This window comes from Streptomyces sp. NBC_01571 (assembly GCF_026339875.1).
GTDB lineage: Bacteria > Actinomycetota > Actinomycetes > Streptomycetales > Streptomycetaceae > Streptomyces.
On sequence record NZ_JAPEPZ010000001.1, the window covers coordinates 8,744,191 to 8,974,876 of the forward strand.

The following is a 230,686-nucleotide window of genomic DNA, read 5'->3' on the forward strand; positions in this document are numbered from 1 at the left end:
CCGCTCCCCGAGGTCCACGCACGCGTGCTCTACGAGCTGGGCTGTGCCACCCTCCTGACCGCGCCCGCCACCACGATCGGCCATCTGCGGGCCGCGCTCGAACGGTCCGGCCTGGCGGGCGACCTGCGGGTGGACGCCGTCTTCCGCCTCTCCCAGGCACTGGTCCACAACAACCAGTTGGACGAGGCCGTGCGCACCGTCGACGCGGAGGCCGCCCGGCTCGACCCCGGCCCCGCCCGGATGCGGCTCCAGGCCGTCCACTACATGTGGGAGGGCATCCACGCGGGCGAGGACCACGTGCCGGGACGCTCCCGGGGGCTCGCCGAACTCGCCGGGACATGCACCGGACGGGACAACTCCGAGCGGGCGCTGCTGATACTGCGCGGCTTCGACGCGATGACCCGGGGCGAGAACGCCGAGGAGGTCGTGGAACTCTGCGACCGGGCCCTCGTCAACGGCCGCCTGGCACCCGGACTCGGCTGGACCGACACCGAGTGGGGCGTCGAACTCCTCATGATGCTGGGGAGTTCGTACGCCTACACGGACCGGCTCGACCGGGCGGAGAGCCTTCTCTCGGAGGCGCTGCGCTCGTACACGTCCGCCGGCTGGAGCGGCGGCCATCTCTCCCTGGCGCACGCCTTCGTCGGCCTCGCCCACCGCAGGCGGGGCCGTCTGCGGGACGCCGAGACCACCCTGCGCGAGTCACTGCGCATCGCCGAGCGGGTCGGGCGCGGGCTGCCCCTGTACTGGTCCGCGACCTGTGGACTCGTCGACACCCTGCTCGCCCGCGGCGACGTCCAGGAGGCCTGGGCGATCGCCGAGCAGTACGGCTTCGCACCGCCGTACCCGACCACGATCGTGCTGCCCGACACCCGCTCCGTACGCGGTCGGCTGCTGATCGCCGTCGGCCGGGTCAAGGACGGCATCAACGAACTGGAGGCCGCCGAGAAGGCCTCCGCGGTGCGGGGCCACCACAACACGGTGATGGCACCCTGGTCGATCGACCTCGCCCGCGCGCTCGCCTCGGAGGACCCGGTGCGCGCCGCCGCGCTGGCCGTCGACGCCCGGCGCCGGGCCGAGCGGTTCGGCACGGACACCGCCATCGGCGAGGCACTGCGCTGCGCCGCGGCCCTCGAGTCGGGCCAGCGTGCGGTACGCCTCGCGGCGCAGGCCGTCGCCTGTCTGGAGGCCTCGCCCTGCCAGTACGAACACGCGGCGGCCCGTGTCGAGTACGGCATCGCGGCGCGCTCGGTCTCGGAGCTCAACAAGGGTCTGACACTGGCGCGTTCGTGCGGGGCCGACGGGCTGGTCGCGAAGGCGGAGGAGGTCCTGGCGACGGGTCGGGGACTGCGGTAGCCCTCCGGCCGGCCGCCTTCCGAGAGGCCCGTCCGCCGGCGTGCCCGGGCTCACCGGAACGGACGGTCGCGTGTCCTGCGGTCGGTCGGGTGTCAGGCGGCCGGTCGCGCGTCAGGTGCGGTCGTGCGGCGGACGCGGTGCGGCACGCCACGCGTCGCGGGGATCGCTCAGGCTTCCCCCGAGGCCTCCGCCGCGTCGCGTTCACCGGGTCCACCGTGTTCGTCGCCGTCCGGTTCACCGGGCCCGTCGAGCCCGTCGAGCACCCGCTGGGCCACCGCGAAGGCCGCATTGGCCGCCGGGACACCGCAGTACACGGCCGTCTGGAGCAGCACGGCCCCGATCTCCTCGGGGGTCAGTCCATTGCGGCGCGCCGCCCGGACGTGCATCGCGAGTTCGTCGAGGTGGCCGTGTGCCACGAGCGCCGTCAGTGTGATCAGGCTGCGCTCGCGGCGGGACAGCGTCGGGTCCGTCCAGATCTCCCCCCACGCATAGCGCGAGATGAAGTCCTGGAAGCGGGCGGTGAACGGGGTCTGCCGGGCCTGCGCGCCGTCCACGTGCGCGTCGCCGAGAACAGCGCGGCGCACCTCCATGCCGCGTGCCGGGTACCCGTCGAAGTGCCCGCGCAGCGCGGCGAGTACGGCCTCCGGCCGCTCCGCGGGCGCCAGGTGCGAGGCACCCGCGATCTCGACGAGCGAGGCGCCGGGCACCGCGTCCGCGATCTCCCGAAGGTGCGCGGGCGGCGTCGCCGGGTCCTCGCGGCCCGCGACCAGCAGGGTCGGCGCGGTGATCGACGCCAGACGGTCGCGCAGGTCGAAGGCGGCGAGCGCGTCGCAGCAGGCGGCGTACGCCTCCGGATCCGCGTTCCGCTGGTCCTCGATCAGCCGTAGAACGCTGAAACCGGGCGTGAACCAACGGGAGTTCGCGCTCTCGACGAGCGCGGCCAGTCCCTCCCGGCGCACGGTCCGCGCGCGCTCCTCCCAGGGACTGGAGCCGTTGAAGTGGGCCGAGGAACAGATGACGGCGAGGGCGGCCACCCGGTCGGGGTGGTGCACGGCCAGGTGCAGACCGACCGCGCCGCCGAGTGAGACGCCCGCGTAGGCGAACCGGTCGATGCCGAGCCCGTCGGCGAGGGCCAGGACCAGTGCGGCGAGGTCGGCGACGGTCGCGCCGGGCCCGATCAGGTTCGCGGGCGAACCGCCGTGCCCCGGCAGATCCCAGCGCACCACCCGGTGGCTGACGGACAACTCGGGCGCGACCTCGTCCCACAGGGCGGCCGAGGTGCCGAGCGAGGGGCCGAGCAGGAGCGGGGGAGCGGAGGCGGGTCCCTCGACGCGGTGGTGGGGCAGCTTGCCTTCGGGCGGGGTCTTCAACGTCGCTCCAGAGCACGGTCGGTGAGGGCTCCGGCGGAGCCCGTGTAGCGGGTCGGGTCGGTGAGTTCCACCACGTCGACGTCCTTCAGCCGCGGTTCCTCGCCCAGGACGTCCGCGAGGGGACGGCCCTCGGCGACGGCCCGTTCGGCGGTTCGGGTCAGCAGTTCCCTGGCGTGGTGCCGTCCCAGCACGGGGGCGAGTTCGACGGCCAGCCGCTCCGAGACGATCAACCCGTGGGTGAGACCGAGGTGTTCACGCATGGCGTCCGTGTTCACCCGCAGCCCTTCGGTCAGTTCTGCGGCGCCACGGGCGGCGCCGCCGACCAGCCGCAGCAGCTCGCGCAACGGCTCCCACTCGGCGTGCCAGGCACCGGCCGGCCGCTCGTCCTCGGCGGCCATCGACGCGTACAGCGTGGCGGCGAGCCCCGGTGCGCGCCGGGCGGCGGCCGCGATCAGCGTGGCCGCCACCGGGTTGGCCTTGTGCGGCATCGCGGACGAACCGCCGCCGCTCCCCTCGGCGACCTCGGCGATCTCGGTACGGGAGAGGGTGAGCACGTCGGCCGCCGTCTTGCCGAGGGCGCCGGCCGTCAGGGCCAGTGCCCCGGCGAGATCACCGACCGGGGTACGAAGGGTGTGCCACGGCAACGCCGGTTCCACGAGCCCGAGTTCCCGGGCGTACGAGGCCACGAGGAGCTGCGGGTCGTCGGCGCCGAACGCGCTGAACGCGGCCAAGGTCCCTGCCGCTCCGCCCAGTTGGGCGGGTAGGCGCAGACCCGCCAGCCGGTCCCGCGCGTCCAGGACCAACGCGCGCCACCCCGCCGCCTTCAGCCCGAAGGTCGTCGGCACCGCGTGCTGCGTGAGCGTCCGTCCCGGCAGCACCGAATCCCGGTGGGTGGCGGCGAGTTCCCGCAGCGCCCGCGCTGTGCGCTCGAGGTCTTCCAGGATCGGCCGCAGCGTGCGCCGGGCCACCAGCATCATCGCGGTGTCCATGATGTCCTGGCTGGTCGCGCCCCGGTGGACGTACGGTCCGTACTCGCCGCCCACGGCCGCTGTCAGATCCGCGACCAGCGGGATCACCGGGTTGCCGCCCTCCCGGGCGCGCAGCGCGATCGACCGCGTGTCGAGGTCCGTGGCGGTGACGGCGGACAGGGCCGACGCGGCGGGGGCCGGGGCCAGCCCGAGTCCGGCCCAGGCCCGCGTCAGCGCCGCCTCCGCGTCGATCAGCGCTTGCAGGAACGCCCGGTCCGAGGTCGAGGACGACGCGGGGGAGCCGGCCCATCCGGGGGCGAGCAGACCGACGTCGGGATCGCCGGAGTCGCCACGGTGGTTCCGGCCGGCAGGATCGGGGGGATCGGTGGAATCGGCGGGGCCCGCGGGACCGGCCGGGTCGGCAGCTGTCACTGGAACTCCAGGAAGACCGTTTCGCCTTCGCCCTGAAGACGGATGTCGAAACGGTACGTGCGGTCCGGCCCGCCGGCCGCGATCAGCGTGGCGCGCCGGTCGGCCGGGAGCGAGTCGAGCAGCGGGTCCGGGCCGTCGGCGAGGTACGCGCGGGTGAAGAGGTGGTGCGTCAGACCGCGGGCGAACACGCACACACCGAGGTAAGGCAGGCCGGCGTTGCCCGGCGGCAGCGTACGCAGGGCCCAGTGCCCGTCGGCGTCCGTACCGACCCGGCCGAAGCCCGTGAAGTCGACGCCGTTGCGGCCGAGGAAGCCTCCCGTCGAGGGGTCGCGGCGCATCGAGCCGGGGGCGCCGGTCAGCGAGCCGTCGGGTGCCGCCTGCCAGAAATCCAGGAGGGCGTCGGGCACCGGGCTGCCCGCGCCGTCGGACACGTACCCGTGGACGGTGATCGTGTCGGGGTGCCCCGGGGGCGCCACCTGCTCGCCGCCCGGGAAGGGCAGCGCGTGGCCGTAGAAGGGGCCGATGGTGTGGGACGGGGTGGGGAGCAACCGCTCGGTCATGCTCAACGGCCTTCCTCGATCCAGGTGGCGGAGGGACCGTCGAGGACGATGTCCCACGCGTAGCCGAGCGAGAACCCGGGCTCGGAGAGAGCGTGGTCGTAGGCGGCGATCAGCCGGTTGCGGGCCGCTTCGTCCGTCACGGACCGAAGGATCGGGTCGTACGGGAAGAGCGGGTCGCCGGGGAAGTACATCTGCGTCACCAGGCGCTGGGTGAACGCGGAGCCGAAGACGGAGAAGTGGATGTGCGCGGGCCGCCACGCGTTGGTGTGGTTCCCCCACGGGTACGGGCCCGGTTTGATCGTCGTGAACCGGTACCGCCCCTGATCGTCCGTCAGAGTCCTTCCCACGCCGGTGAAGTGGGGGTCGAGCGGCGCCGGGTGCTGTTCGCGCAGGTGCGCGTAGCGGCCGGCCGCGTTGGCCTGCCAGATCTCGACGAGCTGGCCGCGAACCGGCCGCCCGTCGCGGTCCAGCAGCCGGCCGGAGACGGTCATGCGCTCGCCGGCCGGCTCGCCCCGGTGCTGCCGGGTCAGGTCGTTGTCGATCTCGGTGATGTCGGTGACGCCGAAGACCGGACCCGACAGCTCGACCGTCTCCGGGTCGCCGCCGGCGACCGCGACGAGCGGTTGTCGGGGGTGGCGGAGCAGGGAGCTGCGGTACGGGGGGTAGTCGCGCGCCGGATGATGCATGACCGGAGCGCCGCCGGCGACCGCCTTGTCGTAGGCGTCCTGGCGGTCCTTGATCTCGGCGTCGATCTCCGACTGGGTGGGGGCCATGCGGGGGCTTCCTATCGTTCCAGGGAGGAGGAGGCGGAGAGGGCGGGGGCGGGGCCCTGGCCGTCTCCGATGCACAGGGCGGGTGCGGGGGCGAGGAGTTCCCGGACGGTGTGCGCGGCCGGGTCGCCGGGGAGGCCGGTGGGCGGCGAGCCGTCGTCCCTGCGGAACGGGGCGCGGACGGCGTCGACGACGTACACGTCCCTCATGACAGCTCCCGCGGGGTCCGCAGCCCGGCGCCGGTTCTGGCGGCGACCTCCCGCGCGGTGACACCGGGCGCCGTCTCCACCAGGACGAGACCGTCGCCGGTGATGTCGAGGACACCGAGGTCGGTGATGACCCGGTCGACGCAGGCCTTGCCGGTGAGGGGCAGCGCGCACTCCTGGAGGATCTTCGGCGAGCCGTCCTTCGTGGTGTGGGTCATCACCACGATCACCCTCCGGGCCCCGTGGACCAGGTCCATGGCGCCGCCGATACCCGTGATCATCTTTCCCGGTACCGCCCAGTTCGCCAGATCACCCCGTGCCGAGACCTGCATCGCACCCAGCACGGCGACGTCGATGTGCCCGCCGCGGATCATCGAGAACGACAGCGCCGAGTCGAAGTAGGAGGCGCCGGGCAGGACCGTCACGGTCTCCTTCCCCGCATTGATCAGATCCGGATCGACCTGGTCCTCGGTGGGGTAGGGGCCGGTGCCCAGGATCCCGTTCTCCGACTCCAGGACCACCTCCACACCCGCGGGCAGATGGTTCGGAATCAGCGTCGGCAGCCCGATCCCCAGGTTCACGTACTGCCCGTCGCGCAGTTCCCGCGCCGCACGCGCCGCCATCTCCTCACGACTCCACGCCATCACGCACCCACCGATCGACCGGCCGCGGGACGGGAAACCGTCCGGTTCTCGATCATCTTCGCGCCCGCCTGCTCCGGGGTGAGGGCGACGACGCGCTGCACGAAGACGCCGGGCAGATGCACCGCGTCCGGATCGATCTCCCCCGGCTCGACCAGTTCCTCGACCTCGGCGACCGTCACCCGCCCGGCCGTCGCGGCCAGCGGGTTGAAGTTGCGGGCGGACTTGTTGAACACCAGATTCCCGTGCCGGTCCCCCCTCGCGGCCCGCACCAGGGCGAAGTCCGTGCGGATCCCGCGCTCCAGCACGTACTCGGCCCCGTCGAAGACGCGGACCTCCTTCGGGGGCGAGGCCACCGCCACCCCACCTCGGCCGTCGTAGCGCCACGGCAGCCCGCCGTCCGCGACCTGCGTACCCACCCCCGCCGGAGTGAAGAACGCCGGGATCCCCGCGCCGCCCGCCCGCAGCCGCTCCGCGAGCGTGCCCTGCGGGATCAGCTCCACCTCCAGCTCCCCCGCGAGGTACTGCCGGGCGAACTCCTTGTTCGCCCCGATGTAGGAGCCCGTCACCCGCGCGATCCGCCCGGCCGCCAGGAGCACCGCGAGGCCCGACTCCATCGCCCCGCAGTTGTTGGAGACCACTCCCAGACCGGAGGTCCCGCGCTCGAACAGCGCCCCGATCAGCACATTCGGCACTCCGCTCAGTCCGAACCCGCCCACCGCGAGCGTCGCGCCGTCCGGCACATCGGCCACCGCCTCCGCAGCCGTGGCGACCACCTTGTCCATCCGTGAAGCCCTCTCTCTCCCGAGCGTCCCGTGTCGTCATCGACAGGACGCAATTAGTCAGGGCACTGAGTATTTTTCCAAGGTTTCGTTCACGCTGCCATCCGGCCTTCCTGTCGTCAAGGTGCCTTGAAGTAGCCCGTTCGGGCCCGATCCGTGCAGAAGGCCGTCGGATGCGCGCACGGTGTCGTTCAGTACACTTGCCAAAAAATGCCGGACATACGACCGTGTCGACGACCTCTGGAGCGCATATGGCCGCGGTGGACCTCTCCACCCACCCCGGGCACCTGGCCCGGCGGCTGCAGCAGGCGCACTACCTGCTGTGGAACACGATGGTCTCCGAGGAGATCACCTCGCCGCAGTTCGCGGTCCTGAACGCGCTCGTCGCGGAGCCGGGGCTGGACCAGCGCACGGTGGGGGAGCGGGTGGGCCTGGACCGTTCCACCATCGCCGAGGTCATCAGCCGGCTCGGCCGCCGGGGTCTGCTCGACAAGGTGCGCGACCCGCAGGACGGCCGGCGCTCTCTGCTGCGCCTGACGGACGAGGGGACGCGCACGCACCGCAAGCTCACCGTGCGCACGGCACGGATGAACCAGATCTTCCTGGCGCCGCTCTCCGCCGAGGAGCAGACCGTGTTCTTCGATCTCATCCGGCGGGTGTCGGACGCCGCGGAGGGGCTCCGCCATCCGACGGAACCCCTCCTGGCCCCGAGGTAGGCCGCGCCGGACGCCGCCCGGCGGGCACGGTCGGACACGCCGGGCCCGGCCGTGCTCACGCCTTGGCGAAGACCACCCACACCTGGCCGTTCGCGAAGTTCATCGGAGCGCCGTCGTTCGTCGTGAACTCCGTGCCGTCCGTCGCGGCCGGCCGCTTCCAGTCGGCGTCGAAGACCCGGCCGTCGCGCAGCACCTTCGCCGTCCCCGAGCCGACCGTCTGCGTGAAGGGCGTGTTGTTGCCGAGGACGTCGTGGTACTTCGACTTGAGCAGCTTCACGTACTGCACGACGACGGTCGCCGGAGCCACCCTCTTGCCGTCCGTCGTGACCGTCGGCGTCCCGTCCATCGACACCAGCCAGCGCTTCGTGCTCGCGGACCAGGAGAAGGTGAAGCGGGCGGCCGGGAAACGCACCGTCCGGGACGTCTCCGGGCTGCCGCCCGCGGGGGCCGCGCCGAAACGGAAGCCGGTGGTGAGGGCGGCGGCGCCGGGTGCCGACCGCAGCAGTCGGCCGGGGCGCAGATAGAGATTGTGCGGGGCGGCCTTGGCGGTGTCGCGGTAGTAGGAGTCGGGGCTCTGCTCGGGCGATTCCGGCCGCAGCGGCGCCTTGTCGATGACCGGCAGCAGTTTGTGCTGGGCACCCGAGAAGGCGAGCGTCGGCTCGTCGAACTGGCGCAGCAGCTCCAGGTCGGACTCGCGCGCGCTGCGCACCGGTCCGACCGCCTTCGGCAGCTGGGTCGCGTAGATCGCCATCAACCGGCTCAGGCCGCCCTCGACCTGTTCGGCGTACACGATGTCCGCCGCGTCGAGGCCCGTCTGCGGGCGGGCCGGACCCACGTTGTCGATCTTCACGGCGAGGACGGAGCCGACGCTGTCTGCGCCGGCGTGACCAGGAGTCGGCCTCGGTGCCTGGCTCTGGCCGGGAGTGCGGGCGCGTCCGTCGGCGTTCGGGCCGTCGCCCGAAGTGCAGCCCGTCACCAAGGAACCCGTTGCCGCGACCGTCAGCAGCGCCGCTGCTATCGCGCCGCGCCGCATCGATGCCTTCTGTCGCATGCTCACCGTGCCACCCTGTCCCGTGCCATCGATTATGCGCTCATATGTTCATCGGTGCTCATACCCGCTCGTTCTGAGGTCGTGCGCGGTGAGCGGACCGATCGGCGCACGGATCGATCCGCCGCGGTCGCGAGGGCGAGGTCCGGCCGGCGGGGCCGGTGGACGGAGCCGATGGACGGGGCCGGTGGACGGGACGGGACAACGACCGGACGCGGCCGGACGGGACCGGACGGGATCGGACGAGATCACACGGGACCGGACGGGGTCAGACGGGACCGGGCGGGACCCGGCCGGAGAACCGGGCGCGCGGTCGTCAGCCAGGCGGCCCGAGGATCTCCGCGAGGTCGTACCCCACGGGCTCCTCCAACTGGCCGTAGGTGCAGCTGTCAACGGTCCGGTCCGGGCGCCAGCGGCGGAAGCGGGCCGTGTGGCGGAACCGTACGCCGTTCTCCATGTGGTCGTACGCCACCTCGGCCACCCGTTCCGGCCGCAGCGGTACCCAGGAGAGGTCCTTCTTCGCCGACCACCTGCTGGGCGCGCCCGGCAACCGGGCGGACTCGTGCGCCGACTCCTGCGACCAGGCGGCCCACGGATGCCGCTCGATGTCCTCCATGCGCAGCGGCTCCAGCTCCGCCACCAGCTCGGCCCGCCGCTTCATGGGGAAGGCCGCGCTCACCCCCACGTGCTGGAGGGCGCCCGCGTCGTCGTACAGCCCGAGCAGCAGGGAGCCGACGACCGGGCCGCTCTTGTGGAAGCGGTACCCCGCCACGACGACGTCCGCGGTGCGCTCGTGCTTGATCTTGAACATGGCCCGCTCGTCCTGCCGGTACAGCAGGCCGAGCGGCTTGGCGATCACCCCGTCGAGCCCCGCGCCCTCGTATTGCTCGAACCACCGCCGCGCCACCTCCGAGTCGGTGGTCGCCGGTGCAAGATGGACCGGCGCCGTCGTCCCGGACAGCGCCGTCGTCAGCAGGGCACGCCGGTCGCCGAGCCCCACGTCGAGCAGCGACTCGTCGGCCAGCGCGAGCAGATCGAAGGCGACGAAGGAGGCGGGTGTCCTCTCCGCCAGCGTCCGCACCCGTGAGGCGGCGGGGTGGATGCGCTCGGTGAGGGCGTCGAAGTCGAGCCGGCCGTCCCTGGCGATCACGATCTCGCCGTCCATCACACAGCGCTCCGGCAGCCGCTCGCGCAGCGCCTCCACCAGCTCGGGGAAGTACCTGGTCAGCGTCTTGCCGGTGCGGCTGCCGAGCTCGACCTCGGCTCCGTCGCGGAACACGATCGCGCGAAACCCGTCCCACTTCGCCTCGTAGTGCATGTCCGGCGGGATCCTGGCCACGGACTTGGCGAGCATCGGCTTCACGGGCGGCATCACCGGCAGATCCATGCTTCGATTCTGCGGCGACACGGTGCGGTTCGCCCGGTGTGCGAGGCGGCGGGGGTACGCCTACCGTGGCCCGCATGGGCGAAGCGGTGGAACTCGAGGCAGCCGGCAGGACGGTACGTCTGTCCAGCCCGGACAAGATCTTCTTCCCGGAGCGCGGTTTCACGAAGCTGGACCTCGCCCAGTACTACCTCGCCGTCGGCGACGGCATCCTGCGGGCCCTGCGCAACCGCCCCACCACTCTGGAGCGGTACCCGGACGGAGTCGAGGGCGAGAACTTCTTCCAGAAGCGGGCGCCCAAGAACATGCCCGACTGGATCCCGACCGCCCACATCACCTTCCCCAGCGGGCGCAGTGCCGACGAGATGTGCCCCACCGAGGTGGCGGCCGTGCTCTGGGCCGCGCAGTACGGGACGCTCACCTTCCACCCGTGGCCGGTGCGCGGCGACGACGTCGACCGCCCGGACGAACTCCGCATCGACCTCGACCCGCAGCCCGGTACGGACTACGAGGACGCGGTGCGCGCCGCCCACGAACTGCGCGAGGTCCTCCACGAGTACGGGGACCTGCGCGGCTGGCCCAAGACCTCCGGCGGACGCGGCCTGCATGTCTTCGTGCCGATCGCACCGCGCTGGACCTTCACCCAGGTGCGCCGCGCCGCCATCGCGGCCGGGCGTGAACTGGAGCGCCGGATGCCCGACCGGGTGACCACGGCCTGGTGGAAGGAGGAGCGGGGCGAAAAGATCTTCGTGGACTACAACCAGACGGCCCGGGACCGCACCATCGCCTCCGCCTATTCGGTACGTCCCCGTCCGCACGCCCCCGTCTCCGCGCCGCTGCGCTGGGAGGAGGTGGCGGAGGCCCGCCCCCGGGACTTCGACCTGGCGACCATGCCGAAGCGCTTCGCCGAACTCGGCGACGTGCACGCGGACATGGACGACCACGCCTTCTCCCTCGAAGCGCTGCTGGAACTGGCCGCCCGCGACGAACACGACCACGGTCTCGGGGATCTGCCGTATCCCCCCGAGTATCCGAAGATGCCGGGCGAGCCGAAGCGGGTGCAGCCGAGCCGGGCCAAGCGCGCGGGAGGCCGGGCGTAGACCAGCGGCCCGCCGACGCGGGCGGCGGCCGGCGGGCCGGTCCCGTCGGGCGGGCGGTGTCGGGTCCGGTGCCGGGAGCGCCGATCCCTTCGGACGGGGCGCGGGGCCCGGCGCCGGGAGCGCTCTCATCGGGTGGTTCCCGGGGGCTATCCTGATCGGCAACCGCCGAGGAGGAGCCCTGAGGTGACCGAGACAGCGTCGCGCCCCACACTGGAGGCCGTGGCCGCCAGGGCGGGGGTCTCCCGGGCCACCGCGTCGCGCGTGGTCAACGGCGGCGACGGAGTGCGCGAACCACTCGTCGAACGGGTCCGGCGGGCCGTCGAGGAACTCGGTTACGTTCCCAACCAGGCTGCCCGCAGCCTGGTCACCCGGCGCCACGACGCGGTCGCCGTCGTCATCGCCGAACCGGAGACCAGGGTCTTCGCCGACCCCTTCTTCGGCCTCCAACTCCGGGGCATCAGCAAGGAGTTGACGGCGCACGACTCGCAGCTCGTCCTGCTGCTCACGGAGGGCCGCGACGACCACGCGCGTGTCGGCCGGTATCTCGCGGGCGGACACGTCGACGGCGCGCTCGTCTTCTCGCTGCACCTCGACGACCCGCTGCCCGAGCTGATCCACGGCGCGGGCGTGCCGACCGTGTTCGGCGGACGGCCGGGCTGGGGCGACGGCACCCGCGACGCGGCGGCCCCGGTGTACGTCGACAGCGACAACCGGGGCGGGGCCCGCGCGGCCGTACGCCACCTGGTCGCACTGGGGCGTACCCGCATCGCGCACATCACCGGCGCCCTCGACCAGACCTCCGCGGTCGACCGGCTCGACGGGTTCCGGGACGTCATGGCCGACGCCGACCCACGGCTCGTGGTCGAGGGCGACTTCACGCCCGCGGGCGGCGAGCGGGCGATGCGCGAACTGCTGGAGCGCTGCCCCGACGTCGACGCGGTGTTCGCCGCGAACGACCTGACCGCCTCGGGAGCCCTGCGGGTGCTGCGCGAGCGGGGGCGGCGGGTGCCGGACGACGTCGCGGTGATCGGGTTCGACGACATGCTGCCGGTGGCGGAGCAGACGGATCCACCGCTCACCACGGTCCGTCAGGACATAGAGGAGATGGGGCGGTTGATGGCTCGTCTGCTCCTGCGGGATCTCGACCGGCGTACGGCGAAGGAGAGCGCGGTGCGCGGACCGTCCGACGTGATCCTGCCCACGACCTTGGTACGACGGGCCTCCGCGTAGCCGTCGGAACCGGAACCGGACAGTGGCGGGGTCGGGACCGTGCGCCGACGCCGGGCTGCCGGGCCCGCCGCGGGGCTGTGCGACGACGGGAGCGACGGAGGCCGGTGACGGGCTGTGGGCGGTGACGGGAACGGCGTAGGCCGGTGTCGGGAGCCGTGGGCGGTGAGGGGAGCGACGAAGACCGGTACGGGCCCTGGGCGGTGACGGGAACGGCGTAGGCCGGTTACGGGCCGGCCGGGCCCCGGTGGGGCCGGCCGGCCCGGCTGCTCCCGGCATCACCGCGGTGGGGCTCAGCTCGGCCGCGGAGCGCTCTTGATCACCGCGAAGCGTGCCCCGTACGGGTCGGCGAGCTTGGCCATGCGGCCGACGCCCTCCAGATCCGTGGCGGGCATACGGACCGTGCCGCCCAGCTCCTGTGCCTTGGCGACGGTCGCGTCCGTGTCCGTCACCTCGAAGTACGGCAGCCAGTACGCACCGGACGCGGCCTCGGTCGGGTCGTCGGCGAGCGGGACGACCCCGCCGAACATGTCCGTCTCCTCGGTGCCGGCGGGGTTGATACAGGTGTAGGTGCCGCCGGGGAACGGCGCGGCCGAGGTCTCCCAGCCGAACACGGAGTTGTAGAACGCGGCGGCCGCGGCGATGTCCGGGGTGTAGAGCTCGACCCAGCACAGCGAACCGGGGTCGCCCGCCACGTCGACGCCCTTGGTCCGGGCCGGCTGCCAGAGCCCGAAGGGCACGCCCGCGCGGTCGGCGAGAATCGCCATGTGGCCCTCGCCCATGACATCCATGGGCAGGAAGACCGCACTGCCCCCGGCCTGCTCGGCGGCCTTGGTGGTGGCCTCCGCGTCGGGGGTCTGGAAGTACACCGTCCAGGAGGGCGGGCCCTGTTCGGCGGTGGTCTGCATGCCGCCCGCGACGGTCTTCCCGGCGAGCTGGAAGAAGCCGTAGCCACCGGCGTCGGGCCCCGCCGACTGGAATCGCCAGTCGAAGAGGCCTCCGTAGAAGGAGGTGGCGCCCTCGATGTCGGGTGTGCCGATATCGAGCCAGTTCGGAGCGCCGGAAACAAAGCGGGTGGTGAGCATGAGTGCCCTCCTTTGAAGGGTCCCGTTGTCTGCTCTGCCGAGTCTTGCACCGCCCACTGACAATCGCTGCCGGACGCGGGGCCCGGCGCGGCCCGCGAAGCGAGGGACCGCGCCGGTCACCACGGGTGACCGAGCCTGTTTGTTTTGTTTTCACGGCGCCCGCGCGCCGCCGTGAACCCGCGCGGTCGGGGGGAGCATCATCGGGGCCGCCGGAACGCTCGGAACGCGGCGTTGATCCGGCGTTGATCGAACGTTTTTCGACGCGGGGCACGCTCTTCGGCATGCACACCGACACCATCATCCCGGCCGACTCCGACTGGCAGGAGCAGGCGCTGTGCGCGCAGACCGGGGCAGAGTTCTTCTTTCCCGAGCCGGGCAGCTCGGTGCGTGAGGCAAAGCGCATCTGCGGCATGTGCGAGATGCGCCCGGCCTGCCTCGAATACGCGCTGAACAACGACGAGCGTTTCGGCGTCTGGGGGGGCCTCTCCGAGAAGGAACGGCTCAGCCTCCGGCGCGCGGACCGGCACTGACCGGGCACCCTCCCACACGTACGGCTCCGGCACACCCCCACTCGCACCCCACGCACCCCTCACCCGGCCCCACGCACCCCTCACCCGCACCGTCCTCGCGACCGCCGCGCGGCCGGCACACCGCAATTCGGTGCGGCGGCCCGTCAATCGACGCGCCGCCGCGGCCGGAGTGCGGTTAGGATCCGCTGGCGCACCCGGGCGTCGAGCAGAGGCAGACTCGCCGTCTTGGCAAGACGGATACGCCGGTTCGAATCCGGTCGCCCGGGCTGCGTCCGGTCCGCCGGGCCGGGGGAGCGGGGCCCTGTAGAGCAGAGGCAGACTCGCCGCCTTGCCAAGGCGGATACGCCGGTTCGAATCCGGCCGGGGCCACGGCGACGTACACGCGGGGCGGGGACACATGGGCGAGGGCGGCGGGATCCCACAGGACGAGCTGGCGGCATTCCACCGTACGGTCGGCAGGCTGCGGGAACTGCCCGTCGACGACCCGGTACGGCTGCGGGCGGAACAGGTCGCCGCGTCCTTCGCGCGCGACGGGCGACTGCGCAGACGCAAGGCGCGCGGCGCCGAGGTGTCCGCCGCCGACGCGGCGGTGATGGCCGCGACCGCGACGGGCGCGCTCGACCGGCGGGAGGACGCGCCGCTCACGCACGCCGGGGACGGCGCCACCGCGGGGGGCGTCTTCAACAAGTCCCGCACCTGCTACGTCTGCAAGACGCCGTACCGGCAGGTCGACGCCTTCTACCACCGGCTGTGTCCGGACTGCGCGGCCGACAACACCGCCCGGCGCGCGCTCACCACCGACCTCAGCGGGCGGCGCGCGCTGCTCACCGGAGGCCGGGTCAAGATCGGTTTCCAGCTGGCCCTGATGATGCTGCGCGACGGCGCCGAACTCCTCGTCACCAGCCGCTTCCCGCACGACACCGTGCGCCGCTTCCGCGCCGAACCGGGCAGCGGGAAATGGCTGGACCGGCTGACGGTGCTGGCGGTGGACCTGCGTGATCCGCGCCAAGTGCTCGGGTTGTGCGAGCAGTTGCGGCAGGAGGGCGAGCCGCTCGACATCCTGGTGAACAACGCCGCGCAGACGGTGCGGAGGCCCGTCGAGTCGTACGCCCTGCTGGCCGCCGGGGAGCGCGCCGGACTGCCCGAAGGCGCCCGGCAGGCACCGGGGTTCACGCCGTTGCGGGCGCTGGGCGGCGGCCGTGCGGCGCTGCCCGCGGCCCTGCGGGAGGCCGACGAGGCCGGTCTGCTGCCCGACCCGTCTCCGGAGAACTCATGGTCTGCGCGGCTGGGCGACCTCGACCCGGCCGAGGTCCTGGAGACCCAGTTGGTCAACGCGCTCGCCCCGGCGCTGCTCTGCGACCGCCTGCTGCCTCTGCTGCTCGCCTCGCCCCGTCCGCGTCGTTACGTCGTCAACGTGACGGCCGTGGAGGGCCGGTTCGCCGTGCGCAACAAGATGGCGGGCCACCCGCACACCAACATGGCCAAGGCCGCGCTGAACATGCTCACCCGGACCAGCGCGGCCGAACTGGCCGACAAGGGTGTGCACATGTGCGCTGTCGACACCGGCTGGATCACCGACGAGAACCCCGCTCCGAAGAAGGAACGGATGGCGGGCGCGGGGTTCCGCACCCCGCTGGACGTGGTGGACGGGGCGGCCCGGGTGTACGACCCCATCGTGCGGGGCGAGGCGGGCGCGCCGATGTCCGGGGTGTTCCTCAAGGACTACCGGGAGGCGGAGTGGTGAGCGGGGCCGGTGCGGAGGAGGCGGAACGGGGGCCGCTCCCGGGACCGTACGCGGGACCGCTCCTGGGACCGTACGCGGAGCCGCTCCCGGGACCGAAACAGGAGCCGGAGTCTGCGCCGGAGTTCGCGGGCGTGCCGTCCGTCGTCCCGCGTCCCGCGGCCGAACTGGAGCCGCTGCTCGACTGGTTGCGCGGTGGCCGTCCGGCGGGGGAGCGGCTGGACTTCACGGCGGGTACGGCGCTGCCCGACGGGCGCCTCGACCTGTGCAAGCAGGGGATCGGCGCGCGAGGCGCGGCACTGATCGCCGACGCCCTCTCCGAGGGCGCCTCCCCCGTACGGCACCTGCTGCTCGGTACCGACGGGCTCGGCGACGAGGGTGCCGCCGCGGTGGCGGGCGGCGCGGACGTCGAGACGCTGTATCTCGGCTGCAACGGGATCACCGCCGGCGGGGCCTGCCGGATCGCCGACAACCTGCGCGCCTCGCCGCGGGTCGTCACCGGCCTGTGGCTCAAGCGCAATCCGCTCGGCAGCGGGGGAGGGCGGGCGGCCGCCGAACTCGTCGACGTCGCACGGTCGCTGCGCACGCTGGACCTCGTGCAGACCGGGCTCGACGCGGCGGGCGCGGTCGTCCTCGCCGACGCCCTGCTCGCCGCGGCGGAGAACGGCCGCCGTATCGAGCGGCTGTTCGTCGGCGGCAATCCGCTCGGTGCGGCGGGTGCCGTACCGCTGGCCGAACTGATCGACGGCGGCGCGGTCGACGAACTCTACGTGTCGGCGGCGCGGTTGGGCGATGCGGGTGCGCTGCGGCTGGCCGGTGCGCTGGAGCGGGCGCCGTACGGACGACTCACCCGACTTTCCGTCGCCAGCAACGGCATCGGGGCCGGGGCCGCCGCCCGGCTGGTGGCGGCGGCGACCGCGGCGGGCGTGACCCTGCTCGACCTCGGCCGGGTGCGCGCGGCCGCGGTGCTCGGCGCGGCCGACAACCACGTCGACCTCGCGGCGGCCACCACCGTCGCGGACGTGCTGGCGGGCGCCGAACACCGCCTCACCCACCTCGTCCTCACCCACACCGGCATGCGCAGCCGTGAGGCTCACCGCCTCCTCGACACGGCGCCGCGTGCCGTCACCGCGACCCGCTTCGTACTGGGCAGCGGTATCGCCACCAGCGTGAAGCGGCGGCTGGCGGCGCTGAGCGCGCACGTCCCCGCCCCGGCCGTCCCGGCGGACGTCGCCGCCGTACGCAGTGTCCACCGCACGGCGCCTGCCGGGATCGAGGAGCACGGCTAGGGCGTGTTGCGGGTCGGGGGCCTGCGGCTTGGAGCCCGGGGCGAGCGAGGAGCACCGCTGCCGTCAGCCGTCAGGCGTCAGGCGTCAGGCGTGCGGCGGGGCGGGACGGCGTCAGGTGTGCGGGGTGCGGTGGACACGGGGCGACGCGGCCGGGACGGCCGGGTGTCAGCGCCGCATGGCCGTGAATATCTCGGTCCAGAAACGCTGTTGCTGCGCCGACGCACCCACCAGATACGTCGCCCGCAGCTTCGGCGGCAGCAGGGGGACCAGCCGCCCCACCAGCGCCCGGTGCTTCTTCAGCTGGGACAGCTCCGCGTTGGCGAGGATCTGGTGGACGACGTCGCTGTCGTCGGTGCCCTCGTCGGAGTGTCGGGCCGCGCGCCGCAGCCGGGCCTCCCAGGCGTCCGCCTCGCGGGCGAGCTCGCGCAGACCCGTCACCGGGCGTCCGCGCAACCGGTCGACGAGTGCCGTCAGGGACACGGGGGCGTACTCGCCGTCGCCGAGGTAGACCGTCGCCATCTCCAGCTCGAGCCCGTGCCGGTGCAGCTTGATGAGCCGCTCCAGGGTGCGCTTGGTGATCCAGGCACGGCCCTCGTCGTCGATGTCGTTCTTCCACCACTCCAGGACGGTCTCGGCGTCCGAGCCGTACCGCGCGAGCAGCCACTCGTTGGCCGGGATGTCCTCCGGCTCGACCGTCAGGGAGGCCGTGAACCGGCTGGCCTGCGCGATGTTGTTCCGCGCGACCAGGAGCTTGCGGCCCAGGTGGTACGGAGGATTCTGGACGGCGATCTGCGCGCGCAGGTTCTCGATCCGGCGCCCGGCCAGCGACCACTCCTGGGTGATCTCCATCAGCTTGGCGAACGCGGCCTTGTCCTTGGGCCGGTTGTACTCGTCCCAGACGATCGCCTTCGGCTCGGGACCCGTGAAGTTCGCCGCGAGCAGGTTGTCCAGTGTGCCGTCCGCCGACGGGATCGGGGCGCACAGGTCCTCGACGTTGGTCACCGGCAGCGAGAAGTACAGCGGCTCCCGGCCGAGCCCCTCGCGCACCGTCTCCCGTACGAGCTCCGTCTTTCCGCAGCCGGGGGGTCCCTGGAGCAGCACGGTCCAGCGATTGCGCAGCGCCGCCCTGACGACCTGGCGGACCGGGTCCGGGATCGTCGACGGATTGGGCACACCGAGCTCCTCGGCGATCCGGTTCAGGATCTCCGCGGTGCGGTTTCGCCCGGGTCCGCCGTCGGGACGGGGCTCGACGAGGCGCAGCCGCTCTCCGCCCACCAGGGGCAGGGCCCAGCGCAGCGGGAATCCCTCCCGGGCGTTGGCCAGGATGTGGTCGAGGGTGCGCGGTGAGAGCAGCTCGCGCAGCGCGGGGGAGAGGGAGGCCCACAGTGAGAAGACCGGTGTCAGATCCCATTCCCGGTACGCGGCGGACAGCTGGCGGCGCCACGAGGTGTCGTTGGCCGTGACGCGCAGGGTGACCATGCGGTCGAGGAGCGCGAGGTCGCCGCGCCGCGCCGAGGTCTCGGCCAGCGACTCGTTGTCGGTGAGGAAGACGCCGATGCAGCCCAGGGCGCGCAGGTCGTGCTCGCCGAGCGTCCAGTCGCAGGCGATCTGCATCAACTGGGACTGGACCGTGTCGCCGGCCTGCAGCGAGTCGTCGATGAGCAGGACGAAGGGTGTGCCCGGCTTGAGCTGACTCATCACGAGCTGGCGCAGCACGAGTTCACCGCTGTCGGCGTCCCGTACCGGCGCGTTGACCAGCAGGTCGTCCGGGGTGAGGTTGGCCGCGGGCACGTACACCAGCGTGGCGTCGGGGTGGGCGCGCGCCACGTGCGAGAAGAACGTGGCCGTCTTGCCGATACCGTGCTCGCCGAAGATCTGGCCCGTCTGCCCCATGGCGATCAGGGCGTCGATGAACGCCTCCAGACGCGAGGGCACGGGTGCGCCGCGGTCGGTGCGGCCGGGGTCGGTTGCGGTGGTCATCGGTCCTGGTCCTGTGCTGAGGGGAGTCGGCGCGACCCGGTGGTCACTCGGTGGCAGTCCATGGGCGGGCTGTGGGTCTCGGGCCAGTCGCTGCCGCCCTCGGTGATCAGCCAGATCCACTTGTCGGGCTCGGCGGGGGTGATCGGCGGGGCACAGCCGTCGGTGAGCACCACCACGGCGTCCGGACTCACCTCGCAGCGGCGGCCGTTCACCTCCGTGCGCCCCTCGACGTAGTCGGCGACGGCCCCGAAGTCCGTGCCGCCTCCGCCGAGGACGCGGCCGCCCGGCTCGAAGGGCATCACCTCGGCGTCGAAGGACAGCCAGTGCGCCTCGACCCCGTCGATCCGCCCGACGAGGCCGGTGAGCCAGTCGATCACCCGGTTCGGCATGGAGCCCGAGGTGTCGTACGCGATGACGAGCACCTTGTCCCGTACCGGGCCGCGCCGCGAGAGCATCGGCTCCTGGCCGAGCGCCGCGAGCAGCGCGCCCCGCTTCTTGGGGTACACGAGCCGCTCGCCGTCACGGAGTCGCGAACCGAGCACGTCGACCAGCCAGCGCTGCCACCAGTCGACCGTCCGTGTCCGGACGGTCTCGCCGCGCAGGGCTCCGGCGCCGAGCCGTCCCCAGATCCTCGCCGCCCGTGCCGAGGCGTCCTCCGTGCGTCCCATCAGGTCGAGCAGCTCCCGCTCGGCGCCGGTGTGCCCACGGCGGGCCGCGAGCAGGGCGTTGAGCAGCGCGGAGGAGGAGACCTCGTCGACGGTGTCCTGGTCGGCGGGCACCGCGGTCGTCAGATGGACGCACACCCGTCGGGCGGCCACCGGGGGGTGGCGCATCCGCTTCAGCTCGCCGTACACCGTCATGTCCGTCTCGGTGAACTCGTCGTAGCCGACCGGTTCCAGTCCCTGGGCGAGCAGGTCCTGCCGGTACGCCGCGTGGATCAGGCGCGGATCGACGCCCGTGGGGTCGCCGTCGAGCAGGGGCAGGGATTCCCGGCGCAGCCGCACCAGTGCCACGTGGTTGATCGACACTTCGGTGGCCGTCTCGAAGACGGGGTCCGCGCGCAGCTCCGGGTCGGCGAACAGGTGCCGCTGCAACAGATGCCGCGCCTCGTGGAACAGCACGAACTTCACGCCGTCCAGGCCGAGTCGTACGAAGAAGTCCGGGTTGTAGAGCAGCAGGCAGGTGCCGTCGCCCGAGGCCACCACGGCTGCCGTGTCCACCGCGGTTGTGGCCAGTTGGTGGTGGCACTTCGCGTACAGCCAGGAAGCCACCGCCGACTCGGTCAGGCCGAAGTCCAGCAGCGCGGCCTCCTTGAGAAGCCGCGCCTGCTCGACCACTTCCGGGCCGGCCGGTCGGTAGCGCCCGAGCGCCCTGTGGTCCGCCAGATCGACGACGGGCCGCCGCCCCCGCTCCCCGTACGCCATGTCCCGCCCCCGTGTCCGACACCGTGCCCGGTCTCCCCCGTCACCTCCTTGGTATCAGGCCCCACCGACATCGGGCCAAGGCATTACGCTCGACGCCAAGGGCGGGGCCGTAGCGCAGAGGCAGGCGCGGCCGGTCTCCCAAACCAGAGCACGCTGGTTCGAATCCAGCCGCCCCGCCCCCCTCATGCCGCCCCCTCGCCCCGCCGCGCGGGTCAGGCGACGGCCCCGGCGGTCGCGAGCAGCTCGGGGACCGTGCCGTAGTACGTACCGACCAGCTGGGCGAGTACGGCCCAGGCGTCCTCGCGGTCGCCCAGGTGGTCCCGTACCAGCGGCCGCAGTACGTCCTCGGCCTCCCGGACGCGGGCCGGGAACATCGTCCGGCCCATCGACAGCACCCGCAGCACCCGGTCCGCGGGGCTCCACGCCGTCGCGTAGCGCGCGGGACCGTCGAGGACACCCGACTGCCGGACCCGGTGGGTGAACTTCGCGTGCGAGCCGAACCGTTCGCGCAGCGCGGGCGGACAGTCGGGGCGCACGGCCAGCGCCCAGCGCGCGTAACCGGGCAGTGCCCGCTCCGTATCGGCCGCCGCGACCGCCTCCCAGCCGGGGCGTCCCACCACCATGGAGGCGGCCTTCCGCGCCGGGCCCATGGACCGGGAGGCCCGCAGCGCGCCGACGAGTCCGAACCGGCTGAAGTGCTCGGGCACCGGCGGTTCCGGCTCTCGGAGCAGTGACTTGGCGACCGGTACGGCGTGTCTGCGGCCGGGGCCGTGCGGAATTCCGCGCATGATCGCGCGGCGCATCGCGTCGTCCGCCGAGAGATGCCGCCACACCAGGGCGTTGAGTTCCGGATCGTCCTCCTCCAGAACCCACAGCAGTACGGAGGACGGCACGGACGTGCGGGTCCACCAGGAGTACACCGAGCGCCGGGCGTCCAAGGCCTCCTCGGACTCTCCCGACTCGCCGTCGGGCAGGGGCGGCCGCAGGCCGATCCGCCGCCGCACCCGCTCGGCCTGCCCGGCATCGAGCAGACCCAGCAGGAACCCGGCCGCCCGTTCCGACGTGGTGTTGTCATGCATGGCCGCATGATGCCGCAGCCGGGTGCGGGCCCGCACCGGAAAATCGGTGCACCGCGCGGTGCACCGGGAAATCGGTCCACCGTGCCGCAGCCGGCCGGCGCGGGTCCGCGTGGACCGCGCTCCCCGGCGGTACGCGGGGAGCCCGCCGATCCGGGCCCGTCACCGTCGGAGTGGCTGAGAGCACCGCGCCGTCACCCGGTGACCGACGCGCGGGACGCGGCGCCGGCCAGGTGACGGCGTGGGAGTGGGCTGTGAGCGGCCGGGGCCGACGGGCCCCCGTGGTGCGACGGGTGGCGGAGTGTCAGCCGGCGGCGCGCGCGGCCATCCGCGCCTTGCGAGCCGCGAGCTTCTCGTCGAACTTCGAGGCCTCCGCGTCCAGGCCGCGCATGAAGAGGCCGAGCTCCTCCTGGGCCTGCAGGCCTTCGGGGCCGAAGCCGTCCATCTCCAGGACCTTGAGGTGGCGCAGCACCGGCTGCATCACGTCGTCGTGGTGGATGCGCATGTTGTAGACCTCGCCGATGGCCATCTGGGCGGCGGCGCGCTCGAAGCCGGGCATGCCGTGTCCGGGCATCCGGAAGTTGACGACGACGTCGCGCACGGACTGCATGGTCAGGTCGGGGGCCAGCTCGAACGCGGCCTTGAGCAGGTTCCGGTAGAAGACCATGTGGAGGTTCTCGTCGGTCGCGATGCGCGCCAGCATCCGGTCGCAGACCGGGTCGCCCGACTGGTGACCGGTGTTGCGGTGCGAGACGCGGGTCGCGAGCTCCTGGAAGGCGACGTACGCGACCGTGTGCAGCATCGAGTGGCGGTTGTCCGACTCGAAGCCCTCGTTCATGTGCGCCATACGGAACGCCTCGAGCTTGTCGGGGTCGACGGCGCGCGAGGCGAGCAGGTAGTCGCGCATCACGATGCCGTGCCGGCCCTCCTCGGCGGTCCAGCGGTGCACCCAGGTGCCCCAGGCGCCGTCACGGCCGAAGAGCGCGGCGATCTCGTGGTGGTAGCTCGGCAGGTTGTCCTCGGTGAGGAGGTTGACGACCAGCGCGATCCGGCCGATCTCCGTGACCTTCGACTGCTCCTTGCCCCAGGCCTCGCCGTCCTCGAACAGGCCGGGGAAGTTGCGCGCGTCGCTCCACGGGACGTACTCGTGCGGCATCCAGTCCTTGGCCACCTTGAGGTGGCGGTTGAGCTCGGTTTCGACCACTTCCTCCAGCGCGTACAGCAGCCGAGCGTCGGTCCAGGCGGCGGACGGGCTGCCGAGGTGGGGAGAAGTGATCGTCACGGGTGCTCCAGGGGGACGTGGAAGTACTGAGCGAGTTACTGAGCGTGTTACCGGGCGAGCTGGTGAAGCGGATGACTGAACGAACTGCTGAGCGGGGACGAAACCTACGGCATCGTAGGCTACGTATCCGTAGGTTACGAAACCGTAGGTTAAGTTCGCTGTAAAGACTGCCTGATCAGCGGGGTCTCCCAGGCGGTGCCGCGTCTTTCTGGGCTTGTTCCGGAGCCTCATCGACCCGCTCCTGTCTCACGGGTACCGGAGCCGAACGGGTGAGTCGTTCACTCGTTCAGATGTACAACTCCCGGATTCGTACCGAGAGACAGGTCACACAGCCCTCGAGCTTCTCGAACTCGCCGATGTCCACGACGACCGGTTCGTGGCCGAGGCCCGCGAGCAGCTCCGCGGTCTTCGGGGCGCTCGCCGCCATCAGCAGCCTCTCGCCGCCGAGCAGCACGACATGGGCCCCGGACTCCTCCGGTACCGGCAGGAAGCGCGGGAACAGCGACGGCGTGTCCACCAGCGGCTCATGGCCGATCACCGTCCCGTCGGGCAGCGCCGTGACCGCCGACTTCAGGTGCAGCACCTTGCTCACGGGTACCGCGACGACCTGCGCCCCGAGCGGTTCGAGGGCCGCGCGCAGCTGCTGGACCCCGGCCGCGTTGGTGCGTCCGCCGAGTCCCACGTACACCGTGTCGCCGACCTTGAGGACGTCGCCGCCGTCCAGGGTGCCGGGCTCCCAGATCCAGTTCACCGAGCAGCCGAGCCGGGCCACGGCCTCCTCCACCCCGGCGGTCTCGCCGCGCCGGGACTCGGCGCCCGGGCGGGTGATCAGCGCGACGTTGCGGAAGACGACGACGGCGTCCTCCACGAACACCGAGTCGGGGCAGTCGTCGGCCGGATCCACCTCGACGGTCTCCCAGCCGTGCGTGCGCAGGGCCTGCGCGTACGCCTCCCACTGCTCCACCGCCAGGTCGACGTCCACCTTCTCGCGCTCGATGTGCGTCACGAGCCCCTCGGCGAGACGGGGGCTGGGCCTGCGGATGAGTGCTTTCTGGCTGGGCACGTGCGGTCTCCGAATCGGCAGGGTGCGTCGGCGCACATCATGCAGCGCCGTTCGCGCGCGCAACAGCCCCCACCGGACGCGACGCGGCCCGGCCTGATGACGGGAGGCCGCCGGCCGGCCCCGGGAACACCGGGACCGACGCCGGGCGGCCCCGGCGTCCCGACCGACGTTAGCCAGCCCCGTGGGTCCCCGCTATGCGGGAGACCCGACAGCTTCCGGCGTGGTTTCTTTCAGTTCTCCTCCTTCCAGCACCAGCCAGCGTGTGATTCCGATCGACTCCAGGAACGGCACGTCGTGACCGGCGACGATCAGCGCGCCCTCGTACGAGTCCAGGGCTGTGGTGAGCTGCCGGACGCTCGCCATGTCGAGGTTGTTCGTCGGCTCGTCGAGCATCAGGAGCTGCGGCGCGGGATCGGCCAGCATCAGCGCCGCCAGCGCCGCCCGGAAGCGTTCGCCGCCGGAGAGGGTCGCCGCCGGCTGATCTGCCCGCGCCCCCTTGAAGAGGAAGCGGGCGAGCCGCGCCCGGATCCGGTTGTTGGTGGCGTCCGGCGCGAAGCGGGCCACGTTCTCGGCGACCGTCAGCTCGTCGTCGAGGACGTCGAGCCGCTGCGGCAGGAAACGGGTCGGCACATGCGTCCTGGCCTCGCCGGACACCGCGGCCAGCTCCCCGGCGATCGTCCGCAGCAGCGTGGTCTTGCCCGCGCCGTTGCGCCCGATCAGCGCGATCCGCTCGGGTCCGCGCAGATCGAACAGGCCGGCCACCCGTGCGCCGTACCTCAGCTCCAGGTTCTCCAGCGTGAGGACGGTGCGGCCGGGTGGCACGGCCGTGTACGGCAGGTCGACGCGGATCTCGTCGTCGCCCCGGACCGCCTCCACCGCGTCGTCGAGCCGTTCCTTGGCCTCGGCGAGCCGCCCCTCGTGCATGATGCGGTGCTTGCCCGCGGACTCCTGGGCGGCCCGTTTGCGCGCCCCCATGACGATCTTCGGCTCGCGCTTCTGGTCGTTCATCTTCTGGCCGTACCGCTTGCGGCGGGCCAGTTTGACCTGCGCGTCGACCAGCTCCCGCTTCTGCTTGCGCAGATCGGCCTCGGCGACACGCACCATGCGTTCCGCGGCCTCCTGCTCGTCGGCGAGCGCCTCCTCGTACGCGGAGAAGTTGCCGCCGAACCAGGTGACCTCGCCGGAGCGCAGATCGGCGATCTGGTCGACCAGGTCCAGCAGTTCACGGTCGTGGCTGACCACGACCATGACCCCGGACCACGCCTCGACGGCCGCGTACAGCCGGCGCCGCGCGTAGAGGTCGAGGTTGTTGGTGGGTTCGTCCAGCAGCAGTACGTCGGGCCGGCCCAGCAGGAGCGCGGCCAGCCGGAGCAGCACCGACTCGCCGCCCGACACCTCGCCGATGGTGCGGTCCAGCTCGACGTGGCCGAGACCGAGTTCGCCGAGTGTCGCGAGCGCGCGCTCCTCGACGTCCCAGTCGTCGCCGACGGCCTCGAAGTGTTCCGCGGCCGCGTCGCCCGCCTCGATGGCGTGCAGCGCGGCGCGGGTGGCGGCGATACCGAGCACCTCGTCGACCCGGAGGCCGGTGTCGAGCGTGACGTTCTGCGGGAGGTACCCGACCTCGCCGGCGACGCGCACCGTGCCGTCGGCCGGGGTGAGTTCTCCCGCGATCAGCTTCAACAGCGTCGTCTTTCCCGATCCGTTGACGCCGACGAGTCCGGTCGTGCCGGGGCCGAAGGCGATCCGGAGATCGTCGAAGACGGTGGAGCCGTCCGGCCAGGCGAAGGAGAGGGAGGTACAGGTGATGGATACGGACATGGGGCCTCGCGGTTGCTTGAGGGGGTCAAGGGCAACGCGTGTGAGACACCGCGGGGCGACGGCTGAGCGCAAGGAGAGGTGAGAGTCCCGTGACAGAAGGGCGGCTCATGCACCGAGGTCGCACGCCACGCACCGACCGGCCGGAAACGGCGGGTCGTGTGGAGCGGTGTCTTCCGACCTCAGTAGAGCAACGTCCTTCTCCGTTCGACGGCAACAGAACCGCTGTACACCGTAGGAACGGGTACTAGGCCTGTCAACGCATTAACGTGGCCGCCCCCGTCCCCGTCCGTCCCACGAAGGAGCCCCCGTGCCCAACGGCCCGCTGTCGCTGCCCGCCCGGCTCTACCTGCTGTCCTGGGACACCACGCGGCTCAAGGTCACCGGCGAGACCCACCTCCACCATCTGGTCCGCGCCGGCGCGCTCACCGAGCTGGCCCAGCGCGGACTGCTCGCCGACGTGGACGGCATCGCCACGCCGGTGGAGGCCGACGCCCGGACGGGTGACCTCGCCCTCGACGGACTCCTGGAACTCGTCGAGGAGTCCCGGCCGCGGAAGTGGAAGACCTGGGTCACCCTCCGGGCGCGCGTCACCCTTGACGCGGTCCGCGCGCAGCTCACCGCTGAGGGATATCTGCGGGCCGGGAAGAAACGGATGCTGGGGCTCTTCCCGTCCGTCGACCACGGGCTGGAGCGGGTGGCGGCGGTGGACGCGCTGCGGGAGGAGGCGCGGGCGGTCCTGCGGGGGCCTCTGCCGGTCGCGGAGGTCTCCGACCGCGACGCGGCCCTCGTCGCCCTCGCCGCGGCGGCCGAACTGCGCACCCTCGCACCGGGCAAGGACCGCAAGCTGTACAAGGAGCGCATCGAGGAGCTCACCGAACGCAGCGGAGCGGCGGCCCCGGCGCTGAAGAAGGTCATCCAGGAAGTGCGTACGGCGATGATCGTGGCGGCCACCGCGGCCTCGACCGCGGGAGCGGCGGCGGGCGGCTGACCGGGGCGGTGGTGCCGGCCCCTGATGCCGTGGCACGGACATGCGGCCCGCCGCGCCGCCCGGGTTCGCGGGGTTCGCATCGCCGGGGCACGGGGCTTCCGGGGCTAGCGGGACTTGCTGGGCTCGCGTCGGCAGGGCTCGCGTCGTCGGGGCCGTCGACCCGCAGACGCGCACGTCGTTCGCGGCGGGCACCCGGGCCCGCTCCGTCCCCGCGCTCACCGGCTCGGAGCACCGACCGCCGGCGTGCCGGATCGCGACCGGCTCCGGAAACGCGCGCCCGAGACGGCGCACCGTCTCAGCAGGTGCCCCGCATGAGTTCCGCCAGGTCGTGGTCCAGGTCGATCTGGAGGTGCTCGTGCCCGACGGGCACCAGTTCGGTCGTGCGCCGCAGGAAGTCCCGCATCTCGCCCGAGCGCACATGCACCACGGCGGTGCCCTCGGGGGCGTGGAACTCCAGGACGGTGCGGTCGTAGCCGTACGGACGCACCCGTACGTCGCCGTACCCCACGGCGTCCTGCATGCCGGAGGCGAGCAGTTCGCGCGCGAACGTCCAGCACACGTCCACGCCCTCCAGGGTGGCCGGGGCCGGGAAGGTCATCCGGACGGCGAAGGGGTCGCTCCGGTCGTAGTGGAGCGTTGCGGGAATGCTCGGCATCCGCGGCGCGGCGGCGACGAGACGGGCCTCTACGGGCTGCTCGATGACGGTGGACAACGCCTTGCTCCCTTGTGACGGCTGGACGAACTTCGGGCGGATGAGGCCAGGCATCTGAAGAGACGAAAGAACGAGCCGTTCAGTGCACCTGGGACCGGAGTGACATCTGTCACCGAGTCCCCCCTCGCGGTCGCCCGCGGCGGACCGTGATGATCCATTTCCAGTCCCCCGCGTGCCCGCGATACCGGAGAGGACACCAACCGGCGCCCCGGGGTTCCCACCGAGGGCATCTGGACGGCGCCGGGCGAGTGGGCTAGCTTCGCCCGCCATGAGGGGCTTGGGGAAGTCGAGACGTACGAGTCGGGCGGTCACCGTGGGACTGTGCGCGGCCGCGTTCGCCGCCGCGCTGACGGGGGCGGCGCCCGCGCAGGCGCACGGAACCGGGAAGGCCGCCCACTGGGAACTCAAGGACAGCGGCACGGACGTACGGTTCCGCGGACTGTCCGCCGTCAGCCGGAACACCGCCTGGGTGGCCGGATCGAAGGGCACCGTGCTGCGCACCACGGACGGCGGCGCCAACTGGCGCGAAGTCTCGCCGCCCGGCGCGGCCGAACTGGAGTTCCGTGACATCGAGGCGTTCGACGCACGGCGCGCCGTGGCCCTGACCATCGGAGAGGGCGAGGCCTCCCGGGTCTTCCGCACCGACGACGGCGGCGCCACCTGGACCGAGTCCTTCCGCAACACCGATCCGAAGGCCTTCTACGACTGCCTCACCTTCTTCGACCGGCGCCACGGCCTGGCGATGAGCGACCCGGTGGACGGCAGGTTCCGCATCCTGTCCACGAGCGACGGCGGGCGCTCATGGAAGGTGCTGCCCGGTGCCGGCATGCCCGCCGCGCAGGAGGGCGAGGCGGGCTTCGCGGCGAGCGGGCAGTGCCTCGTGAGCGCGGGCCCCCGGGACGTGTGGCTGGCCACCGGCGGAGCGGCACACGCGCGCGTGCTGCACTCCGCCGACCGGGGACTGACCTGGAAGGCGGCCGACACCCCGATCCCGGCCGGCGACCCGGCACGCGGTGTCTTCGCCCTCGCCTTCCGCGACCGCGACCACGGCCTCGCGGTCGGCGGCGACTACCGCGCCGACCAGACCTCCCCCCGGGCGGCGGCCGTCAGCGGCGACGGAGGCCGCACCTGGACCCCGGCCGGCCGGCCGCCGCCCGCCTACCGCTCCGGCGTCGCCTGGCTCCCGCACAGCCGTGCCTCCGCCCTCGCGGTCGGCCCGACCGGCACCGACCTCACGACCGACGGCGGCCGTACCTGGCGGACCCTGGACACCGGTTCGTACGACACCGTGGACTGCACGCCCGACCTGGGCTGCTGGGCCGCCGGTGAGAAGGGCCGGGTGGCGCGCCTGGAGCGCTGATCCCGCGCCGGGGCCGTGCGCCCGGGCGGCGGCTCCCGGCACCGGCCCGGCGCGCCCGCCGGACCGCCCCGTAGGCTCGTCGGCACCATGAAGACCGTACGCATTCCCGCGGGTTGGCCCGCGACGGAGGAGCAGGCCCGCGCCGCGCAGGACGAGCTGCGCGGGCGGGTGGTGCTCGACGAACCGGGACCGCCGCCCGGCACCGGCACGGTGACGGGGGTCGACGTGGCGTACGACGACGAGCGGGACCTCGTCGTGGCCGCCGCCGTCGTGCTCGACGCCGCCTCCCTCCACGTCGTCGCCGAGGCCACCGCCGTCGGACAGGTCTCCTTCCCGTACGTTCCCGGGCTGCTCGCCTTCCGTGAGATCCCGACGGTGCTGGCCGCGCTCGACAGGCTGCCGTGCCCCCCGGGCCTCGTCGTCTGCGACGGTTACGGCCTCGCCCACCCGCGGCGCTTCGGCCTCGCCAGCCACCTCGGTGTACTCACCGGGCTGCCCACGATCGGGGTCGCCAAGAACCCTTTCACCTTCACCTACCAGGAGCCCGGTGCCCCGCGCGGCAGCGCGTCACCCCTGCTCGCCGACGCGGACGAGGTGGGACGGGCGCTGCGCACCCGTGACGGCGTCAAACCGGTGTTCGTGTCCGTCGGCCACCGGGTGAGCCTGGACCACGCATGCGCGCACACGCTGGCGCTCACCCCCGAGTACCGCCTCCCGGAAACCACCCGGCGCGCGGACTCCCTGTGCCGGCGCGCCCTTCAGGAGGCAACGCCTTGACCGGCCGGGCCCGTTGACCCGGTACGCGTTCTGAGTACTTGTACGGATGTGCCGCCACCCGGGTGATCGGCAGGCTGTGCCGTATGACGACGCACCGATCCCCGAAGCCCGCCGTCCGCCGAGACCGGCCCGGCCCCGAACGGCCCGCCGGGCGTGCCGTGACGGCCGCGCTGGTCCTCTCCGTCGTCGCCGGGGTCGGCTGGGTGGGCGGAATGATCTACACGGTGCTGGAGTGGCCGCTGTAGGCACCCCGGGCAGCCACGGGAGTCGATGTGCGGGACGACCCGTCACGAACCGGGCGGTGGCGGACCTCCGTTCAGCAGGCCCGTGACGGGGGAGTGGCCCGCGGCGGACGGGGCGATGTCCACGGGCCGGGGCGGGAGCGCCCCGGGCGCACGCGGCGGCAGGATGCCGACGCGCCGGCGGACGGGCCGAGCGTTCCGGCGGCCGTCACCGGGAGGCGGCGACCCGGAAGGTGATGCCCGCCGCGCGGAGCCGTGCGATGAGCGCGTCGCCCATCGCCACCGCCGTCGTCACCTGACCGGCCGTCCGCGGCAGGTCGTCGAAGGCGAGCGACAGCGCGGACTCGGCGAACATCTTCGCGGTCTCGTCGTAGCCGGGGTCCCCGCCCGCGACCTCGGTGAACACCCGCTTCCCGCCGCCCTCGCCCACGAACCGCACGGAGAACCAGCTCTTGGCCCGCCGCGCGGCGCTCGGTCCCTCGCCCGGCTTGATCCGGCCGGACAGCCAGCGCCGCGCGGGCGGCAGTTGGGCCGCCGCGAACACCGCGCCGACGGCGGCGACCCCGCCCACCGCGATCGGCAGCCGCTGGACGGCCGCGTAGTGGCGGTAGCGGAAGTCGGGCCCGTACCGCTGCAGCCCCCGCGCCGAACGCTGCACGATCTGGGGGTCGATCGTGGGCAGCGGAAGCGCCCAGGCGCCGACCTCCTTGGCGTACCGGGGCGCGCTCACCGGCGCGGACGCGCGCCGTCCCATCAGCCGCGGTTCGTGCCGGCCGCGGTCCCGCGCCGCGGTCAGGATCTGCCGGCCGCGCGCGAACTGGGTGAGCGCGGAGGCGAACGTGCCGCCCGAGAACATCGCCTGGGCGCGCACGAATCCGTCGACCCGCAGCGGTACGCCCTCGGGCAGCTGCCGCACCGTGAAGTACGCGCCCAGGTCGTGCGGGACCGAGTCGAAGCCACAGGCGTGCACGAGCCGGGCCCCGGTCTCCCGGGCGCGCGCGTCGTGCCGGACGTACATCAGGTCCACGAACTCGGGTTCGCCGGTGAGGTCCAGATAGTCGGTGCCGGCGTCGGCGCAGGCGGCGACCAGTTCCTCGCCGTGCAGGATGTACGGACCGACCGTCGTGGCCACCACGCGCGCGTTGCGGGCCAGTTCACGCAGCGACGCCGGATCGGAGACGTCCGCCCGGATGACGTCGGGGGTGCCGGCCAGCCGTTCGCGCAGCCGCTCCAGCTTCTTCCGGTCGCGCCCCGCGATCGCCCAGCGCAGCCCCTCGGGCGCGTGCGCGGCGAGGTACTCCGCGGTGAGCACCCCGACGAAGCCCGTGGCTCCGAAGAGCACGATGTCGTACGCGCGGTCCGTCTCTTTCGCCCTGGTCATGACACTCCCACTCTCGACCGCGCCCGAGCGCGCGGTGCCCCCGCCGCCGTGCGCGAAGCGCCGTTGTCGGTGGCTGAGGCTAGCGTGAGGGACGAACAGCCGGACGACGAGGTCGGGCGAAGAGGCCGGAGGTGGCCCGTGGCCGTACCGGGGAGTGCCCTGAGACGGTGCGCGTGCGTGAGCGGGTCCGGCCGCCCGCTGCCGGGCGCGGCCCGGTCCGTCGGCTCCGCCCGCGTCCTGCCGGGCGCTCCGGTCGCCCCCGGGCCCGGCCCGCTCGGATCCAGCCGGAGACGGATATCCCCGCCGTCCCCGACGGGTCCCGGTGTCGAGGCCGTGGAGCACGGAACCCGCTGACACGCCCTTGTCCGGCGTGTTTCGGCAGGGTTCGGTGGTCTCTCCGCGATCCCCTCCCCGGGATTTGACTAAGCGCTTGCTCGCTGGGGCTTGCCCAGTGTGGAACACGTTCTTAACATCTCTGATGTCACATCAGTGGTGTCACAGTGCTGGGGGCTTGATGGCAGTGGCAGGGACGACGGCGCACGGCCCGCTGGCCGGGGTGCGCGTGGTCGAGTTGGCGGGCATCGGTCCCGGCCCGTTCGCCGCCATGCTCCTCGCCGACCTCGGCGCGGACGTCGTCCGCGTGGACCGGCCCGGCGGTCCGGGGCTCGGGATCGATCCGGAGTACGACGTCACCAACCGCAACAAGCGGTCGGTCGTGATCGACCTGAAGTCCGAGGACGGTCCGGCCCGCGTCCTGGACCTGGTCGAACGCGCGGACGTCCTCGTCGAGGGTTTCCGCCCCGGCGTGGCCGAGCGACTCGGCGTCGGCCCCGGGGTCTGCCACACGCGCAATCCCCGGCTCGTCTACGGACGCATGACCGGCTGGGGACAGCAGGGCCCGCTCGCCCAGCGCGCCGGGCACGACATCGCGTACATCGCCCCGACCGGCGTCCTCGGAATGATCGGCGGGCCGGACGAACCCCCAGCGGTCCCGGCGAACCTCCTCGGGGACTACGCGGGCGGCTCGCTCTACCTCGTCGTGGGTGTCCTCGCCGCGCTCCACCACGCCCGCGCGACCGGCACCGGACAGGTCGTGGACGCGGCGATCGTGGACGGCACCGCACACCTCTCCTCGATGATCCACGGCATGGTCGCCGCCGGTGGCTGGCAGGACCGGCGCGGCGCCAACCTCCTGGACGGTGGCTGCCCGTACTACGGGACGTACGAGACGTCCGACGGGAAGTACATGGCGGTGGGGGCCCTCGAAGCCCGGTTCTACGACGAGTTCGTGCGGCTGCTCGGCATCGAGGAGCACGCGGGCGCCCGCACGGACGTGGCCCGCTGGGGCGCGCTGCGCGAGACGGTCGCCGCGCGTTTCAGGACCCGAACCAGGGAGGAGTGGACCGCTGTCTTCGACGGCTCCGACGCGTGCGTGGCCCCCGTCCTTTCGCTGCGCGAAGCTCCGGCGCACCCCCACCTCGCCGCCCGCGGCACCTTCACCGACCACGGCGGCATCACCCAGCCCGCCCCCGCGCCCCGCTTCTCCGTGACCCGCACGTCCGTCCGCTCCGGTCCCGTCCTGCCCGGCACGGGCGCGGCCGACGTCGCCCGCGACTGGGGCGTACCCCACCTGGCCGAGGACGAGCGGACGAAGGACGGCGGCTGATGGGACTCCCCGTTTCGCCCGACCGCGCGGGCGACCACCGGCAGGTCCGCGCCGGGGCCGCCCCGCAGCAGGAGGCCGAGGCCGCCGTCCAGGACGCGTGCCGCGAGCCGATCTCCCCGTGCGGGCCCAGAGGCCGCGTACGCGAGCGTGTCGAGGCCTTCCTGGGGGCCGCGGCCGACATGCTCGACGTCATCCCGGCAGGGGTCCGGTACCGGGCCGGCCGGCCGAGACCGTCAGGAGCCGGCTCCAGGAGGGGACACGCATGAAGCGGCAGATCTTCGGTACCGAGCACGACGCGTTCCGCGAGACCGTGCGCACCTTCCTCGCCAAGGAGGTGACGCCGTACTACGAGCAGTGGGAGAAGGACGGCATCGTCTCGCGCGAGGCATGGCGGGCGGCCGGGACACAGGGGCTGCTCGGACTCGCCGTACCGGAAGAGTACGGGGGCGGCGGCAACGCCGACTTCCGCTACAGCGCCGTACTCGCCGAGGAGTTCACGCGCGCGGGGGCCGCGGGTCTCGCCCTCGGCCTGCACAACGACATCATCGGACCGTATCTGACCGGTCTGGGCACCGAGGAGCAGCGGCGGCGCTGGCTGCCCGGCTTCTGCGACGGCTCGCTGATCACCGCGATCGCCATGACAGAGCCCGGCGCCGGATCCGACCTCCAGGGCATCAGGACGCACGCCGAGGACCGGGGCGACCACTGGCTGCTCAACGGTTCCAAGACCTTCATCTCCAACGGGATCCTGGCCGACCTCGTGATCGTCGTCGCCCGGACGACCCCCGAAGGCGGTGCCCACGGCCTGTCTCTGCTGGTCGTCGAGCGCGGCATGGAAGGCTTCGAGCGTGGCCGCAACCTCGACAAGATCGGACAGAAGGCCCAGGACACGGCCGAGCTGTTCTTCCACGACGTCCGCGTCCCCAAGGAGAACCTGCTCGGCGAGTTCAACGGAGCCTTCGTGCACCTCATGACGAACCTCGCCCAGGAGCGCATGGGCATCGCCGTCGCCGGGATCGCCGCCGCCGAACACCTGCTGGACATCACCACGCAGTACGTCAAGGAGCGCGAGGCCTTCGGGCGGCCGCTGTCCAAGCTCCAGCACATCCGCTTCGAGATAGCCGAGATGGCGACCGAGTGCGCCGTCACCCGGACGTTCCTCGACCGCTGCATCGTCGACCACTCGAACGGGGAACTCGACGCCGTGCACGCCTCGATGGCCAAGTGGTGGGCCACCGAACTGCAGAAGCGTGTCGCCGACCGCTGCCTGCAACTGCACGGCGGCTACGGCTACATGACGGAGTACCGCGTCGCCCGGGCCTTCACCGACGGCCGCATCCAGACCATCTACGGCGGGACCACCGAGATCATGAAGGAGATCATCGGACGCTCCCTGCTCGGCTGACCCTCCGCACCCTCCCCGAAAGGCTCACCGTGACCACCGAAGCGTACGTGTACGACGCGATCCGCACCCCGCGCGGCCGCGGCAAGGCGAACGGCGCCCTGCACGGCACCAAGCCCATCGACCTGGTCGTCGGGCTCATCCACGAGATCCAGCGCCGCCTCCCGGGTCTCGACCCGGCCGCGATCGACGACATCGTGCTCGGCGTCGTGGGTCCCGTCGGCGACCAGGGTTCCGACATCGCCCGTATCTCCGCGATCGCCGCGGGACTGCCCGACACGGTCGCCGGCGTGCAGGAGAACCGCTTCTGCGCCTCGGGCCTGGAAGCCGTCAACCTGGCCGCGATGAAGGTCCGCTCCGGCTGGGAGGACCTGGTGCTCGCGGGCGGAGTCGAGTCGATGTCGCGGGTGCCGATGGCCTCGGACGGCGGCGCCTGGTTCGCCGACCCGATGACCAACATGGCCACCAACTTCGTGCCCCAGGGCATCGGCGCCGACCTCATCGCCACCATCGAGGGCTTCTCGCGGCGCGACGTCGACGAGTACGCGGCCCTGTCCCAGGAGCGAGCCGCCGCCGCCTGGAAGGACGGCCGCTTCGAGAAGTCCGTCGTCCCCGTGAAGGACCGCAGCGGCCTCGTCGTCCTCGACCACGACGAGCACATGCGCCCCGGCACCACCGCCGACTCGCTCGGCAAGCTGAAGGCGTCGTTCGCGGACATCGGCGACCTCGGCGGCTTCGACGCCGTGGCCCTGCAGAAGTACCACTGGGTCGAGCAGATCGACCACGTCCACCACGCGGGCAACTCCTCCGGCATCGTCGACGGCGCCTCCCTGGTCGCCATCGGCTCGAAGGAGGTCGGCGAGCGGCACGGCCTCACCCCGCGCGCCCGGATCGTCGCCGCCGCCGTCTCCGGCTCCGAACCCACCATCATGCTCACCGGCCCCGCGCCCGCCACCCGCAAGGCGCTCGCCAAGGCCGGGCTGACCATCGACGACATCGACCTCGTCGAGATCAACGAGGCCTTCGCCGCGGTCGTCCTGCGCTTCGTGAAGGACATGGGCCTCTCCCTGGACAAGGTGAACGTCAACGGCGGAGCGATCGCGCTCGGCCACCCGCTCGGCGCCACCGGCGCGATGATCCTCGGCAGCCTCGTCGACGAACTGGAGCGCCAGGACAAGCGCTACGGCCTCGCCACCCTGTGCGTGGGCGGCGGCATGGGCATCGCCACCATCGTCGAGCGCGTCTGACCTTTCCCACGGATCAACGGACCCACGCATCTAACGGAGCACCCCTGATGAGCACTGAGCCCACCACCATCCGCTGGGAACAGGACGAGACCGGCGTCGTCACCCTCGTCCTCGACGACCCCAACCAGTCCGCCAACACGATGAACCAGGCCTTCAAGGAGTCGATCGCGGCGATCGCCGAGCGCGCCGAGGCCGAGAAGGACTCCATCCGCGGCATCATCTACACCTCCGCCAAGAAGACCTTCTTCGCGGGCGGTGACCTCAAGGACATGATCCAGGCGGGCCCGGAGACCGCCCAGCAGGCCTTCGACACCGGTACGGCCATCAAGTCCTCGCTGCGCCGCATCGAGACCCTGGGCAAGCCGGTGGTCGCCGCCGTCAACGGCGCGGCCCTCGGCGGAGGTTACGAGATCGCCCTCGCCTCCCACCACCGGGTCGCCCTGGACGCCCCCGGCTCCAAGATCGGCCTGCCCGAGGTCACCCTCGGCCTGCTGCCCGCGGGCGGCGGCGTCACCCGCACCGTCCGCCTCATGGGCATCACCGACGCCCTCCTCAAGGTGCTGCTCCAGGGCACCCAGTACTCCCCGCGGCGCGCCCTGGAGAACGGGCTGGTCCACGAAGTGGCGGCCACCTCCGAGGAGATGCTCTCCAAGGCCCGCGCCTTCATCGACGCCAACCCGGAGTCACAGCAGCCCTGGGACAAGCCGGGCTACAAGATCCCCGGCGGCACGCCGTCGAACCCGAAGTTCGCCGCCAACCTCCCCGCCTTCCCGGCCAACCTGCGCAAGCAGCTGGGCGGCGCCCCCTACCCGGCTCCGCGCAACATCATGGCGGCCGCCGTGGAGGGCTCCCAGGTCGACTTCGAGACCGCCCTCGTCATCGAGGCGCGCTACTTCACCGAGCTGGTCACCGGACAGATCTCGAAGAACATGATCCAGGCGTTCTTCTTCGACCTCCAGGCCGTCAACTCCGGCGCCAACCGGCCCAGGGGCGTCGAGCCCCGCAAGGTCACCAGGGTCGCGGTCCTCGGCGCGGGCATGATGGGCGCCGGCATCGCCTACTCCTGCGCCCGCGCGGGCATCGACGTCGTCCTCAAGGACGTCTCCGCCGAGGCCGCCCAGAAGGGCAAGGCCTACTCCGAGAAGCTGTGCGCCAAGGCCGTCGCCAAGGGCCGTACCAGCCAGGAGAAGGCGGACGCGCTGCTCGCCCGGATCACGCCCACCGCGGACCCGCAGGATCTCGCCGGCTGTGACGCGGTCATCGAGGCCGTCTTCGAGGACACCTCGCTCAAGCACAAGGTGTTCCAGGAGATCGAGGCGGTCGTCGCCCCCGACGCCCTGCTCTGCTCCAACACCTCCACGCTCCCCATCACCGCCCTCGCCGAGGGAGTGGAGCGCCAGGAGGACTTCATCGGCCTGCACTTCTTCTCGCCCGTCGACAAGATGCCGCTGGTCGAGATCATCAAGGGCGAGCGCACCGGCGACGAGGCCCTGGCCCGCGCCTTCGACCTGGTCCGGCAGATCAACAAGACGCCGATCGTGGTCAACGACTCGCGCGGCTTCTTCACCTCCCGGGTGATCGGCCACTTCATCAACGAGGGCGTCGCCATGGTCGGCGAGGGCATCGAGCCCGCCTCCGTCGAGCAGGCGGCGGCCCAGGCCGGTTACCCGGCGAAGGTGCTCTCCCTGATGGACGAGCTGACCCTCACCCTGCCGCAGAAGATCCGCCGCGAGTCGAAGCTGGCCGTCGAGGAGGCCGGCGGCACCTGGACCGCGCACCCGGCCGAGGCCGTCATCGACCGCATGGTCGACGAGTTCGGCCGCCCCGGCCGCAGCGGCGGCGCCGGCTTCTACGAGTACGGCGAGGACGGCAGGCGCGGCAGGCTGTGGCCGGGGCTGCGCGAGCACTACACCAGGCCCGGGTACGAGATCCCGTTCCGGGACATGCAGGAGCGCATGCTCTTCTCCGAGGCGCTGGACACCGTCCGGCTCGTCGAGGAGGGCGTGCTGACCTCCGTCGCGGACGCCAACATCGGGTCCATCTTCGGCATCGGCTTCCCGGGCTGGACGGGCGGCGTCCTGCAGTACATCAACGGCTACGAGGGAGGGCTGCCCGGATTCGTGGCCCGCGCGCGGGAACTCGCCGAGCGCTACGGGGAGCGGTTCAACCCGCCCGCGCTGCTGATCGACAAGGCGGCCAAGGGCGAGCCGTTCAGCGACAAGAAGGGCGCGGCGTCACCCGCCGGACGGTGACCCGCCGCTGAGCGGTACGCCGCTCCCGCTCCCCGGGGCAGGGACCGGACGCCGACCGGCGTACCGGTCCCCGCCCTCAGGGGTCCTCACGGGGTGACGCGGTACGGCGCACCCGCAAGCCGTGGGACCCGTCGCCCCGACCGGCCTGTTCATCCCGGCTGTCGTCCCGGCCGGCTCAGGACTCCTCCTCCAGCCACTCCCGCAGCTCCCGCTTGAGGGAGCGCTGGAACGTGGTCAGGAGAGCCTGCACCACCAGCGGCTGCATGTGCGCCGACAGCGACCGCACCGCCGCGGCGGACTCGTGCCGGCCCACCGCCTCCCGCAGCAGCGTGGACAGTTCGTGCGCCACGGCACGCGAGTGCTCCAGCAGGACGCCCTGCGCCGCGAGGATCGTCCCGTGCGCCAGCGGTACGTCGAGGAGCTGGACGCCGAGCCCGAGCAGCCCGGGGTCGACCCGGAAGGAGTCCCCGGCCCGCTCGACGACGTTCATCGCGACGAGCCGCTCCAGATGCTCCTCCTCCAGCGGCCGGCCCGCCCGCCGCTCCAGCTCCTCGCGCGTCACCTCCTCCGCCGCGTCCGGTGCCCAGGAGGCCACCACCGCACGGTGGAGAGCGAGATCGCGGGCGCTCAGGTCGGACGGCAGCTGCCGCAGATGACGCTCGATCGCGGCCAGGGTCATGCCCTGGCGCTGCAACTCCTCGATGAGCGCGAGCCGGGCCAGGTGCTCCTGGCTGTAGTGCCCGACCCGGCGGGGGCCGATCACGGGCGGCGGCAGCAGACCCCTGGTGCTGTAGAAGCGGACCGTACGGACCGTGACGCCCGCGCGCGCGGCCAGCTCGTCGACCGTGAGCGCCGGCTCCTCGGTGTCCGTCGTCATGGCAGGTCCTCGCCTCTTCGGTGGTACAGCGATCAGGTGCAACAGTATTGCTGTCTCACCGGTGTTGTGAAAGCGTCCGGAGCGGTCGCCGCCCGACACGCTCCGTGGAACCACCGGCACGCTCCGTACGTTCATCCGTCGTCCCGGCAGGACGGCCGGGACGCGCGATGCCGAGCCGATGGCGCCAGGAGGCGGTCATGACCAAGATCCTGCGACTCCCCGGGGACCCTGCCGAACTCACGCTCCCCGCCCTGCTGTTGCGCAACGCCGAGGACCACGGGCATCTCCCGGCCCTGTCCTGGCGCACCGACACCGGTGCCGGCTGGACCACGCTCACCTGGAGCGAGGTGCGCCGAGAGGCGGCCACCCTCGCCGCCGGGTACGCGGCACTGGGCGTCGAGCGCGGCGAGCACGTCCTGATGATGATGACCAACCGCCCCGAGCACTGGCTCAGCGACCTGGCCCTGACCCACCTGGGCGCCGTCCCGGTCACCGTCTACGGCACCGCGGCACCCGAACAGGTCGCCCACATCGCCCGGCACAGCCGGGCCCGCCTCGCGATCGTCGAGGGCGCTCGCGAACTCGGCTGCTGGGAGCCACTGCTGGCGGACCCCGGCACCCGGCTGGAGCGCCTGGTGGTGGCCGAGGCGGCGCAGGCGGGACCGCACCGGACGTACGAATCCCTCAAGGGGCACGAGATCCTCGGGCCGTTGGGGAACCTGGGCGTCCTGGAGAAGAACGGCGGGGTGCTGGAGAAGAGGGGCCTGTTGAAGGCGGGTGCCCAGGAGCGGACGGACCTCTTCGAGAAGGCCTGGCGCGAGACCCGTGCCACGGACCCCCTGACCGTCGTCTACACCTCGGGCACCACCGGAGAGCCCAGAGGCGTACGCGTCACCCACCGCAACGTCGTCCTGAACGCGCACGCCCTGAACCGGCTCGTCGAGCTCCCCGACCACGTCGAGCACCTCTGCTACCTCCCCCTCGCGCACATAGCCGAGCGCATGCTCGGCATCTACCTGCCGGTGTTCCGCGCCTCGCACGTGTACCTGTGCCCCGACCCGGCGCAGGTGGGGTCGATCGCCCGGGAGCTGCGTCCGGCCCAGTTCTTCGGCGTCCCCCGGGTGTGGGAGAAGCTCGCCGCGGCCGTACGGACCGCGCTCGCGGGGCTCCCGGCGCGGCGCCGCGCGGACGTGGACGCGGCCATGGAGACGGCACGCGCGCGTGTGGCGTGCCGCGAACGGGGAGAAGAGCCGTCCGCCGAGCTGGAGGAGGCGTACCGGACGGCGAGGGAGCAGGTCCTGGGCCCGATCCTCGCCCTCGCCGGATTCGACCGCCTGGTGTGGACGGCGAGCGCCTCGGCGCCGATGCCTCCGGACGTGGCCGACTTCTGGGCGGGCTTCGGACTGGTGATCATGGATGCCTGGGGGCTGACCGAGACCATAGGCGTCGCCACGACCAACAGCCCCGCCGCCTTCCGCCGCGGCTCGGTCGGCAGACCTGTGGACGGCCTGGAACTGCGGACCGCCGGGGACGGCGAGATCCTGGTGCGCGGCGCGACCGTCTTCGACGGCTATCTGCGCGCCGACGGCACGGTCGAGGACCCCCGCGACGCGGAGGGCTGGTTCGCCACCGGCGACCTCGGGCGGATCGACGAGGACGGCTTCCTCCTCCTGACCGGCCGCAAGAAGGAAATGATCGTGACCTCGACGGGCAAGAACGTCTCGCCCGCCCACGTGGAGAACACGCTCAAGGAGCACCCCGTCGTCGACCAGGCCTACGTCCACGGCGACGGCCGTCCGTACCTGGTCGCCCTGCTCGTCCCGGACCCCGCCGCGGCGGGGGATCCGGTGGACCTGGCGGAGGCGGTCGCGCAGGCCGTGGCGCAGGCGAACACCCGGCTGAGCCGCACCGAGCAGATCAGGCGCTACCACGTGCTCGACCGGGAATGGGGCCCCGCGACGGGCGAGCTCACGCCGTCGCTGAAGCTGCGCCGCACGGCGGTACAGGAGCGCTACAGGGACGCCATCGAGCAGCTGTACACCTTCTGACCTGCGACTGAACCGCTTTGATCAACATGTGAGATGTCCCGCGATGTGAGGTGTGCCATCGCATACGCGCGCGTTCGTCGGGAAGGTGGCTCCTTGGTCCGTGCCGCGACAGGGGAGGTACGGGCCGAGACATATCCGGACACCCGGGCGCACCGCGCGTCGGGCGCACCAGAGAGTGGATCCACCCGTGAGCAAGGACGCCGTAGACACGGCCAAGGCCGCCGCATCCCGCACCGACGCGGCCCGCACGCCCGCGGACGCGGGCGACGCCGGATACAGCAAGGACCTCAAGGCCCGCCACGTCAACATGATCGCCATCGGCGGCGCGATCGGCACCGGACTCTTCCTCGGCGCCGGCGGACGCCTCCACAGCGCGGGCCCCGCACTGGCGATCGCGTACCTCGTCTGCGGAACCTTCGCCTTCTTCGTCGTGCGCGCCCTCGGTGAGCTGGTCCTCTACCGGCCCTCCTCCGGATCCTTCGTGTCGTACGCGCGTGAGTTCCTCGGCGAGAAGGGCGCCTACGTCGCCGGGTGGATGTACTTCCTCAACTGGTCGACGACCGGCATCGCCGACATCACCGCGATCGCGCTCTACACGCACTACTGGAGCTTCTTCACCGACATCCCGCAGTGGGTGCTGGCCCTGATCGCCCTCGCGGTGGTCCTGGCCGTCAACCTGATCTCGGTGAAGATCTTCGGCGAGATGGAGTTCTGGTTCGCGATCATCAAGGTCGCCACACTGGTCTCCTTCATGCTGGTCGGCATCTTCCTGCTGGCCACCCACCACGACGTGGACGGCCAGAAGCCCGGTCTGAGCGTCATCACGGACCACGGCGGTCTCCTGCCGCACGGCCTGATGCCGGTCGTCCTCGTGATGCAGGGCGTGATCTTCGCCTACGCGGCCCTGGAACTGGTGGGTGTCGCGGCGGGCGAGACCGCCGAGCCCGAGAAGGTCGTCCCGCGTGCGGTGAACTCGATCATGTGGCGCGTCGGCCTCTTCTACGTCGGCTCGGTCGTCCTGCTCGCGCTGCTGCTCCCCGGTTCGGTCTACTCGGCCGACGAGAGCCCCTTCGTCACGGTCCTGTCGAAGATCGGCGTCTCGGGAGCCGGTGACGTCATGAACCTGGTCGTGCTCACCGCGGCCATGTCGTCGCTGAACTCCGGCCTGTACTCCACCGGCCGCATCCTGCGCTCCATGGCGACGGCGGGCTCCGCGCCCAGGTTCACCGCGCGGATGAACCGCAGCCAGGTGCCCTACGGCGGCATCCTGCTCACCTGCGCGGTGTGCGTGCTCGGTGTCGGCCTGAACTACCTCATGCCGGACCAGGCATTCGAGATCGTCCTGAACGTGGCCTCCCTGGGCATCATCAGCACCTGGGTGATCATCATGATCTGTCACCTGGTGTTCGTCCGCCGTGCCAAGGCCGGCCTGCTCACGCGCCCGTCCTTCCGTCTCCTCGGCAGCCCCGTCACGGAGACCGTGACGATCCTCTTCCTGCTGGCCGTGCTCGGCCTGATGTGGAACGACCCGGAGGTCGGGCGCGAGACCCTGCTTCTCATCCCGGTGATCGCGGCTCTGCTGGTCGGCGGCTGGTTCGCGGTCCGCCGCCGGGTCTCGAAGGCCGCGGAGGAGGAGCTGAGCGGGCTCACGAGGTAGCGCCGGCCGCGGTCCGGTGGCGGCTCGAGGAGCGTTGTCAGTGCCGGCGTCTACGGTGGCGTCATGTCGGGGATCATGTATGTCCGGGGTGACGCCACCGCTCCGTCGGTGAAGGGCGTCAAGCTGATCGCCCATGTCTGCAACGACATCGGGGGCTGGGGGAAGGGCTTCGTACTCGCGCTCTCCCGCCGCTGGCCGGAGCCGGAGAAGGCCTACCGCGCCTGGCACCGCGACCGCGCACACAACGACTTCGGGCTGGGTGCCGCCCAGTTCGTCCAGGTCGAGCGGTACGTGTGGGTCGCGAACCTGATAGGCCAGCGGGGCATCCGGACGGGCAGCAAGGGGGTCCCCGTCCGGTACGAGGCGATCGACGCGGCGCTCGAACGGCTTGCGGACCGGGCCGTCGCACTCGACGCGTCCGTCCACATGCCCCGTATCGGCTGCGGCCTGGCGGGCGGTGCCTGGTCGCGGGTGGAGCCGCTCATCACCCGGCGGTTGGTGCAGCGGGGGCTCGCGGTGACGGTGTACGACCACGAGGGGTGAGTGACCCGCGACGGACGACCGTGAAGGACGGGACGCTCGCGACGGCCGACCGGACGGCAGGGGTCGGCGGAGGGGTTACTTTCAGTCAACTCTGGCGCGGAATTTCGTTGGTTCGCACGCGTGAACGGGTACATCACGGCCATGGACCTCATCCCGTACCCGATCGGCCCACTCAACCCGAAGGTTCCGGATCTGCTCCTCGCGCTGCCGCTGTTCGCCCTCGTCTACGTGCTCATCGCCCGGATACTGCCACGGATGAACCGGGTGCTCGAGGCACGGGACGACGCGATCAACGGCACCAGGGCGCGGGCCGACGCCGTGCAGGCCCGCGCCGAGCGTGAGCGCGCCCTGACGGAGGCGCTGCTGGCCGAGGCCCGTCATGACGCCGCCCGGATTCGTCAGGACGCCCACGAACGGGGCGCCACCCTGATCGCCGAGGCCCGTGAGGACGGGCAGCGCGCACGCGAGACCGTCCTGGCCGAGGGCCGCGCCCGCATCGAGTCCGAGCGCGCGGCCGCCGAGGTCGAACTGCGCATATCGGTTTCCGAGTTGGCCTCCGACCTGGCGAGCCGCATCGTGGGCGAGCGGATCGGAGCCCCCGCGCAACACGGCAACTGACACCCGCCGTCGAACGGCCGCCCGTCCCGGAAGGGGCGGGCGGCCGCACGGACGCTGGCCCACGGCCGGAGTCCTGGACTCAGCCGGAGTGGACGGAGTCGGTCGCAGCGATCTTCTTCCACGACCTGGGCTGTGCGGGGACACCCTTCTGGGCCCGGGCCGCCGACAGCGAGGCGCCCCGCGCGGCGGGCGCCGCCGGCTTCGACGGCTGGAACAGCCAGGTGTCGAAGAGCGCGGCGAGAGACTTGCCGGACACCTTCTCCGCGTACTTCCGGAAGTCGTCGACCGTGGCGTTCCCGTACGGGTGCTCCTTCGGCCATCCCTTCAGCACGGTGAAGAACGCGTCGTCCCCGATCTCGTTGCGCAGCGCCTGGATCGCCAGCGCTCCCCGGTCGTAGACGGCGGTGTCGAACTGGTTGTCCGGACCGGGGTCACCGGGCTTCACCGTCCAGAAGGCGTCGTCCGCAGGGTGCGACGCGTACGTGTAGTCCGCGAGTTCCTGCGTCGTCCCCTCGCCCTCGTGCTCGGACCAGAGCCACTGCGCGTACCGCGCGAAGCCCTCGTTGATCCAGATGTCCTTCCACCCGGCCAGCGACACGTCGTCGCCGTACCACTGGTGCGCCAGCTCGTGGACGACCACGGAGGTGTTGGAACCGCCCGCGAACTGCCGGGGGCTGTAGTACACGCGTGTCTGGGTCTCCAGCGCGTACCCGGTGGTGGTGTTCGGGACGTAACCCCCCACCGAGTTGAAGGGGTACGGGCCGAAGTAGCCGGTCAGCCAGTCGACGATCTCCCCGGTCCGCTCGACGCTCGCCCGTGCGGCGCCGTCGTTGTCGCCGAGGTCCTTGCTGTACGCGTTGACGACCGGGACGCCGTCGGACGTCTTCCCGGTGGTGATGTCGAACCTGCCGATCGCGAGCGTGGTCAGATAGGTCGCCTGCGGCTTGTTCGAGCGCCAGTTGTAGCGGGTCCAGCCGCGCTGCGAACTCGTCGACTGGAGTACGCCGTTGGAGATGGCCTGGGTGCCGTCCGGCACGGCCACCGAGACGTCGTAGGTCGCCTTGTCGCTCGGGTGGTCGTTGCTCGGGTACCACCACCAGGCCGACTCGGGCTCGTCCGCCGCGACGGCGCCGTCCGGAGTGCGGTGCCAGGTCGAGAAGCCGTACGCGCTCTTGGTGGAGGGCACCCCGCTGTAGCGGACCACCACAGTGACGGGTGTGCCCTTCGGCAGCGGGGTCGCCGGGGTGACCTCCAGCTCGTGCTGGCCCGAGGTGGTGAACGAGGCCTTCGCGCCGTTGACCCGCACCTCGCTCACATCGAGCAGGAAGTCCAGATCGAAGCGCGAGAGATCTTGCGTGGTGGTGGCCAGGAGGGTTGCCGTGCCCTCCAGTTCGTCCGTCGCCGGCTGGTAGGTGAGCCGGAGGTCGTAGTGCGAGACGTCGTACCCGCCGTTGCCGTAGGCCGGGTAGTAGGGGTCGCCGATGCCCGGCGCCCCGGGGGTGTAGTCCGCCGCCGAAGCCGGGATCGCCAGCAGCAGGGAGGCGGCGAGCGCGCCCGGGGCGATGAGTCTGCGGTGCACGTCAAGCTCCAAGTCGTTGGGGCACGGGGTCTGTTCGGAGCCTATTGAGTCCCTGTGACCCCGGCCGTGTCCATGGCCACCCCTGTCACACGATCGCCATTCGGCCGACACCTTTCGCAGGAACGCCGCACCCGCCCCGTCCGCCCGGAGGTTCCTGCTACGTACCCGCCAAGTGCCCCCTTTTGCACAGGAGTTGACCGGGGTACCGTCCGCGCATGCCGATACCAGCGCGCCGCATGCGCTTCACGACCTGGAGATCGCTCGCGACGGTGGCCACGGCCGCCCTGATGGCCGCCTTCCTCACCCCCGCCGCCGCGCACGCCGCCGTGCGGGAGAGCGCCCCGGTGTACTCCTACGACAACGCCGTCCGCGAATCCGTCTGGGTGGACACCGGCCTCGACGGTGACGGCGACGGCAGGACCGACCGCGTAGCCGTCGACATCGTCCGGCCCCGCGAGCCCGCCCAGCAGGGCCGCAAGGTGCCCGTGATCATGGACGCCAGCCCGTACTACTCCTGCTGCGGACGCGGCAACGAGAGCCAGCTCAAGACGTACGACGCGCACGGCGACGTCGTCCAGATGCCGCTTTTCTACGACAACTACTTCGTGCCCCGCGGCTACGCCGTCGTCGGCGTCGACCTGGCCGGAACCAATCGCTCCGACGGCTGTGTGGACGTCGGGGGCCACTCCGACATCCAGTCCGCGAAGGCGGTCGTCGACTGGCTGAACGGCCGCGCCCGGGCCTACACCACCCGCACCGGTGCCGACCCGGCCAGAGCGACCTGGACCAACGGCCGTACCGGCATGATCGGCAAGAGCTGGGACGGCACCATCGCCAACGGGGTCGCCGCCACCGGCGTCAGGGGCCTGAGGACCATCGTGCCGATCAGCGCCATCTCCTCCTGGTACGACTACTACTTCGCCCAGGGCGCCCCGCTCTACGACTCGGGACCGGACTGGCTCTCCGACTACGTCGACAGTCCCGACGCCCGGGCCAGGTGTGCCGCCGTGCAGCAGAAGATCGTCGCGGGAGCCCCGCGCACCGGCGACTGGACACCGTTCTGGACCGAGCGCGACTACGTGAAGGACGCCGGCAAGGTCAGGGCCAGCGTCTTCCTCGTCCACGGCATGCAGGACCTCAACGTCCGCACCAAGAACTTCGGCCAGTGGTGGAGCGCCCTCGCCAAGAGCGGTGTCGAGCGCAAGATCTGGCTCTCCCAGACCGGTCACGTCGACCCGTTCGACTACCGGCGCTCCGCCTGGGTCGACACCCTGCACCGCTGGTTCGACCATGAACTGCTCGGCTACGACAACGGCATCGACCGCGCGCCCATGGCCGACATCGAGCGCCACCCCGACCAGTGGGCCACCACCTCCGTCTGGCCGCCCCGTTCGACCGGGACGGCCACCCTGCGCCCCGGCACCGGCCCCCAGCAGGGCGTCGGCACCCTCGGACTGCGCAAGGGCTCCGGAACGGAGACGTTCACCGACGACCCGCGGCTGAGCGAGACCGACTGGGCGGCCCACATCGACCGGTCCACCAGCGAGAAGGCCGGGTTCGTCACCAAGCCGCTGACCAGGGACCTGCGCCTGTCCGGTTCCTCCAAGGTCACGGTCACCGCCACACCGACCACCTCCACCGCCCACCTCAGCGCGGTCCTGGTCGACGTCGGCCCGGACACCATCCGTGACTACGCCGACGGCGGCGAGGGCATCACCACCCTCACCGACCGGACCTGCTGGGGATCGAGCTCCGCCGGCGACAGCTCCTGCTACAAGGTCACCCGGGCCACGACGACCGACGTCGACGCCACCGTCCTCAGCCGGGGCTGGGCCGACCTCGGCACCTACGCCTCCCCGTTCAAGGGAGTACCGCTCACGCCGGGCAAGGCCTACACGATCACCCTCGACCTGGCCGCCACCGACCACGTCGTGCCGGCGGGCCACCGGCTCGCGCTCGTCGTCGCGGGCACCGACCGGGATCTCATCGACCCGCCCTCCAGCACCCCGACCCTGACCCTCGACCTTTCCCGTACGTCGGCCCGGGTCCCGGTGGTCGGAGGCGCCGAGGCCTTCGGCAGGGCGACCGCGGGGACCGGCACGGCCGTGAGTCCGTCCGCCCACGACGGCGTACGCGATCCGCGCGCGGCCCGGCGGATCCCGGGCGACCGCCACTGACGGCGTCCCGGATACGCGCCGGGGCCGTGCCGGTCACCCACCGTCACGGCCCCGGCCACGCCGAGCACCCGGAACCGCGGCCGACCCGGGGTCTGTTCGGCCGCCCAGCGCCAACCACCGCTCACCGGAGGCATGTTCGGGCCCCGGGGCCCAACCAACCTCCACCCGGAGCCCGTTCGGCTCCGCGGGCCGATTACCCTCTAAGGGAGGCCCGTTCGGCCACCTGGGAGCAGGCGCCTCCCACCGGAAGTCCGTTCAGGCACCTGGCACCACGGCCACCGGCCCGCCGGCCGTCTGTTCGCGGCCAACGGTTCAGCGCGCCGCGGCCGGGTCCTCGCCCCCGACGAGCGCGGCCGCCTCCCGCGCGCATCCCCAGGCCACCGTGACCCCCGCGCCACCATGGCCGTAGTGGTGCACCACGACCCGCCCGTCGGCGCGCACCTCACGCTCCAGCCGCACCGGGGTGCGCACCGGCCGCAGACCCACCAGATGACCGAGGACACGCGCCCCCGCGATCTCGGGGCGCAGGGCCACACACCGCTCGACGATCCGCGCCGCCGCCACCGGATCGGGCGTGAGCGACCAGTCGTCCTCGTCGGTGGTGCCCCCGAGCACCAGCCGGTCGGGCTGCGGGAAGACGTACGTGCTCGTCCCGGCGCTCCGGTCGGTCGCGACGATCCAGGAGTTGATGCCGGGGTTCTCCGTGATCACGAGCTGTCCGCGCACGGGCCGTACGGCCGGATCCGGGACCAGCGTGCGTGCCCCCAGCCCCGCGCAGTTGACGACGACCGGCGCCGCAACCCGGGCGAGGTCGGTCACCGTCCGGGTCTCGACGGTCCCGCCGGCCGCCGTGAACCTCTCGCGCAGCCACCGCAGATGCACCGGCATGTCGATCAGCGGCAGTCGCGCGCACAGCCCGATTCCGGCGTACTCCTCGGGTGTGGCCGCCCGCAGCCCCGGCACCCGGGCGGCCCATGGGCCCTGCGCGTCCAGTCGCGACCCCGCCAGTACACCGTCGACCATGCGTACGCCCGTCGTCGCCGGCCGCTCCGCCAACTCCTCGTACACGGAGAGTGACTGGAGCGCCCATTCGCCGGCGAGCGCCTCGGGCTCGATGCGGTACGGCCACCACAGCGCGCCGGCGACCGCAGAGGTGGCCCGCTCGGCGGGCTCCCGCGTCCACACCCGGACCCGCCTGCCGCGCTCGGCCAGGACGACGGCCGTCGTCAGTCCGATGACACCGCTGCCGACCACGATCACGTCGTCGCTTCGCGTGTTCTCCACGCGGGGACGTTAGCGGATCATGCCGTGCTCACGTCACTCCCCGTCCGGGAACAGTCACAGTCCGCTGCACGGTGCCGAGGGGCGGACGCGCGGCGCCGAGGGCGGCGGACGCACGCGTGCGGGCGGCCGGTGGCGCCCGGAACGCGGGGTCTCCGGCAATCCGGCCGGGCCGTTAGGATCGGCCTCCTGATGACTGCCACTCTCGTCGCCAAGAACCTCGCCGCCGGACACGGCGACCGCTCGCTCTTCGCCGGGCTCGACCTCGTCGTCGCGCCCGGCGACGTGATCGGGCTCGTCGGTGCCAACGGCGCGGGCAAGTCCACGCTGCTGCGGCTGCTCGCCGGGCTGCTCACGCCCGAGCAGGGGGAACTGCGGCTGTCCCCGCCGTCCGCGGCGGTCGGTCACCTGCCGCAGGAGCCGGAGCGCCGGGACGGCGAGACCGTACGGGCCTTCCTGGCGCGGCGCACCGGTGTGGCGGAGGCCCAGCGGGTGATGGACGAGGCGACGCAGGGGCTCGTCGACGGCGCGCCCGGCGCGGACGACGCCTACGCGGAGAGCCTGGAACGCTGGCTCGCCCTCGGTGGCGCCGACCTCGACGAGCGGGCGGAGGAGGTCGCCGACACCCTAGGGCTCGCGGTCGACCTGGACCAGCCGATGACGGCCCTGTCCGGTGGGCAGGCCGCCCGCGCGGGCCTGGCCTCGCTGCTGCTCTCCCGCTACGACGTCTTCCTGCTCGACGAGCCCACCAACGACCTCGACCTGGACGGACTGGAGCGGCTCGAACGGTTCGTCTCCGGCCTGCGCGCGGGCACCGTCGTCGTCAGCCACGACCGCGAGTTCCTCACCCGCACGGTCACCAAGGTGCTCGAACTCGACCTCGCGCAGCAGCAGATCACGCTGTACGGCGGCGGCTACGAGGCGTACCTGGAGGAGCGTGACACCGCCCGCCGGCACGCCCGCGAGGACTACGACGAGTACGCGGACAAGCGGTCCGCTCTCGAAGGGCGCGCCCAGATGCAGCGCTCCTGGATGGACAAGGGCGTGAAGAACGCCCGGCGCAAGGCGAACAACGACAACGACAAGATCGGCCGCAAGTTCCGCAGCGAGGCCAGTGAGAAGCAGGCCGCGAAGGCCCGGCAGACCCAGCGCATGATCGAACGGCTCGACGCCGTCGACGAGCCGCGCAAGGAGTGGGAACTGCGCATGGAGATCGCGGCCGCGCCGCGTTCCGGAGCGGTGGTCGCCACGCTGCGGGACGCCGAGGTGCGGCGCGGCGACTTCACGTTCGGGCCCGCCACGCTCCAGATCGACTGGGCGGACCGGGTGGCCGTCACGGGCGCCAACGGCGCGGGCAAGTCGACCCTGCTGGGTGCCCTGCTCGGCCGTGTCCCGCTGAATGCCGGGCACGCCACCCTCGGCTCCGGTGTCGTCGTCGGCGAGGTCGACCAGGCCCGCAAGCTCTTCCATGGCTCGGAGTCCCTGCTCGACGCGTTCTGCGCGGCCGTCCCCGACACCGAACCGGCCGAAGTCCGAACCCTGCTCGCCAAGTTCGGCCTGAAGGCGGAACACGTGCTGCGCCCGGCCGCGAGCCTCTCCCCGGGCGAGCGCACCCGTTCGGCGCTGGCCCTGCTCCAGGGGCGCGGGGTCAACCTCCTCGTCCTCGACGAGCCGACCAACCACCTCGACCTGCCCGCGATCGAGCAGTTGGAGTCGGCCCTCGACACGTACGAGGGCACGCTGCTGCTGGTGACCCACGACCGCCGGATGCTCGACGCCGTCCGCACCACACGACGCCTGGAAGTGGCCGCGGGCAAGGTGACGGAGCGCTGACCGGCCGGCCCGGACGGGGCACTTACGGGCCCGCCGCCAGCCGCCGCGCCATCCTGGGGTAGTCGACGACGAATCCGTCCGTGTCGAACTCCAGGTCACTGCGGTGGTCCCCGGAGGCGAAGCGGACCCGGCCGCCCTCGCCACCGCTCTCCAGATGGGTGTACGTCTGCTGCGACGCCCGCACGGCGAGGTCCGGCACGGACACCCGGGCCATCAGGAACTCCCGCTCGCCCGGGGCGAGATGGAGCCCGTGGCGCAGCACCGGCATGGCGTTCGTCAGCGGGCACGGCCCCAGGTCGCAGTCGAGTGCGCCGCCGAGATCGGGCAGCCACTCCCCGTCCGCCGTCCAGCGGCCCTCGCCGTCGTGCCGCAGATCGAGGGTGCGGGTGCCCGAGGCCGTCTCGGCGCTCACACACAGCCGCCGGGTCACGAACCCGTCGCCGGTGTCGAGCTCGTAGGAGATCCAGTACGGCTCGGGAACGGTCCCGACGGCACGCCCGCGCGCCCGCAGTGAGCGGGCGCCGGACGTGATCCAAGAGGTCTCGTACCCCTTGCTCTCAGTGACTTCCCAGGTAAGGACACGCGAGCCGACCATACGGTCACTCTAGGAGCGTGGGCCCAGTGGCGCGCCCCTCCGGGCGCGCGGGAAACCGCGCACCCGGCCGCTGCTCACCCGCGGTTCAACGACGGCCCTTCTTCGGGTCCACCAGCCCGGCGCGCCGCAGCGCGTCGGCCATCGCGCTGTTGGCCGGCGGCGGAGCGGCCTGCCGCGAACCTCCGCCACCACCACCGCCGCCGCCCGCCCCGCCGCGTGGCTGACGCTGTTGCTGGCGCTGCTGCGGAGGCCGTCCGCCGCGCTGCGGACGCCCGCCCTCACCCTGCTGGTCCGACGCGGTCGCCTCGTCGTCGAGGCGCAGCGTCAGCGAGATCCGCTTGCGCGGGATGTCGATGTCGAGCACCTTCACCTTGACGATGTCACCGGACTTCACGACATCCCGCGGGTCCTTGACGAACGTCCTGGACATCGCCGAGACGTGCACCAGACCGTCCTGGTGGACGCCGATGTCCACGAACGCGCCGAAGGCGGCCACGTTCGTGACGACCCCTTCGAGCACCATCCCGGACGCCAGGTCGGAGATCTTCTCGACGCCCTCCTTGAACGTGGCCGTCTTGAACGCGGGCCGCGGGTCGCGGCCCGGCTTCTCCAGCTCCTTCAGGATGTCCGAGACGGTCGGCAGACCGAACGTCTCGTCCACGAAATCGGCCGGCCTGAGCGAGCGCAGCACACCGGTGTTGCCGATCAGGGTCGCGACCTCGCTGCCCGCCGTCTTCACCATCCGCCGCACCACGGGGTACGCCTCGGGGTGCACGCTGGACGCGTCCAGCGGGTCGTCCCCGCCCCGGATCCGCAGGAAGCCCGCGCACTGCTCGTACGCCTTCGGGCCGAGCCGGGCCACGTCCTTGAGGGACGTCCGGGAGCGGAAGGGGCCGTTGGCGTCGCGGTGCGCCACGATGTTCTCGGCGAGTCCCGAGGTGATGCCGGAGACACGGGAGAGCAGCGGGGCGGAGGCCGTGTTGACGTCCACGCCCACGCCGTTCACACAGTCCTCCACGACCGCGTCCAGGGAGCGGGAGAGCTTCACCTCGGACAGATCGTGCTGGTACTGCCCGACACCGATGGACTTCGGGTCGATCTTCACCAGCTCGGCCAGCGGGTCCTGGAGCCGGCGCGCGATGGAGACGGCGCCGCGCAGCGACACGTCCATGTCGGGCAGCTCCTGCGAGGCGAACGCGGACGCCGAGTACACCGACGCCCCCGCCTCGGAGACCATCACCTTGGTGAGCTGCAGCTCGGGGTGCTTGGTGATGAGCTCACCGGCGAGCTTGTCCGTCTCCCGGGACGCCGTGCCGTTGCCGATCGCGATCAGGTCGACCGTGTGCTCCTTGGCGAGGCGGGCGAGTTTGGCGACGGCCTCGTCCCACTTGTTCGCCGGGACGTGCGGGTAGATGACGTCCGTGGCGACGACCTTGCCGGTCGCGTCGACCACGGCGACCTTCACGCCCGTGCGGAATCCGGGGTCCAGACCCAGCGTCGCGCGCGTGCCGGCCGGAGCGGCCAGCAGCAGGTCCCGCAGGTTCGCCGCGAAGACGTCGACCGCCTCGTCCTCGGCGGCGGTGCGCAGCCGCAGCCGCAGGTCGATGCCGAGGTGCACGAGAAGGCGGGTCCGCCAGGCCCAGCGGACCGTGTCCTTCAGCCACTTGTCGGCGGGACGGCCGCGGTCGGCGATCCCGAAACGCTGGGCGACGATCCCCTCGTACGACGAAGGGGCGGTCGGGGACTCGGCGGGCTCCTCGGGCTCCAGGACGAGGTCGAGGACCTCCTCCTTCTCACCCCTCAGCATGGCGAGGACACGATGCGAGGGCAGCTCCTTGAAGGGCTCGGCGAAGTCGAAGTAGTCGGCGAACTTGGCGCCCGCCTCCTCCTTGCCGTCCCGCACCTTGGCCGCCAGGCGTCCGCGCACCCACATGCGCTCCCGCAGCTCACCGATCAGGTCGGCGTCCTCCGAGAACCGCTCGGTGAGGATCGAGCGGGCGCCGTCGAGCGCCGCCTGCGGGTCGGCGACGCCCTTGTCCGCGTCGACGAAGGCCGTCGCCGCGGCGAGCGGGTCGACCGACGGGTCGCCGAGCAGGCCCTCGGCCAGCGGCTCCAGACCCGCCTCGCGCGCGATCTGCGCCTTCGTGCGCCGCTTCGGCTTGAACGGCAGATAGATGTCCTCCAGGCGCGCCTTGGTCTCGGCGCCCCGGATCTGGGCCTCGACCTCGTCGGTGAGCTTGCCCTGCTCGCGCACCGATTCGAGGATCGCCGTGCGCCGGTCCTCCAGCTCCCGCAGATAGCGCAGCCGCTCCTCGATGGTGCGCAGCTGCGCATCGTCGAGCATCTCGGTCGCTTCCTTGCGGTAGCGGGCGATGAAGGGCACCGTCGAACCGCCGTCGAGCAAGTCGACGGCGGACTTGACCTGCCGTTCCCGTACGCCGAGCTCCTCGGCGATCCTGCCTTCGATGGACCCTACGAGGGGTGTCGTCACGATCCCGTACCGCCTTCTCCACTGAGGTTGCGCGGCAATTGTGGCAGGTGACACCGACAACGGGGGATCAGGGCGCCGATCGGCGGTGTCAGCCCTTGCCGGTCATGCCCTCCGGGAACGCGCCGGCCGCGAGCGCCGTCATCAGCAGTCCCTTCGCCAGTTCGGTGAGGCGCTCCACGCCGGCGGCGCCCAGATGCTCGTACGGGGCCCGGTCCAGCTGATCCGTCCGGACCTCGATCTCCTGGCGCAACGCGATGCCGGCCTGCGTCAACTCGCCCTCCGTGTCCAGCAGTCCGCGCCCGCGCAGACGCTCCACCGCCGCCTCCCAGTCGGCACGCGCCCAGCCACGGGTGCCCAGCGCCCACTTCGGAGCCATGCCCTTGCCGGTCGCGGTGTGGCTCACCAGCGCCTCGACCGGGTCGAGTTCCGCCGCGAGCAGCACCGCGAGGTGGCCGTCGCCCCGGTGCTCGCGCAGCAGCGTGGCGCCGTGCCAGAGCGCGAGGTGCGGCGCGTCGGGCACGGGCAGGTCCGCGTGCGCGGCGTAGAGCGGGCGCGCCGTCCTGGTGCAGGCCTCGGCCGCCCGCAGGGCCAGCTCGGCCGCCTCGGCCATCTCCTTGGAGGCGACGACGTCCTCGCCGAGCAGCCGCCGCAGCGTCGCGTCGACGGCACGCGCGCGTGCGGCGAGGACGGTCTCGGGGGAGGCCTTCTCCCACACCCCGGGCACGTGCCGGGCCACCAGTTCGTGGCGGAAGTTGTAGAACGTCGCCGTCACCGTGCCCGGGCCCACCGGCCCCATGGCCGCGGCCCGCACCGCGAAGTACGCCCCCCGGCTGTCGTCGATGCCGACCGCGGCCAGCTCGCGGCCCAGGTCCGGCGAGAAGTAGTGGGTCGAGTGCAGCGGATTGAGGACGTTGTGGCAGCGCCGTCCGGCGCGCTCGGGCAGAGGAGTGGTCATGACCGCAGGTTACCGACTAGTCAGTACGCGGGGAACGGGTGGGCGCGGAGAGCTGCGCGGCGGTGGCAGGAAAGGTGGGGTACTCGTCCTTGCGGCCATCGACGGCCCCGCGAAGAATCGAGGACATGCGAACCGTCCTGGTCGTCCTCTTCGACGCGGTGCAGAGCCTCGACGTCACGGGTCCCGCGGAGGTCTTCGCGGGCGCCGAGACCTGCCGGCCCGGCTCGTACCGCGTCCGTACCGCCTCCCTGGACGGCGCGCCGGTCCGCACCTCCAGCGGCCTGACCCTCGTCCCCGACGGCACCCTCGCCGAGGCGCCGGCCCCGCACACCCTGCTCGTCCCCGGCGGACGGGGCACCCGGCGCCCGGACCCCCGGCTCACCGACTGGCTGCGCGAGCACGGTCCCCGCGCCGACCGGCTGGTCTCCGTCTGCACCGGCGCCCTCCTGCTCGCCCGGGCGGGCCTGCTCGACGGCCGCCGCGCGACCACCCACTGGGCGTACTGCGACACACTCGCCCGTGACCACCCGGCCGTCCAGGTCGAGTCCGACCCCATCTACGTACGCGACGGCCGGGTGTCCACCTCCGCGGGCGTCACCTCCGGAATCGACCTCGCCCTCGCGCTCGTCGAGGAGGACCTCGGCCGCGGGGCCGCCCTCACCGTCGCGCGTCATCTGGTCGTCTTCCTGCGGCGTCCCGGCAGCCAGGCCCAGTTCAGCGCACAGCTCGCCGCGCAGACGGCCCGGCGCGAACCCCTGCGCGAGGTCCAGCAGTGGATCACCGAACATCCCGGCGAGGACCTCTGCGTGGAGTCGCTCGCCGCCCGTGCGCGGCTCTCGCCCCGGCACTTCGCGCGCGCCTTCCAGTCCGAGACGGGGGTCACCCCGGGCCGGTACGTCGACCGGGTCCGCCTCGAACACGCCCGGCGGCTGCTGGAGGACACCGCCGACGGCGTCACGGAGATATCCCGCGCCTGCGGTTACGGCACGCCGGAGGCCATGCGCCGGGCCTTCGTCCGGGCGCTCGGCGCGGCCCCGGCCGAGTACCGGCGCCGCTTCCGCCCCGCATCCACGCACTGAACCGGAAAGGACCCTCATGCAGATCGCCATCGTTCTCTACGACCGCTTCACCGCCCTGGACGCCGTGGGCCCCTACGAGACCCTCGGCCGGCTGCCCGGCGCCGAGACCGTCTTCGTCGCCGAGCGCACCGGCCCGGTCCGCAACGAGACCGGCAATCTGGCACTCACCGCCGACCGCACCCTGGACCAGGTGCCGGACCCGGACATCGTCGTGGTCCCCGGCGGCCCGGGGCAGACCCCGCAGATGGAGAACCAAGTCCTTCTGGACTGGCTGCGCGCCGCAGACGCCACGAGCACCTGGACCACCTCCGTGTGCACCGGCTCGCTGCTCCTGGCCGCGGCCGGGCTCCTCGACGGCCGCCGGGCCACCTCGCACTGGCTGGCCCTCGGCACCCTGGGGGAGTTCGGTGCCGAGCCGACGGGGGAGCGGGTGGTCTTCGACGGGAAGTACGTGACGGCGGCCGGCGTCTCGTCCGGCATCGACATGGGGCTCCACCTGCTCGGCCGGATCGCGGGCGACGAACACGCCCAGGCCGTGCAGCTGCTGACGGAGTACGACCCGCAGCCGCCCTACGACGCGGGGTCCCCGCAGAAGGCGCCCGCGCACCTGGTGGAGGAGCTCCGCGCGAAGAGCCGGTTCATCCTCCGCTAGCCGGACCGGACCCCGGCGTGGTCCAGGTGAACCGCGGCGGGCGGCGCTCCAGGAAGGCGGCGACGCCCTCCGCGGTGTCGCCGCTGCCGCGTGCCTGCTCCGCCCAGTGCGTGTCCCGGCCGGTCCGCCCGTTCGCGAACTCCTTGGCGGCCGCCTGCGTCAGCAGCGACCGCGCCGTCAGTACCCGGGTGAACTCCGCGACCCGCTTGTCGAGTTCGTCCCCCGCCAGCACCTCGTCCACCAGGCCGGTGCGCAGCGCGCGCTCCGCGTCGATCAACTCGCCCGAGAACAGCAGGTACTTGGCGGTCGCCGGTCCCACGAGCGACACCAGACGCCGGGTGGCGGAGGCGGGGTAGACGATTCCCAGCTTCGCCGGGGTCACCCCGAACAGCGCGCCGGCCTCCGCGAACCGCAGATCGCAGGCCGCCGCGAGCTGCGACCCGCCGCCGACGCAGTACCCGCGGACGGCCGCGAGTGTCGGCTTGGGGAAGGCGGCGAGCGCGTCCTCGGCCCGCACGGCGAGGCCCTGTGCCTCGTCCGAGGAGCCGCGCAGGGTCGAGATGTCGGCCCCCGCGCAGAAGGTGTCACCCTCCCCGGTGAGTACCACCGCGCGGACGGCCGGGTCGGCGGCCAGCCCGTCGAGCAGGGGCGGCAGCGCCCGCCACATCCCGGCCGTCATGGCGTTGCGCTTGGCCGGGTGGTGGATGACGACGGTGGCGATGCCGTCGCCGACGCTGTGCAGCAGCTGCGGCTCCATACGCCGGATGCTATCCGCACCCTCGAACGCGCGATCAGGCGAGGGAGGGCGCGTCCGGGGCCGCCCGCCCCGGCGGACACCGGACGCGTCGCGGGACCCCGGTGACAAACCCGTACAACCCGAATAGTTCTCGAAGTGGACACAACAAAGGCAGGAGCGGTCGTCAGGTCGACCGTGTCATACGGCGACGATCAGAAAACGTCGATAAGCGCTGACTTCTGTTCAGTCATCGGGTCCGGACCAGCGTGTTCCCACACTCGACGTGTGGTGACAATCGAGCGCAAGGGTGGCGACCGGACGATGGAGAACCACGGGCGGGGGTTCGACTCCCGTCCCGACGGCGGCGGGGACGTGCCTCCCGATCGGAGACCGCCGGGGGGTCCGCTGCCGTACGAGGGAGTGTGGCGGTTCACCGCTCCCGCCGTCGACGCCTCGGTGCCGCAGGCGCGACACGCCGTTCGTGACCTGCTCGCGCGGCAACGGGTGCCCGCCTCGGACGACCTCGTGCAAGGGCTCCTGCTGATCGTCTCCGAACTGGTCACGAACGCCGTCCGGCACGCGGCACTGCTGTCCCCGACGCTCGCCGTCGAGGTGGCCGTCGGCGCCGAGTGGGTGCGTGTCTCCGTGGAGGACAACCACCCCTACCGCCCGACGGCCCTGGAGGCCGACCACGGCCAGACCGGCGGGCGCGGGCTGCTGCTGGTGCGGGAGGTCGCCCGGGAGTCGGGCGGGGTGTGCGACGTCGAGCACACGACGACCGGCGGCAAGGTGATCTGGGCCGCCCTGCCGCTCACGCCGAGTGTCGTCTAGATCCTGCCGGGAAGCGTCCCCGCGGGTCCGTCACCAGCCGGCGGACGGGCCCGTCAGCTCCCTGACCGCGGGACGGGCCGCGTCCAGGACGGTCATGAACCACGACGAGAAGGGGTCCTTCTCGTGCCGCTCGGCGAGCTCGGCGGCGGTCACGAAGGCCGTGTCGCCGACCTCCTCCGCGTCGGGCCGCAGCGAGGCCTGCACCATCCCGACGAAGAGGTGGTTGTACTCCTGCTCCACCAGGCCGGACTCCGGGTCCGGGTGGTTGTAGCGGACCGTGCCCGCCTCCGCGAGCAGCGAGGGGGAGACCCCGAGCTCCTCGTAGGTCCGGCGGGCGGCCGCCGCGAAGGGGGCCTCGCCGGGGTAGGGGTGGCCGCAGCAGGTGTTGGACCACACACCGGGCGAGTGGTACTTGCCCAGGGCGCGCTGCTGGAGCAGCAGCCGCCCGCGCTCGTCGAAGAGGAAGACGGAGAAGGCCCGGTGCAGCTGCCCGGGTGGCTGATGGGCGGCGAGCTTCTCCGCCGTGCCGATCGTATTGCCGTCCTCGTCGACCAGCTCGAGCAAGATCGCTTCAACGGTGCCGTTCGACGAACTGTGCGTCGCGGTGGCAGGTGTGATCGGCATACCCATCCTTCGCATCGGTCTTCGAGCCCCAAGTCTGCCGTACGAAACCGGCACTCCCGGCACTTCGCGGCTCCCCGCATGTCCCGCTCCGGACTCCCGGGGCGGGACACGCGGCCGGTCGGCATCAGGTGCCGGAAGTGGCCGGACACCTGATCGTGCCCGGTGCCGCGGACGAGGAATCGTCCAGGACAGGGGCCGACAGATGTTCGCCTCGCACCCCGCGCCCGGTCCCCGTCGAGCAGATCGGACCCGGGCCGGACGCCGTACCCCGGAGCCGGCGCGGGACGCCTCGCGGCGGATGGGCCGTACGCCGACGGGGGCCGTTTCCGCCGGAGGCGGGGCCGGTCCGGGCGCCGGCGGGGCCGGTTCGGGTGTGGAACGGCCAGGGTCCGATGGCCGGGGCCGGCCCGGGCGTCGAGGGGGATGCGTCGCCGCCGGGCCGGTTCGGACGGTGGCCGGGCCGGGTCAGGTGCCGTCCGCCACCGGACGCAGCACATGGCCGACGTAGCCGTACTCGCCTCCGTGCGCGCGGCGCAGGGCGATCTCCGCCCGGGTGTCCGCGACGGCCTCGGCCATGCCGGGCCGGGCGAGGTCGGCCGCTTCCGCGTGGGCGGCGAGCGGCCTGTAGTACTCGTGCCAGTCGGACTCCGGCAGGAGCACCGTGCCCAGGACCTCGTATCCGGCGTCGATCGCGGCCCGGGTGTCCTCCGCGGTCGTGCGCAGCAGTCCGTCCCAGAAGGCGCGGGCCCGGTCGGACGGCATCCCGACCGTCCACGAGCAGTGCGTGAGCACCAGCGTGCCACCGGGGGCGAGCAGCCGCCGCCACGTGCGCAGCGCGGTGTCGAAACCGATCAGGTAGGCCGAGCCTTCCGCCCAGAGGAGATCGAACGAACCGTCCGGGTAGGGGAGTTCGCCCATGTCTCCGTGGACGGCGTGGACGGATGCGGAGAGGGAGCGCGCCTCGGCGGCCGTCCGCAGTTCGTCGAGGAACGGTTCGTGCAGATCGACGGCGGTCACCCGGGCCCCGGCCTCAGCGGCCAGCAACAGCGCGGACCGGCCGGGCCCGCAGCCCAGGTCGAGCACGCGCGGGCGATCCGGCAGCGGACCGGCGAGCGAGAGCAGGTGCCGGGTGGTGGCGTCGGAGCCGGGGCCCTGCCGGGGCAGTCCGTGGTGCAGGGCGAAGAAGGCCTCGAGGGAGGCGTCGTGGTCGGACAGCATGAGCAGCCTTCGGATGCGGGGCCCGGGCCGCCGCGTACGCCGTACGGCGTGGGTCAGCCGTGGACCCGGAGGACGGGGGCACATCTGTCGCCGCGCACGGCGGCGTCGAACGTGACGGTCATCGACCCATCTCCTTCTCGGACGGCCGGAAGGCCGCCACGCTAGCACCGGGCGGTACGGCCCCGCACCCGTGTTTCCCGGGCCGCCCGACCGGCCGAAGCCGGACCGTCTCCCGCTCCGCGCGACCGGTCCGCGCGACCGGTCCGAGGCTCCGCTCCGCGCGACCGGTCCGCGCCCCGCTCAGTGGCAGAGCCTCGCCTCGTGCCGCGCGTGTCCGCTCGGCTCCAGCTGGAAGGTGCAGTGCTCCAGGTCGAAGTGGTGGCCCAGGCGGCCCCGAAGCTCGAGGAGCACCTTCTCGTGCCGGCCGGCGTCCAGCACGTCCGCGGCGACGACCACATGGGCGGAGAGGACCGGAATGCCGGACGTGATGGTCCAGGCGTGCAGGTCGTGGACGTCCTCGACGCCGGGCACCGCCACGATGTGCGCGCGCACCTCCGCCATGTCGACATGCTGGGGCGCCGCCTCCAGGAGCACGTTCAGCGTCTCCCGGAGCAGCTTGCAGGTGCGCGGTACGATCATGACGCCGATGAGGATCGAGGCGATCGGGTCGGCGGCCCGCCAGCCGGTGGTCATGATCACCGCCGCGGAGACGACGACGGCCACCGAGCCCAGCGCGTCCGCCGCCACCTCCAGGAAGGCGCCGCGCACGTTCAGGCTGTCCCGGCGGCCGCGCATCAGCAGTGCGAGCGAGACCGTGTTCGCGGCCAGGCCGACCAGGCCGACGGCGACCGGTCGGTCCGCCCGCGGTCCCGGCGGGCGTCACGAAGCGCTGGACCGCCTCGTACAGGACGTAGCCCCCGACACCGAGCAGCAGCAGACAGTTGGCGAGCGCGGCGAGGATCTCCGCCCGCGCGCAGCCGAAGGTGCGGTTCCCGCCCGCGGGGCGGTTGGCGAAGTGGATCGCGAGCAGGGCCATGCCGAGGCCCAGCGCGTCCGTCGCCATGTGGGCCGCGTCCGCGACGAGCGCGAGCGAGTCGGCGAGGACACCGCCGGTGATCTCGACCACCGTCACGGCCAGCGTGATCGACAGCGCCACCCGCAGTCTCCCGCGGTACGCGGCCGCCGCCGTGCCGGTCCTGGGCCCGTCGTGCGTGTGCCCGTGGTCGTGTCCAGCCCCCATGGAAGCCGCCTCCCCTCCGCTGCCCGGAAACACAGTGAACTACGGGCGGGGGTATCGGGCCAAGGCGGCACTGAACACCGTTGTCATCTGCTCTGACCTGCGTAAACGAGACGCAGGTCAGAGCGGGGAAAGATCGTTAATCCTGTGTCGGGGGGTGATGAAGCCGCCATCCGTCCCACGCCGACGCGACCATCTCGCGCACTGCGCGCCGCGCGCTCCAGTCCAGCTCCCGGGCGGCCAGCGCGGCCGAGGCGACCGCGCGCGGCGCGTCACCGGGACGACGCGGCTCGACGACCGGCTCCCGAGTGTCACCGCTGACCTCCGCGATGAGCGTGAGCAGCTCACGTACCGAGACGCCCTCGCCCCGGCCGATGTTCACGGTGAGATCGCCCGTCGCGTCGCCCGCCAGCCGGCGGGCCGCCGCGAGGTGTGCCTCGGCGAGGTCCGCGACGTGGATGTAGTCCCGGACGCAAGTGCCGTCCGGCGTCGGATAGTCGGCGCCGAAGATCCGCGGGGCCTCGCCGCGGGTGAGGCGGTCGAAGACCATCGGGATCACGTTGAACACCCCGGTGTCGGCGAGCTCCGGCGTGGCCGCGCCCGCCACGTTGAAGTAGCGCAGGCACACCGTCGCGATGCCGTGCGCCCGGCCCGCCGCCCGCACCAGCCACTCCCCGGTGAGCTTCGTCTCCCCGTACGGGCTCATCGGCGCGCACGGGGTGTCCTCCGTGATGAGGTCCACGTCCGGGTTGCCGTAGACGGCCGCGGAGGAGGAGAACAGGAACCGCCGCACACCCGCCCCGGCCACCGCCTCCAGAAGCGTCGCGAGACCGCCCACGTTCTCCTGGTAGTAGCGCGTGGGCTGGTCCACGGACTCACCGACCTGCTTGCGCGCCGCGAGATGCACCACACCCGTCACCGCGTGCTCCGCGAGAACCCGCTTGAGCAGCTCCCCGTCCAGAGACGATCCCTGCACCAGGGGGATGCTCTCCGGGAGCCGCCGGGCCACCCCGGACGAGAGGTCGTCCAGGGCGACGACGCGCTCCCCGGCCTCCGCCATCGCCCGCGCCACATGTGCCCCGATGTATCCGGCCCCGCCTGTGATCAGCCATGTCATGGACGACCACCCTATGCCGGGCCCGGTACCGCGCCCGTCCTGCCGTGTTCCGGACCGGTGCGCCGGTTCTCGTACGCAATGCCGGCAATGGTCCGGTCTGGGGTCGCGGTTTGTCGCGCGGACCCCGGATCACCGATGATGATCGCGGCGCGGACGGTCACGCAGACCAGGTTGATCGGACCGTGAACGGGTGGTGAACACCCGCTTCTCATCATCCGATAGCCTCTGCCGACATGCCGCCCGGCGGCCGCAGGCGCAGGCCGCGCCCTCCCGCCCGCCCTCGGGGCGGACGACGGGAGGACGAGGAAAGGGCCCGGGCCCGGGCCGTCCCACCACGCACATGCCGGCGCGAGGCCGCCCGGCACCCAGGGAGTGAGTTCGCTGTCGACCGCCATCCTCACCGGCCAGCCGGTCCCCGGATCGTCGCTCGAGGGCGATCTGCGGTCGCTCGGGTTCGACGTGCGGTCCGCCGTCGAAGCCGGTGACGCCGAGACCCTGCTGGCCGCCGTACCGGCAGGTGAGCGGGTCGCCGTCGTCGACGCCCGCTTCGTCGGGCACCCGCACGCTCTGCGCCTCGGCCTCACGGACCCCCGGTTCCCGGCCTCCGCGGTGCCCGGCGCCGTGTCCGTGCAGCCCGAGGCCCGCCGGGCGCTGACCCGCGCCATGGCCCGCGAGAGCTCCGTGTCCGGTGGCCTGGCCGTCGCGACCGACAACCTCGCGGGGCGTCTCACCGCGGCCCTCGACGCCGACGGCGTCGCCGTGCACCACCCCGAGCTGGGCTCGCTGGTGGCCGCCGTCCCCGGCGACCCGCAGGAACGCAACGAGATCCGGCAGGCCGTCTCCGCCGTGGACGACGAGGCCATCCGGCTGCGCAGCGCCGTGAAGGCCCGCGACGGCTTCTTCACCACGTACTGCATCAGCCCCTACTCCCGCTACCTCGCCCGCTGGTGCGCCCGCCGAGGCCTGACCCCGAACCAGGTCACCACCGCCTCACTGCTGACCGCGCTGATCGCCGCGGGCTGCGCCGCCACCGGCACCCGCGCCGGGTTCGTCGCGGCCGGCCTGCTGCTCCTGTTCTCCTTCGTCCTGGACTGCACCGACGGGCAGCTGGCCCGCTACTCCCTGCAGTACTCGACGCTCGGCGCCTGGCTGGACGCGACCTTCGACCGGGCCAAGGAGTACGCCTACTACGCGGGCCTCGCCCTCGGCGCGGCCCGCGGCGGCGACGACGTGTGGGCGCTCGCCCTGGGCGCGATGATCCTGCAGACCTGCCGGCACGTCGTCGACTTCTCCTTCAACGAGGCGAACCACGACGCCACCGCCAACACCAGCCCCACCGCGGCCCTCTCCGGCAAGCTCGACAGCGTCGGCTGGACGGTCTGGGTGCGCCGGATGATAGTCCTGCCCATCGGCGAACGATGGGCGATGATCGCCGTTCTCACGGCGCTGACCACACCCCGGATCACCTTCTACGCGCTGCTCGTCGGCTGCGCCTTCGCGGCGACGTACACCACGGCGGGCCGGGTGCTGCGCTCGCTGACCCGCAAGGCCCGCCGCACGGACCGGGCGGCACAGGCGCTGGCCGACCTCGCGGACAGCGGACCGCTCGTCGACCTGCTGGTCCGCCTCGCCCGCGGCACCGCCCGGCACACGGCGCCCGTCAGCGCCTTCGTCGGCGGACTCCTCGTGGTCGCCTCGGCCGTGCTGTGGGGCTCCGGCTGGCAGACCGTCGTTTTCGCCGTCGTCTACACACTGATGTCCGCCGCCGCCGTCGTCAGCCCCCTCAAGGGTGCCCTCGACTGGCTGGTCCCCCCGGTCTTCCGTGCCGCCGAGTACCTCACCGTTCTGGTACTGGCAGTCAAAGCCGACGTGAACGGAGTGCTTCCCGCGGCTTTCGGCCTGGTGGCCGCGGTCGCCTACCATCACTACGACACGGTGTACCGCATCCGCGGCAACGCGGGCGCGCCGCCGCGCTGGCTGGTGCGGGCGACCGGGGGGCACGAAGGCAGGACGCTGCTGGTCACCGTCCTGGCCGCGGTGCTCACCGCCGCACAGTTCGAGGTCGCGCTCACGGCGCTCGCCGTGGCCGTGGCCGTGCTGGTGCTCTTCGAGAGCATCCGCTTCTGGGCGTCCTCCGGGGCGCCCGCCGTACACGATGAAGGAGAACCCGCATGATCGGCCTCGTGCTGGCGGCCGGCGCCGGACGGCGTCTGCGCCCCTACACCGACAGCCTCCCCAAGGCTCTCGTGCCGGTTGGTCCCGCGGGCATAGAGGACAGCATCACGGTCCTGGACCTGACCCTCGGCAACTTCGCCGAGATCGGTCTGACCGAGGTCGGCATCATCGTCGGCTACCGCAAGGAAGCCGTCTACGACCGCAAGGCGGCCCTGGAGGAGAAGTACGGCCTCCGGATCACCCTCATCGACAACGACAAGGCCGAGGAGTGGAACAACGCCTACTCCCTGTGGTGCGGCCGTGACGCCCTCACGGACGGTGTGATCCTCGCCAACGGCGACACCGTGCACCCGGTCTCCGTCGAGAGGACGCTGCTCGCCGCCCGCGGCGACGGCAAGCGGATCATCCTCGCCCTCGACACGGTCAAGAAGCTCGCCGACGAGGAGATGAAGGTCGTCGTGGACCCCGACAAGGGCGTCCGGAAGATCACCAAGCTCATGGAGCCGGCCGAGGCCACCGGCGAGTACATCGGCGTCACCCTCATCGAGGGCGAGGCCGCGGCCGACCTCGCCGACGCGCTGAAGACGGTCTGGGAGACGGACCCGCAGCAGTTCTACGAGCACGGCTACCAGGAGCTCGTGAACCGCGGCTTCCGGATCGACGTGGCCCCCATCGGCGATGTCAAGTGGGTCGAGATCGACAACCACGAGGACCTCGCCAAGGGACGTGAGATCGCGTGCCAGTACTGACGAGGCTCATCCCCTCGCCGGTCGTCGTCGACATCCGTCCGGGTGCCCTGGACGACCTGGCGAGCGTGCTCTCCGACGAGCGGATCTCCCACTCGGGCAAGCTGGCCGTCGCGGTCAGCGGCGGCTCGGGAGCCGGGCTGCGCGAGCGGCTCGCCCCGGCCCTGCCCGGCGCCACCTGGTACGAGGTCGGCGGCGGCACCCTCGACGACGCGATCCGGCTGGCCGGCGACATGAGAGCGGGCCACTACGACGCGGTCGTGGGCCTGGGCGGCGGCAAGATCATCGACTGTGCGAAGTTCGCCGCCGCGCGGGTCGGCCTCCCCCTGGTCGCCGTGCCGACGAACCTCGCCCACGACGGCCTGTGCTCCCCGGTCGCGACGCTCGACAACGACGCGGGCCGCGGGTCCTACGGCGTGCCGAACCCGATCGCGGTGGTCATCGACCTCGACGTGATCCGCGAGGCACCCGCGCGCTTCGTCCGGGCCGGCATCGGTGACGCCGTCTCCAACATCTCCGCGATCGCGGACTGGGAGCTGGCCCACCGCGTCAACGGCGAGAAGATCGACGGCCTGGCCGCCGCGATGGCACGGCAGGCCGGCGAGGCCGTGCTGCGCCACCCCGGCGGCATCGGGGACAACGACTTCCTCCAAGTGCTCGCCGAGGCGCTCGTCCTCAGCGGAATCGCCATGTCGGTCTCGGGCGACTCCCGGCCCTCGTCGGGCGCCTGCCACGAGATCAACCACGCGTTCGACCTCCTCTTCCCCCGCCGCGCCGCGAGCCACGGCGAGCAGTGCGGCCTGGGGGCGGCCTTCGCGATGTACCTGCGGGGGGCGCACGAGGAGTCGGTGTACATGGCCGAGGTGCTGCACCGCCACGGGCTGCCGGTGCTGCCCGAGGAGATCGGCTTCACGGTGGACGAGTTCGTCCAGGTCGTGGAGTTCGCCCCGCAGACCCGGCCAGGCCGCTACACGATCCTCGAACACCTCGACCTGAAAACCCACCAGATCAAGGACATCTACTCCGACTATGCCAAGGCCATCAGTAGCTGAACTCCGCCCCGTCGTTCATCCCGCAGGGGTGAAGGACCGGCGCAGCGGTGAGCACTGGGCGGGACGCCTGTACATGCGAGAGATCTCGCTGCGCTGCGACCGCTACCTGGTGAACACCAGGATCACGCCCAACCAGCTCACGTACCTGATGACCGTCTGCGGCGTGCTCGCGGCCCCGGCCCTGCTGGTGCCGGGGATCGCGGGCGCCGTGCTCGGCGTGGTCGCGGTCCAGCTGTACCTGCTCCTGGACTGCGTCGACGGCGAGATCGCGCGCTGGAAGAAGCAGTACTCGCTCGGCGGGGTCTACCTGGACCGCGTCGGCGCCTATCTGACCGACGCGGCCGTCCTCGTCGGCCTCGGGCTGCGCGCCGCCGACCTGTGGGGCAGCGGGCGCGTCGACTGGCTGTGGGCCTTCCTCGGCACGCTGGCGGCCCTCGGCGCGATCCTGGTCAAGGCCGAGACCGACCTCGTCGGTGTGGCCCGCCACCAGAGCGGACTGCCGCCGGTCAAGGAGGCCGCGTCCGAGCCCCGCTCCTCCGGCATGGCCTTCGCGCGCCGGGCCGCCGCCGCGCTCAAGTTCCACCGGCTGATCCTCGGCATCGAGGCGACCCTGCTGATCCTGGTCCTCGCGATCGCCGACCAGGTCAGGGGAGACCTGTTCTTCACCCGGCTCGGCACCGCCGTCCTCGCGGGCATCGCGCTCGTGCAGACCCTGCTGCACCTCGTGTCCATCCTCGCCTCCAGCAGGCTGAAGTGAGCGCGGCGATGAAGGTCGGCGCGGTCATCATCACCATGGGCAACCGCCCTGACGAGCTCCGGGCCCTGCTCGACTCCGTGGCCAAGCAGGACGGTGACCGGGTCGAGGTGGTCGTGGTGGGCAACGGGTCGCCCGTCCCGGACGTCCCGGAAGGCATACGCACCGTCGAGCTGCCCGAGAACCTGGGCATACCCGGCGGCCGCAACGTCGGCATCGAGGCCTTCGGACCCGGCGGCGCCGACGTCGACATCCTGCTCTTCCTCGACGACGACGGGCTCCTCGCCACCCACGACACCGCCGAGCTGTGCCGCCGTGCCTTCGCCGCCGACCCGGCGCTCGGCATCATCAGCTTCCGTATCGCCGACCCGGAGACCGGCGAGACCCAGCGCCGCCACGTGCCGCGGCTGCGCGCCTCCGACCCGATGCGCTCCTCGCGCGTCACCACCTTCCTCGGCGGCGCCAACGCGGTCCGTACGAAGGTCTTCGGCCAGGTCGGGGGACTTCCGGACGAGTTCTTCTACGCCCATGAGGAGACCGACCTGGCCTGGCGGGCGCTGGACGCCGGCTGGATGATCGACTACCGGTCCGACATGGTGCTGTACCACCCGACGACGGCGCCTTCGCGGCACGCGGTCTACCACCGGATGGTGGCCCGCAACCGTGTCTGGCTCGCCCGCCGGAACCTTCCCGCACCGCTCGTCCCCGTGTATCTGGGCGTCTGGCTGCTCCTGACGCTGGCCCGCCGCCCCTCCGGACCCGCGCTGAAGGCCTGGTTCGGCGGTTTCAAGGAGGGCTGGACCAGCTCGTGCGGACGGAGGCGTCCCATGAAGTGGCGTACGGTGTGGCGCCTGAGCAGACTGGGCCGTCCTCCCGTCATCTGACAAGCTCGTTCCCGTGAGCACGTGGTCCCGACCCCGGTCCCGTGTCCATGGCCCTGACCGACCCGGCCGTGCGCATCCCGAAGACGAAAGTTTCCCCTTGTGAGTGACACAACGCAGGACGGAGCGGTCGCGGTGAGCGACCACCCGTCGCCCGATGGCGGGCTCTCCGCCGCCGAGCTGGCCGGAAAGTACGGGCTGGCGGTCAGCGGTGCGCGGCCCGGCCTCGGCGAGTACGTGCGTCAGCTGTGGGGGCGGCGGCACTTCATCCTCGCCTTCTCGCAGGCCAAGCTCACCGCCCAGTACAGCCAGGCCAAACTCGGCCAGCTGTGGCAGGTGGCGACGCCGCTGCTGAACGCCGCCGTGTACTACTTCATCTTCGGTCTGATCCTGAAGGCCAGCCGGGGCATGTCGCACGACACGTACATCCCGTTCCTGGTGACCGGCGTCTTCGTGTTCACCTTCACGCAGAGCTCGATCATGGCCGGCGTCCGGGCGATCTCGGGCAACCTCGGGCTGGTGCGCGCGCTGCACTTCCCGCGCGCCTCGCTGCCGATCTCCTTCGCGCTCCAGCAGCTCCAGCAGCTGCTGTTCTCGATGCTCGTGCTGTTCGTCGTGGCGATCGCGTTCGGCAGCTACCCGGGCCTGTCCTGGCTGCTGATCGTGCCCGTGCTCACGCTGCAGTTCCTCTTCAACACCGGCCTCGCGCTCATCGTGGCCAGGCTCGGCGCGAAGACCCCGGACCTCGCCCAGCTGATGCCGTTCATACTGCGCACCTGGATGTACACCTCCGGTGTCATGTTCTCCATCAGCAACATGCTCGTCGGCCGCCCGGAGTGGGTCATCCGCGCGCTCCAGGTGAACCCGGCCGCGATCTACATGGACCTGATGCGCTACGCGCTGATCGACGGCTACGGTGCCTCCCACCTGCCGCCGCACGTATGGGCGATCGCCACCTTCTGGGCCGTGCTCTTCGCCGCGGGCGGATTCGTGTACTTCTGGAAGGCGGAAGAGAGGTACGGCCGTGGCTGACCAGGTGTCCCACATCCCCACCGTCATCGCGGACGAGCTGCACATCGTCTACCGCGTGAACGGCGCCAAGACCGGCAAGGGCAGCGCCACCGCCGCGCTCAGCCGCATCGTCAAGCGCGGCGAGGAACGGGGCGTGCGCAAGGTGCACGCCGTCAAGGGCGTCTCCTTCACCGCCTACCGCGGCGAGGCCATCGGCCTGATCGGCTCCAACGGCTCCGGCAAATCCACGCTGCTGCGGGCCATCGCCGGACTGCTGCCCGCCGAGAAGGGCAAGGTCTACACCGACGGCCAGCCCTCCCTGCTCGGCGTGAACGCGGCCCTGATGAACGACCTGACGGGCGAGCGGAACGTCATATTGGGCGGGCTCGCGATGGGCATGTCCCGCGAGCAGATCAGGGAGCGTTACCAGGAGATCGTCGACTTCTCGGGCATCAACGAGAAGGGCGACTTCATCACGCTGCCGATGCGCACGTACTCCTCCGGCATGGCGGCCCGGCTGCGCTTCTCCATCGCGGCCGCCAAGGACCACGACGTACTGATGATCGACGAGGCGCTGGCCACCGGCGACCGCTCCTTCCAGAAGCGCTCTGAGCAGCGGATCCGCGAGCTGCGCAAGAGCGCGGGCACGGTGTTTCTGGTCAGTCACAACAACAAGTCGATCCGCGACACCTGCGACCGCGTGCTCTGGCTGGAGCGCGGTGAGCTGCGCATGGACGGGCCGACCGAAGAGGTCCTCAAGGAGTACGAGAAGTTCACGGGCAAATAACCCGTCTCGCCCAGGGCCCCGCCGGAACGGTTCGGCGGGGCCCTGCGTCTGCAAAGGGAAAGCCAACTCCTGCTGTGCGTAGGAATCTTGACGCCAATCGGTGTGTTGTTGTGATGTGCAGGACACCCCGACGGTCCGTGCAGCGTTGTACAACGTAAGCTGTACCGGTGCTGAATCGCGCCAAGTGGGGCGATATTGCGCTACGCCCGGTACCCGCGCGCTGCGCGGACCTCCGGGCGGCGTGTCCGAAATGGGCAGTATTGGGTCGGCAGTGTAGAACGGGAGATGTGACGGCAATGGCTACGGAAACTCTCCAGCTCCGCGATGCGTGTGCCGTCCTCGCGCCGGGTGGCGAGCGGTGACCGAAGCCGGGACGGCCCGCACCGGAGATCCGGAGCGCGGCACCCTCGACAAGGCCGCCGACGAGAACTTCCCCGTCGCGCCCTTCTTCCTGCCCAGGGCCTGGCGCGACGACCTGATGGCCGTCTACGGCTTCGCCCGCCTCGTCGACGACATCGGCGACGGCGATCTCGCCCCCGGCGGCACGGACGCCCGGCTGCTCGGCGTGTCGCCCGAGGAGGCCGAGGACCGCCTCGTGCTCCTCGACGCCCTCGAAGCGGACCTCCACCGGGTGTTCGACTCGACCCCGCTCCACCCCTTGCTGCGCCGCCTGCAGCCCACGGTCCGCCGCTCCCGCCTCACCCCCGAGCCCTTCCTGGGCCTGATCGGGGCCAACCGCCAGGACCAGCTCGTCACGCGGTACGAGACGTACGACGACCTGCTGGCCTACTGCGAGCTGTCGGCCAATCCGGTCGGGCGCCTGGTCCTCTCGGTCACCGGCACCTCGACGCCCGAGCGGGTCCGCCGCTCCGACGCGGTGTGCACGGCGCTGCAGATCGTCGAGCACCTCCAGGACGTGGCCGAGGACCTCGGCCGCGACCGCATCTACCTGCCCGCCGAGGATATGAAGCGCTTCCATGTCCAGGAGGCGGATCTCGCCACGGCCACAGCAGGCGCATCGGTGCGCGCGCTGGTTGCATACGAAGCAGAACGCGCGCTCCACCTCCTGAATGAAGGCACCCCCCTCGTGGGTAGCGTCCACGGCAGGCTGAAGCTGCTGCTCGCGGGGTTCGTGGCAGGGGGAAGGGCGGCAATCCGTGCGATTGCCGTCGCTGAATACGACGTACTTCCCGGCCCGCCCAAGCCCGGCAAGCTCCAGTTGCTGCGCGAGGTGGGAGTGACTCTGCGAGGAAAGGGGTGATCCGGACCGTGGAGTCGGAACAACACGTGTCCGCACCGGTACTCGCCGCTTACAGCTACTGCGAGGCAGTGACCGGTCAGCAGGCGCGTAATTTCGCGTACGGCATCCGACTTCTCCCGACGCCCAAGCGTCGCGCGATGTCGGCGCTCTACGCGTTCTCACGGCGTGTCGACGACATCGGCGACGGCACGCTGGCACCGGATGTGAAGGCGGCCCGCCTCCAGGACACCAGGGCGCTGCTCACCCGGGTCCGTGAGGGCCGGGTCGACGAGGACGACACCGACCCGGTCGCGGTCGCCCTCAGTCACACCGCGGCGTACTTCCCGGTGCCGCTCGGCGGCCTCGACGAGCTCATCGACGGCGTCCTGATGGACGTACGCGGTGAGACGTACGAGACCTGGGACGACCTGAAGGTGTACTGCCGGTGCGTGGCCGGGGCGATCGGGCGGCTCTCGCTCGGCGTTTTCGGTACGGAACCGGGGGCGCGCGGCGCCGAACGCGCGCCGGAGTATGCCGACACGCTCGGGCTCGCGCTCCAGCTCACCAACATCCTGCGCGACGTACGTGAGGATGCCGCGGACGGGCGCACCTATCTGCCCGCCGACGACCTCGCCAAGTTCGGCTGCTCGGCCGGGTTCAACGGGTCGAAGCCGCCGGAGGGCTCCGACTTCGCGGGCCTGGTGCACTTCGAGGTGAGACGGGCCCGCACCCTCTTCGCGGAGGGCTACCGGTTGCTGCCCATGCTGGACCGGCGCAGCGGCGCCTGCGTCGCGGCCATGGCCGGCATCTACCGGCGGCTGCTGGACCGCATCGAGCGGGAGCCGGAGGCCGTGCTGCGCGGCCGCGTCTCGCTGCCGGGCCGGGAAAAGGCGTACGTCGCCGTGCGCGGCCTCTCCGGCCTGGACGCGCGGCACGTGTCCCGCCGCACCGTCAGGAGGCGCACCTGATGGACAATCTGGGCCAAGGTGATTCCACCGGAGGAAAGCGGCACGCAACCCTCCGGCGGTCCGTGGCGTCCCTGACTGCGACGGCCGGTCGTACACCGTTCGAGGATCGCGGCGGGCCGAAGGGGGAGGGCACACGATGAGCGAGGCCACGCAGCCGGGGGAGCCGGACGCGGACGGTCCGGCCGGCGCGGGCCGCTCCGGGACGCCCGCCGGTGCGGCCGGCCCCGGGACATCCGCCGTGGTCGTCGGTGGCGGGCTCGCCGGGATCACCGCCGCCCTCTCGCTCGCCGACGCCGGGGTGCGCGTGACGCTGCTCGAAGGCAGGCCGCGGCTGGGCGGGCTGGCCTTCTCCTTCCAGCGCGGCGAGCTCACCGTGGACAACGGCCAGCACGTGTTCCTGCGCTGCTGCACCGCCTACCGGTGGTTCCTCGACCGCATCGACGCGACCTCGCTGGCGCCGGTGCAGGACCGTCTCGACGTGCCCGTTCTCGACGCGGAGGGCACTCCGGGACGACGGCTCGGCAGAATCGGCCGCACCGCGCTGCCGGTGCCGCTGCATCTCGCACGCAGCCTGGCGACCTATCAGCATCTGTCGCTCACCGAGCGCGCCAAGGTCGGCCGTGCCGCTCTGGCGCTCAAGGCGCTCGACCTCGACGATCCGGCGCTCGACGACCAGGACTTCGGCAGCTGGCTCGCCGGGCACGGCCAGTCGGAGCGTGCCGTCGAGGCACTGTGGGACCTGGTGGGGGTCGCCACCCTCAACGCGGTGGCCGGCGACTCGTCGCTCGGGCTCGCCGCGATGGTGTTCAAGACCGGTCTGCTGTCCGACCCGGGCGCGGCCGACATCGGCTGGGCGCGCGTCCCGCTGGGCGAACTGCACGACACACTGGCCCGCAAGGCGCTCGACTCCGCGGGCGTCCGTACCGAGGTCCGTACACGAGTCACCTCCATCTCCCTCAACGAGAACGGGCGTTGGAGCGTTCAGGTTCCCGGCGGGACATTCGACGCGGACACCGTGGTGCTCGCCGTACCCCAGCGCGAGGCGCACGATCTGCTGCCCGCGGGCGCGCTGGACGCCCCCGAGCGACTCCTGGAGATCGGCACCGCGCCGATCCTCAACGTCCACGTGGTCTACGACCGCAAGGTGCTCACGCGTCCGTTCTTCGCCGCGCTCGGCTCCCCGGTGCAGTGGGTCTTCGACCGCACCGAGGCGTCCGGACTGCGGGAGGGGCAGTACCTGGCCCTGTCCCAGTCGGCCGCGCAGCACGAGATCGACGAGACCGTCGCCGTGCTGCGCGAGCGCTATCTGACGGAGCTGGAGCGGCTGCTGCCCGCTGCCCGCGACGCCGAGGTGAAGGACTTCTTCGTGACCCGGGAGCGCACCGCGACGTTCGCCCCCGCCCCTGGCGTCGGGCGGCTGCGGCCCGGCGCCCGCACCAAGGCTCCCGGCCTGTATCTGGCCGGCGCGTGGACCGCCACCGGGTGGCCCGCGACCATGGAGAGCGCGGTCCGCAGCGGTGCCGGAGCGGCCGGAGCCGCGCTGGGCGCCCTGGGCCGGCCCCGCGATCACCTCCTCGCGTTCGAGGAGACGGCCCCCACCCTGCCGGGAGACACCCCTCGGGCCCCCGGCCGAACACCGGCGGGAACCGGCGCTTCGCCGCGAGGTGGACTCAGGTGAGGGTCGAGCAGCGCGCGGTGGACCCCCGCACCCCCGGTACCGCAACAAGAGGAGAGACTGTGCCCACTGTGCCCCCGGCCGAATCGGCTGCCGACGCGGTGGACGTGACCGCGCTCCTGGAGCGCGGCCGGACCCTGGCCACACCGGTGCTGAAAGCGGCCGTCGACCGCCTGGCGTCGCCCATGGACACCGTCGCCGCCTACCACTTCGGCTGGATCGACGCAGCGGGCAACCCCGCCGACGGCGACGGGGGCAAGGCCGTGCGCCCGGCGCTGGCCGTCCTGTCCGCGCAGGCCGCGGGCGCCGCCCCGGAGGTCGGCGTGCCCGGCGCGGTCGCGGTGGAGCTGGTGCACAACTTCTCGCTGCTGCACGACGACCTCATGGACGGCGACGAGCAGCGCCGCCACCGCGACACCGTCTGGAAGGTGCACGGCCCCGCCCAGGCGATCCTGGTCGGCGACGCCCTGTTCGCGCTGGCCAACGAGGTCCTCCTCGAACTCGGCACCGCCGAGGCCGGCCGCGCCACCCGCCGCCTGACCACCGCCACCCGGGCCCTCATCGACGGCCAGGCACAGGACATCTCCTACGAGCACCGCGACCGGGTCAGCGTCGAGGAGTGCCTGGAGATGGAGGGCAACAAGACGGGCGCCCTGCTCGCCTGCGCCTGCTCGATCGGCGCGGTCCTCGGCGGCGCGGACGACCGCACCGCCGACACGCTGGAACGATACGGCTACCACCTCGGCCTGGCCTTCCAGGCCGTCGACGACCTGCTCGGCATCTGGGGCGACCCGGAGGCCACCGGCAAGCAGACCTGGAGCGATCTGCGCCAGCGCAAGAAGTCCCTGCCGGTCGTGGCGGCGCTCGCCGCGGGCGGCCCCGCCTCGGAGCGGCTCGGCCGGCTGCTCGCCGAGGACGCCAAGGCCAGCGACTTCGAGAACTTCTCCGAGGAGGAGTTCGCGGCCCGCGCCGCGCTCATCGAGGAGGCGGGCGGCCGCGAGTGGACCGCCCAGGAGGCACGCCGTCAGCACACCATCGCCATCGAGGCCCTGAACGCCGTCGAGATGTCCGACGAGGTGCGGGCCCAACTCGTCGCGCTCGCCGACTTCGTCGTCGTACGAAAGAGATGATCACTATCGGTCGAATAATCCTCGCGTAGTCGCCGGCCGGTGTCTCCCCGGGTTCTCCGCTCCGTACGAGAACAGGGGACCCATGAGAGCGACGCACCGGCCGACGGCGGACCCACAGCAGAGACGTACCACTGCACGAAGGGGAAGCCATGACAGCGACGACCGACGGAAGCACCGGGGCACTGCCGCCCCGCGCGGCCGCGGCCAGCGAAATCCAGCCAGAGACGACTCCCGTGGCGGCCGGGACAGTCGAGACCCGAGACGTCGCCAAGCACGCCATACAGCGTGCCACCGGCTACCTGCTCTCGCGGCAGGACGCCGAGGGCTGGTGGAAGGGCGACCTCGAGACGAACGTCACGATGGACGCCGAGGACCTGCTCCTGCGCCAGTTCCTGGGAATCCTCGACGAGACGACCACCCACGCCGCCGGTCTGTTCATCCGCGGCGAGCAGCGCGAGGACGGCGCCTGGGCCACTTTCTACCGTGGCCCGGGCGACATCTCCGCCACCGTCGAGGCGTACGTCGCCCTGCGGCTGGCCGGGGACGCCCCCGACGCGCCGCACATGACGAAGGCCGCCGCGTGGGTCCGTGAGCGGGGCGGCATCGCCTCGGCCCGCGTCTTCACCCGGATCTGGCTCGCCCTGTTCGGCTGGTGGAAGTGGGACGACCTCCCCGAACTCCCGCCGGAACTCATCTACTTCCCGAAGTGGATGCCACTCAACATCTACGACTTCGGATGCTGGGCGCGGCAGACGATCGTGCCGCTCACCATCGTCTCGGCGAAGCGACCTGTGCGGCCCGCGCCGTTCCCGCTGGACGAGCTGCACACCGACCCGGGCAATCCCAGTCCGCTCAGGCCCACGGCCCCCATGGCGAGTTGGAACGGCGTCTTCCAGCGGCTGGACAAGGCGCTGCACCAGTACCGCAAGGTCGCGCCGGGGCCGCTGCGCCGTGCCGCCATGAACGCGGCGGCTCGCTGGATCATCGAACGGCAGGAGAACGACGGCTGTTGGGGCGGTATCCAGCCGCCCGCGGTGTACTCCGTCATCGCGCTCCACCTGCTCGGCTACGACCTCGACCACCCGGTGATGCGCGCCGGGTTGGAGTCCCTGGACCGCTTCACGGTCTGGCGCGAGGACGGGGCCCGGATGATCGAGGCCTGCCAGTCGCCCGTGTGGGACACCTGCCTGGCGACCATCGCGCTCGCCGACGCGGGCCTGCCGGCCGACCATCCGCAGCTGGTCAAGGCCGCGGACTGGATGCTCGGCGAGGAGATCGTCAGACCCGGCGACTGGTCGGTGAAGCGGCCTCATCTCCCGCCGGGAGGCTGGGCGTTCGAGTTCCACAACGACAACTACCCCGACATCGACGACACCGCCGAGGTGGTCCTCGCGCTGCGCCGTGTGCGCCATCACGACCCGGAACGCCTCGAGAAGGCGATCGGGCGCGGGGTGCGCTGGAACCTCGGCATGCAGTCCAAGGACGGCGGCTGGGGCGCGTTCGACGTCGACAACACCAGCTCCTTCCCCAACCGGCTGCCGTTCTGCGACTTCGGCGAGGTGATCGACCCGCCGTCCGCGGACGTCACCGCGCATGTGGTGGAGATGCTCGCGGTGGAGGGCCTCTCGCACGACCCGCGCACCCGCCGGGGCATCGAGTGGCTGCTCGCCGAACAGGAGCCGAACGGCTCCTGGTTCGGGCGCTGGGGCGTCAACTACATCTACGGCACGGGATCGGTGGTGCCCGCCCTGGCGGCCGCCGGACTGCCCGCCTCGCACCCGGCGATCCGCCGGGCGGTCGGCTGGCTGGAGACCGTCCAGAACGAGGACGGCGGCTGGGGCGAGGACCTGCGCTCCTACGACGACGCCGCCGAGTGGAGCGGCAAAGGCGCCTCGACCGCCTCGCAGACCGGGTGGGCGCTGCTCGCGCTGCTCGCGGCCGGGGAGCGCGACTCCAAGGCCGTGGAGCGCGGTATCGCCTGGCTCGCGGAGACCCAGCTGCCCGACGGCTCCTGGGACGAGCCGTACTTCACCGGCACCGGGTTCCCGTGGGACTTCTCGATCAACTACCACCTCTACCGGCAGGTCTTCCCGCTCACCGCGCTCGGCCGCTATGTCAACGGCGAGCCGTTCGCCGAGGTCAAGGGGGGTTGATGAGCACGAAGCCCGAACCGGCCCCGCTGCTGATCGCCTGCGCGCTCGGCATCGAGCACCTCGCCCTGCGCACCGGCGACCGGAGCGGTTCCGACGGGCCCGTCACCGTCCTGCGCACCGGCATGGGACCAAGGGCCGCGGAGCTCTCGCTGGGCCGGGTCCTCGCCGGCCCGGCGCTGCGCGAGGCCGCCGTCCTGGCCACGGGCTTCTGCGCGGGGCTCGCCCCGGGCATGCACCCCGGCGACCTGGTGGTCGCCGAGGAGACCCGGGACCGGCGCGGGAGCACTCCGTGCGTGGGCACGGAGCTGCTGGTCAAGGAGCTGGTGCGCGCCGTGCCCGGGCGCACCGTCCATACGGGGCCGCTCACCGGCTCCGACCACGTCGTCCGCGGTCACGAACGGTCGGACCTGTTCGCGACCGGCGCCATCGCGGTCGACATGGAGTCCGCGGCCACGCTGTACAGCGCCGTCCGCGCGGGCCCCCGTCCGGTTGCGGCCGTCCGGGTGGTCGTGGACGCTCCAGAACATGAACTCGTCCGTATCGGCACGGTGCGCGGAGGAATATCAGCCTTCCGTGTTCTTCGTGCCATCCTTCCCGCTTTCTTTGAATGGCACCGTTCTTTGCTGCTCCCTCGGAGGTGAGCCATATGGCCATGCCACTTCGGCAGTCCATGAAGGTCGCTGCATACCTGTTTGAACAGAAGCTCAGGAAGCGGGACAAGTTCGCGCTGATTGTCGAGTTGGAACCCCTCTTCGCGTGCAATCTCGCGTGCGAGGGATGTGGCAAGATCCAGCACCCCGCCGGCGTGCTCAAGCAGCGGATGCCGGTGGCCCAGGCCGTGGGCGCCGTGCTGGAGTCCGGCGCCCCGATGGTGTCCATCGCGGGCGGCGAACCTCTGATGCACCCGCAGATCGACGAGATCGTGCGGCAGTTGGTGGCCAAGAAGAAGTTCGTCTTCCTGTGCACCAACGCGATGTTGCTGCGCAAGAAGATGGACAAGTTCAAGCCCTCGCCGTACTTCGCGTGGGCCGTGCACATCGACGGGCTGCGTGAGCGGCACGACGAGTCCGTGGCCAAGGAAGGCGTCTTCGACGAGGCGGTCGAGGCCATCAAGGAGGCCAAGCGGCGCGGCTTCCGGGTCACCACCAACTCGACCTTCTTCAACACCGACACCCCGCAGACCGTCATCGAGGTCCTCAACTACCTCAACGACGACCTGAAGGTGGACGAGATGATGCTCTCGCCCGCCTACGCCTATGAGAAGGCCCCCGACCAGGAGCACTTCCTCGGCGTCCAGCAGACCCGGGAACTGTTCAAGAAGGCCTTCGCGGGCGGCAACCGGCGCCGCTGGCGGCTCAACCAGAGCCCGCTCTTCCTGGACTTCCTGGAGGGCAAGGTCGACTTCCCGTGCACCGCGTGGGCGATCCCGAGCTACTCGCTCTTCGGCTGGCAGAAGCCCTGCTACCTGATGAGCGACGGGTACGTGCAGACGTACAAGCAGCTCCTCGAGGAGACCGACTGGGACTCCTACGGCCGCGGCAAGGACGAGAGGTGCGCCAACTGCATGGCGCACTGCGGCTACGAGCCGACCGCCGTCCTCGCCACCATGGGCTCCCTCAAGGAGTCCCTGCGCGCCGCCCGCGAGACGTTCACGGAAGGCCGCGGGTGACGTCATGACCGCCGTTTCCTTGGGCCTCCCCGAGGTGCCGGTCCGACCGATCGCGGAACGCCGTGTGTCACGGCGGATCCAGGTCGGACCGGTGGCGGTCGGGGGAGGAGCACCCGTCTCCGTGCAGTCGATGACGACGACGCGTACGTCGGACGTCGGTGCCACGCTGCAGCAGATCGCGGAACTCACCGCGTCCGGCTGCCAGATCGTCCGGGTCGCCTGTCCCACGCAGGACGACGCGGACGCCCTCGCGACGATCGCCCGCAAGTCGCAGATCCCGGTGATCGCCGACATCCACTTCCAGCCGAAGTACGTCTTCGCCGCCATCGACGCGGGCTGCGCGGCGGTGCGGGTGAACCCGGGCAACATCAAGCAGTTCGACGACAAGGTGAAGGAGATCGCGCGCGCCGCCTCCCAGGCGGGCACGCCCATCCGGATCGGTGTGAACGCGGGCTCGCTCGACCGGCGGCTGCTGGAGAAGTACGGCAGGGCGACGCCGGAGGCGCTCGTCGAGTCGGCGCTGTGGGAGGCGTCCCTCTTCGAGGAGCACGGGTTCCGGGACATCAAGATCTCGGTGAAGCACAACGACCCGGTCGTCATGGTAAACGCCTACCGCCAACTGGCGGCGGCCTGCGACTACCCGCTCCACCTGGGCGTCACGGAGGCCGGGCCGGCGTTCCAGGGGACCATCAAGTCGGCCGTCGCCTTCGGGGCGTTGCTCGCGGAGGGCATCGGGGACACCATCCGGGTCTCCCTGAGCGCGCCGCCCGCCGAGGAGTGCAAGGTCGGTATCCAGATCCTGGAGTCGCTGGGCCTGCGGCAGCGGCGCCTGGAGATCGTCTCGTGCCCGTCCTGCGGGCGCGCCCAGGTGGACGTCTACAAGCTGGCCGACGAGGTCACGGCCGGTCTGGAGGGGATGGAGGTCCCGTTGCGCGTCGCGGTCATGGGCTGCGTCGTCAACGGCCCCGGCGAGGCGCGGGAGGCGGACCTGGGGGTCGCCTCCGGCAACGGCAAGGGGCAGATCTTCGTCAAGGGCGAGGTCATCAAGACCGTGCCCGAGTCGAAGATCGTCGAGACCCTCATCGAGGAAGCGATGAAGATCGCCGAGCAGATGGAGAACGACGGCGTCGGGTCCGGGGAACCGGCCGTCACCGTGAGTTGATCAGCACGGACCGAGAGGGGGCCCGAGCGTGACGATTCTGGAGAGCATCCGGGGACCACGCGACCTGAAGGCGCTGTCCGAGGCGGAGGTCGGTGAACTGGCCGATGAGATCCGGGAGTTCCTGGTGCACGCGGTCGCCAGGACCGGTGGACATCTCGGGCCCAATCTGGGGGTGGTGGAACTCTCCATCGCACTCCACAGGGTCTTCGAGTCACCCGTCGACCGCATCCTGTGGGACACCGGTCACCAGAGCTATGTGCACAAGCTGTTGACGGGACGTCAGGACTTCTCCAAGCTGCGCGGCAAGGGGGGCCTGTCCGGCTACCCCTCGCGCGAGGAGTCCGAGCACGACATCATCGAGAACAGCCACGCCTCCACGGCGCTCGGCTGGGCGGACGGCCTCGCCAAGGCCCGCCAGGTGCAGGGGGAGAAGGGCCATGTCGTCGCGGTCATCGGCGACGGCGCGCTGACCGGCGGGATGGCGTGGGAGGCGCTGAACAACATCGCCGCCGCGAAGGACCGTCCGCTGATCATCGTCGTCAACGACAACGAACGCTCGTACGCGCCGACCATCGGCGGCCTCGCCAACCACCTCGCCACCCTGCGGACGACGGACAGCTACGAGAGGGTGCTGGCCTGGGGCAAGGACGTACTGCTGCGCACGCCCGTCGTCGGCCCCACGCTCTACGAGTCCCTGCACGGCGCCAAGAAGGGCTTCAAGGACGCCTTCGCACCGCAGGGCATGTTCGAGGACCTCGGACTCAAGTACGTCGGTCCGATCGACGGACACGACACGGGAGCCGTGGAGTCCGCGCTCCGGCGCGCGAAGCGCTTCCACGGGCCGGTGCTGATCCACTGTCTGACGGAGAAGGGCCGCGGCTACGAACCCGCGCTCGCGCACGAGGAGGACCGCTTCCACACGGTGGGCGTGATGGACCCCCTCACCTGCGAGCCGCTCGCGCCCTCCAACGGGCCTTCCTGGACCTCGGTGTTCGGCGACGAGATCGCCCGGATCGGGGAGGAGCGCGAGGACGTCGTGGCGATAACGGCGGCGATGCTGCACCCGGTGGGACTCGGCAGGTTCGCCGAGCGGTTCCCCGACCGGGTGTGGGACGTCGGGATCGCCGAGCAGCACGCCACGGTCTCCGCGGCCGGACTCGCCACGGGCGGCCTCCACCCGGTCGTCGCCGTCTACGCCACCTTCCTCAACCGGGCCTTCGACCAGCTCCTGATGGACGTCGCGCTGCACCGCTGCGGCGTCACCTTCGTACTGGACCGGGCCGGTGTCACCGGCGTCGACGGCGCCTCGCACAACGGCATGTGGGACATGTCCGTCCTGCAGGTCGTGCCGGGCCTCAGGATCGCCGCGCCGCGCGACGCCGACCAACTCCGCGCCCAGTTGCGGGAGGCGGTCGCCGTCGACGACGCGCCGACACTCATCCGCTTCCCGAAGGAGTCGGTGGGCCCGGCGATCCCGGCGACCGACCGGGTGGGTGGCCTCGACGTCCTGCACCGGTCCGCCGAGACCCCGCAGGTCCTCCTGGTGGCCGTCGGCGTCATGGCGCCGGTCTGCCTCCAAGCCGCCGAACTGCTGGAGGCCCGGGGCATCGGCTGCACGGTCGTCGACCCGCGCTGGGTCAAACCCGTCGACCCGGCCCTGCCCGGCCTCGCGGCCGAACACCGGCTCGTGGCGGTCGTCGAGGACAACAGCCGGGCGGCCGGCGTGGGCTCGGCGGTCGCGCTGGCCCTGGGGGACGCCGAAGTAGACGTACCCGTAAGGAGGTTCGGGATTCCGGAGCAGTTCCTCGCGCACGCCAAGCGCGCGGAAGTGCTGGCCGACATCGGGCTCACGCCCGTCGAGATCGCCGGGCGGATCGGGGCCGGCCTGGCAGTCAAGGACGAGCTGTCCAAGGAGAAACAGGAATGACCACCCCTTCCGGAAAACGGGAGTTCGACCTCGGCGCGCTGCTGGCCGAGCGCGGGGCCGAGCGCTACGAGCTGCACACCAAGTACCTGAACCACCAGCTCCCGCGCATGCTGCACACCATCGGCTTCGACAAGGTGTACGAGCGGGCCGAGGGCGCGCACTTCTGGGACGCGGACGGCAACGACTACCTGGACATGCTCGCCGGGTTCGGGGTGATGGGCCTGGGCCGCCATCACCCCGTCGTCCGCCAGGCGCTGCACGACGTCCTGGACGCCTCGCTCGCCGACCTCACCCGCTTCGACTGCCAGCCCCTGCCCGGACTGCTGGCGGAGAAGCTGCTCGCGCACAGCCCGCACCTGGACCGGGTGTTCTTCGCCAACAGCGGTACGGAGGCCGTGGAGACCGCCCTGAAGTTCGCCCGGTACGCCACCGGCAGGCCGAGGATCCTCTACTGCTCCCACGCCTTCCACGGGCTGACCACCGGGTCGCTGTCCGTGAACGGCGAGGACGGGTTCCGTGACGGCTTCGCCCCGCTGCTGCCCGACACCGCCGTCCCGCTCGGCGACCTCGACGCGCTGGCCCGCGAGCTGAAGCGGGGCGACGTCGCCGGGCTCATCGTCGAGCCCATCCAGGGCAAGGGCGTGCACGAGGCCCCGCCCGGCTATCTGCGCGCCGCCCAGGAGTTGCTGCACCGGCACAAGGCGCTGCTCATCGCCGACGAGGTGCAGACGGGTCTGGGGCGGACCGGGGACTTCTACGCCTACCAGCACGAGGACGGCGTGGAACCCGACCTGGTCTGCGTGGCGAAGGCTCTGTCCGGCGGCTACGTGCCGGTCGGCGCCACCCTCGGCAAGGACTGGATCTTCAAGAAGGTCTACTCGTCGATGGACCGGGTCCTCGTCCACTCGGCGAGCTTCGGGTCCAACGCGCAGGCCATGGCGGCCGGCCTCGCCGTGCTCTCGGTGATGGAGAACGAGCAGGTCGTCGCGAACGCGCGGGCCACGGGAGAGCAGTTGAAGACCCGGCTCGCGGCGCTCGTCGACACGTACGAGCTGCTCAGCGACGTCCGCGGCCGGGGGCTGATGATCGGCATCGAGTTCGGACGGCCCAAGTCGCTGAAGCTGCGCAGCCGCTGGACCATGCTGCAGGCCGCGCGCAAGGGGCTCTTCGCGCAGATGGTCGTCGTCCCGCTGCTGCAGCGGCACCGCATCCTCACCCAGGTCTCCGGGGACCACCTGGAGGTGATCAAACTGATCCCGCCGCTGATCGTCGGTGAGCGGGACGTGGACCGGTTCATGGAGGCCTTCGTCGCCGTGATGGACGACGCGCACAGCGGTGGCGGGCTGATGTGGGACTTCGGGAAGACGCTGGTCAAGCAGGCGGTGGCGAACCGCTAAGGGCTGTCCCGTAATCACCGGTGGATCAGTGCGCGGGGATCACGGGACAGCGGTCAGGCCCCGTCCGCCCTTTCCCGTCCGGCACCACCTGCCCGACGGGAAAGGGCGGACTCGCCCCATGGGCGGACACGAGGCATCCGCGTCCCGCACGGTCCCAGGGCCCGGCGTGTCCGTTCGCCGCGCCACGTCGACGGGAGACCGCGGGCCCATCGGGGAACCCGGGCCCGGCCGATCTCCACGCCGTAGATTGGGCGCATGGCGGAGGGGACGCAGGGCGAGGCGAGAACACGGTTACCGGGGAAACGGAAGCGGGGGCGGCACGCCGCCGCGAAACCCGGCGCGGCAAAGGGCGGGCTGACGCGCTCGTCGGTGCTGATGGCGGCGGGGACGGTGGTGTCACGGGCGACGGGCCTGCTGAGAACAGTCCTACAGGCCGGAGCACTCGGGACGGGACTGCTGGCCACGACGTACAACCAGGCCAACGTGGTGCCGGCGAGCCTGTACTTCCTGCTCATCGGCGGCGCGCTGAACTCCGTACTGGTACCGCAGTTGGTGAGGGCCAGAATGGAGCAGCCCGATGGCGGACGTGCCTTCGAGCAGCGCCTGGTCACCCTCACGATGTCCGTGCTGGGAGTCGGCACGCTGCTGGCCGTCCGGGCGGCACCGCAGATCATCAGCCTCTATCAGAGCGACTCACCCGCCAACCACGAAGCGTTCCGGCTGACGGTGGTCTTCGCGCGGTTCCTGCTCCCGCAGATCTTCTTCTACGGACTGTTCAGCATCCTGGGCCAAGTGCTCAACGCCCGGAACCGGTTCGGCGCGATGATGTGGACCCCCGTCCTCAACAACGTCGTCCTGATCTCCATGTTCGGCGTATACCTCGGCATGATGACCGTTCCGGACTCGGTCCAGGACGTCACGCGGACCCAGGTCACGCTGCTCGGCGCCGGCACCACACTCGCCCTGGCGGTCCAGGCCCTTGCCCTGATCCCCTTCGCCAGGGCGGCCGGCTTCCGTTTCCGCCCACGCTTCGACTGGCGCGGCACAGGCCTGGGCAAGAGTGTCAGCGCGGCCCGCTGGACCCTGCTGTTCGTCCTGACCAACCTCGTGGCCGGCACGGTGGTGACGCGCTACGCCTCCGCCGCGGACACGGCATTGCCCCATGGCGGCGTGGGCTTCTCCGCCTATACCTACGCGCAGACCATCTGGTCGCTGCCGCAGTCGGTCATCACCGTCTCGCTGGTCACCGCCCTGCTGCCGCGGATGAGCCGGGCCGTCGCCGAACACCGCCTGGACGACATGCGCGGCGACCTCTCCCGGGCCCTGCGGATCAGCGGCGTCGTCATCGTTCCCGCCGCCTTCTTCTTCGTCGCCCTCGGCCCGCAGACGGCGCAGGTGATCTTCGCCCACGGAGCAGCCGATCCGGCGTCCATCGTGCCGCTGGGACAGATGCTCCAGGCCTTCGGACTCGGCCTGATCCCCTTCTCGGCGCAGTACATGCTGCTGCGCGGCTTCTACGCCTTCGAGGACACCCGAACCCCGTTCTGGACGGCCGTGTGGATCAGCACGGCAGACATCGCCCTGGCCACCGCCTGCCATCTGCTGATGCCCCCGCGATGGGCCGTCACCGGCCTGGCCGGCGCCTACGCCGCCTCGTACGCCATCGGCCTGCTCATCACCGCGCTGCTGCTGCGACGACGCCTCGAAGGCCGGCTGGACGGCAAAAGGCTGTGCCGCACCTACGGCAGGCTGACGGGCGCTGCCCTCGCGGCAGGAGCGCTGGGCTGGGTCGTGGCGCGCTCGTCCTCCGCCACCGTCACGTCGGCCACCTGGTCGCCCGTCCTGGGCCTCGCCGCAGGAGGCCTCACGATGCTCGTGGCGTTCGTGCTGCTCGCACGATTTCTGAAGGTCAGCGAGGTGCGGAGCCTGCCGGGGCTGGGGTGAACGCCCGGTCCCGACCGCGTCGCAGCGGCCGGTCACCGGCGGCCGCGACCGGGCGCGAGCGGACCTCTGACCTTGGCGGCGGTCTTGGGCGACGGCGCGAGGTCGCGACGGAGGCTCTCCGGCTTCCCGCACCTCGCCCGCCGGGACGCCGCCGACGACCCCTTTGCCTCTGAGGCAAGTAATTTGCCCGAGAGGCAAGATTGCGGCTCAATGGAGTGCATGAGCCCCATCGAGCCGGGGGCGGCCGGTACGCCGCCCGAGCCCGGGACAGCCGACGCCCTGCCCGTCGTCGCGCCGCAGTTGCGTGAACTGCGCCGGCGCGCCGCACTGACCCTGGAGGCCGCGGCCCACGCCGCGGGGCTCTCGGCCGCCCACCTCTCCCGGCTGGAGACGGGGCAGCGCCAGCCCTCGCTGCCGATGCTGCTCGCCCTCGCCCGCATCTACGGTACGACGGTCTCGGAGCTGCTGGGCGAAAGGGTCGCCGAACGTGACGCCATCGTCCGGGCCGCCGACATGGAGCCGACCGCGGCGGGCGGCTGGACCTACTGGCAGGCCGGTTCCCCGGGCCGCGGGATGCAGGCGCTGCGGGTGCACGTCCCCTACGGCTCCCAGGGCGACATCGTGCGCGTCCATCCCGGCGAGGAGTGGCTCCACGTCCTCCAGGGGCGGCTGCGGCTGCGCCTCGGGGACACCACGCAGGTGCTCGCGCCCGGGGACAGCGCGCACTTCGACTCGCTGACCCCGCACCGCATTGCCGCCGCCGATCAGGCGGGGGCCGATCTCCTCTTCGTACACACCCTGTTGCAGAGCCCCGCCGCCGCGCTGTGCCTCGGCCCGGCGGCGGCGCACCCGACCCTGGGAGAGATGTCATGACCGAACCCACGGAACCCACGGAACCCGGCCCCCGGCGGTCCATGGAGGACAAGTTCCCCCGTGCGCTGTGGGTACGGCTGATCATCTACGTCGCCGTCGGCCACCTCTTCGCGGCCTTCATCTACCTGCTGTTCACGCTGGGAGCGCAGAACCAGTAGACCGGGGGCCGGCGGACACCCGTACAGCCGAACAGCCGTACAGCCCGTGGACGTCAGTCGAGGAGCCGGTCGCGCAGCCGGTCGCGCAGGTCGGGAGTGAGACGCAGGGCCTGCTCCAGGTAGGTGTCGACGCCGCCCCAGGTCTCCTCGATCGTCTCGAAGGCCGCCGTCAGATACTCGGCCCGCGCGTCGAACAGCGGGCTGAGCAGCTCCATGACCTCGGGGGAGCGGGCCGTGTCCGAGGTGCCGTTGCGGTGCACCTTGTAGCGACGGTGCCGCGCGTTCGACTCCAGGTAGTCGGCGACGATGGCCTCGCGCTCGACGCCCACGGCGAGCAGCGTCACGGCTATGGACAGGCCCGCGCGGTCCTTGCCCGCCGCGCAGTGCATCAGCGCGGGCACGCTGTCCTCGGCCAGGGCGTGCAGCACCTGGGAGTGCTCGGCCGTCCGCTCGGTGATGATCGTGCGGTACGAACCGATCATCCGGTCCGCCGCCCGGCCGTCTCCGAGGTGGGCACGGAGCTGGTCGAGCTCGCCGTCGCGGACCATCTTCCAGAACTCGCTGCCGTCGGCCGGGTCCGTCAGCGGAAGGTTCACGTTCCGTACACCGGGCAGCTCGACGTCCGGCCCCTCCAGCTTCTGGTCCGAGGCATTGCGGAAGTCGAAGATCGTGTGCAGGCCCAGGGAGGAGAGGAACACGGCGTCCTCCGCTGTGGCGTGCGCGAGGTGACCACTGCGGAACAGCCGCCCGGTCCGCACCCGTCGGCCGTCCACGGTGGGCAGGCCGCCCACGTCTCGGAAGTTGCGCACTCCGGCCAGCTCGGGCTCGGTCGACGGGACCTGCTGCGTCACGGGGGCTCCTCCCATAGGGCCGTCGGCACAGCTCGTCGTTGCTCGCCGACGGGAATCGCCTCTCGACGATACGACATGGGTTCCTCGGGCAATGAGTTGTCCACAGGCGCTGCCGAGCCGGGCGCACTCGGTCCGCACGGACGGGTGAAACAGGTGAAGTGCATCGGGATGCGGTGCTGTTGCACCACGGACCGCACACGGGACCGCGTGGGGATCTCGCTGCCGTGTTCATCCGACTTCGTCCCATATCGGTGCTTTGTGCCAGTTGTCACTTTAGGCATAACTGGCCCGGGAATATGGCTACATGGGATGACGTGCGTGAGCAGCGTCATATGCGTGACGATGCGTGGCGGCGCTCCTTCCTCCATGTGCCCGCACCGCCGCGCGGATTGCCGGGTCGGAGAGATCGCCGTGCACGGAGGGTGACGGGCAATTCGGGCATCGATCATGAAATGGGTGCGCGCGGGGATCGCGGACAGTTGTCGACGCGCTCTTCTCTCGCCTACGTTCGCCCTCAATCCGGACGGACGCCCAATCCTGCCGCCGCCCGGAATCCGCACTCACCCGAACGCGGCAGGAGCGGGGGATCCACAGGTACAGCGCCTGTTCCGGTCTCCGGAACGGCTAGGGGTACAGCCGCGCTGCCGCGCGGCCGGACATCTCCAGTCCGCACCCGACAGCTCACCTCGCAGGCGCCGGAGAGGAAATGCGCCATGCCCGCGAAGGGTAAGCACCGTCGCCCCAAATTCCTGCGTCTGCCCCGCGCGATCGCCGTGGCCGGCACCGGTGGTGCCGCGCTCGCACTGCCGCTGATGGGGGCCGTCTGCGCCCATGCCGCGGCCCCGGCGGCCGCGGTCCCGTCCGCCGTGCAGAGGATCACGACGGTTTCCACACCTGCCGGGACCGCCGCGGCGAAGACCTATGTCGTGAAGGCCGGCGACACGCTGGCGAAGATCGCCGACCGGCAGCACGTCAGCGGCGGCTGGAAGAAGCTCTACGCCGACAACCGCGCGGTCGTCGGCGCCGATCCGACGGTGATCCGCCCCGGTCTGAAGCTCACGATCGAGGGGCAGGGCGCCACGCAGCCGTCCGCGTCCACCGCCACCCGGACCGCCGCGGCCAAGACCACCGCGGCCAAAGCCACCCCGGCCGTCGACGCGGGCTACACCCTGCCGGTCCAGGGGGCCATCATCGGCACCGGCTACAAGGTGCCCGGCAGCATGTGGTCCAGCGGCTACCACACCGGTGTGGACTTCGTGGTCCCGACCGGCACCACGGTCAGGTCCGTCGCCGCGGGCACCGTCGTCTCGGCCGGCTGGGGCGGCGCGTACGGCAACCAGGTCGTCATCCAGCACGCAGACGGCCGGTACTCGCAGTACGCCCACATGTCCGCGCTCACCGTCGCGGCGGGGCAGACCGTGACCGAGGGTCAGCAGGTCGGCGTCTCCGGCGCGACCGGCAACGTCACCGGTCCGCACCTGCACTTCGAGATCCGCACGACGCCGGACTACGGCTCGGACCTGGACCCGGTCGCGTACCTGCGCTCGCACGGGGTCGTCGTCGGCTGACGCTCCCACACGTCCAGCGGGCCGGACCCCACTATCCCGGGGTCCGGCCCGCGGTGTCCCGCCGGTGCGGGTGGGCGTCGCTTCCGGATCACGTACTTCAGGCGTGGAGGCTGTTCAACCACGCCTGAAAGAGCCCTATTCCGGATTTCACCGGTCTTTATGAGTGGCTTATCTCACCACCCGTCAACCCATTCCTACGGTCGCGTAGCTCACATCCCAAGGTGAATCATGGCTCGCTGTGGCAGACGATTCGAAGAGTGACAACAGAGCAGTGATCGGGTCGTACGTGGCGGTGGGGGACAGCTTCACCGAAGGCGTCGGCGACCCCGGCCCCGAAGGAGCCTTTGTCGGTTGGGCGGACCGTTTCGCGGTACTGCTCGCGGACCGGCAGCCGGAAGGCGACTTCACCTACAACAACCTCGCCGTCCGCGGGAAGCTGCTCGACCAGGTCATCGACGACCAGCTCCGCCGGGCCAAGGAACTCGCCCCGGACCTGGTCTCCTTCTGTGCGGGCGGCAACGACATCATCCGGCCCGGCACCGACCCCGACGAGGTCGCGGAGCGCTTCGAGCGCGCGGTCGCCGACCTCACCTCCGCCGTCGGCACCGTCATGGTGACGACCGGCTTCGACACCCGTGGCGTTCCGGTGCTGAAGCACCTGCGCGGCAAGATCGCCACCTACAACGGACATGTGCGGGCCATCGCGGACCGGTACGGCTGTCCGGTCCTCGACCTGTGGTCCCTGAAGACGATCCAGGACCGGCGCGCCTGGGACGGCGACCGACTGCACCTGTCGCCGGAGGGTCACACCCGCGTCGCGCTGCGGGCCGGCCAGGTCCTCGGTCTCGACGTGCCCGCCGACCCGGACCAGCCCTGGCCGCCTCTGCCGCCCCGCGGCACGCTGGAGGTACGGCGCGACGACATCCACTGGGCACGCGAGTACCTCGTGCCGTGGATCGGACGGAGGCTGCGCGGGGAGTCCTCGGGTGACCACGTCGCGGCCAAGGGCAGCCTGTCGCCGAACGACATCAGGATGCGGATCGGGACCGTCGCCTGAGCCGCGTGACATCGAGGGACGGCCGACGGGCGGGACCGCTGGGGCGCCGGCTCTGACGGCGGGGGCTGTGCCGGGGCAGGCGCCTCAGCGCACCGCCGCGGTCAGGGCCGCCCGCTCGATTCCCAACTCCCGCGCGAGCGCGTCGTCCACCCACTCCTGAGCCCGCGCCCGCGACACCGCGCCCGTGTAGGCGGTCATCTGCACCGCCAGCCCGTCGAGCAGCGCCGTCAGCCGCAACGCGGCTCCCGCGGGATCCGGGCACCGGAACTCGCCGCCGGCCACTCCCTCCGCGATCACCTCGGTGATCGCGGCCTTCCACTGCCTGTCGAGGTCACGCGTGACCTCCCGCAGCGCGGGCTCGCGCAGCGCCGCGCCCCAGCCCTCGATCCACAGTCGCCAGCCCTTGGCCTGGCCGGTCGGCGCGTACCAGCGGACGGCCGCGCGCAGCCGTCGCAGCGAAGACGTACGGCGGCCGAGCAGCTTGCGCAGGTGGGCGAGGTCGTCCTCGGCGGCATGGGTGAACGCGGCCGCGACCAGCTTCTCCTTGGTGGAGAAGTGGTACAGCACCAACGCGTTGCTCACCCCGAGCGACGAGGCGACGTCGGCGATCCGTACCGCCGCCACACCCCGCGCCTCGATCTGTCCGATGGCAGCCCGCAGCAATTCCTGACGCCGCTCCGCCACGCTCAACCGCACCCTTGCCACGCGGTAACCCTAGTGCCTCGCCCGGGTCGGACGACGAACCGATGGCCGATCCGGACACGTCCTGTCTCTCCGGACACCGGGAACTCCGGTCCCGCGTAGGTGGATCGGACGCGAGCACGACGGGATTCGGCGGAAGCGCGGCGCCGGGGTTCAGCCCGGAAGTCCGGCGCGGGAGCCGGGCCCGGAAGCCCCGTTCCGGGTCAGCGGTACCACCCGAACCGTTCCGCGATCACCGGCAGCCGGTCGGCGACGATGGCGTGCGCGGCGGCCCGCGGCGTCGTCCCGTCGGCCTCCGTGCGGGCCAGCATCCGGTCGATCAGGCCGCGCATGGAGCGCCGGGTGTACGCGAACGCCTCGTCGGCGTCCGCGCCGATGTCGCCGAAGAGCGTCCACCACCACCAGGCGTTCGTACCGGAGTTGACGACGACGTCCGGAAGCACGAGGACGCCGCGCGCGGCGAGCAGTTCCTCCGCCTCGGGCAGGACGGGCATGTTGGCCGCCTCCACGATCCAACGGGCGGTGATCCGGGCCTGGTTCGTGGTGTCGATCGCGTACGAGACCGCGGCGGGCACCAGGATGTCCGCGTCGGCCGACAGCCAGGCGTCGGCCGGGAGTTCACGGTCGGCCGGGCGCAGCGCCGCGCGGTCCACCGTCCCGTAGGCGTCCCTCGCCGCGAGCAGCGCGTCGACGTCGAGACCGTCCGGATTCCCGATCGTGCCCTTGATGTCGGCGACGGCCACGACGGTGAGACCGGCGCGCGCCAGGAAGCGCGCCGTGGCTCCGCCCATGGTGCCCAGGCCCTGTACGGCGACGCGCGTTCCCGGGTACGCGACTCCGGCGCGGTCCAGGGCCGCGAGCACCGACTCGGCGACACCGCAGCCGCCCACCAGTTCGTCGAGCCCGATCCCGTCCACCTCGACCGCGAAGGCGTCCGCGAGACGGCTCCGCGCGCTCTTCTCGTCGTCGAGCAGCGGGTACACGGCCTGGATGGACGAGACGAGCCCCGCCTCCGTGGCGGCCCGGTCGACCAGGTCCTGGGAGAGCCCGAGATCCTCGCCCGTGGTCCAGAAGTTCTCGATGTACGGGCGCATGGCACGCAGATAGCGCACCAGGAGGCCGTACGACGCCGGGTCCTGGGGGTCGCAGTCGATGCCGCCCTTGGCGCCGCCCAGCGGGATGTAGCGGCCCTCGGGGTTGTAGTGCAGGGCCTCCTTCATCGTCATGCCCCGGGCCAGCCCGGCGACCTCGTCCAGGGTGCAGCCTTCGCGCATCCGCAGCCCGCCGCTGGAGACACCCCGGACCAGACGGTCGACCACGAGGAAGCCCGGGCGGCCGGTGACGTGGTCGGTCCAGGTGAGTGTGATCAGGGGCGCGGTCGGGGACGCGGTCGAAGGCGCGATCATGGGTACTCCTCGGGGACGGCGATCAGGGTGGGGCCGGGGGGCGCGGGGCATCTCGGCGAGGGCGCGGGGCGGTGGGTCGACGGGCGCGCCGTCCGCGGGCGGTCCGGAGTTCGCCCGGCCCGGAGTCCGTCCGGTGTCCGGGTCGTGACCGGCCCGGACGAGCGGGCCGCCGAGGGCGGTCGGCGGCGACCGGAGATCACTCCCGGCCGGCTCGGTACCCACGGCGACGATCACGTCGCGACCCGCCAGCCACTTCTGCACCGACTCAGTGTGCAGGGAGTCCCCTGGGCGGGAGGTGACGGCGCTCGGGAACGGTCGCCTCTGGTGGGTACGTCGGCATCCATCGTTCCTCCCGGCGCGGACGGATCGGCGCGAACGCCTCCACCGGAACCTTTACTGAATCTTCAGTCAGTATCGGAACGCTGCCCGCGCTGTGTCAATTCACTGGACGGACCGACGGTGGGGGGTGAGCGGGGTGGGGGAGCGAGGGGGTGGCGCCGGCGGCTCCACGGTGGTGGCCCCAGGTGCTCGCGCGGCCGGCGGCCCGGTTCGTCGACCGGTTCGCCCGCGGTGACGGGCCGGGCGTCGGGCGCGCCTCGGCCGGGCGTCGGGCCGGACGGGTCCGCGCGTCCCGAAATCCCGTTCCCCGGTGCGGAAGAAGAGAGGGCGCCGCGGGGTTGCGAGATACGGGCCGTGGGCCCCTCCGGCGCGTTCGCCCGGCAGTGCGGGCGCCGGGACCCCGGCCTCGCGGTGCGCGTGCCGGGGAGACAGCACGCCGTGACCCCGCGAGGACGGAGTCCCGGCGCTGTCACAGGGGCCGACCATAATGGGAGGCCTGACCGACTCCATTGGAGGTACCGTGACCGGTTTCCGTACGTTGAGCTCCGGGCTCCGCGCGCTGCAGCCCGCCGCCTTCGGCGCGGACCCGGGCGGTGAGCGCCTGGAGCGCATCCGCAGATCGCCGAATTTCGCGGACGGGGTCTTCCAGAACCCGGTGAGCGCCCGGACCCGCCCCGACGGCTCCATGATCGAGTTCGCGAAGGTCTTCTTCCGCAAGGAGGAGCGCGTCCGCCGCGCCCCCGCGGGCACGGTGCCGGTGCACGCCACGACGCTCGCCGACCTCGCCAGGCCCGCGACGAGCGGGCTGCGGATCACCTGGATGGGGCACTCCAGCGTGCTGGCGGAGCTCGACGGGCACCGCGTGCTGTTCGACCCGGTCTGGGGCGAGCGCTGTTCACCCTTCAACTTCGTCGGACCCAAGCGGCTGCACCCGGTGCCGCTGCCGCTGGCCGCGCTGGGCCCGGTCGACGTCGTCGTGATCTCGCACGACCACTACGACCACCTGGACCTGCCCACCATCAAGGCCCTCGCCGACACGGACACGGTGTTCGCGGTGCCGCTCGGCGTCGGCGCCCACCTGGAGCACTGGGGCGTCTCCCCGGACCGCCTGCGTGAGCTGGACTGGAACGAGACAACGAAGGTCGGCGGCATCTCCCTCACCGCCACGCCCGCCCGGCACTTCTGCGGCCGGGGTCTGCGCAACACCCAGCACACGCTGTGGGCCTCCTGGGCGGTGGCGGGCGACGAGCACCGGATCTACCACAGCGGTGACACCGGCTACTTCGAGGGCTTCAAGGACATCGGCGCCGAGCACGGCCCGTTCGACGCCACGATGATCCAGATCGGCGCGTACAGCGAGTTCTGGCCCGAGATCCACATGACGCCCGAGGAGGGCATGCGCGCACACCTGGACCTTCAGGGCGGCCGGCCCGGCGGTGTGATGATGCCGATCCACTGGGCCACGTTCAACCTGGCGACGCACCCGTGGGTGGAGCCCGGCGAGGGGACCATAGCGGCCGCGCACGCGGTCGGCGCGCGCATCGCGCTGCCGCACCCCGGTGAGCCCTTCGAGCCCACCTCCGAGACCGTACCGTCCGAGCCCTGGTGGCGCGGGGTGGCCGTGCCGCCCGAGGGCGGCTGGCCCGCGGTCGAGAGGACCGGCGCCACCGCCGCGGCCGCCGATGTGTCCGCTTCCGGGACGTCCGCGTCCGGCGGGGCGGGCTCCGACACGCCGGGTGACACCGGCGGCGGTGCCGCGGAGGACACCGGAGAGCCGGAGACGGTGCCCGCAGGCTGAATCTCCAGAAAGTCCGATCTACGGCAAGGGTCGGGGCGCGTCGCGCTCCCCGGCCCTTGCCGTCTTTTCATGACCACTTCTGACCAGCACTGATCGGAACAGCGCCTCCAGGGAACACGTGTCCGACGGTGATTTCGGTCTGCCGTGCGAGGCCTCATACCAGAGCGGGACGCTCCCCGGGGGACTTTGTCAACTGCCCACCGCACCTGTCCCGTTGCCGACTACTGTCAGTTGCCGTCGGGCGACGCAGGGCCGTTTTTTTCGGCTCTCTCGACCGGCACCGCGATGGCGCACGCCCGAGTCGCGCAGACCCGCGGGAGCCCGAGTGCCCCCGACGCCCAGTACGAGGACGCAGATGTCTCACCTTCGCGCACCGGCCGCCCGCGCAGACCGCCGTGAGGGCGGGCGGCACGGACGGCCGGTGGCCCATGCCGCCCCCTCGCCGCCCGAGACCCCCCTCCGGCCCCAACTGCTGCGGATGGCGGTCCTGCCGCCCACCGCGGTGGCCCTCAGCGCGTGTGCGGCCGTCCTGTTCACCGTGCGCTCCACCGGCGCCCGCCCGGGCGCGGTTCTCTGGGCGGTCCTCGCCGGCGCCCTCGGGGTCGCCCTCGCGGGCATCCTGATCGCCGCCGTGGCCGCCGACCGGGCCGCCCGGTCCGTCCGGGACCGCCTCGGCGCGATACGCCGCACCAGCGCGCGTACGGAGGCGGACCTGCGCGCCGTCGTCGAGGGCCTGCGCCGCGGCGAGACCCCGTCCCCGCGCGCACCGAACCGCCGGCCCCTCCCGGACGCCGACGACTTCGAGCTGCTCGCCGCCGACCTCTCCCGGGCGCACGACGGCGCCGTCACCGCCGTCGTACAGGCCGCGCAGCTCTCCAGCCGGGCCGGCAGCGAACAGAAGGTCGAGGTCTTCGTCAACCTGGCGCGACGGCTTCAGTCCCTCGTGCACCGCGAGATCTCGATCCTCGACGAGCTGGAGAACGAGATCGAGGACCCGGACCTGCTCAAGGGCCTCTTCCACGTCGATCACCTCGCCACCCGTATCCGGCGGCACGCCGAGAACCTCGCCGTCCTCGGCGGCGCCGTCTCCCGACGCCAGTGGAGCAACCCCGTCTCCATGACCGAGGTGCTGCGGTCGGCGATCGCCGAGGTCGAGCAGTACTCGCGGGTCAAACTGGTGCCGCCGATCGACGGCACCCTGCGTGGGCACGCCGTCGCCGACGTCATCCACCTGCTGGCCGAACTCGTCGAGAACGCCACGGTGTTCTCCGCCCCCCACACCCAGGTGCTGCTGCGCGTCAACCTCGTCACCTCAGGGCTCGCGGTCGAGGTCGAGGACCGGGGCCTGGGCATGCCACCGGGCGAGCAGGACAAGATGAACGCGCTGCTCACCGACCCCGATCAGGTGAACGTCGCGAGCCTTCTCCAGGACGGCCGCATCGGCCTCTTCGTGGTGTCCCAGCTCGCCCGGCGACACGGCATCCACGTCCGGCTCCAGAGCAACATCTACGGCGGTGTCCAGGCCGTACTCGTGGTTCCGCAGGAGCTGTTGGGCACGGAGCCGGGCGCCCCGGGGCACCTCGCCCAAGGGCGGCCGCGCGAGACCGCGGGCGGCGCGCTCCCGCCCGCGGGACCACCGGCCGGGCAGGCCGTGCCGCTCCCTTCCGCGGGTGGGGCGGGGTCCCCCGTGCCGCGGCAGTCGCGCCGGGAACAGGCGGAGCCCGCCGCGCCGCGGCGCGACGGTACGGACGACGGCGGGCCGGCGCCGCTCCCGGTGCGCGGCGCCCGCACGGAGCGGCCCAATCCGGCGGAGGCCGTGCCCGGCATCCGCCCCGACGACCGGCACATCCTCGCGGAGAACGCGGAGATGCCGCCCACCCCGCGCAACGGCGCGGTCCGGGGCACCATGGCGAGACCCCAACTGCCGCGCCGGCGCGCCCAGGAGCACATCGCGCCCCAACTGCGCGACGGGCCCCTGCCCCGCCCGGACTCGGAGCACGTCGCCGGTCACGACCCCGGGCTGATGGCGGCGTTCCAGCGCGGGATCGGACTGGCGGAGGCCCGGCAGACGGAGGTCCCCACCGACCGGCCGCACCCGGACCCCGGGCACCCGGACCCCGCGCGCCTGGACGCGCTGCCACCCCTGCGAGTGATCCGCGTCGACCAGCCGTCCCCACGCTCGCCCCACCTGGACGTACCGCCCCTGAGCGCCGTCCGAACGGCCGACGATCCCTCGGGCGCGGCGCACATGGCCGACCCGCACACCGCGCATGCGCCCGCCCCGCCCGACGCGCCGGGGACGCGTGACACCGCCCCCACGCCCGGACACGACCTCACGGCCCGGCACGACGGGAGCGCACCGGCCGGATGACCAGTCTCCTGAGCACGCCCACCCCCACCTGCGCTCCCGCAGACCTTCGTACCCCAAGGAGTCGATCCACCATGGCGAGCGACGTGCCGACCGGCCATGCATCCGATCTCGACTGGCTGATGAGCGGCCTCGTGCAGCGCGTGCCGCACACCACCAGCGCGGTACTCCTCTCCTGCGACGGCCTCGTGAAGTCCGTCCACGGCCTCGACCCGGACAGCGCCGACCACATGGCGGCCCTGGCCTCCGGCCTGTACTCGCTCGGCCGCAGCGCGGGTGCCCGCTTCGGGGACGGCGGCGACGTGCGCCAGGTCGTCGTCGAACTCGACTCGACCCTGCTGTTCGTCTCCACCGCGGGCTCCGGCACCTGTCTCGCGGTGCTCGCCGGACGCGAGGCCGACGCGGCGGTCCTCGGCTACGAGATGGCGATGCTCGTCAAGAGCGTCCGCCCGTACCTGATGACCGCGCCCCGGCAGGCCGCCGTCGGCCCCACGGCGATGAGGCCTTGAGGGTGGCCGCGGCCGGCGACGGGCCCTGGCTCGACGACGCGGCCGGGCGGCTGGTGCGTCCCTACACGGTCAGCAACGGCCGGACCCGTCCGACCACCGCGCTCGACCTGTTGTCGCAGGTCATGGTCACCGGAGCCACGCCCCTCGGCTACCTCGGCCCCGAGCACACCCAGGCGCTCGAACTGTGCCGGGCGCCCGTCTCGGTCGCGGAGATCGCCGCCCAGCTCAAGCTGCCGGCGGTGGTCACCAAGGTGCTGCTGTCCGACCTCGTCGACTGCGGGGCGCTGACCACCAAACCCCCCGAGTTCCACCACAACCCCACTGACCGGTCTCTTCTGGAGGCAGTGCTCGATGGACTACGACGACAGCTCTGATCCCTTCCCCACCGCGCTGAAGATCCTGGTGGCGGGAGGGTTCGGAGTCGGCAAGACGACCTTCGTGGGCGCGGTGAGCGAGATCGCGCCGCTCAGCACGGAGGAGCTGCTCACCACGGTCAGTGCCGCGACCGACAGTCTCGACGGCGTCGAGAACAAGGTCGAGACCACGGTGGCGATGGACTTCGGCCGCATCACCCTCGACCCGGAACATGTGCTGTACCTCTTCGGCACACCCGGGCAGGAGCGGTTCTGGTTCATGTGGGACGAACTGTCCGAGGGCGCGCTCGGTGCGGTGATCCTCGCCGACACCCGCCGCCTCGAGGACTGCTTCGCGGCCGTCGACTTCTTCGAGCAGCGCGGTCTCGGCTTCATCGTCGCCGTCAACGAGTTCGACGGTGCCTTCCGCTACGACCCCGCCGAGGTACGGGCGGCCATCGACCTCGACCCCGGGATCCCCATCGTGCGCTGCGACGCCCGGATCTCCAGTTCGGGCGTGCAGACCCTGCTCACGCTGGTACGCCACCTCCTCGCCCACGCACCGGCGCACGCCCCCACCCATGGAGCCCGCAGGTGACGTACTGACCTGCGCCGCCGGCGAAGGAGCCCGCACGTGACCCACGTCCCCGACCATGGAGCCCGCATATGACACCCGGCCCCCACCAGGGAGTCCGTCCATGAGCTACGACCCACCGCGCCCGGCCGGCCGGCTGCTGCTGACCCCGGAGGACAAGGACGCCCCCGCCCGGGTCCGGCGGCTGCGCCGACTAGGCCTGGGGGAGCACGCCGAGCCCGCCTTCGACGCCTTCGCGGACCGGCTCGCCGACGTCGCCGCGGTGCCGTACTCGATGGTCAACTTCATCGACGAGAACCGGCAGTTCTTCGCGGGCCTGCACACCCCGGACGGCAACGTCTCGACCACCCGGCCGGTCCCGGTCCCCGCGGACGGCACCCACCACGGCGTCGGCCGCTATATGACCCGCGACTACGGGTTCTGCCCCCATGTCGTGGTCCGCCGCAGGGCGTTGGTGCTTGAGGACGTCTGCGACTACCCGCGCTTCGCGGGCAACCCGGTCGTCGACGAGATCGGGGTCCGCTCCTACCTCGGCGCCCCGCTCATCGACCGCACGGGCATCGCCCTCGGCACCGTCTGCGTCGTCGACCTCGAGCCGCGCCCGTGGGGCAGAGCGGGCCTGGAGACCATCAAGACGATGGCGGCGGAACTGGTCGAGCAACTCGGACAGCGCGAGAGTGGCGTGGGAGGCGTGGGGTTCTGAGGCCACGCGGCGCGGACGGCGCGTGCGCGCCCCGCGGATGACGTGCCCCCGGGAGCCGTGCCTGTCGTAGCCGCTGTAGCCGCCGTATCCGCTGGGGTCGCCGGGGGTTGACCCCGTCGCCGCGGAGGAACGCTGTGCCCGAGCCATCCCGACACGGCCCGGAAGGCACCCCATGACCGATCTGCGTCTCGGCGTTCTCGGCTTCGGCCTGCGCGGTCCCCTCGCGCTCACCGCCCACCGCCCCGGCCGGGGCTCACGCGTGACCGTCCTCGCCGAACACGACCCGCTGCTGCGGGGGGCCGCCGCGGCCCGCATCCCCGGCGTCCGGACCGTCGACGACCACCGCGAGGTCGTCCACGCCCCCGACGTCGACGCGGTACTCGTCCTCACCCCCGACCACACCCACGCCGACCTCGCCCGCGAGGCACTGCGCGCGGGCAGGCCCGTCTTCGTCGAGAAGCCCCTGGACATCACCATCGAGCGCTGCGACGCCGTCCTGCGCACCGCCTTCGAGACGGGCACCCGCCTCTACGTCGGCCACAACATGCGCCACATGCCGGTGATCCGCCTGATGCGTGACCTCGTCCGGGGCGGCGCCGTGGGCACCGTCAAGACCGTGTGGGTACGGCACTTCGTCGGCTTCGGAGGGGACTGGTACTTCAAGGACTGGCACGCCGAACGCCGTTTCACCACCGGGCTGTTGCTACAGAAGGGCGCCCACGACCTCGACGTGCTGCACTGGTTGGCCGGCGGCTACACACGACAGGTGCAGGCGCTCGGCGACCTCATGGTGTACGGGGACAACCGGCACCGGCGAGCGCCCGGAGAGCCCAAGACGGAGGACTGGTACACCGACAGCGGCCACTGGCCCCCGCACGCCCAGCGGGCCCTCAATCCGGTCATCGACGTCGAGGACGTCTCGCTGGTCAACCTGCGCCTGGACAACGGAGTGCTGGCGGCCTACCAGCAGTGCCACTTCACCCCCGACTACTGGCGCAACTACACCGTGATAGGCGACGCGGGCCGGCTGGAGAACTTCGGGGACGGGCCCGGCGCCGTGGTGAAGGTCTGGAACAGCCGCCGCTCGGGGCACCGGGACCGGGCCGACGCCGAGTACTCCGTGCCGGAGCCCCCCGAGGGCGCCGGACACGGCGGCGCCGACCCGCTGCTGATCGACGAGTTCCTCCGGTTCGTGCGGGAAGGAGGGCGCACCGACACCTCCCCGGTCGCCGCGCGCATGGCGGTGGCCGCCGGATTCCGGGCCACGGAGTCCCTGCGGGACGGCGGCACCGCGCGCGAGGTGCCCGCGCTCGACCCCGAGCTGCTCGCCTACTTCGAACGGGGGCAGGTGCCCGGGGAGGCGTAAGGGCTGCCCCGTGATCCCCGGCGGGCGCACGACGACAGCTGCGGCACCTCGCCGCGTTGTCGGATCGCCCGAATACGCCCAGTATGAGGACGACCCTCCGGCTTGCGATGCACCGCATCCGACGCCGCGCGCTGATCCACCGGGGATTACGGGACAGCCCTCAGGGGGCCGGGAATCCGACGTGTGAAGGAAAGCTGCGGCCGCGTTTAAGAAAACCTCGATGGACCAGGACTACGGTCGTACGGCAGATTCCTCAGGGAATACACCCCTCTCCCCGGTACGGGCCCCTTCGGCGTGCCCTGCCCCGGGGGCTCACCCACAGGAGCCGTTGCGTGAAGGCGCTGGTCAAGGAGAAGGCGGAGCCCGGGCTCTGGCTCGTGGACGTCCCGGAGCCGGAGATCGGCCCCGGCGACGTACTGATCAAGGTCCTCAGGACCGGGATCTGCGGAACCGACCTGCACATCCGCAACTGGGACGGCTGGGCGCAGCAGGCCATCACCACACCGCTCGTGCTCGGCCACGAGTTCGTCGGCGAGGTCGTCGCGACCGGCCGTGACGTCGCCGACATCAAGGCCGGCGACCGCGTCAGCGGCGAAGGCCACCTGGTGTGCGGCAAGTGCCGCAACTGCCTGGCCGGACGCCGCCACCTCTGCCGTGCCACGGTGGGCCTCGGCGTCGGCCGCGACGGCGCGTTCGCCGAGTACGTCGCCCTGCCCGCCACCAACGTGTGGGTGCACCGGGTCCCCGTCGACCTCGACGTCGCCGCGATCTTCGACCCGTTCGGCAACGCCGTGCACACGGCGCTCTCCTTCCCGCTGGTCGGCGAGGACGTCCTGATCACCGGTGCCGGACCGATCGGCCTGATGGCCGCCGCGGTGGCCCGGCACGCGGGCGCCCGCAACGTCGTCGTCACCGACGTCAGCGAGGAGCGCCTCGAACTCGCGCGCAAGATCGGCGTGAGCCTCGCCCTGAACGTCTCGTCCGCGACGATCGCCGACGGCCAGCGCGAGCTGGGGCTGCGCGAGGGCTTCGACATCGGCCTGGAGATGTCCGGCCGCCCCGAGGCGATGCGCGACATGATCGCCAACATGACACACGGCGGCCGGATCGCGATGCTGGGCCTGCCCGCCGAGGAGTTCCCGGTCGACTGGTCCCGGATCGTCACCTCCATGATCACGATCAAGGGCATCTACGGCCGGGAGATGTTCGAGACCTGGTACGCGATGTCGGTGCTCCTGGAAGGGGGCCTCGACCTCGCTCCCGTGATCACCGGCCGGTACGGCTTCCGCGACCACGAGGCCGCCTTCGCCGAAGCGGCCGGCGGCCGCGGCGGCAAGGTCATTCTGGACTGGACCCTCTAAGGAACTGATGATGTTCGATTCCGTACGCGACGATCTGCGCACCACCCTCGACGAGATCCGCGCCGCCGGGCTCCACAAGCCCGAGCGCGTCATCGGCACCCCGCAGTCCGCGACCGTGAGCGTCACCTCGGGCGGCCGCCCCGGCGAGGTCCTCAACTTCTGCGCGAACAACTACCTCGGCCTCGCCGACCACCCCGAGGTCGTCGCCGCCGCCCACGAGGCCCTCGACCGCTGGGGCTACGGCATGGCGTCCGTGCGCTTCATCTGCGGTACGCAGGAGGTGCACAAGGAGCTGGAGGCGCGGCTGTCCGCGTTCCTCGGCCAGGAGGACACGATCCTCTACTCCTCCTGCTTCGACGCCAACGGAGGCGTCTTCGAGACCCTGCTCGGCGCCGAGGACGCGGTGATCTCCGACGCCCTCAACCACGCCTCGATCATCGACGGCATCCGCCTCTCCAAGGCGCGCCGCTTCCGGTACGCCAACCGTGACATGGCCGACCTGGAGGCCCAGCTCAAGGAGGCGTCCGACGCCCGGCGCCGCCTGATCGTCACGGACGGCGTCTTCTCGATGGACGGCTATGTCGCTCCCCTCCAGGAGATCTGCGACCTCGCCGACCGCTACGACGCGATGGTCATGGTCGACGACTCGCACGCCGTCGGCTTCGTCGGCCCCGGCGGCCGGGGCACCCCCGAGCTGCACGGCGTCATGGACCGCGTCGACATCATCACCGGCACCCTCGGCAAGGCGCTCGGCGGCGCCTCCGGCGGCTACGTGGCGGCACGCGCCGAGATCGTCGCCCTGCTGCGCCAGCGCTCGCGTCCGTACCTCTTCTCCAACACGCTCGCCCCGGTGATCGCGGCGGCCTCCCTGAAGGTTCTCGACCTCCTGGAGTCGGCGGGCGACCTGCGCGAGAGGCTCGCGGCGAACACGGCGCTGTTCCGCTCCCGGATGACCGCCGAGGGCTTCGACATCCTCCCCGGCGACCATGCGATCGCCCCGGTCATGATCGGTGACGCGTCCGTCGCCGGGCGCATGGCGGAGCTGCTCCTGGAGCGCGGCGTGTACGTGATCGGCTTCTCGTACCCGGTCGTCCCGCAGGGCGCGGCCCGTATCCGGGTGCAGCTGTCCGCGGCGCACTCGACGGACGACGTGAACCGCGCGGTGGACGCGTTCGTGGCGGCGCGGGCGGAGCTCGACGGCTGAAAGACGCGTGTGACCTGAGAGAATCGGTCGCATGATCGAAGCGCGGCGGCTCCACATCCTTCGTGCGGTGGCCGACCACCGCACGGTGACGGCGGCTGCCGCCGCGCTCTATCTCACGCCTTCGGCGGTCTCCCAGCAGCTGACCGCCCTGGAGCAGGAGACCGGGCACCGACTCGTCGAGCGGAGCGCCAAGGGCGTGCGGCTGACTCCCGCCGGTGAGATCCTGCTCGGCCACACCCATGCGGTGCTCGCCCAGCTGGAGCGGGCCGAGGCCGAACTGGCCGCCTACAGCTCGGGTTCCGCGGGCACGGTCACGGTCGCCGCCTTCGCGACCGGCATCGGCCTCGTGGTGGCTCCCGCGCTCGCCCGCCTCGCCGTCACCGCACCCGGTATCCACGTCCGTGTGCAGGACGCCGAGGGCGACGCCAGCCTGCCGATGGTGCTCGACCGGCAGGTCGACATCGCGGTCGCCGTCGAGTACCGGGGAGCCCCGGCCGCGGACGACCCGCGGCTGACCCACGTACCCCTGTACGCCGAGCCGTTCGACGCGGTGGTCCCGGTCACCCACCGTCTGGCCGACGCCGACGAGGTGCCGCTCGCCGAGCTCGCCAAGGACCCCTGGATCGGCCAGTACCCCGGCAATCCCTGCCATGACGTGGTGGTCCTGGCCTGCGAGAACGCGGGATTCGAGCCGCGTCTCGAACACTCCTCGGACGACTTCCGCGCCGTCGTCGCCCTCGCCTCCGCCGACGCGGGCGTCGCGCTGGTGCCCCGCTCGGCCCTGATCGGCATGGATCTCACGGGCGTGGTCGTGCGCCCGGTCGACGGGGTCGCGCCCACCCGCCGGGTCTTCGCGGCCGTACGGCGTGGCGCGGAGGGGCATCCGCTGATCCGTCCGGTGCTGGACGCGTTGGCGCGGGCCGCGACCGTGGAGTGACGTCCCTGACCTCCGCGAGATCCCTGACCTCCGCGAGATCCATTGCCTCCGCGAGTTCCGCGAGCTCCGGTCGACCCCGCTTCCGACCCCGCGCTCCCGCTCCCGCACCTGATCCCGTTCCCGCTCTCCTTCTGTTTCGTATCTGGGATAAGCTCCCGAATATGGGAACCGATGTGCAAGATGCCGTCGACGTCCGTCTGGGGGCCCGGCTCGCCGAGTTGCGGGCCGAACGGGGCTGGTCGCTGGCGGAGTTGGCGGACCTCAGCGGGGTCAGCCGGTCCACGCTGTCCCGGGCCGAGCGCGCCGAGATCAGCCCCACGGCCTCGCTCCTGAACCGCCTGTGCGCCGTGTACGGGCGGACCATGTCACAGCTGCTCAGCGAGGTCGAGGCGGAACCCGTCGGGCTGGTGCGGGCGGCCGACCAGACGGTCTGGAGGGACGGCGCCTCCGGCTTCGTACGACGGTCGGTGTCCCCGCCGCACGCGGGGCTGCGCGGCGAACTCGTCGAGGGGCGGCTCGCGGCCGGCGCCGACATCGCGTACGACCGGCCTCCCGTGCCCGGTCTGGAGCAGCACATCTGGGTGCTCGACGGGTCGCTGGAGGTGACGGCGCGGGACGTCGAGCACCGCCTCGGCACCGGTGACTGCCTCCGGCTGCGGGTGTGGGGCCCGACCCGCTTTCGCTGCCCCGGTCCCCAGGACGTGCGGTACACGTTGGTGGTGGTGGCGCCGTGACCGCCGTCTCCCGGCTGAGCGCGGCCGAAGTCCTCGCCCAGGCCGAGGAGTTGGCCGGCCTCCTGACCCACACCGTGGACAGCGGGGCCTCGGTCGGCTTTCTCGCGCCGCTCGACCGCGCGTCGGCCGTGGCCTGGTGGGAGGGGCGCGCGGCCGCGGTGTCGGCCGGCCACCTCGCGGTGTGGGTGGCGCACGGCGCGGACCGGGTATTCGGTACGGTCGGCCTGGCCTTCCCCGACAAGCCCAACAGCCGCCACCGCGCCGAACTGGTGAAGCTGATGGTGCACCCGGACGGCCGGGGACGGGGACTCGGCCGCACGCTGCTGGCCACCGCCGAGCGGGCGGCCGCCGCGGCCGGGCTCACCCTCCTGCACCTGGACACGGAGACCGGCAGCCCGGCCGAGACCCTCTACCTGTCCGCGGGCTGGACCCGTCTCGGGGCGATACCCGACTACGCGACGACTCCTTCGGGCGAGCTCCGCCCGACGACGGTCTTCTACAAGCGGGTGGGAGCCGCCGCCGCTGCGGCGACGTGAGGCGCTTCGCCGGCGACGACTCGTCCGGCCGGCCCCTCCCGGCCGTCCCGCTGATCGCGCAGGTCGGCGGCGGTGTGTCGGTGCCATTGGCTACCGTGCGTGCCATGTCGCCGAACGCCGAAGACGTACGCCGGATCGCCCTGTCCCTGCCGGACACGACGGAGAAGACCGCCTGGAGCATGCCCACCTTCCGGGTCGCGGGGAGGATGTTCGCCACCCTGCCCGAGGAGGAGACCTCCATCGCCGTGCGCTGCCCCAAGGAGGAGCGCGACGAACTCGTCCTGGCGGAGCCCCGGAAGTTCTGGATCGCCGGCCACGAGGCGGGCTTCGCCTGGGTCCGGGTCCGGCTCGCCGCCCTGGAGGACGACGAGGAACTCCGTGACATCCTCGCCGACTCCTGGCGACAGGCCGCCCCGCCCCGACTGCTCGACTCCCACCCGGCGTTGGGGCTCCCCGCGGAGGGGTGAAAATCCCTCCGTCACCGGGTGTGCCGCGTGACATGATCCGGGTGCCGGAGCGGAGGCAGGGACGCCCGGTTCGCGGGGGGAACCGCGGGGCGACTGCAGGCGAGGGGCACGGGCGGGATGCACGGGACGTCACCGAGCGGTGAGCCGACGCGGTCCGGACCGCCGGCCGACGAGGACACGGGGGATCAGACGCGGGGCGGCGGTCGGGGGACGCGCCAAAGACCCGCCGGCGCGGGTCCACGGCCCGGGCCGACGACGGGCGACGGAACACCGACGGGCGACGGGGTACCGCCGGGCCATGGGATACCGCCAGGCCATGGGACACCGCCGGGCCATGGGATCGCGACGGGCCGCGAGACATTGACGGGCCGCGAGGTACCGACGGGCCGCGAGGTGCCAGCGGGCCACGAGACACCGTTGAGCCATGAGGTCCCGCGCCGCGAGAACGCCGTGACCGGCCTCGCGCCGGTCTGGTCGCGGGACTTCGCGCTGTTCTTCGTCGCACGGGCCCTCGCCCGGCTCGGCGACACGATGCTCCCGGTGGCCCTCGCCGCCGGACTGCTCCAGCACGGCTACGGCGCGGGAGCGATCGGCCTCGCGATGGCCGCGTCCGCCGCCCCGTTCGCGGGGCTGGTGGTCTTCGGCGGGGTCATCGCCGACCGGTTCAGCACACGCAAGCTGATGATCGGGGCCGACCTCGTTCGACTGGTCACCCAGGCCCTCGCCGCGGGGTTCTTCTTCGCCGGCCATGTGGTCCTCTGGCAGATCTGCGCGATCGGCGCGGTCAACGGCGCGGCCGGAGCCGTCTTCCAGCCGGGCGTCGCCAGTACGGTGCCGCGCCTGGCGGCCGACGTCCAGGGGGCGAACGGCGCGATCCGGATCGCCGAGTCCGCCGCGCAGCTCGCGGGCCCCGCCCTCGCGGGGCTGCTGGTCGCGTTCTCCTCGGCGGGCGGCGTCTTCGCGGCGCACGCGGCGACGTACGCGCTGAGCGCCCTGTGCCTGCTCCTGCTCCGCCTCCCGCCGGCCGCGCCCGGGAGCCGGCCGCACGGCGGCAGCTTCCGGGGCGATCTCGTCGTGGGCTGGCGGGAGTTCAGGGCGAGGACCTGGCTGTGGGGGGTCATCGTCATCTGGTGCGTGTACATGCTCTTCATCTCGGGTCCCACCGTCCCCCTGGTGGCCACGGAAGTGGTCCGGCAGCACGGCGCGAGCGCCTACGGTCTGGTCAACTCCGCGCTCGGTGCCGGCACCGTGGTCGGTGGCCTGCTGGCCCTGCGGCTGCGCCCCCGACACATGCTGCGGGCCGGCTCGATCGCCCTGTTCGCCTTCGCCTGCTTCCCCGCCTCCGTCGGTGCGGGCCTCGGAGTCCCGGCCATGTCGGCCGGAGCGGCGGTCGCGGGCGCCGGCATGTCGTTCTGGGGCGTGATGTGGGCGACCAGTGTGCAGACCCAGGTCGCCCCCGACGTCCTCAACCGCATCCACGCCTACGACGTCGCGGGTTCCCTGGCGATGATGCCCTTCGGCCAGGCGCTGGCGGGGCCGGCCGCGACAGTCCTCGGCGCCGACACCGTCCTCCTCGTGGCCGGCGCGATGACGTTGGCCGTCTGCACGTCCCTGCTCCTGGTGCCCGCCATCCGGAACCTGCTGCGCGTCGACCCGTCCGTGTCCCTGCCGCGTACGGCCCCCGCCATGCGTCGACCGGCGCGACGCGCCGACCGCTGAGCCGGCCGAAGCGAAGCCCCGCGGCCCGGCCCCGGTCGCCCGGGGCGCCGTTGTCACCTGCCCAGGTCACCCGAGCCGCCGGTCACACGAACCCGAGGCGTCCAGGGCCCCGGTCGCGCACAGCCCGAGGCGTCCAGCCCGCCGGTGCCGTATGACAGGGGATCAACCGGGCCACCGGAGACCCCTGACCCCTGACCCGGAGGCGCCCGACGGCGCCCGAGCCGCCGGTCACACTCGACTCGCGCCCCCGGGCCGCCGGTGACCCGTGACCCGGAGGCGCCCGGCGTGCTGGTCACGCACTACCGGGCGCCTGAGCCGCCGGTCACACTCGACGCGCGCCCCCCGGGCCGCCGGTGACCCGTGACCCGGGGTGCGGAGCCGTCGGTCGGGCGTCACCCGGGGCGCGCAGGAAGCCGCCGATCCGCTCGCGCAGCGACCCCGCGTCGAGCCCGTGCGCGGCCAGGTGCTCGTCGACGGTTCCGTACTTGCGCAGCTCGCGGCGGCCGACGCCGAGGCCGAGCACGCGGTGGGGTACGTCGGCGAGCGCGTCGCCCGCGGCGGCCGTGGACGTGCCCGCCAGGAAGGGCTCGACGAGGACGACGTCGGTGCCCGCCGCCTCCGTGGCGTGCCGCAGCCCCGCCGCGTCGAACGGCCGGACGGTGGTGGCGTACAGCACGGTGACGTCGAGCCCCTCCGTCGCGTCGAGCACCGCGTCGAGCATCGGCCCCACGGCGACGACCACCCCGCCGCGTCCTTCGCGGACCGTGCGCAGCCGTACGCCGTCGACGGGGCGGCCCTGCGCGTTGGACTGCGTCGACAGCCGCACGTACACCTTGTCGTCGCCGGCGGCGACCGCGTGCCGCAGCAGGGCCTCGGCCTCGTCGGGGTGCCCCGGCACATGCACGGTCCAGCCGTCCAGGGTGTCGAGCAGCGCCACGTCGCCGGGTGCCATGTGGGTGAAGCCCCCGGCGGGCCAGTCGAAGGACGCGGCGGCGCTCACCAGCACCGCACCCACGTCCTGGTGACCGAGGTCGAGCTTCACCTGTTCGAAGGGACGCTCGACGAGAAAGCTGGCGAAGGTGTGCACGACGGGCCTCAGCCCGGTGAGGGCCAGGCCCGCGCCCGCTCCGACGAGGAGCTGTTCGCGGATCCCGACGTTGATCACCCGCTCCGGATGCCTGGCCCGGGCGTCCGCGAAGCCGTCCATGCCGATCTCGGCCAGGACGACCGCGACCCGGGGGTCCTCGTCGAGCAGCTCGGAGACGACGGGGGCGAAACGGTCACGCATGGTGTCCATGGGGTGGTCCTTTCGGCGACGTGCGGGATGAACCGGTGGGGACGGTCCCGGTGGTGAGGGGACCGGCGGTGACGGGACGGCTACGCGCGGAGTGGCCGCTCAGGCGAGCTTCGGCTCGACCCGGGCGACGACGACGTGCGGCCGGCCCGGATGGGGCGCGGTGAACGACGCGTACAGCGACTCGTGGTCACGGCCGTCGACGGTCAGGGCGGACCAGCCCGCCGCCTCGAACCGGGCGGCGATGCCACCGGGCCGGGCATGACTGGCCGAGGAGTTGTCGATCACGACGGTGTGCAGCCGGTCGAGCCCGGCCGGACCGGCGTACGCGATCGCCTCGTGATTGCTGCCCTCGTCCAGCTCCGCGTCGCCGGTCAGCACCCAGACACGCGGCTCGTCGAGCCCCTGCGCACGCAGGCCCAGTGCGGTGCCGACGGCGATCGGCAGCCCGTGCCCGAGCGAGCCGCTGCCGATCTCGGCGCCCGGGACCAGCACCCGGTCCGGGTGGTGCCCGAGCGGCGAGTCGTACGAGCCGAAACCCGGCAGCCAGTCGACGGGCAGGAAACCCTTGGCCGCCAGCACCGCGTAGTACGCCATCGGCCCGTGCCCCTTGGAGAGCAGGAACCGGTCCCGCTCCGGATCGTCCAGCCGCTCGGGCGTGATCCGCAGCACCCGGTCGTAGAGCACCCACAGCGCGTCCAGCGTGGACGTCGCCGCCGGTCCGTGCTTCTCGTCGCCGGTCATCAGGCCCATCAGCCGGGGCAGGTCCGGGTAGCCGTGGTCGCGTTCCGTCGTGATCGTCATGGTGACGATCGTGCAACCTCGACCAAGCTTCAGGTCAAGCGGCGAGCTGGAGGTTCCGTCGGCCCCGAAGAAAGGGGTGCGCGACCACGGGTGGGAGTGCGGTATTGTTTCGGTGCACGTTCGGCCAGGGGGAAACCCCAGGTCAGGCGGGCAACGGGACGTGGCGCAGCTTGGTAGCGCACTTGACTGGGGGTCAAGGGGTCGCAGGTTCAAATCCTGTCGTCCCGACTTTTGAAGTCGTGGCTCGGAGGCCGTCTTCTCAGCGATGAGAAGGCGGCCTCCGGGCTTTTTGGCGTCCACTCCGGGCACCGGTCCACGAAAGCGACAGAGCTTCCTTTTCGGATATCACCCCTTGATGCGGGATAGGGGGACCGATTGCGGAAGGAATCCTGTCCGGCCGGAGGGTGCATGAGGCAACTGACCAGTCGTCAATGTTCGCAAGTGCTCCCCATATTGACGGTCCGTCATGACTTGGGGCGATGATACGATCGCCGCACTTGCCGAGCGGGCTACGGGCACAGAACGACTTTTCCGGCCAGCAGTACGGCCCGGGCGGTAATCCCTGCGCAGTGGGCTGTGGGCCCGCCGTGCTGACGGGAATTCAGTAGCTGGCTGCCAGTCGCTTGAAGAGAGTCTTATGACGCAATACATACAGGACCCGGCTCTCTGGGCTCTTATCGCTGGGACTCCGCTTGCAGCTGTCGCCATTACTCGTGGACAGCGGGCGGCGCGTAGTTTAAAGCAGGAGAATCAAGGGCTCAGGGATCATTACGCTGAGCTCGAGAATCAATATTCGGCCTCGGTGAAAAAGGCTCAGGAGCAAGCCGAAGAAGCAACGAGAACGGCGCTCAAGTCGGCGATGCGAACCCTTCAGGGTCTCGCCGCCGAACAGCAGCTCGCTATTTCAAAACTGCAGACTAAGTACGGCGAGTCGCTCATTCTCCAGGATCTCCTGGAAATCGACCACATGAACTCGCAGTTCGGGCGGCGCGCGCAGTCCATCGCGGTTCTCTGTGAAGGCTGGCTGGGACGGCAGCGCGATATCGCCTCCGTCTACGACGTGGTCCGCAGCGCGCAGGGCAGGATCCGTCACTTCCAGCGGGTCGAGATTCTCTCGCAGGTCGACTTCGCGGTCACCAGCCGGGCTGTCGAACCGGTGGCACTGGCTCTCGCCGAGCTTCTCGACAATGCCACCAGCTATTCCGCACCGGAATCCACGGTCGAAATCAACGTCCGCGCCGTGCCCAAGGGTATCTGCATCGTCGTCGACGACGCCGGTGTCGGCATGAACGAGGAGGAGAAGACCAGGGCGGCGAAACTCCTGTCGAGCGAGCGGGCCTCGGGAGTCTCCGGGCTCGGCAATCCTCCGCAGTTCGGCTTCGCGGTGATCGGTGTGCTCTGCGAGCGCTACGGCTTCACGGTGTCCGTCGACTCCACCTCCCCCTACGGGGGTGTGCGGGCCGTGGTGCTGCTGCCGGACGAGCTGCTCACCAGCATGCCGGAACCAAAGGAGCGGGCGCAGACCGTGAGCACTGTTCCCTCGCTGAACCCGAGCGGTCCGGAACCCGTCGTGGCCGCGTCCACGACCGCCGACGGACTGCCCAAGCGCCGCCGCAGGCGGGCCATGGCCATCGTGCCGCAGAGTTCCGACACCGCGAGCGCGCCGGTCCGCTCCGAGGAGGAGACCGCCTCGATCATGGGCGCCTTCCAGCGCGGCACCCAGACCGGCCGAGCCGCGCACCCGGACCCCGCGGGCCGGACGAGCAACGCACATGAGGCAAGCAGCGAAGGGCATGAGGTTTCGTGAACAACGATCTGTCATGGATGCTTGACGGCGTCCTGGAGATTCCCGGCGCTCTGCACGCGGTTCTGGTCTCCGCCGACGGGCTCCTGATGGCCTCCTCCAAGGGGGTCGGCAGGGACCACGCGGACACCGTCGCCGCCGCGATGAGCGGCGTGCAGTCGTTGAGCCGCTCGATCGGGTTCTTCTGCGACGGGACCGACCTGAAGTGGCGCCAGACGCTGGTCGAGTTCGACGGCGGCTGGGTCTTCCTGATCTCCGCCGGTGACGGCGCCTACCTCGCGGTCTCGGCCTCCACCGACATCGACATGGCGGACATCACCTTCCGTATGCAGCAGTTGGTCGGACAGCTGGGCAAGGCGCTGACGACCCCGCCGCGCGAGAACATCGGCGCACGCCCGTGACCGACTCCGACAAGCAGGAGCCCGAGGCCGCGGAGTTAGTGCGGCCGTATGTCATCACCAACGGCCGGGATCTCCCCGAGGGCGACCAGTTCTCGCTGATCACACTGGTCACGGCCGCCGCCGACCACCCCCAGCGGCGGACCCGGCTCTCTCCCGAGGAACAGAGCCTCCTGGAGATGTGCTCCGGCGGTTATCTCTCGGTCGCCGAGATCGCCGGACACATGCGCCTGCCCATGGGCGTGGTGAAGATCCTTCTCAACGCCCTGGCCGAGGGCGGTTACCTCATCACGCGTGCGCCGGTGGCGCGCGCCCGCCTGGTCGACGAGCAGATACTTCAGGAGGTGCTGGATGGTCTCCGGGCCCGTTTTGGATGAGAAGGCGTACGTCCGCGGCGGAGCGGCGCAGACCGCCGTGAAGATCCTGATCGTCGGGCACTTCGCGGTCGGCAAGACCACCTTCGTCGGGACGATGTCCGAGATTCCTCCGCTGTCCACGGAGGAGACGATGACGCAGGCCGGCGAGGAGATCGACGACCTCAAGGGCGTCCGCGGCAAGACCACCACCACGGTCGCCATGGACTTCGGACGCCTGACGATCAGCGATCACGTCGTGCTGTACCTGTTCGGCACGCCGGGACAGCAGCGGTTCGTGCAGATGTGGGAGGACATGGCGCGCGGCGCGCTCGGCGCGCTGGTGCTGGTCGACCCCGAGCGGCTGGCGGACTCCTTCGCCGTCATCGACCTGATCGAGCAGTACGGACTGGCCTACGCCATCGCCGTCAACCGCTTCGACGGTACGCCGATGCGTGAGGAGCACGCCCTGCGCGAGGCCCTGGACCTGCTGCCCGACACGCCGGTCGTCACCTGCGACGCGCGTGACGAGACTTCGTCGGCCAGCGCTCTGATCACCCTCGTTCACTATCTGCAGGACCGTGCCCGCTAGGAGCGACAATGAACACTGATTCCACCGTTCCCGTGCCCCCACCCGGGTGCCCGGCTCACGCCACGGGTGAGCCGGTGCCGCTGCACGGGCCGGAGTTCGCGGCCGATCCGCAGGCCTATTACGAGTACATGCGTCACTACGGGCCGACCGCGCCGGTCGAACTCGCCCCGGGTGTCGAGGCGACCCTGGTCACGGATTACTCGGCGGCGCTCCAACTGCTCCAGAACGCGGGTTCCTTCCGAAAGGACTCGCGACGCTGGCGCGACTTCAACGACGGCGTGATCAGCCCGGACAGCCCGGTCCTTCCGCTTCTCGTGTACCGGCCCAACTGCATGTTCAGTGACGGCGCGGAACACATGCGGCTGCGGCAGGCCGTCACGGACAGTTTCGCGCGCGTCGATTCGCACTGGCTGAGCCAGAGTGCCGAGCGGGTCTCGAACTACCTCATCGCACAGTTCAGTACGCGTGGCTCGGCCGATCTGCTCAACGACTACGCCAAGTTGTTGCCGCTCTTCGTCTTCAACGAACTCTTCGGCTGTCCCGCCGAGATCGGTGACCGCGTTCTTTTCGGTATATCCGGCATCTTCGACGGCGTGAACGCCGAGAAGGCGAACGAGGTGCTGTCCCAGGCGGTGGGCGAACTGGTGGCCCTCAAGCGGTCGCGCCCCGGCGACGACGTCACCTCCTGGCTGATGCAGCATCAGGCGGGCCTGACCAACGAGGAGATGGCGCATCAGCTCGTCCTCCTCCTGGGCGCGGGCGCCGAACCGCTGCGCAACCTCATCTCGAACACCCTGCACCTGCTGCTCACCGACGACCGTTACGCGGCGGGCGGGTTGATCGAGGAGGCGATCGACACCACGCTGTGGAAGAACCCGCCCATGGCCAACTACGCACCGCACTACCCGGCGGCCGACATGGAGTTCGCCGGACAGAAGCTGGCGGCCGGTGATCTGGTCCTGGTCAGCTTCGCGGCGGCCAACACCGACCCGGCGCTCGCCGCGTCCCGCCACGCCTCCAGCAACCGGTCCCACCTGGCGTGGAGTGCCGGCCCGCACGCCTGCCCGGCGAAGGACCCGGCCCGGCTCATCACCGTGGCGGCCATCGAGAACCTCTTCAACCGGCTGCCCGATGTCGAACTGGCGGTCCCCGAGGACAGTTTGACCTGGCGCCCAGGCCCCTTCAACCGGGCCCTGGCCGCGCTGCCGGCCCGTTTCCACCCGGTACGGGCGGTACGGCAGCCGGATGCGCAGCAACAGCCGCAGGCCGCGGCGCGGAGCGAGCAGGGCGGCGCACCGGGTCGGCAGGACCGCGGTGGTCTGTGGAGTTCGTTCCTTTCCTGGTGGAAGGCGTGATCTACGCAACAGTCGGCAACATCCACGCACAGCATGAACTTTCAACCGTGGGGGTAGGGAAGAGCGCGGCATCCGTGTTGTAACACAAGTTAAAGGAGGTGTCGTGGAGCCCTCGTCCACCGACGCCACTTCAGCTCAGCACCGAGCAGCGGCCCACCGTCCCCGACGACCGAACCCGCGGAGGAGTTCCCACCCCCGCCGGGTCATACGCATCACACCGCACAGGCCGGAAGGCGAGATACCCGCCCGCACAGGCGGGTATCTTTTTGCCCTCTCTCCGGAACCCCGCTCCCGCCGGGCGTCCGTCAAGCCCGACCCGTGGCGCGCGAACTCCGCGTCGCACCGGGAGGGTCGCCCATGATCTCCTCCCGTGTCGACGGCCGAAAGATCGTGGCGACCCAGCCACTGGGCACCTTCGTGTCGGACCAGTTACTACGGCTGTGCCGGGCCGTGGGACTGCGCCGGTCCGACGCCGAGGTCTACGCGCGTGTCCTGACGGACTGTCTGGGCAGCGGCGCGGAAAGGCCGTTGGACCAGCCGCCGCCCCACCCGAGCTTCCTGTCCGACGACCACACACCGGTCGAGTACTCCCTCGCCCTCGTCCCTGACGCGCCCCCGACCCTGCGGGTGCTGCTGGAACCGGGGTACGCGGCCGAGACCCTGGCCCAACAGGGCCGTACCGGACTGCGTGTCGTCCGCGCCATGGCGGAGCGATGGGGCTTCTCCACCGACCGGCTCGACGGGTTGGAGGACCTGTTCTTCCCTCCGGACCCCCAGGGCCCCCTGGCACTGTGGATCGCTCTGGAACTGCTTCCCGGCGGGGTGCCCAAGGTCAAGATCTATCTGAACCCCGCGGCATCCGGGGTGGACCGGGCCGCCGAGACCCTGCGCGAGGCGCTGGACAGACTCGGCCACCGGCAGGCGTTCGACGCACTGCCCCCGGCCGACGGCTATCCCTTCCTCGCCCTCGACCTCGGTGACTGGGAGACACCCCGGGTGAAGGTCTACGTCACCCATCGCGACGCGTCGGCCGCCGACGTCGGCTCGCTGTCCCGCAGTGAGCCCGGCCCGGGACGGGAGACCGTCGAGGAGTTCTTCCGGGTCGCGGCGGGCCTGGCGGGAGCGGACCGGTACTCCGGCGCGGGGGAGGCGGTCCGGCTGACGGGACGGCCCGTGCTCTCCTGCCACTCCTTCACGGAACAGGCGACCGGTCTGCCCAGCGGCTTCACCCTCCACGTCCCCGTACGGGACTACGTCCGGCACGACGGGGAGGCGCACGCGCGTGCCACGGCCGTGCTGCGCCGCCACGGAATAGACCCCACCGTCCTCGACCGGTCGCTGGCCACCGTCAGCTCGCGACCGCTGCACGACGGCGTCGGCCTCCTCGCGTACCTGGCGCTGGTCCACGAACGGAACCGGCCGCCACGCGTCACCGCGTACATCTCCGCGGAGGCGTACGCGGTGCGGCCGCCGCTGCCCGCCGGGCCGCGTCACCAGCCGTTCTCTTCCCCCCGCGCGGCGCGTACCGAGCCGCGTGAATCCCTCCACTCAGTAGGACACGGAAAGGCAGGAGCAGAAATCAGGATGGAGCCGTACCGGATCAAAGTCGTCGAACCCATTCCGCTCACGACGCCCCAGCAGCGCAAGGCGGCCATCGAACGGGTGCACTACAACCTCTTCGACCTGCGAGCGGACGAGGTGACCATCGACCTGCTGAGCGACTCGGGCACGGGTGCCCTGTCCTCGGCGCAGCTCGCTGTGGGCATGGCCGGTGACGAGTCCTACGCGGGCTCGCGCTCCTTCTACCGTTTCCGGGAAACGGTGTCGGAACTGACCGGCTACACCCACATATTGCCGGCCCACCAGGGGCGTGCGGCCGAACGCATCCTCTTCTCCAACCTTCTCGAACCCGGCGACACCGTCCTGTCCAACACCCACTTCGACACCACCCGCGCAAACGTGGAGCTGAACGGCTGCGTGGCCCGCGACCTGCCGTGCCCCGAGGCCCGGAACCTGGACAGCCGGGAGCCGTTCAAGGGGAACATCGACCTGCAGGCGCTGGAACAGGCGCTGGGCGAGTCGACCGGCTCGCGTGTCGCCGCGGTGGTCATGACGATCACCAACAACGGCGGTGGCGGTCAGCCCGTCTCCATGGAGAACCTGCGGCGGGCGTCGGAACTGTGCCGCCGGCACTCCGTCCCACTGATCCTGGACGCGGCCCGGTTCGCCGAGAACGCCTGGCTGGTCACCCGGCACGAGGAGGCCTATCGCAACCACACCCCCCGGCAGGTCGCGGAGGAAGCGTTTCGCCTGGCCGACGGCTGTGTGATGAGCGCCAAGAAGGACGGCATCGTCCACATCGGTGGCTTCATCGGGCTGAACGACCCGGAGCTCGCCCAGAAGTGTGAACTCCTCCTGATCGCCACCGAGGGGTTCCCCACCTACGGCGGCCTCGCCGGTCGTGACCTCGACATGATCGCCCAGGGTCTGCAGGAGGTGACCGAACCCGCCTATCTCGCGGAGCGGGCGGAGAGCGCCGACCATCTCGCCCAACGCGTCCGTGCCGCGGGCGTCGACATCCTGGAACCGCCCGGCCTGCACGCCCTGTACCTCAACGCGGGACGGCTGCTGCCCCACATACCGCCCCACCAGTACCCCGGACACGCCCTGGCCTGCCGGCTCTATCTGGAGGGCGGCATCCGCTCGGCCGAACTCGGCTCGCTCTACCTCGGCGAGGAGGACGAGGACGGGAACCCGGTCAAGAGCCCGCCGTACGAGCTGGTCAGGCTGGCGCTGCCGCGTCGTGTGTACACCCGCAGCCACTACGACCACGTCGGCAGGACCCTGGAACGGATCGCCAAGACCGCGGAGTCCGTGCGCGGTTACCGGATCGTGGAACAGTCCCCGATCCTGCGGCACTTCCGCGCCAAGCTCCAGCCGGTGACCGGCTAGCACGGCCGCGGGGTGGCGCCCGACGAGTCCCCCGCGGGCCGTCGTGGCGCCACCTCCCGCCGCTGGACGGCGGACAGGCGGTCGGGGAGGGCCGCGGTGGTGCACCGCCGCGGCCGCTTCGTAGGCTCCTGCCCGCGTGCTTCATAGGCTCCTGCACCGCGGGCGACGACGACGCCGTTCCGCGCGGTCGTCGTCCCGTGGAGGACCAACTCCCTCTCCGCGACGGAAACTCGGATGCGGGTGCCGCACGGACACCCCTAGGCTGCGCTCGCCGGGAGGTCGAGGCGTCGTATCGGCCGTCAGCGGATCGGAGACGCACGGGGATGACCAGTCAACTGTTCGCGATCTGCTTCCACGCGACCCGGCCGTCGGGCCTGGCGCGGTTCTGGTCCGGGGTCCTGAGCTGGGAGTTGGCCGACGGTCCGGAGGACGAGGCCACGATCCTGCCCCCTGACGCCGCCGGGTTCCGCATCCGGTTCCTGCCCGGCCAGGAGCCCAAGACCGGCCGGAACCGTGCGCACTTCGACCTGACGAGCGCCTCCCCGGAGGACCAGCGGCAGACGGTGGCCAGGGCGCTGGAACTCGGTGGGAAACACATCGACGTGGGCCAACTCCCGGAAGATGGGCATGTGGTGCTCGCCGATCCGGACGGCAACGAGTTCTGCGTGATCGAGGCCGGCAACAAGTTCCTCGCCGACACCGGCTTCATCGGAGCACTGGCCTGCGACGGGACGCAGGAAGTCGGCTACTTCTGGAGTGAGGCGCTGCGGTGGCCACTGGTCTGGGACCAGGACCAGGAGACCGCGATCCAGTCACCGGACGGCGGCACGAAGATCACGTGGGGTGGACCTCCGGTGGCGCCGAAGACGGGCCCGAACAGGCTGCACTTCGAGCTGGCGCTCCCCGCCGACGCCGACCGGGAGGCGGAGATCGGCCGCCTGATCTCGCTGGGCGCGACGCGCACCGGCATCGGGGAGGGCGACGGCCGCGGGGTGCTGATGCTCGACCCCGACGGCAACGAGTTCTCCGTACAGCGGCCCCGGTAGCGGGGCTGTCGTCGGGAGGCGGCGCGGTCCCCCGCAGCGGCCGGTCCGGCCGGGGGCGGCGCCGACCCCGGCCGGGGCGCTCCCGGCGAGTTCAGGACAGGCGGCCCACGTGTGCCAGGGCCTGCTTGAGCAGGGCGCCGTGACCGCCCGGCATCTCGTTGAGGACGACGGACGTCGACGCCTCCTCGGGGCTGAACCAGACCAGGTCGAGGGCGTCCTGCCGGGGACGGCAGTCGCCGGTGACCGGGACGATGTAGGCCAGCGACACCGCGTGCTGGCGCGGGTCGTGGAAGGGCGTGATGCCCTGCGTCGGGAAGTACTCGGCGACGGTGAAGGGCTGCAGTGAGGTGGGGATACGGGGCAGCGCCACCGGTCCGAGGTCCTTCTCCAGATGACGCAGCAGGGCGTCGCGGACCCGCTCGTGATGCAGTACGCGGCCGGAGACGAGGGTGCGGCTGACGGTTCCGTCCGGCCCTATGCGCAGCAGCAGCCCGATGCTGGTGACTTCGCCGTTGTCGTCGACGCGCACCGGAACGGCCTCGACGTACAGGATCGGCATACGGGCCCGCGCCATCTCGAGCTCGTCGGGGGTCAGCCAGCCGGGCGTGGTCTCGGTCATGTCAGACATTGGCTGATCATACTTTCAACCCCTTCGGATTTGCGTGCGCCGCTCGACGCGACACGGAGAACGGCGTCTCCTCCGTGGACGAACGCCCGTCCGGTGAAACGGGGTGTGCCGCGGCTCCGCGTCCACCGCGGGCGGGCCGCTCCCGCGCGGAGTGCGGACCACCTGTCGCCACCGGTGAGAGGGCTTGTCCCGGGTGAATGCATCAACCACCATGGTGGGCGATGAGCGATGAATTGGACCAGGATCTCGTGGTCGGCCTGGACGCGGGAGGCACCCGCACCCGCGCCGTTCTGGCGTCCGCCGCGACCGGACGCACCGTGGGCGAGGCCGCGGCGGGACCGGGCAACGCCCTGACGGTTCCGCTGCCGCAGCTCACCGATCACCTCGCCGAGGCCATCGGCCGGTCGGTGCCGGAGCGGGTCCGCGGCAGTGTCGTGGCCGTGGTCGGCGGATTCGCGGGCTCCGCGGGCACGAGCTTCGCGGACTTCGCGGACTTCGCGGACAGGGAGCCGGGGCGGCTGAACGCCCTCGCGGCCCTGACCGGGGCGCTGCGGCGGCTGGGCATCGCGGCGCGGACGGTCGGCGTGAGCAGCGACGTCGAGGCGGCCTTCGCCTCGGCGCCCGGAACGCCCGCCGACGGGCTGGCCCTGGTCGCCGGTACCGGAGCGGTCGCGACCCGCATCGCCGGCCGCCGCTGCACGGCCACGGTGGACGGCGACGGCTGGCTGCTCGGCGACGACGGCAGCGGGTTCTGGATCGGGCGCGGCGCGGTACGCGCGGCCCTGCGGATGGCGGACGGGCGGGGCGGCCCCACGACGCTGGCCCGGGCGGTCGGCGTGGCCCTCGGACTGCCCGTCGATCTCCTGGAGGGGATCGAAGGAGCCGAAGAGGCTGCCGACGGGGGAGCCGAGGGCGCCGGCGGGGCCGGGAGAGCCGAGGGGGCCGGGCAGGCCGGGCGCGCCGGAGCCGCCGCCGCACGGTGGTCCGGGGCGCGGCGGGAGGCCTACCGCATGCGGCTGCTGCCCACCGTGATGGCGCAGCCGCCGATCACACTCGCCCGGCTCGCTCCGCTGGTGGCCGAGGCGGCCCGTGCCAAGGACCCCGTCGCGGAGGCGATCCTGCGCGAGGCGGTGGACCACCTGACCGCGGCGGTACGCGCGTTGGACCCCCGGCCGGGTGAACGGATCGTCGTGACAGGCGGGTTGCTCGGCCCGGACGGTCCGCTGACCGCACCGCTGACGGGCCGGCTGGAGGGTCTGGGGCTGACGGTCGACCGGGTGGCCGACGGCTGCCGGGGAGCTTTGGCTCTGGCCCGCCTCGCCCACGGCAACCCGCCGCGCGCCGCCGGGACCGCCTGACCGGCAGGCCTCACGCGTTCCGGCAGGGAGCCCGGAAGCAGGGGACGGCAGCGGTCCGTGGCGGGGCGCCCACGGACACGCCGCGCCGGGAGGACTCAGCGGGTGCGCCGGGACGTGACCGCGTGCTGTCCCGCGATGCGGCCGGTCAGCGTCAGTGAGGCGCTGGCCCGCGTGTACGACAGTTGCGCGACCCGTACGTACAGGCAGTCGATGAGGACCAGGACGGAGTGACGGGCACCGATGCTGCCTGTGCGGAAGCTGGTCTCGGACGAGGCGGAGATCAACCGGACGTCCGCGGCGCGGGCGAGCGGCGAACGCGGGTCCGCGGTGATCGCCACGGTGGTGGCGCCGCGCTCCTTGGCGAGTTCGAAGGGCTCGATGGTCTCGCGGGTCGACCCGGAGTGGGAGATGCCGACGGCGACGTCGGCCGGGGTGAGCAGGGCCGCGGAGGTGGCCGCGGCGTGCACCTCGTTCCAGCCGCGCACCGCGCAGCCGATACGGAAGAGGCGGACCTCGGTCTCCAGGGCCACCGCGCCGCTGCCGCCGACGCCGTACACGTCGATGCGGCGGGCGCGCGCCACGGCCTGGGCCGCGCGCTCCAGCGCGTCGAGGTCGATCCGGTCGATGGTCTGCTGGACCGCGCGCAGGTCCGCGCTGCCGACCACGGCGACGACCCGTTCGAGGTCGTCGTCGGGGGAGATGTCGGAGCCGATCTCGGCGGTGCCCCAGTCCGAGACCTCACCGCGGCCGCGCTCCTGGGCCAGCGCGATCAGCAGGTGCTGGTAGGAGTCGAGACCGACGGCCCGGCAGAACCGGGTGACGGTCGCCTGCGAGGTGCCGGTACGGCGGCCCAGTTCGGCGGCGGAGCAGTGGGTGGCGGCGGCCGGATCCTCGAGGATCAGCTCGCCGACCTTCCGCAAGGAGCCGGTCAGCCGCGGCAGTTCGGCGCGGATCAGTGCGGTGACATCCGTCGGGGGCAGCCCGCTGCCGGCGCCGGTCCGTTCCATGCTCTCCCCGGTCTCCTCTGCTCCGCGTACATCCCGGCACCTTCGGGATGCTTCGGGCCGTGAATGTACCAGCCAACGTCTGGCCGACACCTTGAATCGTAGGACCGAAGGAGGGGTAGGGTTCAGTCATTCATGGAGAGTCGCCCGAGTTGGTGGTTCGAGCCACCGGTGGGGAGTGCCACGTGTCCACAGGGTCCGTCAGCGCCGACAACTTCGCGCGCGAGAGCCTCGCCGTCCTCGACGGCATCACCGCGTCCGCCCGCGACGACGTGCGGCGTGCCGCCCGACTGATCGCGGACTGTGTACGCGCGGACGGCGTGGTCCAGGCGTTCGGCACCGGGCACTCCCAGGCCCTCGTGCTCGAAATCGCGGGCCGCGCCGGGGGGTTGGTGCCGACCAACCGGCTGAGCATCGCCGACCTGGTCCTGTACGGGGAGGAGCGGCCGAGCGTCCTCGCCGACCCGCTCCTGGAGCGCCGGTCCGGGGTCGCCGCCCGGATCTACGCCCTCGTGGAGCCGCGGCCCGAGGACCTCTTCGTCATCGTCTCCAACTCGGGCGTCAACAACGTGGTCGTGGAGATGGCCCTGCACGCCAAGGAGCGGGGGCATCGCATCCTGGCCGTCACCTCGCTGGCCCACACGCGGGCGGTGCCCGCCTCGCACCCGAGCGGACAGAAGCTCGCCGACCTCGCCGACGTCGTCCTGGACAACGCCGCGCCGCGCGGCGACGCGCTGCTCGAACTCCCGGGCGGCGGCGCCGTCTGCGCGCTGTCCACACTCACCGGGGTGATGCTCGTGCAGATGGCCGTCGCGGAGAGCGCCGCCCTCCTGCTGGCCGCCGGCGTCAGGCCGCCGGTCTACGTGTCGGCCAACGTTCCCGGGGGCTTCGAGGGCAACCTGGTACTGGAGGAGCGCTACGCGGGACGCATCCGCCGCACCGCGAGCTGACCCACGGCGCCGCGCTCCGCGTCCCGCACCCGAACAGGCCCCTCGCCGGGGGGAGTTCGCATCAGTAGGGGAGGATTCGCCCGGAAGGTGTCCGTCGGTCGATCTCCATCTTGACCTCGCGCCCGGAGGTGGGGCGGCGGCTGGTACGAATACGGATCTGGCGGGTCATTGCGCCTCCTTGGACTCGTACGACCGGCTTCCACGCCGCCCGGCTCGGGCGCCGCGGAGTCATCTGCCCCAGCCCTGGAGGAACAGGCGCGTGCCTCAGGGGTACTGCCGGGAAAGGGGATCCCTCCCGGCCGGCACGGCCCGGTGCGTCGCCGTGCTCTTCGGAGTTACCCCGTTCCGCGTCCGCATATTCCGTCGTCATGCCTCCGGCGAAGTCGGGCACCACGGCCCGCTCGTCGCCGGCGGCCCCGGCATCCCGCCCCGGCGGACGGGCCGCTGGGCGCAGGGGCGGATGGGCGGAAGGGCAGGGGAGTGGAAGGCATAGGGGTGGAAGGGGTGGGGTGGACGGGTGAACGGAGGCCTCGCCGGGCCCGATTCGTGCTCGGCGCCCTGATTCCACGCGGGTGTGCGTCCGTCCTGGGCGGCGGGCCCGGCGTGGTGCATCCGGCGGCTCTCGGCTCCCGCGATCGGTTTCGCGGACTCGGACCGTCGCGGGCCCGGTTTGCGGGTTCCCGCGACTGGGTCGCGGCCGGCGAGGTGGACGGACAAGGGTACGCCCGGAGCGAGAACGCGTCGCTCGTCGGTCAGGCCGACCGTGCCGACCTCCATCGTGGCGGTACCGGCCGGTCCGGCCGTGCGCCGCCCCTCGCGTCCATCCTCCGCCCGTCCGGGCCGCGCCGCCATCCGGGCCGGGGCGCCCCCCGCCGAGGGTTAACCCTCGAATGCCCCGCTGATGCATGACATGGCTGCGTCAAGCTGCCATCCTTCCTCCACCTGTCGGACAGGCCCCCACGGCCTGCGCAGGGGCCCCGCACCGCACTGCTCAGCTCGTCCCGGGCAGCACATCCCGTCTGTCCGGGCTGTCACCGGTCGTCCCCGCGACCGCAGCAGTAGGAGTACGAGTGAGACGAATTCCCCGTCAGGCGGCCGCAGCCGGAGCACTCGCGGCCACCGCCGCGTTGCTGGCCGTCGGTATACAGACGGTTCCGGCGGTCGCCAAGTCCGCCGCCCCCCACCCCAGCCCGTTGCGCACCGGAGGGCTGGAGGCCAAGCTCACCCCGGCGCAGCACGCGGCCCTGCTGAAGAGCGCGGCGCAGAAGACGACGGCGACCGCCGGCACCCTCGGCCTCGGGGCGAAGGAGAAGCTGGTCGTCAGGGACGTCGTCAAGGACCAGGACGGCACGCTGCACACCCGCTACGAGCGCACCTACGCCGGTCTGCCGGTACTCGGCGGCGACGTGGTCGTGCACACCCCGCCGGCCTCGCTGGCCGCCGGCACGGTGAGCAGCACCTTCAACAACAAGCGCACCATCAAGGTCGCCTCGACCACCGCGGCCTTCAGCAAGTCGGCCGCCACCGGCAAGGCCCTGAAGGCCGCGCGCTCCCTGGTCGCCGAGAAGGCCACCACCGACAGCGCCCGCAAGGTGATCTGGGCCGGCAGCGGCACCCCGAAGCTTGCCTGGGAGACCGTGATCGGCGGCTTCCAGGACGACGGCACCCCGAGTCAGCTGCACGTCATCACCGACGCCACCACCGGCAAAAAGCTCTACGAGTACCAGGGCATCGAGACCGGTGTCGGCAACACGCAGTACAGCGGCCAGGTGACGCTGACGACGACGCAGTCGGGCTCCAACTACACGCTGACCGACGGCGCCCGCGGCGGCCACAAGACGTACAACCTCAACCGCGGGACGTCGGGCACCGGCACGCTCTTCTCGCAGACCAGCGACACCTGGGGCAACGGCACTACCTCCAACGCCGCGACGGCTGCCGCCGACGCGCACTACGGCGCCGCGGAGACCTGGGACTTCTACAAGAACACATTCAACCGCAGCGGCATCAAGAACAACGGGGTCGGCGCCTACTCCCGCGTCCACTACGGCAACGCGTACGTCAACGCGTTCTGGGACGACACCTGCTTCTGCATGACCTACGGCGACGGATCCGGCAACGCGGACCCGCTGACCTCGCTGGACGTGGCCGGCCACGAGATGAGCCACGGTGTCACCTCCAACACCGCGGGCCTCAACTACACCGGTGAGTCCGGCGGTCTGAACGAGGCGACCTCCGACATCTTCGGCACCGGCGTCGAGTTCTACGCCAACAACACCTCCGACCCCGGTGACTACCTCATCGGCGAGAAGATCGACATCAACGGCGACGGCACCCCGCTGCGCTACATGGACAAGCCCAGCAAGGACGGCGGCTCCGCGGACAGTTGGTACTCCGGCGTCGGCAACCTGGACGTCCACTACTCCTCGGGTCCGGCGAACCACATGTTCTACCTGCTCTCCGAGGGCAGCGGCACCAAGGTCATCAACGGCGTCACCTACAACAGCACCACGTCCGACGGCGTCGCCGTCGCGGGCATCGGCCGGGCCGCCGCCCTGCAGATCTGGTACAAGGCGCTGACGACGTACATGACGTCCAGCACCAACTACGCCGCGGCCCGTACCGCCGCGCTCAACGCCGCCACCGCGCTGTACGGCGCCAACTCCACCCAGTACGCGGGGGTGGCGAACGCCTTCGCGGGCATCGCCGTCGGCAGCCACGTCACCCCGCCGTCGAGCGGTGTGACCGTCACCAACCCGGGCAGCCAGTCCTCCACCGTCGGTACCGCGGTCAGCCTGCAGGTCTCCGCCAGCAGCACCAACAGCGGCTCGCTGAGCTACGCCGCGACCGGCCTGCCCACCGGCCTGTCGATCAACAGCTCCACCGGCGCGATCACCGGGACACCGACCACGGCCGGCACGTACAGCACCACGGTCACCGTCACGGACAGCACCGGCGCGACCGGCACCGCGTCCTTCACCTGGACCGTGAGCACCTCCGGCGGCGGCTGCACCTCGGCGCAGTTGCTCGGCAACCCGGGCTTCGAGTCGGGCAGCGCCTCGTGGACCGCGTCGAGCGGCGTCATCACGAACGACACCGGTGAGGCGGCGCACGCCGGCTCGTACAAGGCCTGGCTCGACGGCTACGGCTCCACCCACACCGACACGCTCTCCCAGTCGGTGACGATCCCCGCCGGCTGCAAGGCCAGCTTCACCTTCTACCTGCACATCGACACCGCGGAGACCACCACCAGCAGCGCCTACGACAAGCTGACGGTCACCGCCGGATCGACCACCCTGGCCGCCTACTCCAACCTCAACAAGGCCACGGGGTACGCCCAGAAGACCTTCGACCTGTCCTCGTTCGCCGGCTCCACCGTCACCCTGAAGTTCAGCGGTGCGGAGGACTCCTCGCTCCAGACCAGCTTCGTCGTCGACGACACCGCCGTCACGACCAGCTGACCGGCACCGGCCGAACGGGTCGGTAACAGCGCTGACGTGGGCCACCCCTCCGGGTGGCCCACGTTCGTTCACCCACCCCGCGCTCGCCTGAGCCCGGGGCGTAGCGCGTGTACAGCGAGTCGGCGAGAGCGGACTCGTCGGGCGTGTCCTCGTCCACCCGGCGGGCGAGCCCCTCGGCTGCCGCCGTCGCGCCCTCGATCTCCACCAGCAGCCGCACCCGCTCGGTGCCGGGCCCCCGGTCGTTCAGCAGCACCCGCTCCACCAGGGCGCTCGCCGCCCCGAGACAGCTCCCGGCCATCAGCAGCTCGAACCAGACGAGACCGGCGGTCTGCACCGCGTCCAGGCTGGCCCCGGCCGGCGAGGCGGTCCGCACCAGGAGCTCCTTCGGCACCAGGACGTCGTCCAGGGTGACCTGGTCGCTCTCGGCGCCCGGCAGGAAGGTGCTGGACCAGAACCCGTTGACGCTCAGCCCCTCGCTCCCGGCGGGCACAAGAGCCACGGCCGGCTCCAGGCCCTCGCCCTCCTCGCGCGGCACCATCACGCCGGCGGTGAGCAGGTCCATCGAACGAGCCAGGCCGCACGGCCGTTTGACGCCGCTGATCCGTACGCCTTCGGGAGTCACCACGGCCGACATCGACGGCGACAGGATGCCGGTGCCGCTGTGGCCCTCGGCGAACCCCGACGCCGTGAGCCGGTTCTCCGACGCGACGCCCTGGACCAGCATCCACTCCAGGCCCTCACCGGAGTCGCTCGGCCCGACCCGGGTGGCCATCGAGAAGTGGTGCATGGTCGTCGCCACCGCGAGCGAGGGCGACCGGCTGCCCAGGGCGCGCCGCACCCGTAGGGCCTCCAACGCTGTCGCGCCCCGGCCCCGGAAGACGGCCGGAGCCGGCAGTCCGGGCCCTCCGCTCTCCCGGAACAGCCGGATGCCGGGACTCCTGGGTCCCTCGAGTGCCATCAGCGGCACGGCCCGCAGACTCTCGGCCAGGCCCGGCAGCAGTTTGGCGAGGGCCGCGCGCTCACGCTCCAGGAACCTCATGTCGTCCCTGCTCCTTGGTGCTCGGATGTCGCCGGCGGCGTCGGTTCTGTTTACGCGCCAACCGGTGGAGCCCCTCGGTCGAAGTGCCGCCGGCACACGCTCCGTGCCGAGGCGCGCGAGAGCCCCGGGATCCGCGGGACCGTGCTTTCCAAGGCGTGGGCGGCGGGCTATAGTCAAAAACTAGCGGTGCTAATTAATTGTTGATCCCGTCGTTCCGGTGTCCGTCAGGAGTCCTGTCGTGCGTCCTGTCCACTTCGCGGCGGCCCGCCGCACCCCCATCGGCAAACTGCGCGGCGCCCTGTCCGGGGTGCGGCCCGACGACCTCGCCGCGACCGTGATCCGCGGTCTGCTCGCCGACGTGCCCGCGCTCGACCCGGCCCGGATCGACGACGTCTACTGGGGCGCCGCCAATCAGGCGGGCGAGGACAACCGCAACGTCGCCCGCATGGCGGTTCTCCTCGCCGGCCTGCCCGAGAGCGTGCCCGGCGCGACCGTCAACCGGCTCTGCGCGTCGGGCCTCGAGGCCGTCACCACGGCGGCCCGCGCCATCGCCGCCGGCGAGGCCGACATCGTGCTCGCGGGCGGCTCCGAGTCGATGAGCCGGGCCCCCTTCGTCCTGCCCCGTCCCGACGAGGCCCTGCCGCACCGCATCGAGACCGTCGACACCCGGCTCGGCTGGCGGCTGGTCAACCCGGCGATGAAGGAACTGCACGGGCTCCTGTCGATGGGAGAGACCGCCGAGGAGGTCGCCGCCCGGTACGGCGTCTCCCGCGAACGCCAGGACGCGTTCGCGCTGCGCAGCCACCAACGCGCCGCGGACGCCCGCAAGAACGGCCACTTCGACGGCGAACTGCTCCCCGTCGAGCGTCCCGACGGGGTGATCGTCGACACCGACGAATGCGTACGCGAGGACACCTCGCTGGAGAAGCTGTCCCGCCTCAGGCCGGTCTTCCGCGCGGGCGGCACGGTCACCGCGGGCAACGCGTCGCCCATGAACGACGGAGCGGCCGGGCTGCTCCTGGTCGGCGAAGAGGCGCTGAACGACCTCGGGCTCGAGTCGCTGGGCCGGTATGTCGCCGGCGCCTCGGCGGGAGTCGACCCGGACGTCATGGGCATCGGCCCGGTGCCCGCCACGCACAAGGCGCTGGCGCGGGTCGGCTGGAGCGTCGGCGACCTCGACGAGGCCGAGTTCAACGAGGCGTTCGCGGCCCAGGCCCTCGCCTGCGTGGACCGGCTCGGCATCGACCCGGAGCGGGTGAACCCCACCGGCGGTGCCATCGCGCTGGGCCACCCCCTCGGATGCTCCGGGGCCCGGATCCTCACCACCCTGCTGCACCGGATGCGCCGCACCGACGCCGGGCGCGGCCTGGCCACGATGTGCGTCGGAGTGGGCCAGGGCAGCGCGGTCCTGGTCGAGCGCCCCTGACCCCGTTTGTGTGCGCGCCGGGCGCACCCCGGGACCGTGACCGGGGGCGACCGGCCCGCGCGGGGATCATCTGACGAGACGCCCCTTACCTGGGGCAGATGCGTGGGCATAGCATCGGTCCCCGCATGAACACGATGACGCTCTGGCACATATCCGGCTGGGAATTCGCCGCCCTGGCCGCCGCGGCACTGCTCGTCGGCTTCTCGAAGACCGCCGTCAGCGGGGCCAACACGGTCAGCCTGGCGATCTTCGCGGCCGTACTGCCCGCCCGCGCCTCCACCGGCGTGCTGCTCCCCCTCCTCATCGTCGGGGACGTGCTGGCCGTCCTGACCTACCGGCGGCACGCGCACTGGCCCACGCTGTGGCGGCTGTTCCCGGCGGTCGCGGCCGGCGTCGTCCTCGGCACCCTGTTCCTGGTGTGGGCCGACGACGGGATGGTACGGACCTCGATCGGCGCGATCCTGCTGCTGATGGCGGCGGTGACGCTCTGGCGCCGCCGGGCCGCCCCCCAGGAGGAGGAACCCGGCGCGGTCGCGACCCGGGCCGGCCGGATCAAGGCACGCTCGTACGGCGTCCTCGGTGGGTTCACCACGATGGTCGCCAACGCGGGCGGTCCGGTGATGTCGATGTACCTGCTGTCCGCCGGCTTCCGCAAACTGGGCTTCCTGGGCACCTCGGCCTTCTTCTTCCTGATCGTCAACACGTCCAAGGTGCCCTTCAGCGTGGGCCTCGGACTCATCGACGGACACTCGCTGCTCCTCGACGCGGCGCTCGCGGCCTTCGTCGTACCGGGCGCGTTCCTCGGCAGATGGGCCGTGCACCGCATCAACCAGCTGCTCTTCGAACGGCTGGTGATCGCGGCGACGGTGGTGGGCGGGGTGCAGCTGCTGCTGCGCTGACCACCTCGTAGGCTCGGCGCCATGTCCCCCCACGTCCTGGTCCTCGGCGGCACCACCGAGGCACGCCGGCTCGCCGCCGAACTGGCGGGCCGCCCCGGAGTGCGGGTGACCACGTCCCTCGCGGGGCGTGTGTCCCGGCCGGGTGCGCTCGAAGGGGACGTGCGCGTCGGCGGGTTCGGCGGGGCGGACGGGCTGGCGCGGTGGCTGCGCGAGCAGCGGGTGGACGCCGTCGTCGACGCCACCCACCCCTTCGCCACCCGCATCACCGAGAACGCGGCACGGGCCGCCGCCGCGACCGGAGTCCCGGCCGTCGTCCTGCGCCGCCCCGGCTGGCGGCCCGGACCCGGCGACCGGTGGCACTTCGCCGCCTCCCTCGCCGAGGCCGCCGCGCTCCTCCCGCCGCTGGGCCGCCGGGTCTTCCTCACCACCGGCCGGCTGGGTCTCGCGGCCTTCGCGCACCTCGATGGACTGCACTTCCTCGCCCGGTCGGTGGAGGCGCCGGAGCCGCCACTGCCGCAGGACATCGAAGTGCTCCTCGCCCGCGGCCCGTTCACGGTGGACGACGAGTGGACCCTGCTGCGCGCGCACCGCATCGACGTCCTGGTGACGAAGGACAGCGGGGGAGAGGCGACGGCCGCCAAGCTCACCGCCGCCCGCGCACTGGGCCTGACCGTGGTCGTCGTGAGCCGGCCGCCGCTCCCGGACGGTGTCGCCGCGGTACCGGACGTGGTGTCGGCCCTGGCCCGCCTGGAGTTCGGCTCCGTCTGACGGGGGAGCGCGGATCGACCCGGCGCCCGAGCCGGCGTCCGGCCCACCGCGCCGGACGCGGCCTCCTCAGGTGCGACGGGACGAGCCGCTCGGCGATACGTGACGGACGACCTGCCCAGAGGGAGCCCCGAGGGAGCAAGATGCCCTGCCCGGCGGCACGGATACCGGACGCGCCGCCCGGGGTACGGTCCCGGGCGCATGCGCTGCCCTCGCGACCCCCGCGGAAGCCCGCGCATCGGTGCGGTGGGTGTGTCCTGCCCCCGCGACCTTCGCTGAGGCCCGCGCAGTGGCGCGCTGTGATGTGGCCTGCCCCCTGACCTTCGCTGAGGGCTGCGCAGCGGCGGGCAGCGACGTGTCACTGCCCCCTGACCTTCGCGGAAGCCCGAGCAGCGGGAGCGGGCACGTGTCCTACCCCCGCGGACGCCTGCGCAGCAGGTACGTGTCCATGATCCAGCCCTTGCGCTCGCGTGCCTCGGCCCGCAGCCGCTCGATCCGAGGCGCCGCCTCCGCTATCGGCCCGGAGGCGAGGATCTCGTCGGGTGTGCCGATGTACGCGCCCCAGTAGATGTCGATGTCCTCGTCGGCGTACCGCCGGAAGGCCTGGTGGGCGTCGAGCATGACGACCACGTCGTCGACACCTTCGGGGAAGCCATCCGCGAGACGCCTGCCCGTGGTGATCTGGACGGGCCCGGCCACCCGGTTGAGCCCCGTGCGGTGCCGGGCGACGAGCGCGGAGACGCTGCTGATGCCGGGCACGACGTCGTACGTGAACGCCACCGCGCCCCGGTCCAGGATCTCCTCCAGGATCCCGAGCGTGCTGTCGTACAGCGCGGGATCGCCCCACACCAGGAACGCGCCGCTCTCGTCCTCGCCCAGCTCCTCGGCGATGAGCCGCTGGTAGATGTCGGCGCGGGCGCTGCGCCAGTCCCCGACGGCGGGGGAGTAGGCGGCGCCGTCGGCGGCCCGGTCGCGGTCCGGGTCGCGGGCCTCGACCAGGCGGTACGTCCCGTCGGGCAGGTGGGCGTCGAGGATGTCACGGCGCAGCTGGACGAGGTCCGACTTCGCCTCGCCCTTGCCCAGGACGAAGAACACGTCCGTGCTCCTCAGCGCCTTGACCGCCTGGAGGGTGAGCTGGTCGGGGTCGCCCGCGCCGATGCCGATGACATGAATCTTTCGCACCCCCCGAGTCTGCCGCACGCCACCGACGGGGGACGCACCGCGTCCGGCCGGGGTTCGCGCCCCGGTGCGGGCCGACGCGTGGAAGAGCCCCTCAGCGCGTGCTCCCGCGCAACCGGGGCGCCCAGGCCCCGGCGCTGACGGCGGCGCCGTCGCTCTCCACGAAGTCCGCCAACTCTCTTGCCCATGCGGCCAGTTCGGTGAGATCGAGCCCGTAGGGACGGGTCCGGCCCGCTGCGTCGGTCCGCCACTCGTCGACGGCTCCGGCGCCGCGCCGCAGCAGCCGGGCGCCGCCCGTCGTATTGCCCCGGGCCGCGTGCGTGAGGCCCACCGCGAGCTGGGCCAGGCCCCGCCAGAGTGTGCGCTCGCCCTCGGGGCCCGCCTTCCAGGCGTCCTCGAAGACCTCGTGCGCGTGGAAGGGCCGCCCCGCGTCCAGCAGTGCCTGCGCCTCGGTCACCGTCTGCTCGGGGTCGCGCACGACGCCCTCCGGCTGCCGCTCGACGCCGTCCGCGCCGTACGGCAGAGGGCGGCCCAGCCCGTCCCGTGGCCGGGCGTTGCGCGCCCTGCCCTCGGTGTCCCGATCCCGCCCGCCGCTCTGCCGACTTCCGGATGTCCCGCTCATGCCCCGATTGTCGCTCGCCCGGTGCCCTCTTCGGAGCAGCCCCCGCGGTGGGGTAAAGTTCTGTCCGCACGATCCCGCGGGGACATCGCGGGGGAAACGCATCGGGACGTGGCGCAGCTTGGTAGCGCACTTGACTGGGGGTCAAGGGGTCGCAGGTTCAAATCCTGTCGTCCCGACGGTGCGAAGGGTCTTCACGGGCGGCAGCCTGTGAGGGCCCTTTCTTCATGCGCCCAAGATGCCCGTTTCCTTCCTTCTCCTCCCGCGGGCTTCCGGCGGCCTCCGTGCTTCCTCGTCCGCCGGCTACCCGCGCCGCGGCACTCGCAACAGCCGCCCTGATTGTCAACTCCCCTTGCCTCAGGGGCAATTAACCGATCCCTCATTGGCCCGCGCGCCCCGTGCGGGTCTAGCATCACCGACGGCCGAATACCCCGCGGGGTATGCCTCGGGAGCGTGTCCCGCAGACGGCAAGGAGTCCTCATGTCCTCCGTGTCTTCCGTACTCTCCGCCTTCGCCCCCCTCTCCACGTTCTCCACGCGCCGCGTCCCCGGCTTCGCCCGTGACCACCACCGGGTGCTGATCGTCGGCGGCGGCACCGCCGGGATCACGACCGCCGCCCGGCTGTGCCGAGCCGGTGTCAGCGGCGTCGCGGTCCTCGAACCGGCCGCCACCCACTGGTACCAGCCGCTGTGGACCCTCGTCGGCGGCGGCAGGGCCCCGCTCTCCCTCACCCACCGCCCCGAAGCGTCCGTGATGCCCCGGCGGGCGCGCTGGATCCGCGAGGCCGCCACCGCCGTCGATCCCGAGGCGCGAACGGTCACCACCACCGGCGGCGTCCACGGCTACGACTTCCTGGTGATGGCCACCGGCCTGCAGCTCGACTGGGGCGAGGTCCCCGGCCTCGACACGGCCGTCGGGCACGGTGCCGTCTCCAGCAACTACTCCCACGAGCACGCTCCCCACACCTGGGAGCTGATCCGCGGCCTGCGCTCCGGCACCGCCGTCTTCACCCAGCCCGCCGGCCCGGTCAAATGCGGCGGCGCCCCGCAGAAGATCGCCTACCTCGCCGCCGACCACTGGCGCAGACAGGGTGTCCTGGACCGCATCCGGGTGGTCCTCGTCCTGCCCGCCGACTCCATGTTCGGGGTACCGGTCTGGCGCCGGGCCCTGGAACGGGTCGCCGACCGCTACGGCATCGAGGTCCGGCTGAACTCGGAGATGACCTCCGTGGACGGCGCCGCCCGGCGGCTGACCGTGGCCGACCGTGCCGCCGGTACCGAGGAGAGCCTCGCGTTCGACCTGCTCCACGCCGTACCGCCGCAGAGCGCCCCCGACTGGGTGCGGCGCGGTCCGCTGGCCGACCCCGCGAGCCCGTACGGCTATGTCGAGGCCCACCCGTACACGCTGCGCCACCCGCGCCACCGCAACGTCTTCGCCCTCGGCGACGTCGCGAACCTGCCCACCTCCAAGACCGGCGCCGCCGTCCGCCGACAGGCACCCGTCGTGGTCGCCAACCTGCTGGCCGGGATGAAGGGGGAGCGGGGGGACCGCCGCTACGACGGCTACACCTCCTGCCCGCTCGTCACCGCCCGCGACCGGGTGCTGCTCGCCGAGTTCGACTACGCCGGACGGCCCGCGCCCAGCATTCCGCTGGTCGACACGACCAAGGAGCGCCGTGACATGTGGCTGCTCAAGCGCTACGGCCTGCCCGCCCTGTACTGGCACGGCATGTTGAAGGGGCTCGTCTGACGGCCGGCGTGGGCCGTGTCCGGGCGCGGCCGGGGCTCTGAGCGCTCGCGCACACCTCCGGGGCACATCTCCACTCGAAGGGAGTGACCGGCGTGTTCTTCATCGACCCCCTTGACCTGACCGGTCTCGGCAACCGCAGCTACCTCGTGGGCGGTCGGCGCACCGCCGTCGCGGTCGACCCACCGCGCGACGTCGAGCGGATGCTGACCGCGGCGGCCCGGCGCGGGGTACGGATATCCCACGTCGCCGAGACGCACCTGCACAACGACCACGTCACCGGCGGCCCGGAACTCGCACGGCTCACCGGTGCCGCCTATCTGATCCCCGCCGACGCACGGATCTCCTTCGCGCACACGCCCGTGCGGGACGGGGACAGGGTGTCCGTCGACCCTGCGGACGCCGTCGCCGGCCTGACCCTCAGGGCGGTGGCCACGCCCGGCCACACCCCGCACCACACGGCCTACGTGCTGGAGGACGCCGGGACGGCGGTGGCGGTGTTCCGGCGGCTCGCTGCTCATCGGCACGGTGGGCCGCCCCGACCTCGTCGAGCCGCGCCTGACCGAGGGCCTCGCCCGGGCCCAGCACGCCTCGGCGCACCGGCTGGCCGCCGAACTCCCCGACACCACGGCCGTGCTGCCCACCCACGGCTTCGGCAGCTTCTGCTCCGCCGGGCAGGGCGGCGGCACGGCCACGACGATCGGCAGGGAGAGGGCGGACAACCCGGCCCTCACCCGGGACGTCGACACCCTCGTCGCCGGCCTGCTCGCCGGACTGGACGACATCCCCGCCTACTACACCTACATGGGCCCGGCCAACGCCGCCGGCCCGGCACCGGTCGACCTCACCCCGCCCGCCGCGGCCGACGCCGAGGAGATCGCCGCGCGGCTGGCCGCGGGGGAGTGGGTGGTGGACCTGCGCAGCCGCGTCGCCTTCGCCGCCGGCCATGTGCCGGGCTCGTACAACTTCGAGGCCGAAGGGCAACTGGCCGCCTACCTGGCCTGGTTGATCCCGTGGGGCAAGCCGGTGACCCTGCTGGCGGAATCGGCGGAGCAGTTGGCCGCCGCCCAGCGGGAACTAGTGCCGCGGCAGGCAACGTTCGCCCCGTCGCGACGCCCGGCACGCACTCTCGCCGCACCGGCCGAAAGCCCAAGTACGTCCAGTACGAGGACTTCCGGCCGGCACGCCGAGAGCACGCACCGGACGCAGCTCCTCGAAGGGCGAACGTTGCCTGCCGCGGCACTAGTGGGGGTCGGAATCGACCGGCCCGCCGCCGCGGCGACCGGTGAGCCGAAGGGCTGGGTGCGCGAGGGCGAGGTCCCGGGGTCCTTCCCGCGCGCCGTGTTCGCCGACCTCGCCGACCTCTCCGGGCGGCGCGGGCGTGAGGGCGTCGTGGTCCTGGACGTCCGGCGCGGGGTCGAGCGGGCCCTGGGCTTCGTGGAGGGCTCGGTCCACATCCCCCTGCACACGGTGCGCCGCCGGCTCGGCGAGATCCCCCCGGGTGAGGTGTGGGTGCACTGCGCGGGCGGAATGCGCGCCGCCGTCGCCGCCTCCCTGCTCGACGCGGCGGGCCGCACCGTGGTGGCCGTGGACGACGCCTACGCCAACGCCGGGAAGGCGGGGCTCCGCCTCCGCGGCGCCCGGGGGTGACGCAGCCGCCCGCGACGGCCAGGTCCGCCGGCGCCCGTCACGCGCCCCCTCGATCGTCCGGATCAACGCGGCCCCGGAGGCGGGACGTTTCGAGCGTGGTCGAAAGAAGTTCCCTGCCCGGAGCCGACCTTGCAAGGTTGCCCTGTGGGACCGGGCGGGACGCGCAGGTCCCACCCGGGAAGCACACCGGGACTCCACCACGGGGAAGGACAGCATGACCATGAGGATGAGGACCAGGGCGTTGACCACGGCGGGTGTCGGGGCGTTCGCCGCCGGACTGCTCCTGACCGGCGGCGCCGTCGCGCAGGCCGCGGCGGCGGGGCTGCCCTACGGTGTCACGCCGTACGTGAACGTCAACGTCCGCTCCGGCCCGTCGAGTCAGACCGGAATCACCGGGCACGTCGCCGCGGGGGAGCCGCGCGGCGCGTCGTGCTGGACCCACGGCGAGACCATCCGCGACAACGGCTATGTCAACGACGTGTGGGTGCGGCTGGCCGAGGGCTATGTGAGTGCCGTGTATCTCAAGGGCGACCAGCACGGCGGACTGCCCGCGTCGGCCACCTGCTGACCTGACCGGACGCGGTGCCCGGTTCCGCGCGGAGCCGGGCACCGCGTCATGCCCCTCGCGCCGGACCGCGTCATGTCCCCTCGCGCCGTCCTGACCCACCCGCCCGATCCGACCCACACCGTCCTGTCCCACCCCCCCGGATGTGACCCACCCTGAACCGACCCGCCCTGAACCGACCCACCCTGACCTGAGCCGCTGCCACATCCGCTGGGCGCATCCCGCGCTCCACGAACTTCTGGGCCCGGGTGACGGGCCGTACCCGGACATCGCCGTGCTCCCGGAGCCCACGCGTCCGTGCCCGCCGCTCCGGGCCCGACAGCGATCGGCGCGGACCTCTCCCGCGGTCGACCGCGCCATGCCGCCGAGCGACGGCCGGTCGTCGCGGACGACTCCCTCCCGCCGCCACCTGCGGGCCGGCCGGTATCGATGTACCGATGTATCGATGCACCGACCTCCCCGCGCGCGACCATGTCGCCGGGCTGCCCGAAAGTTCCCAAGTGCCGCGCCCCGGCGGGCATCTCGTGTGCCCAGGGGTGCACATCTGCCGCAGCGGCGCGATAGCCGACCACTCGCGCGGATCCGGCGCCTGGACCCCGGCCGGTGTGCGCGCCCGCGTCGCCGTCCGGCGCCTCCCCCGGCGAACCTCTTCAACGCCACACCTTGGCGCGCACCGCCGGAACACCACCGGCTACGTGCCCGTGGAACCGCGGCGTGGCAAGGTGTCGTGAGGTGTGGTGTGCGCCGGGCGACACTCCCAGGGGCTCCCGCCCGCGAGCGGCCCGAGGTGCCTGAGGATCTCTCGCCGGGTAGAGATCGTATCCGGGCCACGGGTTTTGGAGTCGCGGATCAGAATGATGGTGGGATGCCACAGGGCGCGAGCCCTGCGAGCGGGGGCGTCGGTCTGCCGGAGCGCGGTGGCGGTGCTCTCCTGGTCCCCGCTCGGCGCCCCGAACCGGACGCTCGGTCGGCGTACCGCGGATACTCCGCCCCGGACGGCGGACCCGGCACGCGCGTCGCACGCGCGTCTCGGGAGTGATGGCGGCGACCCCGTAACGCACGCGGCCCTGCTCCCCGTGTCGGACGCGGCGCCGCTCCGCGTGTCCGACGTGCCCCTGCTCCCCGTATCGCGCACCGGCCGGTCGGCGATGTCGCCCGGCCGCTCGCCACCCCCGTCGCGTGCCGACGACATCCTGCGCCATACGACCCGGAGTGCCCCAATGATCACACCCCCGCGCGCGGTGCGCGACCGCATCCTCTCCCTGTCGCCCACGGAACTGCCCGCCTACGTATACGACTTGGTGGCACTGCGCGCCCACGCCGCGTCCGTCAGAGCCGCGCTGCCGGATCGCGTCGAGCTGTACTACGCGGTCCAGGCCAACGGGGAACCGGAGATCCTGGCCGAGCTCGGCCCGTACGTGGACGGTTACAAGGTGTCCTCCCGCATCGAACTGGACCACGTCGCCGAGGCCGCCGTGGACTGCCCGCGGGTCTTCGGAGGCACGGAGAAGACCCCGACGGAGCTGGCGGACGCGCTGGAACGGGGTGTGACACGCTTCCAGGTCGAGAGCGAGTACGAGCTGTACATGCTGGCCGGGCTGGCCCAGCGGCACGCTCCGGACCGCCGGGTGGCGGTGCTGCCCCGGTTCGACCTCCCGGTGGCCGGCGACCTCCTCGCGGCGGACGGCGGCGGGGCCGCCACCACCTCCGGCCTCGATCCGGCCCGGGCCGACACGATCGTCGGCCTGCTCACGGACGGCAGTTATCCGAGCCTCGAACTGCGCGGTGTCCACGCCCACCTGGCCAACGGGGTGCACGCCGAGGAGCATTTGGCGCTGGCCGAGTCCGTCGTCGCCTGGACCCTCGAACTGGCCGCCCGGAACGGCCTTCAGCTCACCGAGGTGGACATCGGGGGCGGCATGGCGGTGGACTACGACCGCCCCGAGCGCCGCTTCGACTGGCACGCGTACGGCGAGGGCCTCGCCCGGCTCGCCGCGGCCCACCCGGAACTGACGCTGCGGATCGAGCCCGGCCGCGCGCTGACCGCGTACTGCGGCTGGTACGCGAGCGAGGTGCTGGACGTCGAGCACGGCTCCAGCGAGGACTTCGCCGTCATCCGTGGCGGCGCCGTCCACCTGCGCACCCCGGTGACCGGACGGCACGACCAGCCCTGGTCCGTTCTCGAAGTGGAGCCGTGGCCGTATTCCTGGCCGCGTCCCGTGGTGCGGAGGGAGCGCGCCACCCTCACCGGCCAGCTGAGCACGCCGAAGGACGTCCTGGTCCGTGACGTCCGGGCCCAGGGCCTGCGGGCCGGCGACCGCGTGGTGTTCTCCCTCGCGGGCGCCTACACCTCGTCCGCCCCGCACCCGGCCCCCGCGCGCTATCCGGAGCCCGGCTTCCACTTCCTGGACGCGGGCGCCGACGGCGACCGGTCCCGATGACCGTGCGACGGAACACCAGGAGTTGCCGTCGGGAGCGCCGCGGCGCATCCTCGGACACGCCTGGCAGGATCGTGTGCCGGACCAGGAGAGTGGCATGACCGTCGAACCGAACTCCACGACAGACAACCCGCTCGACTTCTCGTACGAGACCCGGCCCGGCCGGGTCGTCTTCCGGCCCGGCGCCGCCGTGTCCGCGACCCCCGGCGAGGTCGCCCGGCTCGGTCTGCACAGGGTGCTGGTGGTCTGCGGCAGACGGGGCGAGGCCACCGCACGGGCGGTCGCCGACGCGCTGGGCGGCCAGTGCGCGGGGCTGCACGCCGAGGCCCGGATGCACGTACCCGCCGAGGTCGCCGCCCGGGCCGTCGAGATGGCCCGCGAGATGCGCGCCGACGGCTGTGTGGCGGTCGGCGGCGGCTCGGCGATCGGCCTCGGCAAGGCGATCGCGCTGCGCACCGGGCTGCCGCTGATCGCCGTGCCGTCCACCTACTCCGGCTCCGAGATGACCTCGGTGTGGGGCCTGACCGAGGACGGCGCCAAGCGCACCGGACGCGACCTCGTCGTCCAGCCCCGGAGTGTCGTCTACGATCCCGAGCTCACTCTCGGTCTCCCCGTCCCCCTCTCCGTGACCAGCGGCGTCAACGCCCTCGCGCACGCCGTCGAAGCCCTGTACGCGCCCGACGCCTCCCCCCTCGTCTCGCTCATGGCCGAGGAGGGCGTCCGCGCGATGACGGGCGCCCTGCCGGACGTGGCCGCCGACCCCGGCGACCTCGACGCGCGGAGCCGCGCCCTGTACGGCGCGTGGCTGTGCGGCGCCTGCCTCGGCGCGACCACCATGGGCCTGCACCACAAGCTGTGCCACGTCCTCGGCGGCACCTTCGGCCTGCCGCACGCCGAGACGCACACCGTGGTCCTGCCCTACGCCCTCGCCTACAACGCGTCCGCCGCGCCCCGGGCGATCGTCACCCTGTCCCGGGTGCTCGGCACGGACGACGTCCCACGCGCCCTGCGGGAGCTCGCCGGAGACCTGGGCGCGCCACGTACCCTCGCCGAACTCGGTCTGGAGGAGGCCGACTTGGCGGTGGCCGCGGCGCAGGCCGCCGGCCCGGCATACCCGAACCCGCGCGAGGTCACCGCGCACGGCGTGCTGGGCCTGCTGACGGCGGCGTACGAGGGCTGGGAGCCGCGCGTCGGCTCCTAGGGCGTGTTGCGGGGCACGTCGACTCACGGGGGCCGCGTTCCCGGTCACGTTGGTCCGTGCGCCCCCTGCCTGGGACGTGCGCGCCGACCGGGCTATCCTGACGCCGAACCGGACACGGGGTGCCCCGCACGAGGGCTGAGATCACACCCGTCGAACCTGAACCAGTTAGGACTGGCGGAGGGATGTCTCATGTCGTTGCCGTATGCCCGTGGTGAAGTGGCCGTCGGAGGCCCGCAGGGCGTCTTCGACGGGCGGATGCCCGAGGCCCCCGGCGATCTGCGCGTCGAGGCGCGCGGCATCGCCCCGGTGCCGGAGGACCACCGCTACGGCGGCCCCGGCCGCCTGTTCACCGTGTGGTTCGCCCCCAACCTGACGATGACCGGCGTCTTCACCGGCACCGTGGGCATCGCGCTCGGCCTGGACTTCTCCACCGCGCTGACCGCCGTCGTACTGGGCACCCTGCTGGGCGCCGTGCCGACGGCGTACCTCGGCACCTGGGGCAGCCAGACCGGCGCCGGACAGCTGCCGCTCGCCCGGCTCGCGTTCGGGCGGGCCGTGCTGGTGCCGGGTGCGCTGCAGTGGCTGTCCTCGATCGCCTGGGACGCGCTGATCGGCCTGTTCGGCGGGGACGCGCTGGCCCAGCTGTGCGGCTGGCCGTTCTGGCTGGGAGTGCTGGTCATGATGGGCGCCCAGGGAGCGCTCGGCGTCCTCGGGTACGAGGTGATCCACCGGCTGCAGACCGTGATGACGTTCGCCCTCGCCGCCGCCTTCGCCGCGCTGACGGTGAAGCTCCTGAACGGCGACCACCCCGCCGCCACCGCCTCCGCGCACGGCGCCGACCGGGCCGGGGCCTTCGTCCTGACCTGCACCATCGCCCTCAGCCTGGCGCTGTCCTGGGCCCCCTACGCCAGCGACTTCAGCCGTTATCTGCCGCGCACGGCATCCCGGCCGCGCATGTTCTGGTGCACGCTCGCCGGTGTCGGTGTGTCCTTCGTGGCCGTCCAGGCGCTCGGCCTGTGGGGCGCCTCCGTCTTCACCGACCAGACCGCCCGCGGCGTCGACACCCTGCTCGGCGGCGGTGTCCTCGGCGCCTTCGGACTGCTCGCCGTGGCCCTGGCCGCCCTGAGCAGCAACGCCATGAACGACTACAGCGGCTCGCTCGCCCTGCAGACCATGGGGGTACGCCTGCCGCGGCCGGCCGCCGCCGCGCTGGCGGCCGTACTCGGCTTCCCGCTGGTGCTCTGGATGCACGCCGCCGACACCACGACCCGGTTCCAGAACGTGCTGCTGCTCGTCGGCTACTGGATCCCCGGGTTCGTCGCGATCGTCGCCGTCGACTGGCTCGTCCGGGCCAGGGCGCGGGCCGGCGCGCCGGTCGACCTGTCCGCCGAGAGCGCCCGCCCGCAGCCGTGGTGGCCCGCGCTGGTGGCCTTCGTCGGCGCCTTCGCCGCGGCGGTGCCGTTCATGAGCACCAGTCTGTACGTCGGTCCGGTCGCCCGGGTCCTGCACGGAGCGGACCTCGCCTACGGGGTGGCGTTCCTCGCGGCCCTCGTGGTGTACGCGCCGCTGCGGCTGCGTCGCTGACCACGGCCGCCGCCGGCCACGGGCCGGGTCGCCCCGGGCCCCTCACCCGTCCCGTCCCACCCGTCTCACCCGCTCACCCGTCTCGTCTCTCGTACGGAGCGAACCCGTCATGTCCTCGAACACCCCCGCCGCCCCGCCCCGCGTCCTGACCGTCGCCGGATCGGACTCGGGCGGCGGCGCCGGCATCCAGGCCGACCTCAAGACCATGCTGGCGCTCGGCGCGCACGGGATGAGCGTGCTGACCGCGGTCACCGCGCAGAACTCCCTCGGTGTGCAGGGAGCCTGGGAGCTTCCGGCGGAGGCGGTGCGCGCGCAGTACCGCAGCGTCGTGGACGACATCGGGGTGCAGGCGGTGAAGACCGGCATGCTCGGCTCCGCGCTGCTCGTCGAGACCGTCGCCGAGCTGCTGTCGGACGTCGCCGCGCCCGTGGTGGTGGACCCGGTGAGCGTCTCCAAGCACGGTGACCGGCTGCTGGCCGACGACGCGCTGGACGCCGTACGGACCGCGCTGCTGCCGGTCGCGACGGTGGTGACGCCGAATCTCGACGAGACCGCCGAGCTCACGGGAATCGAGGTGACGGACGAGCGGGACATGGGCCGCGCCGCGGAACGGCTGCTGTCCTACGGCCCCCGCTGGGTCCTCGTGAAGGGCGGCCATCTGCCAGGCGAGGCCGTCGACCTGCTGACCGACGGCACCGAACAGCTCTGGTTGCGGGCCCCGCGCCACGACAACCGCCACACCCACGGCACCGGCTGCACCCTGGCCTCGGCCGTCGCGGTGGAGCTGGCGCGGGGGCGGGCGGTGCCGGAGGCGGTGCGGCGGGCGAAGGAGTACGTCACGGGCGCGATCGCGGCGGGCTTCCCGCTCGGTTCCGGACTCGGACCGGTCGACCACGGCTGGCGGATGCGAGAGGGGCGCTGAAGGTTCCCCGGGGCCCCTGGCCCACCGGGTCACATGGTCCTGCCGGGTGCCCCTCCACCGGTTCCGTGGTCCTGGCACGTGCCTGGTCCTCCCGAGGCCGCGGCACTAGCAGGTCCCCACGGTGCGCAGTGTCGCCAGGACCAGCGCCTGGGCGACGGCGACCGTCTCCGCGAGGGACACGTGCTCGGCGGGGCCGTGGGCCAGGCGTACGTCCCCGGGGCCGTACTGGAGTGTCGGGATGCCCGCCCCGGCATAGAGGCGCAGGTCGCTCCCATAGGGGGCGCCGCGTTCCCGGGCCCCCGGCGCGCCGGTGACGTCGGCGTGCGCGGTGCCGACCGTCTCGCGCAGGGGATGGCCGGCCGGGAGCCGCCCGCTGGCGAACTGGCCGCCGGGCCACGAGACGACCGCGGGATGCCCGCGCAGCCACGGATCGGCCGCGCACGCCTCCGCCACACAGCGCTCGAACGCGGCGCGTGCCGCGTCCGGGTCCTCGCCGAGCCGCAGCCCGAGCCGGCCGTCGGCGACGAGCAGCCCCGGCACGCTGCTGGCCCAGTCGCCGGCCTGGAGCATCCCGACGGAGACGGTGTACGGGAAGGGGTACTCGGCCATCAGGGGATCGGGCGTCTCGCTGCGGGCGACCTCCAGCCGGGCCAGGGCGGCGGCGATCGGCGCGTAGGCGTCGATGGCGCTCACCCCGGCGTCACGGGTGCTCGCGTGCGTGGACCGGCCCGGCACGGTGACACGGAAGGTCAGGGCGCCGGCGTTCGCGGTGACCAGCGTGCCGCCGGTCGGCTCGCTGATGACGCAGGCGTCGCCGGTGTGGCCACGGTGCAGGGTGCCGAAGGCGCCGATCCCGCCGTCCTCCTCGCCGACCACGAAGTGGCCCGCCACGCTGCCGCGCAGCCGTACCCCGGACGCCCGGATCGCGGCGAGCGCGGCGACGTTGGCGACGACACCGGCCTTCATGTCGCAGGCGCCCCGGCCGTGCACGACGTCCCCGCGGACGCTCGGTACGAAGGGGGCACCCGCCCACTGCGCGAGGTCACCGGGCGGTACGACGTCGACATGGCCCTGGAGGATCATGGTCGGACCGTCCTCGGCGCCGGGCAGTGTCGCGACGAGCCCCCACGCCTCGTCGCGCGGCACCTCCATGCCGGGGAAGCCGGGCTCGGCGCGCAGAGCGGGCAGATCCATCGACCACAGGTCGATGTCCAGGCCGGACCGGCCGAGGTCACGCGCCAGACGGTGCTGCAGCTCGGACTCGGCCGCGCTTCCCGTCACGCTCGGCACGGCCAGGGTGTCGAGCAGCATCGTGGCGACGGCCGCTTCGTCGACGGCCTCCAGGGCTGCGGACTCCTCGGCACTGAGCACTGCGCGCATGCCACACGCTCCTTCCGCGGTGGACGACGAGGGGGCGTGAGGATGCTACGAACAGTTCCGGTACGCAAACAATCGCCGTTTGTTTCCGTCTAGGATCGATTTCTTGTGAAGACTGGGCCTGCGTGGTGATTTCTTGCGCGGAGGAAGAGGTGAGCGACGTGGCCATGGACGCCATCGACGAGGAGATCGTGCGGTGCGTGCTGCGCGACGCGCGCAGCACGTACGCGGAGATCGGCCGCGCCGCCGGGCTCTCGGCACCGGCGGCGAAGCGGCGCCTGGACCGGCTCGTGGCCGACGGCACGATCCGCGGCTTCACCGCGCTCGTCGACACCCAGGCGCTGGGCTGGCGGACCGAGGCGTTCGCCGAGGTGTACTGCAAGGGCAATCCGACCCCCGCCGAACTGCGGCGCGAGCTGGAGGCCGTGCCGGAGGTGGTCGAGGCCTACACGGTCTCCGGGGCCGCCGACGCGATGGTGCACCTGATGGCCCTGGACATCCCGCATCTGGAACGGGCCATCCAGCAGGTGCGCGAGGCCAGGGTCATCGAGCGGACGGAGAGCGTGATCGTCCTGTCCGGGCTGATCAACCGGCCGCGGGTCTGACCGTCGGCGGCCCGCCCCGGCGCCCCCGATCGGCAGGGTCCCGGGCACGGGTCGCGCCCAAAATCGAACACGTGATTGAATTCGGCCATGGCGAACCCACACTCCTCCGGCGCCCCGACGACGGCGCGCGGTGAACGAGCAGGACATCGGGCCGGGATGCAGGCCGGGACCGGAGAGGCGAGGCTGGATTCATGTCCGAACCGCTGCCTGTGATCGTGTCCCCGCCGGCGCCGACAGGCGGCCGCCGGGTCCGTGTGCACGGAGAGAGCCTCGGGTTGGCCTACAACCTGGGCGACCTGGCCGAGTTCCTGCGGCGCGCGGGGCTCGATGCCGATCCGCTGACCATCGCGGTGTCCCCGCTCATCGACTGGCGGGGGATCGGCCCGGAGTACTGGGGGCCCGAGACCGTGAGATGAGGGGGCCGGACCGTCGCGTCCTCTTCTTCGGCCGGGGTGTGACCGGTGCCTGTGGGTGGGGCGTGAGCGGCGCCTGTGGCCGGGGCGTGATCGGTGCTCCCGGTCGGGTCGGGTGTGTGACGACACGTCAATTGGTCTGAAGTTCACGAGAGTTGGGGGAGCCGGGGCCGCCTGGAGGGGGGCGGCGTGGTGCACATCACCCCTGCGGGGTGCGGAAAGGTGAAGCGGGTCTTCATGCCTCCATGGCATGCTCACATCTAGTTACTCGCCGGTAATTCCTTGCCACCCCCACCCCCCTCAGGACTGATCTTGCGTATCCGCAAGCGGCCCTTGCGTGCCGTCATGCCCGCGCTCGCCGCATCCGCCCTCCTCCTCGCCGTCGGCTGCTCCGCAGACCCCGGCCCGCGCTCCTCCTCCGCCCCCGAACGGGCCCCGGACGCCACTTCGTCCACCGCCGGGCCCGCGGACACCGGCCGGCCGCTCGCCGTCGCGGCCGCGCCCGCGGCCACCTCGACCGCCGTCGCGCGGCCCGGTACGGCCGGCGGCAGGGCCCACAAGTCCGCGCTGTCGGTGACGTCGTACGACAGCCGAACCCGACGCGCCGTCATATCCCCTGCCCGCAAAGGGGATCCGTCAGCGTCACCGACCCCCGGAGGGACGCCGGCGCCGAGCCGTACCGCCGTCGGCGACGTCATCGCGAGCGCCCCCGCGCCCGGCGCCCCCGACGGACTGCTCGCCAAGGTCACCGAGGTGATCGACGAGAAGCCCGACGGCACCGAGGTCCAGACCGCGCCGACGACCCTCGACGCGCTGCTCGGCGACGGCGAGGCCAAGGGCACCGTTCCCGTCGATCCCGCATCCTTCGACGTCGAGCGGCTGCTGCCCGACGTCAAGGTGTCCTGGGCGCGGGCCGGAGACGTGCACGCGGGCCCCGAGGGCGCGAAGGTCCCGCTCGGCAGCCTGCGGGTCGACGTCGCCACCCGGGTCGCCACGGCCGGGGGCGCGCCGGCCTCCGCGGCGGCGGCCGTGTCCGGCTTCGTCCAGGTCAAGCCGGAGGTCGACTTCTCCTACGGCGGCAGGTCCACCGCGGCCGGCCCCGCAACCGCCCACCTCGGTGTCTCCGGCGACTGGACCTCGCGGTGGGCACTCAAGGGGCGCGCCGCCGCCTCCGCCCAGCCCGTCCGGCTGCCGTTCGCGAAGCTGCACGCCGACCCCGTCCTCCAGGTCGGCCCGATCCCCGTCGTCGTGAACCTCGACCTGACCTGCTACTTCCAGATCAGCGGCGACGGCAGGGTCACCGTCGACGTCGAACAGGACCTCAAGGGCGACTTCGACGCCGGCGGCACCTACGACTCGGCCAGCGGCTGGACCCCGGTCAACGAGTCGCACATGGCGAGCACCCCGGTGCACGCGCTGGTCACGACCGCCGGAGGGGTGAAGGCCGCCCTCGGCGCGCAGGCCACCGTCGGCCTGTACGGAGCCGTGGGGGTCACCGCCGACCTGGCCCCCTATCTGCGCGGTGAGGCCACGGGCACCGTCGACGTCACCGCCCCCGCCGGCTCCGGCACGAAGTCCGACGTCGAGGCGACGGGTACGTGGGGCGTCTACGGCGGTCTCGATCTGAGTGGGACCCTGCGGATCCAGCTGTCCGTCTTCGGCACCCCGGTCCTCCAGCGGGGCGTTCCGCTGGGCACGCTGCACCGCGAGTGGAGGCTGGCCGGCAGCACGGTGTAGCCGCTGCTCCCGTGGTCCGCGCGCCTCGCCGTCGCGCCCAGGCCGCCCCGGACGCCCCGCGCCGCCGACCGTCGCGTGTGCGGGCCCGCCCCCGCACGTGCGGTAGGGTTTACCTGCACGATCACGCGGGATCACCGCGGGTGAACCGCATCGGGACGTGGCGCAGCTTGGTAGCGCACTTGACTGGGGGTCAAGGGGTCGCAGGTTCAAATCCTGTCGTCCCGACGGTGCGAAGGGTCTTCACGGGCGATGGTCCGTGAGGGCCCTTCTTCGTGTACTCCGGCTCTTCTTCGGGTGCGTGGGTCCTTCAACGGGTACGCGGGTCCTTCTTGGGGTGCGCGGGTCCTCCTCGGGGCGTCGGACGAAGCGGGCCTGCCGCGCGTACGCACCGCTGGGTAGGCTGCCGGGCATGCGGATCTCCGTCTCCTCGGACATGGACGAACCCGTGGCCCGCTCCCTCGTCGCGGAACTGCGCGGCCGAGGCCACGAGGTCACGACACACGGGGCGCTGCACCCCGGCCGGGACCCGCGGTGGGCGGTGTGCTCCGAGGCGGCCGCCCTTGAGGTGGCCGCGGGGACCGCGGAGCAGGCGGTCGTCTGCTGCTGGACCGGCACGGGCGCGTCGATCGCCGCGAACAAGGTGGCGGGTGTCCGCGCGGCCCTGTGCACGGACGCGTACACGGCGGACGGCGCACGCCGTTGGAACGACGCGAACGTGCTGGCACTGAGCCTGCGGCTGACGTCCGAACCGCTGCTCAAGGAGATCCTCGACGCCTGGTTCGCCGCCGAGGCCGCCGAGGACGCCGACGACCGGGAGAACGTGGCGCACCTCGGACGTCTCGACCACCTCGGCAGAACGGATCCCTGACCCACCCGGGTGAGGCCCCCGGACACATGGCAGGGCGGGCGGTCCGCAGACACCGGCCCCCCGCCCTCGCCCGTGTCCCCGCTTCCCGCCCGTCGCCGGTTCGGACGCCCGGCTCTCTCCGGCACGGCGCCCCGCGTGTCACGCGCGTACCGGCGGAGCGTCCTCGCCCGTGTCGTGGCGTGGAGGAGTCGTCAGCGCCGGTCCAGCAGCGCCACGAGCACGTCCCGCAGCGTGGCGCCGGGATCGGCCGACGGGCCCTCGGACCGCCAGGCGACGAACCCGTCGGGGCGGACCAGCACCGCTCCGCCCGCGGTGACACCGTGCACCCGCGCCCAGTCCGTGCCGCCCTCGGGGGACAGCTCGGCGCCGGGTCCGCCCCCGATCCGGTACGAGTCGAGCGGCACCGACAGCCGCGCCGCGACCTCCTTCGCCGCGGCGTGCCACCCGGCGGTGCCGTCCGCCGAGCTCAGGAGCACCAGGGACCGCTCGTACAGGTCGAGCGTGGAGATCCGGTCACCGGGACGCTCCAGCCACATGTGGGGTGCCCGGCTGCCCGGTTCGCCCGTCAACCGCATGCCGTCAGGCACGATCGGCAGCGTGGGATCGGCGCCCAGGACCGCACCGCGCGGGTAGCGGTAGCTCAGCGCCACGTTGAGGATGCCGCCGCCCTTGCCGCCGGGACCGCCGGGACCCCTGGGGCCGCCGGTTCCGGGGGCCGGGGTGTATCCGGGGTGGCTGTGCTCGACCGAACGCGACGAGGCGCGCGCGCTCGTCGCCTGCGCGACCGGACGGCGCTCCGCGTCGTAGGACTCCAGCAGCCCGCGGCCGGCCCAGCCGCCCAGGACCGCGGCCAGCTTCCAGGCGAGGTTGTGCGCGTCCTGGATGCCCGTGTTGGAGCCGAACGCCCCCGTGGGGGACATCTCGTGGGCCGAGTCACCGGCGAGGAACACCCGGCCGTCCACGTACCGCTCGGCGACCCGCTCGGCCGCGTGCCAGGCGGCCCGGCCGGTGATCTCCACATCGAGATTCCGTACACCCGTGGCCCGCCGGATGTGCTCCGCGCACCGCTCGTCGGTGAACTCCTCAAGCGTCTCCCCGTGTTCGGGGTGCCAGGGAGCGTGGAACACCCAGTGCTCCTTGTTGTCGACCGGCAGCAGCGCCCCGTCGGCCTCCGGGCCGGTCAGGTAGCAGACGATGAAGCGCCGGTCGCCGACGGCCTCCGCGAGGCGCCGGGAGGTGAAGGTGACGCTCACGTTGTGGAACAGGTCGCCCGGGCCGTTCTGTCCGATGCCGAGCCGCTCGCGGACGGGGCTGCGCGGACCGTCCGCGGCGACGAGATAGTCCGCCCTGACGGTGCTGTGCTCACCCGTTCCACGGCTCTTGAGCCGTGCGGTCACCCCCTCGGCGTCCTGCTCGAACGAGATCAGCTCCGTGGAGTACCGCAGATCTCCGCCCAGTTCCCGAGCACACTCCAGCAGCACCGGCTCCAGGTCGTTCTGGCTGCACAGACACCACTTGCTGGGGCTGAAGCGCGCCAGCCCGCCGCCCGGGTCGATGTTCTTGAACAGCCACTCGCCCGCGTCGCCCACCAGGGTCGGCGCCTGCAGGATGCCGTGGTTCTCCGCCAGGACGGACGCGGCCCGCTCGATGCGCCGCTGCGCCCCGGCCACCCGGAACAACTCCATCGTGCGGACGTTGTTGCCGCGGCCGCGCGGATGGATCGACGTGCCCGGGTGACGCTCGACCAGCAGGTGCGGAACGCCGAGGCGCCCCAGGAACAGCGACGTGGACAGACCGACCAGGGAGCCGCCGACAACGAGGACCGGCGTGTGGTGACCGACCTCGCCGGCCTCATTCCATCGGTTCATTGATTGCCTCCAGCGTCACCCGCGAGGTGTGAGTCAGGAACGGGACTCAGGTTCCATGCCCTTCGGGGGGCCGCTCGCGCGCCGGGGGCACCCGGATGACACGCAGTTCACTCGTCCGCCCCGTGGGGCTCGCGCGTATCGGACGTCCCGTCAACGATCGGCTCATGGCGACCCCGGCCTTTCGGCCACGGCGGTCGTTCCTGACCTTCCGTGAAGAATGAAGAAAGGTGTGCCGGATGACCAGCTCGGGACGTATCTCGCAGTCGGCGTTCGACGGCTCCAAGCTGCGGGTGATCCTGCTGCTCGATCTGTACGAAGGAGCCCAGCAGCAGTTCCTCGACGCTTACGAACACATGTGCAATCAGGTCGCGTCCGTCCCCGGTCACATCAGCGACCAGCTCTGCCAGTCGATCGAGAACCCCTCGCAGTGGCTCATCACCAGTGAGTGGGAGAGCGCCCCGCCCTTCCTCGCCTGGGTGAACAGCGAGGAGCACGTCGAGACGGTCAGGCCGATGCACAGCTGCGTCAAGGACACCCGCTCGATGCGGTACAGCATCCTGCGGGAGACCCACCGCAACCAGCAGGATGCGGCGCCGAAGGCCGGCAAGGCGGCCAAGGCCGCCAAGCAGGTGCAGGCCCGCGTGGGGGACGGGGTGGCCCGCCACGCCCTCACCTTCACCGTCAAGCCCGGCTCCGAGTCCAAGGTCGCGGAGATCCTGGCCGGATACCAGGCGCCCCAGGCCCGGGTCGACGACACCACGCGCCTGCGCCGCACCTCGCTCTTCATGCACGGCAACCGCGTCGTGCGCGCGGTGGAAGTGGAGGGCGACCTCCTCGTGGCCCTGCGCCATGTGGCGCGCCAGCCAGAGGTGAGGGCCGTCGAGGAGGCCATCAACCCGTACCTGGAGCAGGACCGGGACCTGGGCAACGAGGACTCGGCACGCGTCTTCTTCACCCGCGCGGCCCTGCCGGCCGTGCACCACGTGGTGGCGGACCGGCCGGAACCCGCGGGCCTTCGCCGGCACGCGCTGTACTACCCGGCCAAGCGCGGCCAGGGGATGGAGCTCGCCCGGCTGCTCGCCCATCAGGACGAGGCCGCGGCAGCCGACCCGAAGGGTGCGGTCTACGGGAGCACGGTCTTCCAGCGCGACGACATCGTGGTGCGCCTCATCGACATCACGGGCGAACTGGACGCAGACCCCGCCGCGTCGCTCGGCCTCAAGGGCGCCGGCAAGGCCGGGGAACTGGAGCGGCTCCTCGACGGTCCCGCGATCGGCGTCGAGGGCTCCCTGGACACGGAGCGCAACGTCAACCGTCTCCTGTCGCACGCCGACATGATGCCCGTCACCGACCGCACCGCGGCGCACTCCTGACGGACGGCCGCGGTCCCCAGGTCCGCGGCCGCCCCCTCGCACGCCACTTCCACAGTCGGAGGTATCAAGAATGATCCAGAAGCATCCACGCATCGTGGACCTGAGCGAGACGGAACCCAACCGCAGGCGCGGAGGCGACATCCGGGCCATGCTCACCCCCGCCACGGCGGGCTCCACCAGCGGGTTCATGGGCCTGGCCATCGTCCAGCCCGGCGAGCGCATCGGCGAGCACTACCACCCGTACTCCGAGGAGTTCGTGTACGTCGTCACCGGCGCGCTCGAGGTGGACCTGGACGGCGAGGCGCACGCGCTCCGGCCGGACCAGGGCCTGCTGATCCCGATCAACATGCGCCACCGCTTCCGCAACGTCGGTGACACGGAGGCCCGCATGGTCTTCCACCTGGGACCGCTCGCCCCCCGTCCGAGCCTCGGTCACGTCGACACGGAGGAGGCCGACGGCCACGGGCCCACCCCCGAGTTCGCCGCCGCCGGGACGGACCTGTCCGCGCCTGACCACGGACGGCCGTCCGAGCGAAGTGGGGCCATAAAGTGACCCGGCGGGTGGCCGTCACCGGTATCGGTGTGGTCGCTCCGGGCGGCACCGGAGCGACGGCGTTCTGGGACCTCCTCGCCAACGGCCGTACAGCGACCCGCGGCATCACGCTGTTCGATCCAGCGGGCCTGCGCTCGCGCATAGCCGCCGAATGCGACTTCGACCCCCTCGCACACGGTCTCGACCCGGAGCTGAGCCAGCACGCGGACCGGTACATCCAGTTCGCCGCGGTCGCGGCCAACGAGGCCGTACGCGACTCGGGACTCGACACCGGCAGGGAGGACCCCTGGCGGGTCGGTGTATCGCTCGGCAGCGCCGTCGGCGGTACCACCCGCCTCGAACACGACTACGTCAAGGTCAGTGAGGGCGGCCGACGGTGGGACGTGGACCACCGCGCGGCCGACCCGCAGCTGCACATGGCGTTCTCACCCAGCACGCTCGCCTCGGTGGTCGCCGAGCGGTTCGGCGCACAGGGTCCGGTGCAGACGGTCTCCACGGGCTGCACCTCCGGACTCGACGCGGTCGGCTACGCCTTCCACACGATCGAGGAGGGCCGGGCGGACGTCTGCATCGCCGGGGCGTCCGACTCTCCCATATCCCCGATCACCATGGCCTGCTTCGACGCCATCAAGGCGACGTCGCCCGACAACGACGACCCGGAGCACGCCTCCCGGCCCTTCGACGCCCACCGCAACGGCTTCGTCATGGGCGAGGGCGCGGCGGTACTCGTCCTGGAGGAGTACGAGCACGCCCGGGCCCGCGGCGCGCACATCTACTGCGAGATCGGCGGCTACGCCACCTACGGCAACGCCTACCACATGACCGGTCTGACCAGCGAGGGCCGCGAGATGGCCCGGGCGATCGACACCACGCTCGACCAGGCGCGACTCGATCCGACACTGATCGACTACGTCAACGCGCACGGCTCGGGCACCCGGCAGAACGACCGCCACGAGACCGCCGCGGTCAAGCGGTCGCTGGGCGCCCACGCGTACAAGACCCCCATGAGCTCCATCAAATCCATGGTGGGGCACTCGCTGGGCGCGATCGGGGCGATCGAGGTCGTCGCCTGCGTCCTCGCCCTGAAACACCAGGTCGTGCCGCCTACCGCGAACTACGAAACTCCCGACCCCGAGTGCGACCTGGACTACGTTCCGCGCACCGCACGCCCCCGGAAGCTGAACAACGTGCTCTCCGTGGGCAGCGGATTCGGCGGTTTCCAGTCCGCGGTGCTCCTGACCGGGCCGGGTGGGAGGAAACCATGACCAGTCAGCGCACTCAGCGCCCCCGGCACGCGGCCATCACCGGCATCGGTGTGATCGCGCCCAACGGACTGCGAGCCGACGCCTACTGGAAGTCCATCAGTGAGGGGCTCGGCGTTCTGGACCGGATCACCCGCGAGGGATGCGAGCACCTGCCGCTCCGCGTCGCGGGCGAGGTCCGTTCCTTCGACGCCGCATCCCTCATCGAGGAGCGTTTCCTCGTCCAGACCGACCGCTTCAGCCACTTCGCCATGGCCGCGACCGTCCTCGCCCTGGACGACGCCGGCCTCGGCCACGGGGACCCCGCGGAGCCGTACAACATCGGCGTGGTCACCGCGGCCGGCTCCGGTGGCGGAGAGTTCGGACAGCGGGAACTCCAGAAACTGTGGGGCCAGGGATCCCGGTACGTCGGCCCGTACCAGTCCATCGCCTGGTTCTACGCCGCCAGCACCGGCCAGATCTCCATCCGGGGCGGCTTCAAGGGGCCGTGCGGAGTGGTCGCGAGCGACGAGGCGGGCGGCCTGGACTCCATCGCGCACGCCGCCCGCGGGGTACGGCGCGGCACCGGTGCCGTCCTCGCCGGGTCCGCCGAGGCACCCCTCGCCCCGTACTCGATGGTCTGCCAGCTCGGCTACCCCGAGATCAGCACCGTCGAGGACCCCGATCGCGCCTACCGGCCCTTCACCGAGGGAGCCTGCGGGTTCGCACCCGCGGAGGGCGGCGCGATGCTCGTCGTGGAGGAGGCGGCCCGCGCACGCGACCGCGGTGCCGCGATCCGGGCCACCGTGGCCGGGCACGGCGCCACCTTCACCGGTGCCTCCCGCTGGGAGCAGTCCCGGGAGGGACTCGTCCAGGCCATCAAGGTCGCCCTCGACGAGGCGGGCTGCGCCCCGCAGGAGATCGACGTCGTGTTCGCGGACGCCCTGGGCGTACCGGAGGCGGACCGCGCCGAAGCCCTGGCCATCGCCGACGCCCTGGGGGCGCACGGCACCCGGGTGCCCGTCACGGCGCCCAAGACCGGGATCGGGCGGGCCTACTGCGCGGCGCCCGTGCTGGACACCGCGGCCGCGGTGCTCGCCATGGAGAACGGCCTGGTGCCCCCCACCCCCAACGTGTTCGACATCTGCCACGACCTCGACCTGGTGATGTCCCGTGCTCGCCCCGCCGAGCTGAACACGGCCCTGGTCCTCAGCAGGGGACTCATGGGATCCAACGCGGCGCTGGTCGTGCGCCGCGGCGGCGACTCCGCCCGATAGGACCGGGCGAGAAGGAGAACTCAGATGATCATCGAAGTGACCGTCGACGAACTCGCCAAGCTGATGAAGAAGGCCGCCGGAGTCACCGTCGACCCCCAGCAGCTGCACCACGCGTCGGACTCCCCGTTCGGCACCCTCGGCCTCGACTCGCTGGGCCTGCTCGGCATCGTCGGCGAGCTGGAGAACCGGTACAGCAAGCCGCTGCCCCCCGACGCGGAGCGCTGCAAGACGCCCCGCGAGTTCCTCGACCTCGTCAACAGCACCCTCAAGACTGGAGCCTGAAGTGGCAGGACACACCGAGAACAGCATCACCATCGACGCCCCTCTCGATCTGGTCTGGGACATGACCAACGACATCGAGAACTGGCCGCAGCTGTTCAGCGAGTACGCGTCCCTGGAGGTGCTCTCCCGTGACGGCGACACGACGAGCTTCCGCCTGACCATGCACCCGGACGAGAACGGCAAGGTCTGGAGCTGGGTCTCGGAGCGGACCGTGGACCGCGCCGCGCGGACCGTACGGGCCCGCCGCGTCGAGACCGGCCCCTTCGCCCACATGGACATCCGGTGGGAGTACAAGGAGACCCCGGGCGGCACCCACATGCACTGGGTGCAGGACTTCGCGATGAAGCCCGAGGCCCCGGTCGACGACGCCTGGATGACGGACAACATCAACCGCAACTCCCGCGTCCAGATGGCCCTGATCCGGGACCGCATCGAGCAGGCCGCCCGCGACCGCCGCAACGCGCCAGCCGTACCGGGCTGATCACCGACCCAGGAAGGACCCCCGATGCATCACGCCCTGATCGTCGCCCGGATGGCGCCCGACTCGGCGCCCGCGATCGCCGACGTGTTCGCCGCCTCCGACCGCGGTGAACTGCCGCACCTGATCGGTGTCAACCGGCGCAGCCTCTTCCAGTTCGGTGATGTGTACATGCACCTCATCGAGTCCGACAAGGACCCCGCGCCCGCCATCGCGAAGGTGGTCGGGCACCCGGAGTTCCGCAGCGTCAGCGAGGAACTGTCGGCGTACGTCAGCGCGTACGACCCGCAGACGTGGCGCAGCCCCAAGGACGCCATGGCGCGCTGCTTCTACCGTTGGGAGCGCGCCGCCGCCTCCTGACCGGGCGCCGGGACACAACCCGAGGCCGCCGGCTCCGCGAAAGCGGATCCGGCGGCCTCGGGTTTGCGGGGCCGGCCTCTGCCGGGCCGGCCTCTGCCGGGCCGGCCTCTGCCGGGCCGGCCCGGGGCGTCGCGGCGGCTCAGGCCGGGACGGTGCACTCGAACGCGTGGAGATACGCGTTGACCGGACGGACCTCTCCGATGACCAGGCCCGCGGCCGTCAGCCGGTCGACCATGCTCTGCCGGGTGTGCTTCGCGCCGCCGACGTTGAGGAGGAGCAGCAGGTCCATGGAGGTCGTGAACTTCATCGACGGGGTGTCGTCCACGAGGTTCTCGATGACGACGACACGGGCACCGGGCCGCGCCGCCTTCCGGACGTTCGCCAGCGCCCGGCGGGTGCTGTCGTCGTCCCACTCCAGGATGTTCTTGATGATGTACACGTCCGCCTGTACCGGGATGTCCTCGCGGCAGTCACCGGCCACGACGCGCACCCGGTCGGCCAGCGAACCGCCGTCGCGCAGGCGCGCGTCCGCGTTCTCCACCACGCCCGGCAGGTCGAGCAGGGTGCCGTGCATCCCGGGGTGCTTCTCCAGCAGGCTGGCCACGACCTGTCCCTGACCGCCGCCGATGTCGGCGACCGAGGACACCCCGTCGAGGTCGAGCAGGTTCGCGACATCGCGCGCGGACTGTTCGCTGGACGTCGTCATGGCCCGGTTGAAGACGTACGCGGACTCGGGCGCCTCCTCGTTGAGGTACTCGAAGAACTCCTTCTCGTACACGTCCTCGAAGACGTTGCGGCCGGAGCGAACGGCCTCGTCGAGCTTGGGCCAGACGTTCCACGTCCAGGGCTCGGTGCACCACAGGGCGATGTACCGCAGGCTGTGCGGGTCGTCCTCGCGCAGCAGCCGGGACATCTCCGTGTGGGCGAACGCGCCGTCCGGTTGTTCCACGAAGACGCCCTGGCAGGACAGGGCGCGCAGCAGCCGGCGCAGGGTCTGCGGCTGGGTCTTGACCGCCGCGGCCAGGTCCTCGACGCTCATCGGCGTCTCTTCCAGGGCGTCGGCCACGCCCAGGCGGGCGGCGGCGCGCACGGCGGCGGCGCACGCCGCTCCGAAGACGAGCTCCCGCAGCCGCATGGGCGGCGGGGGAGCCTGTTCGGCGGGCGTCCGGTGCGGAGCCTGCTCGGCAGTTGTCATCTGGTGCCTCGCTTCTTCTGTCGTGCCTCGAGTGGGTGGTGGGGGTGGGGGAGTGATGGGCCGGTCAGCACCTGCCGGCGGGCTGGGAGACCCGGCAGATGTTGCGGAGGAACACGTTGTCCTTGCCGGCGGGGTCGCGGTCGGCGAGGTCGGCCGGGCCGTTGCGCAGCACCACGTTGTCGCGGATCACGTCACCCCGGTTGGCGGCGCCGACGAAGCTCTTGAACAGCACGATGCCGCCCGACAGGGGGGAGGCGCCCACGTTGTCCACGACCCTGTTCCACGTCACCAGGGAGTCCTCGGTGCCGGTGAGGACGATGCCCGAGCCCTGCAGCGCGGGCAGCCGGGGGGTCTTGGGGCAGGACCTGTTGTTGGCGTGGATGTTGTTCCGGCGGACGGCCAGGGCTCCGGCGTGCGGCTTGTTCTCGTCGCCCACGACGAACACGCCGGTGCAGTTGCCGGTCGCCTCGTTGTCGGCGACGGTGAGGTTGCGCAGTCGGCGCACCGTGACGCCGATCCGGTTGCCCACCAGTCGGTTGTGGCTGATCACCGTCCCCCGGGTGTCCCGGGCGCCCTCCTCGGTGGAGACCGTGTTGGCGACGAACAGGCCGGCGTCGCCGTTGCCCCTGGCGGTGTTGTACCGGAACACCCCGCGGACGGACCTCTCCTGGGCGATGCCCCACTGGCCGTTGTCCTCGGCGGTCACCCCGCGGACGGTCAGCCGGTCGGTTCCCGACGCCCACAGGCCCTGCTTGGCGAAGCCCCGGAGGGTCAGTGCGCGCACGGTGACCCCCGTGAGGGGGCTGCTGTCCGTACCGGTGACGCAGATGCCGTTGCCGGCCTTGGCGCAGGCGTCGACGGCGGAGGCCGGGCCCGGCTCGATGACGGTGCGGCGGGCACCGAAGCCTCGCACCGTCAGGTTCGGCACGGTGACGCGGACGCTCTCGTGATAGGTGCCGGGGAGGATGAGGACGGTGTCCCCCGGTCGTGCGGTGTCCACGGCCTGCTGAATGGACTCGCCGGGTCTCACCCGGTGCACGGCGCGGTGGTCGGCCGACGGGGCGGCACCCAGCCCCGTCGCCATGACGGCCGCGGTGCAGGCGAGGTAGGCCATCTGTCGTTTGGTCATGGGCCGAAGCTATGAGCGGGGGTTCCGGCACGCCACCGCTGATCACCCAGGTGGGCAGCCCTTGTCGCCCTTGGGTGTGCGCCGGTGTGTCGGTCGGCCGCGCGGGCGCTCTGAGGGGGTATCAGGACGACGGAAGGCCGTGCCGGGCCCGCACGGTCCGGCCCGCCGGCCGACCCGGGATCACCGGACCGGTGGAACGCGGCCGCCCCGGCCGGAGGTTCCGGCCGGGGCGGCGCAGTCGTGGCCCGTCAGGGGCCCGACGGTGTGTCAGGCGAGGGTCGCGAGCGACTCGTTCCAGGTGGCGGACGGACGCATGACCTTCGCGGCCTTGGCGGGGTCGGGCTGGTAGTAGCCGCCGATGTCGGCGGGCTTGCCCTGGACGGCGAGCAGTTCGTCGACGATCGTCCGCTCCTGCGCGGTGAGCGTCTCGGCGAGCGGGGCGAACGCCTTGGCGAGGTCCGCGTCGTCGGTCTGCGCGGCCAGCTCCTGCGCCCAGTAGAGGCCCAGGTAGAAGTGGCTGCCGCGGTTGTCGATGCCGCCGACGCGACGGGTCGGCGACTTGTCCTCGTTGAGGAAGGTCGCCGTCGCGCGGTCGAGGGTGTCGGCGAGGACCTGGGCGCGGGCGTTGCCCGTGGTGGTCGCGAGGTGCTCGAAGCTGGCCGCGAGCGCGAAGAACTCGCCCAGGCTGTCCCAGCGCAGGTAGTTCTCCTTGACCAGCTGCTGGACGTGCTTCGGGGCGGAGCCGCCGGCGCCCGTCTCGAAGAGGCCGCCGCCCGCCATCAGCGGGACGACCGACAGCATCTTGGCGCTGGTGCCCAGCTCCAGGATCGGGAAGAGGTCGGTGAGGTAGTCGCGCAGCACGTTGCCGGTGACCGAGATGGTGTTCTCGCCGCGGCGGATGCGCTCCACGGACAGCTCGGTCGCCTCGACGGGGGACAGGATGCGGATGTCCAGGCCCTCGGTGTCGTGCTCCGGCAGGTACCGCTTGACCTTCTCGATGAGCACGGCGTCGTGCGCGCGGGTCTCGTCCAGCCAGAACACGGCCGGGTCACCGGTGGCGCGGGCGCGGGTGACGGCCAGCTTCACCCAGTCCTTGATCGGGGCGTCCTTGGTCTGGCAGGCGCGGAAGATGTCGCCGGCGGAGACCGTCTGCTCCAGGACGACGTTGCCGGCCTGGTCGACGAGGCGGACCGTACCGGTGGTCGGCACCTCGAAGGTCTTGTCGTGGCTGCCGTACTCCTCGGCCTTCTGCGCCATCAGACCGACGTTCGGCACAGAGCCCATGGTGGACGGGTCGAAGGCGCCGTTGACGCGGCAGTCGTCGATGACGACCTGGTAGACGCCGGAGTAGCTGCTGTCCGGCAGGACCGCGAGCGTGTCGGCCTCCTGGCCGTCCGGGCCCCACATGTGGCCCGAGGTGCGGATCATGGCAGGCATCGAGGCGTCGACGATGACGTCGGACGGCACGTGCAGGTTGGTGATGCCCTTGTCGGAGTCGACCATCGCGAGCTCCGGGCCGTCGGCGAGTTCGGCGTCGAAGGAGGCCTTGATCTCGGCGCCCTCCGGCAGGGCCTCCAGGCCCTTGTAGATGCCGCCGAGGCCGTCGTTCGGGGTCAGACCGGCGGAGGCGAGTGCCTCGCCGTAGCGCGCGAACGTCTTCGGGAAGAAGGCGCGCACCACGTGACCGAAGACGATCGGGTCGGAGACCTTCATCATCGTGGCCTTGAGGTGCACCGAGAACAGCACGCCCTCGGCCTTGGCGCGGGCGATCTGCTCGGTGAGGAACTCACGCAGCGGCGCGACGTGCATGACGGACGCGTCCACGACCTCGCCCGCGAGGACGGGTACGGACTCGCGCAGCACCGTGGTGGAGCCGTCGTCGCCGACCAGCTCGATCTTCAGCGCGCCGGCCTCGGTGATCACCGCGGACTTCTCGGTGGAACGGAAGTCGTCGACGCCCATGGTGGCGACGTTCGTCTTCGAGTCGGACGTCCACTTGCCCATGCGGTGCGGGTGCGTCTTGGCGTAGTTCTTGACCGAGGCGGGGGCGCGGCGGTCGGAGTTGCCCTCGCGCAGCACCGGGTTCACGGCGCTGCCCTTGACCTTGTCGTAACGGGCGCGGATGTCGCGCTCCTCGTCCGACTTCGGGTCGTCCGGGTAGGCCGGCAGCGCGTAGCCCTGCGCCTGCAGCTCGGCCACCGCGGCCTTGAGCTGCGGGATGGAGGCCGAGACGTTCGGCAGCTTGATGATGTTGGCCCCGGGAGTCTTGGCCAGGTCGCCGAGCTCGGCGAGGGCGTCGGGGACGCGCTGCCCCTCCTCCAGGAACTCGGGGAAGAGCGCGAGGATGCGCCCCGCCAGCGAGATGTCACGGGTCTCCACAGTGACACCCGCCTGCGAGGCGTACGCCTGGACCACCGGCAGGAACGAATACGTCGCCAGGGCCGGGGCCTCGTCAGTGTGCGTGTAGATGATGGTCGAGTCAGTCACCGGGTGCTCCGCTCCACGTCTGCAACATTGCTCGACATCAAGATATCTCGTGAGCGACCCCGGCTCGACAGGGGTCCGCATCCGACAGTGCGCGACCGCGGATGATCAGGTCCGTTTTCTTGCGTGATCACGAGGTCCCCTGGGCCCCGCGGGCGAAGGGCACCCGGCACCCGGGCCCCTTCGTTCCTACGAGCCCCGGGCCACCCCGGCTCCACGGGTGTTCCGGGGCTACGGGCCGGGGCAGCGTCGGGTGGTCGAGGGCCCTGGCCCCGCGAGCGGGTGTGCTGGGCCCCTGGGCCCCACGAGCGGGTGTCCAGGGCCGCCGGCCCCACGAGACCAGGGGCACTCCGGCTCGGCGTATACCCCGGTCGCACCGTCCGGGGTACGGAGCCTCTCCGATCCCGGAGGCGAGTGGAGGGGCTCCGACGCCTGCGGAGGCGACGCCTCGCGCGTCAGAACCGGGCCGGTCCGTCCGCCCGGGTCCGGTCCTGCGGCGGCGCGTCCCGCTGGTGCGGTATGCCCGACTCCAGGAGCTCCGCACCGCCCGGTTGCAGCGCGACCGTGCGGGCGGGGGACGGGATGCGGATGCCCTCGTCGCGGTAGCGCTTGTGCAGGCGCTTGATGAACTCGTGCTTGATCCGGTACTGGTCGCTGAACTCGCCCACGCCGAGGATCACGGTCAGTCCGATGCGGGAGTCCCCGAAGGTGTGGAAGCGGACGGCGGGCTCGTGGTCCGGGACGGCGCCCGTGATCCCGGTCATCACCTCGGTGACGACCTCGTTGGTGACGCGCTCGACGTGGTCCAGGTCGCTGTCGTAACCGACACCGACCTGCACGGTCAGCGTCATCTGCTGCTCGGGCCGGGTGAAGTTGGTCATGTTGGTGCCCGACAGCTGGGCGTTGGGGATGATGACCAGGTTGTTGGAGAGCTGACGGACCGTCGTGTTGCGCCAGTTGATGTCGACGACGTAGCCCTCCTCGCCGCTGCTCAGCCGGATGTAGTCGCCCGGCTGGATCGTCTTCGACGCGAGGATGTGCACGCCCGCGAAGAGGTTCGCGAGGGTGTCCTGGAGCGCCAGGGCGACGGCGAGACCGCCCACGCCCAGGGCCGTGAGCAGGGGCGCTATGGAGATCCCCAGGGTCTGCAGGACGACCAGGAAACCGATCGCCAGCACCACGACCCGGGTGATGTTGACGAAGATGGTGGCCGATCCGGCGACACCCGAGCGGGACTGGGTCACCGACCGGACCAGTCCGGCGATGAGCCGGGCCGCGGTGACCGTCGTGACCAGGATGAGCAGCACGGTCAGCGAGCGGTTGACCGTGCGGCCGACCGGCGCGGTCAGCGGCAGCACCGCGGCCGCCGACGCGACCCCGCCGGCGATCGCCGCCCACGGCACCAAGGTGCGCAACGCGTCCACGATGACGTCGTCGCCGCTCCAGCGGGTGCGCTGGGCGTGCTTGCCCAGCCATCGCATCAGCATCCGCAGCAGGAACGCCGCCAGCAGTCCCGCGACCACGGCTATGCCGGCGATCATCAGGTCGTCCAGGGTGACGGGACGCTTCATCGACGACCTCCTCGGAAACCGCGACCGGGGTGAGGGCCCATGGGCCGTATGCGCTGTGTCGTCACTTGCCACCTGCTCGAATCTGGGAACGCACGAACACGCCCGGACAGCCGTTCGGCGTCCGGGGCGACCGCTCATCCTGCCGTACTCGGGGGTACGTCCGTCACCGGGTCAGCGCACCTCGGCCACCACTGTCCGTCCGTCACCGGGCCCGCGCACGGCGGGCCTTGACGCAGCCGGGGGCCTCCGGACACGCCCCGGCCCGCCTCACGTCCCGCTGAACGAACCGTGCCGCCCGGCTCCCGACGCGAAGCGGGCGGCACCCTCGATGCCGTCGGCCAGCACATCCATGCCGTAGCGGAGTTCGCCACGCATGGCGGCCTTCTCGATCAGGCCCTCCTGATCGAGGACCGAGGCGCGGTCGCTGCGCAGGCAGGACTGGGGGAAGTCGGCGATGCCGGCGGCCAGTTCCTCGGCCGCGGCACGGGCCCGGCCGGTCGGGACGAGACGGTTGGCGAGCCCCATCTCGTACGCCTCGGAGGCGGGGACCGGGCGGCCGGTGAGGATCATGTCCATCGCGCGGCTGGTGCCGATGAGGCGGGGCAGGCGCACGGTACCGCCGTCGATGAGCGGAACGCCCCAACGGCGGCAGAACACACCGAAGACCGCGTCCTCCTCCGCGACCCGCAGATCGCACCAGAGCGCCAGTTCCAGACCTCCGGCCACCGCATGCCCCGCGACCGCCGCGATGACCGGCTTGGACAGCCGCAGCCGGGTCGGGCCCATCGGCCCGTCACCGTCCTCGGCGACCCGGTTGCCGTGCTCGGTACCGATCGCCTTGAGGTCCGCGCCCGCGCAGAACGTGCCGCCCTCGCCCCAGAGCACCGCCACCCGGGCCGTGTCATCGGCATCGAACTCCCGGAAGGCGTCGGCGAGTTCGACGGCCGTCGGGCCGTCCACCGCGTTGCGGGCGGCGGGGCGGGAGAGGACGACCGTGGTGACGTACCCCTGGCGTTCGGTCCGGACCGGCAACCTGCTGACCCCTTCTCCCGGCTGACGTACGTCCGAGGCTACTCCGTGCCCTCCTGGCCGCTCAGATCACCTTCAGACGCACCAGCGCCCCCAGCGTCAGCGCCCCGGGCAGCAGCGGCAGCCACACCGTGATGATCCGGAACGCCAGGACCACCGCCGTGGCCACCGCCACCGGACCGCCCGCCGCCACCAGCGCGACGACGAGCGCCGCCTCCACCGAACCGATCCCGCCCGGCGTGGGCACCATCGCCACCGCGGCGGTCGCCGCCAGGTAGGCGAGAGCCATGTGCAGCGGCGGCACCGGCAGGTTCATCGCCTGTCCCACCGCGGTCAGACCGGCGGCCTGCAGCAGCGGGAAGGCGAGCGAACCGCCCCACAGGGCGCAGGCGCGAGCCGGGCGGGAGTGCACCGAGCGCGCCTCGCCGAGCGCGGTGCGCAGGAACGACCACACCGCCACGCGCAGTCGCCGTACGAGCAGCAGCACCGTCACCGCGACGCACAGCAGCGCGCCCGCGCCGAGCAGCAGAGGGCCCGTCGCCCCGTCCGGGAGGAGGCCTCCGAGCCGCAGCGCGCCGGGGAACGCGACGAGCAGGCCCGCCAGCAGGGCGAGGCGGGCGACCGACTCGGCGAGCATGTACAGCGCGAGCGCCGCGGAGGAGCGGGCCAGCGGAACGCCGCACCCCGTCATGAAACGCAGATTGACCGCGCCGGCACCCAGCCCCGTCGGCAGCAGGTGGTTGGCGGCGCCCGCCGCGAACTGGGTGGCGAGCAGCCTGCGCGCGGGCAGCCGCTCCACGACCGCGCCCTGCCGGGTGACGGCCGCGGCGACCCAGGTCAGACAGGTCGCGACGACCGCCGCCAGCAGCCACGGCCACTCGGCCGCGCGCAGATGGCCGAAACCCTCCACGAGCACGGAGCGGTGGCGCACGCCGACCACCAGCACGAGGGCGAGCGGGACCAGGCACAGGACCGACCGGAGGGGGAGGCGCCGGGGGAGTCCCTTGAGGGGACCCCGCGGGGGCGTCTGGGGAAAACGGACCGCTGTCACATCCGGAGAGGTTTTCCACACCGCACCAACAGGAGGTTGCGGGCGAGGGTCCGGTGGCTGACACGCCGGGCAAGGTGCGGGAGGAGCCGGGGCCGGCGAGGTCGGCGGGGCCGTGGATACCGTCGTGGATGCCGTCATGAGTTCCCTGGGTCGTTCCTTCGTGCGCGTGGACTTCTTCCGCAAGACATTGACCTCAACGAAGCTTGAGGTCCTACGGTCACTTCCATGAGCATGGAGACCACAGCCTGGACACAGCTGCACAGCGTGATGAACGCGCAGCAGGAGCGCCGCCCCTTCGCCCGCGCGACGCTGCGCCGCATCGCGGCCTTCGCCCGCCCGCACCGCCGACGTATCGGCCAGTTCGTGGTGCTCAGCGTGATCACCGCGCTGCTGGCCGTCGCGACGCCGGTGCTCGCGGGGCGCGTCGTGGACGCCATCGTGTCCCGCGGCGACGAGGGCACCGTCGTCCGTCTTGCGGTGCTCATCGCGGTCATCGCGTTCGCCGAGGCAGGACTCGGGATTCTCAGCCGCTGGCTGTCGGCGACGCTGGGGGAGGGGCTCATCCTGGATCTGCGGGCGGCTGTGTTCGATCATGTACAGCGCATGCCGGTCGCGTTCTTCACACGTACCCGTACGGGCGCGCTCGTCAGTCGACTCAACAACGACGTGATCGGCGCCCAGCGCGCCTTCAGCAACACCCTCTCCGGAGTGGTCGGCAACGTCGTCACCCTGCTGCTCACCCTCGCCGTCATGCTCACCCTGTCCTGGCAGATCACCCTGCTCGCACTGGTGCTGCTGCCGGTGTTCGTGGTGCCCGCGCGGCGCATGGGCAGCCGGATGGCCAGGATGCAACGCGAGGCCGCACAGCTGAACGCGGCCATGGGCACCCGGATGACCGAGCGGTTCTCCGCACCCGGCGCCACCCTCATCAAGCTCTTCGGGCGGCCCGAGGACGAGTCCGCCGAGTTCGCGGCGCGGGCCGGGCGGGTGCGGGACATCGGGGTGCGTACGGCGATGGCGCAGTCGGCGTTCATCACGGCCCTGACGCTGGTCTCCGCCCTGGCGCTGGCGCTCGTGTACGGGCTGGGCGGCTGGTACGCGCTGCGCGGCAGCCTGGAACCGGGTGCCGTCGTCTCGCTGGCGCTGCTGCTGACCCGCCTGTACGCGCCCCTCACCTCGCTCGCCGGGGCGCGCGTCGAGGTCATGAGCGCCCTGGTGAGCTTCGAGCGCGTCTTCGAGGTGCTCGACCTCAAGCCGCTCATCGAGGAGAAGCCGGACGCCGAGGAGGTCCCGGACGGCCCGGCGTCCGTGGAGTTCGACGACGTCACCTTCGCCTACCCCGCCGCGGACAAGGTCTCCCTCGCCTCCCTGGAGGAGGTCGCCGCCCTCGACACCCGGGCCGGCGCCGAGGTCCTGCGCGGCGTCTCCTTCCGCGCCGAACCGGGCCAGACCGTCGCGCTCGTCGGCTCCTCCGGAGCGGGCAAGTCGACCATCGCCCAGCTGCTGCCGCGGCTGTACGACACCGACGGGGGCGCCGTCCGCATCGGGGGCGTCGACGTCCGCGACCTGAGCGCCGAGTCGATGCGCCGCACCCTGGGCATGGTCACCCAGGACGGACACCTCTTCCACGACTCGGTACGCGACAATCTGCTGCTGGCCCGCCCCGCCGCGACGGAGCAGGAACTGTGGGACGTACTGCGCCGCGCCCGTCTGGAGGAACTCGTACGCTCCCTGCCCGACGGCCTCGACACCGTGGTCGGCGAGCGCGGCTACCGGCTCTCCGGCGGCGAACGCCAGCGGATGACCATCGCCCGGCTGCTGCTCGCCCGCCAGCGCGTCGTCATCCTCGACGAGGCCACCGCCCACCTGGACAACACCTCGGAGGCGGCCGTGCAGGAAGCGCTCACCGAGGCACTGGCGGGGCGCACGGCCCTGGTGATCGCTCACCGGCTGTCCACGGTGCGCGCCGCCGACGTGATCCTGGTCGTCGAGGCGGGACGGATCGTGGAGCGGGGTACCCACGAGGAGCTGCTGACGCTCGAGGGGCGGTACGCGGAGCTGTACCGGACCCAGTTCGACGAGCCGCGGTCGGAAAGCGCCCGGGAGCCGAGCCTCGGGCTGATGATGGACTGAGGGGCCACTGGTCCCCGCACGGCCGGTCCCGGCACGGTCGGTCCCCGCACGGGCACCGACCGTGTTCCGGGTCATACCGGCAGGAAAGCAGCACTGCAGGACAATGATGGAGCACTCGGGATCGTCGTGTCGACGTAAGGGGAATCCTCATGGGTCAGATCGGATCGATCGGCCTGATTCTGCATCCCAGGCGCAATCCGGGGCCGGTCATCGAATCCGTCGTGCACTGGGCCCGTACGCACGGGACCGAAGTACTGGGCCTGCCGGACGAGGTGGGGCGCATCGCCTGCAGCGCCGTGGCCGTGCCGGGCGACGAACTGGTGGCCCGGGCCGGTCTGATCGTCAGTCTCGGAGGTGACGGAACCATGCTCCGCGCCATGCGGCTGCTCTCCGGCTCCGCGACCCCGGTGCTCGGCGTCAACCTGGGCCGGCTGGGTTTCCTCGCCGAGATCGACGTCGATGACCTGGCATTGGCGCTGGACCGCATCGACAGCGGCCGCTTCACCACCGAGGCCCGGATGGCCGTACGGACCCGCCTGCCGGACGGGCGCGAGTTCCGGGCGTTCAACGACATCGCCCTCGTCCGGGTGCCGGGCCACGGAATGGCCGCCATCTCCATCAGTCTCCAGGGGGACGAGTTCATCCGTTACGCCGCCGACGCCCTCGTGGTCGCCACCTCGACCGGATCGACGGCGTACAGCTTCGCCGCGGGCGGCCCGATCCTCTCGCCCAGGGTGGAGGCCATCCTCGTCGTACCGGCCAGCGCGCACTCGTCGTTCGACCGGGCACTCGTCCTGCCGGCGGACGAGGAGGTGGTGCTCGAACTGCTGCCCACGACAGGGCGGTTGGCGGTCGAGGTGGACGGCGAAGTGGTCGAGTACCTCGATGCGGGTGATCGGATCACCGTGACGGCCTGCCCCGCGGTGGCTCATGTGGTGCGCCTCGGTGGCACGACGTTCTACCAGCGGGCCCGCAGGAAACTCGGCATCAGGGGAAGCCTCGAAGCGGGCCACCTCCATCCCGACGACCACGTCGATTTCGCGCTCCACGCCGATATGGCGGAGATCGCGGATGTCGCCGATGTCGCGGATACCGCGGAGCTGTGACGCACCGGGACTTCGTGCCGTGCCGGGGTACGCGTCCGAGCGGACCCGGCCGCCGGGGCGCTGGGCGGCGCGGTCCCCGCGGCGCGCGGCCCGAGCGGCCGGCCGGCCGTTCTCCCCGGCCCTCGCCGCCGGGGCGCGCCCGCACTCCGGCGGCGAGGGCCGGCGTCAGGCCGTCCGGCCGGCCCCGGTGAGCGCCGCCCTCTCCCGCGCGGCGCGCACGGCCGCGGACAGCGAGGCGATGTCGTAGGCGCCGTGGTGACGGCGGCCGTTGACGAAGAACGTCGGGGTCCCCGAAACGCCGCTGAGATCGGCGGACTCAAGGTCCGCGGCGATGTGGGCCGTACCCGCCCCGGCCCGGAGGTCGGCGCGGAAACGGTCGGTGTCGAGGCCGATCTCCTCGGCGTAGTGGAGCAGGTCCTTGGGGAGCAGGTCCCCCTGATGCTCCAGCAGCAGATCGTGCATCTCCCAGTACCCGTCCTGGAGGGCCGCGGCCTCGGCGGCCTCGGCTGCCAGCTGGGCGTTGGGGTGCACGTCGTTCAGCGGCAGATGCCGCCACACGTAGCGCACGTCCCCGAAGTCGGCGAGCAGCTCGCGCACCACGGGCTCGGCCAGTCCGCAGTACGGGCACTCGAAGTCCCCGTACTCGACCAGCGTCACCGGCGCGTCCAGGGGACCGCGTACATGGTCGCGTCGCACGTCGACGGAGTCGCTGAGATCCACGATGCTCTGGCTCGTACCGAGCAGGGCCCGGGAGCGGGAACGCCGCGGCAGGGCGCCGATCACCCGGGTGACGAGCCAGGTCAGGAGGAACGAGCCGGCCACGGCGGCCAGGATCCCGATCTTCGCCTGCCCCAGTTCGTCGCCGTCGAAGGCGAGGGTCGCGATCAGCAGGGAGACGGTGAACCCGACCCCGGCCAGCGTGCCGCCCGCGGTGACGGCGCCCCAGCCGGCCGGCGGCCGGAGGCGTCCGCGGCTGACGCGGGTGGTCAGGAGGGCGGCACCGACGATGCCGAGGGGTTTGCCGAGGACGTAGCCGAAGAGGATGCCCAGCGTGATCGGCGACGTGAAGGCTTGCGCCAGCTGGGCGCCGCTGACGGTGATGCCGGCGTTGGCGAGGGCGAACAGCGGCACGATCACATAGCTCGTCCAGGGGTGGAACATCCGCTGGAGCCGCTCGTTGGGGGAGAGCGTCGAGGCCAGCCCGCGGCGTACCGTGCGCTCCAGTTCCGGCGTCGGCTGCTCGCGGAAGCGCCGGAACAGTGTGCTCGCGTGCTCCAGGTCGCTGCGTTCGGCCGGCCGGGCGTAGGTCAGCAGACCCATCGCGAGCCCCGTCACGACCGGGTCCACCCCCGACTTCAGGAGCGCCACCCAGATCGCCACGCCCAGCACCGCGTACAGCGCCGGGATCCGCACCCCCAGGACGCGGCGCACCAGCAGGAGGACGGCGAACAGGCCGAGCGCCGTCAGCAGCGCCGGTACCGACAAGGCTCCGCTGTAGGCGAAGGCGATGACGGCCAGCGCCACGAAGTCGTCCACGACGGAGACGCTGAGGATGAAGACCCGCAGACTGCCCGGCAGCCGCGTACCGAACAGGGCGAGCATGCCCAGCGCGAAGGCCGTGTCCGTCGACATGGCGGTGCCCCACCCCTGCGCGGAGGCGTGGCCCGCGTTGACGGCCAGGTAGACCGCGACGGGCACGGCCATGCCGCTGAGCCCCGCGAGCACCGGCAGCGTGACCCGCCGTCGCTCCCGTAGTTCGCCCATGTCGAACTCGCGGCGCGCCTCCAGGCCCACGACGAAGAAGAACAGCGTCATCAGGCCGCTGTTCACCCACTCGCGCAGGCCCAGGGACACGCCGCCCGATCCGATGCGGACCGACAGCTCGGTGTGCCAGAAGGACGCGTACGAACCGGGCCCGAGGTTGGCCCAGGCGAGTGCCAGGAGCGCCGCGCTGAGCAGCACGGCGGCACTGCCGGTCTCGGTCCGCAGGAAGTCCCGCAGCGGACCCTGGGCGCTCTTGCCGCACACGGTCTGCCCCGACAGGAGGGAGCTCTCAGGTGGCTCAGGTGGCACAGTCACTCCGTGATTCTCGCCCGGGGCGTCGACCCGCACCCGGCGAAGCCACGGCAGGGCGCGCCCCGGTCCGGCTCCGTTCCGATGGTGCACCCCTGGTAACTCCCCGCAGACGGTTCCTCTTCCTGTCCGGGTCCCGCGCGGGCGCCTTCCGGGTGTTTCGCGGGCACGTCCCGAGCCGCTTTTTCGGGGCGCTTTCCGGGTGGCCGCCGCTCCTACGAGGGCGTGTTGTGCCGCTGTCCCGTCCGTGACGGGCCGGCCGCGGTGGTCCCTCGGTCCTGTGGAGGGGCGTCCTGCGCGGGACGGCGCCCGCCGCGCAGGGCCGAGGCGAGCGCGGAGACCAGCGCCATGCCCGCGGCCACGCTGAAGACGATGGTGAGCCCGTGGTGGAAGGGGCCGGAGACCAGTCGGGGGAAGAAGGTGTGACCGGTCAGGGCCGCGTGCTGGGCCGGGGAGAGATGGGCGAGGGCTCCACCGGACGCGAGCAGGTGTTCGATGGGGTTGTTGCCGAGGAACGTGGCGAACAACGTGCTCACCGGCGGGAGCGACGCGGCGTGTTCGGCCGCGCCGGCGGGCACGCCGTGCGCCTGGAGTCCGCCGCTGAGCGCCCCGGGCAGCGACGAGGCCAGTCCGGAGACCATCAGGGAGAAGAACACACCGATGGACAGGGCGGTGCCCGAGTTCTGGAACGTGGAGCGCATGCCCGAGGCGACGCCCCGGTACTCGGGCGGCACGCTGCCCATGATCGAGGAGGTGTTCGGGGAGGAGAACATGCCCTGGCCCAGTCCGTTGAGCAGCAGCAGCGCCGCGAAGGTCCCGTAGTCGAAGTCGATGGGCAGGACGAGCAGCCCGAGAAAGGAGACCGCGACGACGATCAGGCCGGTCGTGGAGAACATCCGGGCGCCGAACCGGTCCGACAGGTAACCGGACAGGGGACCCGCGATCAGGAAGCCCAGGGTCAGGGGCAGCATGAAGATGCCCGCCCACAACGGGGTGTCCTCGAACGCGTAGCCGTGCAGCGGCAGCCAGATGCCCTGCAGCCAGATGATGAGCATGAACTGCAGCCCGCCGCGCGCGATCGCCGTCAGCAGCGCCGCCACGTTGCCCGCGGCGAAGGCCCGGATCCTGAACAGGGCCAGCGTGAACATCGGGTCGGCGACGCGCGACTCGACGTAGCAGAAGAGCAGCAGCAGGACGACACCGCCGGTCAGGCCGGCGAGCACCCACGGGTTTCCCCAGCCGGTGGCGTGCGAGCCGTAGGGCTGGATGCCGTAGGTGATGCCGACCAGCAGGGTCCCGGCGCCCGCGGCGAAGGTGATGTTGCCCAGCCAGTCGATGCGGCCGGGGCGCCCCGACGAGGTCTCCCGCAGGCTCAGGTACGACCAGACGGTGCCGGTGATGCTGACCGGCACGCTCACCCAGAACACCGCGCGCCAGTCGACGGCTGCCAGCAGTCCGCCGGCGAGGAGGCCGAGGAACTGGCCGGCGAGCGCGGTGATCTGGTTGATGCCGAGGGCCATGCCGCGCTGCCGGGTGGGGAAGGCGTCGGTGAGGATGGCGGCCGAGTTGGCGGTGAGCATGGAGCCGCCGAACGCCTGGACGACGCGCCACAGGATCAGCCACAGGGCGCCGGCGGCGGCCCGGAACGGGTCGAGCGAGAGTGCGACGGAGGCGCAGGCGAAGACGAGGAAGCCGAGGTTGTAGATCTTGACCCGGCCGTACATGTCGCCGAGCCGGCCGAGGACGACGACGAGTACCGCCGACACCAGCAGATAGCCCAGGATCATCCAGAGCAGATAGCCGATGTTGCCGGGCGCGAGCGGGTCGAGCCCGATCCCGCGGAAGATCGCGGGCAGCGAGATGATCACGATGGAGGCGTCCATCGTGGCGATCAGCACGCCGAGCGTGGTGTTGGACAGCGCGACCCACTTGTAGCCGGGGCCCGGGGGCAGGTCCTTGCGGCGCAGGGAGCGCAGGAAGGCCGCTCCGCGCGGACGGCCCGGGCCACGGTCGTCAGGCGTGCGGACGGTCACAGTCGTTCCGCCAGTCGGTCGAGGAGGGGCAGCGCGGAGGCGATGGTCTCGCGCTCCCGCTCGGTGAACTCGTCGAGAGCGGCCGCGAGGCGGTGGACGGACTCGGAGCGCCGCTCCGCGAGCATGGCCCGGCCCTCCTCGGTGATCTCCACGATGATCCGCCGCCCGTCCGCCGTGTCGGGAGCGCGGCCGACCAGCCCGCGTTCTCCGAGCGCCGCGAGCGTGCTGGCCATCGCCTGGGGCCGTACGCGCTCCAGCTCGGCGAGGGACCCCGGCGAGCCGGCGCCGTCGGCGGCGAGCCGCGCGAGCACCGAGACACCGGAGAGCGACACGTCCCCCACGGCGTGGGCCTGGCGGAGTCGCCGGGTCATACGACCCACGGCGAGGCGCAGGGCGGAGGCGAGCCGCGCGGTGTCGCCGGGTTCCCGGGCCTGGTCGTGACCTGCTTCTGTATCCACCTGCACAGATACTGACACTAGGTTTATCAGGCTGGCCTGATCAATCAAATGTTAGTAATTATCGCGCCCCGGCCGCGTCGAGGGTGCCTTCAGGTGCCTTCCGGCGCCTTCACAACAGGGCGTCGAGAGTGATCGGCAGATCGCGCAGACGCTTCCCCGTGGCGTGGTACACGGCGTTGGAGATCGCGGGCGCGATGCCGACCAGGCCGACCTCCCCGACACCCTTGGTGCCCGTGGCGGTACCGCGATCGGGCTCGCCCACGAAGACCACGTCCAGCTCGGGCACGTCGGCGTTCACCGCGACGAGGTAGTCGCCGAAGGTGCCGTTGGCGATGCGGCCGGTGTGCGGGTCGGTGACGGTGTCCTCGTACAGGGCCATGCCGATGCCGCCGACCGTGCCGCCGATGATCTGGCTCCGGGCCGTCTTCGCGTTGAGGATGCGGCCGCCGTCGATCGCGGAGACCACCCGCGCGACGCGGATGAGTCCGAGATCCGCGTCCACCCGGACCTCCACGAACTTCGCGCCGTACGCGCCGGCCGGGGACATGCCCAGCTCGGTGGGGGTCGGCGGCGTGCTGTTCCCGTACGCCGTGAGCTCGGACATCCCGTGCCGGGCGAGGATGTCGACATACGACTCCCCGCGGTCCGGACGGCCCGCCAGGTGGACCCTGCCCCCGGTGCACTCCACGTCACCGGGGGACACTCCCCGCAGCGGCGAGTCGGCGTCACCGCGTGCGAGCTCGGCGAAGGAGCGCACCAGTCGCCGGCAGGCGTCGTGTACGGCGTTGCCCAGAGCGCCGGTCAGGCCGGAGCCGCCCGCCATCATCGAGTTGGGCATGTCGGAGTCGCCCAGGTCGAAACGGACCAGGTCCAGGGGCAGACCCAATTCCTCGGCCGCCAGTTGGGCCATGACGGTGTACGTGCCGGTGCCGATGTCCGTCGCCGCGCTGCGCACCAGCGCGCTGCCGTCGCTGTTGACGGTGGCCTGCGCCGAGCAGGGCTGCGCGAAGTAGGGGAACATCGCGCTCGCCATTCCGTAGCCGACCAGCCAGTTCCCGTCGCGCATCGAGCGCGGCTCGGGGTTGCGGTCGTACCAGCCGAAGCGCCGCGCGCCGACCTCGTAGCACTCCAGGATCGCCTTGCCGGACCAGGGCAGCCCGTTGCGCGGATCGACGTCGGTGTGGTTGCGCACCCGTAGGTCCAGGGGGTCCATGCCCAGGGTGCAGGCCAGTTCGTCGAGCGCCGACTCCAGCGCGAAGTTGCCCTGTGCCTCGGCGGGGGCCCGCATGGACGTCGGCACGGCGATGTTGATCCGCGCCTGCCGGTCCCGCGTGATCACGTTGGGGCACCCGTAGGCGAAGGAGGTTCCCGACGAGAACGGCTCGAAGTCGGTGTCCTCCATGCTCAGGGAGATGAGGGTGCGGTGGTCGAGGGCGACCAGTCCGCCGTCGCGCGTGGCACCGACGCTCAGCCGCTGCACCCCGCTGGGGCGGTGCCCGACGGAGGTGAACATCTGCGGCCGGGTCAGGACCAGCTTCACCGGCCGCTTGAGCATCCGGGCGGCGAGGGCGGTCAGGATCACATGCGGCCACGCGCGCAGTCCGGCGCCGAAGCCCCCGCCGACGTAGGGCACCAGGACCCGTACCGAGCTCTCGGGGATGCCGAAGACCATGGCCAGGGTGGTGCGCACCATGGACGGCCACTGACTGGTGTCGTGGACGGTGAGGGTGTCGCCCTCCCACACGGCGACCGTCGCGAACAGCCCGAGCGGGTTGTTGGTGTTGTCGGCCGTCGTGTACGTGGCCCGGACGGTCACCTCGGCGGACTCCAGCGCCGCGCCGGGGTCGCCGCGCGAGGTGTCCATCTCCCATGGATCGAGGAGCTGTTCGGCCCGTGGGTCCCGCAGGTCCAGCAGCGGTTCCTCGACCTCGTAGTCGGCCCGCACCAGCCGTGCCGCGGCCGTGGCCTGCTCGGGAGTCTCGGCCACCACGAAGGCGATGTGCTGCCCGTGGTGCACGATCCGGTCGTTCCTCAGCGGTGGCGGCGGCGACGCCCCGAGCACCGTCATCGGGCCCGTGCCGACCGGCGTGACGTTCTCGTGGGTGATCACGGCCAACACGCCCGGAGCGCCTTCCGCGGCCTCGGTGTGCATGCGCACGATGCGGCCCGCGGCGACGGTGGACTGCACCACGGTCCCGTAGGCCTGGCCGGGGATGCTGAAGTCCATCGGGTACGGGGCGGTTCCGGTGACCTTGCGCGGGCCGTCGACCCTGCTGACACCCGCGCCCACCAGCGGCCTGCTCTCGACGGTGCTCATGGCGTCACTCCTGAGACTGTCTGCAGCTCGCGCACCAGCGTGCGACGGGCCAGCGGCACCTTGAACGCCGTGCCGGGGACGGTGAAGGCATCGCGCATCGTCGCGTCGGCCGCGTCCGTGAACGTGGCGGTGGTGGCCGGCGCGCCCGTCAGCACGTGCTCGGCCTCGTAGGCCCGCCAGGGCTTCGTCCCCACCCCGCCGAGGCCGACCCGGGCGCGCCGGATCGTGCCACCGTCCATGAGGAGCAGGACGGCGGCGGAGGCGAGGGCGAACTCGTACGACGCCCGGTCGCGAACCTTGAGGTAACCCGACCTCGCGGCCGCCGGGGGCAGCGGGATCTCGACCTCGGTGATCAGCTCGGCGTGCTCCAGGACGTTCTCGCGCTGCGGGCTCTCGTCCGCCGTCAGATAGAACTCCGTCAGGGGCACGGTGCGACGCTCCGACACCCCCTGGACGTGCACGAGCGCGTCCAGCGCCACCAGGGCGACGGCGAGATCGGAGGCGTGCAGCGCGATGCAGCGCTCGCTCGCACCGAGCACGGCGTGCATGCGCGCCACGCCCTCGACAGCGGCGCAACCGGAGCCCGGGGCGCGCTTGTTGCACGCCTGGACCGTCGGGTCGCGGAAATAGCGGCAGCGCGTGCGCTGGAGCAGGTTGCCCCCGATGGTGGCCATGTTCCGCAGTTGCACCGAGGCGCCCAGCAGCAGCGCCTCGCGCACCACGGGCAGCCGCTCGGCCACCGTGGCGTCGGCGGCCAGCTCCTCCATGGTCACCAGCGCCCCCACATGAAGGGATTCGCCTCGGCGTTCGATGCCGTGGAGGGGGAGTCGGGTGATGTCGATCAGCCGCGGTGGCTCGAGGACCCCGTCCTTCATCAGGTCCAGCTGAGTGGTGCCGCCCGCCAGGCAGGACGCGGCCGGGTCGTCCGCCAGCAACCGCACCACTTCCTGGGTGTCGACGGCCCGCACGTAGTCAAAGGTCCGCATCGCGACCTCCCCGGGACGCCGCCTCGCGCACGGCGGCCACGATGTTGGGATAGGCGCCGCAACGGCACAGGTTGCCGCTCATGAACTCCCGGATCTCCTCGTCGGAGCCGGCCCGGCCCTCGGCCAGGAGAGCCAGCGCGGACATGATCTGCCCGGGCGTGCAGAAGCCGCACTGGAAGCCGTCGTGCTCCATGAACGCCTGCTGCACCGGGTGCGGTCCGTCGGGCCCGGAGACGCCCTCGATGGTGGTGATCGCCCGGCCCTCGGCCTGCGCCGCCAGGGTCAGGCAGGACAGCACTCTCCGGCCGTCCACGTGGACCGTGCACGCGCCACAGGCTCCCTGGTCACAGCCCTTCTTCGTGCCCACCAGGCCCAGCCGGTCACGCAGGGCGTCCAACAGGGTGACCCGGGTGTCCAGGCGGAGCGTGTAGGGGCGGCCGTTCACGTCGAGTGTCACGACCCGTTCGATGATCGCGGGACGCTCGTCCACGTCCCGCCTGCTCGCCACGTCCGTCATCGCGTCCTCCTCCGGACGGGTCGCGAAACGACTCGAGCCCCTCCTGGGGGCGGATCCGGTGAGTAGGTTCGACTGATTTGCGCTACTTAACGAACTTTTCCCACCATATAGGCCGAACAGGTGATTCCGCGCGGGCACCGGCCTGAACAGGGGCCCGCGCGCAACGTTCTGCGAAGGCCTCTGAACAAGGGCGCCTCGAGACTCAAGGGCGCCTCGAGACTCAAGGGCGCCGCGAGACACAAGGGCGGCTCGAGGATCAAGGGCGGCTCGAGGATCAAGAGCGGCTCGACCGCCTCTGTTCGAGCGCCTGCGTTCAGAGGCCCGCGTTCGAAGGCCTCCACTCATACGACCAGTGGGCGCCCCGCGCTGTCGGCCGGCCGTGGCGGCTTGACGGACTCGTGCACGGCAGGCGGCGGGACGTCGGACGCTCGATCGGTGATCATGGATGTGTGGTGGGGAACGGGACTCGGACAGCGATCATCAGCGCCCGGTCCGTCGGCCTCCGCGGTCGCCGAACTCGTCGCTGAGGCGGGTCTGTTGCGACATGGTCGGCACCGGACCAGCCTGACCGCAGGCCACCGAAGGGGGCTGTGGGAGCCGGTGCCCAGCATCGGCAGGTGTTCGTCGACCGGCTCCCGGCCGCGGTCGTGCAAGTTCGTTGCGTGGCTCGTCAGCTCGTCAGCTCGTCAGTTCGCCTGCGGCATGGGCTCGTTCTCCGAGGGCCGACTATGTGGCGGAGGTTCGCATCGCGGGTGCGGTGGTGAACAGGGCGGTCACGGCCGCGCGGACCTCACGGGCGACGATCTCGGGGGTGGAGGCGTCGAGTTTGCCGTCGAGATGCAGGAAGGCCAGGCCGTGGACGAGTGCCCAGACCACCTGTTCCATCGGCTCCACAGCCGACACGGTCGCGGATGCCTTCACGGGCTTCGTAGTCCCGGACGAAGCACCGATTTTGCATCAGCCGGCCGAATGCGCGCTCAATCACCCACAGCTTTTACTGAGTCCTTCGACGTCCTGACGATGTATCAGACCAGTCGGCATCCAGCCGGCACTGGACCGACGCGGCTTCCCGCACCCTGTCCTGCCCGGCGGCTTTCGGCAGCTTGGTCCGTGCAGATGGTGCAGGCGGGAAGCCTGCCCGCCGTGGCGCACGATGTTCCACAGGTCTTCTAGGTTCTACAAAGTCTTCGAGTCGACCGATCCGACCCCAGGTCCTGGCACGCTGCGGAGTCATCGACCGCCCGGCCTCGTCGTCGACGATCCAGGCGCCGTGCCCCGCCGCGGTGCTCTTACCCCGCAGCCAGGTCTCCTTCTTCGTCCACACGTCGACCACGGAATCGTCCCGCTCCGCTCGATGGCCCGCCTGGCCTGCTGCCGGCTCCAGCCATGCCGCTTCAGCAACCGCTACGTGCCCTCGACGGTGCAGGAGACGTGGAACAGCCGGCCGATCAACGTCTTGATCCGCGCCGGCGTCCACCGCCGGTCCGCTCGGTCGTGGACCAGCGTGCCACGCTCCAACTCTCGCTCCAGCCTGGCGATCTGCGTTTCGCTGAGCCTCGAAGCGGACGACAGCCTGTAACCTGATCCGCTCCCGCGCGGCCCTCTCGGCGTCGGTCAGACCACCACCCTGCGCGTACCTCACGTCCCCAGGAGCTACCCGAGGAGTAATGCGAACCCGCGGCATGCCGGGCAGTCTGGAGGTGGGGGGCGCAAGGTGTGTCCGCGAGGGGCACGGCGGTAGCAGCGACGTCACCGCTCACGCCAGGCGGGATGGGAAGAGGCCCCATGAACGAATATCCGCTGATCGACGACCACGGACTCATCGGTGACCTGCAGACGGCCGCGCTGGTCTCCACCGAGGGAACGATCGACTGGTTCTGCAGCCCGCGATTCGACTCGCCGAGTATCTTCGGAGCACTGCTCGACGGTGCGAACGGCGGTCACTGGACGATTGCTCCCCAGGCGCCGACGTATGCGACCAAGCAGCTCTACTACCCGGACACCTGTGTGCTGCTCACCAGATTCATGACCGAGCAAGGCGTCGGATCGGTCGTGGATTTCATGCCGCCTGCTTCTCCACGTAATCCGACAAGCAATCACCGGCTGGTCCGCATGCTGCGGTGCACACGCGGCGAGATCTCGTTCGACATCGAGATCGCCCCTCGGTTCGACTACGCGCGGCAACCATATGAGGTCACCTCGCATTTGGGCGGCTGGCATTTTGCCAGCCGAGATACGGATGTGACCGTCCATGTGGTGGACACACCTGACGTTGAGTGCGTGAGCGACCGCAGGATTCGATCAGATGGCGTGTGCATGACTGTAAGGCTACGAGCTGGTATGACCCGCGGCATGGTGCTGGAGACGTTCGCTGACGGTCCGCCACGCATCGTTTCGCCGCAGGAATGCGAGCAGCTACTGGACGACACCATCGCCTTCTGGCACAACTGGCTGGCGCGTTCGCGCTACACCGGACGGTGGCGGGAGACGGTCAACCGCTCCGCCATGACGCTCAAACTCATGACGTACGCCCCGTCCGGGGCCATGGTCGCGGCTCCCACCACCAGTCTGCCGGAACAGGTCGGAGGCGAGCGCAACTGGGACTACCGCTACGCGTGGGTACGTGATGCCTCCTTGTCCCTTCATGCGCTGCTCGGGCTGGGATTCACCGAGGAGGCCGTGGCGTTCACCGAGTGGCTGGGCGACCGCGTTCAGGAATACACTGGTCCTGGCGAACACCCTCTGAAGGTCATGTACCGCGTCGACGGCTCCTCCGACCTGGCAGAGCAGACCCTGGGCCACTGGGAGGGCTACCGGCACTCCGCCCCGGTGCGGGTGGGCAACGCTGCCGCTGACCAGTTGCAGCTCGACATCTACGGATCAGCACTGGAGTGCCTCCATTTCGCCGACCAGCAGGGTCTGCCGACAACCTGCCGCATCTGGCAGACGCTGATCAACACGGTGGACTGGGTGTGCGAGAACTGGGACCGTCCCGAAGCCGGTATTTGGGAAACGCGGGGCGGTGACAAGGACTTCACCTATGGACGACTCATGAGCTGGACCGCGCTGGATCGGGCCATACGCATGGCCGCCCGGAGCGGCCGCCCCGCCGAGGTGCAGCGCTGGACGAAGGAACGCGACGCCATCTACTGGCAGATCCTGCGGCGAGGGTGGACCCCGGAGCGTGCAGCGTTCACGCAGTACCTGGGCAGCGACGTCCTGGACTCCGCGCTTTTGCGGATGCCTACGGTAGGGTTCATCCCCCCGCAGGATCCGCGGTGGCTCTCGACCTTGGACGCGATCAGGAACGATCTCGTGTCCGACGGCCTCGTATACCGGTACGACCCCTCTGCCTCTCCCGACGGACTGCTCGGTTTCGAGGGCACCTTCTCGGCGTGCACTTTCTGGTACGTCGAAGCCCTCGCTCGCGCCGGCCATCTGCGCGAAGGGAGACTCGTCTTCGAGAAGATGCTCACCTACGCCAACCATCTCGGCCTGTACTCCGAGGAGATCGGGCTGACCGGCGAGCAACTCGGCAACTTCCCACAAGCATTGACCCACCTCGCCCTTGTCACCGCCGCGCTCAGCCTGGATGCCCATCTCGACGCCGCCAGGCCGGGCTTCCCTCCCACCTCCGTGGTTCCGGTTCCCTTTCTCTACGCGCAACCGATGGCGGCAGCGGCCGGAGATCCACCTGTCGCGCCGACCACCCCGTATCCGTCGGACAACGTCATCCGCAGGTGAGCGCACCACCCTTTCCCCATCGGTCCGCCACCTGCGGTAGCAGGCCGCGTCCACCGGTGACGGCAAGGCGGTCGTGATGCCGGCACGGCTACAGGGTGCGCGATGACCATGGGCAAGCCCGTCAACAGGCCACTGACTGAGAAGGCTTCGGCCACGGCCGACCAGCCTGTTGCGGCATCGCTGCGCGGTGGTTGGATCCTGCTGATCGAGATTGCCGATCCACGGTTGCCGTTGCCAGGTGACTGCACCCTCGACGCCCTCGCCCGACCGCTGACGACACTGGCAGCCTGGTGAACGCAAGGGTCGGCCATTCTGACTGGGGCGATCGGCACGGAGCTGCTGTTGCGCGACCTGGCGCGTGCGCGCAACTCGACAGGTAACCGCTTGATGGTCAGGTCGGGGTAGGGATCCGGAACGCGTCGCGCCGCCCTGCACTGGCGTCGATCCCCAGGGCCTACCCGACTTCGCCCGTCACCCCCCGGCAGGGACCCCACGGTCAGGGCGGACAGCGACTTTGCGGAGTTTCAGGCTGCCGCTTGGCGACCGCGGCGGTGGCGGGAGGCGATGGTGGCGGTCAGGGCCTCCACGGCGTCGACGGTTGCGATGCTCAGGAGGACGGCGCGGCTGGTCGTGGCGCTGCCGAAGCCGTCGGGTGTCTCGGCCAGCAAGCCGGAGCGGGCGGTGAAGGAGTCGAAGACCGACCGCAATGCCCCCGGGGCCACTGTCTCGGCTCCGGCGGAGGCGCGGGCCAGGGCCGTGAGGTGTTCGTGCAGCGGATCGACCAGTTCGGTCAGCTCCGGCACGGTGTCCTGAGGAGTACGCGGCAGGTGTTCGCCCAGCAGGGTGGCGCATCCGGCAACCGTGGACACCTGAGTCCTGATCTGCTCCAGCTGCACACTCGACCAGGGGCCGCGGTGCTCTGCCGGCTCGGCGTGCGACTGCTCCACCGCGGCCTCCAGGTGCTCCCTGACCTGCCGTGACCGCGCCCGCAGCGCGTCGACGGCTGCCGGGTCGGTCGCCCCGACGTCGGCGTAGCCGGTCAGCAGCTCTGGCAGCAGCCGGTCCTGCACCCGCAGCCACTCCGCGAGCAGGCCCGGCACCCGCTGGGTGGACCAGGTCGGCCAGACCAGGAAGATGAGCACGGCGATCGCGGCGCCGACCACCGTGTCGGCGGCGCGCGCCCACGCTGTGGGTCCGGGTAGCCCGCCAACGTGGTGGATGAGGAAGACGATCCAGGTGGTGAGCCACAGATTGAGCATCAACTGCCCAGTCCGCAGGGTCGCAAACGACGCAGCGGCCAGCACTACCGCCACGACCGCGAGGCCGACGGGCGTCCAGTTCGGCAGGGACAGAACCCAGGCGAACAGGCCGCCCAGCACGGCCCCGGCCGCACGGCCCCAGCCGCGGGCGAGGGTATGACCGTACTCGGGGAAGAGCACCAGCATGGTGGTCAGGGCCACCCAGAAGCCGTGCGTGGAGATGCCCAGCCCGCCCCACCCGCCGATCGACCGGCCGATGACCTCGGCGAGCACCACGCCCACTGCGAGCCGCACCGCATGGCGGAAGATCGGTGATTGGGGGTGCAGCTGCGCCCGGACCCGCCGGGCGGTGCGTGCTACGGAGGGGGTGCCCGCGTACAGGCCCGGCACCTCGGTGTGGGGTTCCAGTACACCGCCCAGGCGGTCGTCGGTCGAGCGTCGGGCCAGCTGCTCGGCCGTCCGTAGCCGTGCGGCCAGATCGCGCGGGCCGCGCACGGGCGAGACGGCCACCCAGGACTCCAGGAGGGTCCAAGCTTCCTCGGGGGTGCGGTGCTCGCGGCCGGAGGCCACCGTACGGGAGATGTCGCCCAGCACCTGCGCCGCAGCGGCCAGTGCCTCCTGGTTCCCGGCCGCCGCTACCGTCAGCCGCACTGTGTGCAGCGCGCGGCGGATGCGCTCGGCCTCTCCCAGCAGTCCGAACATGGCCGCCGCCGCCGGTCGGCTCAACTGAGGCAGCAGGTCCAGGGCCTGCCGGGCCGCCGTGAACGGAGCGGACCCGCCCAGGCCGGCGGAGCCGGCCGCGACCGAAGCCTCGGCGAGCGACTGGTACAGAGCTGCAAGGGCGCGGCGCTGGGCGGCGAACCGCGGACCGTACGGGGGGAGCAGTTGCACCACCACGACGAGTCCGGTCCCGACCGCGATCCAGCCGGCGATCACCAGGCCGCCATGTACGTCGGGAGCGAGATCAGCCGTGATCATCAGCCCGATGACCGCGAGGCAACCCCGGATGCCGGGCGCGATGCCCATCGTCCGCCACAGCCCGGTGGCGAACGCTGCGACCGCGAGCACCAGCAGGAACAGCCAGGTAGTGCCGTGCACCAGGGCCCCCAGCACCGCCATGGCGCTGAAGGCCGCGGCCATCCCGAGCGCGTTCACCACAGGGTGTCGCAGCGGGCTCAGCAGCGTACCGATGCCGCAGATGAACGCACCGACGCTGGCCATGGCCCCGGCCACCGGGTCGTCCAGCACCAGGCCGAGGACCGTGGCGAGCAGCACGGACAGTACGGCCCGTGCGATCGCCGACGGGGCGGCGAGTGCCCGTTGAATGCGCAGCCCGTCCCGGCTGATCGTGACCAGCGAGGACCACCAGTGCATGTCCGGGCCTCCTTGGCGGCGCGGCGCGGGAGCAGCGCTCTCATCCTCTGCCAGCTCCGGCGTGGCTGCCACTCGCCCCCTGGAGGGCGCCACTCAGGGTCGTGAGACCGGCGGTCACCGTGCCTTCGTCCGAACAGCTCCGGGGCCCGGCTCCGGAATGCGCCAGGCCCGCGCCCACGAGGCGTTCACGCCGGCCGAGCGCGTCCTGCTCATCACGCTCCTGCACCCCTCACCGAACTCGTCGCCGATTCCGACACCGGCTCCGATGGAAGATCGTGCAGTCGCGGGAGGCCTTTCCGTACTTCGGCTGCACGACTCTCCGTAGGGTGGCAACGACAAGGGCCTCACGTGCCCTGCCGACTCGCGCTGACCGGACGCGCACCTGACAAAGGGACGGTGTCGGGCGTCCCTTCCGGCACCGTCCCCGGGGCCGCGCGCCGCTCAGCACGGCCCGTTGCGAACCAATCCAGCTGCCACCCGATCAAAGGCGGGCGAAGCCTCGGGTCGACGGGGTGGGTCGAACGATTTCCGGGTCCGGTGACTAGGGTGGCCCAGTGCTCGAGGTAGCATCTACCTGACTTATCGTCAGATAAGTCAGTATCTGATCAGTATCAGTCCTCGTGCATTCCGAGACCGGTGTTCGAACGGGTGGTTGGTCGGCGGCGGTATAACAACCTGGTTCATACGGAAGCGCAGGTGGGGAGCCTTCTCGTCGGCGCGAAGCGATGTTCCTCACGATCATCGACTCCGACGCGTGCCCGTGTAGAGTGAGGGTCGCCCTTGACCTGCACAAAGCTGGCAGGGAGCCGCCTTCCAGGAGTCCAAAGTGCTGCGCACCATGTTCAAGTCCAAGATCCACCGCGCCACGGTCACCCAGGCCGACCTGCACTACGTCGGGTCCGTGACCATCGACGCCGATCTGCTCGACGCCGCGGATCTGCTGCCCGGCGAGCTCGTCCACATCGTCGACATCACCAACGGCGCGCGTCTGGAGACGTACGTCATCGAGGGTGAGCGCGGCTCCGGCGTGGTCGGGATCAACGGTGCGGCGGCCCATCTCGTCCATCCCGGTGACCTGGTGATCATCATCAGTTACGCTCAGGTCTCCGACGCCGAGGCGCGGGCACTGCGGCCGCGGGTCGTGCACGTGGACCGCGACAACCGGATCGTGGCCCTGGGGGCCGATCCGTCCGAGCCGGTGCCGGGCTCGGACCAGGAACGCAGCCCCCAGGCGGTCACCGCCTGAGCCCCGGCCGAGGAAGTCCGGGGGCGTCCGAGGCCGTCCGCCGAGCCGGCGGATCCGCGGGCCGGGGGTCGAGGAACCAGGACCCGAGGAGTACCCATGAGCGACATCGTGATCCGCGACGACCGGGCGGCCGGCCGTCTGGAGGCCCTCGCCGGGGACGAGGTGGTGGGCCACATCGAGTACTTCGTCCTCGAAGCCCCCGCGCGTGCCCTCGTCCCGGTGCACACCATCGTGGAACCCGCGCACGAGGGGAAGGGCATCGCCGGCTCCCTCGCCCGTGAGCTGTACACCATCGCCGCACGCGAGGGCATCGTGGTCGCGCCGCTGTGCCCGTACGTCGTGAAGTGGGCGGCGCGTCACCCCGAGGAGGCTCCGGCGGCCGACCCGGCGCTGCTGGACGCGGCGGTGGAGTGGCTCAAGACACATCCCGGACGCTTCTGATGCCTCCGGTGTCCCCGGTGCCTCTGGCGTCTCGGATGCCTCCGATGCCGGCCGCGGGCCCCGTGCTCGCCCTGCTGCACACCTCGCCCGTGCACGTCCCCGTGTTCGACGCGCTGCGCGACGAGGACCATCCGGGCCTGGAACTGCGGCACTCGGTGGACGAGGAGCTGTTGGCCCGGGCCCGGATCGAGGGCCCGGCCGCGGTCGCGGGCGAGGTGCGGGCGGCGCTCGGCCGGGCCGTCGCGGACGGGGCCGCCGCGGTGCTGTGCACGTGCTCGACCATCGGCGGGATCGCCGAGCGGGCGGACGCCGGTGTGCCCGTGCTGCGGGTGGACCGCCCGATGGCGGCCGCCGCGGTGGCCGTCGGCCCGCGTGTCGCGGTGGTGGCGGCGCTGGAGAGCACCCTGGCGCCGACGGTCGCCCTGGTCGAGGACGAAGCCCGCGCGGCGGGCCGGCCCGTGACGATCCGCACCCTGCTGGCCGACGGCGCGTGGCCCCGCTTCGAGGCGGGCGACCGGGACGGCTTCGCCGCCGCGGTCGCGGCGACCGCGGACTCGGTCACCGACGCCGACGTGATCGTCCTCGCCCAGGCGTCGATGGCTCCGGCCCAGCGGCTGACCACGACCGCGGTCCCGGTCCTGTCGAGTCTCCGCCCGGGGCTCGCGGCCGGGGCGGCCGCGGCCCGCCTCGCACGGACCCACCCGGTCCCTTCGCGGACCCACCCGGTCCGTATCCCTCGCGCGACGGGGTGAGTGGGCGCGCGGGTGCCGGGTACGCGTGGGACAAGTCCAGAGCCGACGTACCGACAGGGACGTACCGACTGGCACGTACCGACTGGCTGGAGGACACGATGACGCATCCGCACCCCGAACCGGTGAAGCCGGGGCCCACCCCCGGGCCGGGGCCCGACCAACCGCAGCCCTTCCCGGACCCGAATCCCTTCCCCGACCCGACGCCGGACCCGGGCCCCCGTCCCACCCCGGAACCCACCCCGCCGCCGTCCCCCGTTCCGCCGCCGCCGGGACCCGAGCCGGTGCCGCAACCGGGACCTCTCTCGTAACAGCCCGGCGAACGGTGATCCGACGGGTTGGGACACCCGGCGATCCGCATGACGAGGCCGTCACACCCCCGCGCTCGGGGGTGTGACGGCCTCGGTGCTGCGGGGATGCCTACGCCTCGACCTCCGACCGGTCGTCTCCCCACAGCGTGTGGAACGAGCCCTCCCGGTCCGTACGCCGGTAGGTGTGCGCCCCGAAGAAGTCGCGCTGACCCTGGGTCAGCGCGGCGGGCAGCCGCTCGGCGCGCAGCGCGTCGTAGTAGGCGAGGGCCGCGGAGAATCCGGGCGTCGGTACGCCCTGGCGGGTGGCGGCCACCACCACCTCTCGCCAGTCGTCCTGCGCCGCCGCGATCTCCTGCGCGAACGTGTCGTCGGACAGCAGGCTCGGCAGGTCCGGCCGGGCGTCGTACGCGGCACGGATACGGTCGAGGAACGCCGCCCGGATGATGCAGCCGCCGCGCCAGATCGAGGCGATCGCGCCGAGGTCGATGTTCCAGTCGTACTCGTCGCTGCCCGCGGCGATCTCGTGGAATCCCTGCGTGTACGACACGATCTTCGAGGCGTACAGCGCCTGCTCCACCCGGTCGGCGAAGGCCGCCGCGTCGACCTCGTCGAGCTGCTCCGCCGTCGGGCCCGCGAGGCCGCGCGAGGCCGCCCGCAGGTCGGCGTGCCCGGACAGCGAGCGCGCGAAGACGGCCTCCGCGATACCGGAGACCGGAACGCCCAGGTCGAGCGCGATCTGCACGGTCCAGCGGCCCGTGCCCTTCTGCTCGGCGCGGTCCTCGACCACGTCCACGAACGGCTTGCCCGTCGCCGCGTCCACGTGCGACAGGACCTCCGCCGTGATCTCGATCAGGTAGGAGTCGAGCCGGCCGGTGTTCCAGGTGCGGAAGATGTCGGCGATCTGCGCGGGGGAGTACCCGGCGACGTCGCGCAGCAGCTGGTAGGCCTCGCCGATCAGCTGCATGTCGGCGTACTCGATGCCGTTGTGGACCATCTTCACGAAGTGTCCGGCGCCGTCGGGGCCGACGTGGGTCACGCACGGGGCGCCGTCCTCGGCCTTGGCGGAGATCTTCTCCAGCATGGGGCCGAGCGACTCGTACGACTCCGGCGAGCCGCCGGGCATGATGCTCGGCCCGTTCAGCGCGCCCTCCTCGCCCCCGGAGACGCCGGTGCCGACGAAGTGGATGCCCTGTCCGCGCAGTTCGCGTTCCCGGCGACGGGTGTCCGCGAAGTGCGCGTTCCCACCGTCGATGATCATGTCGCCGGGCTCCAGGAGCGGGGCGAACTCCTGGATCACCGCGTCGGTCGGCTCACCGGCCTTCACCATGATCACCAGGCGCCGCGGCCGCTCCAGCGCCGCCACGAACTCCTTCGCCGTCTCCGCGGCCACGAAGTTGCCCTCGTGACCGAACTCCTCCACCAGCGCGTTCGTCTTGGCCACGGTGCGGTTGTGCACGGCGACCGTGTAGCCGTTGCGTGCGAAGTTGCGGGCGAGGTTGCGCCCCATGACCGCGAGACCCGTGACGCCGATCTGGGCTGAAGTGCTCATACGGTTGGCTCCTAAAAGGTCCTGTAAGAGGTCCTGTATTCGGTAGTGCCGGTCGTGCTCGTCAGTATTGCCTCCGGCCATCCTGACGCGTCGAGGATGTGTACGCAGAACAACCCCCCGGTACCTCAGCCGTCGACGCGGTGAGGCGAGGGTGATCTCCCCACGAGAGATATCACCCGGCGTTTCCGATCGCCGCGCACGCCGCTCTGCCGCGAGTGGCGCTCCCGGATCGGAGGGCGGGCGCGCGCCTTCGGCCACCCGGCCAACCCCCGGGCGCAGCACGGCCGATTGCCGTCTTGTCCCGCCCTGTTCGCGGCGTTTACTTTTGCCGCTCCTGACGCATGTCGAGGGGGCTCCCACATGGCCGTACGCGGCCGGCACCGCCGGTATCAGCCGAACAGGATCAACCGCGCCTCACTCACCGTCACGGCGGGCGGTGCCGGAATGGCTCTCCCGCTGATCGCCACCGGCGTGGCGCACGCGGCCGACGTGGACACCTGGAACAAGGTCGCCGCGTGCGAGTCGGGCGACAACTGGAGCATCAATACGGGCAACGGCTACTACGGGGGGCTGCAGTTCAACCAGTCCACCTGGGAGGCGTACGGCGGCAAGGTCTACGCCCACCGCGCGGACCAGGCCACCAAGGACCAGCAGATCGCCATCGCCGAGAAGGTGCTGAAGGGCCAGGGGCCCGGAGCCTGGCCGGTCTGCTCGGTGCGCGCGGGTCTCACGCGCGGCGGCGGTGCCCCCGCCGTCGACCCGTCGGGCGGCTCCTCGCGGACGGCCACCACGGGCAGCACGCCGCAGACGGTCAAGCGTTCGGTCCGTGACGTGAAGCCGCAGACCACGCCCCAGTCGCACGCGGGCACGGCCGAGATGTACACCGTCGTCCACGGCGACACGCTCTCCGGCATCGCCGGCTCCCGGCACGTCGAGGGCGGATGGCAGCGGCTGTACGAAGCGAACCGCGCGACCGTCGGCTCCGATCCCGACCTGATCCTCCCCGGCCAGCGCCTGGACCTGCACGGCAAGGCCCAGGCGCCCGCGCCCACGCGGAGCGCGCCGGCGAAGGAGTCCGCGGCGGACAAGCGCACCGCGGACAGAAGCACCCCGCACAGGGCCACCCCGCACAAGGCCACCCCGGAGCGCTCCACCAAGAGGCACACGCTGGTCGCCCCCGTGAACGCCGCGACGGGGACGCAGTACCACGCCGCCGGCGCGTCCTGGTCGAAGGGCTACCACACGGGCGTCGACTTCCCGGTGCCCACCGGAACCTCGGTGAAGGCGGTCGCCGCGGGCCATGTCGTCAGCGCGGGCTGGGGCGGTTCGTTCGGCTACCAGGTGGTCATCCGGCACGCCGACGGCCACTACACGCAGTACGGCCACCTCTCGGCGATCTCCGTGAAGGACGGTCAGAGCGTGGGGGAGGGGCAGCGCATCGGCCGCTCCGGGTCCACGGGCAACAGCACGGGCCCGCATCTGCACTTCGAGGTGCGGACCGGGCCCGGCTTCGGTACCGACGTCGACCCGCTGGCCTACCTGCGGGCGGGCGGTGTCAGGATCTGACGCGGGTGCGCTGGGACTTCGGGAGCGGCGTCGTCGGTATGTACGGCCCGTACAGGGGGCCGAAACAAGCCACTTCCCCGGGCGGTGCGTCCTGCGGCGACGCGCTCTCCGGGGACGACGCCGCCACCGACGCCGGTACACGGGGTGCGAGGGCGTTCTCGGCGTCCCCCGCGGCGGTCCCGTTCTCGGGGAGCCCGACGCTGCCCGCGCGGGCCTGAGGGACGGACTGCTCGGGAAGGACGGCGAGCAGCAGCAGCTCCTCGACGGGGTCCGGCGTCGCGACGCCGGCGGCGGCCGTGTCGTCCGGCCCGGCGTGGCGCTCCGTGTTCTCGGCCGGGACGTCCACCGCGGGACGCCCGGTGCTGCCGATCTGCTCCGTCGTGAGGAGGATCAGACCGCCCGCCGCGACGATCCCGCAGGCCAGTGCGAGCACGGTGCCCGTCTCGCCGTAGCGGAACGTCTCACCGAACATCGTGATACCGACGGCGGCGGCGACGACGGGGTTCACGACCGTCAGCGTGGCCAGCGGCGCGGCGAGGCCGCCGCCGCGGTAGGCGGCCTGCGACAGCAGCATCCCGGCGGTCGCGAAGACACCGATGAGCGCGAGGCTCGGCAGGTCGGAGAGCGAGACGTGGTGCGACCAGTCCACCGCGACCGTCTTGGTGAACACCGAGGACATGCTGAAGGCCGTGCCCGACCCCACCGCGAGCAGCACGCTGCGCACGGCCGGGTGCCGGTGCGCGGCGCGGCCCGCGACCATGAACGCCACCACCGCGCCGCCGGCCACCACGGCCAGCACCGTGCGCTGGGCGGTGCTCAGGGACTGCGCGTCCGCGGAGCCGACCAGCGCCAGCAGGACCGCGAGACCCACCGTCGCCATGATCGCGCCTCGCCAGGCGGTCGCCCCGGCCCTGCGGCCGACGAAGACCGCCGCCATGGGCAGGGCGAACACGATCGTCAGCGCGCCCAGCGGCTGCACCAGGCTCAGCGGCCCGTAGGCGAGCGCCACCACGTGCAGGACGCCACCGAGTCCGGTCAGGGCGACGGCCGCCCACCAGCCGGGACGGCGCAGCGGGGCGTACGTCTGGTCGGGAGAGGTCAGCGCGACCTGCTCCTGTACGATCGCGCCGCCCGCGTACGCAACGGCAGAGACGAACGAGAGCAGGACGGACAGCGCGAGCGCGCTCATGAGTCCCTCCTCTGCGTGCGGCGTGGGCGCGGTGCCCGGCGTGACGAACGATCGGCCTTCATGGTGACTACGATCCCTCGTTCGGCCCTCCGCGTCGTCGTACCTGAGCAGGCAATGAGTACTACTGCCGATGGAGTACGACACGCGCCGTGTCCTCCCCTGGGTGGGCGACACGAGGGGGAGGCCCGCCGGTGGAATCCCCTAGGGGGCTTGGTACTACTGGTTTTCGTGGACCTCGACCCCGATCTCGCGGCGCTCGACGCGCTCGGCGGTTTTTTCGTACTACGGACCGGCGTGCCGCCGCGCGGCCCGCTGCCGACCCTCGCGCGCGCGTACACGGCACGAGAAGTCGATCACCCCGGAGAGGTTTACGGAGATCCGATAATTTTCCGTGTCCGGAAGGTCGCGGACGGTCTGCGGGCTCCGGAGACCCGTATCGCGGTGTCGGTGGCGCAGCAGGCGCTGGCGGCCCGCCTCTGGTCGGTCGCGCTGGGCGCCGCCGCGCTCTACGGGCACCTGCCCGACCTCGATCCGGAGCTGGTGCGCTGGGACCCGGACGGCAGCGCTCCGGACGACCTGTGGCTGTCCGAGGTGCGCGCCCTGCCCGCGAGCGCGATCGGGACGGTCGTGAGCGAGGGCCATCTCGGCCCGCTGGAGGCCGCCCTGCGGTCCCGGTACCGCGTCTCGCAGGGCCTGCTGCGGGGAAACGCTGCCTCGGCCCTGACGGGCGCCTGGCGCCAGCTGGACCGCTGGGCCCGCACCCATGACCGTACGGACGTGGCCGACCGGGCCCGCACCCTCGCCGTCGGCCTCCTCCGCGGGCCCGGTCTGGCCGGCCCCCTCGGCCCCCGTACGCTCCGCCGCCGCAGCTGCTGCCTCTACTACCGCCTGCCCGGCGGCGGTCTCTGCGGCGACTGCTGCTTCGACCGCGCGCCGGACCGGACCGCCGGACGCCGGGGATCGCCCCGTTCCTGAGGGCCGTGGTCTTCCCCGAGCGCTCCTTGTGGGTGACCATGAGGGACACCGACCGGACGACGGGGGGTTCTGTGTGCGAGTGGGACTGCTGACCCGGGAGTATCCGCCGGATGTGTACGGCGGCGCGGGCGTCCATGTCGAGTTCCTCGCCCGGGAGTTGCGTGCGCTCACGGAGCTGGACGTGCACTGCTGGGGCGAGGGCGCGGCGGGCGGCGTCGTGCGCCACCGGCCCTGGCCCTCGCTCGACGGCGCCAACGACGCCCTGCGCACCTTCTCGGTGGACCTCGCCATCGCCGCCGCCCTCGAAGGCCGTGAACTCGTCCACTCGCACACCTGGTACGCCAACCTCGCCGGCCACTTCGGCAAGCTGCTGTACGGCATCCCGCACGTGATGACCGCCCACTCCCTGGAGCCGCTGCGCCCCTGGAAGGCCGAGCAGCTCGGCGGTGGTTACGCCCTCTCCAGCTGGGCCGAGCGCACCGCCATCGAGTCCGCCGACGCCGTCATCGCCGTCTCGGGTGCCATGCGCGAGGACATCCTGACCTGCTATCCGGCCCTGGACCCGGCGAAGGTGCGGGTCGTGCACAACGGCATCGACACCTCCCTCTACCGGCCGGATCACGGCACGGACGTGCTCGACCGCGTCGGCGTCGACACCGGCCGCCCCTACGTGCTGTTCGTCGGTCGTATCACCCGGCAGAAGGGTGTGCCCCAACTCCTGCGCGCGGTGCGCGACATCGATCCGGCCGTGCAGGTGGTGCTGTGCGCGGGCGCCCCCGACACCCCTGAGATCGGGCGGGAGTTCCGTGAACTCTTCCAGGAACTGAGCGGCGTCCGCGAGGGGGTGCACTGGATCCCGCAGATGCTGCCGCGCCCGGACGTCATCCAACTCCTCACCCACGCGGCGGTGTTCGTCTGTCCCTCGGTCTACGAGCCGCTCGGCATCGTCAACCTGGAGGCGATGGCCTGCGGAACGGCCGTGGTCGCGTCCCGGGTCGGCGGCATCCCCGAGGTCGTCGAGGACGGGGTGACGGGCGTGTTGGTGACGGTCGACGAGGACTTCGAGGCCTCCCTGGCGCGTGCCCTCGACTCGGTCCTCGCCGATCCCCTGGCCGCCCGGCGGATGGGTGAGGCCGGACAGGAGCGCGCGGTAAGGGAGTTCGGCTGGGACGCGGTGGCCCGAAGGACCGTCCAGTTGTACGAGGAAGTCCTCAAAGCGGGGTAACCATCGGAGAGGCGTACTTCGGCAACAGGGCCCTGTCCGGCAACCGGGCGCGGCCCGAGCGGGCGTAGAGGGGCGGCGGCATGCGGCGAACGGGATACCCCCTGGGCGAGTGGAGCCGGGACCTGGGGGAGGGGCCTTCCGTACTGGGAATCGTACTCGCGGGAGGAGAGGGCAAGCGTCTGATGCCCCTCACCGCGGACCGCGCGAAACCCGCGGTCACCTTCGGCGGTACCTACCGCCTCGTGGACTTCGTGCTCTCCAATCTCGTCAACGCGGACATCCTGCGCATCTGCGTCCTGACGCAGTACAAGTCGCACTCGCTGGACCGGCATGTGACGACGACCTGGCGGATGTCGAGCCTGCTCGGCAACTACGTCACGCCGGTCCCCGCCCAGCAGCGGCTCGGCCCGCGCTGGTACCTGGGCAGCGCGGACGCGATCCTGCAGTCCCTCAACCTCGTGTACGACGAACGGCCCGACTACATCGCGGTGTTCGGCGCCGACCACGTCTACCGCATGGACCCCCGGCAGATGCTCGCCCAGCACATCGAGAGCGGCGCGGGCGTGACCGTGGCGGGGATACGGGTGCCACGCACCGAGTCCTCCTCGTTCGGTGTCATCACCCCCGGCTCCGACGGCCAGACCGTGCGGGGTTTCCTGGAGAAGCCCGCCGACCCGCCGGGACTGCCCGACGACCCCGGCTGCGTCTTCGCGTCGATGGGCAACTACATCTTCACCACCAAGGCCCTGGTGGAGGCGCTCCAGCGGGATGCCGAGGACGAGCACTCGGTGCACGACATGGGCGGGTCGATCCTCCCCATGCTCACCGACCGCGGCGAGGCGCGGCTCTACGACTTCAGCGAGAACCACGTGCCCGGGGAGACGACCCGGGACCAGGGGTACTGGCGCGACGTCGGCACGCTCGACGCGTACTACGACGCTCACATGGACCTGATCGCCGAACGCCCCGCCTTCAACCTCTACAACCGCAGGTGGCCCATCTACACGCACTCCGGGCAGCTCTCGCCGGCGAGATTCAGCGCCGGGGGCATCGCGAGCGAGTCGATCGTCAGCGCGGGCTGTCTGATCCGGGGGCAGGTCTCGCGGTCGGTGCTCTCGCCGGGCGTCCTCGTCGACCCGGGTGCCGTCGTCCAGGGCTCGGTCCTGCACGACAACGTCCGCATAGGGCGTGGCGCGGTGGTGCGCGGCGCCGTCCTGGACAAGAACGTCGAGGTGCCCCCGGGTGCGACGATCGGCGTCAACCCCGAGCGGGACGCGGAGCTCTACACGGTCTCCAGGAGCGGGGTGATCGCGCTCGGGAAGGGCCGGCTCGTGTCGTAGACGGGGCCGCGCGCTCCGACGACCGTCCGGCCGGGCCCGGCCGGACGAGGTGCGTGGGCTGTCCGGAAATCCGGCGGATTCTCGTACGGCCGTACGGTTTTGATGCCCCGTACGGCCGTGCGCGGCGGGTGCTTCGCATGGGCGTACGGATCCGTTCCCCGCCACTGAGCGCGGTCCTGGGCGCGGTCTCCGTGCGACGCGTTCACTCTCGGCGCTGAGCCGTCCGGCTGGGCTTCTGAGGGCTCTGTGGGGTGTCCGGGTCCGAACTGAGCTCAAGCGTCCCTTGTGTCCGACCCCTCTTTCAGGGGCCGGGCTTAATCTGCTGTTAACTGTGCGTAGCTTGATCGTACTTGACCGTAATCGCCTCTCGGGGTTTGACTGCTTGCTCAACCGTCGTCGACGCGAGAGCAAGCCCTTGACTTCCGATCTCCTCGCACCACTCGACCTGGCGTTCTGGAACATCGAGTCCGACCAGCACCCGATGCACCTCGGTGCCCTCGGTGTCTTCACGGCGCATTCGCCCACCGCGGGCGCGCACGCCGCCGACCTGCTCGCGGCCCGCGCGGCCGGGGTTCCCGGGCTGCGCATGCGGATCCGCGACGTCTGGCAGCCTCTCGTCTACCCGCCGACCTTCGGAAGCGCGACCCGGGAGCCCGCGCCCCACTTCGACCCCCTCGACCACGTCCGGCTGCACGCGCCGACCACGGACTTCCACACGGCGGCGGGACGGCTCATGGAGCGCCCGCTGATGCGCGGCCGGCCGCCCTGGGAGGCGCATGTCCTGCCCGGCGAGGACGGCACCTCGTTCGCCGTGTTCTTCAAGTTCCACCACGCCCTGGCCGACGGGCTGCGGGCGCTCATGCTCGCCGCCGCCCTCATGGACCCGGTGGACATGCCGGAACCCCGCCCGCGGCCCGCGGAGCCGCCGCGGGGGCTCTTCCCGGACGTCCGCAAGCTGCCGGGGCTCGTCCGCGGCACCCTCTCCGACGTGGGCCGGGCCCTGGACATCGGCGCCTCGGTCGCCCGCGCCACCCTCGGTGTCCGCTCCTCACCCGCGCTGACCTCGCGGCCCACCGGCACCCGCCGCATCGCGGGCGTGTCCCTCGACCTGGACGACGTGCACCGCGTCCGCAAGAGCGTCGGCGGCACCGTCAACGACGTCCTGATCGCCGTCGTCGCGGGCGCCCTGCGCACCTGGCTCGACGAGCGCGGCGACGGCAGCGAGGGCGTGGCACCCCGTGCCCTGATCCCCGTCTCCAGGCGCCGTCCGCGCACCGCGCACCCACAGGGCAACCGGCTCTCCGGCTACCTGATACGGCTTCCGGTGGACGACCCGGACCCGGTCGGCCGGCTGCGCGCGGTGCGTACGGCCATGGACCGCAACAAGGACGCGGGCCCCAACCGGGGAGCGGGTGCCGTGGCGCTGCTCGCCGACCACGTGCCGCCGCTCGGCCATCGTCTCGGCGGCCCCGTCGTCGGCCAGGCGGCCCGGCTGCTCTTCGACATCCTCGTCACCAGCGTGCCGCTGCCCAGCCTCGGACTGAAGCTCGGCGGCTGCCCGCTCGCCGAGGTCTATCCGCTCGCGCCGCTGGCCCGCGGCCAGGCACTGGCGGTGGCGGTCTCGACGTTCCGCGGGCGGGTCCACTACGGGCTCGTCGCCGACGCGGAGGCCGTACCGGACCTGCACCGGCTGGCCCGCGCGCTGACCGAGGAGGTGGAGACGTTGATCATCGCCACCGGCCCCTGAGAGGCCGGTGATCACCGCGGGTTTGGCGCCTTGCCCCCTTGCTCCGTAAAATTCCGCCTTCGAAAGCGAGCGCGGTTCGAGCGCGGCGCGAAAACCCAGGAAGCGGCAACGGCGATGACGGTGACAGAGGACGGCCAGGCGGCTCTCGCCGTGGACACGGCAGAGGACGACCGGGCGGCTTCCGCCGTCGACGCGGCAGCGGAGGCGTACGGGCCCGGCATCGACCCGGAGCGGCTGGCCGTCTGCCTCAGCGTGCTCGACGAGCTCGACAGGATCGACGTCGACCACCCCGACGCCATCGCCGTGCGCCGTGCCACCGCGGGCATCTACCGCACGGTGAAGCAGCGCCGCCGCCAGGATCGCAGGGCCGCCAAGACTGCCCACGACAAGGCCGTCACCGAGTCCACCGCCACCGGTTCCGCCCAGCGCATCGATGACGAGACCGAGGGCATCCTGCCCTCGTCCGTCACCGAGGCCGGCGAGATCGCGGGGATACTCCAGCGCCCGCGCTCCTGCTACATCTGCAAGACGCGGTACGTCGAGGTCGACTACTTCTACCACCAGCTCTGCCAGAACTGCGCGGCCGAGAACCGCGCCCGCCGCGACGCCCGCACCGACCTCACCGGCAAGCGCGCGCTGCTCACCGGCGGCCGCGCCAAGATCGGCATGTACATCGCGCTGCGGCTGTTGCGCGACGGCGCCCACACCACCATCACCACACGCTTCCCGAACGACGCGATCCGCCGCTTCAAGGCCATGCCCGACAGCGACGAGTGGATCGGCCGGCTGAAGATCGTCGGCATCGACCTGCGCGACCCGGCCCAGGTCGTCGCGCTCGCCGACTCCGTCGCCGCCGCGGGCCCGCTCGACATCCTGATCAACAACGCCGCCCAGACCGTACGCCGCTCGCCCCAGGCCTACGGCGAGCTGCTCGCCGCCGAGTCCGGCCCGCTGCCCGCCGGCGAGCTGCCGCCCGCCGAGGTCATCGGTACCTTCGGCTCCGGCGCGGTGGCCGCGCTCCCGGTCCCCGGCGGCGGCGCGCTGACCGCCCAGGACGTCACGGACCTCGCGCTGGTGTCCGGATCCGCCTCGCTGGAGCGGATCGCGGCCGGTACGGCCATCGACGCCGGCGGCCTCGTGCCCGACCTGCACGACACCAACAGCTGGATCCAGGCCGTCGAGGAGGTCACGCCGGTCGAGCTGCTCGAGGTCCAGCTCTGCAACTCCACCGCGCCGTTCATCCTCATCAGCCGCCTGCGCGCGGCGATGGCGGCCGCGCGGGCCGAGCGGACGTACATCGTGAACGTCTCCGCGATGGAGGGCGTCTTCAGCCGCGGCTACAAGGGCGCCGGCCACCCGCACACCAACATGGCCAAGGCCGCCCTGAACATGCTCACGCGCACCAGCGCCCAGGAGATGTTCGAGAAGGACCGCATCCTGATGACCGCCGTGGACACCGGCTGGATCACCGACGAGCGCCCGCACCCCGACAAGATGCGCCTCGCCGACGCGGGCTTCCACGCCCCCCTCGACCTCGTCGACGGCGCGGCCCGCGTGTACGACCCGATCGTGCGCGGCGAGCAGGGCGAGGACCTCTACGGCGTCTTCATGAAGGACTACGCGCCCGGCAAGTGGTAGCCCGGCCCGTGCACGGACCGCGGGTGCGCGCGGCCGGCGGGTGAGGGTTGTCCCCGGGCCGTTCGCGCCGGAGGCGTCGAAGGTCTCGAAGGCCGCCTTCGCCGCCTTCGCCGTCTTCGGACCGGCGGACCTCCGGGACGCGGCGCCACTACGCCGACGGAGTCCGGGGCGGCGCATCCCGCGGTGCGCGGCGAGGCAGCCGCGGCCGGCAGCGGTGTTGTCCCGCCCCGGTGCCCCGACCGTCGCCGCCGACGCGCGGTCTCACCGCCCGCCGTCCGGTGCGCGGGTGCGCAGACGGTCGTGCAGGGCGTGGCCGGCCCCGTGCGCGGCCCGGACCCGGGTCCCTCCGTCGACCAGCAGATCGGCGCCGGTGATCCACTCGGCGGCGTCGGAGGCCAGCCACACCACCGCCCGCGCGACGTCCTCGGGCCGGCCGATACGGCCCAGCGGGAGCCCGGCGCCGAGTTCGTCCTCGGAGTCCTCCCAGACGAAGCGGGCCATCTCGGTGCGGACGAGACCGGGCGAGACGGAGTTGACCCGGACCCTCGGGGCCAGTTCGCCGGCGAGCTGCCGGGTGAGGTGCAGCAGGGCCGCTTTGCTGGTGCCGTACGCGCCCACGAGCGGTCCCACGTGGTCCGCGCCCTCCGTGCACACGTTCACGATCGCGCCGCCGTGCTCGCCCATCCAGCCGTGCCAGGCGTACTGCGCCAACCGCAGCGCGGCCTCGACGTTGACGGTGAACGCCGTACGCCAGCGGTCCGGATCGACGTCCATGAGCGGGCCGTACGGCTGGTTGGTCGCCGCGTTGTTCACCACGAGGTCGAGGCGCCCGAACTCGCGCAGCGCCAGCCCGGTCACGGCTCTCAGATGCGCCGGATCGGCGACCGAACCGGCGAGTGCGACCCCGCCGAGCCGCTCGGCGGCCCGGCCCACCGCGTCCGCGTCCCGGCCGGTCACGCACACCCGTGCCCCCGCCCGGGAGAGCTCCTCGGCGACGGCCAGCCCGATCCCGCGCGAGGCTCCGGTCACGATGGCGGCCCGGCCCCGCAGTCCGTACGGTGACGTCATCCGCGTACCGTCTCATGACGGTCCGTCAGTCGACAGCCCCCAGCCGGGAGTGCTGCGCCGCCACCAGCTCCACCACCGTGCGCCAGTCCTCCAGCACCCCGGCGTGGAGTCCGGCGACCCGGCCCGCGTCGCAGGCCTGGCGCAGGCTCAGCGCGTCGTCGGCGTCGCAGGGGTCCGGCCGGCCGCCGGAGTGGAGGCGTCCCAGGCGGGAGACGCGGGCGCCGAGCAGCGGCCCCACCAGGTCCGGCACCGGCCCGGCGTGCGCGGTGGCGTCGCCGGGGAGCGGCAGCCGGCCGATGCCATGGACCAGACCCGCCACCTGAAGTTCCTTGTCGGCGGGGTGGCTGCGGCGCAGCAGGGCGGCGGTCTGCAGCGCGTGGTCGTGCACGTCGACCGGGCCACCGCTGCCGGCCGCGGTGTGCCGGGTGTCCCGGCAGGCGTGCAGCAGGTCCATCAGCTCCTCGACGCTGCGCAGCTCCATGCTTCGGTCCTTCCGCGAGAAAAGCCGTTGCCGGGCGCCAGCACAACATGGCCGGCTTGCGAACCGGCCAACGGGACCTGAACTGCGCGCCGTGTTCAGTGCCGGCCGTGCGGGTGGTCGTGACCTCCGTGCTCCGGGTGCTCCGCCGCCTCCGGTGACCCGCCCATCGCCCGCAGCATCATCGGGCCGCCGGTGCGCAGGAAGCGCCACACCAGCGCCGCCGCGAGCGCGAGGAAGACGATGTTGAGCCAGGTCGTGTAGTCCCAGGAGACGCCCTCCATGGGAATCCGGGCGTCGTCCTGGTCGGGGACGAGCCCGAGGCCGCTGAAGAGGATCTCCACGACGTACCCGGCGACCACCATGGCCCCGTAGAAGGTGAGCAGCAGGAAGGCCGCCATCCGCAGGCCGTAGTACTTCCGGTAGATGTTCAGGATCGGCAGGATCAGCAGGTCGGCGAAGATGAACGCGACCACGCCCCCGAAGCTGATGCCGCCCTTCCACAGCACGACGGCCAGCGGCACGTTCCCGATCGAGCACACGAAGGAGGCGATCGCCACGAGCGGCCCGATCAGGGGTCCGACCAGCTTCGCCGCGAGCGGATGTCCGTCCAGGAAGAAGGAGCGCCAGAAGGAGTCGGGCACCCAGGCGGCGATGGCACCCGCGATCAGCAGCCCGCCCACCAGGTCGCGCAGGATCGCCACCCACTCCATGACGAACACATGTGCGACCGAGGTGAAGCCCGCGCCGGAGAACAGCCGGTGTCCGAACGAGCCCTCGCCCCGCACCGACATGTCCATCGCCGCGTGGCCCTCCATGGACCCGGCGAGCCCCCGGTCCGCCTGTTCCCGGGCCTGCCGCAGCAGCCGCTCGCGCAGGAACATCCGGAAGAGCACGGCGAGTACGAAGATCATGACTGGACCGCCGACGAACTCGGCGACGGTGAACTGCCAGCCCATCAACAAAGCCAGGATCACGCCGAGTTCGACCACGAGATTGGTGGAGGCGATCTCGAACGCCATCGCCGCGGTGAAGTTCGCACCCTTGCGGAACAGGGAGCGCGCGAGCGCCACGGCCGCGTACGAGCAGGACGAGGACGCCGCGCCGAGCCCGGCGGCCAGTACGAGTGTCCGAGGCCGGTCGTCACCGAGCAGCCGCGCGACCGTCGCGCGCCGCACCACCGCCTGGACCACGGCGGACAGGGCGAATCCCAGGATCAGTGCCCAGGTGATCTCCCAGGTCATCGACCCGGCGATGGACAGTGCGTGCAGGATCGCGTGCATGGGCTCCGCTCTCTCCCAGGGGGCGACTTCCGGGCTGCCCGCGCGACTGTACCCCCTGGGGGTATGAAAGGCGTGCCGTTCCGGCGGGTCGGCGGGGGTGGGGCGCGGAGCGGCGGATTCGGCGCGGGGTGGCCGTGGGTGCGACCGCTACGCCGAACGAGTGGTGTGAACGGGGGATACGTCATCAAATAGACGCAGATCAGCGCTCGGCGGACACCGATCGACGCGAGACGGTTACCTCTTGTTTTCAGCCCCATAGAGCGGGCATCCGCTCATTTGGTTACCCTGTACCGACGGACAGCCTGAAGGGGTCCCACCCACACCCATGGTCCGTCCCGGGACAGCCGGTCACCACGGCCTGCTCTCACACGAGTTACCGGCGCCACCGCGTCCCTAACTGCCTTCGACTCAGACCCGAGCGGGCGTCAGGCGGCCGGAAACAGACTGGCCCCTGCACGTCCCGAGGGTGACCCGACACATAAGGAGTGCGCGGTGACACCGGAGAAGACGAATATCGATCAGCGCCCCAAGGAACGCACGGAGCGAATGGGCCGCCGGCCCGAGAAGAAGCTGGGAAGCCTCGACGTGTGGGCCAGGTCCGCGCCGATTCGCCTCGCGGGTTACGAGGACGACCTCGCCGAGCCCCACATCCTGCCCAGCGTCGACTGACCGACCCGGCGCGAAACCCCCTCGCGACAGCTGACGGCATGGGCGTGCCAGACTCACGCCCATGCTGATCAGAGAAGCCGTGGCCGGCGACTGGCCGCGGATCTGGCCTTTCTGGCACCGCATCGTCGCCGCGGGCGAGACCTACACCTGGGACCCCGACACCCCGGCCGATGCGGCCCGGGACCTGTGGATGGCGCCGGGCAAGCGTGTGTACGTCGCCGAGGACGCCACCGGCACGGTCGTCGGCTCGGCCTTCGTCACCCCGAACTACGGCGGCCCCGCCGACCGCATCGCCAACGCCGGCTTCATGGTCGACCCCGACCACGCGGGGCGCGGCATCGGCCGCGCGCTCGCCGAGCACGTCCTCACCACCGCCAGGGCCGACGGCTACCGGGGCATGGTGTTCAACGCCGTCGTGGAGACCAACCCCGCCGTCACGCTGTGGACCTCACTCGGTTTCACCGTCCTGGCCACCGTGCCGGACGCCTACGAGCACCCCCGGCACGGGCGGGTCGGACTGCACATCATGTACCGCGCGCTCTGAGGGGCGGTTCCTCGCGGTCGTGTCGTCCCGTTCCCGCCGGACGGGCGGCACGGACCGGCCTCAGTCCAGCGGTGCCGTCCGCCGCCACGGACGCAGCTCCTCCAACTGTCCCGCCAGCTCAAGCAGTTCCAGCTCGGTGCCGGGACGCCCGACCAGCTGCACGGCGCACGGGGCGCCGCCCGGCAGAGTCCCGAACGGCACCGCCATCGCGGGCCACCCGGTGAGGTTCCAGGGCGGAGTCAGCGGAGAGTAGTTCGTGTTGGCCAGCAGGTTGCGCAGCCAGCCCCGCTCGTGCCAGGCCGCGGCGGCAGGACCCCGCCGGGCCAGCGCGGGCGTCAGGAGCACGTCGTGCTCCTCGAAGAACGGTGTCAGACGCGTGCGCAACCGCGCACGCCGCTCGCCCGTGCGCACACCGGCCACGAAGCGGCGCCCCACGGCGGCGTGCACACGCGTGCGGCGGGTGAGCCGACGCGGGTCGAGGTCCGCGGCGTCCACCGCGGTCCCCGCCGTCCAGTGCGCGAGCGAGGTGGTGCTCAGCCAGAGCGGGTACGGGGGGTCGGAGGGCCGCACCTGGTGACCCGCCCCGGCCAGCAGCGCTGCCGCCTCCCGGGCCGCCGTCGCGTACGGACGGCCCACGGTCACGCCGGCCAGGGGGCTGCGTACGGAGACCGCCACCTTCCGGACGAGGTTCCCGGAGGGACGTACCGCCTCGGTGTCCGCCAGGACCGTCAGCATCAGCCGGGCGTCCGCCACAGTGGTCGCCAGCGGCCCGTTCTCCGACATGCCGAACCAGTCGCCGTGGCCGATACCGGCCGGTACCGTGCCGTGGCCGGGCTTCAGGCCGACCAGGCCGCAGTTGGCCGCCGGGATGCGCAGCGACCCCATCCCGTCGTTGCCCAGGGCGAGGGGCACCATGCCGGCGGCGACGGCGGCCGCGCTGCCGCCCGAGGAACCGCCGGCCGTGCGCGAGGTGTCCCAGGGGTTGCGCGCGATGCCGTAGACGCTGTCCGAGGTGCCGAAGACGCAGAGCTCGGGCACGTTCGTCAGGCCCACGACCACGGCGCCCGCCGCGCGCAGCCGCGCCACCGTGACGTGGTCCTCCTCCGCGGCCACGTCCGAGGTCGCGGCGGAGCCCTGCCGGCAGGACTCGCCGCGCACCGGCAGGTTGTCCTTCACCGCCACGGGCACGCCCGCGAGGGGGAGCCCGGCCAGGTCCGGGTGGGCGGCCAGCGCGTCGGCCTCCGCGAGAGCCGCCTCGGACCGTACGAGCCGGAAGGCGCCGACCCGGGCGTCGAGCCGCTCGATCCGGGCGAGGTGCTCGGCCACCACCTCGCGGGGGGTGATCCGCTTCTCGCGGACGGCTGCGGCGATCTCGGTGGCGGTCCGGCCGGCCCAACTGCTCACTGGTGCTCCTCGGGGGCAGGGAATTACTGGTGAGTACGAGGAGCACTGTGCCGGGGTGCGGGTGCCGCGTCGAGGGCTGGCGCGCTGGGACATTCACCCCGGTTCTCCTGGACCTTTCACCGAGTGGCCGCTCCGCAGCCCGTACACGGCGCCAGGTCATCCGACCACTACGGCAACTTTCCTGCCTCCAGGCCTCGTTGACAGGTACCGGAACCCGTCTCATCATCAGACATCCGATGAATTGGAGCCGCTCATGGGTACGTATCCAAGACGTCAGGTTCTGGGAGCCACCGCGGCCGTCGCCGCCGCGGCGGCTCTTCCGCTCACCGCGGCGACCGGGGCGCGGGCCGCGGAACCGGCCGAAGGGCCGGCGCCGCAGTGGGTTCCCGTCCCCGCCCCGCTCCCCGTACCGCTCGACGACCACTTCGACAACGACGGCATCGCCCGCGCGGCCGCACCCGGCGGCGACTTCGACGGCTCGGGTTACACCTTCCCCGGTGAGGAACTCCCCGGGGGCCCGGTCGAGGTGGACGGCATCGCCTTCCTCTTCCCGTCCTCCGCCGCGGGCGCCGGGAACAACGTGGTCGCCCTCGGCCAGCGCATCGACCTCCCCCGGGGCCGCTACCTCTCGGCCCTGTTCCTGACGGCGGGCAGCTACGGTGACGCCTCCGGCACGGCCACCGTGCACTACGCCGACGGTTCGACGACGACCGCCGGACTCGGCGGCGCCGACTGGTACGCGACGGGCGGTTCGCTGTCCGCCCCGTACCGCTACCGGCCGGACGGCGGCAAGGACGAGCACAGCGTCGGGATCGGCACGGCGGAGGTCTGGATCGACCCGGGACGGGAGGCCGTCGCCCTCACCCTGCCGACCACCCGGCCGGCCCAGGAGAACCAGACCTCGCTGCACGTCTTCGCCCTCTCCCTCCAACCGGTCGCCCAGGGGCGGGCGTTGGCCCTGCGGGACGCGCACGCCACTCTCTCGCTGCTGGAGTCGACGGGCGCGCAGAGCGTGGAGGCCACCGTCGTCAACGCGGGGACGGTCGCCGTCCTCGCGGGCGACCGGGTGACGGTCGGCGTCGAGGTGCCCGGGGCCCGCACCGTCGAGCCCGCGCGCGTGACCCGCCTCGACCCCGGCGAGCAGGCCCGGGTCCGTGTCGGCATCCGCAACCGCGTGGGCACGGCGCCCGGCACCGAGCACGAGGGAACGGTGGTCGTCGAAGGCCGCGGCCGGCAGGCCGCCGCCGCCCGCCGCACACTGACTCTCGGTGTGCCCGACTACCTCCCCACCGAGGAGTCCCTCGCGGGACACCAGGCCCCGTACTGGTTCCACCGCGCCAAGTTCGGCATCTTCATCCACTGGGGCGTCTACTCGGTGCCCGCCTGGTCACCGGTGGGCGAGCAGTACGCCGAGTGGTACTGGAGCAACCTGCAGAACCCGGACAACGCGGTGTACGCCTATCACCGGGAGAAGTACGGCGAGAACTTCGCCTACGACGACTTCATCCCGATGTTCACGGCCCACCGGTTCGATCCGCGCGCCTGGGTGGAGTTGTTCCGGGACGCCGGCGCCCAGTACCACGTCCTCACCTCAAAGCACCACGAGGGCTTCGCCCTGTGGGACACCCGGGTCGCCGACCGAAACGCCGTGAAGATGGGTCCACGGCGCGACCTGGTCCGTGAACTCTTCGACGCCTCGCGGCGGTTCACCCCCGAGCTGCACCGCGGCCTGTACTTCTCCATGCCCGAGTGGTTCAACCCCGACAACCCCTGGTCGGGCCACGCCCCGCGCAATCCGTACACCCGGGAACCGGTCCCGTACACTGGATACACCGCCGGCAAGGACTATGTGAAGGACTATCAGGCGGCGCAGATGCTGGAACTGATCCACGGCTACGACCCGTCCGTCATCTGGTGCGACATCGGTGGCGCCAACGACAGCCCGCGGGTGCTCGCCGAGTACTTCAACCACGGCAAGAACCGGCCGAAGCCCTACGAGGTCACCGTCAACAACCGCTCGGGCATCGGCTTCCACGACTTCACGACCCCCGAGTACACGACCTACGAGAACACCGTCGTCGCCAAGTGGGAGTCCAGCCGGGGCCTCGACCCGTTCAGCTACGGCTACAACCGGGCCACGCCCGACGCCGCGTACATGACCGCCGAGGAGGTGGTCCGCAGCCTGGTCGACATCGTCTCCAAGAACGGCAACCTCCTGCTCGACATCGGGCCGCGCGCCGACGGCACCATCCCCGAGATCATGCAGACCCGGCTGCGCGAGACCGGCCGGTGGCTGAAGGTCAACGGCGAGGCGATCTACGACACGACGTACTGGTCGCGGATGGCGCAGCTCGGTGAGGACCTGCGGTTCACCGTGCGGCAGAACGAGGCCTTCTACATCCACTCGCTGACCGCGCCCGGCGCCACCCTCACCGTCGAGGCGCCGGTGCCGGTCCGCGGCGGTGACCGGGTGACCCTGCTCGGCCACGACCGGCCGCTCAACTGGACGACGCGGAAAGGGGCTCTGGTGATCGACGTGCCGGAGGCGGCCCGCAGGTCCGGCGAGTACGTCTGGGTGTTCAAGGTGGAGTGGCGCAACTGACCTTCGTGGCACGGGGTTCCGCGCGGCGGCCGCGGCGGCGGTCCTCTCCGACCGGGCTCCCGGTCACGGTGGTCACCACGTCGACCGCGGCTCGCGTCGTCGCCCGGAACCGGCCAGGCGGACATCTCCCGCTCCTGGTCCGGGTGGTCCGCTCCGGCGAACTGCTCCTGGTCCGGGTGGTCCGCCCCGGCGAACTGCTCCTGGTCCGGGTGGTCCGCCCCGGCGAACTGCTCCCGGTCCCGGCGGTCCGCCCCGGCGAACTCCTCCTGGCTCCGGCCGGCCGGCCGCTCCGTGTCAGATGCCGGCCGCCGGCCCCGTGCTCTCCCGTCCGATCAGCCGTGGCACCGGTACCTGGACCGTCCGCGCCGGGCCGCCGTCCAGCAGCGCGGTCAGTTCCCGCGCGGCCGTGCGCCCGAACTCCACGGTGTCGCGGGAGAGCGCGGACAGCCACGGTCTGACCATGCGGCACAGCGCCGAATCCTCCCAGGCCACGACAGACACGTCGCGCGGCACCAGGAAGCCCAGTTCCGTCGCGGTGGCGACCCCGGCGACGGCCATCACGTCGTTGTCGTAGACCAGCGCCGTCGGCGGTGCGCCGCTCTCCAGGACCCGGCGGGTGACGGCGGCACCCTCGGAGTCCGAGTAGTCCGTGGTCAGTGACCGCACCTCGGACAGACCCCGCCGTTCCGCCTCCGCACGCAGGGTGCGGATGCGCCGCTCGGTGTGGGCCAGCCCCGGCAGGCCCGCGATGTGCGCGATCCGGCGGTGCCCGAGCGCGTACAGCTCGCCCACCACCGAGGCCATCGCGCCCGCGTCGTCCGCCCAGACCGTGGACATCCCGGGGTGCCCCGCGTCCGGCACACCGCCGATCACCACCGCGGGCAGGCCCAGCTCCTCCAGCAGGCCGGGGCGTGGATCGTCGGTCCGCGGATCGACGACCAGGACCCCGTCCACTCGGTGCTCGGCCCACCAGCGCCGGTAGACCGCGCACTCGTCGCCCACGTCCTCCACGACCTGGAAGAGCAGCCCGAGATGCCGCTCGGCCAGCACCTCCTGGATGCCGGAGATCAGCTGCAGGAAGAACGAGTCCACGCCCAGGGTGTCGGCGGGACGGGCCACGACGAGCCCGACCGTGGCCGCGCCCTCGCCGGACAGCGCGCGGGCCGCCGTGCTCGGCCGCCAGCCCAGTTGTTCGGCGACCCGGCGCACCCGGTCGCGGGTGATCTCGGAGACCCCGGGCCGGTCGTTGAGAGCGAAGGAGACCGCGCTCTCCGAGACCCCGGCGCGCTGCGCGATGTCCTTCATCGTCGGCCGGCGCGCGGGAGACCGCTTGGCTGGCAACCTGACTCCCCGTTCTGCTGGGACTGCGTACTAATGCGCTTGAGCTGAAGCAATCTAAAGCGCATTAGTGATCGATTGCAAGAGGCTGGTCACACGTCTCTGACCAGCCATGTTTCTTCACTAAAGAGTTTAGCTGGGCCAAATCCATTGACTAGTCGCGCGAGTTGCATGCAAGGTCTGCCCCGGCACCGTTCGCCCCCCCACCGCAGAGGAGCCCCATCCGTGCGTATCTCCCGCAGAGTTCTCGCCGCCGCTGCCGCCGTCGCCGTCGTCCTGCCGCTGAGTGCCTGCGGCTCCGGGAACGACGGCGGTGGCTCGACGGACGCCTCCGGCAAGGTCGAGGGCGACATCACCTTCCAGACCTGGAACCTGAGGGCCAACTTCAAGGAGTACTTCGAGGGCGTGATCGCGGACTTCGAGAAGAAGTACCCGGACACCCATGTGAAGTGGGTCGACCAGCCCGCCGAGGGCTACGCCGACAAGATCAGCGCGGACGCGGCCGGCGGCACCCTGCCCGACGTCGTGAACGTCTCCCCGGACCTCGTCGCCCCGCTCGCCAAGGCGGGCCTCGCGCTGGACCTCGACAAGTCGGCCGCCCAGTACAAGAAGGAGTACCTGGACGGTGCCTGGGCCGGTCACCAGGTACCGGGCATGACCGGGACGTACGCCTTCCCCTGGTACCTCAACACCGGCCCGCTCTTCTACAACAAGTCGCTGTTCAAGGAGGCCGGACTCGACGCCTCCAAGCCGCCGACGACCTACGACGACCTCTTCTCCGACGCGCTGCGGCTGGCGGACAAGACCCACGGCAAGGTGGCCACGCTCGCCAACGTGCCCACCATCGAGGACTTCGGCCGCTACGGCGTCGAGCTGATGAACAAGGAAGGCAGCGCCTTCGCGTTCAACGACGCCAAGGGTGTCGAACTCCTCACCAAGTACAAGCAGTTGTACGACGCCAAGGCGCTCGACCCGCAGGCGCTCACCGCGACCCCGGAGTCGTCCGGCAAGAAGTTCCTCACCGGCGCCGTCGCCATGAACCCCGGCAGCGCCCTCGACCTCGGCAACTTCAAGAAGCAGGCGCCGAACCTTTACAAGAACATCGGCATCACGGACCAGATCACCAGCACCGGCAAGGTGAACATGTACGTCATGGGCGTGATGGTCAATTCGCGCACCAAGCACACCCCGGCCGCGGTCGCCCTCGCCCACTTCGTCACCGACGCGCAGAACCAGATGTCGTTCGCCAAGAAGGTCGCGATCTTCCCGAGCACCGCCGGCTCGCTGGACGACCCGTACTTCACCAAGGAGGACGGGACCGACGAGACGCGAGTGCGGATCGCCGCCGCCAAGTCCCTGAAGAACGCGGTCAATTACACCCCGGTCCTGTTCAGCGAGCAGATGAAGACCGCGCTGCGCAACGAGGTCGCCAAGGCACTCCAGGGCAAGGAGAGCCCCAAGACCGCCCTTGACAACGCTGTCAAGGCCTGCGACCGACTCCTCCAGCAGCAGGGCTGATCCGCCGTGGCGAGTTCCTCGACCGTGTCCGGAGACGGGCGGCGCGGCGCGCGGACGCCCCGCGCGGCGACCCGGGTGCGACGCCAGCTCCCGTACAGCCCCTGGCTGTTCGCGGCACCGGGCCTGCTGATCACGGGTGTCTTCATCCTGTACCCGTTCGTCTCGACGGTGGTCAACTCCTTCACCGACCGCCGCACCCTGATCCCCGGCACGTTCGTGGGCCTCGCCAACTTCCGGGAGCTGCTGCACGACGACATGTTCTGGATCGGCCTGCGCAACAGCGCGCTGTACGTCGTCGGGGTCGTCCCCGCGCTCGTCCTGCTGCCGTTGCTGCTCGCCCTGCTGGTCCAGAAGAACATCCCCGGCATCACCTTCTTCCGGTCGGCCTTCTACACCCCGGTGGTCGCCTCCATCGTCGTGGTCGGCCTGATCTGGGTGTGGCTGCTGGACGAACGCGGCCTGGTGAACTCGCTGCTGGAGACGGTCGGCATCGGCAGGATCGGCTTCCTCAGCGACCAGTGGCTGCTCCTGCTGAGCGCCATGGCCGTCACGGTCTGGAAGGGTCTCGGCTACTACATGATCATCTACCTGGCCGCGCTCGCCAACGTGCCGCGCGAGCTGCACGAGGCGGCGTCGGTCGACGGCGCGGGAGCGGTACGCCGCTTCCTCACCGTCACCGTGCCCGCCGTCCGCTCCACCATGGTGCTGGTCGGCGCGCTCTCCTCGGTCGCCGCCTTCAAGGTGTTCTCCGAGGTGTACCTGATGGCGGGCCCGGACGGCGGACCGGCGGGCGAGGACACCACCCTCGTCATGCTGGTCCAGCGCACCGGCACCGGACTGACCGGCCGGGTGGGCTACGCCTCCGCCCTGTCCGTCGTCGTCTTCGTCGTCACCGTCGCGCTGATGCTGCTCGTGCTGCGCGCCGACCGGAAGGAGGACGCGTGAGCGTGCTGGAGAAGGTACGGCCCGCGGAGCGTCCGGCGCCCGAGCGGCGCCCCCGCCCCCGCGTCACCGACGAGCACGGCCGCCGTGTGCGCGTCTGGGAACTCGTCCTGCGCTACCTGCTGCTGCTCGCCGTCCTCGCCCTGACCGTCGGGCCGTTCCTGTGGCAGCTGTCCACCTCGCTCAAGGGCCCGACCGAGGACATCTTCGACTCGCCGCCGGCGCTCCTGCCCGGCCACCCGACACTGCACAACTACCAGCGGGTCGCCGACACCATTCCCGTCTGGGACTACGCCGTGAACTCGCTCAAGGTCGCGGGCGCCAACGTCGTGACGAACTGCGTCGGTTCGGCCCTCGCCGGCTACGCCCTGGCCAGGCTGCGCTACCGCGGCCGCCGGGTGGCGACACTCGTCTTCATCCTCGCGATGCTGGTCCCCGTCGAGGGCATCATCATCGCCCAGTTCACCACCATGCGTGAACTCGGCCTGAACAACACGCTCATCGGCGTGGTGCTGCCCGGCTGCGTCGGCGCGATGAACGTCCTGCTGATGCGCAACGCCTTCCTCAACCTCCCCTACGAGATCGAGGAGGCGGCCTACGTCGACGGGGCGAACGTCTGGCAGCGGTTCCTGCGGATCGCGCTGCCGTCGGTCAAGGGCACCCTTGCCGTCGTCGCCATCTTCGCCTTCATGGGCGCCTGGGACGACTTCCTGTGGCCGCTCATCGTGCTCAGCGATCCCTCCAAGTTCACCCTCACCATCGGCCTCAACTACCTGCACGGCACGTTCGCCAACGACGAACGGCTCGTCGCCGCGGGCACGATCATCGCCGTGGCACCGCTGATCGCCCTCTTCGCCTGTCTCCAGCGGTACTTCTTCCGCGGTGTGGGCGAGGGCGCGGTCAAGGGCTGAACCCGTACGCCCGTCCTTCCGATTCGCAAGGATCCCGCATGTCCTCTGCCGTGCGCTTCGGCGTCAACTACACCCCGAGCGAAGGGTGGTTCCACCACTGGCTCGACTTCGACCTCGACTCCGTACGCGCCGACCTCGACTCGATCGCCGCGCTCGGCCTCGACCACGTCCGGGTCTTCCCGCTGTGGCCCTACTTCCAGCCCAACCGCACCCTGATCCGCCCGCGCGCCGTCGAACAACTCGTGGCACTCGCCGACGCCGCGGCCGAACGCGGGCTCGACGTCAACGTGGACGGGCTGCAGGGGCACCTGTCGAGCTTCGACTTCCTGCCCGCGTGGACGCAGACCTGGCACCGGCGGAACATCTTCACCGACCCGGAGGTGGTCGAGGCGGAGGCCGTGTACCTGCGCACCCTGGCCGCCGCCCTCGCCGACCGGCCGAACTTCATAGGCGTGACGATCGGCAACGAGGTCAACCAGTTCGCCGCCGGGCCGCATCCCGACCCGGACCGCATCACGCCCGAGCAGGCCGGAGCGTGGCTGACCCGCCTGCTCGCGGCCTGCGAGGAGGGCGCTCCCGGCAAGCCGCATCTGCACGCCTCGTACGACGCGGCCTGGTACCAGGACGACCAGCCGTTCACGCCCGAGCACTCGGCCCGGCTCGGAGCCCTCACCGCCGTCCACTCCTGGGTGTTCAACGGGACGGCCCAGCGACACGGCCGCCGGGGCGTCGCCACCGAGCACCACGCCGCCTACCTCGTCGAGCTCTCCAAGGCCTGGGCCGACGATCCCGGCCGCCCGGTCTGGCTCCAGGAGGTCGGCGCGCCCGCCCCGCTGATCCCGGCCGGGCACGCCGCCGCCTTCACCGAGGCGACCGTCGCGAACGCGCTCGACTGTCCCGACCTGTGGGGCATCACCTGGTGGTGCTCGCACGACGTCAGCCGCGACCTGGCCGACTTCCCCGAACTCGAATACAGCCTCGGCCTGTTGACGAGCGACCGGCAGCCCAAGCCCGCCGCGCGGACCCTCGCCCGGATCGTCGGCGAGGGACGGGCGCACCAGCCCTCCGCGCGCACCACCGCGCTCGTCGTCGACACCGCGCAGGGCCGCTCCGTCTGCGCCCCCGGCGGCCCCGTCTTCGAGACCTTCGCCCGGCTGACCGCCGACGGCGCCCGTCCCACCACCGTTCTCGCGAGCCGCGCCGACGACAAGGACCACCTCGCGGCCCGTGGCATCACCGAAGTCGTCACACCCGATCAGGTCACCGAGTAGCCCGTCCCCACCCGTCCCCACGACGATACGGAGCACACAGTGGACCTCAGCAGACGCGCTCTTCTGCTCGCCGGAGCCGCGGCGGCGCTCACCCCCGCCCTGCCCGGCGTCCCCGGCCGCGCGGCAGCGGCCGGCCGCGATCTCCAGCCGTACGCCTCCTACTGGTACCCGGACTCGCTGCCCTCGGGCACCCCGGGCGCCGGCATCACCTGGCGCAGCCTGAAGACATGGAGCGCCGCCGGCGACACGGACCTGGCGTTCAACGCGGCCTCCGTGCCGCTCGCCGCGCGCTTCACCCCGACCCCCGCGAACACCACGGCCCGCGCCGGCCAGGCCCGTGTCCAGTCCCTCGTCTCCTTCGGCCCCACGTCGAGCAACCCCGCCCAGGGCGCGGCCGACGCCGACTACTACGCCCTCACCCACTGGGCCTACCTCGACGAACTCGTCTTCTGGGGAGGCTCGTCGGGCGAGGGCCTGATCCTCGCGCCGAACGCCCCGATCGTGGACGCGGCCCACCGGCACGGCGTGCCCGTCCTCGGCAACGTCTTCCTGCCGCCCGTCGCCTACGGCGGCCGCCTCCAGTGGACCCGTGACCTGGTGCAGAAGGACGCCACCGGGCATTATCCGCTCGCGGCCCAACTGGTCGCGGTGGCGGCGGCGTACGGCTTCGACGGCTGGTTCGTCAACGCCGAGACCGGTGGCGGCGACACCGCGCTCGCCACCGCCGTGCTCGGCTTCCTGAAGGAGCTCAAGGCGCTCGGCGCGGCCCGGGGACAGCGCGTCACCTGGTACGACGCGATGACCGTGAGCGGCTCGGTCGGCTGGCAGGGCGCGCTCGACAACCAGAACAAGGCGTTCTTCCAGGCCGCCGACTCGATGTTCGTCGACTTCCGCTGGTCATCGAGCAGTCTGGCCTCCTCCGCCACGACCGCCCGGCAACTCGGCCGCAGCCCCTACGAGTTGTGGGCGGGCGTCGACGTCGAGGCCAACGGCACCAACGCGTCCGTCGACTGGGACGCCATCGTGCCGGCGAACAAGGCGCACGTCGTCTCGGTCGGCTTCTACCGGCCCGAGTGGACCCGCAACCACCTGCCGGCGGGCCGCACCCCCGGCGACTTCCACGCCGCCGACGACCTGTTCTGGACCGGCTCCTCCCTCGACCCCTCCCGGCCCGCCACGAACACCGCCTGGCGCGCACCGGCGCTCTCCGTCGCCGACCGCTCGACCGTCGGCTCGCTGCCGTTCGCGACCGTCTTCAACACCGGCCACGGCCTGAGGTGGTACGAGGACGGCGAGGTCACCTCGGACACCGCCTGGAACCACCTGGGTCTCCAGGACCGGCTGCCCTCCCGCCGCTGGGTGGTACGCACCACCGGCCGTCGCCCGACGGTCACCTTCGACTTCGCGGACGCCTGGCGGGGCGGCAGCAGCCTCCTGGTCTCCGGCGCTCTCGACGCGCCGACGACACTGGACCTGTACGCGACCCGGCTGCCGCTCGGCGCGGACACCGTGGTCGAGCTGACCCACCGTACGGACGCGGGCAGCACCTCCCTGGAGCTGGCCGTCGCCACCGCGGAGCCGGGCGCGGCGGGCGGGGCACCCCCGTACACCTACGTGTCCGTGCCCACCACCGGTGCCGACGGCTGGCAGACGTCCACCGTGCGGCTGACCGGGCTGTCGGGGACCGTGCACGCACTGGGCGTACGGCTGGCCCCGGGCACCGGTCCGGTCGGCTGGCGGCTGGGCCGGCTCGCGGTCCGGGACGCGACGGTGATCCCCGACGCGCCCGCCGGCCTGCGCGTCACCGACGCCGACGGCGGCAACCTGCGCTTCGCGTGGCAGGGCTCCGCGGGCGGCGTGCGCCACTACGAGCTGTACCGGACGTTCCCCGACGGCACGCGTCGCTTCCTCGGCGGCACCTGCCAGAGCGCGTTCTACGCGGGCGGTCTCACCGCCGAGCAGGGCGAGTCCGCCGCAGGATTCGAACTGCGCGCGGTGGGGGAGCTGTTCACCGTCTCGACCCCCGCCACGACCACCCACACCTGGTAAACCCGCACCCCTCACCCCACGGAGCACTCCCATGCATGACGACCGCGCCCTGGTCGAAGCCCGCCTCAAGCGTGTCCTCGACGAGCGTATCCGACCCGCCGTGTACCCCGAGTCCGTACCGCTGGAAGTGGCGGTGTGGAACGCGCCCGGAGAGCCGGTCCCGGTCGCCGAGGGACTCGCGGCCCAGCCGGAGCCGATCGAGGTGGGCGCGCGCTGGGGCGCTCCGTGGGGCACCAGTTGGTTCCGGGTCACCGGGACCGTCCCCGAGTCCTGGGCCGGCCGGACCGTCGAAGCGCTCCTCGACCTCGGATTCGACGAGAACATGCCCGGATTCCAGTGCGAGGGGCTCGTCTACCGGCCCGACGGCACCCCGGTGAAGGGACTCAACCCCCGCAACCAGTGGGTGCGCGTCGGCGCGCCGGTGGAGGGCGGCGAGGAGGTCCGGCTGCACATCGAGGCCGCCTCCAATCCGGTGATCCTCGACTACCACCCCTTCCTGCCCACCCCGCTGGGCGACAAGGAGACGGCGGGCAGCGAGCCGCAGTACACCCTCACCCGGATGGACCTCGCGGTCCTCGACGAGACGGTGTGGGAGCTGGTGCTCGACCTGGAGGTGCTCGGCGAGCTGATGGCCGAGCTGCCGGTGGAGTCCGCGCGGCGCTGGGACATCCTGCGCGCGGTGGAGCGGGCGCTCGACGCCGTCGACCTCCAGGACGTGGGCGGCACCGCCGCCGCGGCCCGTGCCCGGCTCGAGGGCGTGCTCGCCGAACCGGCCGTGCCCTCCGCACACCGGATCAGCGCCGTCGGCCACGCGCACATCGACTCGGCATGGCTGTGGCCGCTGCGCGAGACGGTACGCAAGGTGGCGCGCACGACCTCCAACATGACGGCGCTGATCGAGGACGAACCCGAGTTCGTCTTCGCGATGTCGCAGGCCCAGCAGTGGGCCTGGGTGAAGGAGCACCGGCCCGAGGTGTGGGCGCGGGTGAAGAAGGCCGTCGCGGAGGGCCGGTTCGTCCCGGCCGGAGGCATGTGGGTCGAGTCGGACACGAACATGCCCGGTTCGGAGGCGATGGCCCGTCAGTTCGTGCACGGCAAAAGGTTCTTCCTCGACGAGTTCGGCATCGAGAACGACGAGGCCTGGCTGCCCGACACCTTCGGATTCGCCGCCGGACTCCCGCAGATCATCAAGGCGGCGGGTTCCAAGTGGCTTCTCACGCAGAAGATCTCGTGGTCCCAGACCAACAAGTTCCCGCACCACACCTTCCGTTGGGAGGGCATCGACGGCACCCGCATCTTCACCCACTTCCCGCCCGTCGACACCTACAACTGCTCCATGCGGGGCAGCGAGATCGCCCACGCGGCCAGGAACTTCAAGGACAAGGGCGTCGCCCGGCACTCCCTCGCGCCCACCGGCTGGGGCGACGGAGGCGGTGGCACCACCCGCGAGATGGTCGCGAAGGCGGCCCGCCTCAAGGACCTCGAAGGCTCCGCCACCGTGGTGTGGGAGACCCCGGCGGAGTTCTTCGCGAAGGCCGAGGCCGAACACCCCGACGCGCCCGTCTGGGTCGGCGAGTTGTACCTCGAACTGCACCGTGCGACCCTCACCAGCCAGGCGAAGACCAAGCAGGGCAACCGCCGCAGCGAGCACCTGTTGCGCGAGGCCGAACTGTGGGCGGCGACCGCGGCGGTGCGGACCGGGTTCCCCTACCCGTACGAGGAGCTGGACCGCATCTGGAAGACGGTGCTGCTCCACCAGTTCCACGACATCCTGCCCGGCTCGTCCATCGCCTGGGTGCACCGGGAGGCCCGCAGGACGTACGAGCGGGTCGCCGCGGAGCTGGACGGCATCATCGGCGCGGCACAGCGCGCGCTGGCCGGTGAAGGCGCCACCCGGCTCGTGTTCAACTCCGCTCCGCACACCCGCGACGGGGTCCCGGCGGGCGCGGCCCGCCCGGCCACCGACCCCGGCGGAGTCTCGCTCACGCCGAGGGCGGGCGGCGGTCACGTCCTCGACAACGGTCTGCTGCGGGTCGGGATCGACGCCCGGGGACTGGTCGTCTCGGCGTACGACATCGAGGCCGGCCGCGAGACGATCGCACCGGACCGGGCCGCGAACCTGCTCCAGATCCACCCCGACTTCCCGAACATGTGGGACGCCTGGGACGTCGACGAGTTCTACCGCAACACGGTCACCGATCTGGTGGACGCCGACGAGGTCGGGCCCGGTGAGGACGGCGTGTCGGTCCGGATCGTACGGTCCTTCGGCGCGTCGCGGGTCACCCAGGTGCTGTCGCTTGCGCCGGGGGAGCGGCGACTCGGCATCGACACGGAGGTCGACTGGCACGAGACCGAGAAGTTCCTGAAGCTCGCCTTCCCGCTCGACGTGCACGCCGAACGGTACGCGTCCGAGACCCAGTTCGGGCACTTTCACCGGCCCACCCACACCAACACCTCTTGGGAGTCCGCCAAGTTCGAGGCGTGCAACCACCGGTTCGTGCACGTCGAGGAGCCGGGCTGGGGCGTCGCGATCGTCAACGACTCCACGTACGGACACGACGTGACCCGGACCGTGCGCGACAGCGACTCCGGTACGACCACCACCGTGCGCGTGTCCCTGCTGCGCGCCCCGCGCTTCCCGGACCCGGAGACCGACCAGGGGGTGCACCGCTTCCGGCACGCGCTGGTGCCGGGCGCCGGGATCGGGGACGCGGTGCGCGAGGGCTGGCGGATCAACCTGCCCGAGCGGCATCTGACGGGCGCGCGCGAGGTCGTGCCGCTGGTGGGCGTCGAGCAGGACGCGGTCGTGGTGACCGCGGTCAAGCTCGCCGACGACGGCAGCGGTGACGTGGTCGTACGCTTCCACGAGTCCCGCGGCGGCCGGACGCGGGCCACGCTCACCGCGGGCTTCGCGACCGGGGCCGTCACGGTGACCGATCTGCTGGAGCGGCCTCTCGCGGACGCCGCCATGCCGGAACGCGACGGCGACCGGATCACCCTGTCGCTGCGCCCCTTCGAGCTGGTGACGCTGCGGCTGAAGCGGGCCTGACCACCGTACGGGCCGCGGACCCGGCCAGGGCGAGTCGCGAAAGTCCCGCCTGCCTCGCGACGCCCGGCACACCCTAGGGCGTGAGCTGGGTCCGCAGCCACTGCTCGACCTCGCCCACGTGCGCGGCCGCGGCCGCTCTGGCCGCCTCCGGGTCGTGGGCCAGCAGCGCGCGGTGGATCGCCGCGTGCTCGCGGCGGGTCCGCTCGAAGGCGCCCTCCTCCTGGTAGCCGCGCCAGACCCGGGCGCGGAACGTGCGCGAGGACAGCCCCTCCAGGATGGCCGCCATCGTCTCGTTGCCCGCGGCGGCCGCGATCTCCCGGTGGAAGGCCAGGTCGTGGGCGAGGATCTCCTCCGGGTCGTCGGTCGCGTTCATCGCGGTGAGGTGTTTCTCCACCTCGGCGAGCTGGTCGGGGGTGATCCGCGCGGCGGCCAGTGCCGTCGCCGTCGACTCCAGGATCCGGCGCACCTCCAGCAGTTCCACCAGCCGAGGCCCGCGCGAGAGGTCGGCCACCACACCGAAGGTCTCCAGGAGGTCCCCGGCCTCCAGCTGTGTGACGTAGATGCCCGAGCCGTGCCGGGCCTCCAGCACGCCGAGAACCGTGAGCGCGCGGATCGCCTCGCGCATCGAGCTGCGGGACATGCCCAGCTGGGCGGCGAGATCGCGCTCCGTCGGCAGCCGCTGTCCTGGCTCGAGACGGCCCTCTTTGATCATCGCCTTGATCCGCTCGATGGCGCGCTGGGTCACGGTGCCCTTCTGCGGAGCGCCCTCCGTCCCGTGGGACAGGGTCTCGTCCACGCCGCCTCCTCCTGTTGCCGGGTGCGCCGCAGTCTAACCACCGATGTGGTCGGACCACTATGGCCAGAAACCCGGAAAACTTGGCTCCGCGGGGTGTTGCGGACCCAAAGTGGTCTGATAAATATTCGTCCCGGCTGGAAGAGGGACTCCGGCCACGCGTCCTGCTCGATCTCGCTCAATGAGGAGCCGTCAGATGGCCGGCAGAACAGTGCGGAACAGGCGAATCTCGTCGCGGGCAGTGAGTGCGGCGGCTGTGGCCGCCTGCGCGACCCTGGTGCTCGCGGCGTGCGGCAGCACCAAGGACGACGTCGCCTCCGGCGGCGGGGGAGGCGACGGCAGCGGCAAGGTCGGAGTGATCCTGCCCCTGCTGACCTCGCCGTTCTGGCAGTCCTACAACGACTACGTGCCGAAGATGGCGAAGTCCGAGGGCGTCGACGCCCTCAAGACCGTCAACTCCAACAGTGATCCGTCGCAGCAGATCACCGATATCAACAACCAGCTGAACCAGGGCGTGAAGGGGCTGGTCGTGGCCCCCCTGGACAGCGCCGCGATCGTCGCCGGTCTCGACCAGGCCGAGCGCAAGGGTGTCCCCGTGGTCGCCGTCGACGTGGCCCCCGACAAGGGGAAGGTCGCCATGGTCGTCCGCGCCGACAACGTCGCGTACGGCGAGAAGGCCTGCGAGTTCCTGGGCAAGCAGGTCGGTTCGGGCAAGGTCGTGCAGATCATGGGCGACCTGGCGTCGGTCAACGGCCGTGACCGCTCCGAGGCGTTCCGCTCCTGCGTGAAGAAGAACTACCCGAAGCTGAAGGTCCTGGAGATCCCCGCCAAGTGGGAGTCCGACACCGCGGCCTCCAAACTGGACACGCTGCTGAACGCCAACCCCGACATCAAGGGCATCTACATGCAGGCGGGCGGTGTCTACCTCGCGCCCACCCTGCAGACCCTGAAGTCGAAGGGGATGCTGAAGAAGGCCGGCCAGTCCGGTCACATCGCGATCGTCTCGAACGACGGCATCCCGCAGGAGTTCGACGCCATCCGCAAGGGCGAGATCGACGCCACCGTCTCCCAGCCCGCCGACGCCTACGCCAAGTACGGCATGTACTACATCAAGGCGGCCATGCACGGGAAGACGTTCAAGACCGGACCGACCGACCACGACTCCAAGATCGTCAAGCTGCCCAGCGGCATCCTGGAGGACCAGCTGCCCGCGCCGCTGGTCACCAAGGACAACGTCGACGACCCCGAGCTCTGGGGCAACACGGTCAAATGAGTACCCCACTGGTGGAGGCGCGCGGGGTGGCCAAGCGGTACGGCCCCACCGTCGCCCTCCAAGACGGCCGGCTCACCGTCCTGCCGGGCGAGTCCCATGCCCTCGTGGGACGCAACGGCGCGGGCAAGTCCACCCTCGTCACGATCCTCACCGGTCTGCAGGCCCCCGACGAGGGCACCGTCCGCTTCGACGGCGAACCCGCGCCCCCGCTCACCGACCGCGACGCCTGGCGCCGCAAGGTGGCCTGTGTCTACCAGAAGCCCACCGTGGTACCGGAGTTGACGGTCGCGGAGAACCTCTTCATCAACCGGCAGCCGACCGGACGCGGCGGACTGATCAGCTGGCGCAGACTCCGGGCCGAGGCGGCCGACGTCCTGGCGACCTGGGACGTGCGGGTCGACCCCGAGGCCCGCACCGCGGACCTCAAGGTCGAGGACCGTCAAATGGTGGAGATCGCGCGGGCGTTGAGCTTCGGCGCCCGGTTCATCGTGCTCGACGAACCCACGGCGCAGCTCGACAACCGGGAGATCGAGCGGCTCTTCACCCGGATGCGCGCGCTCCAGGAGTCCGGCGTCACCTTCCTGTTCATCTCGCACCACCTCCAGGAGGTGTACGAGGTGTGCCAGACGGTCACCGTGCTGCGGGACGCCCGCTGGATCACCACGGCGCCGGTCGCCGAGCTTCCGCGACCGGCGTTGGTGGAGGCCATGGCGGGTGAGGCGATCGCCGAACGCGCGGCCGTCCGGGACACCGCGCCCGAGGACGCGCCCGTCGTGCTGCGCACCGAAGGCCTCACCTCGGACGCGTACGACGCCATCGACCTCACCGTCCGCCGCGGTGAGGTCGTCGGGCTCGCCGGCTCCAGCGCGAGCGGCAAGATCGAGCTGGCCGAGTCGTTCGCCGGTCTGCACCGGCCGACCGGCGGAACGGCCCGTCTCGACGGCGAGCCGCTCCCGTTCGGCGACGTGCAGGCCGCGCTCAGGGCGGGCGTCGGCTGCGTGCCGCGCGACCGGCACGAGCAGGGGCTCGTCTCCGGCATGAGCATCGGCGACAACACCACCATGACCGTCCTGAACCGGCTCGGCCGCTACGGCTTCATCGCCACCGACCGCAGACGCCGGTTCGCCGACGAGCTGATCGACCGCCTCGACATCCACGCCGAAGGACCCGACCAGCCCGTCTCCGACCTCTCCGGCGGCAACGCGCAGAAGGTCGTGATGGCCCGCGCCCTCGCCTCCGACCCCCGTCTGCTCATCCTCATCAACCCCACCGCGGGCGTCGACGTGAAGTCCAAGGAGTCGCTGCTGTCCCGCGTGGACAGCGCCCGTGACGACGGCACCGCCGTACTCGTCGTCTCCGACGAACTCGACGACCTGCGCCGCTGCGACCGCGTCCTCGTCCTCTTCCACGGCCGCGTCGTCGCCGAGCACCCGGCCGGCTGGCACGACCACGAGCTGATCGCCTCCATCGAAGGAGTGGACCATGGCTACCGCATCTCCCCGGGGGGTCAACCCCGGACCCCCGGCCGAGGAGAGCGAGGCCCCGGTGACTGAGACCAAGGCCCCGCCGCTCGCCGCCGCGGGAGTGCGCGACGGGCGTGCCACCAAGACCGTACTGCTCCGCCGCGCCCGCGAACTCGCCCTCGTGCCAGCCCTGTTGCTGCTCATGGTGCTCGGCGCGATCGTCAACGACTCCTTCCTCACCGAGCGGAACCTCATCTCCATCCTCGGCGCCTCCGCGGCGCTCGCGATGGTGGTCCTCGCCGAGTCGCTCGTCCTGATCACCGGCAAGATCGACCTGTCGCTGGAGTCGGTCGTCGGTATCGCGCCCGCCGTCGGCGCCCTGCTGGTCCTGCCCGCCGCGCAGTCCGGCTGGGGCACGGAATGGTCGGCCGGGCTCGCCCTGCTGGCGGTCCTCGTCGTGGGCGGCGTCATCGGCGCCTTCAACGGCGTCCTCGTGGTGAAGTTCAAGCTCAACGCCTTCATCGTCACCCTCGCGATGCTGATCGTCCTGCGCGGCCTGCTGGTCGGCGCCACCAAGGGCAAGACGCTGTTCGGCATGCCCGACGCGTTCTTCTCCCTGGCCACCTCCACCTTCCTGCGCGTTCCGCTCTCGGTGTGGCTGGCCGCGGTCGCCTTCGGCGTCGCCGGGCTGATCCTCAAGTACCACCGGATCGGCCGCGCCCTGTACGCGATCGGCGGCAACATGGAGGCCGCCCGCGCGGCCGGTATCCGTGTCGACCGGGTGCTCCTCGGGGTGTCGGTCGTCGCGGGTGTCCTCGCCTCGGTCGGCGGCATCATGCAGACCGGCTACGTCGGCGCGATCAGCGCCAACCAGGGCAACAACATGATCTTCACGGTGATGGCGGCCGCGGTCATCGGCGGCATCAGCCTCGACGGCGGCAGGGGCACCATGTTCGGCGCCCTCACCGGCGTCCTGCTGCTGGGCGTCGTACAGAACCTGCTCACCCTCGCGCAGGTGCCGTCCTTCTGGATCCAGGCGATCTACGGCGGAATCATCCTGGTCGCCCTGATGATCGCCCGGGTGACCACCGGACGCGCCCAGGACTGACCGCCCCTTCGCTCTCGTACGGACCCCTCCGTACCCCCTGTTCCGGACCGAAAGGCCTCCCGTGTCCCCAACTGCCGCTCGCATCACCGCGGTCGACACCTACGACGTCCGTTTCCCCACCTCGCGCGAGCTCGACGGCTCCGACGCGATGAACCCGGACCCCGACTACTCGGCGGCCTACGTCGTGCTGCGCGGCGACACGGCCGACTGTCCCGAGGGACACGGATTCACCTTCACCATCGGACGGGGCAACGATGTCCAGGTCGCGGCGATCGAGGCGCTGCGGGGGCATGTGGTGGGACGGTCCGTCGAGGAGCTGTGCGCCGACCCGGGCTCGCTCGCCCGGGACCTCATCGGCGACAGCCAACTGCGCTGGCTGGGGCCCGAGAAGGGCGTGATGCACATGGCGATCGGAGCCGTCGTCAACGCCGTGTGGGACCTGGCGGCCAAGCGTGCAGGAAAGCCGCTGTGGCAACTGCTCGCCGACGCCGAACCCGAGTGGCTGGTACGCCAGGTCGACTTCCGCTACCTCACGGACGCCCTCACCCCCGAGGAGGCGCTGGAACTGCTGCGGCGCGGCAGACAGGGAGCCGCCGAGCGCGCCACGACCCTTCGGGAGAACGGCTTCCCCGCCTACACCACCTCGCCCGGCTGGCTCGGCTACAGCGACGAGAAGCTCACCCGGCTGGCCGCCGAGGCGGTCGCCGACGGCTTCACCCAGATCAAGCTGAAGGTCGGCGCCGATCTGACGGACGACGTACGACGCTGCCGGGTCGCCCGCTCCGTCGTCGGCCCCGGCATCCGCATCGCGATCGACGCCAACCAGCGCTGGAACGTGGACGAGGCCATCGACTGGACCAGGGCCCTCGCCGAGTTCGACCCCTACTGGATCGAGGAGCCCACCAGCCCCGACGACGTCCTCGGGCACGCCGCCGTGCGCAAGGCGGTCGCCCCCGTCAAGGTCGCCACCGGAGAGCACGTCCACAACCGCATCGTCTTCAAGCAGCTCCTCCAGGCCGGCGCCATCGACATCCTGCAGATCGACGCGGCCCGGGTCGCCGGCGTCAACGAGAACCTCGCCATCCTGCTGCTCGCGGCCAAGTTCGGGGTGCCCGTCTGCCCGCACGCGGGCGGCGTCGGCCTGTGCGAACTCGTCCAGCACCTCTCGATGTTCGACTTCGTGGCGCTCTCCGGCACCACCGACGACCGGGTCATCGAATACGTCGACCATCTGCACAACCACTTCCTCGACCCGGTGGTGATCCGGCAGGGTCACTACACGGCGCCCACCGCCCCGGGCTTCTCCGCCACCATGCGTCCGGAGTCCATCGCGGAGTACACCTATCCCGGCGGCACCTTCTGGGCCGCCGACCTCGCCCGGCAGGAACCCGGCAGTCAGAAGGGGGAAGCCGCATGACCGCGGACTTCGAAGGTCTCAAGGCGCTGGTGACCGGCGGTGCCTCCGGCATCGGCCGCGCCACCGCCGAGCTGCTCGCGGCCCGTGGCGCCCAGGTCGCCGTCCTCGACCTCGACCTCTCACGGGTCGAGAAGCCGCTGCTCGGCTACCGCGCCGACGTCACCGACGACGCCTCCGTCCGTGCGGCGGTGGCCGCGGCGGTCGCGGACCTCGGGGGACTCGACATCCTGGTCAACAACGCGGGGATCGGTGCCCAGGGCACCGTCGAGGACAACGACGACACCGAGTGGCACCGGGTCCTGGACGTCAACGTCCTCGGCATGGTGCGGACGGCCCGCGCCGCCCTGCCGCATCTGCGGAAATCCGCGCACGCGGCGATCGTGAACACCTGCTCCATCGCCGCCACCGCGGGACTGCCGCAGCGCGCCGTGTACTCCGCGTCGAAGGGCGCCGTGCTCTCCCTCACCCTCGCCATGGCCGCCGACCACCTCCGCGAGGGCATCCGGGTCAACTGCGTGAACCCCGGCACGGCCGACACCCCCTGGGTCGGCCGGCTCCTCGACGCCGCCCCCGACCCGGCCGCCGAACGCGCCGCGCTGGAAGCCCGCCAGCCCTCCGGACGCCTCGTCTCCGCCGACGAAGTAGCGGGCGCCGTCGCCTACTTGGCGAGTCCGCTGTCCGGCGCCACCACCGGCACCGCGCTCGCCGTGGACGGCGGTATGCAGGGGCTGCGGCTGCGGCCGGTGGGCCGGTGAGCACTCTCGGGAGAAGCGGTGTCGAGGTCAGCGCCCTGTCCTTCGGCGCCGCCGGCATCGGCAATCTGTTCACCCCGGTGAGCGACGAGGAGGCGTACGCGGCCGTGGACGCGGCCTGGGACAGCGGCATCCGCTCCTTCGACACCGCGGCGCACTACGGCCTCGGCCTCTCCGAACGGCGGCTCGGGGCGGCCCTGCGCGAGCGGCCGCGCCGCGCGTACACCCTCTCCACCAAGGTGGGCCGCCTCCTCGAGCCCACCGACACGGGCGGCGACGAGCTGGCCAACGGATTCGCCGTGCCGGCCACGCACCGCCGGGTCTGGGACTTCAGCGCCGACGGAGTACGACGCGCCCTTCAGGACGGCCTCGAACGGCTCGGCCTCGACCGCGTGGACGTCGTCTACCTCCACGACCCGGACGACCACGCCGAACAGGCCTTCCACGAGGGCTACCCGGCGCTGGAGAAGCTCCGTTCGGAAGGCGTGGTGGGTGCGATCGGCGCGGGCATGAACCAGGCCGGGATGCTCACCCGCTTCGTCCGCGACACGGACGTGGACGTGGTGCTCTGCGCCGGGCGCTACACCCTGCTCGACCACCGGGCGCTGGCCGAACTGCTGCCCGCCGCCCAGGAACGCGGCACCTCGGTCGTCATCGGGGGAGCCTTCAACTCCGGCCTGCTGGCGGACCCGCGGCCGGGAGCGACGTACGACTACGCGACGGCGCCGCGGGAGACGCTGGAGCGGGCCCTGCGGCTCCAGGAGATCGCCGGGCGGCACGGCACCACCCTGCGGGCCGCCGCGCTCGCCTTCCCCGCCGCCCACCCGGCCGTCGTGAGCGTGCTCGTCGGCGCCCGCTCGGCACACGAGGTCCGCGACTGCGCCGAGCAGTTCGCCACCCCGGTGCCCGCCGCGTTCTGGCGGGAGCTGCGGGAGACGGGACTGCTGCCCGAGGAAGCCCCCGTACCCGTACAGGACCCGTCATGAGAATCGCCCTGCACACCAAGGTGCGCGCCGACCGCGTCGACGCGTACGAGGCCGCCCACCGGAAGGTTCCCGAGGAGCTCACCGCGGCCATCCGGGCCGCCGGAGCGACCTCCTGGACGATCTGGCGCAGCGGCACCGACCTGTTCCACGTCCTGGAGTGCGAGGACTACGGCCGGATGCTCGCCGAACTGGAGAGACTGCCGGTGAACATCGCCTGGCAGGCGCGGATGGCCGAACTCCTCGACGTCGTGCACGACTACTCCGACGAGGGAGCCGCGGCGGGGCTGCCCGTCGTGTGGGAGCTGCCGTGAGGGTGGACGCGCACCACCACGTGTGGGACCTCTCCGTCCGGGACCAGGACTGGATCACCGGCCCCGGACTGCGGCCGCTGCGCAGGGACTTCGCCCTCGGCGACCTCCGGCCCGAGGCGGCCGCCGCCGGGATCGGACGGACCGTGCTGGTCCAGACCGTCACCGTGGCCGAGGAGACCCCGGAGTTCCTCGACCTCGCCGGGCGGAGCGAGCTGATCGCCGGGGTGGTGGGCTGGACCGACCTGACCCGGCCGGACGTCGCCGACGAGCTGGCCCGGCTGCGGGAACTGCCCGGCGGCCGGTACCTCAAGGGCATCCGCCACCAGGTGCAGGGCGAGCCCGAGCCCGAGTGGCTGCTGCGACCGGACGTACGGCGCGGGCTGGCGGCCGTCGCGGCGGCCGGCCTGGTCTACGACCTGGTCGTGCTGCCCCACCAACTGCCCGGCTGTGTCCGCGCCGCCCTGGAACACCCCGAACTCACCTTCGTCCTCGACCACTTGGGGAAGCCGCCGATCGCGGCAGGCACCCTGGACCCGTGGGCGGGTCATGTCCGCGCGCTGGCGGCGCTCCCCAACACGGTGGGCAAACTCTCCGGCCTGGTCACCGAGGCCGACCTCGCGAAGTGGACGGTCGACGACCTGCGCCCGTACGCCGAGACCGCCCTGGCGGCCTTCGGCCCCGGCCGTCTGATGTTCGGCTCCGACTGGCCGGTGTGCACGCTGGCCGCGTCCTACGCCCAAGTGGTCGCGGCGACGGAGGAGTTGACGGAGGTGCTCGACGAAGGGGAGCGCGCCGACGTGTTCGGCGGTACCGCCCGGCGCGTCTACCGGCTCTGATCGCCCCACTCCAGCCGCGTCGGCGGCAGGAACTCCCGCACATGGGTCCGGTGCCAGCAGGCGCCCGTCTCCCGGAGTTCGCGCCAGGTCGTGTAGCGGTAGCGGTACAGACGGGCCCGGACGTACCGGGGCGGCGCGTTCACGGGGAACGGCGAACGGCGCAGCAGCCGCAGCGTGTCGCGGTCGTTCTCCAGCAGCCGTTCGACCAGACCGGTGAACCAGGAACCGGCGTAGGCGGGGGAGAGCGCCGCGAACCACATCATCCAGTCGAGCCGCAGATGGTACGGCGCGAACTGGCGCGGCCAGCGGCGCGGATCACCGGGCTTGCCCCTGAACTCGTACTCCCGCCAGTCCGAGTCCTCGCGCGGCACCTCGTCCGAGGTGCCCTCGACGACCACCTCGTGGCGCACCCGGCTGACGCTGCCGAACGCGCCGTAGGTGTTGACCAGGCGCAGCGGGTCGAAGGAGCGGTTCATGACCTGGCGCCGGGAGACCATGTTGCGGGCGGGACGGTAGCCGAGGACCACCAGGACGGCGGCGACGGCGAGGACCACGATCTCGTACCAGAGAGGCGGTCCCGGCACCCGTGGGGGAGTGGCCGGGAACTCGACGGCGGAGAGGGCCAGCACGATCGTGGTCCAGTTCAGCCAGGAGAAGTTGCCCGACAGCACCAGCCAGAGCTGGGTGAGCACCATCAGCGAGGCGGCGGCCGTCGCGACCGGCTGCGGGGTGAACAGCAGGACGGGGACGACGAGCTGGGTGAAGTGGTTCGCGGCCACCTCCACCCGGTGCACGGGCTTGGGGAGGTGGTGGAAGAACCAGCTCAGCGGGCCCGGCATCGGCTGGGTCTCGTGGTGGTAGTCCAGGCACGTCAGCTTCCGCCAGCAGGCGTCGCCGCGCATCTTGATCAGACCCGCGCCGAACTCGACCCGGAACAGCACCCAGCGCAGCAGGAAGAGGATCACGACCGGGGGAGCGACCTCGTCGTTGCCCAGGAAGACGGCGAGGAAACCGACCTCCAGGAGCAGCGACTCCCAGCCGAACGCGTACCAGGTCTGGCCGACGTTGACGATCGACAGATACATCACCCAGGGGACGAGCCACAGCAGCATGCCGCCCCAGAGCGGGAGGTACCCGTCGAGGCCCGCCGCCAAGGCAGCGGACACCGCACAGCCCGTCCAGGACCAGACCGCGAAGAAGCGGTCCGAGTAGTGCAGGTGGAACACGCTCGGGGCGTGACGGAACGGCACCCGCGCCACGAACCGGGGCACGGGCAGCATGCCGCGCTCCCCGATCAGCGCGCGGAACTGCAGCGCCGCGCCGAGGAACGCGACGAGATACACCACGGCCAGCGCCCGCTGGAAGACCAGCCGGCTCAGCCAGTAGTCGGGGGCGGTGAACCACTCCACGGCGAGTCGCTCCTTTCCCTTTCATTGTGACGCTGGGTGATCGTCTCCGCTTGCGTGTGCCGACCGGGCGACGCAGACAATGGTCATCGACCTGTCCGGGATGAACGGGAGAACGCGGTGCGCATACCCACCCGAACCTTCGTCACGGCCTGCGCGCTCTCGGCGGCCCTTCTCGTCGCCGGGTGCGGCGGCAACGACGACGGGAACGACGAGAACACGGCGTCCGACGCCTCCCACGGCGAGATCCTCCTCCAGCCGGTCGCCGACCGGGGGCCCGACCCCTTCACCGACTCGACGGTCACCGCCACCCCGCCGCGCGTCACCCGAACGCCGCAATCGACGGCGCGGGACTCCTCGACGCCCGGCGGCACCACGACCACGGCGCACCCGGCACGCTTCCCGGGCGGTACGCCGGGCCTGTACGGCGGCACCCGGGCGGCCGCCGGCTGCGACGTCGGCCGGCAGGCCGGCCTGCTCGCCGCGGACCCCCGCAGGACACAGGCCTTCGCCCGCGCCGCGGGCATCGCACAGGCCGCCGTACCGGACTTTCTGCGCGGGCTGACGTCGGTCGTCCTGCGCGCCGACACGCGGGTCACCGACCACGGCTACCAGGACGGCCGGGTGACCGGATTCCAGTCCGTGCTGCAGGCGGGCACCGCCGTCCTCGTCGACGACCGGGGCGTGCCCCGGCTCCGCTGCGCCTGCGGCAACCCGCTGAATCCGCCGGTCACCCCGCGCGGCACCCCGGCCACCCGGGGGCAGTCCTGGTCCTCCTTCCGGCCGGGCGAGGTCATCGAGGTGACGCCCGCGCCCGCCGCGCTCACCGGCGTCACGATCATCGACCTCCACGACAACACCTGGATCGAGCGGCGGATCGGCGACGACGGGCACCGCGACGTCGTCGTCCGGCCGCCCGAGGCCGGAGCGCCCGACATCGGGCCGTCCGGTGTTCCCCCGACCGGCCCGGACACGAGTCCGCAGGCCTCGCCGTCCGCCTCCGGCCCCACGGGCCCCGGCGACTCGCCGAGCGGAGCGGGCCGGCCGCCCGAGGACTCCGACTGTGCGACGCCGACCGTGACCGTCCCGCCCGGTCCGACCGGGAGCGCCCCTGACGAGGCGACGCCCGCGCAGACCACGGTGGCGGCACCCCCGGACTGCCCCACGGCCACCGTCACCTCCTCCCCGCCCCCGACCGTGGGCGAGCCCCCGGCGGCGCCGTCGGACGAGGGGACCGGCCCCGACACCCTGCCGGAACTCCCCGGGCTGCCCGACGGCGGCGGTCCGGTGCCCGACGAGTCACCCGATGGGGGCACCGTGTTCGACGCCCCGACCGATGTCTTCGACAGCTGAGCGGACCGGGAGCCGCCGGCACGGCGGACCCCGGCCCCACTCCGTGGAGCGCCGGAAAACGGGCTCTCCACAAGTCGAAGAATCCGGCAAATCCTGACAAGGTGGCCCCATGGTTGATCGGGGAGCGAGCGCCCTGTCTCTCCCGGACGACTGGCCCGCCCGCCCGGATCCGATCCTGGCGCTCAACCGCATGGGCAGCTTCGACTGGGACCTGGACAGCGGCCTGCTCCACATGGACGCCCAGGCCCACGAGATCTTCGACCTGCGCCCGTCCGAGTTCGACGGGTCCCCGAGCGGCCTGTCGGTCCGGATGCCCCCGGCGGAGGGCATACGCCTCGACACCGTGGTGTCCCAGGCCATCAAGGACGGCAGCGAGAACTACGGCGCCTACTTCCGCGTCCGCCGCCGAGACGGCTCCCTGCGCTGGACACACACCCAGGGCTGCATCCGGCGCGACGAGACCGGCAGACCGCGCCGGATCATCGGCATCGTGCGCGACGCCACCCAGGAACTGAGCGAGGGCGCGGCGCGCCACGAGCTCGCCGCCCAGGACGAGGCCCGCCGCCAGCAGACCAACGTCGTGCAGATCACCACGGCGGCGCTGGCCCACGCCCGGACCGTCCAGGACGTCATCGACATCCTCAAGGACACGCACGGCCTCACCCATCTCGGGGCGACGAGCATGGTCATGGGACTGATCGAGGCCGGCCGCATCCGGCTCGTCGCCGAGGGCCCCGCGGGCAGTTTCGTACCCGGCACCCTGATCACCCGGATCGACGAGGAATACCCGATGAGCGAGGTCGTCCGCACCCTCGCCCCGCGCTTCATCGAGTCGCCCGACGACTTCGCCGCGTCGTACCCGACGCTGTGGCCGCACATCACCGACCTGGAGATCACCTCGGCCGCCTATCTGCCGCTGATCGCGCAGGCCCGTCCCATCGGCGCCCTCGGCCTCCTCTACAACGACCGCTACGGCTTCTCCGCCGAGGAGCGCAACGTCCTCGTCGCACTCGGCAGCAGTATCGCCCAGAGCCTGCAGCGGGCCATGTTCTACGAGCAGGAGAAGGACCTCGCCGAGGGACTCCAGCAGGCCATGCTGCCGCGCTCCATCCCCAGCGTGCCCGGCGCCGACACCGCCGTCCGCTACCGTTCCGCGTCCCTCGGCCGGGACATCGGCGGCGACTGGTACGACCTGATCCCGCTGCCGGGCGGCCGGGTCGGCGCCGTCATCGGCGACGTCCAGGGCCACGACACGCACGCGGCGGCGGTCATGGGCCAGTTGCGCATCGTGCTGCGCGCCTACGCGGCCGAAGGGCACACCCCCGCCACCGTGATGGCCCGCGCCTCCGTCTTCCTGCACGAACTCGACACCGAACGCTTCGCGACCTGCCTGTACGCGGAGGCCGACCTGTCCACCGGCGTCGTCCAGCTGGTGCGGGCCGGCCACATCGACCCGCTGGTCCGGCTGACCGACGGAACCTGCCGCCGGCTGTCCGTCGAAGGGGGCCTGCCGCTAGGTCTGTCCGCCCTCTTCGGACGCCTCGAATACCCGGTCGAGACGGTCGAACTCGACCCGGGCCAGACCCTCATGCTGTGCACCGACGGCCTCGTGGAGCAGCCCGGCGTCGACCTCGACGAGGGGATGCACACCCTCATGGAGCTGATCCGGTCGGGTCCGGAGGACGTGCGCGATCTCGCCGACCGGCTCATCGACGTGGCCGAGGAACGCGGCGGCGAGGACGACGTGGCCCTGCTGCTCCTGCGCCGCTGCGGACCCGGGCCCCGCCAGTCCGGTGGCCGGCTCCAGCAGCAGGTCGCGCCCGGTGACTCCGAGGCCCTCACCGAGGCCCGGCGCATGATCCGGGCGGCGGTCCGCGCCTGGGGTGCCGCCGAGCGCGCCGACGAGATCGAACTCGTCGCCGACGAACTGATCACCAACGCCCTCATGCACACCGAGGGCCCCGCGATCGTCACCCTGCGGGTCCTCAGCGGCCCCGACCGCAGGCTGCGCGTCGAGGTCGAGGACTCCTCCAGTGCCCTGCCGCGCCGCCGGGAGGCGGGCGAGTCCGGTGTCTCCGGGCGTGGTCTGCTGCTGGTCGACCGGCTCGCCGACGTCTGGGGCGTGGAGGCCCGGGGCGGCGGCAAGTGCGTGTGGTCCGAGTTCGTCGTCCCGGGACGGGACTGACCGACGGCGCGGCGCGGCCCGGCGGGGCATGGTCGGTGATCCGGATGGTGGTGTCGGTGCCGGGTGGCACTCTGGATGCATGCCGGAACTGCCAGAGGTCGAAGCGCTCAAGGACTTCCTGGCCGACCATCTTGTCGGCCGTGAGGTCGTGCGCGTGCTCCCCGTCGCCATCAGTGTCCTGAAGACCTACGACCCGCCCGTCACCGCCTTCGAGGGCCGTGAGGTCACCGCCGTGCGCCGGCGCGGCAAGTTCCTCGACATCGAGGCCGACGGCCTGCACTTCGTGACGCACCTGGCCCGCGGGGGCTGGCTGCAGTGGCGGGACCCGCTGCCCGACGGCCCGCCCAGACCCGGCAAGGGCCCACTGGCGCTGCGCGTCGCCCTGGAGAACGGCGAGGGCTTCGACCTCACCGAGGCGGGCACCCAGAAGAGACTCGCGGTCCACGTGGTCCGGGACCCGGAGGAGATCCCCGGCGTGGCACGCCTCGGCCCCGACCCGCTCGCCGCCGACTTCGACGAGGCGCGGTTCGCGCGGCTGCTCGAAGGGGAGCGGCGCCGCCTCAAGGGCGCCCTCCGGGACCAGAGCCTGATCGCGGGCGTGGGGAACGCGTACAGCGACGAGATCCTGCACGCCGCCAGGATGTCCCCGTTCAAGCTCGCCTCCTCGCTGACGCCCGAGGAGACCGGCCGTCTGTACGCGGCGCTGCGTGGAACGCTCACCGAGGCGGTGGAGCGCTCCCACGGGCTGGCCGCGGGTCGCCTCAAGAAGGAGAAGAAGAGCGGGCTGCGGGTGCACGGCAGGGCGGGTGAGCCGTGTCCGGTGTGCGGCGACATCATCCGTGAGGTCTCCTTCAGCGATTCCTCGCTGCAGTACTGCCCGACCTGTCAGACGGGAGGCAAGCCGCTGGCCGACCGGCGGATGTCCCGGCTGCTCAAATAGCTCCAGCTCAGGGGGACTTGACCGTCACCAGGTGCTTGCCGTCCGCGGTGCGCACCTCGAACCGGCTGATGTCCGAGGAGGACATCGAGGCGCCGCCCTGCATGCTGGTGGACGCTCCGTCGTGCTCGGGCACCATCCAGCTCGTGACCGTCTGCTCCGACCCGTCCTTGCCGACGGCGACGAGCTGGCAGGGCCGCGGACCGCTGGAGTCCTTGACCTCGACGTCGACCTCGCTGCCCCAGACCCGGTCCTGGGTGGTGATCCGGGCCCAGACGCCGGTGTCCGCGTCGGTCGCGGCCGCCTGGTTGGACGCGGAGCCGCCGGACGCCGAGTCGTGCGACGTCACCATCGCGATCGTGGGGCCGCCCGCCGCGAAGACCACGGCGGCGGCCACCGCGTACAGCCAGCGCCTGCGGCCGGCCCGCCGGCGGCCCGCCACCTCGCCGAGCAGCGTGTCCAGCAGCCGGGGGCCGGGTGCCGCGAACGGGTGCACGGAGCGCGGTGTGGCCCGCCGGTACAGCATCATCTGCCGTGCGGCGGGTCGGAACTCACTCACGTGCGCCGCGCACTGGGGGCACTCCATGAGGTGATCCTCGAAGCGGAAGGCATCCGCCTCGTCCAGCACGCCGAGCGCGTAGGCGCCGACGTCACGATGCCGTTCCAGGGACCTCATACCGAATACCGAATCCTCGTGGCGATCGAGCGGGGTGGGGGTGGTGTTGCTGTTGCCCACCGGTACGGACCAGACCGCCGAATCACTCAAGCTCGTCCGGAATCGCGGCGAAGACGTTCGGAGCGGGCGCGCCCGCGGATTGGTGCGTGCCCGGAAAAGTTGCCCGGGCCGCGTCCGCGGGGCGGCTGCCCGAGGATCGCTGGGAGGTTCTCGCAGGAGGGAAGGACTGTTCGAAGGGTGCGGAAAGAAGGGCGGAAAGAAGATCGGAGGGTCGGGAGGTCCGGTCGGAGGAGTTCCGGAGGGTGCGGTCAGAAGAGATGGATCGCCAGATGCCCGAGGGGCAGGCCCAGCTGCCAGGCCGGTGTCCACACCTTGGGGCCGTCGTCCTCGCCCGGGATCGGACCCCCGCCGGGTACGGCGTCCAGGTCGGGGGCGAGCAGTTCGGTCTCCTCCAGCCAGCGCCAGGCCGCCGTGGCCAGCTCCAGGTCCGGGGCGGGCCCGCCGCGCTCGGCCGCCTCGGCCGCGAGCCGGGCCATGTGCTCGCGCACCCAGTCCTGCCACGGCTGGTCGTAGGCGGTCAGCGAGAGCCAGGTCTCCAGCTGCGAGACGACCCGGATGCCCGAGAGCTCGCCGTCGCCGTCGGAGAGAAAGATGGTCAGCGCCAGGGCGTCACGCCCGGCGCGGAACTCGAAGGACGTGGGCGGCATCAGGTCGCCGGTCCGCAACAACTCGTCGGCGATGTACTCGGCGTACAACCACGCCATGGGGACGGTGAGTTCCCCACCGCCGGTGCCGTCCGTGCTCTCTTGACCTCTGTGCAGCATCCCTTCCTGCCTTCCTCCGGTGCGTGCGCGTCGCCCGACCCGGGCTCTCGGTCGGAACACGGATGAGGACAAGCGGAATACTCAACCATGGTCCTTGGCAGGCGCTTTACGGAGGCTTGACCCGGCGCTCGGTTTCACCGCAGGTCGGCCGCGTATCCCGGAAGGACCCGGCGCAGGGCGCGCAACGCGTAGTAGGCCCGCGACTTCACGGTACCGGGCGGAATTCCGAGCGCGGCGGCGGCCTCCGCCACACTCGCCCCCTGGAAGTACACCTGCACCAGGACTTCACGGTGCTCGGGAGTGAGAGTCTTCACAGCCTCCCGCACATCGAGCGTCGCCGCCGACCTTTCGGCGTGATCCGCGCACACCCGCGCGTTGTCCAGCACCGCGTCACCCACCTCGGGGGGCCGCGCCTGACGGGCCCGCCGCGCGTCGATCGCGAGCCGTCGTCCCACGGTGAGCAGCCAGGGGCGTACGGAGGCGAAGTCGTCGGCGCGCAGCGCCTCGGGGTGCTGCCAGGCCCGTACGAAAGTCTCCTGCAGCAGATCCTCGGCGCGCTGCCGGTCGCCGTCGGACAGGCGCAGCAGCAGGGCGAAGAGGGGCCGTCCGTGCTCGCGCTGCAGCGCGAGCAGCTCGTGCTCGGCGGTCGTCTTGGTGGTGGTTCCGGCCGTCATGGCCTGTATGCCAGCGGCTGCCGCTCCGCTCGGACAGGGGCGGGGCACGGGTCTGCGGTGGGCGGTCGATGCTGTCGGTGAACGGCACGGCGAACGGTTCAGCGGGCCCGCACGCCCCGCGCCCGGCGCACGCTCCTCCCCGCCGACGGGCGTGTCAGCGGGGGACGTTCGGGCATGCGGCCGCGTGGCGCCCCGGTTCCCCGGCTCCCTCCCGTCGAAGGGAACCGTCCCCGGGTGAGGCGACGACCGGTGAGGGGCGACGGCGGGCACGTGGCCCCGGCGGCTACGGGACGACCGTGACCGGCCAGCGCCCCGCCTTCACCAGCCGGATCGCCACCGAACCGACGATGCGGTGCCCCGCCTGCTCTGAGGCGCCGACCACCACGGCGTCCGCCGTGAGTTCGTCCGCCGCCTTCACCAGGCCGTTGTACGGGTCACCGCGGAAGGTGTGGAACTCCCAGCGCACCGCGTATATGCCCTTGAGCCGTCCGGCGGCCTCACGGATCTGCGCGATGAGGTCCTCGGCGATCCGGTCCGTCGTCTCCGCGACCGGTGCCCCGAAGGCCGCTCCCGCGGCCATGACGGGCTGGATGTAGACGACGGCGAGCAGCGCGTTCTGCCGCCTGGCCAGGCCGCTCGCGTACGCCGCAGCGCGCAGCGAGGAGTCGGAGCCGTCCACGCCGACGACGATGACCTTGGGGCCGTCCGTGCCGCGCTCGAACTGGTGCGAGGGTTGCTGTTCCGCCACACCGCTGAGGCTATCGGTAGTCGCAGGTCCGGGAGGCGGCTGGGGCGTATGGATACCAGGGGGACGGCGTGTCGGCCACACCGGCGCGGCGGCCGGTGCGCGCGCCGGTTCCGGACGCCGTCCGGTCCGGACGTCGTCCCGGGTGTTCACGGGACGAAGCACCCGGGCCGGCGCACACGGAGTGTCCCGCGGCCGGCTTGCCGGGCGCGGGCGTACGCACGAGGCGGCCCCCGCGAGCGGCGCGCGAGCGGGCACCGGGTCGCTCGACGGGCGGGGCCGCCCCGCTCTTCCTAGAGTCGGAACCATGAGTGCCACCGTCGAGGCCCGCGGACCGAAGGGCGCCAAAGGCCCCGTACGGCCGTCCCGGGACGGTTTCCTCAGCAAGGTGCCCGAGGGCTATGGCGCCTTCTTCGGCGCCCTCTGCGCGCTCTGCGTCGTACTGGCCTTCATCGAGCCCCTGCGCCGCCTGCTGCGCCCCGTGGTGGACCTCCTCGACCGGCTGATCGTCCCGGTCAGCGCGAACCTCGCCTACGCGGCCTTCCTCTTCCTGCTCGCCGCCGCGACCGCCGCCCGCAAGAAGGTCGCCTGGTGGCTGGTCGTCGTCTACCTCGGCCTGTTGGT

191 protein-coding genes, 6 tRNA genes, 7 pseudogenes and 2 riboswitches (2 of these 206 running past the window's edge) are annotated in these 230,686 nt (G+C 71.9%); of the genes and pseudogenes, 135 read left to right on the forward strand and 69 right to left on the reverse strand.

The window, feature by feature from the left end:
* On the forward strand, positions 1-1,356 hold the 3' portion of the coding sequence (locus OHB41_RS39140; protein ID WP_266704218.1) for an ATP-binding protein. 1,326 nt of this gene lie to the left of the window's left edge; the window shows 1,356 of its 2,682 coding nt (coding positions 1,327-2,682); its start codon lies off the left edge, out of view; the stop codon is at positions 1,354-1,356.
* 167 nt (positions 1,357-1,523) lie between these two features.
* Here the strand turns inward: OHB41_RS39140 and pcaDC are convergent, their stop codons facing one another.
* The 7 genes from pcaDC to OHB41_RS39175 form a co-directional block, all read right to left on the reverse strand.
* Positions 1,524-2,726: a bifunctional 3-oxoadipate enol-lactonase/4-carboxymuconolactone decarboxylase PcaDC gene (gene pcaDC / locus OHB41_RS39145; protein ID WP_266704220.1), complete on the reverse strand. Its 1,203-nt coding sequence runs from the start codon at positions 2,724-2,726 to the stop codon at positions 1,524-1,526.
* A complete protein-coding gene (gene pcaB, locus OHB41_RS39150) occupies positions 2,723-4,018 on the reverse strand; it encodes a 3-carboxy-cis,cis-muconate cycloisomerase (RefSeq protein ID WP_266706470.1) in 1,296 nt (431 codons plus the stop codon). Before pcaB ends, pcaDC begins: the two co-directional genes overlap by 4 nt.
* 104 nt (positions 4,019-4,122) lie before the next feature.
* Positions 4,123-4,686, reverse strand: coding sequence for a protocatechuate 3,4-dioxygenase subunit alpha (gene pcaG / locus OHB41_RS39155; RefSeq protein WP_266704222.1), 564 nt, complete (start codon positions 4,684-4,686; stop codon positions 4,123-4,125).
* 2 nt (positions 4,687-4,688) lie between these two features.
* Positions 4,689-5,459, reverse strand: coding sequence for a protocatechuate 3,4-dioxygenase subunit beta (gene pcaH, locus OHB41_RS39160; protein ID WP_266704224.1), 771 nt, complete (start codon positions 5,457-5,459; stop codon positions 4,689-4,691).
* Between the two features lie 11 nt (positions 5,460-5,470).
* The gene (locus OHB41_RS39165) at positions 5,471-5,665 is read right to left on the reverse strand and encodes a hypothetical protein (protein ID WP_266704226.1); all 195 of its coding nucleotides are present in this window, start codon (positions 5,663-5,665) and stop codon (positions 5,471-5,473) included.
* A complete protein-coding gene (locus OHB41_RS39170; protein WP_266704228.1) occupies positions 5,662-6,306 on the reverse strand; it encodes a CoA transferase subunit B in 645 nt (214 codons plus the stop codon). Before OHB41_RS39170 ends, OHB41_RS39165 begins: the two co-directional genes overlap by 4 nt.
* The gene (locus tag OHB41_RS39175; RefSeq protein WP_266704230.1) at positions 6,306-7,088 is read right to left on the reverse strand and encodes a CoA transferase subunit A; all 783 of its coding nucleotides are present in this window, start codon (positions 7,086-7,088) and stop codon (positions 6,306-6,308) included. Before OHB41_RS39175 ends, OHB41_RS39170 begins: the two co-directional genes overlap by 1 nt.
* 248 nt (positions 7,089-7,336) lie before the next feature.
* Here OHB41_RS39175 and OHB41_RS39180 point away from each other — a divergent pair, with 248 nt between their 5' ends.
* Positions 7,337-7,801 (forward strand): MarR family winged helix-turn-helix transcriptional regulator, encoded by a 465-nt coding sequence (locus tag OHB41_RS39180; RefSeq protein ID WP_266704232.1) that lies wholly within the window; start codon positions 7,337-7,339, stop codon positions 7,799-7,801.
* 55 nt (positions 7,802-7,856) lie between these two features.
* Here the strand turns inward: OHB41_RS39180 and OHB41_RS39185 are convergent, their stop codons facing one another.
* Complete coding sequence (locus OHB41_RS39185) at positions 7,857-8,852, reverse strand: DUF3048 domain-containing protein (protein WP_266704234.1); 996 nt, start codon at positions 8,850-8,852, stop codon at positions 7,857-7,859.
* A 313-nt stretch (positions 8,853-9,165) separates the two neighbouring features.
* Positions 9,166-10,236 (reverse strand): ATP-dependent DNA ligase, encoded by a 1,071-nt coding sequence (locus OHB41_RS39190; RefSeq protein WP_266704236.1) that lies wholly within the window; start codon positions 10,234-10,236, stop codon positions 9,166-9,168.
* A gap of 74 nt (positions 10,237-10,310) precedes the next feature.
* Here OHB41_RS39190 and ligD point away from each other — a divergent pair, with 74 nt between their 5' ends.
* Both ligD and OHB41_RS39200 read left to right on the forward strand, forming a co-directional pair.
* Positions 10,311-11,333, forward strand: a complete 1,023-nt coding sequence (gene ligD / locus OHB41_RS39195) for a non-homologous end-joining DNA ligase (protein ID WP_266704238.1) — start codon at positions 10,311-10,313, stop codon at positions 11,331-11,333.
* A gap of 183 nt (positions 11,334-11,516) precedes the next feature.
* Entirely contained in the window at positions 11,517-12,563 is a 1,047-nt protein-coding gene (locus OHB41_RS39200) for a LacI family DNA-binding transcriptional regulator (RefSeq protein WP_266704240.1), read from the forward strand.
* Positions 12,564-12,853: 290 nt separating this feature from the next.
* On the opposite strand, the gene OHB41_RS39205 is transcribed toward OHB41_RS39200, so the two are convergent.
* A complete protein-coding gene (locus OHB41_RS39205; protein WP_266704242.1) occupies positions 12,854-13,645 on the reverse strand; it encodes a VOC family protein in 792 nt (263 codons plus the stop codon).
* 281 nt (positions 13,646-13,926) lie between these two features.
* Between OHB41_RS39205 and OHB41_RS39210 the strand changes: the two genes are divergently transcribed.
* The 5 genes from OHB41_RS39210 (at position 13,927) to OHB41_RS39230 (ending at position 17,205) form a co-directional block, all read left to right on the forward strand.
* A complete protein-coding gene (locus OHB41_RS39210) occupies positions 13,927-14,175 on the forward strand; it encodes a WhiB family transcriptional regulator (protein WP_168531122.1) in 249 nt (82 codons plus the stop codon).
* A gap of 194 nt (positions 14,176-14,369) precedes the next feature.
* Positions 14,370-14,441, forward strand: a tRNA-Ala gene (locus OHB41_RS39215).
* 31 nt (positions 14,442-14,472) lie between these two features.
* Positions 14,473-14,544 (forward strand) — tRNA-Gly (locus OHB41_RS39220).
* Between the two features lie 28 nt (positions 14,545-14,572).
* Positions 14,573-15,919 (forward strand): SDR family NAD(P)-dependent oxidoreductase, encoded by a 1,347-nt coding sequence (locus OHB41_RS39225; RefSeq protein WP_266704243.1) that lies wholly within the window; start codon positions 14,573-14,575, stop codon positions 15,917-15,919.
* A gap of 131 nt (positions 15,920-16,050) precedes the next feature.
* A complete protein-coding gene (locus tag OHB41_RS39230; protein ID WP_266704245.1) occupies positions 16,051-17,205 on the forward strand; it encodes a leucine-rich repeat domain-containing protein in 1,155 nt (384 codons plus the stop codon).
* A 165-nt stretch (positions 17,206-17,370) separates the two neighbouring features.
* Here the strand turns inward: OHB41_RS39230 and OHB41_RS39235 are convergent, their stop codons facing one another.
* Together OHB41_RS39235 and OHB41_RS39240 are read right to left on the reverse strand one after the other, a co-directional pair.
* Complete coding sequence (locus tag OHB41_RS39235; RefSeq protein ID WP_266704247.1) at positions 17,371-19,185, reverse strand: AAA family ATPase; 1,815 nt, start codon at positions 19,183-19,185, stop codon at positions 17,371-17,373.
* Entirely contained in the window at positions 19,182-20,609 is a 1,428-nt protein-coding gene (locus tag OHB41_RS39240) for a DUF2201 family putative metallopeptidase (protein WP_266704249.1), read from the reverse strand. The genes OHB41_RS39235 and OHB41_RS39240 overlap by 4 nt, the downstream gene beginning before the upstream one ends.
* A 101-nt stretch (positions 20,610-20,710) precedes the next feature.
* Here OHB41_RS39240 and OHB41_RS39245 point away from each other — a divergent pair.
* Positions 20,711-20,787 (forward strand) — tRNA-Gly (locus OHB41_RS39245).
* 34 nt (positions 20,788-20,821) lie between these two features.
* Here the strand turns inward: OHB41_RS39245 and OHB41_RS39250 are convergent.
* The 4 genes from OHB41_RS39250 to OHB41_RS39265 form a co-directional block, all read right to left on the reverse strand.
* Positions 20,822-21,688 (reverse strand): hypothetical protein, encoded by an 867-nt coding sequence (locus OHB41_RS39250; RefSeq protein WP_266704251.1) that lies wholly within the window; start codon positions 21,686-21,688, stop codon positions 20,822-20,824.
* Positions 21,689-21,989: 301 nt separating this feature from the next.
* Positions 21,990-22,967 carry an acyl-ACP desaturase gene (locus OHB41_RS39255; RefSeq protein ID WP_266704253.1) on the reverse strand — a complete coding sequence of 326 codons (978 nt, stop codon included), beginning with the start codon at positions 22,965-22,967 and terminating at the stop codon, positions 21,990-21,992.
* 286 nt (positions 22,968-23,253) lie between these two features.
* Positions 23,254-24,030 carry a dimethylargininase gene (ddaH, locus tag OHB41_RS39260; protein ID WP_266704255.1) on the reverse strand — a complete coding sequence of 259 codons (777 nt, stop codon included), beginning with the start codon at positions 24,028-24,030 and terminating at the stop codon, positions 23,254-23,256.
* 192 nt (positions 24,031-24,222) lie between these two features.
* Entirely contained in the window at positions 24,223-25,848 is a 1,626-nt protein-coding gene (locus tag OHB41_RS39265) for an ABC-F family ATP-binding cassette domain-containing protein (protein WP_266704257.1), read from the reverse strand.
* A 307-nt stretch (positions 25,849-26,155) separates the two neighbouring features.
* On the opposite strand from OHB41_RS39265, the gene OHB41_RS39270 reads away from it, so the two are divergent.
* Positions 26,156-26,836, forward strand: a complete 681-nt coding sequence (locus OHB41_RS39270; RefSeq protein WP_266704259.1) for a GOLPH3/VPS74 family protein — start codon at positions 26,156-26,158, stop codon at positions 26,834-26,836.
* A 295-nt stretch (positions 26,837-27,131) separates the two neighbouring features.
* Here the strand turns inward: OHB41_RS39270 and ssgD are convergent, their stop codons facing one another.
* Positions 27,132-27,548 (reverse strand): spore wall synthesis regulator SsgD, encoded by a 417-nt coding sequence (gene ssgD, locus OHB41_RS39275; RefSeq protein ID WP_266706472.1) that lies wholly within the window; start codon positions 27,546-27,548, stop codon positions 27,132-27,134.
* A 268-nt stretch (positions 27,549-27,816) separates the two neighbouring features.
* Between ssgD and OHB41_RS39280 the strand changes: the two genes are divergently transcribed.
* The 3 genes from OHB41_RS39280 (at position 27,817) to mmpA (ending at position 29,930) form a co-directional block, all read left to right on the forward strand.
* Positions 27,817-28,908 (forward strand): WD40/YVTN/BNR-like repeat-containing protein, encoded by a 1,092-nt coding sequence (locus tag OHB41_RS39280; RefSeq protein ID WP_266704261.1) that lies wholly within the window; start codon positions 27,817-27,819, stop codon positions 28,906-28,908.
* Positions 28,909-28,995: 87 nt separating this feature from the next.
* Positions 28,996-29,685: an endonuclease V gene (locus OHB41_RS39285; protein WP_266704263.1), complete on the forward strand. Its 690-nt coding sequence runs from the start codon at positions 28,996-28,998 to the stop codon at positions 29,683-29,685.
* Between the two features lie 83 nt (positions 29,686-29,768).
* Positions 29,769-29,930: a morphogenic membrane protein MmpA gene (gene mmpA, locus OHB41_RS39290; protein ID WP_266704265.1), complete on the forward strand. Its 162-nt coding sequence runs from the start codon at positions 29,769-29,771 to the stop codon at positions 29,928-29,930.
* A 205-nt stretch (positions 29,931-30,135) separates the two neighbouring features.
* On the opposite strand, the gene OHB41_RS39295 is transcribed toward mmpA, so the two are convergent.
* A complete protein-coding gene (locus OHB41_RS39295; protein WP_266704267.1) occupies positions 30,136-31,308 on the reverse strand; it encodes a saccharopine dehydrogenase family protein in 1,173 nt (390 codons plus the stop codon).
* Positions 31,309-31,822: 514 nt separating this feature from the next.
* Between OHB41_RS39295 and OHB41_RS39300 the strand changes: the two genes are divergently transcribed.
* Genes OHB41_RS39300 through OHB41_RS39320 form a run of 5 tightly spaced genes read left to right on the forward strand, consistent with a single transcriptional unit; the run spans position 31,823 to position 37,875 of the window.
* Positions 31,823-32,974, forward strand: a complete 1,152-nt coding sequence (locus OHB41_RS39300; protein ID WP_266704269.1) for a CaiB/BaiF CoA transferase family protein — start codon at positions 31,823-31,825, stop codon at positions 32,972-32,974.
* The gene (locus OHB41_RS39305; protein WP_266704271.1) at positions 32,974-33,240 is read left to right on the forward strand and encodes a hypothetical protein; all 267 of its coding nucleotides are present in this window, start codon (positions 32,974-32,976) and stop codon (positions 33,238-33,240) included. The genes OHB41_RS39300 and OHB41_RS39305 overlap by 1 nt, the downstream gene beginning before the upstream one ends.
* Positions 33,237-34,379 carry an acyl-CoA dehydrogenase family protein gene (locus OHB41_RS39310; protein WP_266704273.1) on the forward strand — a complete coding sequence of 381 codons (1,143 nt, stop codon included), beginning with the start codon at positions 33,237-33,239 and terminating at the stop codon, positions 34,377-34,379. The genes OHB41_RS39305 and OHB41_RS39310 overlap by 4 nt, the downstream gene beginning before the upstream one ends.
* A 29-nt stretch (positions 34,380-34,408) precedes the next feature.
* Entirely contained in the window at positions 34,409-35,623 is a 1,215-nt protein-coding gene (locus tag OHB41_RS39315; RefSeq protein WP_266704275.1) for an acetyl-CoA C-acetyltransferase, read from the forward strand.
* A 47-nt stretch (positions 35,624-35,670) separates the two neighbouring features.
* Positions 35,671-37,875 carry a 3-hydroxyacyl-CoA dehydrogenase NAD-binding domain-containing protein gene (locus OHB41_RS39320; RefSeq protein ID WP_266704277.1) on the forward strand — a complete coding sequence of 735 codons (2,205 nt, stop codon included), beginning with the start codon at positions 35,671-35,673 and terminating at the stop codon, positions 37,873-37,875.
* Positions 37,876-38,050: 175 nt separating this feature from the next.
* On the opposite strand, the gene OHB41_RS39325 is transcribed toward OHB41_RS39320, so the two are convergent.
* Entirely contained in the window at positions 38,051-38,752 is a 702-nt protein-coding gene (locus OHB41_RS39325; RefSeq protein ID WP_266704279.1) for a MerR family transcriptional regulator, read from the reverse strand.
* Between the two features lie 197 nt (positions 38,753-38,949).
* Here OHB41_RS39325 and OHB41_RS39330 point away from each other — a divergent pair, with 197 nt between their 5' ends.
* The 4 genes from OHB41_RS39330 (at position 38,950) to OHB41_RS39345 (ending at position 43,618) form a co-directional block, all read left to right on the forward strand.
* On the forward strand, positions 38,950-40,800 hold the full coding sequence (locus tag OHB41_RS39330; RefSeq protein WP_266704280.1) for an AMP-dependent synthetase/ligase: 1,851 nt from the start codon (positions 38,950-38,952) through the stop codon (positions 40,798-40,800).
* Positions 40,801-40,987: 187 nt separating this feature from the next.
* Positions 40,988-42,457: an amino acid permease gene (locus OHB41_RS39335; protein ID WP_266704281.1), complete on the forward strand. Its 1,470-nt coding sequence runs from the start codon at positions 40,988-40,990 to the stop codon at positions 42,455-42,457.
* Between the two features lie 63 nt (positions 42,458-42,520).
* The gene (locus OHB41_RS39340) at positions 42,521-43,000 is read left to right on the forward strand and encodes a macro domain-containing protein (protein WP_266704283.1); all 480 of its coding nucleotides are present in this window, start codon (positions 42,521-42,523) and stop codon (positions 42,998-43,000) included.
* A 120-nt stretch (positions 43,001-43,120) separates the two neighbouring features.
* Positions 43,121-43,618 (forward strand): F0F1 ATP synthase subunit B family protein, encoded by a 498-nt coding sequence (locus tag OHB41_RS39345; protein WP_266704285.1) that lies wholly within the window; start codon positions 43,121-43,123, stop codon positions 43,616-43,618.
* A 79-nt stretch (positions 43,619-43,697) separates the two neighbouring features.
* On the opposite strand, the gene OHB41_RS39350 is transcribed toward OHB41_RS39345, so the two are convergent.
* Positions 43,698-45,197 carry a M1 family metallopeptidase gene (locus OHB41_RS39350; RefSeq protein ID WP_266704287.1) on the reverse strand — a complete coding sequence of 500 codons (1,500 nt, stop codon included), beginning with the start codon at positions 45,195-45,197 and terminating at the stop codon, positions 43,698-43,700.
* Between the two features lie 215 nt (positions 45,198-45,412).
* On the opposite strand from OHB41_RS39350, the gene OHB41_RS39355 reads away from it, so the two are divergent.
* Positions 45,413-47,374: a Xaa-Pro dipeptidyl-peptidase gene (locus tag OHB41_RS39355; protein WP_266704289.1), complete on the forward strand. Its 1,962-nt coding sequence runs from the start codon at positions 45,413-45,415 to the stop codon at positions 47,372-47,374.
* A gap of 312 nt (positions 47,375-47,686) precedes the next feature.
* On the opposite strand, the gene OHB41_RS39360 is transcribed toward OHB41_RS39355, so the two are convergent.
* Complete coding sequence (locus tag OHB41_RS39360) at positions 47,687-48,658, reverse strand: FAD-dependent oxidoreductase (protein ID WP_266704291.1); 972 nt, start codon at positions 48,656-48,658, stop codon at positions 47,687-47,689.
* A gap of 189 nt (positions 48,659-48,847) precedes the next feature.
* Here OHB41_RS39360 and OHB41_RS39365 point away from each other — a divergent pair, with 189 nt between their 5' ends.
* Positions 48,848-50,488 carry an ABC-F family ATP-binding cassette domain-containing protein gene (locus tag OHB41_RS39365; RefSeq protein ID WP_266704293.1) on the forward strand — a complete coding sequence of 547 codons (1,641 nt, stop codon included), beginning with the start codon at positions 48,848-48,850 and terminating at the stop codon, positions 50,486-50,488.
* A gap of 22 nt (positions 50,489-50,510) precedes the next feature.
* On the opposite strand, the gene OHB41_RS39370 is transcribed toward OHB41_RS39365, so the two are convergent.
* The 3 genes from OHB41_RS39370 to OHB41_RS39380 form a co-directional block, all read right to left on the reverse strand.
* Positions 50,511-51,083 (reverse strand): putative glycolipid-binding domain-containing protein, encoded by a 573-nt coding sequence (locus tag OHB41_RS39370; RefSeq protein WP_266704295.1) that lies wholly within the window; start codon positions 51,081-51,083, stop codon positions 50,511-50,513.
* Positions 51,084-51,168: 85 nt separating this feature from the next.
* Positions 51,169-53,574, reverse strand: coding sequence for a Tex family protein (locus OHB41_RS39375; RefSeq protein WP_266704297.1), 2,406 nt, complete (start codon positions 53,572-53,574; stop codon positions 51,169-51,171).
* An 88-nt stretch (positions 53,575-53,662) separates the two neighbouring features.
* Positions 53,663-54,529, reverse strand: coding sequence for an SCO6745 family protein (locus OHB41_RS39380; protein WP_266704299.1), 867 nt, complete (start codon positions 54,527-54,529; stop codon positions 53,663-53,665).
* A 125-nt stretch (positions 54,530-54,654) separates the two neighbouring features.
* Here OHB41_RS39380 and OHB41_RS39385 point away from each other — a divergent pair, with 125 nt between their 5' ends.
* Both OHB41_RS39385 and OHB41_RS39390 read left to right on the forward strand, forming a co-directional pair.
* Positions 54,655-55,608: a GlxA family transcriptional regulator gene (locus OHB41_RS39385; RefSeq protein WP_266704301.1), complete on the forward strand. Its 954-nt coding sequence runs from the start codon at positions 54,655-54,657 to the stop codon at positions 55,606-55,608.
* Between the two features lie 16 nt (positions 55,609-55,624).
* A complete protein-coding gene (locus tag OHB41_RS39390) occupies positions 55,625-56,260 on the forward strand; it encodes a DJ-1/PfpI family protein (RefSeq protein WP_266704302.1) in 636 nt (211 codons plus the stop codon).
* Here the strand turns inward: OHB41_RS39390 and OHB41_RS39395 are convergent.
* The gene (locus OHB41_RS39395; RefSeq protein WP_266704303.1) at positions 56,247-57,017 is read right to left on the reverse strand and encodes an enoyl-CoA hydratase/isomerase family protein; all 771 of its coding nucleotides are present in this window, start codon (positions 57,015-57,017) and stop codon (positions 56,247-56,249) included. The genes OHB41_RS39390 and OHB41_RS39395 overlap by 14 nt on opposite strands.
* A gap of 300 nt (positions 57,018-57,317) precedes the next feature.
* Here OHB41_RS39395 and OHB41_RS39400 point away from each other — a divergent pair, with 300 nt between their 5' ends.
* Positions 57,318-57,827: an ATP-binding protein gene (locus OHB41_RS39400; RefSeq protein WP_266706474.1), complete on the forward strand. Its 510-nt coding sequence runs from the start codon at positions 57,318-57,320 to the stop codon at positions 57,825-57,827.
* Between the two features lie 30 nt (positions 57,828-57,857).
* Here OHB41_RS39400 and idi read toward each other — a convergent pair whose 3' ends face one another.
* The 4 genes and pseudogenes from idi to galE all read right to left on the reverse strand — a co-directional run bounded on the left by idi (position 57,858) and on the right by galE (position 62,023).
* On the reverse strand, positions 57,858-58,451 hold the full coding sequence (idi, locus tag OHB41_RS39405) for an isopentenyl-diphosphate Delta-isomerase (RefSeq protein ID WP_148012179.1): 594 nt from the start codon (positions 58,449-58,451) through the stop codon (positions 57,858-57,860).
* 483 nt (positions 58,452-58,934) lie between these two features.
* Positions 58,935-59,669, reverse strand: a pseudogene (locus OHB41_RS39410) (SAM-dependent methyltransferase); the annotation flags it as partial.
* Positions 59,670-59,969: 300 nt separating this feature from the next.
* Positions 59,970-60,909 (reverse strand): annotated as a pseudogene (locus OHB41_RS39415) (cation diffusion facilitator family transporter).
* A gap of 136 nt (positions 60,910-61,045) precedes the next feature.
* Positions 61,046-62,023 carry a UDP-glucose 4-epimerase GalE gene (gene galE, locus OHB41_RS39420; protein ID WP_266704306.1) on the reverse strand — a complete coding sequence of 326 codons (978 nt, stop codon included), beginning with the start codon at positions 62,021-62,023 and terminating at the stop codon, positions 61,046-61,048.
* A 381-nt stretch (positions 62,024-62,404) separates the two neighbouring features.
* Between galE and OHB41_RS39425 the strand changes: the two genes are divergently transcribed.
* The 21 genes from OHB41_RS39425 to OHB41_RS39520 all read left to right on the forward strand — a co-directional run bounded on the left by OHB41_RS39425 (position 62,405) and on the right by OHB41_RS39520 (position 85,725).
* On the forward strand, positions 62,405-64,198 hold the full coding sequence (locus tag OHB41_RS39425) for a DUF5941 domain-containing protein (protein WP_266706476.1): 1,794 nt from the start codon (positions 62,405-62,407) through the stop codon (positions 64,196-64,198).
* Positions 64,195-64,947, forward strand: coding sequence for a phosphocholine cytidylyltransferase family protein (locus OHB41_RS39430; RefSeq protein ID WP_266704308.1), 753 nt, complete (start codon positions 64,195-64,197; stop codon positions 64,945-64,947). The genes OHB41_RS39425 and OHB41_RS39430 overlap by 4 nt, the downstream gene beginning before the upstream one ends.
* The gene (locus tag OHB41_RS39435) at positions 64,935-65,996 is read left to right on the forward strand and encodes an iron-containing alcohol dehydrogenase family protein (RefSeq protein WP_266704310.1); all 1,062 of its coding nucleotides are present in this window, start codon (positions 64,935-64,937) and stop codon (positions 65,994-65,996) included. The genes OHB41_RS39430 and OHB41_RS39435 overlap by 13 nt, the downstream gene beginning before the upstream one ends.
* Positions 65,974-66,753: a CDP-alcohol phosphatidyltransferase family protein gene (locus OHB41_RS39440; RefSeq protein ID WP_266704312.1), complete on the forward strand. Its 780-nt coding sequence runs from the start codon at positions 65,974-65,976 to the stop codon at positions 66,751-66,753. The genes OHB41_RS39435 and OHB41_RS39440 overlap by 23 nt, the downstream gene beginning before the upstream one ends.
* A gap of 8 nt (positions 66,754-66,761) precedes the next feature.
* On the forward strand, positions 66,762-67,634 hold the full coding sequence (locus OHB41_RS39445; protein WP_451289673.1) for a glycosyltransferase family 2 protein: 873 nt from the start codon (positions 66,762-66,764) through the stop codon (positions 67,632-67,634).
* Positions 67,635-67,733: 99 nt separating this feature from the next.
* On the forward strand, positions 67,734-68,663 hold the full coding sequence (locus OHB41_RS39450) for an ABC transporter permease (protein WP_266704316.1): 930 nt from the start codon (positions 67,734-67,736) through the stop codon (positions 68,661-68,663).
* Entirely contained in the window at positions 68,656-69,429 is a 774-nt protein-coding gene (locus tag OHB41_RS39455; RefSeq protein WP_266704318.1) for an ABC transporter ATP-binding protein, read from the forward strand. Before OHB41_RS39450 ends, OHB41_RS39455 begins: the two co-directional genes overlap by 8 nt.
* A gap of 358 nt (positions 69,430-69,787) precedes the next feature.
* Entirely contained in the window at positions 69,788-70,690 is a 903-nt protein-coding gene (gene hpnC / locus OHB41_RS39460; protein WP_266704320.1) for a squalene synthase HpnC, read from the forward strand.
* Positions 70,687-71,637 carry a presqualene diphosphate synthase HpnD gene (hpnD, locus tag OHB41_RS39465; protein WP_266704322.1) on the forward strand — a complete coding sequence of 317 codons (951 nt, stop codon included), beginning with the start codon at positions 70,687-70,689 and terminating at the stop codon, positions 71,635-71,637. Before hpnC ends, hpnD begins: the two co-directional genes overlap by 4 nt.
* A complete protein-coding gene (locus OHB41_RS52420) occupies positions 71,637-71,777 on the forward strand; it encodes a DUF6380 family protein (protein WP_353962913.1) in 141 nt (46 codons plus the stop codon). The genes hpnD and OHB41_RS52420 overlap by 1 nt, the downstream gene beginning before the upstream one ends.
* Positions 71,774-73,315: a hydroxysqualene dehydroxylase HpnE gene (gene hpnE / locus OHB41_RS39470; RefSeq protein ID WP_266704324.1), complete on the forward strand. Its 1,542-nt coding sequence runs from the start codon at positions 71,774-71,776 to the stop codon at positions 73,313-73,315. The genes OHB41_RS52420 and hpnE overlap by 4 nt, the downstream gene beginning before the upstream one ends.
* Positions 73,312-74,442 (forward strand): polyprenyl synthetase family protein, encoded by a 1,131-nt coding sequence (locus OHB41_RS39475; protein WP_266704326.1) that lies wholly within the window; start codon positions 73,312-73,314, stop codon positions 74,440-74,442. The genes hpnE and OHB41_RS39475 overlap by 4 nt, the downstream gene beginning before the upstream one ends.
* Before the next feature lie 149 nt (positions 74,443-74,591).
* Positions 74,592-76,595, forward strand: coding sequence for a squalene--hopene cyclase (gene shc / locus OHB41_RS39480; RefSeq protein ID WP_266704328.1), 2,004 nt, complete (start codon positions 74,592-74,594; stop codon positions 76,593-76,595).
* Positions 76,595-77,236 (forward strand): 5'-methylthioadenosine/S-adenosylhomocysteine nucleosidase family protein, encoded by a 642-nt coding sequence (locus tag OHB41_RS39485; RefSeq protein ID WP_266704330.1) that lies wholly within the window; start codon positions 76,595-76,597, stop codon positions 77,234-77,236. Before shc ends, OHB41_RS39485 begins: the two co-directional genes overlap by 1 nt.
* A gap of 5 nt (positions 77,237-77,241) precedes the next feature.
* A complete protein-coding gene (gene hpnH / locus OHB41_RS39490; protein WP_266704332.1) occupies positions 77,242-78,264 on the forward strand; it encodes an adenosyl-hopene transferase HpnH in 1,023 nt (340 codons plus the stop codon).
* A 4-nt stretch (positions 78,265-78,268) separates the two neighbouring features.
* Positions 78,269-79,426 carry a flavodoxin-dependent (E)-4-hydroxy-3-methylbut-2-enyl-diphosphate synthase gene (gene ispG / locus OHB41_RS39495; RefSeq protein ID WP_266704334.1) on the forward strand — a complete coding sequence of 386 codons (1,158 nt, stop codon included), beginning with the start codon at positions 78,269-78,271 and terminating at the stop codon, positions 79,424-79,426.
* Between the two features lie 28 nt (positions 79,427-79,454).
* Positions 79,455-81,353, forward strand: coding sequence for a 1-deoxy-D-xylulose-5-phosphate synthase (gene dxs / locus OHB41_RS39500; protein WP_266704336.1), 1,899 nt, complete (start codon positions 79,455-79,457; stop codon positions 81,351-81,353).
* Positions 81,350-82,750 carry an aspartate aminotransferase family protein gene (locus OHB41_RS39505; protein ID WP_266704338.1) on the forward strand — a complete coding sequence of 467 codons (1,401 nt, stop codon included), beginning with the start codon at positions 81,350-81,352 and terminating at the stop codon, positions 82,748-82,750. Before dxs ends, OHB41_RS39505 begins: the two co-directional genes overlap by 4 nt.
* Positions 82,751-83,005: 255 nt before the next feature.
* Entirely contained in the window at positions 83,006-84,694 is a 1,689-nt protein-coding gene (murJ, locus tag OHB41_RS39510) for a murein biosynthesis integral membrane protein MurJ (RefSeq protein ID WP_266704340.1), read from the forward strand.
* Between the two features lie 219 nt (positions 84,695-84,913).
* Positions 84,914-85,567 (forward strand): helix-turn-helix domain-containing protein, encoded by a 654-nt coding sequence (locus OHB41_RS39515; RefSeq protein WP_266704342.1) that lies wholly within the window; start codon positions 84,914-84,916, stop codon positions 85,565-85,567.
* Positions 85,568-85,608: 41 nt separating this feature from the next.
* Positions 85,609-85,725: a DUF6126 family protein gene (locus OHB41_RS39520; protein WP_148012225.1), complete on the forward strand. Its 117-nt coding sequence runs from the start codon at positions 85,609-85,611 to the stop codon at positions 85,723-85,725.
* A 53-nt stretch (positions 85,726-85,778) separates the two neighbouring features.
* On the opposite strand, the gene OHB41_RS39525 is transcribed toward OHB41_RS39520, so the two are convergent.
* Entirely contained in the window at positions 85,779-86,576 is a 798-nt protein-coding gene (locus tag OHB41_RS39525; protein ID WP_266704344.1) for a tyrosine-protein phosphatase, read from the reverse strand.
* Positions 86,577-87,127: 551 nt separating this feature from the next.
* Positions 87,128-87,286: riboswitch (cyclic di-AMP (ydaO/yuaA leader) on the forward strand.
* A 3-nt stretch (positions 87,287-87,289) separates the two neighbouring features.
* On the opposite strand from OHB41_RS39525, the gene OHB41_RS39530 reads away from it, so the two are divergent.
* Both OHB41_RS39530 and OHB41_RS39535 read left to right on the forward strand, forming a co-directional pair.
* Complete coding sequence (locus tag OHB41_RS39530) at positions 87,290-88,144, forward strand: LysM peptidoglycan-binding domain-containing M23 family metallopeptidase (RefSeq protein ID WP_266704346.1); 855 nt, start codon at positions 87,290-87,292, stop codon at positions 88,142-88,144.
* Between the two features lie 271 nt (positions 88,145-88,415).
* Positions 88,416-89,201 (forward strand): SGNH/GDSL hydrolase family protein, encoded by a 786-nt coding sequence (locus tag OHB41_RS39535; protein ID WP_266706479.1) that lies wholly within the window; start codon positions 88,416-88,418, stop codon positions 89,199-89,201.
* A gap of 84 nt (positions 89,202-89,285) precedes the next feature.
* Here OHB41_RS39535 and OHB41_RS39540 read toward each other — a convergent pair whose 3' ends face one another.
* Positions 89,286-89,906, reverse strand: coding sequence for a TetR/AcrR family transcriptional regulator (locus OHB41_RS39540; protein WP_266704348.1), 621 nt, complete (start codon positions 89,904-89,906; stop codon positions 89,286-89,288).
* 200 nt (positions 89,907-90,106) lie between these two features.
* Positions 90,107-91,309, reverse strand: a complete 1,203-nt coding sequence (locus tag OHB41_RS39545; protein ID WP_266704350.1) for a glutamate dehydrogenase — start codon at positions 91,307-91,309, stop codon at positions 90,107-90,109.
* An 859-nt stretch (positions 91,310-92,168) separates the two neighbouring features.
* On the opposite strand from OHB41_RS39545, the gene OHB41_RS39550 reads away from it, so the two are divergent.
* The 14 genes from OHB41_RS39550 (at position 92,169) to OHB41_RS39615 (ending at position 106,298) form a co-directional block, all read left to right on the forward strand.
* Positions 92,169-93,446, forward strand: a complete 1,278-nt coding sequence (locus OHB41_RS39550) for an MBL fold metallo-hydrolase (protein WP_266704352.1) — start codon at positions 92,169-92,171, stop codon at positions 93,444-93,446.
* A 355-nt stretch (positions 93,447-93,801) separates the two neighbouring features.
* Positions 93,802-95,817 (forward strand): sensor histidine kinase, encoded by a 2,016-nt coding sequence (locus tag OHB41_RS39555; RefSeq protein WP_266704354.1) that lies wholly within the window; start codon positions 93,802-93,804, stop codon positions 95,815-95,817.
* 71 nt (positions 95,818-95,888) lie between these two features.
* Positions 95,889-96,323, forward strand: coding sequence for a roadblock/LC7 domain-containing protein (locus OHB41_RS39560; RefSeq protein WP_266704356.1), 435 nt, complete (start codon positions 95,889-95,891; stop codon positions 96,321-96,323).
* 2 nt (positions 96,324-96,325) lie between these two features.
* Positions 96,326-96,697: a DUF742 domain-containing protein gene (locus tag OHB41_RS39565; protein WP_266704358.1), complete on the forward strand. Its 372-nt coding sequence runs from the start codon at positions 96,326-96,328 to the stop codon at positions 96,695-96,697.
* Entirely contained in the window at positions 96,675-97,274 is a 600-nt protein-coding gene (locus OHB41_RS39570; protein ID WP_266704360.1) for a GTP-binding protein, read from the forward strand. The genes OHB41_RS39565 and OHB41_RS39570 overlap by 23 nt, the downstream gene beginning before the upstream one ends.
* Positions 97,275-97,374: 100 nt before the next feature.
* The gene (locus tag OHB41_RS39575; RefSeq protein ID WP_266704362.1) at positions 97,375-97,974 is read left to right on the forward strand and encodes a GAF domain-containing protein; all 600 of its coding nucleotides are present in this window, start codon (positions 97,375-97,377) and stop codon (positions 97,972-97,974) included.
* Positions 97,975-98,146: 172 nt separating this feature from the next.
* A complete protein-coding gene (locus tag OHB41_RS39580; RefSeq protein WP_266704364.1) occupies positions 98,147-99,340 on the forward strand; it encodes a Gfo/Idh/MocA family protein in 1,194 nt (397 codons plus the stop codon).
* Between the two features lie 332 nt (positions 99,341-99,672).
* On the forward strand, positions 99,673-100,701 hold the full coding sequence (gene tdh / locus OHB41_RS39585; RefSeq protein WP_266704366.1) for an L-threonine 3-dehydrogenase, zinc-binding type: 1,029 nt from the start codon (positions 99,673-99,675) through the stop codon (positions 100,699-100,701).
* Positions 100,702-100,711: 10 nt separating this feature from the next.
* Entirely contained in the window at positions 100,712-101,905 is a 1,194-nt protein-coding gene (gene kbl / locus OHB41_RS39590; RefSeq protein ID WP_266706481.1) for a glycine C-acetyltransferase, read from the forward strand.
* A gap of 31 nt (positions 101,906-101,936) precedes the next feature.
* A complete protein-coding gene (locus OHB41_RS39595) occupies positions 101,937-102,842 on the forward strand; it encodes a LysR family transcriptional regulator (RefSeq protein ID WP_266704368.1) in 906 nt (301 codons plus the stop codon).
* Positions 102,843-103,003: 161 nt separating this feature from the next.
* Positions 103,004-103,576: a helix-turn-helix domain-containing protein gene (locus OHB41_RS39600; RefSeq protein WP_266704387.1), complete on the forward strand. Its 573-nt coding sequence runs from the start codon at positions 103,004-103,006 to the stop codon at positions 103,574-103,576.
* Entirely contained in the window at positions 103,573-104,112 is a 540-nt protein-coding gene (locus OHB41_RS39605; RefSeq protein ID WP_266704389.1) for a GNAT family N-acetyltransferase, read from the forward strand. The genes OHB41_RS39600 and OHB41_RS39605 overlap by 4 nt, the downstream gene beginning before the upstream one ends.
* A 104-nt stretch (positions 104,113-104,216) precedes the next feature.
* Entirely contained in the window at positions 104,217-104,579 is a 363-nt protein-coding gene (locus OHB41_RS39610; protein ID WP_266704391.1) for an MmcQ/YjbR family DNA-binding protein, read from the forward strand.
* A gap of 417 nt (positions 104,580-104,996) precedes the next feature.
* Positions 104,997-106,298 carry an MFS transporter gene (locus OHB41_RS39615; protein ID WP_266704393.1) on the forward strand — a complete coding sequence of 434 codons (1,302 nt, stop codon included), beginning with the start codon at positions 104,997-104,999 and terminating at the stop codon, positions 106,296-106,298.
* 322 nt (positions 106,299-106,620) lie between these two features.
* Here the strand turns inward: OHB41_RS39615 and OHB41_RS39620 are convergent, their stop codons facing one another.
* Both OHB41_RS39620 and OHB41_RS39625 read right to left on the reverse strand, forming a co-directional pair.
* On the reverse strand, positions 106,621-107,595 hold the full coding sequence (locus OHB41_RS39620) for a transketolase family protein (protein WP_266704395.1): 975 nt from the start codon (positions 107,593-107,595) through the stop codon (positions 106,621-106,623).
* Between the two features lie 99 nt (positions 107,596-107,694).
* On the reverse strand, positions 107,695-108,396 hold the full coding sequence (locus tag OHB41_RS39625) for a thiamine pyrophosphate-binding protein (protein WP_266704397.1): 702 nt from the start codon (positions 108,394-108,396) through the stop codon (positions 107,695-107,697).
* A 154-nt stretch (positions 108,397-108,550) separates the two neighbouring features.
* On the opposite strand from OHB41_RS39625, the gene OHB41_RS39630 reads away from it, so the two are divergent.
* The 8 genes from OHB41_RS39630 to OHB41_RS39665 all read left to right on the forward strand — a co-directional run bounded on the left by OHB41_RS39630 (position 108,551) and on the right by OHB41_RS39665 (position 116,896).
* Positions 108,551-108,624: transfer RNA gene (locus OHB41_RS39630), tRNA-Pro, on the forward strand.
* 409 nt (positions 108,625-109,033) lie between these two features.
* A complete protein-coding gene (locus OHB41_RS39635) occupies positions 109,034-110,203 on the forward strand; it encodes a sensor histidine kinase (protein ID WP_266704399.1) in 1,170 nt (389 codons plus the stop codon).
* Entirely contained in the window at positions 110,200-110,601 is a 402-nt protein-coding gene (locus tag OHB41_RS39640; RefSeq protein ID WP_148012142.1) for a roadblock/LC7 domain-containing protein, read from the forward strand. Before OHB41_RS39635 ends, OHB41_RS39640 begins: the two co-directional genes overlap by 4 nt.
* Positions 110,598-110,975 (forward strand): DUF742 domain-containing protein, encoded by a 378-nt coding sequence (locus tag OHB41_RS39645; RefSeq protein ID WP_148012141.1) that lies wholly within the window; start codon positions 110,598-110,600, stop codon positions 110,973-110,975. Before OHB41_RS39640 ends, OHB41_RS39645 begins: the two co-directional genes overlap by 4 nt.
* A complete protein-coding gene (locus OHB41_RS39650; protein WP_266704403.1) occupies positions 110,950-111,543 on the forward strand; it encodes a GTP-binding protein in 594 nt (197 codons plus the stop codon). Before OHB41_RS39645 ends, OHB41_RS39650 begins: the two co-directional genes overlap by 26 nt.
* Positions 111,544-111,551: 8 nt before the next feature.
* Positions 111,552-112,898, forward strand: a complete 1,347-nt coding sequence (locus OHB41_RS39655) for a cytochrome P450 (RefSeq protein ID WP_266704405.1) — start codon at positions 111,552-111,554, stop codon at positions 112,896-112,898.
* A 357-nt stretch (positions 112,899-113,255) separates the two neighbouring features.
* Entirely contained in the window at positions 113,256-115,850 is a 2,595-nt protein-coding gene (locus OHB41_RS39660; protein ID WP_266704407.1) for a tryptophanase, read from the forward strand.
* A 323-nt stretch (positions 115,851-116,173) separates the two neighbouring features.
* Complete coding sequence (locus OHB41_RS39665; protein WP_266704409.1) at positions 116,174-116,896, forward strand: VOC family protein; 723 nt, start codon at positions 116,174-116,176, stop codon at positions 116,894-116,896.
* 91 nt (positions 116,897-116,987) lie between these two features.
* On the opposite strand, the gene OHB41_RS39670 is transcribed toward OHB41_RS39665, so the two are convergent.
* Positions 116,988-117,524, reverse strand: a complete 537-nt coding sequence (locus tag OHB41_RS39670) for an NUDIX hydrolase family protein (RefSeq protein WP_323138435.1) — start codon at positions 117,522-117,524, stop codon at positions 116,988-116,990.
* 221 nt (positions 117,525-117,745) lie between these two features.
* On the opposite strand from OHB41_RS39670, the gene OHB41_RS39675 reads away from it, so the two are divergent.
* Entirely contained in the window at positions 117,746-118,882 is a 1,137-nt protein-coding gene (locus OHB41_RS39675) for an N-acetylglucosamine kinase (protein WP_266704411.1), read from the forward strand.
* Between the two features lie 95 nt (positions 118,883-118,977).
* Here OHB41_RS39675 and OHB41_RS39680 read toward each other — a convergent pair whose 3' ends face one another.
* Positions 118,978-119,862: a MurR/RpiR family transcriptional regulator gene (locus OHB41_RS39680; RefSeq protein ID WP_266706485.1), complete on the reverse strand. Its 885-nt coding sequence runs from the start codon at positions 119,860-119,862 to the stop codon at positions 118,978-118,980.
* Between the two features lie 209 nt (positions 119,863-120,071).
* Here OHB41_RS39680 and OHB41_RS39685 point away from each other — a divergent pair, with 209 nt between their 5' ends.
* Both OHB41_RS39685 and OHB41_RS39690 read left to right on the forward strand, forming a co-directional pair.
* Positions 120,072-120,836, forward strand: coding sequence for a sugar isomerase domain-containing protein (locus OHB41_RS39685; protein WP_266704413.1), 765 nt, complete (start codon positions 120,072-120,074; stop codon positions 120,834-120,836).
* Positions 120,837-121,906: 1,070 nt separating this feature from the next.
* Positions 121,907-124,297: a M4 family metallopeptidase gene (locus OHB41_RS39690; RefSeq protein ID WP_266704415.1), complete on the forward strand. Its 2,391-nt coding sequence runs from the start codon at positions 121,907-121,909 to the stop codon at positions 124,295-124,297.
* Here the strand turns inward: OHB41_RS39690 and OHB41_RS39695 are convergent.
* A complete protein-coding gene (locus OHB41_RS39695; protein WP_266704417.1) occupies positions 124,284-125,336 on the reverse strand; it encodes an acyl-CoA dehydrogenase family protein in 1,053 nt (350 codons plus the stop codon). The two genes, OHB41_RS39690 and OHB41_RS39695, sit on opposite strands and share 14 nt — an antisense overlap.
* A 238-nt stretch (positions 125,337-125,574) precedes the next feature.
* On the opposite strand from OHB41_RS39695, the gene OHB41_RS39700 reads away from it, so the two are divergent.
* The 3 genes from OHB41_RS39700 to OHB41_RS39710 all read left to right on the forward strand — a co-directional run bounded on the left by OHB41_RS39700 (position 125,575) and on the right by OHB41_RS39710 (position 128,429).
* Positions 125,575-126,762 carry a thiolase family protein gene (locus tag OHB41_RS39700; RefSeq protein ID WP_266704419.1) on the forward strand — a complete coding sequence of 396 codons (1,188 nt, stop codon included), beginning with the start codon at positions 125,575-125,577 and terminating at the stop codon, positions 126,760-126,762.
* Positions 126,763-126,887: 125 nt separating this feature from the next.
* Positions 126,888-127,661 carry a sulfite exporter TauE/SafE family protein gene (locus OHB41_RS39705; RefSeq protein WP_266704421.1) on the forward strand — a complete coding sequence of 258 codons (774 nt, stop codon included), beginning with the start codon at positions 126,888-126,890 and terminating at the stop codon, positions 127,659-127,661.
* A gap of 21 nt (positions 127,662-127,682) precedes the next feature.
* On the forward strand, positions 127,683-128,429 hold the full coding sequence (locus OHB41_RS39710) for a cobalt-precorrin-6A reductase (RefSeq protein WP_266704423.1): 747 nt from the start codon (positions 127,683-127,685) through the stop codon (positions 128,427-128,429).
* 408 nt (positions 128,430-128,837) lie between these two features.
* Here the strand turns inward: OHB41_RS39710 and cobF are convergent, their stop codons facing one another.
* Together cobF and OHB41_RS39720 are read right to left on the reverse strand one after the other, a co-directional pair.
* A complete protein-coding gene (gene cobF / locus OHB41_RS39715) occupies positions 128,838-129,608 on the reverse strand; it encodes a precorrin-6A synthase (deacetylating) (protein ID WP_266704425.1) in 771 nt (256 codons plus the stop codon).
* Positions 129,609-129,699: 91 nt separating this feature from the next.
* Positions 129,700-130,227 carry a DUF309 domain-containing protein gene (locus OHB41_RS39720; protein ID WP_266704427.1) on the reverse strand — a complete coding sequence of 176 codons (528 nt, stop codon included), beginning with the start codon at positions 130,225-130,227 and terminating at the stop codon, positions 129,700-129,702.
* Between the two features lie 102 nt (positions 130,228-130,329).
* Here OHB41_RS39720 and OHB41_RS39725 point away from each other — a divergent pair.
* The 9 genes and pseudogenes from OHB41_RS39725 (at position 130,330) to thiD (ending at position 140,330) form a co-directional block, all read left to right on the forward strand.
* Positions 130,330-130,403 (forward strand) — tRNA-Pro (locus OHB41_RS39725).
* 301 nt (positions 130,404-130,704) lie between these two features.
* Positions 130,705-131,973 carry an NAD(P)/FAD-dependent oxidoreductase gene (locus OHB41_RS39730; protein ID WP_266704429.1) on the forward strand — a complete coding sequence of 423 codons (1,269 nt, stop codon included), beginning with the start codon at positions 130,705-130,707 and terminating at the stop codon, positions 131,971-131,973.
* A 146-nt stretch (positions 131,974-132,119) separates the two neighbouring features.
* Positions 132,120-132,398 (forward strand): annotated as a pseudogene (locus OHB41_RS39735) (MBL fold metallo-hydrolase); the annotation flags it as partial.
* Positions 132,399-132,498: 100 nt separating this feature from the next.
* Positions 132,499-133,620 carry a rhodanese-like domain-containing protein gene (locus OHB41_RS39740; protein WP_266704431.1) on the forward strand — a complete coding sequence of 374 codons (1,122 nt, stop codon included), beginning with the start codon at positions 132,499-132,501 and terminating at the stop codon, positions 133,618-133,620.
* A gap of 214 nt (positions 133,621-133,834) precedes the next feature.
* Positions 133,835-134,188 (forward strand): SH3 domain-containing protein, encoded by a 354-nt coding sequence (locus OHB41_RS39745; RefSeq protein WP_266704433.1) that lies wholly within the window; start codon positions 133,835-133,837, stop codon positions 134,186-134,188.
* A 1,217-nt stretch (positions 134,189-135,405) separates the two neighbouring features.
* Positions 135,406-136,626, forward strand: a complete 1,221-nt coding sequence (locus tag OHB41_RS39750; protein WP_266704435.1) for a type III PLP-dependent enzyme domain-containing protein — start codon at positions 135,406-135,408, stop codon at positions 136,624-136,626.
* 94 nt (positions 136,627-136,720) lie between these two features.
* Positions 136,721-137,824: a maleylacetate reductase gene (locus OHB41_RS39755; RefSeq protein WP_266704437.1), complete on the forward strand. Its 1,104-nt coding sequence runs from the start codon at positions 136,721-136,723 to the stop codon at positions 137,822-137,824.
* 105 nt (positions 137,825-137,929) lie between these two features.
* Positions 137,930-138,024, forward strand: a riboswitch (TPP riboswitch).
* The gene (locus OHB41_RS39760; RefSeq protein ID WP_266704439.1) at positions 138,014-139,408 is read left to right on the forward strand and encodes a purine-cytosine permease family protein; all 1,395 of its coding nucleotides are present in this window, start codon (positions 138,014-138,016) and stop codon (positions 139,406-139,408) included. (Overlaps the previous riboswitch by 11 nt.)
* A 109-nt stretch (positions 139,409-139,517) precedes the next feature.
* A complete protein-coding gene (gene thiD / locus OHB41_RS39765; RefSeq protein WP_266704441.1) occupies positions 139,518-140,330 on the forward strand; it encodes a bifunctional hydroxymethylpyrimidine kinase/phosphomethylpyrimidine kinase in 813 nt (270 codons plus the stop codon).
* Between the two features lie 105 nt (positions 140,331-140,435).
* On the opposite strand, the gene OHB41_RS39770 is transcribed toward thiD, so the two are convergent.
* Positions 140,436-141,710 (reverse strand): ArgE/DapE family deacylase, encoded by a 1,275-nt coding sequence (locus OHB41_RS39770; RefSeq protein WP_266704443.1) that lies wholly within the window; start codon positions 141,708-141,710, stop codon positions 140,436-140,438.
* A gap of 149 nt (positions 141,711-141,859) precedes the next feature.
* Here OHB41_RS39770 and OHB41_RS39775 point away from each other — a divergent pair, with 149 nt between their 5' ends.
* The 5 genes from OHB41_RS39775 to OHB41_RS39795 all read left to right on the forward strand — a co-directional run bounded on the left by OHB41_RS39775 (position 141,860) and on the right by OHB41_RS39795 (position 145,330).
* Entirely contained in the window at positions 141,860-142,312 is a 453-nt protein-coding gene (locus OHB41_RS39775) for an Lrp/AsnC family transcriptional regulator (RefSeq protein WP_526025013.1), read from the forward strand.
* 191 nt (positions 142,313-142,503) lie between these two features.
* Positions 142,504-142,728 (forward strand): hypothetical protein, encoded by a 225-nt coding sequence (locus tag OHB41_RS39780; protein WP_266704445.1) that lies wholly within the window; start codon positions 142,504-142,506, stop codon positions 142,726-142,728.
* Between the two features lie 315 nt (positions 142,729-143,043).
* The gene (locus tag OHB41_RS39785) at positions 143,044-144,462 is read left to right on the forward strand and encodes a hypothetical protein (protein WP_526025079.1); all 1,419 of its coding nucleotides are present in this window, start codon (positions 143,044-143,046) and stop codon (positions 144,460-144,462) included.
* A gap of 151 nt (positions 144,463-144,613) precedes the next feature.
* Positions 144,614-144,687: transfer RNA gene (locus tag OHB41_RS39790), tRNA-Pro, on the forward strand.
* A gap of 184 nt (positions 144,688-144,871) precedes the next feature.
* Positions 144,872-145,330 (forward strand): RpiB/LacA/LacB family sugar-phosphate isomerase, encoded by a 459-nt coding sequence (locus OHB41_RS39795; protein WP_266704447.1) that lies wholly within the window; start codon positions 144,872-144,874, stop codon positions 145,328-145,330.
* Between the two features lie 191 nt (positions 145,331-145,521).
* On the opposite strand, the gene OHB41_RS39800 is transcribed toward OHB41_RS39795, so the two are convergent.
* Positions 145,522-147,198: an FAD-dependent oxidoreductase gene (locus tag OHB41_RS39800; RefSeq protein ID WP_266704449.1), complete on the reverse strand. Its 1,677-nt coding sequence runs from the start codon at positions 147,196-147,198 to the stop codon at positions 145,522-145,524.
* 236 nt (positions 147,199-147,434) lie between these two features.
* Between OHB41_RS39800 and OHB41_RS39805 the strand changes: the two genes are divergently transcribed.
* The 7 genes from OHB41_RS39805 to OHB41_RS39835 all read left to right on the forward strand — a co-directional run bounded on the left by OHB41_RS39805 (position 147,435) and on the right by OHB41_RS39835 (position 152,762).
* Positions 147,435-148,571, forward strand: a complete 1,137-nt coding sequence (locus OHB41_RS39805) for a SchA/CurD-like domain-containing protein (RefSeq protein WP_266704451.1) — start codon at positions 147,435-147,437, stop codon at positions 148,569-148,571.
* A 70-nt stretch (positions 148,572-148,641) separates the two neighbouring features.
* On the forward strand, positions 148,642-149,124 hold the full coding sequence (locus tag OHB41_RS39810) for a cupin domain-containing protein (RefSeq protein WP_266704453.1): 483 nt from the start codon (positions 148,642-148,644) through the stop codon (positions 149,122-149,124).
* Positions 149,121-150,389 carry a beta-ketoacyl-[acyl-carrier-protein] synthase family protein gene (locus tag OHB41_RS39815; RefSeq protein ID WP_266704455.1) on the forward strand — a complete coding sequence of 423 codons (1,269 nt, stop codon included), beginning with the start codon at positions 149,121-149,123 and terminating at the stop codon, positions 150,387-150,389. The genes OHB41_RS39810 and OHB41_RS39815 overlap by 4 nt, the downstream gene beginning before the upstream one ends.
* Positions 150,386-151,642, forward strand: coding sequence for a ketosynthase chain-length factor (locus OHB41_RS39820; protein ID WP_266704457.1), 1,257 nt, complete (start codon positions 150,386-150,388; stop codon positions 151,640-151,642). Before OHB41_RS39815 ends, OHB41_RS39820 begins: the two co-directional genes overlap by 4 nt.
* Positions 151,643-151,666: 24 nt before the next feature.
* A complete protein-coding gene (locus OHB41_RS39825) occupies positions 151,667-151,924 on the forward strand; it encodes a phosphopantetheine-binding protein (RefSeq protein WP_153287538.1) in 258 nt (85 codons plus the stop codon).
* A 1-nt stretch (position 151,925) separates the two neighbouring features.
* Positions 151,926-152,405, forward strand: coding sequence for an SRPBCC family protein (locus OHB41_RS39830; RefSeq protein ID WP_266704461.1), 480 nt, complete (start codon positions 151,926-151,928; stop codon positions 152,403-152,405).
* 24 nt (positions 152,406-152,429) lie between these two features.
* Positions 152,430-152,762 carry a TcmI family type II polyketide cyclase gene (locus tag OHB41_RS39835; protein ID WP_153287536.1) on the forward strand — a complete coding sequence of 111 codons (333 nt, stop codon included), beginning with the start codon at positions 152,430-152,432 and terminating at the stop codon, positions 152,760-152,762.
* A gap of 139 nt (positions 152,763-152,901) precedes the next feature.
* On the opposite strand, the gene OHB41_RS39840 is transcribed toward OHB41_RS39835, so the two are convergent.
* The 6 genes from OHB41_RS39840 to OHB41_RS39865 all read right to left on the reverse strand — a co-directional run bounded on the left by OHB41_RS39840 (position 152,902) and on the right by OHB41_RS39865 (position 161,221).
* The gene (locus OHB41_RS39840; RefSeq protein ID WP_266704464.1) at positions 152,902-153,957 is read right to left on the reverse strand and encodes a methyltransferase; all 1,056 of its coding nucleotides are present in this window, start codon (positions 153,955-153,957) and stop codon (positions 152,902-152,904) included.
* 64 nt (positions 153,958-154,021) lie between these two features.
* Positions 154,022-155,086 carry a right-handed parallel beta-helix repeat-containing protein gene (locus tag OHB41_RS39845; protein WP_266704466.1) on the reverse strand — a complete coding sequence of 355 codons (1,065 nt, stop codon included), beginning with the start codon at positions 155,084-155,086 and terminating at the stop codon, positions 154,022-154,024.
* 267 nt (positions 155,087-155,353) lie between these two features.
* Entirely contained in the window at positions 155,354-157,573 is a 2,220-nt protein-coding gene (locus OHB41_RS39850) for an NADP-dependent isocitrate dehydrogenase (RefSeq protein WP_266704468.1), read from the reverse strand.
* A gap of 452 nt (positions 157,574-158,025) precedes the next feature.
* A complete protein-coding gene (locus OHB41_RS39855) occupies positions 158,026-159,141 on the reverse strand; it encodes a mechanosensitive ion channel family protein (protein WP_266704470.1) in 1,116 nt (371 codons plus the stop codon).
* A 267-nt stretch (positions 159,142-159,408) separates the two neighbouring features.
* A complete protein-coding gene (locus OHB41_RS39860) occupies positions 159,409-160,173 on the reverse strand; it encodes a crotonase/enoyl-CoA hydratase family protein (protein ID WP_266704472.1) in 765 nt (254 codons plus the stop codon).
* Positions 160,174-160,234: 61 nt separating this feature from the next.
* Complete coding sequence (locus OHB41_RS39865) at positions 160,235-161,221, reverse strand: lysylphosphatidylglycerol synthase transmembrane domain-containing protein (RefSeq protein WP_266704474.1); 987 nt, start codon at positions 161,219-161,221, stop codon at positions 160,235-160,237.
* Between the two features lie 231 nt (positions 161,222-161,452).
* On the opposite strand from OHB41_RS39865, the gene OHB41_RS39870 reads away from it, so the two are divergent.
* Positions 161,453-163,354: an ABC transporter ATP-binding protein gene (locus tag OHB41_RS39870; RefSeq protein WP_266706491.1), complete on the forward strand. Its 1,902-nt coding sequence runs from the start codon at positions 161,453-161,455 to the stop codon at positions 163,352-163,354.
* Positions 163,355-163,503: 149 nt separating this feature from the next.
* Positions 163,504-164,460, forward strand: a complete 957-nt coding sequence (locus tag OHB41_RS39875; RefSeq protein WP_266704476.1) for an NAD(+)/NADH kinase — start codon at positions 163,504-163,506, stop codon at positions 164,458-164,460.
* A gap of 165 nt (positions 164,461-164,625) precedes the next feature.
* On the opposite strand, the gene nhaA is transcribed toward OHB41_RS39875, so the two are convergent.
* The 8 genes and pseudogenes from nhaA to OHB41_RS52745 all read right to left on the reverse strand — a co-directional run.
* The gene (gene nhaA / locus OHB41_RS39880; protein ID WP_266704478.1) at positions 164,626-166,539 is read right to left on the reverse strand and encodes a Na+/H+ antiporter NhaA; all 1,914 of its coding nucleotides are present in this window, start codon (positions 166,537-166,539) and stop codon (positions 164,626-164,628) included.
* Positions 166,540-166,748: 209 nt separating this feature from the next.
* Positions 166,749-168,416 (reverse strand): MFS transporter, encoded by a 1,668-nt coding sequence (locus OHB41_RS39885; RefSeq protein ID WP_526025080.1) that lies wholly within the window; start codon positions 168,414-168,416, stop codon positions 166,749-166,751.
* A gap of 146 nt (positions 168,417-168,562) precedes the next feature.
* The gene (locus OHB41_RS39890) at positions 168,563-169,024 is read right to left on the reverse strand and encodes a MarR family winged helix-turn-helix transcriptional regulator (RefSeq protein ID WP_266704480.1); all 462 of its coding nucleotides are present in this window, start codon (positions 169,022-169,024) and stop codon (positions 168,563-168,565) included.
* Between the two features lie 109 nt (positions 169,025-169,133).
* The gene (locus OHB41_RS39895; RefSeq protein ID WP_266704482.1) at positions 169,134-171,341 is read right to left on the reverse strand and encodes a xanthine dehydrogenase family protein molybdopterin-binding subunit; all 2,208 of its coding nucleotides are present in this window, start codon (positions 171,339-171,341) and stop codon (positions 169,134-169,136) included.
* Positions 171,338-172,327 (reverse strand): FAD binding domain-containing protein, encoded by a 990-nt coding sequence (locus tag OHB41_RS39900; protein ID WP_266704484.1) that lies wholly within the window; start codon positions 172,325-172,327, stop codon positions 171,338-171,340. Before OHB41_RS39900 ends, OHB41_RS39895 begins: the two co-directional genes overlap by 4 nt.
* Positions 172,314-172,844 carry a (2Fe-2S)-binding protein gene (locus OHB41_RS39905; protein ID WP_266704486.1) on the reverse strand — a complete coding sequence of 177 codons (531 nt, stop codon included), beginning with the start codon at positions 172,842-172,844 and terminating at the stop codon, positions 172,314-172,316. The genes OHB41_RS39900 and OHB41_RS39905 overlap by 14 nt, the downstream gene beginning before the upstream one ends.
* A gap of 726 nt (positions 172,845-173,570) precedes the next feature.
* Positions 173,571-173,720: pseudogene (locus tag OHB41_RS39910) on the reverse strand (TetR family transcriptional regulator); the annotation flags it as partial.
* A 316-nt stretch (positions 173,721-174,036) separates the two neighbouring features.
* Positions 174,037-174,486 (reverse strand): annotated as a pseudogene (locus OHB41_RS52745) (winged helix-turn-helix domain-containing protein); the annotation flags it as partial.
* A 143-nt stretch (positions 174,487-174,629) separates the two neighbouring features.
* Here OHB41_RS52745 and OHB41_RS39915 point away from each other — a divergent pair.
* Positions 174,630-176,588 (forward strand): glycoside hydrolase family 15 protein, encoded by a 1,959-nt coding sequence (locus tag OHB41_RS39915; protein WP_266704488.1) that lies wholly within the window; start codon positions 174,630-174,632, stop codon positions 176,586-176,588.
* Positions 176,589-176,690: 102 nt separating this feature from the next.
* Positions 176,691-176,882, forward strand: coding sequence for a hypothetical protein (locus OHB41_RS39920; protein WP_266704490.1), 192 nt, complete (start codon positions 176,691-176,693; stop codon positions 176,880-176,882).
* Between the two features lie 230 nt (positions 176,883-177,112).
* Here OHB41_RS39920 and OHB41_RS39925 read toward each other — a convergent pair whose 3' ends face one another.
* Positions 177,113-179,221, reverse strand: coding sequence for an FUSC family protein (locus OHB41_RS39925; RefSeq protein WP_266704492.1), 2,109 nt, complete (start codon positions 179,219-179,221; stop codon positions 177,113-177,115).
* Positions 179,222-180,047: 826 nt separating this feature from the next.
* Here OHB41_RS39925 and panD point away from each other — a divergent pair.
* The 3 genes from panD to OHB41_RS39940 all read left to right on the forward strand — a co-directional run bounded on the left by panD (position 180,048) and on the right by OHB41_RS39940 (position 181,660).
* On the forward strand, positions 180,048-180,467 hold the full coding sequence (gene panD, locus OHB41_RS39930) for an aspartate 1-decarboxylase (RefSeq protein WP_266704494.1): 420 nt from the start codon (positions 180,048-180,050) through the stop codon (positions 180,465-180,467).
* A 96-nt stretch (positions 180,468-180,563) separates the two neighbouring features.
* Positions 180,564-180,908, forward strand: coding sequence for a GNAT family N-acetyltransferase (locus OHB41_RS39935; RefSeq protein WP_266704496.1), 345 nt, complete (start codon positions 180,564-180,566; stop codon positions 180,906-180,908).
* 62 nt (positions 180,909-180,970) lie between these two features.
* Positions 180,971-181,660: an aspartate/glutamate racemase family protein gene (locus OHB41_RS39940; RefSeq protein WP_266706495.1), complete on the forward strand. Its 690-nt coding sequence runs from the start codon at positions 180,971-180,973 to the stop codon at positions 181,658-181,660.
* 417 nt (positions 181,661-182,077) lie between these two features.
* Here OHB41_RS39940 and gnd read toward each other — a convergent pair whose 3' ends face one another.
* Positions 182,078-183,517: an NADP-dependent phosphogluconate dehydrogenase gene (gnd, locus tag OHB41_RS39945; protein WP_266704498.1), complete on the reverse strand. Its 1,440-nt coding sequence runs from the start codon at positions 183,515-183,517 to the stop codon at positions 182,078-182,080.
* A 444-nt stretch (positions 183,518-183,961) separates the two neighbouring features.
* Between gnd and OHB41_RS52750 the strand changes: the two are divergent.
* Together OHB41_RS52750 and OHB41_RS52755 are read left to right on the forward strand one after the other, a co-directional pair.
* Positions 183,962-184,168 (forward strand): annotated as a pseudogene (locus tag OHB41_RS52750) (transglycosylase family protein); the annotation flags it as partial.
* A gap of 177 nt (positions 184,169-184,345) precedes the next feature.
* Positions 184,346-185,083: pseudogene (locus OHB41_RS52755) on the forward strand (M23 family metallopeptidase); the annotation flags it as partial.
* On the opposite strand, the gene OHB41_RS39955 reads toward OHB41_RS52755, so the two are convergent.
* Positions 185,073-186,272, reverse strand: a complete 1,200-nt coding sequence (locus tag OHB41_RS39955; protein WP_266704502.1) for a DMT family transporter — start codon at positions 186,270-186,272, stop codon at positions 185,073-185,075. The pseudogene OHB41_RS52755 and the gene OHB41_RS39955 sit on opposite strands and share 11 nt — an antisense overlap.
* A 210-nt stretch (positions 186,273-186,482) precedes the next feature.
* On the opposite strand from OHB41_RS39955, the gene OHB41_RS39960 reads away from it, so the two are divergent.
* The 5 genes from OHB41_RS39960 (at position 186,483) to OHB41_RS39980 (ending at position 193,197) form a co-directional block, all read left to right on the forward strand.
* A complete protein-coding gene (locus OHB41_RS39960) occupies positions 186,483-187,247 on the forward strand; it encodes a (2Fe-2S)-binding protein (protein ID WP_266704504.1) in 765 nt (254 codons plus the stop codon).
* 73 nt (positions 187,248-187,320) lie between these two features.
* The gene (gene glgA, locus OHB41_RS39965; protein WP_266704506.1) at positions 187,321-188,472 is read left to right on the forward strand and encodes a glycogen synthase; all 1,152 of its coding nucleotides are present in this window, start codon (positions 187,321-187,323) and stop codon (positions 188,470-188,472) included.
* An 80-nt stretch (positions 188,473-188,552) separates the two neighbouring features.
* Positions 188,553-189,812 (forward strand): glucose-1-phosphate adenylyltransferase, encoded by a 1,260-nt coding sequence (gene glgC, locus OHB41_RS39970; protein WP_266704508.1) that lies wholly within the window; start codon positions 188,553-188,555, stop codon positions 189,810-189,812.
* 415 nt (positions 189,813-190,227) lie between these two features.
* Positions 190,228-191,559 (forward strand): wax ester/triacylglycerol synthase family O-acyltransferase, encoded by a 1,332-nt coding sequence (locus tag OHB41_RS39975; protein ID WP_266704510.1) that lies wholly within the window; start codon positions 190,228-190,230, stop codon positions 191,557-191,559.
* A gap of 114 nt (positions 191,560-191,673) precedes the next feature.
* A complete protein-coding gene (locus OHB41_RS39980) occupies positions 191,674-193,197 on the forward strand; it encodes an SDR family NAD(P)-dependent oxidoreductase (protein WP_266704512.1) in 1,524 nt (507 codons plus the stop codon).
* Between the two features lie 261 nt (positions 193,198-193,458).
* Here OHB41_RS39980 and OHB41_RS39985 read toward each other — a convergent pair whose 3' ends face one another.
* From OHB41_RS39985 to OHB41_RS39995, 3 genes are all read right to left on the reverse strand, one after another.
* On the reverse strand, positions 193,459-194,265 hold the full coding sequence (locus OHB41_RS39985; RefSeq protein WP_266704514.1) for an SDR family oxidoreductase: 807 nt from the start codon (positions 194,263-194,265) through the stop codon (positions 193,459-193,461).
* Positions 194,266-194,290: 25 nt separating this feature from the next.
* Positions 194,291-194,746, reverse strand: coding sequence for a hypothetical protein (locus OHB41_RS39990; protein WP_266704516.1), 456 nt, complete (start codon positions 194,744-194,746; stop codon positions 194,291-194,293).
* Between the two features lie 95 nt (positions 194,747-194,841).
* Positions 194,842-196,026 carry a permease gene (locus tag OHB41_RS39995; RefSeq protein WP_266704518.1) on the reverse strand — a complete coding sequence of 395 codons (1,185 nt, stop codon included), beginning with the start codon at positions 196,024-196,026 and terminating at the stop codon, positions 194,842-194,844.
* Between the two features lie 492 nt (positions 196,027-196,518).
* Between OHB41_RS39995 and OHB41_RS40000 the strand changes: the two genes are divergently transcribed.
* Positions 196,519-196,695 carry a hypothetical protein gene (locus OHB41_RS40000; protein WP_266704520.1) on the forward strand — a complete coding sequence of 59 codons (177 nt, stop codon included), beginning with the start codon at positions 196,519-196,521 and terminating at the stop codon, positions 196,693-196,695.
* Between the two features lie 61 nt (positions 196,696-196,756).
* Positions 196,757-197,239, forward strand: a complete 483-nt coding sequence (locus OHB41_RS40005; protein WP_266704522.1) for a GNAT family N-acetyltransferase — start codon at positions 196,757-196,759, stop codon at positions 197,237-197,239.
* Between the two features lie 60 nt (positions 197,240-197,299).
* On the opposite strand, the gene OHB41_RS40010 is transcribed toward OHB41_RS40005, so the two are convergent.
* On the reverse strand, positions 197,300-198,643 hold the full coding sequence (locus OHB41_RS40010; RefSeq protein WP_266704524.1) for an amidase: 1,344 nt from the start codon (positions 198,641-198,643) through the stop codon (positions 197,300-197,302).
* Between the two features lie 253 nt (positions 198,644-198,896).
* On the opposite strand from OHB41_RS40010, the gene OHB41_RS40015 reads away from it, so the two are divergent.
* On the forward strand, positions 198,897-201,245 hold the full coding sequence (locus tag OHB41_RS40015) for an alpha-L-fucosidase (RefSeq protein ID WP_266704526.1): 2,349 nt from the start codon (positions 198,897-198,899) through the stop codon (positions 201,243-201,245).
* Between the two features lie 294 nt (positions 201,246-201,539).
* On the opposite strand, the gene OHB41_RS40020 is transcribed toward OHB41_RS40015, so the two are convergent.
* A complete protein-coding gene (locus tag OHB41_RS40020; protein ID WP_266704528.1) occupies positions 201,540-202,586 on the reverse strand; it encodes a LacI family DNA-binding transcriptional regulator in 1,047 nt (348 codons plus the stop codon).
* Between the two features lie 222 nt (positions 202,587-202,808).
* Here OHB41_RS40020 and OHB41_RS40025 point away from each other — a divergent pair, with 222 nt between their 5' ends.
* The 6 genes from OHB41_RS40025 to OHB41_RS40050 are packed head-to-tail and all read left to right on the forward strand — an operon-like array spanning position 202,809 to position 212,323.
* A complete protein-coding gene (locus tag OHB41_RS40025; RefSeq protein WP_266704530.1) occupies positions 202,809-204,101 on the forward strand; it encodes an ABC transporter substrate-binding protein in 1,293 nt (430 codons plus the stop codon).
* Between the two features lie 24 nt (positions 204,102-204,125).
* Positions 204,126-205,046 (forward strand): carbohydrate ABC transporter permease, encoded by a 921-nt coding sequence (locus OHB41_RS40030; RefSeq protein WP_266706497.1) that lies wholly within the window; start codon positions 204,126-204,128, stop codon positions 205,044-205,046.
* A complete protein-coding gene (locus OHB41_RS40035) occupies positions 205,043-205,954 on the forward strand; it encodes a carbohydrate ABC transporter permease (RefSeq protein WP_266704532.1) in 912 nt (303 codons plus the stop codon). Before OHB41_RS40030 ends, OHB41_RS40035 begins: the two co-directional genes overlap by 4 nt.
* A gap of 38 nt (positions 205,955-205,992) precedes the next feature.
* Positions 205,993-207,225, forward strand: coding sequence for a glycoside hydrolase family 5 protein (locus tag OHB41_RS40040; protein WP_266704534.1), 1,233 nt, complete (start codon positions 205,993-205,995; stop codon positions 207,223-207,225).
* Positions 207,226-207,264: 39 nt separating this feature from the next.
* Positions 207,265-209,274 carry an endo-beta-N-acetylglucosaminidase gene (locus tag OHB41_RS40045; protein WP_266704536.1) on the forward strand — a complete coding sequence of 670 codons (2,010 nt, stop codon included), beginning with the start codon at positions 207,265-207,267 and terminating at the stop codon, positions 209,272-209,274.
* Positions 209,275-209,305: 31 nt separating this feature from the next.
* The gene (locus OHB41_RS40050) at positions 209,306-212,323 is read left to right on the forward strand and encodes an alpha-mannosidase (protein ID WP_266704538.1); all 3,018 of its coding nucleotides are present in this window, start codon (positions 209,306-209,308) and stop codon (positions 212,321-212,323) included.
* Between the two features lie 73 nt (positions 212,324-212,396).
* Here the strand turns inward: OHB41_RS40050 and OHB41_RS40055 are convergent, their stop codons facing one another.
* Complete coding sequence (locus OHB41_RS40055) at positions 212,397-213,119, reverse strand: FadR/GntR family transcriptional regulator (RefSeq protein ID WP_211118108.1); 723 nt, start codon at positions 213,117-213,119, stop codon at positions 212,397-212,399.
* 193 nt (positions 213,120-213,312) lie between these two features.
* Here OHB41_RS40055 and OHB41_RS40060 point away from each other — a divergent pair, with 193 nt between their 5' ends.
* The 8 genes from OHB41_RS40060 to OHB41_RS40095 all read left to right on the forward strand — a co-directional run bounded on the left by OHB41_RS40060 (position 213,313) and on the right by OHB41_RS40095 (position 221,262).
* Positions 213,313-214,389, forward strand: a complete 1,077-nt coding sequence (locus tag OHB41_RS40060; RefSeq protein ID WP_266704543.1) for a sugar ABC transporter substrate-binding protein — start codon at positions 213,313-213,315, stop codon at positions 214,387-214,389.
* Positions 214,386-215,942 carry a sugar ABC transporter ATP-binding protein gene (locus tag OHB41_RS40065; protein WP_266704545.1) on the forward strand — a complete coding sequence of 519 codons (1,557 nt, stop codon included), beginning with the start codon at positions 214,386-214,388 and terminating at the stop codon, positions 215,940-215,942. Before OHB41_RS40060 ends, OHB41_RS40065 begins: the two co-directional genes overlap by 4 nt.
* Complete coding sequence (locus tag OHB41_RS40070; protein ID WP_266704547.1) at positions 215,935-216,960, forward strand: ABC transporter permease; 1,026 nt, start codon at positions 215,935-215,937, stop codon at positions 216,958-216,960. The genes OHB41_RS40065 and OHB41_RS40070 overlap by 8 nt, the downstream gene beginning before the upstream one ends.
* A 61-nt stretch (positions 216,961-217,021) precedes the next feature.
* Positions 217,022-218,377 (forward strand): L-fuconate dehydratase, encoded by a 1,356-nt coding sequence (locus tag OHB41_RS40075; protein WP_266704549.1) that lies wholly within the window; start codon positions 217,022-217,024, stop codon positions 218,375-218,377.
* Positions 218,374-219,132: an SDR family NAD(P)-dependent oxidoreductase gene (locus OHB41_RS40080; RefSeq protein ID WP_266704551.1), complete on the forward strand. Its 759-nt coding sequence runs from the start codon at positions 218,374-218,376 to the stop codon at positions 219,130-219,132. Before OHB41_RS40075 ends, OHB41_RS40080 begins: the two co-directional genes overlap by 4 nt.
* A complete protein-coding gene (locus tag OHB41_RS40085; protein WP_266704553.1) occupies positions 219,129-220,115 on the forward strand; it encodes an aldo/keto reductase in 987 nt (328 codons plus the stop codon). The genes OHB41_RS40080 and OHB41_RS40085 overlap by 4 nt, the downstream gene beginning before the upstream one ends.
* Positions 220,112-220,426 carry an L-rhamnose mutarotase gene (locus tag OHB41_RS40090; protein ID WP_266704555.1) on the forward strand — a complete coding sequence of 105 codons (315 nt, stop codon included), beginning with the start codon at positions 220,112-220,114 and terminating at the stop codon, positions 220,424-220,426. Before OHB41_RS40085 ends, OHB41_RS40090 begins: the two co-directional genes overlap by 4 nt.
* Positions 220,423-221,262 (forward strand): amidohydrolase family protein, encoded by an 840-nt coding sequence (locus tag OHB41_RS40095; RefSeq protein WP_266704557.1) that lies wholly within the window; start codon positions 220,423-220,425, stop codon positions 221,260-221,262. Before OHB41_RS40090 ends, OHB41_RS40095 begins: the two co-directional genes overlap by 4 nt.
* Here OHB41_RS40095 and OHB41_RS40100 read toward each other — a convergent pair.
* Entirely contained in the window at positions 221,250-222,671 is a 1,422-nt protein-coding gene (locus OHB41_RS40100; protein ID WP_266704559.1) for a lipase maturation factor family protein, read from the reverse strand. The two genes, OHB41_RS40095 and OHB41_RS40100, sit on opposite strands and share 13 nt — an antisense overlap.
* Before the next feature lie 117 nt (positions 222,672-222,788).
* Between OHB41_RS40100 and OHB41_RS40105 the strand changes: the two genes are divergently transcribed.
* From OHB41_RS40105 to OHB41_RS40115, 3 genes are all read left to right on the forward strand, one after another.
* The gene (locus tag OHB41_RS40105) at positions 222,789-224,021 is read left to right on the forward strand and encodes a DUF6777 domain-containing protein (RefSeq protein WP_266704560.1); all 1,233 of its coding nucleotides are present in this window, start codon (positions 222,789-222,791) and stop codon (positions 224,019-224,021) included.
* 109 nt (positions 224,022-224,130) lie between these two features.
* On the forward strand, positions 224,131-226,206 hold the full coding sequence (locus tag OHB41_RS40110) for a SpoIIE family protein phosphatase (protein WP_266704561.1): 2,076 nt from the start codon (positions 224,131-224,133) through the stop codon (positions 226,204-226,206).
* 79 nt (positions 226,207-226,285) lie between these two features.
* Positions 226,286-227,146 (forward strand): Fpg/Nei family DNA glycosylase, encoded by an 861-nt coding sequence (locus OHB41_RS40115; protein ID WP_266704562.1) that lies wholly within the window; start codon positions 226,286-226,288, stop codon positions 227,144-227,146.
* Between the two features lie 7 nt (positions 227,147-227,153).
* Here the strand turns inward: OHB41_RS40115 and OHB41_RS40120 are convergent, their stop codons facing one another.
* The 4 genes from OHB41_RS40120 to OHB41_RS40135 form a co-directional block, all read right to left on the reverse strand.
* Positions 227,154-227,819: a zf-HC2 domain-containing protein gene (locus tag OHB41_RS40120; protein WP_266704563.1), complete on the reverse strand. Its 666-nt coding sequence runs from the start codon at positions 227,817-227,819 to the stop codon at positions 227,154-227,156.
* Between the two features lie 308 nt (positions 227,820-228,127).
* Positions 228,128-228,643 (reverse strand): hypothetical protein, encoded by a 516-nt coding sequence (locus OHB41_RS40125; protein ID WP_266704564.1) that lies wholly within the window; start codon positions 228,641-228,643, stop codon positions 228,128-228,130.
* 134 nt (positions 228,644-228,777) lie between these two features.
* On the reverse strand, positions 228,778-229,317 hold the full coding sequence (locus OHB41_RS40130) for a sigma-70 family RNA polymerase sigma factor (protein WP_153287489.1): 540 nt from the start codon (positions 229,315-229,317) through the stop codon (positions 228,778-228,780).
* A gap of 283 nt (positions 229,318-229,600) precedes the next feature.
* Positions 229,601-230,065 (reverse strand): universal stress protein, encoded by a 465-nt coding sequence (locus OHB41_RS40135; protein WP_168531334.1) that lies wholly within the window; start codon positions 230,063-230,065, stop codon positions 229,601-229,603.
* Between the two features lie 304 nt (positions 230,066-230,369).
* Here OHB41_RS40135 and lysX point away from each other — a divergent pair, with 304 nt between their 5' ends.
* On the forward strand, positions 230,370-230,686 hold the beginning of the coding sequence (gene lysX, locus OHB41_RS40140) for a bifunctional lysylphosphatidylglycerol synthetase/lysine--tRNA ligase LysX (RefSeq protein WP_266704565.1). Its footprint extends 2,962 nt past the window's final position; the window shows 317 of its 3,279 coding nt (coding positions 1-317); the start codon lies at positions 230,370-230,372; its stop codon lies beyond the right edge, outside the window.

Bases quoted from the DNA above. Each gene is read 5' to 3' on its own strand.
- OHB41_RS39180 (WP_266704232.1), top strand. From the start codon at position 7,337: ATGGCCGCGGTGGACCTCTCCACCCACCCCGGGCACCTGGCCCGGCGG.
- OHB41_RS39955 (WP_266704502.1), bottom strand. From the start codon at position 186,272: ATGAGCGCGCTCGCGCTGTCCGTCCTGCTCTCGTTCGTCTCTGCCGTT.
- OHB41_RS39755 (WP_266704437.1), top strand. From the start codon at position 136,721: ATGACCGTCGAACCGAACTCCACGACAGACAACCCGCTCGACTTCTCG.
- OHB41_RS39485 (WP_266704330.1), top strand. From the start codon at position 76,595: ATGAGCACGAAGCCCGAACCGGCCCCGCTGCTGATCGCCTGCGCGCTC.
- idi (WP_148012179.1), bottom strand. From the start codon at position 58,451: ATGCCGATCACACCTGCCACCGCGACGCACAGTTCGTCGAACGGCACC.
- OHB41_RS39800 (WP_266704449.1), bottom strand. From the start codon at position 147,198: ATGAACCGATGGAATGAGGCCGGCGAGGTCGGTCACCACACGCCGGTC.
- OHB41_RS39545 (WP_266704350.1), bottom strand. From the start codon at position 91,309: ATGATCGCGCCTTCGACCGCGTCCCCGACCGCGCCCCTGATCACACTC.
- OHB41_RS39720 (WP_266704427.1), bottom strand. From the start codon at position 130,227: ATGAGCGGGACATCCGGAAGTCGGCAGAGCGGCGGGCGGGATCGGGAC.
- OHB41_RS40065 (WP_266704545.1), top strand. From the start codon at position 214,386: ATGAGTACCCCACTGGTGGAGGCGCGCGGGGTGGCCAAGCGGTACGGC.
- OHB41_RS40115 (WP_266704562.1), top strand. From the start codon at position 226,286: ATGCCGGAACTGCCAGAGGTCGAAGCGCTCAAGGACTTCCTGGCCGAC.
- OHB41_RS40130 (WP_153287489.1), bottom strand. From the start codon at position 229,317: ATGACGGCCGGAACCACCACCAAGACGACCGCCGAGCACGAGCTGCTC.
- OHB41_RS39355 (WP_266704289.1), top strand. From the start codon at position 45,413: ATGCCGATACCAGCGCGCCGCATGCGCTTCACGACCTGGAGATCGCTC.
- OHB41_RS39240 (WP_266704249.1), bottom strand. From the start codon at position 20,609: ATGGCGTACGGGGAGCGGGGGCGGCGGCCCGTCGTCGATCTGGCGGAC.
- OHB41_RS40120 (WP_266704563.1), bottom strand. From the start codon at position 227,819: ATGAGGTCCCTGGAACGGCATCGTGACGTCGGCGCCTACGCGCTCGGC.
- hpnH (WP_266704332.1), top strand. From the start codon at position 77,242: ATGGCCATGCCACTTCGGCAGTCCATGAAGGTCGCTGCATACCTGTTT.
- OHB41_RS39770 (WP_266704443.1), bottom strand. From the start codon at position 141,710: ATGCGCGCAGTGCTCAGTGCCGAGGAGTCCGCAGCCCTGGAGGCCGTC.
- gnd (WP_266704498.1), bottom strand. From the start codon at position 183,517: ATGAGCACTTCAGCCCAGATCGGCGTCACGGGTCTCGCGGTCATGGGG.
- OHB41_RS39210 (WP_168531122.1), top strand. From the start codon at position 13,927: ATGCACACCGACACCATCATCCCGGCCGACTCCGACTGGCAGGAGCAG.
- OHB41_RS39305 (WP_266704271.1), top strand. From the start codon at position 32,974: ATGGGACTCCCCGTTTCGCCCGACCGCGCGGGCGACCACCGGCAGGTC.
- OHB41_RS39555 (WP_266704354.1), top strand. From the start codon at position 93,802: ATGTCTCACCTTCGCGCACCGGCCGCCCGCGCAGACCGCCGTGAGGGC.
- OHB41_RS39575 (WP_266704362.1), top strand. From the start codon at position 97,375: ATGAGCTACGACCCACCGCGCCCGGCCGGCCGGCTGCTGCTGACCCCG.
- OHB41_RS39660 (WP_266704407.1), top strand. From the start codon at position 113,256: ATGATCTCCTCCCGTGTCGACGGCCGAAAGATCGTGGCGACCCAGCCA.
- OHB41_RS39340 (WP_266704283.1), top strand. From the start codon at position 42,521: ATGTCGGGGATCATGTATGTCCGGGGTGACGCCACCGCTCCGTCGGTG.
- OHB41_RS39905 (WP_266704486.1), bottom strand. From the start codon at position 172,844: ATGACGGACGTGGCGAGCAGGCGGGACGTGGACGAGCGTCCCGCGATC.
- galE (WP_266704306.1), bottom strand. From the start codon at position 62,023: ATGACATGGCTGATCACAGGCGGGGCCGGATACATCGGGGCACATGTG.
- OHB41_RS39925 (WP_266704492.1), bottom strand. From the start codon at position 179,221: ATGCACTGGTGGTCCTCGCTGGTCACGATCAGCCGGGACGGGCTGCGC.
- OHB41_RS39915 (WP_266704488.1), top strand. From the start codon at position 174,630: ATGAACGAATATCCGCTGATCGACGACCACGGACTCATCGGTGACCTG.
- OHB41_RS39610 (WP_266704391.1), top strand. From the start codon at position 104,217: ATGTCGCCGAACGCCGAAGACGTACGCCGGATCGCCCTGTCCCTGCCG.
- shc (WP_266704328.1), top strand. From the start codon at position 74,592: ATGACAGCGACGACCGACGGAAGCACCGGGGCACTGCCGCCCCGCGCG.
- OHB41_RS40060 (WP_266704543.1), top strand. From the start codon at position 213,313: ATGGCCGGCAGAACAGTGCGGAACAGGCGAATCTCGTCGCGGGCAGTG.
- OHB41_RS40080 (WP_266704551.1), top strand. From the start codon at position 218,374: ATGACCGCGGACTTCGAAGGTCTCAAGGCGCTGGTGACCGGCGGTGCC.
- pcaG (WP_266704222.1), bottom strand. From the start codon at position 4,686: ATGACCGAGCGGTTGCTCCCCACCCCGTCCCACACCATCGGCCCCTTC.
- OHB41_RS40090 (WP_266704555.1), top strand. From the start codon at position 220,112: ATGAGAATCGCCCTGCACACCAAGGTGCGCGCCGACCGCGTCGACGCG.
- hpnE (WP_266704324.1), top strand. From the start codon at position 71,774: ATGAGCGAGGCCACGCAGCCGGGGGAGCCGGACGCGGACGGTCCGGCC.
- OHB41_RS39840 (WP_266704464.1), bottom strand. From the start codon at position 153,957: ATGACAACTGCCGAGCAGGCTCCGCACCGGACGCCCGCCGAACAGGCT.
- OHB41_RS39380 (WP_266704299.1), bottom strand. From the start codon at position 54,529: ATGACCACTCCTCTGCCCGAGCGCGCCGGACGGCGCTGCCACAACGTC.
- OHB41_RS39520 (WP_148012225.1), top strand. From the start codon at position 85,609: ATGGAGGACAAGTTCCCCCGTGCGCTGTGGGTACGGCTGATCATCTAC.
- OHB41_RS39805 (WP_266704451.1), top strand. From the start codon at position 147,435: ATGACCAGCTCGGGACGTATCTCGCAGTCGGCGTTCGACGGCTCCAAG.
- OHB41_RS40040 (WP_266704534.1), top strand. From the start codon at position 205,993: ATGTCCTCTGCCGTGCGCTTCGGCGTCAACTACACCCCGAGCGAAGGG.
- OHB41_RS39295 (WP_266704267.1), bottom strand. From the start codon at position 31,308: ATGACCAGGGCGAAAGAGACGGACCGCGCGTACGACATCGTGCTCTTC.
- OHB41_RS39870 (WP_266706491.1), top strand. From the start codon at position 161,453: ATGGAGACCACAGCCTGGACACAGCTGCACAGCGTGATGAACGCGCAG.
- murJ (WP_266704340.1), top strand. From the start codon at position 83,006: ATGGCGGAGGGGACGCAGGGCGAGGCGAGAACACGGTTACCGGGGAAA.
- OHB41_RS40110 (WP_266704561.1), top strand. From the start codon at position 224,131: ATGGTTGATCGGGGAGCGAGCGCCCTGTCTCTCCCGGACGACTGGCCC.
- OHB41_RS39920 (WP_266704490.1), top strand. From the start codon at position 176,691: ATGACCATGGGCAAGCCCGTCAACAGGCCACTGACTGAGAAGGCTTCG.
- OHB41_RS39325 (WP_266704279.1), bottom strand. From the start codon at position 38,752: ATGACGACGGACACCGAGGAGCCGGCGCTCACGGTCGACGAGCTGGCC.
- OHB41_RS39505 (WP_266704338.1), top strand. From the start codon at position 81,350: ATGACCACCCCTTCCGGAAAACGGGAGTTCGACCTCGGCGCGCTGCTG.
- OHB41_RS39760 (WP_266704439.1), top strand. From the start codon at position 138,014: ATGTCGTTGCCGTATGCCCGTGGTGAAGTGGCCGTCGGAGGCCCGCAG.
- OHB41_RS39845 (WP_266704466.1), bottom strand. From the start codon at position 155,086: ATGACCAAACGACAGATGGCCTACCTCGCCTGCACCGCGGCCGTCATG.
- OHB41_RS39570 (WP_266704360.1), top strand. From the start codon at position 96,675: ATGGACTACGACGACAGCTCTGATCCCTTCCCCACCGCGCTGAAGATC.
- OHB41_RS39320 (WP_266704277.1), top strand. From the start codon at position 35,671: ATGAGCACTGAGCCCACCACCATCCGCTGGGAACAGGACGAGACCGGC.
- OHB41_RS39820 (WP_266704457.1), top strand. From the start codon at position 150,386: ATGACCAGTCAGCGCACTCAGCGCCCCCGGCACGCGGCCATCACCGGC.
- OHB41_RS52420 (WP_353962913.1), top strand. From the start codon at position 71,637: ATGGACAATCTGGGCCAAGGTGATTCCACCGGAGGAAAGCGGCACGCA.
- OHB41_RS40050 (WP_266704538.1), top strand. From the start codon at position 209,306: ATGCATGACGACCGCGCCCTGGTCGAAGCCCGCCTCAAGCGTGTCCTC.
- OHB41_RS39190 (WP_266704236.1), bottom strand. From the start codon at position 10,236: ATGGATCTGCCGGTGATGCCGCCCGTGAAGCCGATGCTCGCCAAGTCC.
- OHB41_RS39665 (WP_266704409.1), top strand. From the start codon at position 116,174: ATGACCAGTCAACTGTTCGCGATCTGCTTCCACGCGACCCGGCCGTCG.
- OHB41_RS39855 (WP_266704470.1), bottom strand. From the start codon at position 159,141: ATGAAGCGTCCCGTCACCCTGGACGACCTGATGATCGCCGGCATAGCC.
- OHB41_RS39390 (WP_266704302.1), top strand. From the start codon at position 55,625: ATGCAGATCGCCATCGTTCTCTACGACCGCTTCACCGCCCTGGACGCC.
- OHB41_RS39935 (WP_266704496.1), top strand. From the start codon at position 180,564: ATGAGCGACATCGTGATCCGCGACGACCGGGCGGCCGGCCGTCTGGAG.
- OHB41_RS39985 (WP_266704514.1), bottom strand. From the start codon at position 194,265: ATGACGTCACCGTACGGACTGCGGGGCCGGGCCGCCATCGTGACCGGA.
- OHB41_RS39980 (WP_266704512.1), top strand. From the start codon at position 191,674: ATGACGGTGACAGAGGACGGCCAGGCGGCTCTCGCCGTGGACACGGCA.
- OHB41_RS39165 (WP_266704226.1), bottom strand. From the start codon at position 5,665: ATGAGGGACGTGTACGTCGTCGACGCCGTCCGCGCCCCGTTCCGCAGG.
- OHB41_RS39280 (WP_266704261.1), top strand. From the start codon at position 27,817: ATGAGGGGCTTGGGGAAGTCGAGACGTACGAGTCGGGCGGTCACCGTG.
- OHB41_RS39625 (WP_266704397.1), bottom strand. From the start codon at position 108,396: ATGACGATCACGACGGAACGCGACCACGGCTACCCGGACCTGCCCCGG.
- OHB41_RS39285 (WP_266704263.1), top strand. From the start codon at position 28,996: ATGAAGACCGTACGCATTCCCGCGGGTTGGCCCGCGACGGAGGAGCAG.
- OHB41_RS39530 (WP_266704346.1), top strand. From the start codon at position 87,290: ATGCCCGCGAAGGGTAAGCACCGTCGCCCCAAATTCCTGCGTCTGCCC.
- OHB41_RS39620 (WP_266704395.1), bottom strand. From the start codon at position 107,595: ATGGACACCATGCGTGACCGTTTCGCCCCCGTCGTCTCCGAGCTGCTC.
- OHB41_RS39580 (WP_266704364.1), top strand. From the start codon at position 98,147: ATGACCGATCTGCGTCTCGGCGTTCTCGGCTTCGGCCTGCGCGGTCCC.
- OHB41_RS39205 (WP_266704242.1), bottom strand. From the start codon at position 13,645: ATGCTCACCACCCGCTTTGTTTCCGGCGCTCCGAACTGGCTCGATATC.
- OHB41_RS39515 (WP_266704342.1), top strand. From the start codon at position 84,914: ATGAGCCCCATCGAGCCGGGGGCGGCCGGTACGCCGCCCGAGCCCGGG.
- OHB41_RS39990 (WP_266704516.1), bottom strand. From the start codon at position 194,746: ATGGAGCTGCGCAGCGTCGAGGAGCTGATGGACCTGCTGCACGCCTGC.
- ligD (WP_266704238.1), top strand. From the start codon at position 10,311: ATGGGCGAAGCGGTGGAACTCGAGGCAGCCGGCAGGACGGTACGTCTG.
- OHB41_RS39445 (WP_451289673.1), top strand. From the start codon at position 66,762: ATGAAGGTCGGCGCGGTCATCATCACCATGGGCAACCGCCCTGACGAG.
- OHB41_RS39310 (WP_266704273.1), top strand. From the start codon at position 33,237: ATGAAGCGGCAGATCTTCGGTACCGAGCACGACGCGTTCCGCGAGACC.
- OHB41_RS40125 (WP_266704564.1), bottom strand. From the start codon at position 228,643: ATGCTGCACAGAGGTCAAGAGAGCACGGACGGCACCGGCGGTGGGGAA.
- OHB41_RS39170 (WP_266704228.1), bottom strand. From the start codon at position 6,306: ATGGCGTGGAGTCGTGAGGAGATGGCGGCGCGTGCGGCGCGGGAACTG.
- OHB41_RS39430 (WP_266704308.1), top strand. From the start codon at position 64,195: ATGATCGGCCTCGTGCTGGCGGCCGGCGCCGGACGGCGTCTGCGCCCC.
- OHB41_RS39440 (WP_266704312.1), top strand. From the start codon at position 65,974: ATGCCAAGGCCATCAGTAGCTGAACTCCGCCCCGTCGTTCATCCCGCA.
- OHB41_RS39825 (WP_153287538.1), top strand. From the start codon at position 151,667: ATGATCATCGAAGTGACCGTCGACGAACTCGCCAAGCTGATGAAGAAG.
- OHB41_RS39395 (WP_266704303.1), bottom strand. From the start codon at position 57,017: ATGGAGCCGCAGCTGCTGCACAGCGTCGGCGACGGCATCGCCACCGTC.
- OHB41_RS40015 (WP_266704526.1), top strand. From the start codon at position 198,897: ATGGGTACGTATCCAAGACGTCAGGTTCTGGGAGCCACCGCGGCCGTC.
- OHB41_RS39795 (WP_266704447.1), top strand. From the start codon at position 144,872: ATGCGGATCTCCGTCTCCTCGGACATGGACGAACCCGTGGCCCGCTCC.
- OHB41_RS39365 (WP_266704293.1), top strand. From the start codon at position 48,848: ATGACTGCCACTCTCGTCGCCAAGAACCTCGCCGCCGGACACGGCGAC.
- OHB41_RS39885 (WP_526025080.1), bottom strand. From the start codon at position 168,416: ATGGACGCCTCCATCGTGATCATCTCGCTGCCCGCGATCTTCCGCGGG.
- OHB41_RS39235 (WP_266704247.1), bottom strand. From the start codon at position 19,185: ATGACCACCGCAACCGACCCCGGCCGCACCGACCGCGGCGCACCCGTG.
- OHB41_RS39750 (WP_266704435.1), top strand. From the start codon at position 135,406: ATGATCACACCCCCGCGCGCGGTGCGCGACCGCATCCTCTCCCTGTCG.
- kbl (WP_266706481.1), top strand. From the start codon at position 100,712: ATGTTCGATTCCGTACGCGACGATCTGCGCACCACCCTCGACGAGATC.
- OHB41_RS39780 (WP_266704445.1), top strand. From the start codon at position 142,504: ATGTCCGAACCGCTGCCTGTGATCGTGTCCCCGCCGGCGCCGACAGGC.
- OHB41_RS39705 (WP_266704421.1), top strand. From the start codon at position 126,888: ATGAACACGATGACGCTCTGGCACATATCCGGCTGGGAATTCGCCGCC.
- glgC (WP_266704508.1), top strand. From the start codon at position 188,553: ATGCGGCGAACGGGATACCCCCTGGGCGAGTGGAGCCGGGACCTGGGG.
- OHB41_RS39595 (WP_266704368.1), top strand. From the start codon at position 101,937: ATGATCGAAGCGCGGCGGCTCCACATCCTTCGTGCGGTGGCCGACCAC.
- OHB41_RS39675 (WP_266704411.1), top strand. From the start codon at position 117,746: ATGAGCGATGAATTGGACCAGGATCTCGTGGTCGGCCTGGACGCGGGA.
- OHB41_RS39710 (WP_266704423.1), top strand. From the start codon at position 127,683: ATGTCCCCCCACGTCCTGGTCCTCGGCGGCACCACCGAGGCACGCCGG.
- OHB41_RS39895 (WP_266704482.1), bottom strand. From the start codon at position 171,341: ATGAGCACCGTCGAGAGCAGGCCGCTGGTGGGCGCGGGTGTCAGCAGG.
- OHB41_RS40005 (WP_266704522.1), top strand. From the start codon at position 196,757: ATGCTGATCAGAGAAGCCGTGGCCGGCGACTGGCCGCGGATCTGGCCT.
- OHB41_RS39655 (WP_266704405.1), top strand. From the start codon at position 111,552: ATGAACACTGATTCCACCGTTCCCGTGCCCCCACCCGGGTGCCCGGCT.
- OHB41_RS39225 (WP_266704243.1), top strand. From the start codon at position 14,573: ATGGGCGAGGGCGGCGGGATCCCACAGGACGAGCTGGCGGCATTCCAC.
- OHB41_RS39370 (WP_266704295.1), bottom strand. From the start codon at position 51,083: ATGGTCGGCTCGCGTGTCCTTACCTGGGAAGTCACTGAGAGCAAGGGG.
- OHB41_RS39600 (WP_266704387.1), top strand. From the start codon at position 103,004: ATGGGAACCGATGTGCAAGATGCCGTCGACGTCCGTCTGGGGGCCCGG.
- OHB41_RS39560 (WP_266704356.1), top strand. From the start codon at position 95,889: ATGGCGAGCGACGTGCCGACCGGCCATGCATCCGATCTCGACTGGCTG.
- OHB41_RS39695 (WP_266704417.1), bottom strand. From the start codon at position 125,336: ATGAGGTTCCTGGAGCGTGAGCGCGCGGCCCTCGCCAAACTGCTGCCG.
- OHB41_RS39635 (WP_266704399.1), top strand. From the start codon at position 109,034: ATGACGCAATACATACAGGACCCGGCTCTCTGGGCTCTTATCGCTGGG.
- ispG (WP_266704334.1), top strand. From the start codon at position 78,269: ATGACCGCCGTTTCCTTGGGCCTCCCCGAGGTGCCGGTCCGACCGATC.
- OHB41_RS39900 (WP_266704484.1), bottom strand. From the start codon at position 172,327: ATGCGGACCTTTGACTACGTGCGGGCCGTCGACACCCAGGAAGTGGTG.
- OHB41_RS39175 (WP_266704230.1), bottom strand. From the start codon at position 7,088: ATGGACAAGGTGGTCGCCACGGCTGCGGAGGCGGTGGCCGATGTGCCG.
- mmpA (WP_266704265.1), top strand. From the start codon at position 29,769: ATGACGACGCACCGATCCCCGAAGCCCGCCGTCCGCCGAGACCGGCCC.
- OHB41_RS39400 (WP_266706474.1), top strand. From the start codon at position 57,318: ATGGAGAACCACGGGCGGGGGTTCGACTCCCGTCCCGACGGCGGCGGG.
- OHB41_RS39810 (WP_266704453.1), top strand. From the start codon at position 148,642: ATGATCCAGAAGCATCCACGCATCGTGGACCTGAGCGAGACGGAACCC.
- pcaH (WP_266704224.1), bottom strand. From the start codon at position 5,459: ATGGCCCCCACCCAGTCGGAGATCGACGCCGAGATCAAGGACCGCCAG.
- OHB41_RS39300 (WP_266704269.1), top strand. From the start codon at position 31,823: ATGGCAGTGGCAGGGACGACGGCGCACGGCCCGCTGGCCGGGGTGCGC.
- OHB41_RS39835 (WP_153287536.1), top strand. From the start codon at position 152,430: ATGCATCACGCCCTGATCGTCGCCCGGATGGCGCCCGACTCGGCGCCC.
- thiD (WP_266704441.1), top strand. From the start codon at position 139,518: ATGTCCTCGAACACCCCCGCCGCCCCGCCCCGCGTCCTGACCGTCGCC.
- OHB41_RS39730 (WP_266704429.1), top strand. From the start codon at position 130,705: ATGTCCTCCGTGTCTTCCGTACTCTCCGCCTTCGCCCCCCTCTCCACG.
- OHB41_RS39250 (WP_266704251.1), bottom strand. From the start codon at position 21,688: ATGCATGACAACACCACGTCGGAACGGGCGGCCGGGTTCCTGCTGGGT.
- OHB41_RS39185 (WP_266704234.1), bottom strand. From the start codon at position 8,852: ATGCGACAGAAGGCATCGATGCGGCGCGGCGCGATAGCAGCGGCGCTG.
- OHB41_RS39265 (WP_266704257.1), bottom strand. From the start codon at position 25,848: ATGTCCGTATCCATCACCTGTACCTCCCTCTCCTTCGCCTGGCCGGAC.
- OHB41_RS39995 (WP_266704518.1), bottom strand. From the start codon at position 196,026: ATGCACGCGATCCTGCACGCACTGTCCATCGCCGGGTCGATGACCTGG.
- OHB41_RS39875 (WP_266704476.1), top strand. From the start codon at position 163,504: ATGGGTCAGATCGGATCGATCGGCCTGATTCTGCATCCCAGGCGCAAT.
- OHB41_RS39650 (WP_266704403.1), top strand. From the start codon at position 110,950: ATGGTCTCCGGGCCCGTTTTGGATGAGAAGGCGTACGTCCGCGGCGGA.
- OHB41_RS39745 (WP_266704433.1), top strand. From the start codon at position 133,835: ATGACCATGAGGATGAGGACCAGGGCGTTGACCACGGCGGGTGTCGGG.
- OHB41_RS39330 (WP_266704280.1), top strand. From the start codon at position 38,950: ATGACCAAGATCCTGCGACTCCCCGGGGACCCTGCCGAACTCACGCTC.
- OHB41_RS39385 (WP_266704301.1), top strand. From the start codon at position 54,655: ATGCGAACCGTCCTGGTCGTCCTCTTCGACGCGGTGCAGAGCCTCGAC.
- OHB41_RS39670 (WP_323138435.1), bottom strand. From the start codon at position 117,524: ATGTCTGACATGACCGAGACCACGCCCGGCTGGCTGACCCCCGACGAG.